Source organism: Micromonospora sp. NPDC051227, from assembly GCF_044455385.1.
Classification (GTDB): Bacteria; Actinomycetota; Actinomycetes; order Mycobacteriales; family Micromonosporaceae; genus Micromonospora.
The window spans coordinates 455,867-686,552 of sequence record NZ_JBITET010000001.1; the positions used below are offsets into that span (position 1 = coordinate 455,867).

195 protein-coding genes and 5 pseudogenes (2 of these 200 cut by a window edge) are annotated in these 230,686 nt (G+C 70.6%); 96 read left to right on the plus strand and 104 right to left on the minus strand.

From position 1 onward, the window contains the following. From ACIA47_RS02150 to ACIA47_RS02175, 6 genes are all read right to left on the minus strand, one after another. Positions 1-844, minus strand: the beginning of a protein-coding gene (locus tag ACIA47_RS02150; protein WP_396704725.1) for a beta-galactosidase. The gene continues 1,190 nt to the left of window position 1, outside the view; the window shows 844 of its 2,034 coding nt (coding positions 1-844); its start codon is at positions 842-844; its stop codon lies beyond the left edge, outside the window. Continuing rightward, positions 841-1,530, minus strand: a complete 690-nt coding sequence (locus ACIA47_RS02155) for a DUF624 domain-containing protein (protein WP_396704727.1) — start codon at positions 1,528-1,530, stop codon at positions 841-843. Before ACIA47_RS02155 ends, ACIA47_RS02150 begins: the two co-directional genes overlap by 4 nt. Before the next feature lie 88 nt (positions 1,531-1,618). Then, positions 1,619-3,256: an extracellular solute-binding protein gene (locus ACIA47_RS02160; RefSeq protein ID WP_396704729.1), complete on the minus strand. Its 1,638-nt coding sequence runs from the start codon at positions 3,254-3,256 to the stop codon at positions 1,619-1,621. A gap of 53 nt (positions 3,257-3,309) precedes the next feature. Beyond that, on the minus strand, positions 3,310-4,218 hold the full coding sequence (locus ACIA47_RS02165) for a carbohydrate ABC transporter permease (RefSeq protein WP_396704731.1): 909 nt from the start codon (positions 4,216-4,218) through the stop codon (positions 3,310-3,312). Further along, complete coding sequence (locus tag ACIA47_RS02170) at positions 4,215-5,204, minus strand: ABC transporter permease subunit (RefSeq protein WP_203121989.1); 990 nt, start codon at positions 5,202-5,204, stop codon at positions 4,215-4,217. Before ACIA47_RS02170 ends, ACIA47_RS02165 begins: the two co-directional genes overlap by 4 nt. Before the next feature lie 10 nt (positions 5,205-5,214). After that, positions 5,215-7,578 carry a glycoside hydrolase family 3 N-terminal domain-containing protein gene (locus tag ACIA47_RS02175; protein WP_396704733.1) on the minus strand — a complete coding sequence of 788 codons (2,364 nt, stop codon included), beginning with the start codon at positions 7,576-7,578 and terminating at the stop codon, positions 5,215-5,217. Positions 7,579-7,896: 318 nt separating this feature from the next. On the opposite strand from ACIA47_RS02175, the gene ACIA47_RS02180 reads away from it, so the two are divergent. The 4 genes from ACIA47_RS02180 (at position 7,897) to ACIA47_RS02195 (ending at position 12,506) form a co-directional block, all read left to right on the plus strand. Then, complete coding sequence (locus ACIA47_RS02180; protein ID WP_203121984.1) at positions 7,897-8,934, plus strand: substrate-binding domain-containing protein; 1,038 nt, start codon at positions 7,897-7,899, stop codon at positions 8,932-8,934. A gap of 21 nt (positions 8,935-8,955) precedes the next feature. Next, positions 8,956-9,954 (plus strand): acetylxylan esterase, encoded by a 999-nt coding sequence (locus ACIA47_RS02185; protein WP_203121982.1) that lies wholly within the window; start codon positions 8,956-8,958, stop codon positions 9,952-9,954. Between the two features lie 214 nt (positions 9,955-10,168). After that, positions 10,169-11,086 carry a zinc-binding dehydrogenase gene (locus ACIA47_RS02190; RefSeq protein WP_396704735.1) on the plus strand — a complete coding sequence of 306 codons (918 nt, stop codon included), beginning with the start codon at positions 10,169-10,171 and terminating at the stop codon, positions 11,084-11,086. Between the two features lie 394 nt (positions 11,087-11,480). After that, positions 11,481-12,506, plus strand: a complete 1,026-nt coding sequence (locus tag ACIA47_RS02195; protein ID WP_396705331.1) for a cellulose binding domain-containing protein — start codon at positions 11,481-11,483, stop codon at positions 12,504-12,506. A gap of 102 nt (positions 12,507-12,608) precedes the next feature. Here the strand turns inward: ACIA47_RS02195 and ACIA47_RS02200 are convergent, their stop codons facing one another. Continuing rightward, positions 12,609-16,421, minus strand: coding sequence for a hypothetical protein (locus tag ACIA47_RS02200; protein WP_396704737.1), 3,813 nt, complete (start codon positions 16,419-16,421; stop codon positions 12,609-12,611). Between the two features lie 245 nt (positions 16,422-16,666). On the opposite strand from ACIA47_RS02200, the gene ACIA47_RS02205 reads away from it, so the two are divergent. Beyond that, the gene (locus tag ACIA47_RS02205; protein WP_203121979.1) at positions 16,667-17,092 is read left to right on the plus strand and encodes a peptidase inhibitor family I36 protein; all 426 of its coding nucleotides are present in this window, start codon (positions 16,667-16,669) and stop codon (positions 17,090-17,092) included. A 141-nt stretch (positions 17,093-17,233) separates the two neighbouring features. On the opposite strand, the gene ACIA47_RS02210 is transcribed toward ACIA47_RS02205, so the two are convergent. From ACIA47_RS02210 to ACIA47_RS02260, 11 genes are all read right to left on the minus strand, one after another. After that, positions 17,234-17,698, minus strand: coding sequence for a MaoC family dehydratase (locus ACIA47_RS02210; RefSeq protein ID WP_203121978.1), 465 nt, complete (start codon positions 17,696-17,698; stop codon positions 17,234-17,236). Between the two features lie 20 nt (positions 17,699-17,718). Beyond that, positions 17,719-18,867 carry an acyl-CoA dehydrogenase family protein gene (locus ACIA47_RS02215; protein WP_203121999.1) on the minus strand — a complete coding sequence of 383 codons (1,149 nt, stop codon included), beginning with the start codon at positions 18,865-18,867 and terminating at the stop codon, positions 17,719-17,721. A gap of 46 nt (positions 18,868-18,913) precedes the next feature. Beyond that, a complete protein-coding gene (locus tag ACIA47_RS02220) occupies positions 18,914-21,739 on the minus strand; it encodes an AAA family ATPase (RefSeq protein ID WP_396704740.1) in 2,826 nt (941 codons plus the stop codon). A gap of 64 nt (positions 21,740-21,803) precedes the next feature. Then, on the minus strand, positions 21,804-22,415 hold the full coding sequence (locus ACIA47_RS02225; RefSeq protein ID WP_203120294.1) for a TetR/AcrR family transcriptional regulator: 612 nt from the start codon (positions 22,413-22,415) through the stop codon (positions 21,804-21,806). Between the two features lie 94 nt (positions 22,416-22,509). Beyond that, the gene (locus ACIA47_RS02230; RefSeq protein ID WP_203120293.1) at positions 22,510-23,277 is read right to left on the minus strand and encodes an SDR family oxidoreductase; all 768 of its coding nucleotides are present in this window, start codon (positions 23,275-23,277) and stop codon (positions 22,510-22,512) included. 145 nt (positions 23,278-23,422) lie between these two features. After that, complete coding sequence (locus ACIA47_RS02235; protein ID WP_203120292.1) at positions 23,423-24,709, minus strand: ABC transporter substrate-binding protein; 1,287 nt, start codon at positions 24,707-24,709, stop codon at positions 23,423-23,425. Between the two features lie 85 nt (positions 24,710-24,794). Beyond that, positions 24,795-25,907, minus strand: coding sequence for a branched-chain amino acid ABC transporter permease (locus ACIA47_RS02240; protein ID WP_396704743.1), 1,113 nt, complete (start codon positions 25,905-25,907; stop codon positions 24,795-24,797). Further along, on the minus strand, positions 25,904-26,782 hold the full coding sequence (locus tag ACIA47_RS02245; protein WP_203120290.1) for a branched-chain amino acid ABC transporter permease: 879 nt from the start codon (positions 26,780-26,782) through the stop codon (positions 25,904-25,906). Before ACIA47_RS02245 ends, ACIA47_RS02240 begins: the two co-directional genes overlap by 4 nt. Before the next feature lie 30 nt (positions 26,783-26,812). Next, positions 26,813-27,535 carry an ABC transporter ATP-binding protein gene (locus ACIA47_RS02250; RefSeq protein ID WP_030490741.1) on the minus strand — a complete coding sequence of 241 codons (723 nt, stop codon included), beginning with the start codon at positions 27,533-27,535 and terminating at the stop codon, positions 26,813-26,815. Then, complete coding sequence (locus ACIA47_RS02255; protein WP_396704746.1) at positions 27,532-28,317, minus strand: ABC transporter ATP-binding protein; 786 nt, start codon at positions 28,315-28,317, stop codon at positions 27,532-27,534. Before ACIA47_RS02255 ends, ACIA47_RS02250 begins: the two co-directional genes overlap by 4 nt. Before the next feature lie 137 nt (positions 28,318-28,454). Beyond that, on the minus strand, positions 28,455-29,348 hold the full coding sequence (locus tag ACIA47_RS02260; RefSeq protein ID WP_203120288.1) for an alpha/beta hydrolase: 894 nt from the start codon (positions 29,346-29,348) through the stop codon (positions 28,455-28,457). Positions 29,349-29,532: 184 nt separating this feature from the next. Here ACIA47_RS02260 and ACIA47_RS02265 point away from each other — a divergent pair, with 184 nt between their 5' ends. Further along, complete coding sequence (locus ACIA47_RS02265) at positions 29,533-31,794, plus strand: catalase (protein WP_396704748.1); 2,262 nt, start codon at positions 29,533-29,535, stop codon at positions 31,792-31,794. 195 nt (positions 31,795-31,989) lie between these two features. Continuing rightward, complete coding sequence (locus ACIA47_RS02270; protein ID WP_203120286.1) at positions 31,990-32,244, plus strand: hypothetical protein; 255 nt, start codon at positions 31,990-31,992, stop codon at positions 32,242-32,244. Positions 32,245-32,259: 15 nt separating this feature from the next. Here the strand turns inward: ACIA47_RS02270 and ACIA47_RS02275 are convergent, their stop codons facing one another. Beyond that, on the minus strand, positions 32,260-33,132 hold the full coding sequence (locus ACIA47_RS02275) for an LLM class F420-dependent oxidoreductase (protein WP_396704750.1): 873 nt from the start codon (positions 33,130-33,132) through the stop codon (positions 32,260-32,262). 149 nt (positions 33,133-33,281) lie between these two features. Between ACIA47_RS02275 and ACIA47_RS02280 the strand changes: the two genes are divergently transcribed. From ACIA47_RS02280 to ACIA47_RS02290, 3 genes are read left to right on the plus strand one after another with little or no spacing between them, the layout of a single operon-like run. Then, complete coding sequence (locus ACIA47_RS02280; RefSeq protein WP_396704752.1) at positions 33,282-34,445, plus strand: acyltransferase family protein; 1,164 nt, start codon at positions 33,282-33,284, stop codon at positions 34,443-34,445. Beyond that, positions 34,442-35,584, plus strand: coding sequence for an alanine racemase (alr, locus tag ACIA47_RS02285; RefSeq protein WP_396704754.1), 1,143 nt, complete (start codon positions 34,442-34,444; stop codon positions 35,582-35,584). Before ACIA47_RS02280 ends, alr begins: the two co-directional genes overlap by 4 nt. Continuing rightward, entirely contained in the window at positions 35,581-36,606 is a 1,026-nt protein-coding gene (locus ACIA47_RS02290) for a D-alanine--D-alanine ligase family protein (RefSeq protein WP_396704756.1), read from the plus strand. The genes alr and ACIA47_RS02290 overlap by 4 nt, the downstream gene beginning before the upstream one ends. A 19-nt stretch (positions 36,607-36,625) precedes the next feature. Here ACIA47_RS02290 and ACIA47_RS02295 read toward each other — a convergent pair whose 3' ends face one another. From ACIA47_RS02295 to ACIA47_RS02310, 4 genes are read right to left on the minus strand one after another with little or no spacing between them, the layout of a single operon-like run. Continuing rightward, a complete protein-coding gene (locus ACIA47_RS02295) occupies positions 36,626-37,129 on the minus strand; it encodes a hypothetical protein (RefSeq protein ID WP_203120281.1) in 504 nt (167 codons plus the stop codon). Further along, positions 37,126-38,586: an ATP-binding protein gene (locus ACIA47_RS02300; protein WP_396704758.1), complete on the minus strand. Its 1,461-nt coding sequence runs from the start codon at positions 38,584-38,586 to the stop codon at positions 37,126-37,128. The genes ACIA47_RS02295 and ACIA47_RS02300 overlap by 4 nt, the downstream gene beginning before the upstream one ends. After that, a complete protein-coding gene (locus tag ACIA47_RS02305) occupies positions 38,583-39,275 on the minus strand; it encodes a response regulator transcription factor (protein WP_091399198.1) in 693 nt (230 codons plus the stop codon). The genes ACIA47_RS02300 and ACIA47_RS02305 overlap by 4 nt, the downstream gene beginning before the upstream one ends. A 16-nt stretch (positions 39,276-39,291) precedes the next feature. Beyond that, complete coding sequence (locus ACIA47_RS02310; protein ID WP_396704761.1) at positions 39,292-40,269, minus strand: phosphatase PAP2 family protein; 978 nt, start codon at positions 40,267-40,269, stop codon at positions 39,292-39,294. 269 nt (positions 40,270-40,538) lie between these two features. Between ACIA47_RS02310 and ACIA47_RS02315 the strand changes: the two genes are divergently transcribed. After that, positions 40,539-41,045 carry a winged helix-turn-helix domain-containing protein gene (locus ACIA47_RS02315; protein WP_203120278.1) on the plus strand — a complete coding sequence of 169 codons (507 nt, stop codon included), beginning with the start codon at positions 40,539-40,541 and terminating at the stop codon, positions 41,043-41,045. 72 nt (positions 41,046-41,117) lie between these two features. Here ACIA47_RS02315 and ACIA47_RS02320 read toward each other — a convergent pair whose 3' ends face one another. Further along, positions 41,118-45,542: a S8 family serine peptidase gene (locus ACIA47_RS02320; protein WP_396704763.1), complete on the minus strand. Its 4,425-nt coding sequence runs from the start codon at positions 45,540-45,542 to the stop codon at positions 41,118-41,120. Between the two features lie 240 nt (positions 45,543-45,782). Here ACIA47_RS02320 and ACIA47_RS02325 point away from each other — a divergent pair, with 240 nt between their 5' ends. After that, positions 45,783-46,307 (plus strand): winged helix-turn-helix domain-containing protein, encoded by a 525-nt coding sequence (locus ACIA47_RS02325; RefSeq protein WP_396704765.1) that lies wholly within the window; start codon positions 45,783-45,785, stop codon positions 46,305-46,307. Between the two features lie 31 nt (positions 46,308-46,338). Here ACIA47_RS02325 and ACIA47_RS02330 read toward each other — a convergent pair whose 3' ends face one another. Continuing rightward, entirely contained in the window at positions 46,339-47,229 is an 891-nt protein-coding gene (locus tag ACIA47_RS02330) for a diiron oxygenase (RefSeq protein WP_396704767.1), read from the minus strand. 48 nt (positions 47,230-47,277) lie between these two features. Between ACIA47_RS02330 and ACIA47_RS02335 the strand changes: the two genes are divergently transcribed. From ACIA47_RS02335 to ACIA47_RS02370, 8 genes are all read left to right on the plus strand, one after another. Further along, the gene (locus ACIA47_RS02335; protein WP_396704769.1) at positions 47,278-48,006 is read left to right on the plus strand and encodes a TetR family transcriptional regulator; all 729 of its coding nucleotides are present in this window, start codon (positions 47,278-47,280) and stop codon (positions 48,004-48,006) included. Further along, positions 48,003-48,302, plus strand: coding sequence for a DUF4873 domain-containing protein (locus tag ACIA47_RS02340; protein ID WP_396704771.1), 300 nt, complete (start codon positions 48,003-48,005; stop codon positions 48,300-48,302). Before ACIA47_RS02335 ends, ACIA47_RS02340 begins: the two co-directional genes overlap by 4 nt. After that, a complete protein-coding gene (locus tag ACIA47_RS02345; RefSeq protein ID WP_396704773.1) occupies positions 48,303-49,796 on the plus strand; it encodes a flavin-containing monooxygenase in 1,494 nt (497 codons plus the stop codon). Continuing rightward, entirely contained in the window at positions 49,786-50,658 is an 873-nt protein-coding gene (locus ACIA47_RS02350) for an SDR family oxidoreductase (protein ID WP_203120273.1), read from the plus strand. The genes ACIA47_RS02345 and ACIA47_RS02350 overlap by 11 nt, the downstream gene beginning before the upstream one ends. Next, complete coding sequence (locus ACIA47_RS02355; protein ID WP_396704775.1) at positions 50,655-51,515, plus strand: alpha/beta fold hydrolase; 861 nt, start codon at positions 50,655-50,657, stop codon at positions 51,513-51,515. The genes ACIA47_RS02350 and ACIA47_RS02355 overlap by 4 nt, the downstream gene beginning before the upstream one ends. Before the next feature lie 41 nt (positions 51,516-51,556). Further along, positions 51,557-52,177, plus strand: a complete 621-nt coding sequence (locus tag ACIA47_RS02360; RefSeq protein ID WP_396704777.1) for a TetR family transcriptional regulator — start codon at positions 51,557-51,559, stop codon at positions 52,175-52,177. Positions 52,178-52,248: 71 nt separating this feature from the next. After that, the gene (locus ACIA47_RS02365; protein WP_091399235.1) at positions 52,249-53,829 is read left to right on the plus strand and encodes an MDR family MFS transporter; all 1,581 of its coding nucleotides are present in this window, start codon (positions 52,249-52,251) and stop codon (positions 53,827-53,829) included. 243 nt (positions 53,830-54,072) lie between these two features. After that, positions 54,073-55,632 (plus strand): OFA family MFS transporter, encoded by a 1,560-nt coding sequence (locus tag ACIA47_RS02370; protein ID WP_396705333.1) that lies wholly within the window; start codon positions 54,073-54,075, stop codon positions 55,630-55,632. An 86-nt stretch (positions 55,633-55,718) separates the two neighbouring features. On the opposite strand, the gene nrfD is transcribed toward ACIA47_RS02370, so the two are convergent. The 4 genes from nrfD to ACIA47_RS02390 form a co-directional block, all read right to left on the minus strand. Next, positions 55,719-56,711, minus strand: coding sequence for an NrfD/PsrC family molybdoenzyme membrane anchor subunit (nrfD, locus tag ACIA47_RS02375; protein ID WP_396704780.1), 993 nt, complete (start codon positions 56,709-56,711; stop codon positions 55,719-55,721). Then, positions 56,708-57,751, minus strand: a complete 1,044-nt coding sequence (locus tag ACIA47_RS02380) for a 4Fe-4S dicluster domain-containing protein (protein ID WP_396704783.1) — start codon at positions 57,749-57,751, stop codon at positions 56,708-56,710. Before ACIA47_RS02380 ends, nrfD begins: the two co-directional genes overlap by 4 nt. Before the next feature lie 2 nt (positions 57,752-57,753). After that, positions 57,754-61,029, minus strand: coding sequence for a formate dehydrogenase (gene fdh, locus ACIA47_RS02385; protein ID WP_396704785.1), 3,276 nt, complete (start codon positions 61,027-61,029; stop codon positions 57,754-57,756). Positions 61,030-61,174: 145 nt separating this feature from the next. Further along, positions 61,175-61,972, minus strand: coding sequence for a PrsW family intramembrane metalloprotease (locus ACIA47_RS02390; protein WP_396704787.1), 798 nt, complete (start codon positions 61,970-61,972; stop codon positions 61,175-61,177). 128 nt (positions 61,973-62,100) lie between these two features. Here ACIA47_RS02390 and ACIA47_RS02395 point away from each other — a divergent pair, with 128 nt between their 5' ends. Continuing rightward, positions 62,101-62,334 carry a GntR family transcriptional regulator gene (locus ACIA47_RS02395; RefSeq protein WP_091399254.1) on the plus strand — a complete coding sequence of 78 codons (234 nt, stop codon included), beginning with the start codon at positions 62,101-62,103 and terminating at the stop codon, positions 62,332-62,334. A 368-nt stretch (positions 62,335-62,702) separates the two neighbouring features. Here ACIA47_RS02395 and ACIA47_RS02400 read toward each other — a convergent pair whose 3' ends face one another. The 3 genes from ACIA47_RS02400 to ACIA47_RS02410 form a co-directional block, all read right to left on the minus strand. Further along, positions 62,703-64,628 (minus strand): hypothetical protein, encoded by a 1,926-nt coding sequence (locus tag ACIA47_RS02400; protein ID WP_396704790.1) that lies wholly within the window; start codon positions 64,626-64,628, stop codon positions 62,703-62,705. Beyond that, positions 64,625-65,389: an ABC transporter ATP-binding protein gene (locus ACIA47_RS02405; RefSeq protein WP_396704792.1), complete on the minus strand. Its 765-nt coding sequence runs from the start codon at positions 65,387-65,389 to the stop codon at positions 64,625-64,627. The genes ACIA47_RS02400 and ACIA47_RS02405 overlap by 4 nt, the downstream gene beginning before the upstream one ends. Before the next feature lie 69 nt (positions 65,390-65,458). Continuing rightward, a complete protein-coding gene (locus tag ACIA47_RS02410) occupies positions 65,459-65,878 on the minus strand; it encodes an ASCH domain-containing protein (RefSeq protein ID WP_396704794.1) in 420 nt (139 codons plus the stop codon). Positions 65,879-65,918: 40 nt separating this feature from the next. Between ACIA47_RS02410 and ACIA47_RS02415 the strand changes: the two are divergent. Beyond that, positions 65,919-66,080, plus strand: a pseudogene (locus ACIA47_RS02415) (NUDIX domain-containing protein); the annotation flags it as partial. A gap of 12 nt (positions 66,081-66,092) precedes the next feature. Here ACIA47_RS02415 and ACIA47_RS02420 read toward each other — a convergent pair. The 4 genes from ACIA47_RS02420 to map form a co-directional block, all read right to left on the minus strand. Continuing rightward, positions 66,093-66,893, minus strand: coding sequence for an FkbM family methyltransferase (locus ACIA47_RS02420; protein WP_396704796.1), 801 nt, complete (start codon positions 66,891-66,893; stop codon positions 66,093-66,095). A gap of 35 nt (positions 66,894-66,928) precedes the next feature. Continuing rightward, the gene (locus ACIA47_RS02425; protein WP_238410503.1) at positions 66,929-68,584 is read right to left on the minus strand and encodes a sulfatase-like hydrolase/transferase; all 1,656 of its coding nucleotides are present in this window, start codon (positions 68,582-68,584) and stop codon (positions 66,929-66,931) included. Positions 68,585-68,682: 98 nt separating this feature from the next. Then, positions 68,683-69,579 carry a CDP-alcohol phosphatidyltransferase family protein gene (locus ACIA47_RS02430; protein ID WP_203118819.1) on the minus strand — a complete coding sequence of 299 codons (897 nt, stop codon included), beginning with the start codon at positions 69,577-69,579 and terminating at the stop codon, positions 68,683-68,685. A 186-nt stretch (positions 69,580-69,765) separates the two neighbouring features. After that, positions 69,766-70,539 (minus strand): type I methionyl aminopeptidase, encoded by a 774-nt coding sequence (map, locus tag ACIA47_RS02435; RefSeq protein WP_203118817.1) that lies wholly within the window; start codon positions 70,537-70,539, stop codon positions 69,766-69,768. 65 nt (positions 70,540-70,604) lie between these two features. Here map and ACIA47_RS02440 point away from each other — a divergent pair, with 65 nt between their 5' ends. Beyond that, positions 70,605-70,907: a helix-turn-helix domain-containing protein gene (locus tag ACIA47_RS02440; RefSeq protein WP_396704799.1), complete on the plus strand. Its 303-nt coding sequence runs from the start codon at positions 70,605-70,607 to the stop codon at positions 70,905-70,907. Between the two features lie 97 nt (positions 70,908-71,004). On the opposite strand, the gene ACIA47_RS02445 is transcribed toward ACIA47_RS02440, so the two are convergent. Beyond that, on the minus strand, positions 71,005-72,177 hold the full coding sequence (locus ACIA47_RS02445; RefSeq protein ID WP_396704801.1) for a lactonase family protein: 1,173 nt from the start codon (positions 72,175-72,177) through the stop codon (positions 71,005-71,007). 346 nt (positions 72,178-72,523) lie between these two features. Then, positions 72,524-73,273 (minus strand): glyoxalase, encoded by a 750-nt coding sequence (locus tag ACIA47_RS02450; protein ID WP_396704803.1) that lies wholly within the window; start codon positions 73,271-73,273, stop codon positions 72,524-72,526. A gap of 166 nt (positions 73,274-73,439) precedes the next feature. Between ACIA47_RS02450 and ACIA47_RS02455 the strand changes: the two genes are divergently transcribed. The 4 genes from ACIA47_RS02455 to ACIA47_RS02470 are packed head-to-tail and all read left to right on the plus strand — an operon-like array spanning position 73,440 to position 76,694. Beyond that, positions 73,440-74,366 (plus strand): hypothetical protein, encoded by a 927-nt coding sequence (locus ACIA47_RS02455; RefSeq protein ID WP_203118808.1) that lies wholly within the window; start codon positions 73,440-73,442, stop codon positions 74,364-74,366. Then, positions 74,363-74,815 carry an ABA4-like family protein gene (locus tag ACIA47_RS02460; RefSeq protein WP_203118806.1) on the plus strand — a complete coding sequence of 151 codons (453 nt, stop codon included), beginning with the start codon at positions 74,363-74,365 and terminating at the stop codon, positions 74,813-74,815. Before ACIA47_RS02455 ends, ACIA47_RS02460 begins: the two co-directional genes overlap by 4 nt. Positions 74,816-74,820: 5 nt before the next feature. Next, the gene (locus ACIA47_RS02465) at positions 74,821-76,071 is read left to right on the plus strand and encodes a sensor histidine kinase (protein ID WP_396704806.1); all 1,251 of its coding nucleotides are present in this window, start codon (positions 74,821-74,823) and stop codon (positions 76,069-76,071) included. Continuing rightward, on the plus strand, positions 76,068-76,694 hold the full coding sequence (locus tag ACIA47_RS02470) for a response regulator transcription factor (protein WP_203118802.1): 627 nt from the start codon (positions 76,068-76,070) through the stop codon (positions 76,692-76,694). The genes ACIA47_RS02465 and ACIA47_RS02470 overlap by 4 nt, the downstream gene beginning before the upstream one ends. Positions 76,695-76,697: 3 nt before the next feature. Here the strand turns inward: ACIA47_RS02470 and ACIA47_RS02475 are convergent, their stop codons facing one another. After that, entirely contained in the window at positions 76,698-77,414 is a 717-nt protein-coding gene (locus ACIA47_RS02475) for a YoaK family protein (RefSeq protein ID WP_396704808.1), read from the minus strand. A 75-nt stretch (positions 77,415-77,489) separates the two neighbouring features. Here ACIA47_RS02475 and ACIA47_RS02480 point away from each other — a divergent pair, with 75 nt between their 5' ends. Continuing rightward, positions 77,490-78,170, plus strand: coding sequence for a GntR family transcriptional regulator (locus ACIA47_RS02480; protein ID WP_203118798.1), 681 nt, complete (start codon positions 77,490-77,492; stop codon positions 78,168-78,170). Between the two features lie 23 nt (positions 78,171-78,193). Here ACIA47_RS02480 and ACIA47_RS02485 read toward each other — a convergent pair whose 3' ends face one another. The 8 genes from ACIA47_RS02485 to ACIA47_RS02520 all read right to left on the minus strand — a co-directional run bounded on the left by ACIA47_RS02485 (position 78,194) and on the right by ACIA47_RS02520 (position 90,444). Further along, complete coding sequence (locus tag ACIA47_RS02485) at positions 78,194-79,984, minus strand: gamma-glutamyltransferase family protein (protein ID WP_396704811.1); 1,791 nt, start codon at positions 79,982-79,984, stop codon at positions 78,194-78,196. After that, on the minus strand, positions 79,981-80,982 hold the full coding sequence (locus ACIA47_RS02490) for an ABC transporter ATP-binding protein (RefSeq protein ID WP_396704813.1): 1,002 nt from the start codon (positions 80,980-80,982) through the stop codon (positions 79,981-79,983). Before ACIA47_RS02490 ends, ACIA47_RS02485 begins: the two co-directional genes overlap by 4 nt. After that, complete coding sequence (locus ACIA47_RS02495; RefSeq protein ID WP_203118784.1) at positions 80,979-81,995, minus strand: ABC transporter ATP-binding protein; 1,017 nt, start codon at positions 81,993-81,995, stop codon at positions 80,979-80,981. The genes ACIA47_RS02490 and ACIA47_RS02495 overlap by 4 nt, the downstream gene beginning before the upstream one ends. Then, positions 81,992-82,879, minus strand: a complete 888-nt coding sequence (locus ACIA47_RS02500; RefSeq protein WP_396704815.1) for an ABC transporter permease — start codon at positions 82,877-82,879, stop codon at positions 81,992-81,994. Before ACIA47_RS02500 ends, ACIA47_RS02495 begins: the two co-directional genes overlap by 4 nt. Then, complete coding sequence (locus tag ACIA47_RS02505; protein WP_203118782.1) at positions 82,876-83,832, minus strand: ABC transporter permease; 957 nt, start codon at positions 83,830-83,832, stop codon at positions 82,876-82,878. The genes ACIA47_RS02500 and ACIA47_RS02505 overlap by 4 nt, the downstream gene beginning before the upstream one ends. A gap of 6 nt (positions 83,833-83,838) precedes the next feature. Beyond that, entirely contained in the window at positions 83,839-85,515 is a 1,677-nt protein-coding gene (locus ACIA47_RS02510) for an ABC transporter substrate-binding protein (RefSeq protein ID WP_396704818.1), read from the minus strand. Between the two features lie 173 nt (positions 85,516-85,688). Beyond that, complete coding sequence (locus tag ACIA47_RS02515) at positions 85,689-89,717, minus strand: discoidin domain-containing protein (RefSeq protein WP_396704820.1); 4,029 nt, start codon at positions 89,715-89,717, stop codon at positions 85,689-85,691. A 160-nt stretch (positions 89,718-89,877) separates the two neighbouring features. Beyond that, on the minus strand, positions 89,878-90,444 hold the full coding sequence (locus tag ACIA47_RS02520) for a TetR/AcrR family transcriptional regulator (RefSeq protein WP_396704822.1): 567 nt from the start codon (positions 90,442-90,444) through the stop codon (positions 89,878-89,880). A 112-nt stretch (positions 90,445-90,556) separates the two neighbouring features. Here ACIA47_RS02520 and ACIA47_RS02525 point away from each other — a divergent pair, with 112 nt between their 5' ends. Beyond that, the gene (locus ACIA47_RS02525) at positions 90,557-91,957 is read left to right on the plus strand and encodes an MFS transporter (RefSeq protein ID WP_396704824.1); all 1,401 of its coding nucleotides are present in this window, start codon (positions 90,557-90,559) and stop codon (positions 91,955-91,957) included. 454 nt (positions 91,958-92,411) lie between these two features. On the opposite strand, the gene ACIA47_RS02530 is transcribed toward ACIA47_RS02525, so the two are convergent. From ACIA47_RS02530 to ACIA47_RS02545, 4 genes are read right to left on the minus strand one after another with little or no spacing between them, the layout of a single operon-like run. Further along, entirely contained in the window at positions 92,412-94,346 is a 1,935-nt protein-coding gene (locus ACIA47_RS02530; RefSeq protein WP_396704826.1) for a Na+/H+ antiporter NhaA, read from the minus strand. 43 nt (positions 94,347-94,389) lie between these two features. Further along, on the minus strand, positions 94,390-95,895 hold the full coding sequence (locus ACIA47_RS02535; protein WP_203118755.1) for a tripartite tricarboxylate transporter permease: 1,506 nt from the start codon (positions 95,893-95,895) through the stop codon (positions 94,390-94,392). A gap of 20 nt (positions 95,896-95,915) precedes the next feature. Next, entirely contained in the window at positions 95,916-96,377 is a 462-nt protein-coding gene (locus ACIA47_RS02540; RefSeq protein ID WP_396704828.1) for a tripartite tricarboxylate transporter TctB family protein, read from the minus strand. Position 96,378: 1 nt separating this feature from the next. After that, positions 96,379-97,401 (minus strand): tripartite tricarboxylate transporter substrate-binding protein, encoded by a 1,023-nt coding sequence (locus tag ACIA47_RS02545; RefSeq protein ID WP_203118751.1) that lies wholly within the window; start codon positions 97,399-97,401, stop codon positions 96,379-96,381. Between the two features lie 145 nt (positions 97,402-97,546). Here ACIA47_RS02545 and ACIA47_RS02550 point away from each other — a divergent pair, with 145 nt between their 5' ends. Both ACIA47_RS02550 and ACIA47_RS02555 read left to right on the plus strand, forming a co-directional pair. Next, on the plus strand, positions 97,547-98,230 hold the full coding sequence (locus ACIA47_RS02550; RefSeq protein WP_396704831.1) for a response regulator transcription factor: 684 nt from the start codon (positions 97,547-97,549) through the stop codon (positions 98,228-98,230). A gap of 4 nt (positions 98,231-98,234) precedes the next feature. Then, positions 98,235-99,656, plus strand: coding sequence for an ATP-binding protein (locus ACIA47_RS02555; RefSeq protein ID WP_396704833.1), 1,422 nt, complete (start codon positions 98,235-98,237; stop codon positions 99,654-99,656). Positions 99,657-99,673: 17 nt separating this feature from the next. Here the strand turns inward: ACIA47_RS02555 and ACIA47_RS02560 are convergent, their stop codons facing one another. Continuing rightward, positions 99,674-100,618, minus strand: a complete 945-nt coding sequence (locus ACIA47_RS02560) for a TAXI family TRAP transporter solute-binding subunit (RefSeq protein WP_396704835.1) — start codon at positions 100,616-100,618, stop codon at positions 99,674-99,676. 280 nt (positions 100,619-100,898) lie between these two features. Next, a complete protein-coding gene (locus tag ACIA47_RS02565; protein ID WP_396704837.1) occupies positions 100,899-101,822 on the minus strand; it encodes a hypothetical protein in 924 nt (307 codons plus the stop codon). Between the two features lie 218 nt (positions 101,823-102,040). On the opposite strand from ACIA47_RS02565, the gene ACIA47_RS02570 reads away from it, so the two are divergent. From ACIA47_RS02570 to ACIA47_RS02590, 5 genes are all read left to right on the plus strand, one after another. After that, the gene (locus ACIA47_RS02570) at positions 102,041-102,439 is read left to right on the plus strand and encodes a YbaB/EbfC family DNA-binding protein (protein WP_396704839.1); all 399 of its coding nucleotides are present in this window, start codon (positions 102,041-102,043) and stop codon (positions 102,437-102,439) included. Next, positions 102,426-102,746 carry a type VII secretion target gene (locus tag ACIA47_RS02575; RefSeq protein WP_396704841.1) on the plus strand — a complete coding sequence of 107 codons (321 nt, stop codon included), beginning with the start codon at positions 102,426-102,428 and terminating at the stop codon, positions 102,744-102,746. Before ACIA47_RS02570 ends, ACIA47_RS02575 begins: the two co-directional genes overlap by 14 nt. Continuing rightward, positions 102,743-104,056 carry a WXG100 family type VII secretion target gene (locus ACIA47_RS02580; protein ID WP_396704843.1) on the plus strand — a complete coding sequence of 438 codons (1,314 nt, stop codon included), beginning with the start codon at positions 102,743-102,745 and terminating at the stop codon, positions 104,054-104,056. Before ACIA47_RS02575 ends, ACIA47_RS02580 begins: the two co-directional genes overlap by 4 nt. A gap of 50 nt (positions 104,057-104,106) precedes the next feature. Beyond that, a complete protein-coding gene (locus ACIA47_RS02585; protein WP_396704845.1) occupies positions 104,107-104,445 on the plus strand; it encodes a hypothetical protein in 339 nt (112 codons plus the stop codon). Between the two features lie 242 nt (positions 104,446-104,687). Next, positions 104,688-104,891, plus strand: coding sequence for a DUF4926 domain-containing protein (locus ACIA47_RS02590; RefSeq protein WP_396704847.1), 204 nt, complete (start codon positions 104,688-104,690; stop codon positions 104,889-104,891). A gap of 427 nt (positions 104,892-105,318) precedes the next feature. On the opposite strand, the gene ACIA47_RS02595 is transcribed toward ACIA47_RS02590, so the two are convergent. Next, entirely contained in the window at positions 105,319-106,581 is a 1,263-nt protein-coding gene (locus tag ACIA47_RS02595) for an IS701 family transposase (protein ID WP_396704849.1), read from the minus strand. On the opposite strand from ACIA47_RS02595, the gene ACIA47_RS02600 reads away from it, so the two are divergent. Further along, positions 106,580-107,056, plus strand: a complete 477-nt coding sequence (locus ACIA47_RS02600; RefSeq protein ID WP_396704851.1) for a HEAT repeat domain-containing protein — start codon at positions 106,580-106,582, stop codon at positions 107,054-107,056. The two genes, ACIA47_RS02595 and ACIA47_RS02600, sit on opposite strands and share 2 nt — an antisense overlap. A gap of 54 nt (positions 107,057-107,110) precedes the next feature. On the opposite strand, the gene ACIA47_RS02605 is transcribed toward ACIA47_RS02600, so the two are convergent. Both ACIA47_RS02605 and ACIA47_RS02610 read right to left on the minus strand, forming a co-directional pair. Next, the gene (locus tag ACIA47_RS02605; RefSeq protein WP_396704853.1) at positions 107,111-107,362 is read right to left on the minus strand and encodes a hypothetical protein; all 252 of its coding nucleotides are present in this window, start codon (positions 107,360-107,362) and stop codon (positions 107,111-107,113) included. Next, a complete protein-coding gene (locus ACIA47_RS02610; RefSeq protein WP_396705335.1) occupies positions 107,359-107,589 on the minus strand; it encodes a DivIVA domain-containing protein in 231 nt (76 codons plus the stop codon). The genes ACIA47_RS02605 and ACIA47_RS02610 overlap by 4 nt, the downstream gene beginning before the upstream one ends. Positions 107,590-107,647: 58 nt before the next feature. On the opposite strand from ACIA47_RS02610, the pseudogene ACIA47_RS02615 reads away from it, so the two are divergent. The 7 genes and pseudogenes from ACIA47_RS02615 to ACIA47_RS02645 all read left to right on the plus strand — a co-directional run. Then, positions 107,648-108,283 (plus strand): annotated as a pseudogene (locus ACIA47_RS02615) (DUF5753 domain-containing protein); the annotation flags it as partial. After that, on the plus strand, positions 108,277-108,420 hold the full coding sequence (locus tag ACIA47_RS02620) for a DUF397 domain-containing protein (protein WP_396705337.1): 144 nt from the start codon (positions 108,277-108,279) through the stop codon (positions 108,418-108,420). The pseudogene ACIA47_RS02615 and the gene ACIA47_RS02620, both read left to right, overlap by 7 nt. Positions 108,421-108,797: 377 nt before the next feature. Next, complete coding sequence (locus ACIA47_RS02625) at positions 108,798-109,301, plus strand: hypothetical protein (protein ID WP_396704855.1); 504 nt, start codon at positions 108,798-108,800, stop codon at positions 109,299-109,301. Between the two features lie 374 nt (positions 109,302-109,675). Further along, on the plus strand, positions 109,676-110,011 hold the full coding sequence (locus tag ACIA47_RS02630; protein WP_203118730.1) for a nucleotide pyrophosphohydrolase: 336 nt from the start codon (positions 109,676-109,678) through the stop codon (positions 110,009-110,011). A 140-nt stretch (positions 110,012-110,151) separates the two neighbouring features. Beyond that, on the plus strand, positions 110,152-112,059 hold the full coding sequence (locus ACIA47_RS02635) for a DNA/RNA helicase domain-containing protein (protein WP_396704857.1): 1,908 nt from the start codon (positions 110,152-110,154) through the stop codon (positions 112,057-112,059). A gap of 73 nt (positions 112,060-112,132) precedes the next feature. Beyond that, on the plus strand, positions 112,133-112,969 hold the full coding sequence (locus ACIA47_RS02640; protein WP_203118725.1) for an aldo/keto reductase: 837 nt from the start codon (positions 112,133-112,135) through the stop codon (positions 112,967-112,969). A 49-nt stretch (positions 112,970-113,018) separates the two neighbouring features. Continuing rightward, the gene (locus ACIA47_RS02645; RefSeq protein WP_396704859.1) at positions 113,019-113,468 is read left to right on the plus strand and encodes a hypothetical protein; all 450 of its coding nucleotides are present in this window, start codon (positions 113,019-113,021) and stop codon (positions 113,466-113,468) included. Between the two features lie 151 nt (positions 113,469-113,619). Here ACIA47_RS02645 and ACIA47_RS02650 read toward each other — a convergent pair whose 3' ends face one another. The 3 genes and pseudogenes from ACIA47_RS02650 to ACIA47_RS02660 all read right to left on the minus strand — a co-directional run. Then, entirely contained in the window at positions 113,620-113,796 is a 177-nt protein-coding gene (locus ACIA47_RS02650; protein WP_396705339.1) for a phospholipase domain-containing protein, read from the minus strand. After that, a complete protein-coding gene (locus ACIA47_RS02655) occupies positions 113,724-114,023 on the minus strand; it encodes a phospholipase domain-containing protein (protein WP_396705341.1) in 300 nt (99 codons plus the stop codon). Before ACIA47_RS02655 ends, ACIA47_RS02650 begins: the two co-directional genes overlap by 73 nt. A gap of 49 nt (positions 114,024-114,072) precedes the next feature. Then, positions 114,073-114,321, minus strand: a pseudogene (locus ACIA47_RS02660) (alkaline phosphatase family protein); the annotation flags it as partial. 132 nt (positions 114,322-114,453) lie between these two features. Here ACIA47_RS02660 and ACIA47_RS02665 point away from each other — a divergent pair. The 4 genes from ACIA47_RS02665 (at position 114,454) to ACIA47_RS02680 (ending at position 117,117) form a co-directional block, all read left to right on the plus strand. Further along, entirely contained in the window at positions 114,454-115,026 is a 573-nt protein-coding gene (locus tag ACIA47_RS02665; RefSeq protein WP_396704861.1) for an SEC-C domain-containing protein, read from the plus strand. Positions 115,027-115,119: 93 nt separating this feature from the next. Further along, complete coding sequence (locus ACIA47_RS02670) at positions 115,120-115,866, plus strand: metallophosphoesterase (protein WP_396704863.1); 747 nt, start codon at positions 115,120-115,122, stop codon at positions 115,864-115,866. A 2-nt stretch (positions 115,867-115,868) separates the two neighbouring features. Next, positions 115,869-116,504 carry a LysE family translocator gene (locus tag ACIA47_RS02675; protein ID WP_396704865.1) on the plus strand — a complete coding sequence of 212 codons (636 nt, stop codon included), beginning with the start codon at positions 115,869-115,871 and terminating at the stop codon, positions 116,502-116,504. Between the two features lie 97 nt (positions 116,505-116,601). After that, entirely contained in the window at positions 116,602-117,117 is a 516-nt protein-coding gene (locus tag ACIA47_RS02680) for a DUF2231 domain-containing protein (protein ID WP_396704867.1), read from the plus strand. 62 nt (positions 117,118-117,179) lie between these two features. Here the strand turns inward: ACIA47_RS02680 and ACIA47_RS02685 are convergent, their stop codons facing one another. Next, positions 117,180-120,521 carry a S8 family peptidase gene (locus ACIA47_RS02685; protein ID WP_396704869.1) on the minus strand — a complete coding sequence of 1,114 codons (3,342 nt, stop codon included), beginning with the start codon at positions 120,519-120,521 and terminating at the stop codon, positions 117,180-117,182. Positions 120,522-120,848: 327 nt separating this feature from the next. On the opposite strand from ACIA47_RS02685, the gene ACIA47_RS02690 reads away from it, so the two are divergent. From ACIA47_RS02690 to ACIA47_RS02705, 4 genes are all read left to right on the plus strand, one after another. Continuing rightward, positions 120,849-122,732: a Xaa-Pro dipeptidyl-peptidase gene (locus ACIA47_RS02690; protein ID WP_396704871.1), complete on the plus strand. Its 1,884-nt coding sequence runs from the start codon at positions 120,849-120,851 to the stop codon at positions 122,730-122,732. Positions 122,733-123,345: 613 nt separating this feature from the next. Then, positions 123,346-124,005, plus strand: coding sequence for a C39 family peptidase (locus ACIA47_RS02695; protein WP_203118712.1), 660 nt, complete (start codon positions 123,346-123,348; stop codon positions 124,003-124,005). 235 nt (positions 124,006-124,240) lie between these two features. Beyond that, entirely contained in the window at positions 124,241-125,155 is a 915-nt protein-coding gene (locus tag ACIA47_RS02700; RefSeq protein WP_203118710.1) for a DUF1996 domain-containing protein, read from the plus strand. Positions 125,156-125,225: 70 nt separating this feature from the next. After that, positions 125,226-125,819: a DUF305 domain-containing protein gene (locus ACIA47_RS02705; RefSeq protein ID WP_396704874.1), complete on the plus strand. Its 594-nt coding sequence runs from the start codon at positions 125,226-125,228 to the stop codon at positions 125,817-125,819. Positions 125,820-125,841: 22 nt separating this feature from the next. Here ACIA47_RS02705 and ACIA47_RS02710 read toward each other — a convergent pair whose 3' ends face one another. Both ACIA47_RS02710 and ACIA47_RS02715 read right to left on the minus strand, forming a co-directional pair. Then, the gene (locus tag ACIA47_RS02710; RefSeq protein WP_396704876.1) at positions 125,842-127,479 is read right to left on the minus strand and encodes an ABC-F family ATP-binding cassette domain-containing protein; all 1,638 of its coding nucleotides are present in this window, start codon (positions 127,477-127,479) and stop codon (positions 125,842-125,844) included. A 213-nt stretch (positions 127,480-127,692) separates the two neighbouring features. Next, positions 127,693-128,304, minus strand: coding sequence for a TetR/AcrR family transcriptional regulator (locus tag ACIA47_RS02715; protein ID WP_203118707.1), 612 nt, complete (start codon positions 128,302-128,304; stop codon positions 127,693-127,695). A 133-nt stretch (positions 128,305-128,437) separates the two neighbouring features. Here ACIA47_RS02715 and ACIA47_RS02720 point away from each other — a divergent pair, with 133 nt between their 5' ends. After that, positions 128,438-129,526, plus strand: a complete 1,089-nt coding sequence (locus ACIA47_RS02720; RefSeq protein WP_396704878.1) for an aldo/keto reductase — start codon at positions 128,438-128,440, stop codon at positions 129,524-129,526. A 171-nt stretch (positions 129,527-129,697) separates the two neighbouring features. Here the strand turns inward: ACIA47_RS02720 and ACIA47_RS02725 are convergent, their stop codons facing one another. From ACIA47_RS02725 to ACIA47_RS02740, 4 genes are all read right to left on the minus strand, one after another. Next, the gene (locus ACIA47_RS02725) at positions 129,698-130,672 is read right to left on the minus strand and encodes an alpha/beta hydrolase (RefSeq protein ID WP_396704880.1); all 975 of its coding nucleotides are present in this window, start codon (positions 130,670-130,672) and stop codon (positions 129,698-129,700) included. A gap of 75 nt (positions 130,673-130,747) precedes the next feature. Then, complete coding sequence (locus ACIA47_RS02730) at positions 130,748-131,644, minus strand: acetyltransferase (protein WP_396704882.1); 897 nt, start codon at positions 131,642-131,644, stop codon at positions 130,748-130,750. A gap of 158 nt (positions 131,645-131,802) precedes the next feature. Further along, positions 131,803-133,002, minus strand: a complete 1,200-nt coding sequence (locus tag ACIA47_RS02735; RefSeq protein ID WP_203124379.1) for a low temperature requirement protein A — start codon at positions 133,000-133,002, stop codon at positions 131,803-131,805. 115 nt (positions 133,003-133,117) lie between these two features. Further along, entirely contained in the window at positions 133,118-134,659 is a 1,542-nt protein-coding gene (locus ACIA47_RS02740; RefSeq protein WP_396704884.1) for a flavin-containing monooxygenase, read from the minus strand. Between the two features lie 224 nt (positions 134,660-134,883). On the opposite strand from ACIA47_RS02740, the gene ACIA47_RS02745 reads away from it, so the two are divergent. Continuing rightward, the gene (locus ACIA47_RS02745; RefSeq protein WP_396704886.1) at positions 134,884-135,837 is read left to right on the plus strand and encodes an AraC family transcriptional regulator; all 954 of its coding nucleotides are present in this window, start codon (positions 134,884-134,886) and stop codon (positions 135,835-135,837) included. Positions 135,838-135,996: 159 nt separating this feature from the next. After that, a complete protein-coding gene (locus tag ACIA47_RS02750) occupies positions 135,997-137,100 on the plus strand; it encodes a glycosyl hydrolase (protein WP_396704888.1) in 1,104 nt (367 codons plus the stop codon). Position 137,101: 1 nt separating this feature from the next. Here ACIA47_RS02750 and ACIA47_RS02755 read toward each other — a convergent pair whose 3' ends face one another. After that, positions 137,102-137,995, minus strand: coding sequence for an NAD-dependent epimerase/dehydratase family protein (locus ACIA47_RS02755; protein ID WP_396704890.1), 894 nt, complete (start codon positions 137,993-137,995; stop codon positions 137,102-137,104). A gap of 69 nt (positions 137,996-138,064) precedes the next feature. Between ACIA47_RS02755 and ACIA47_RS02760 the strand changes: the two genes are divergently transcribed. From ACIA47_RS02760 to ACIA47_RS02770, 3 genes are all read left to right on the plus strand, one after another. Beyond that, positions 138,065-138,475 (plus strand): VOC family protein, encoded by a 411-nt coding sequence (locus tag ACIA47_RS02760; RefSeq protein WP_203124369.1) that lies wholly within the window; start codon positions 138,065-138,067, stop codon positions 138,473-138,475. Between the two features lie 97 nt (positions 138,476-138,572). Next, positions 138,573-139,199 carry a glyoxalase gene (locus tag ACIA47_RS02765; RefSeq protein WP_396704892.1) on the plus strand — a complete coding sequence of 209 codons (627 nt, stop codon included), beginning with the start codon at positions 138,573-138,575 and terminating at the stop codon, positions 139,197-139,199. 197 nt (positions 139,200-139,396) lie between these two features. Continuing rightward, on the plus strand, positions 139,397-139,816 hold the full coding sequence (locus ACIA47_RS02770; RefSeq protein ID WP_030337921.1) for a PPOX class F420-dependent oxidoreductase: 420 nt from the start codon (positions 139,397-139,399) through the stop codon (positions 139,814-139,816). 59 nt (positions 139,817-139,875) lie between these two features. Here ACIA47_RS02770 and ACIA47_RS02775 read toward each other — a convergent pair whose 3' ends face one another. Continuing rightward, complete coding sequence (locus tag ACIA47_RS02775) at positions 139,876-140,760, minus strand: bile acid:sodium symporter family protein (protein ID WP_396704895.1); 885 nt, start codon at positions 140,758-140,760, stop codon at positions 139,876-139,878. Between the two features lie 145 nt (positions 140,761-140,905). Here ACIA47_RS02775 and ACIA47_RS02780 point away from each other — a divergent pair, with 145 nt between their 5' ends. Then, positions 140,906-142,249 (plus strand): glycoside hydrolase family 18 protein, encoded by a 1,344-nt coding sequence (locus ACIA47_RS02780; RefSeq protein WP_396704897.1) that lies wholly within the window; start codon positions 140,906-140,908, stop codon positions 142,247-142,249. A gap of 63 nt (positions 142,250-142,312) precedes the next feature. On the opposite strand, the gene ACIA47_RS02785 is transcribed toward ACIA47_RS02780, so the two are convergent. Next, complete coding sequence (locus ACIA47_RS02785; RefSeq protein ID WP_396705343.1) at positions 142,313-142,663, minus strand: hypothetical protein; 351 nt, start codon at positions 142,661-142,663, stop codon at positions 142,313-142,315. Between the two features lie 175 nt (positions 142,664-142,838). Between ACIA47_RS02785 and ACIA47_RS02790 the strand changes: the two genes are divergently transcribed. Beyond that, on the plus strand, positions 142,839-145,640 hold the full coding sequence (locus tag ACIA47_RS02790) for a M14 family zinc carboxypeptidase (RefSeq protein ID WP_396704899.1): 2,802 nt from the start codon (positions 142,839-142,841) through the stop codon (positions 145,638-145,640). Positions 145,641-145,712: 72 nt separating this feature from the next. On the opposite strand, the gene ACIA47_RS02795 is transcribed toward ACIA47_RS02790, so the two are convergent. Further along, positions 145,713-145,907: a DUF397 domain-containing protein gene (locus ACIA47_RS02795; RefSeq protein WP_366342512.1), complete on the minus strand. Its 195-nt coding sequence runs from the start codon at positions 145,905-145,907 to the stop codon at positions 145,713-145,715. Then, positions 145,895-146,716 carry a helix-turn-helix transcriptional regulator gene (locus tag ACIA47_RS02800; protein WP_396704902.1) on the minus strand — a complete coding sequence of 274 codons (822 nt, stop codon included), beginning with the start codon at positions 146,714-146,716 and terminating at the stop codon, positions 145,895-145,897. Before ACIA47_RS02800 ends, ACIA47_RS02795 begins: the two co-directional genes overlap by 13 nt. A 215-nt stretch (positions 146,717-146,931) precedes the next feature. Between ACIA47_RS02800 and ACIA47_RS02805 the strand changes: the two genes are divergently transcribed. The 3 genes from ACIA47_RS02805 (at position 146,932) to ACIA47_RS02815 (ending at position 149,677) form a co-directional block, all read left to right on the plus strand. Then, positions 146,932-147,225 (plus strand): hypothetical protein, encoded by a 294-nt coding sequence (locus ACIA47_RS02805; RefSeq protein ID WP_366342514.1) that lies wholly within the window; start codon positions 146,932-146,934, stop codon positions 147,223-147,225. 443 nt (positions 147,226-147,668) lie between these two features. Continuing rightward, complete coding sequence (locus ACIA47_RS02810) at positions 147,669-148,997, plus strand: hypothetical protein (protein WP_396704904.1); 1,329 nt, start codon at positions 147,669-147,671, stop codon at positions 148,995-148,997. 101 nt (positions 148,998-149,098) lie between these two features. Further along, positions 149,099-149,677: a hypothetical protein gene (locus ACIA47_RS02815; protein ID WP_396704906.1), complete on the plus strand. Its 579-nt coding sequence runs from the start codon at positions 149,099-149,101 to the stop codon at positions 149,675-149,677. A gap of 22 nt (positions 149,678-149,699) precedes the next feature. Here the strand turns inward: ACIA47_RS02815 and ACIA47_RS02820 are convergent, their stop codons facing one another. Further along, the gene (locus ACIA47_RS02820) at positions 149,700-149,855 is read right to left on the minus strand and encodes a hypothetical protein (protein ID WP_396704908.1); all 156 of its coding nucleotides are present in this window, start codon (positions 149,853-149,855) and stop codon (positions 149,700-149,702) included. A 304-nt stretch (positions 149,856-150,159) separates the two neighbouring features. On the opposite strand from ACIA47_RS02820, the gene ACIA47_RS02825 reads away from it, so the two are divergent. After that, positions 150,160-150,762, plus strand: coding sequence for a hypothetical protein (locus tag ACIA47_RS02825; RefSeq protein ID WP_396704910.1), 603 nt, complete (start codon positions 150,160-150,162; stop codon positions 150,760-150,762). Continuing rightward, the gene (locus tag ACIA47_RS02830; protein WP_396704912.1) at positions 150,759-153,113 is read left to right on the plus strand and encodes a VWD domain-containing protein; all 2,355 of its coding nucleotides are present in this window, start codon (positions 150,759-150,761) and stop codon (positions 153,111-153,113) included. The genes ACIA47_RS02825 and ACIA47_RS02830 overlap by 4 nt, the downstream gene beginning before the upstream one ends. A 147-nt stretch (positions 153,114-153,260) precedes the next feature. Here ACIA47_RS02830 and ACIA47_RS02835 read toward each other — a convergent pair whose 3' ends face one another. Both ACIA47_RS02835 and ACIA47_RS02840 read right to left on the minus strand, forming a co-directional pair. Then, positions 153,261-155,321 (minus strand): cellulose binding domain-containing protein, encoded by a 2,061-nt coding sequence (locus tag ACIA47_RS02835; protein ID WP_396704914.1) that lies wholly within the window; start codon positions 155,319-155,321, stop codon positions 153,261-153,263. Positions 155,322-155,544: 223 nt separating this feature from the next. Further along, complete coding sequence (locus ACIA47_RS02840) at positions 155,545-155,700, minus strand: hypothetical protein (protein WP_396704916.1); 156 nt, start codon at positions 155,698-155,700, stop codon at positions 155,545-155,547. Positions 155,701-155,911: 211 nt separating this feature from the next. On the opposite strand from ACIA47_RS02840, the gene ACIA47_RS02845 reads away from it, so the two are divergent. Together ACIA47_RS02845 and ACIA47_RS02850 are read left to right on the plus strand one after the other, a co-directional pair. Next, a complete protein-coding gene (locus ACIA47_RS02845) occupies positions 155,912-157,246 on the plus strand; it encodes a PHB depolymerase family esterase (protein WP_203123725.1) in 1,335 nt (444 codons plus the stop codon). Between the two features lie 557 nt (positions 157,247-157,803). Continuing rightward, positions 157,804-158,509: pseudogene (locus ACIA47_RS02850) on the plus strand (vancomycin high temperature exclusion protein). 6 nt (positions 158,510-158,515) lie between these two features. Here the strand turns inward: ACIA47_RS02850 and ACIA47_RS02855 are convergent. From ACIA47_RS02855 to ACIA47_RS02870, 4 genes are all read right to left on the minus strand, one after another. Further along, positions 158,516-159,499 (minus strand): LacI family DNA-binding transcriptional regulator, encoded by a 984-nt coding sequence (locus ACIA47_RS02855; RefSeq protein ID WP_238411570.1) that lies wholly within the window; start codon positions 159,497-159,499, stop codon positions 158,516-158,518. Positions 159,500-159,588: 89 nt separating this feature from the next. Next, the gene (locus ACIA47_RS02860) at positions 159,589-160,428 is read right to left on the minus strand and encodes a carbohydrate ABC transporter permease (protein WP_396704917.1); all 840 of its coding nucleotides are present in this window, start codon (positions 160,426-160,428) and stop codon (positions 159,589-159,591) included. Next, the gene (locus ACIA47_RS02865; RefSeq protein WP_396704919.1) at positions 160,425-161,423 is read right to left on the minus strand and encodes a carbohydrate ABC transporter permease; all 999 of its coding nucleotides are present in this window, start codon (positions 161,421-161,423) and stop codon (positions 160,425-160,427) included. Before ACIA47_RS02865 ends, ACIA47_RS02860 begins: the two co-directional genes overlap by 4 nt. A 49-nt stretch (positions 161,424-161,472) precedes the next feature. Further along, on the minus strand, positions 161,473-162,765 hold the full coding sequence (locus ACIA47_RS02870; RefSeq protein WP_203123753.1) for an extracellular solute-binding protein: 1,293 nt from the start codon (positions 162,763-162,765) through the stop codon (positions 161,473-161,475). Between the two features lie 243 nt (positions 162,766-163,008). On the opposite strand from ACIA47_RS02870, the gene ACIA47_RS02875 reads away from it, so the two are divergent. After that, the gene (locus tag ACIA47_RS02875) at positions 163,009-164,634 is read left to right on the plus strand and encodes a glycoside hydrolase family 43 protein (RefSeq protein WP_396704922.1); all 1,626 of its coding nucleotides are present in this window, start codon (positions 163,009-163,011) and stop codon (positions 164,632-164,634) included. A gap of 46 nt (positions 164,635-164,680) precedes the next feature. On the opposite strand, the gene ACIA47_RS02880 is transcribed toward ACIA47_RS02875, so the two are convergent. Beyond that, entirely contained in the window at positions 164,681-165,181 is a 501-nt protein-coding gene (locus ACIA47_RS02880) for a hypothetical protein (RefSeq protein ID WP_396704924.1), read from the minus strand. Between the two features lie 171 nt (positions 165,182-165,352). Here ACIA47_RS02880 and ACIA47_RS02885 point away from each other — a divergent pair, with 171 nt between their 5' ends. The 5 genes from ACIA47_RS02885 (at position 165,353) to ACIA47_RS02905 (ending at position 171,283) form a co-directional block, all read left to right on the plus strand. After that, positions 165,353-166,564, plus strand: coding sequence for a chitosanase (locus ACIA47_RS02885; RefSeq protein ID WP_396704926.1), 1,212 nt, complete (start codon positions 165,353-165,355; stop codon positions 166,562-166,564). A gap of 130 nt (positions 166,565-166,694) precedes the next feature. Continuing rightward, positions 166,695-167,087: a MerR family transcriptional regulator gene (locus tag ACIA47_RS02890; protein ID WP_328653675.1), complete on the plus strand. Its 393-nt coding sequence runs from the start codon at positions 166,695-166,697 to the stop codon at positions 167,085-167,087. Beyond that, positions 167,057-167,404, plus strand: a complete 348-nt coding sequence (gene trxA / locus ACIA47_RS02895) for a thioredoxin (RefSeq protein WP_396704928.1) — start codon at positions 167,057-167,059, stop codon at positions 167,402-167,404. The genes ACIA47_RS02890 and trxA overlap by 31 nt, the downstream gene beginning before the upstream one ends. 301 nt (positions 167,405-167,705) lie before the next feature. Beyond that, positions 167,706-168,956: a DUF222 domain-containing protein gene (locus ACIA47_RS02900; RefSeq protein ID WP_396704930.1), complete on the plus strand. Its 1,251-nt coding sequence runs from the start codon at positions 167,706-167,708 to the stop codon at positions 168,954-168,956. Positions 168,957-169,390: 434 nt separating this feature from the next. Next, the gene (locus tag ACIA47_RS02905; protein ID WP_203122208.1) at positions 169,391-171,283 is read left to right on the plus strand and encodes an ABC transporter ATP-binding protein; all 1,893 of its coding nucleotides are present in this window, start codon (positions 169,391-169,393) and stop codon (positions 171,281-171,283) included. A gap of 103 nt (positions 171,284-171,386) precedes the next feature. Here ACIA47_RS02905 and ACIA47_RS02910 read toward each other — a convergent pair whose 3' ends face one another. The 4 genes from ACIA47_RS02910 to ACIA47_RS02925 all read right to left on the minus strand — a co-directional run bounded on the left by ACIA47_RS02910 (position 171,387) and on the right by ACIA47_RS02925 (position 174,588). Further along, on the minus strand, positions 171,387-171,920 hold the full coding sequence (locus ACIA47_RS02910) for a PepSY domain-containing protein (protein ID WP_396704933.1): 534 nt from the start codon (positions 171,918-171,920) through the stop codon (positions 171,387-171,389). Positions 171,921-172,026: 106 nt separating this feature from the next. Continuing rightward, the gene (locus ACIA47_RS02915) at positions 172,027-172,581 is read right to left on the minus strand and encodes a DUF5872 domain-containing protein (protein WP_210781415.1); all 555 of its coding nucleotides are present in this window, start codon (positions 172,579-172,581) and stop codon (positions 172,027-172,029) included. A gap of 28 nt (positions 172,582-172,609) precedes the next feature. Then, positions 172,610-173,896, minus strand: coding sequence for a HAMP domain-containing sensor histidine kinase (locus ACIA47_RS02920; RefSeq protein WP_203122203.1), 1,287 nt, complete (start codon positions 173,894-173,896; stop codon positions 172,610-172,612). Beyond that, entirely contained in the window at positions 173,893-174,588 is a 696-nt protein-coding gene (locus ACIA47_RS02925) for a response regulator transcription factor (protein ID WP_356974974.1), read from the minus strand. The genes ACIA47_RS02920 and ACIA47_RS02925 overlap by 4 nt, the downstream gene beginning before the upstream one ends. A gap of 102 nt (positions 174,589-174,690) precedes the next feature. Between ACIA47_RS02925 and ACIA47_RS02930 the strand changes: the two genes are divergently transcribed. Beyond that, positions 174,691-175,155 (plus strand): septum formation initiator, encoded by a 465-nt coding sequence (locus ACIA47_RS02930; protein WP_203122202.1) that lies wholly within the window; start codon positions 174,691-174,693, stop codon positions 175,153-175,155. 36 nt (positions 175,156-175,191) lie between these two features. Here the strand turns inward: ACIA47_RS02930 and ACIA47_RS02935 are convergent, their stop codons facing one another. Beyond that, complete coding sequence (locus tag ACIA47_RS02935) at positions 175,192-175,644, minus strand: MarR family winged helix-turn-helix transcriptional regulator (RefSeq protein ID WP_203122201.1); 453 nt, start codon at positions 175,642-175,644, stop codon at positions 175,192-175,194. A gap of 55 nt (positions 175,645-175,699) precedes the next feature. Here ACIA47_RS02935 and ACIA47_RS02940 point away from each other — a divergent pair, with 55 nt between their 5' ends. Then, the gene (locus ACIA47_RS02940; protein ID WP_396704936.1) at positions 175,700-176,056 is read left to right on the plus strand and encodes a hypothetical protein; all 357 of its coding nucleotides are present in this window, start codon (positions 175,700-175,702) and stop codon (positions 176,054-176,056) included. 13 nt (positions 176,057-176,069) lie between these two features. On the opposite strand, the gene ACIA47_RS02945 is transcribed toward ACIA47_RS02940, so the two are convergent. From ACIA47_RS02945 to ACIA47_RS02970, 6 genes are all read right to left on the minus strand, one after another. Next, positions 176,070-177,143, minus strand: a complete 1,074-nt coding sequence (locus ACIA47_RS02945) for a hypothetical protein (RefSeq protein ID WP_396704938.1) — start codon at positions 177,141-177,143, stop codon at positions 176,070-176,072. Beyond that, positions 177,140-177,487 (minus strand): PadR family transcriptional regulator, encoded by a 348-nt coding sequence (locus ACIA47_RS02950; RefSeq protein ID WP_396704940.1) that lies wholly within the window; start codon positions 177,485-177,487, stop codon positions 177,140-177,142. Before ACIA47_RS02950 ends, ACIA47_RS02945 begins: the two co-directional genes overlap by 4 nt. A 94-nt stretch (positions 177,488-177,581) precedes the next feature. Further along, entirely contained in the window at positions 177,582-181,517 is a 3,936-nt protein-coding gene (locus ACIA47_RS02955) for a ThuA domain-containing protein (protein WP_396704942.1), read from the minus strand. Positions 181,518-181,933: 416 nt separating this feature from the next. Further along, positions 181,934-183,394, minus strand: coding sequence for a GTPase (locus ACIA47_RS02960; protein ID WP_203122195.1), 1,461 nt, complete (start codon positions 183,392-183,394; stop codon positions 181,934-181,936). After that, on the minus strand, positions 183,391-185,247 hold the full coding sequence (locus ACIA47_RS02965) for a dynamin family protein (protein WP_396705345.1): 1,857 nt from the start codon (positions 185,245-185,247) through the stop codon (positions 183,391-183,393). The genes ACIA47_RS02960 and ACIA47_RS02965 overlap by 4 nt, the downstream gene beginning before the upstream one ends. 115 nt (positions 185,248-185,362) lie before the next feature. Then, on the minus strand, positions 185,363-186,244 hold the full coding sequence (locus ACIA47_RS02970; protein WP_145795845.1) for an IniB N-terminal domain-containing protein: 882 nt from the start codon (positions 186,242-186,244) through the stop codon (positions 185,363-185,365). Between the two features lie 300 nt (positions 186,245-186,544). Here ACIA47_RS02970 and ACIA47_RS02975 point away from each other — a divergent pair, with 300 nt between their 5' ends. After that, complete coding sequence (locus tag ACIA47_RS02975) at positions 186,545-187,804, plus strand: Hsp70 family protein (RefSeq protein WP_396704945.1); 1,260 nt, start codon at positions 186,545-186,547, stop codon at positions 187,802-187,804. 34 nt (positions 187,805-187,838) lie between these two features. Here the strand turns inward: ACIA47_RS02975 and ACIA47_RS02980 are convergent, their stop codons facing one another. Continuing rightward, positions 187,839-188,981 carry an RNA-guided endonuclease InsQ/TnpB family protein gene (locus ACIA47_RS02980; protein ID WP_396704947.1) on the minus strand — a complete coding sequence of 381 codons (1,143 nt, stop codon included), beginning with the start codon at positions 188,979-188,981 and terminating at the stop codon, positions 187,839-187,841. Here ACIA47_RS02980 and tnpA point away from each other — a divergent pair. The 7 genes from tnpA (at position 188,975) to ACIA47_RS03015 (ending at position 197,560) form a co-directional block, all read left to right on the plus strand. Beyond that, entirely contained in the window at positions 188,975-189,361 is a 387-nt protein-coding gene (tnpA, locus tag ACIA47_RS02985) for an IS200/IS605 family transposase (protein ID WP_396705347.1), read from the plus strand. The genes ACIA47_RS02980 and tnpA overlap by 7 nt on opposite strands. A gap of 63 nt (positions 189,362-189,424) precedes the next feature. Then, the gene (locus tag ACIA47_RS02990) at positions 189,425-191,986 is read left to right on the plus strand and encodes a LuxR C-terminal-related transcriptional regulator (protein ID WP_396704949.1); all 2,562 of its coding nucleotides are present in this window, start codon (positions 189,425-189,427) and stop codon (positions 191,984-191,986) included. Next, the gene (locus ACIA47_RS02995) at positions 191,983-193,935 is read left to right on the plus strand and encodes a nitrate- and nitrite sensing domain-containing protein (protein WP_396704951.1); all 1,953 of its coding nucleotides are present in this window, start codon (positions 191,983-191,985) and stop codon (positions 193,933-193,935) included. Before ACIA47_RS02990 ends, ACIA47_RS02995 begins: the two co-directional genes overlap by 4 nt. Then, positions 193,932-194,381: a roadblock/LC7 domain-containing protein gene (locus tag ACIA47_RS03000; RefSeq protein WP_203120533.1), complete on the plus strand. Its 450-nt coding sequence runs from the start codon at positions 193,932-193,934 to the stop codon at positions 194,379-194,381. Before ACIA47_RS02995 ends, ACIA47_RS03000 begins: the two co-directional genes overlap by 4 nt. Continuing rightward, positions 194,359-194,739: a DUF742 domain-containing protein gene (locus ACIA47_RS03005; RefSeq protein WP_091399588.1), complete on the plus strand. Its 381-nt coding sequence runs from the start codon at positions 194,359-194,361 to the stop codon at positions 194,737-194,739. Before ACIA47_RS03000 ends, ACIA47_RS03005 begins: the two co-directional genes overlap by 23 nt. A gap of 66 nt (positions 194,740-194,805) precedes the next feature. Beyond that, positions 194,806-195,543, plus strand: coding sequence for a cellulose binding domain-containing protein (locus ACIA47_RS03010; RefSeq protein ID WP_396704954.1), 738 nt, complete (start codon positions 194,806-194,808; stop codon positions 195,541-195,543). 100 nt (positions 195,544-195,643) lie between these two features. Further along, positions 195,644-197,560 (plus strand): glycerophosphodiester phosphodiesterase family protein, encoded by a 1,917-nt coding sequence (locus ACIA47_RS03015; RefSeq protein WP_396704956.1) that lies wholly within the window; start codon positions 195,644-195,646, stop codon positions 197,558-197,560. 46 nt (positions 197,561-197,606) lie between these two features. On the opposite strand, the gene ACIA47_RS03020 is transcribed toward ACIA47_RS03015, so the two are convergent. The 4 genes and pseudogenes from ACIA47_RS03020 to ACIA47_RS03035 form a co-directional block, all read right to left on the minus strand. Next, a complete protein-coding gene (locus ACIA47_RS03020) occupies positions 197,607-198,203 on the minus strand; it encodes a hypothetical protein (protein ID WP_396704958.1) in 597 nt (198 codons plus the stop codon). Positions 198,204-198,328: 125 nt separating this feature from the next. Beyond that, positions 198,329-198,877: an SLATT domain-containing protein gene (locus ACIA47_RS03025; protein WP_396704960.1), complete on the minus strand. Its 549-nt coding sequence runs from the start codon at positions 198,875-198,877 to the stop codon at positions 198,329-198,331. A 1-nt stretch (position 198,878) separates the two neighbouring features. Beyond that, a complete protein-coding gene (locus ACIA47_RS03030; RefSeq protein WP_170158773.1) occupies positions 198,879-199,646 on the minus strand; it encodes a glycerophosphodiester phosphodiesterase family protein in 768 nt (255 codons plus the stop codon). Between the two features lie 394 nt (positions 199,647-200,040). After that, positions 200,041-200,445, minus strand: a pseudogene (locus ACIA47_RS03035) (sensor histidine kinase); the annotation flags it as partial. A 90-nt stretch (positions 200,446-200,535) separates the two neighbouring features. Here ACIA47_RS03035 and ACIA47_RS03040 point away from each other — a divergent pair. The 6 genes from ACIA47_RS03040 (at position 200,536) to helR (ending at position 207,479) form a co-directional block, all read left to right on the plus strand. Further along, complete coding sequence (locus ACIA47_RS03040; RefSeq protein WP_203120539.1) at positions 200,536-200,865, plus strand: STAS domain-containing protein; 330 nt, start codon at positions 200,536-200,538, stop codon at positions 200,863-200,865. After that, entirely contained in the window at positions 200,862-201,335 is a 474-nt protein-coding gene (locus tag ACIA47_RS03045) for an STAS domain-containing protein (protein WP_396704963.1), read from the plus strand. Before ACIA47_RS03040 ends, ACIA47_RS03045 begins: the two co-directional genes overlap by 4 nt. A gap of 49 nt (positions 201,336-201,384) precedes the next feature. Continuing rightward, complete coding sequence (locus ACIA47_RS03050; RefSeq protein WP_396704965.1) at positions 201,385-201,765, plus strand: YccF domain-containing protein; 381 nt, start codon at positions 201,385-201,387, stop codon at positions 201,763-201,765. A 106-nt stretch (positions 201,766-201,871) separates the two neighbouring features. Beyond that, the gene (locus ACIA47_RS03055; protein WP_396704967.1) at positions 201,872-202,219 is read left to right on the plus strand and encodes a hypothetical protein; all 348 of its coding nucleotides are present in this window, start codon (positions 201,872-201,874) and stop codon (positions 202,217-202,219) included. Beyond that, on the plus strand, positions 202,216-205,107 hold the full coding sequence (locus ACIA47_RS03060) for a tetratricopeptide repeat protein (protein WP_396704969.1): 2,892 nt from the start codon (positions 202,216-202,218) through the stop codon (positions 205,105-205,107). The genes ACIA47_RS03055 and ACIA47_RS03060 overlap by 4 nt, the downstream gene beginning before the upstream one ends. A gap of 236 nt (positions 205,108-205,343) precedes the next feature. Then, entirely contained in the window at positions 205,344-207,479 is a 2,136-nt protein-coding gene (gene helR, locus ACIA47_RS03065) for an RNA polymerase recycling motor ATPase HelR (RefSeq protein ID WP_396704971.1), read from the plus strand. Between the two features lie 114 nt (positions 207,480-207,593). Here the strand turns inward: helR and ACIA47_RS03070 are convergent, their stop codons facing one another. Beyond that, positions 207,594-208,142: an RNA polymerase sigma factor gene (locus tag ACIA47_RS03070; protein ID WP_396704973.1), complete on the minus strand. Its 549-nt coding sequence runs from the start codon at positions 208,140-208,142 to the stop codon at positions 207,594-207,596. Between the two features lie 56 nt (positions 208,143-208,198). Between ACIA47_RS03070 and ACIA47_RS03075 the strand changes: the two genes are divergently transcribed. Beyond that, positions 208,199-209,563 carry a serine/threonine-protein kinase gene (locus tag ACIA47_RS03075; RefSeq protein ID WP_396704975.1) on the plus strand — a complete coding sequence of 455 codons (1,365 nt, stop codon included), beginning with the start codon at positions 208,199-208,201 and terminating at the stop codon, positions 209,561-209,563. On the opposite strand, the gene ACIA47_RS03080 is transcribed toward ACIA47_RS03075, so the two are convergent. Beyond that, complete coding sequence (locus ACIA47_RS03080; protein ID WP_396704977.1) at positions 209,560-210,273, minus strand: hypothetical protein; 714 nt, start codon at positions 210,271-210,273, stop codon at positions 209,560-209,562. The genes ACIA47_RS03075 and ACIA47_RS03080 overlap by 4 nt on opposite strands. Positions 210,274-210,591: 318 nt before the next feature. Here ACIA47_RS03080 and ACIA47_RS03085 point away from each other — a divergent pair, with 318 nt between their 5' ends. The 4 genes from ACIA47_RS03085 to ACIA47_RS03100 all read left to right on the plus strand — a co-directional run bounded on the left by ACIA47_RS03085 (position 210,592) and on the right by ACIA47_RS03100 (position 215,475). Next, on the plus strand, positions 210,592-212,559 hold the full coding sequence (locus tag ACIA47_RS03085; protein ID WP_396704979.1) for a serine hydrolase domain-containing protein: 1,968 nt from the start codon (positions 210,592-210,594) through the stop codon (positions 212,557-212,559). Positions 212,560-212,600: 41 nt separating this feature from the next. Continuing rightward, positions 212,601-213,896 (plus strand): sensor histidine kinase, encoded by a 1,296-nt coding sequence (locus tag ACIA47_RS03090; protein ID WP_396704981.1) that lies wholly within the window; start codon positions 212,601-212,603, stop codon positions 213,894-213,896. After that, on the plus strand, positions 213,893-214,549 hold the full coding sequence (locus ACIA47_RS03095; RefSeq protein ID WP_203120549.1) for a response regulator transcription factor: 657 nt from the start codon (positions 213,893-213,895) through the stop codon (positions 214,547-214,549). Before ACIA47_RS03090 ends, ACIA47_RS03095 begins: the two co-directional genes overlap by 4 nt. Before the next feature lie 128 nt (positions 214,550-214,677). Further along, a complete protein-coding gene (locus ACIA47_RS03100; RefSeq protein ID WP_396704984.1) occupies positions 214,678-215,475 on the plus strand; it encodes an SAM-dependent methyltransferase in 798 nt (265 codons plus the stop codon). Positions 215,476-215,530: 55 nt separating this feature from the next. On the opposite strand, the gene ACIA47_RS03105 is transcribed toward ACIA47_RS03100, so the two are convergent. Beyond that, a complete protein-coding gene (locus tag ACIA47_RS03105; protein WP_203120551.1) occupies positions 215,531-216,259 on the minus strand; it encodes a cellulose binding domain-containing protein in 729 nt (242 codons plus the stop codon). A gap of 316 nt (positions 216,260-216,575) precedes the next feature. Here ACIA47_RS03105 and ACIA47_RS03110 point away from each other — a divergent pair, with 316 nt between their 5' ends. Continuing rightward, a complete protein-coding gene (locus ACIA47_RS03110; protein WP_396704986.1) occupies positions 216,576-217,649 on the plus strand; it encodes a hypothetical protein in 1,074 nt (357 codons plus the stop codon). A gap of 36 nt (positions 217,650-217,685) precedes the next feature. Here the strand turns inward: ACIA47_RS03110 and ACIA47_RS03115 are convergent, their stop codons facing one another. Further along, positions 217,686-218,783, minus strand: coding sequence for a winged helix DNA-binding domain-containing protein (locus tag ACIA47_RS03115; RefSeq protein WP_396704988.1), 1,098 nt, complete (start codon positions 218,781-218,783; stop codon positions 217,686-217,688). 309 nt (positions 218,784-219,092) lie between these two features. Between ACIA47_RS03115 and ACIA47_RS03120 the strand changes: the two genes are divergently transcribed. After that, complete coding sequence (locus tag ACIA47_RS03120; protein WP_396704990.1) at positions 219,093-224,555, plus strand: carboxyl transferase domain-containing protein; 5,463 nt, start codon at positions 219,093-219,095, stop codon at positions 224,553-224,555. Positions 224,556-224,757: 202 nt separating this feature from the next. Here ACIA47_RS03120 and ACIA47_RS03125 read toward each other — a convergent pair whose 3' ends face one another. From ACIA47_RS03125 to manD, 5 genes are all read right to left on the minus strand, one after another. Further along, positions 224,758-225,336, minus strand: coding sequence for a sigma-70 family RNA polymerase sigma factor (locus ACIA47_RS03125; RefSeq protein ID WP_396704992.1), 579 nt, complete (start codon positions 225,334-225,336; stop codon positions 224,758-224,760). Between the two features lie 170 nt (positions 225,337-225,506). After that, positions 225,507-227,333, minus strand: coding sequence for an ABC transporter ATP-binding protein (locus tag ACIA47_RS03130; RefSeq protein ID WP_396704994.1), 1,827 nt, complete (start codon positions 227,331-227,333; stop codon positions 225,507-225,509). After that, positions 227,330-229,036, minus strand: coding sequence for an ABC transporter ATP-binding protein (locus ACIA47_RS03135; RefSeq protein WP_396704996.1), 1,707 nt, complete (start codon positions 229,034-229,036; stop codon positions 227,330-227,332). The genes ACIA47_RS03130 and ACIA47_RS03135 overlap by 4 nt, the downstream gene beginning before the upstream one ends. Before the next feature lie 56 nt (positions 229,037-229,092). Next, entirely contained in the window at positions 229,093-229,683 is a 591-nt protein-coding gene (locus ACIA47_RS03140; protein WP_396704998.1) for a gluconokinase, read from the minus strand. Beyond that, positions 229,673-230,686 carry the 3' portion of a D-mannonate dehydratase ManD gene (gene manD, locus ACIA47_RS03145; protein ID WP_396705000.1) on the minus strand. 216 nt of this gene lie beyond the right edge of the window, so the window shows 1,014 of its 1,230 coding nt (coding positions 217-1,230); the start codon falls outside the window, past its right edge — the gene reads right to left on this strand; its stop codon occupies positions 229,673-229,675. The genes ACIA47_RS03140 and manD overlap by 11 nt, the downstream gene beginning before the upstream one ends.

Below are 230,686 nucleotides of genomic sequence, written 5' to 3' on the forward strand. Positions count from 1 at the left end.
CGTCGGGCGGGTAGTTGTCCCAGGAGACGAAGTCCAGATGAGCGGCCCAACGGTGGTAGTCGATCGGCCGGTACATGCCCATGAAGTTCGTGGTCACCGGCAGCGTCGGGCTGGACTCCCGGATGGCCGCCTTCTCGTCGCGGAAGTTGGTCAGCATCGCGTCGGAGGTGAACCGCAGGTAGTCCACCGTGATGCCCGGGAACGCGGTGTGGTCCGGGCCGCGCCAGTGCTCGGTCAGCGCCGACGGCGGCTCGATCTCGTCCCAGTCGGTGAAGGTGTGCGACCAGAAGGTCGTGTACCAGGCCTCGTTCAGCTCGTCGAGGGTGCCGTAGCGGTGGCGCAGCCAGTTGCGGAAGCCGGTCGCGCACAGCGCGCAGTAGCAGGCACCGCCGTACTCGTTGCCGACGTGCCAGGCGAGCACCGCCGGGGTGTCGGCGTAGCGGCGGGCGACCCGGCGGGCCAGCTCCGTCGAGAGCCGGCGGAAGACCGGCGAGCTGGGGCAGGAGTTGTGTCGCTGACCGAAGCGGTGCTTGCGGCCCTCGAAGTCGGTCCGGGTCACCTCGGGGTACGCCTTCGCCAACCACGGTGGGTGGGCGCCGGTGCCGGTGGCCAGGCAGATCCCGCGTCCCTCGGCACTGGCCCGCTCGACGATCCTGTCCAGCAGCGTGAAGTCGTAGGTGTCCTCGGCGGGCTGGGTGAGGGCCCAGTCGAACACCCCGAGGGTGACCAGGTCGATCCGTGCGGTGTCGAAGAGACGGTAGTCCTGCTTCCACACGTCCTCGGGCCACTGTTCCGGGTTGTAGTCGCCCCCGAAGGGCACCTTGGCGCTGAGGGGCAGGCTCATGAGGTGAACTCCTTCCGGATCAGGTGGATCATCGGGTCGCTGATGCGCAGGTACGCCAGCACCGCGATCGACGCGAGCAGCATCAACACCGCTTCGGAGAAGACCGCGGTGATCCCGGCCGCCGCGGCCAGCAGCAGGGCGTTACCGACGGAGACACCGGGGGTACGCACGAGGAAGTGCACGGCCAGCCGGAGCACGTCCCGGGTGCGGAAGTCGAACAGCGAGGTGATCACCAGGGCGTTGGCCGCACAGAGCGTCACGCCCACTCCGATCAGCACCAGCGGCACCGCCCACCAGCCCGGAAGGCCGACCGCGCCCCGGTAGGCGAGGTTCACGGCGAGCACTGTCAGCCACAGCAGCGTCGGCACCCAGATGCGCAGCACGCCGAAGGCGTTCGCCCGGTAGCCACGCCAGAACAGGGCTGCCGGGTGCAGGTCGGTCAGGTCGGTCTGCTGGTGGCGCAGGGCGTACAGGGCGGCGGAGATGGCCGGGCCGACCGGTACCAGGAGGAGCGCGGCCAGCGGCAGGTTGCTGGGGTCGCGGCCCAGCACCAGCAGCGGGAGCAGGGCGGGCAGTGTGGTGAGCAGCAGGAGCAGCTCGACCACGAGCAGGATGTAGACGCGCGAGGTGATCCGCGACAGTGGTCCGTCGCCGAACTGTCGCCGGGTCTGAGTCGCGCCACTCACTGTCGCTCCCTCCGGTCGACTCAGCTGATCCGTGGTCGCCGGGGGTCCGGTCGGGCCGCGACAGGCGGCCCGACCGGACCCCCGCTGGTCAGCCGTTCTTCTTCTGGAACCGCTCGTACGCCTTGTTGACCAGGTCGATGTACTGGTCGGAGTTCTTGGCCTTCAGCTCGGCCACGTACGCGTCCCACTCACTGAGTGGACGCTGCCCCAGGGCGAACTTCAGCGTGTTCTGGGTGACGAAGTCCTTCAGCGGGGTCTCCCAGAGCGACACCTGCTCGCGTTCCTCATCGGTGAACGGGCGCGGCGGGGGAACCTCCCTCGGCTTGCGGGCGTCCATCACCTTCTGGAACTCCAGCTCCTCCGGGGAGAAGAACCCGCGGACCAGATCGGGGCTGCCGCCGTAGGCGAACACGCCGTTCTGGAAGCCGAAGTCCTTTTGCAGGTGCTTGGGCGCCTTCGGGTTGAGGCCGAGGAAGTCGACGCCGGGATTGAGCGAGCGCTTGCCGGACACGTCCTTGGTGAACGTGGTGCCCTCGACGCCCCAGCGGGCGAACTCCAGGCCGGCGTCGGAATACCAGAGCCAGTCGATGAACTGCATCATGGCGACGAAGTTCTTGCTCTCCCGGGCCTTCGTAGAGATCATGATGCCGTTCTCCAGGCGGGGGAACGGGTTGATCTCCCCGGCCGGGCCGATGGGCAGCGGGATCTTGGCCATCTTCGCGTTCGGCAGGGTCTTGGCCAGGTCGGGCCGGTGGTTGTTGACCAGGGTCTGCGCGTTGCCGGTGACCACGAAGGACTTGCCGTTGGCGAGCTTCTGGCGGGCCTGGTCGTCGGTCTGGGTGAAGCTCTCCGGGTCGAGCAGACCCTCGGCGACGAGCTTGTGCAGGTAGGTGACCATCTGCTTGTACTGCTCGGACGCGCCGGTGTAGGTGAACTTGTTCGCCGTCGGGTCCCAGGTGGCGTGCTGGTAGTCCCAGCCCGCGTAGGTGCCGTGGGACGAGCCGAGGAGGTTCAGCAGCGCGCCGGTCGGGTTGGGCTTGCTGAACAGGTCGGAGTACGGGTAGACGTTCGGGTACTTCGCCTTCATCGCCTTGAGCACCGTGTACAGCTCGTCCCAGGTCTTCGGGACGGCGAGCTTCAGCTCCTGCATGATGTCGGTGCGCACCAGCACCGTGTAGTCCTGCGTGGGCTTCTCGTGGACGCCGGGCAGCAGGTAGAACTTACCGTCGGCCTGCCGCAGGTTGTCGATCTCCGGCTGGAGGTTCCACTTGGAGATCTTGTCCTTGAGGTTGGGCATCAGATCCAGGTAGTCGCTCACCGGGAGGATCGCCCCGGAGGACACGAACGCGTCCTCCTGCGGGTGGTACGTCTTCGGGATGATCAGCGGGGCGTCGCCGGCGCCGATCAGCAGGCTGCGCTTCTGCTCGTAGTCGCTCAGCGGCACGGCCACCGGATCGATCTTGACATTGGTCCGTTTGGTGAGCTCCGACCAGAACAGCCAGTCTTCCTTGAGCGGATAGAACGTGTGGTTGTTGTAGAGGGTGGAGAAGGAGAGCGCCTCGGTGGCCTTGAACTGGTCACCGACGCCGTAGGTGGCCATCGCGCCGACCCGGTTCCCGGAGAGGTCAGTCGACTCGCCGGGGTCCTCGGAACAGGCGGTGGCAAGGGAGAGCGCAAGCAGACCCGCGGTGGCCAATGCCACGCGGCGCCACGTCTTGTGGAGCATGGCTCGTCCTTTCGGTGGTGGGGATTCGAGGGGAAGCGGTGCGGCGCCCGGCGTCATCCCTTGACCGCGCCGAGCATCACGCCGCGGACGAAGTACCGCTGGACGAAGGGGTAGATCGCCAGGATCGGCAGGGTGGTGAGCACGATCGTCACGGCCTGGAGGGTGGCCGCGGCCTGGACCTTGTCGGCGTCGGCCGCGGCCGACTCGGCGCTCGTGGCGCCCGCGATGAGATTGCGGAGGTACACGGTGACCGGCAGCAGATCCTGGCGGTCGATGTAGAGGAACGCGGTGAACCACGAGTTCCAGAAGGAGACCGCGTAGAAGAGCACCATCGTGGCGATGATCGCTTTCGACAGCGGCAGCACGATCCGCAGCAGGATGCCGTACGTGTTCAGCCCGTCGACCGCCGCGGCCTCCTCCAACTCGCTCGGCAGACTCTCGAAGAACGCCTTCATGACCAGCAGGTTGAACACGCTGATGGCATTGGGGATCACCACGGCCCAGATGGTGTTCTTCATGCCCAGGCTGGTGACCAGCACGTAGTTGGGAATCAGGCCACCGGAGAAGAACATGGTGAACAGCGCGACACCGATGAGAAAGGGGCGCCCCTTGAGCTGCGGCTTCGACAGCACGTACGCGTAACACGTGGTCAGCACGATCGAGATGAGCGTGGCGACCACCGTGTACACCACAGTGTTGCGGTAGTTCGTCCAGAACATCGCGTCCGACATCAGCAGCTTGTACGCGGTCAGGTCGAACCCACGCGGGACGATGGTCACCTTGCCGGCGATGATGTACGCCTCTTCGCTGAGCGAGCGGGCCACGATGTTGAGGAACGGGTACAGCGTCACGACCACGACGCCGAGCAGGACGATCGTGTTGACCACCCGGAAGATCCGGTAACCGCGGCTGTCCACCGGCCCGCGCGTCTTCGGGGCGTCGATCTTCGTACCGAGAGTCACCACAGGCTCGTCCCCACCGTGCGACGGGAGATCACGTTCGCCGACAGGACGAGGATCAGCCCGATCACCGCCTCGAAGAGGCCGATGGCGGCCGCGTAGCTGAAGTTGCTCGACTGGAAGCCCATCCGGAACAGATAGGTGGAGACCACGTCAGCTGTCGGATACGTCAACGGGTTGTAGAGCAGCAGGATCTTCTCGAACCCGACCGCCAGGAAGCTGCCGATGTTGAGGATCAGCAAGGTCACCATCGTCGGACGGATGCCGGGCAACGTGACGTGCCAGGTCTGCCGCAGCCGGCCGGCGCCGTCGATCCGGGCGGCCTCGTACAGGTCCTCGTCGATGGTGGTGAGGGCGGCGAGGTAGAGGATCGTGCCCCACCCGACGGTCTGCCAGACCTCGGACGAGACGTAGATGGTGCGGAACCACTCCGGTTTCTGCAGGAACGCCACCGGGTCGCCACCGAACAGGTTGACGATCTGGTTGGCGGTGCCCTCGATCGAGGTCAACTGCATGACCATCGCCGCCACGATCACGATCGACAGGAAGTGCGGCAGGTAGGACACGGACTGGACGAACCGCTTGAAGCGGCGGGCCCGGACCTCGTTGAGCAGCAGCGCCAGCACGATCGGCAGCGGGAAACAGAACAGCAGGGTCAACGTCCCGAGCACCAGGGTGTTGGTGAACACCTCCCAGAACGTCGGGTCGGTGAGGAACATCCGGAAGTAGCGCAGCCCGACCCAGTACTCACCGAAGATGCTGCCGCCCGGCTTGAACCGGCGGAACGCGATGATGTTGCCGATCATCGGCAGGTACCGGAAGACCAGGAAGAACAGCAGCGGCAGGATGGCGAGGGAGTAGAGCTGCCAGTCCCGGCGCAGTGCCTGCCGCCAACTGCGACGACGCCGTGGCGAGCGCGGGGCAGGGCTCTGCGCCTCCGGCGGAGAACTCGGCGGCGCCGGCGGCGGTGGCCGCAGGGTGGACGTCATCCGTGGCCTCCTATGCCGACTGTGGAACGGCAACGAGGCGCTCGACCCGCACCGAGGTGAGCAGTTCCCGCTCGTAACCGACCTGGCGCTCGGTGCCGACCAGTCGCAGCGGCAGGGCCGCCGCCACGTCGCCGCTCGACCGGCCGAAGCGCAGCTCGACGTCGCCGGGCTCGACGATCCGCCGGCCGGTCAGCCCGGTGAACGACGCCACGTCGGCGGGTACGCCGAACGTCACGTGCGCCACCTCGCCGGGCGCCAACGGCAGCCGGGTGTAGCCGATCAGCCGAACCACCGGACGGGTGGTCTGCGCGACCGGGTCGTGCAGGTAGAGCTGCACGACCTCGGTGCCGGCCCGCTCACCGGTGTTGGCGACGGTGATCCGCACCCGTACCTCGCCGTCGACCGGCCAGGCAGTCGGATCTTCGCGCGGTTCGACCACAGTCGCGTCGGACCACTCGAAGGTGGTGTAGCTCAGACCGTGGCCGAACGGGTACGTCGGGGTCGGATCGATTGAGGAGACCTTGTTGCGCCGGCCGAGCGGCGGCGCCAGGTAGGTGCTCGGCAGCCCGCCGGCGTCCCGGGGGACGCTGACCGGCAACCGCCCGGAGGGGTCGACCGCACCGGTGAGCACCTCGGCGAGCGCCTGCCCACCGAGCTGACCGAGGAAGAACGCCTGCACCACGGCCGCCGCGCCGTCGAACTCCGGACCGAGCGCGTAGGGGCGACCGGTCATCAACACCAGGACCACCGGGGTGCCGGTGGCGAGGACGGCGCGGACGAGGTCTGCCTGCACGCCGGGTAGTCGCAGGTCGACGGCGTCGCAGCCCTCACCGGAGGTGCCCCGGCCGAACATCCCCGCCCGGTCGCCGACGGCCAGCACACACACGTCGGCGGCGGCGGCCGCGGCGACAGCGGCCGGGATACCCGAGGTGTCCTCGCCGGTGATGGTGCACCCCGGCTCGTGGCTGAGTAGCGGGACGCGTCGGGCCAACTCGTCGCGCAGTGTGGGGATGTCCAGGCCGAGCCCGAATTCGCTGTGGTGGACGCCCACGTGGTTGGGGAACGAATAGCAGCCGAGCATGGCCATCGGGTCGTCGGCGGCCGGACCAACCAGGGCGACCCGGCTACCCATGGGCAACGGGAGGACGCCGGTGTTGCGCAGCAGGACGACTGACGCCCGGGCCAGGCGAAGGGCGATGTCCTGGCTGGCCTCGTCGTCGAAGCGCAGGGACGCCACGTCGTCGGGCAGCTCCTGCCAGCCCTCGTCGAGCAGACCGAGCTCGATCTTCTGGATCAGCACCCGACGCAGCGCGCAGTCGATCAGCGCCTCGTCGACCTCGCCGCGGCGAGCCGCCTCCACCAACGGTCCGCCGAAGGCGTCCACGGTGGGCAGCTCGACGTCGATCCCGGCCCGCAGGGCGAGCCGGGCCGCGTCGGCGGCATCCCCGGCGACTCCGTGCAGGGTCTGGAGGAACCGTACGGCGAAGTAGTCGGCCACCACGGTGCCGGTGAAGCCCCACTCGTCACGCAACAACCCGGTCAGCAGCCCACGGTCGGCCGCCACGGGCAGGCCGTCGATCTCGGCGTAGGAGTTCATCACCGAGCGGGCGCCGCCGAGACGCAGCGCCATCTCGAACGGCGGCAGGATGACGTCGGCCAGCTCGCGGCGACCCATCGGCACCGGCGCGAGGTTGCGTCCGCCTCGGGAGGCGGAGTAGCCGGCGAAGTGTTTCAGCGTGGCCACCACGCCGGCCCGCTCCAGGCCCCGCACGTAGGCGGCACCTGTCGTGCCGACCAGGTAGGGGTCCTCGCCGATCGTCTCCTCGGTACGGCCCCAGCGGTAGTCCCGGGTGACGTCCAGCACCGGTGCGAGGCCCTGGTGCACGCCGGCGGCGCGCATCGACCGCCCGATCCGGTCCGCCATCGCCTCGACCAGTTCGGGGTCGAAGGACGCGCCCCAGCTGAGCGGAGTCGGGTAGACGGTGGCCCGCCACGCCGCGAACCCGGTGAGGCACTCCTCGTGCACCTGCGCCGGAATGCCGAACCGACTGGCGGCGACGATCTGCGCCTGTGAGGCCGCCAGCGACCGGGCGCCGAACACCGGGTCGACCGGGGCGGTGCCGAACGGGCGGGTCAGCTGACCCAACCCGTACTGGATGACAGTGCTCCACGGCGGCAACTCGCTGATCATGTCCGACTGGTGCGGTGCGACGCCCTCGCCGCTGGCGTCGGCGCCGACCCAGATCCCGACGAGCTGGGCGATCTTCTCTTCGAGGGTCATCTTCGGCAGGAGCGCCTCGGCTCGCTCGGTGGGCGACAGCCGCTGATCACGCCACGGCGCGGTGCCGCCGTCCTCGAGCGACTGACTTCTCATGCCATGACCCCTTAGCTCCGGCCACATCCCCGTGCCCTCGTGAACCAGCTGCGTGGCGGACGTTTCTCACGATCCGAAACTTTCCGGAAACCTGCGTAACCTTTTCGGCAACCTAAGTGCCCCATCGATGACTGTCAAGAGTCTCAATCGGACTACCAGGGGGCGGTTCCTGCAGACGGTGACCCCACGATCGGCGCTCAGTCGCCGAGAAGACGCGCAATGTCCCGCGAATGCCCAAGCCGATTCCGGCACCCACTGGCGTGAATGTCTCATCGTGTTAAGGTCGCCCGAAACTTTCGGATGTTGTATGAGGCCGCGATGACAGAGCACCGCCCGCTCGACCCACCCGCCTCCACCACCATCGCGACCATCGCCAACGATGTCGGCGTATCGGTCGCGACCGTGTCCAAGGTCCTCAACGGACGCGGCGATGTCGCCCCCGGCACCAGAGCCCGGGTGGAGGCGAGCCTCGACCGCCACCAGTACCAGCGCCGGGCCCGGCGACACGCGACCAGCGGCGGCCGGGTGGACCTCGTGTTCCACGAGTTCGACACGGGTTGGGCGATGGAGATCCTGCGGGGCGTCGAGGCGGTGACCTCCGCCGCCGGCATCGGACTGTCGATCGCCCAGCTCGACGGCGCGCACCGCCCGCCGGCACGATGGCTGGAAGCGTTACTCGCCGACCGCCCCCTGGGCGTGGTGTTCGTCCTCTCCCACCTGGCCGAGGCCCAACAGCAGCACCTACGCCGGCAGGGCATTCCGTTCGTCGTCGTCGACACCGACAGTGCCACCTCGGCCTCCGTGCCGACCGTCGGGTCGAACAACTGGAACGGCGGCCTGCTCGCCGCCCGGCACCTGCTGGAGCTGGGGCACCGACGGATAGCCATCATCTCCGGGCCACCTGACGTGCTGTGCAGCAGAGCCCGGGCCGCCGGCTTCCAGTCGGCCCACGACGAAGCCGGGACAGTGGTCGACCGCGAGCTGATCCGCTACGGCAGTTTCTCCGCCGGAGCGGGGCACGCCCACGGGCTGCAACTGCTCCAGCGGCCGGACCGACCCACGGCGATCTTCGCCGGGTCGGACATCCAGGCCATGGGGGTGCTCCGGGCCGCCCGTCAGTGCGGCCTGCGAGTGCCCGAGGACCTCTCGGTGATCGGGTACGACAACCTGCCGGTCTCGGCCTGGACCGACCCGGCCCTCACCACGATCAACCAGCCGTTGCGCGACATGGCCGGCATCGCCACCCAGATGTTGCTCGACCTGACCAGGGGGAACGAGCCGGCGACCAGCCGGATCGACCTGGTGACCGAGCTGGTCGTCCGGGAGAGCACCGCGCCCCCCGCCCATCCGCACTGACCCCGGCCCCTGCGAGGACCCGTGCCCCACTCCACCTTCGACGACCTTCAGCGGTACGCACCCGACGTCGCCGAGCCCGACGACTTCGACGGGTTCTGGCGGGACACGCTCACCGAGGCGGCGGCCGTGCCGGTGCTCGTCGACGTCCGCCCCGAACCGACCGACCTGCGGCTGCTCGATTCCTGGGACGTCACGTTCGCCGGCTTCGGCGGTGACCCGGTCCGCGCCTGGTACACCCGCCCGGCCGGGGTTCGCGAGCCGCTGCCGGCCGTTGTCGAGTACGCCGGCTACGGTCGCGGGCGCGGCCTGCCCCACGAACGGCCGACCTGGGCGGTGGCCGGGTACGCGCACCTCCTGATGGACAACCGGGGCCAGGCGGGGCAGCACGGCGCCGGGGACACCCCCGACCCGCACGGCGCGCCCGGCGGGCCCTGGCCGGTCACCTGGGGGATCCTCGATCCGCGCGACTACCACTACCGCCGCCTGATCACCGACGCGGTGCGGGCGGTCGAGGCGGTCCGCGCGCTGCCGGGGGTCGAGGGTGACCGGGTCAGCGTGGTCGGCAACAGCCAGGGCGGCGGCATCGCCCTGGCTGTGGCGGGTCTCGTCGAGGATCTCAGCGCGGTGCTGACCACCGCCCCGTTCCTGTGCGACATGCGCCGGGCCGTCGCGCTCACCGACCTCGCGCCGTACGGCGAGATCGCCCGGTACCTGGCGGTGCGCCGGGAGGCCGAGGAGGCGGTGTGGCGCACGTTGTCCTATGTCGACGGCGTGAACTTCGCACGTCGGGCGACGGCGCCGGCACATTTCGGAGTCGGCCAACGCGACACCGTCTGCCCACCGCGAACCGCCTTCGCCGCCTACAACCACTACGGCGCCGCGAACGGGAGGCCGGTCCCGCCCGAGCGGGAGATGCACGTCTACCCGTTCAACGGCCATGAGGGCGGCGAGGCGGTCCACGTCCGGCGTCAGCTGCGCTGGCTGGGCTCGGTCCTGCACCCGGCCGTCGCGCCTCGTTGAGCAGTCACCAATCCAGACCGCTTCCGGACCGCTGACCCGGGTCAGGCCGGCTCTACGATGTTCACGTCCCTTGACTTCAACCAACATTGAAGTCGTAGCGTCGCCACGACAGTCGTCGAGGCCGGTCCGAACGCCGGGCCGTGGCCAGGTGGGGGGCAGCCGCGTGCGTGCCATACAGGTTTCCGAGTACGGCGGGCCTGAGGTCCTGGTTCCGGTGGAACTGCCGGATCCACAAGCCGGCGAGGGCGAGGTCGTGGTGCGGGCCGAGGCGGTCGACACCATCTATCTCGAGACCCAGATCCGGGGTGGCTGGGGCGCGAGGTTCGGCGTCATCCCGCCCTATGTGCCGGGGGGCGCAGCTGCGGGAACCGTGGTCTCCACCGGTCCGGGCGTCTCCCCGTCCTGGGTCGGCCGACGGGTCGTTGCCGGCGCCGGAACGCGCGGTTCCTACGCCGAGTTGGTCAGCGCTGCCGTCGACCGGCTGGTACCGGTCCCGAACGGGTTGGACCTGCGGGAGGCGGCGGCGCTCGCGCACGACGGGGTGACCGGCACCGGGATCATCGAGCGCGCCGGCATCAGTCCCGGCGACCGGGTGCTGATCCTGGGGGCGGCGGGCGGCATGGGAACCCTACTGGTCCAGCTCGCGCGTTCCCTGGGCGCACAGGTCGTGGGGGCCGCGCGGGGCGAGGACAAGCTCACGCTGGTACGGCAACTCGGCGCCGACGCCGCCGTCGACTACACCGAAAGCGGATGGACCGACTCGGTGGGCGACGCGTTCGGGGGTTTGCCCGTCGATGTGCTGCTGGACGGCGTCGGAGGCGACCTTGGCACCGAGGCGTTCCACCTGGTGGCGGACGGCGGACGCGTGTCGGCCCACGGGGCGGCCAGTGGCGACTTCGCCACGGTTGACGCACCGGACGCGAACGCCCGCGGCATCGTTGTGCGTGGTATCGCCGACGTGCAGTTCGAGGCGTCGGAGATGACGCGGCTCGCCGGAATTGCCCTGGCAGGGACTGCGGAAGGACTGATGCGCCCGGTGATCGCGCGTACGTATCCGCTGTCGTCGGCGGACGACGCTCACCGTGCGATGGAAGCCCGCGCGATTTCGGGCAAGGCGTTGCTCATTCCCTGACCCGGTTGTCGGCTCGCTCCGGGCACCGCAGGCAGGGCCCGGAGCTTGCGGCGGCTGTCGACAGCGATTGCCATCCGTCTATTGCTCGTGTTAGCGATAACACGCTATGGTGCGTCCGGCGAGGTGCAGGGCACGCGTCGCCCGGCTCAGCGATACGACGACCAGCGCGGACATCCGGGATCTGGTCGTTCCGCGCAGCAGCACTTTCCTGTGCCGCACGAATGGCGGCTCCCGTCTCGTCGGTGGCCGCTGTCGTCACGCACCCCACCACCAGAGGAATCCCATGAGCAGTCCAACGCTCGTCCAACCAGTCCCTTCCGCACCCGCCAGCGCAGCGACGTCGAGGCCCCGGCGGGCCCGCCGGTGGTGGACGGCCCTGGCCGCCGTCGCCACCATGGTCGCCGCCGTGCCAGTCGCGACGACTCCCGCCAGCGCGGAGTCCAACGGCGGCGTACGCGTGATGCCACTCGGCGACTCGATCACCGACGGATTCAACGTCCCCGGCGGCTACCGGGTCGAGTTGTGGCAGCGGTTCACGTCCGGTGGTTACCGGATCGACTTCGTCGGCTCCCAGTTCAACGGGCCAGCCAGCCTCGGCGACCACGACCACCAGGGCCACTCCGGCTGGACGATCGCCCAGATCGACGCCAACGTGGTGAACTGGCTGCGGGCCACGAACCCGCGGACTGTGCTGCTGCACATCGGCACCAACGACATGTACGGCGACACGTCCGGGGCGCCGTCGCGGCTGGCCACGCTCGTCGACCGGATCACCAACACCGCCCCGAACGCTGACGTGTTCGTCGCGACGATCATCCCGAAGTCCGGCGCTGACAACCAGGTCCGGGGCTACAACGCCGCGATCCCCGGGATCGTGCAGAGCCGGGCCGCCGCCGGCAAACACGTCCACCTGGTCGACATGTACCGCGCCCTGACGCTCAGCGACCTGGCCGACGGGGTGCACCCGAACGCCACGGGCTACCGCAAGATGGCCGCCGCCTGGTACGACGCTCTCCGTGCGGTGCCCGGCAGCATCGGGGGCGACACGCCTCCGACCACTCCCCCGCCCACCACGCCCCCGCCCACCACGCCCCCGCCGACCGGCGACTGCCGCGTGACGTACACGGTCAACGCCTGGAACAGCGGTCTCACCGCGTCGGTCTCGGTTACCAACACGAGCAGCACGCCGGTCAACGGTTGGAGCCTGGCGTTCACCCTGCCCGGTGGGCAGGCCATCACCAGCGGATGGAACGCCACCTACTCCCCGTCCAGCGGAGCGGTGACCGCCCGCAACGTCTCCTACAACGCGACGATCGCGCCCAACGCCTCGGTCGACATCGGCTTCCAGGCAACCCACACGGGTGGCACCGGCCGGCCGGCCGCGTTCACCCTCAACGGCACCGCCTGCGCGGTCGCCTGACACCAACCCTCGCGGTGCCGGGCCCCAGTGGCCCGGCACCGCCCCCGGCATCCACTGGTCGATGAGACCCCCGTCGCGCATCAACGCCGTGAACGGTAGCGGTCACGGCTCCAGCAGGTTCTGGACCGGAGCACACGCGCGGCAGGGCCAGACGCGTACGGTGCCGTCGTCATGCGTCGAGACGAGCCGCTCGCCGTCCGGGCTGAAGTCGACGGTCTCCACGGAGGCGCCGAATCCCCCGAAGGTCACGGACCGGGCGGCCTCCGAAGCGCGCCACAGCCGAGCGGTGCCGTCCTTTCCAGAACTGAGCACCCATTGCCCGTCCGGGCTGAACGACACGTGCCAGACGGGCCCCTCGTGGCCTCGCAACACCAGTGGGGCGATGCCGCTCGTGACGGAGTGGATCTGCACGGTGCCGTCGAAGCCGGCACTGGCGACTCGTTGTCCGTCCGGGCTGAAGGCCACGGCCCATACCAGTCCCTCGTGACCGGGAAGTAGTAGTGGTTCGGCGGTGCCGAGGGCGTCCCAGATTCGTAGGGTGCCCTCCGCGCCGGCTGTGGCGACCTTCCTGCCGTCCGGGCTGAAGGCGGCGTACCGGATCTCTTCGACGGCTCGATGGACTACCGGGGCACTCTGGCCGGTGAGGTCCCAGATTCGCAGGCTCCCGTCGTTGCTGACGCTGGCCAGGCGGCGGCCGTCAGGGCTGAAGTCGGCGATCCACGCCTGCTTCTCGTGCCCGCGAAGCACCACAGGATCGTGTCTGCCGGCGAGGTCCCAGACTCGCACGCTGCCGTCGCGGCCGCCGGTGGCCACACTCGCCCCGTCCGAACTCACAGTGAGACCGTAGACGTCGCCGTCGTGGCGGCCGAGCACCCGAGGCTCGGCCGGTGTGGCCAGGTTCCAGACCTGCACCGTGCCGTCCTCGCCGCCGCTGACCACCCGTTGCCCGTCCGGGGTGAACGCGGCGGACCAGGTGGCTTTCTTGTGGCCCCGCAGGATCAGACGATCGCTGCCCGGGTCCCAGATCCGTAGCGTGCCATCATCGGCCGCGCTCACCAGCCGGGATCCGTCCGGACTGAACGCCAACGCCCAGACCCGGTTGGTGTGGCCGCGCAGCACCAACGGGTCACCAGCGCCGTTGGCGTTCCAGATCCGTACGGTCAGATCGTCACTGGTGGTCGCGAGCCACTGCTCGTCCGGGCTCAGCGCCAGCCCTTCCACGGTGCCCTCATGCCCACGCAGCACCACCGGGGCCGCCGACCCGGCCAGCGACCAGACCCAGGCCGTACCGTCGGCGCTGGAGCAGGCCAGGCGGGTGCCGTCCTGACTGAACACCAACGTCCTGGTGGCTTCGCGTGGCCCGGTGAGGATCGTTCTGGTGGATCGCGCGGCCAGATCCCAGAGCCGTACCGTCGCGTCGTGGCCGCTGCTGGCCAACTGGCGCCCATCGGGGCTGAAGGCCACACCGACCGCGACCTTCGTGTGCCCACGCAGCACCACCGGTCGGCCGCCGCCGCGGGCATCCCAGACCCGAACGGTGGTGTCCTCCCCAGCACTGGCGACCAACCGTCCGTCGGGGCTGAAGGCCACTCCCCAGACCGGGCCCTCGTGCCCGCGTAGGACGATGGGCCCAGCGGTTCCATCGACCTGCCAGATCCGGACGGTGCCGTCCGAGCCGGCGGTGACCAGTCGTTTCCCGTCCGGGCTGAACATCGGGCTCCAGACCTGCCCCTCGGGTCCGCCGCTGAGAGCCAGGCCCGGTCCGGAGACGCCGTGCCCGGCCCAGGTCAACACCCGCACCTCGCCGTCCGTCCCGGTGGCCGCCACCCGCCTTCCGTCCGGACTGAACGCCACGCCCAAGGCCTTCTTGCTGCTCATCGGCACAATCGCCTGCAGCCGGTCATCGACGGCGGCCTGGCGGAGCACCATCTCCGCACCGACGGTCGGGCGTGTGGTCAGAGCGCGTCTGGCGAGGCGCTGCGCCTGCTGCGGATCGATCTGCAGTTGGATGTCGGCCTCGACCGTCAGCTGCCGGGAAACGGCGAGGTCTCGTTCGGCGGCCGCCCGGTTCGCCTGCACCAGTGCCACTGCCGCGAGGACGCTCACCACGACAACGGTTGCCGCGAGCCCGGTCAACGCCATGCTGGTCCGCCGCCGTCGGGCTGCCCGGCGCCGGCTCTCTCGTGCACGGCTGGTCTCCAGAAACTTCCGTTCCAGGTCACTGAGGTCCATCACCTGGCGCGTTCCCCAGAGCGCCAACTGGACCCCCCGATACAGGAATCCGTCCACGCGGTCGTGCCGATCCCACTCGGCGGCAGCCTCCGTCAGCCTGCGGTGGGAGCGCAGCAACTCCCGATCTTCGGTCAGCCAGCGGCGCAGCCGGGGCCACTCCTGGATCAGGGCCTCGTGGGCCACCATGACGCCCTTCTCGTCCGCCGTGACCAGCCGCGCGGCGGTCAACCTGGCCAGCACCTCAGCCGCGGCCAACGGGTCCACCCCGCCGACCAACTCAGCCAGGGGCGCCCGGCGTCGGGTGTCCTCGGTGCCGTCACCGAGGGCGGTCAGGCGCAGGAAGATGTCCCGTGCCAGCCCTCGCTGCCCCTCGTCGAACTGCGCGTACACCCCTTCAGCGGTACGGGTGATGGCGCCGTTAACGCCGCCTGACTCGCGGTAGTGGGCCAGCGTGATCCGCTTGCCCTGCCGCAGGCGCGCCGTCTCCAACAGTGCGTGGGACAGCAGCGGTAGCGCACTCGTCTGACCGCCAACGTCTGCCACGGCCATCTCCACCAACGCCGGATCCACCAGCAACCCGGCGCGCTCGGCGGGGCCGGTGATCGTCCGACGCAGATCCTCATCGTCCATCGGGCCGATCAACAGCTGGTGCTCGTGGAGAGCGGCCACCAGGGCGGGATAGGCGGCACACCGACCATAGAAGTCGGCCCGCACTCCCAGCACCACCCGCACCCTGGGGATCTCCGCTGCGGCGAGCAGCGCGGCGATGAACCCCGGTCGCTCCTCCTCGTCCCGGCAGAGCGTGAAGAGCTCCTCGAACTGGTCCACCACGATGAGCATGTTCGCGACAGATGGACGCGAATTGAGAATCTGCTCGATCGCTCCGCGAATGCTGGCCGGATCATCGGGCAGCTGGCGCTGAATCGTGTCACGAGCCAGGTCCTGCTCATTGACGAGCTGGAACGCGAGCTCTTCGATGGGATGTTCGCCGGGCGTCATCAACACCGTGGCCCAGGCGGGTCGACCCTTCGCGGGATTGTCGACCACAGCCGCTATCAGGCCCGCTCGTAGCAGGGACGACTTGCCCGCACCAGACGGGGCGAAAACCGCGACGAACCGGAGGCGGGTGAGCATTTCACAGAGCTGAGCCACCATGCGCTCGCGTCCGAAGAACCATTCCGAGTCTTCCGGCTGAAACGCTGCCATCCCCCAGTACGGCCCGCGGCTGACCCCCACCGTCTCGGCGGACGTCACGCTCGCGATCAGGCTGTGCCACCGTTCGGTCCATTCGGCCGGATCGCCGTCACAGGCGGCCACGTACGCCAGTGTCACCTGAAGGCTGGGAACGGTCTCGCCGCTGGCCGCCTTCGCCAGGGTGGTCACCGAGAAGTGCGCGCGCCGGGCCAGTTGACGGTACGTCGGCGAACCCGCCTTTGTCCGCAGCTGGCGTAGGTCGAGCGCGAACCGCTCCAGCTCGCCAGCCTCCGGGTCGAGCGGCCGCTCAGGTCTTCCCACGTTGTCCCCCGTCACGAAGTTGTTTGTCAGCCTGGCGACATGATTGGCAAACAATCCAAGGGCGACTATATCTAGTTCCGTGGACGCCGATTGACGAGTGTCGGATAGCGGCCACAGCGCGACTAGGCGCGGGGCCGCGTTCGATGACCCAAACGCGATCGACGACACGGAGGAGGACTGGAAGGGGGTGCGTGATGCACGCCAGAAACGGTGTCGGCGTTGTTATCCGCAGCGCTGACGTCCGTCATGGGTACGGGGGGTGTCACGCGATCCCGAATAGACGAGGAGGTATTCGATTACGAGTTCGCTATCGAGGCAACGTTCATCCCCGAAGCGCCAGTAGACCAGGAAAGGTAGACATGAATATCACCCCTAGTGCAGCTGAATACGCTTCGTCGCGACCCCGACTGTCGATGCGGCATCGATTCGCGGCCGTCGCGATCGCCGTCGGTCTGCTCGTGCCGCTGGTGGGCGCTCCGGCGTCCGCCGCATCCGCCGACGCCCGGCCGCAAACCGCGACGAGCAGCGGTCTGACCGAGGTCGGATTCGGAACCCAGGCCTGGAGTGACTGCCCAGCCGGCTACGCCTGCCTGTGGACCGGGCTCAACGCGACGGGAACGATGTACGTCCCGTCCTCCTGTGGGACCTTCCTGAATCTGCCGTCCGGCGTGAACAACAACATCGAGTCGGCGAAGAACCGGGGCGGCGGGACCGTCCGACTCTTCGACAACGGCAGCGGAACGGGAACGCCACTGCAATCGATCTGGAACAACAGCGCGAACGTCAATCTGGCGACCAGCGCACGGAACAAGGCCAGCTCGCTGCGCATCGACTGCTAGGACGACGTAGACGATGGGGCGGCGACGGAATCCGTCGCCGCCCCATCAGCGTGCGACGGTCCAGCTGCTCGCTTCGCTGACGGTCACCGTGACGCCGTTTCAGCGGGCCACCTGCGGTAGTTGTTACCGTACGGCGAGTCGTCACTGCTCCACGGCGCGGTAGAGCCGGCTGACGGTCTCGGCCACGCAGACCGGCTTGCCGCCGCTGTCGCTCTCCACGGTGACCGTCACGACCAGCTGCACACCGCCGCTCACCGGCGACACGTCGGCGATGGTGGCGGTGGCGCGTACGGCGGCGCCGACCCGCAGCGGCGCGGGGAAGCGCACCCGGTTCAGCCCGTAGTTGACGCCCATCGCCACCCCCTCGACCCGGTAGAGCCCGCTCGCCAACGTCGGCAACAGGGACAGGGTGAGGTACCCGTGGGCGATCGTCCCGCCGAACGGCCCCGCCGCGGCTCGGACCGGATCGAGATGAATCCACTGGTGGTCGTCGGTGGCGTCGGCGAAGAGGTCGACGCGGCTCTGCTCGATGCGCTGCCACGGACCGGGCCCGAGGCTCTCGCCGGTCGCGGCGGCCAACTCCTCGAAGGAGGTGAAGACTCTCATGCCGGATCTCCCTACAGCTACTAGAAGGCGTTGACGCCGGTGAGCGCGCGTCCGATGAGGAGTTGCTGAATCTGACTGGTGCCCTCGTAGAGCGTGGCCACCCGGGCATCGCGCAGATACTTGCCGACCGGATACTCGTCGATGTAGCCGTACCCGCCGAAGACCTGGACCGCGTTGTTGGCCGCGCGGACGGCGGCCTCACTGGCGAAGAGCTTGGCCATCGACGCCTCGGTGGCGAACGGCTGGTCGCGGTCGATCAGGTCGGCCACCTGCCACACCAGCAGCCGGGCGGCGGCGGTGTCCACAGCGATGGCGGCCAGCAGTTGTTGGACGAGCTGGTGCCCGGCGATCGGCTTGCCGAACTGGGTGCGCTGCCCGGCGTAACCGACCGCCGCGTCGAGGCAGCCCTGGGCGATGCCGACGCACCCGGCGGCCACCGACATCCGGCCCTTGGCGAGGGTGGCCAGGGCCAGCCGGAATCCGGCGCCCTCGGCGCCGAGACGGGCCGTGTCGGGCACGCGCACCTCGTCGAAGCCCAGTTCGCCGGTGGCCTGACCGCGCAGGCCGAGCTTGCCGTGGATCTCCCGCCGGGTCAGCCCCGGGCTGTCGGTGGGCACCAGGAACGCGGTGATTCCTCGGTGCCCGGGGCCGCCGGTGCGGGCGAAGACCAGCGCGACGTCGGCGGTGGTGCCGTTGGTGATGAACGTCTTCGTGCCGGTGAGCAGCCAGTCGGTGCCGTCGCGGACCGCACGGGTGCGCAGTGCGGCCGCGTCCGAGCCGCTGTCCGGCTCGGTCAGCGCGAAGCAGCCGAGTGCGCTGCCGGCGCAGAGCTTCGGTAGCCACTCGGCCCGCTGTTCCGCGCTCCCGTGCGCGGCGATCGACTTCGCCACCAGGCCGAGGGAGACCGAGACGATGCCGCGCACCGCCGAGTCGCCCCGGCCCAGCTCCTCCAGGACCAGGCAGTACGCGAGGTGGTCGCCGCCGGAACCGCCGTCGGTCTCGGCGATGGTCAGCCCCAGGAAGCCCAGGTCACCGAGCATGCCGACGATGGCGGGGTCGACCGATTCGCGGCGATCCCAGGCGGCCGCCTGCGGCAGCAGCTCGCGGTCGGCGAACTCGGCGGCCAGCTGGCGGACCGCCGCCTGCTCGGCGGAGAGGGTGAGGTCCATGACGCTCAAACTAGCGGTGATAGTTAAACGCGTCCAGACCGGACGTTCACCGGTCGGAGGCCAGACCGACGTGCCGCTCGGCGGTGAACGCGCGGGCCAGCTCGGTCCGCGAACGGATGCCCAGCCGGTGGAACACGTTGCGCAGGTGGTGGTCGACCGTACGGGTGGAGAGGAACATCCGGGCGGCGATCTCCCGGTTGGTGGCGCCCTCGGCGACCAGCTCGGCGATCCGCAGTTGCTGGCCGGTCAACAACCGCGCCGCGGGCAGGTCCGGCGGACCGATCGACTCCCCGGCCGCCCGCAGCTCCGTGGTGGCCTGCTCGGCCCAGCACTCCACTCCGAGCAGGCTGAACATCTCGCGGGCCTGGTGCAGGTGTGTGCGCGCGTCGCGAGGGCGTCGACTGCGGCGCAACTCCTGGCCGAAGAGCAGTTCGGTGCGGGCCCGCTCGAACGTGCCGGCCTCGGTCGGGTGCAGGCGAAGCGCCGCCTGGAAGTCCCGTTCCGCCTCGGTGCCGCCCCGAGGGGCGAGCAGTGCGTGGCACCGCGCGGACAGGGCCCGGCGCAACGGGCTCGCGGTGCTGCTGGCCCACCTGTCGAACGCGGCGAGCGCGGCCGTCGCCGCCGGCCGGTGCGCCAGGTGCGCCGCCGCCTCCACCAGGTACGGGGTGGCCATCACCTGCACGAGGATCTGACCTCGACGCGTGCCGAGTCGAGCCAGCGAGGCCAACCGCTCCGCGGCCTCGGCGTGGCGGCCGTCGACCAGGTCGAGCACCGCCAGGGCCCACGCGGCGAGCGCGTGCGGGCGGCTGCCCGGCGTCGGCGACTCGCCGATCTCGCGGATCCGCCGCAGGCTGGTCTCCCGATCGGCCCGGATCGCGGCGAGGACGGCGAGCATGCCCAGATGGACGTTGGCGCAGTTGACCTGCCCGGTTGCCCGGGCGACGCGCAGCCCGTCACGGGAGGTCTCCGCCGCCGCCTCGTGTCGACCCAGCCAGTACTCGGCGACCGCCCGTAGCTCCAACGCCCGCGACAGCATGGACAGCTCACCCCGTTCCCGGGCCAGCTCGACGGCGCGTTCGGCGAGCCGGTGGGCCGCGCCGTCCACGGCCACCAGCAGTCCGGCCGCCGCGGCGCAGCTGAGCGCGGTGGGGGTCAACGCCCAACCGGTCAGCCGGTCGCCCAGCACCACGGCGCGGCGCAGCGCGGGCCCGGCTCGCTCGTGGTCGCCCCGCAGGGTCGCGGCCACCCCGGCGATCAGACAGCCCATGACCTCCAGGGCCGGCGGGTCGTCTGGGCGCCGCAACGCCAGCGCCCGCCGGCCGACCTCGGCGTACCGGTACTGGTCGCCGGTGAAGCAGACCGCCTCGCCGGCCCGCACCAGCCCGGTCAACGCCAGGGCGCGGTCGGCGCCGTCCACCGTAGCGGCCGCGGCCAGCAGCGTGGCCGACGCACTCGACGCGGTGCCGCAGCGCAACTCCAGCTCACCGCGGAGCAGGTCAGCGCGGCCTCGAACGACCGGGTCGACGCAGACCGCGCGGAGGCGGTCGAGCAGCAGCCGGGCCTCGTCGGGTTGCCCCCCGGCCCAGGCGTAGCGGGCCGCGGTCAACAGACGGGTGGCGGTCAGCCTCGGATGGTCGCTCAGTTCGGCGGCCCACCGCAGGGCCACCGAGGCGGCGGCCCAGCCGTCGGATCCGCCGACCGCCGCCTGTTCCAGCTCGGCAGCGAGGGCCGGATCGGCACCCGCGGTCGCGGCGGCGAGGTGCATCGCCCGGCGCAGCCGCTGCCCGTCCGCGACCAGCACCTCGGCGAGCAGTCGGTGCGCCGCGCGGCGCTCCGCGAGCGGCGCGCTGGCCGCGATCATCGTGCGCACCAGCGGCTGCGGAAAGGTGACGCCGCGTTGCTCGACGCGGACCAGGCCGGCGACCTCCGCCGGGGCGAGCGCCTCGACCTCGGCGCCGGCGGCCGCCGCGGCCCGGATCAGGGTGCCCGGCTCGCCGTCCTCGTCGAGCGCGGCGAGCAACAGCACCCGTCGGGTCTCCGGGGGCAGCCGGTCCAGCCGGGCGCGGTACGCGCGACCCAGCGCTCCGTCCGCCGGTGGCGCGGCGGGCAACGACTCCTCGCCCCGCCACTGCCCTGCGGTGAGCACCTCGGCGAGGTCCACCAGGGCCTGCGGGTTGCCGCCGCCGATTGTGGCCAACGCGGTCAGGGCCGACGCGGCTGGCCGGTCGGGAAGCCGGTCGCCGCCCTCGCGCTCGGTCAGCCGATCGAGTCGATCGGTGAGGACGGCGCTGCTCTCGTGCTCGGTCAGCGCGCGCAGTCGGTGCTCCGGTATCCCGTCGAGGTTGGCGGTGACGTCCGCGGTGAGCAGGACGGCGAGCGGCAGGTGCCGCAGTCGGCGGGCCGCGAATGCCAGCACCTGCGCGGTCTGCGGATCACCTCGGTCGATGTCGTCCATGGTGGCGAGCAACGGCCGGTCCCGGGCGGCGGCCGCGAGCAGCCCGAGCACCGCCATCGACAGGGTCAGCTGCCGGTCGGCCGGGCAGCTCTCCCCGCCCAGTGCGCGCCGTAGCAGTTGGCGCTGCTCGCCGGGGAGCGCGGCGGCCCGGTCGAGCACCGGGTCGACCAGACGTTGCAGGCCGGCGTACGGCAGGGCTGCCTCCTCGGCGAGCCCGCTGCCGGCGAGCACTGTGCAGCCATTCTCGGCGTGCCGATGGGCGTAGCCGAGAAGCGCCGTCCGGCCCGATCCGGGCTCTCCGCGCAACAGCAGGGCACCGCCGGCGTTGGTCATGCCGTCGAGCAGGCTCCGGACAGCCCGGCACTCGTCGTCCCGGCCACGCAGCACGGTTAGTTGCACTCTTGATGCAGTAACCATGCCTGCCAGTGTTACCCATCGGAAACCGAATGGAAAGAGGGGGCGAAATCGGGCCGGGCCGGAATCAGTCGGGCGCGACCTCGGCCAGCAGGGCGCCCACGGTCCGGGCCATCACGGCGCGGGCCTGGTCCACGCCGAGACCGAGCCCGTAGCGCAGCATCGACCAGGCCTGCCAGGTGCTCGCCGCCACCAGGGCGTTGAGCAGCTGCTCCCGCCCCGGCCCGGCCTCGGCCAGCTCGACGGCGAAGAGCTCCTCGACCTCGTCGCGGACCCGTTCGATGTGCTTGAGACGGTTGCGGTGCAGCTGTTCGGAGACCGGCTCACGCATCTGGGCGGCCCGCGCCGACGGCGCGATGAGCTGGAGCAGTCGGGCCCGCTGCCGGCAGTACGCGTCGACCCGCTTCGGCAACGGCAGCCCGGTCGAGATCGGCCGGTGGGCGGCGTCCTGCTGGCGGAGCACCTCCGCGCCGCTGGCCTCGAAGAGCGTCTCCATGTCCTTGAAGTTGGTCCAGAGGGTGCGCAGCGAGATGCCGGCCCGCTCGGCGATGCGTTCCCCGGTCGGGCGGAGGTCGCCCTCGGAGATGAGCGCGAGGTGCGCCTCGACGATGGCCGCGCGGGTCCGCTCGGCGCGGGCGGTGCGCCCGTCGACCCGGCCCGCCACATCGACCCCGTCCATCCGCCCTCGCCCCCTCACCGCCACGGCGTCCCCCGACGCACCGCCGAGTCTAGACAGCCGTTGATCAGCGGCTCCGGACGCTCCGCCGACGCCGTCATCCGGCCCGGCCGGTCAGCGAGACGCCGCCGTCGCAGACGATGGTCTGCCCGGTGATCCAACTGGCGTCGTCGGAGGCCAGGAAGGCGACCGCTCCCGCCACGTCCGACGGCAGACCGAGGCGCCCGAGCGGGTACCGCGCGGCGACCTCGGCCTCCCGCCCGTCGTAGAGGGCGGCGGCGAAGCGGGTCTTCACCACGCCGGGGGCGACCGCGTTGACCCGGACCGTCGGCCCCAGCTCCACGGCGAGGCTGGCGGTGAGGTGGTTGAGCGCGGCCTTGCTGACCCCGTAGCAGGCGATGCCCGGTGACGGGCCGAGCCCAGCGATCGACGAGACGTTGACGACGCAGCCGCCGCGCTCGCTCATGCCGGCGGCGCAGACCTCCTGCACCCAGCCGAGCGCGGCGACCACGTTCACGTCGAGGATCTTGCGGGCCGCGGCCAGGTCCAGCTCGACCAGCGGGCCGTGCACCGGGTTGATGCCGGTGTTGTTGACCAGCAGGTCCACCGGCCCGAACGCCGCGCTGACCTGGCTCACCGCGACGGCCCGGTGCTCGGGATCGTCGGCCCGGCCCGGCACCGCGAGGGCGTGTGCCGGACCGCCCAGGGTGGCGACCGCCTCGGTCAGCCCCTCGGGGCGGCGGGCGGTCAGGCCCACCCGCGCGCCTTCGGCGACGAGGCGTTGGGCGATGGCCAGACCGATGCCGCGACTGGCGCCGGTGACGATGGCGACCCGGCCCGCGAGTCGGCCCGAATATGCATTCACGGTGCAGATAGTAGGAGCGTCGATCGGTATCGGTCAACGCCTCTGACGATCGGCCGGCAGGCCGCGCCGGCAGGCCGCGCGCAGCCGTCCGACCGGGCGTGGTCAGGCGCGACCACGTCCGGTCGGACGTCGGGGCTGCGGGGCCTCAGGAGACGGTCGGCACCCCGTTCGCCGGCGGCGCGGCCGGGGTGGCGGTGTACTCGTTGACCGCCCCGTCCGCCTCGTCCGTCTCGTACGCCGGACCGAAGTAGGTCTGCACTCCCCCGCTCACCCGGCTCAGGCGCTGGCCGCCGTACCCGGAGTGGTCAGTGGCGGAGAAGCGCAGCGGCACCAGCCCGGGGCCCTGGAAGCCGCCCTTCTGCACGGCCTCCAGCACCTTCTCCCGGGTCAGGTCCTTGCCGGCCGCGAGCACCGTCTGCACGAAGAGGTAGCCGACCGACATGCCGTAGACGGTGTTGCCGTCGAACGGCGCGTCCCCGTTGTGCTCCTTGTTGACCTTCATGAAGAGCTGGATCCACGGGTTCGCTGTGTCGTTCTGCATCGGCAGGTAGTTGGTGCCGACCATGCCCTCCAGCAGCGGCGCGGCGGCGCCGAGCTGCTTGGCCAGGGTCGGGTGGTCGGCGCCGACGTTGGAGACCAGCCACTGCGGCTTGAAGCCCAGCCGGGCCGCCGTGCCGACGGAGAGCGCGGTGAAGCCGGGCACGGTGGCCAGCACGACGACCTGGCAACCGGCCGCCTTGAACGCGCCGATCTGCGGCGCCACGTTGGTGTTGCTGGTGACGTACGTCTGCTTGACCGCCACGGCACCGGCGCCGAGCACCTTCTCCACGCCGGCCAGGCTGTCCCGGCCGAAGTCGTCGTCCTGACCGAGGAAGCAGACCTTCTGGCCGGCCAGGTTCGCCTTCGCGTAGTTGGCGAGGATCTTGCCCTCGACCGTGTAGTCCGGGTTGAACCCGAACGTGCCCGGATACTTGTCCGGCTGGTCCCAGCTGCGGCTGCCGGAGGCGACGAACAGATCGGGCACCCGGTTGCTCTTGAGGAAGTCGAGCACACCGGTGTGCGTCGGCGTACCCAGACCATTGAGGACGGCGAAGACCTTGTCCTGGAGGACGAGCTGACGGACCACCTGCTGGGTGTTCGCCGGGTTGTAGCCGTCGTCCATGATCTTGTAGGTGATCTTGCGGCCGTGCACTCCGCCGTTGGCGTTGACGTAGTCGAAGTACGCCTTCGTCGCCGGGGCGATCTTCGAGTAGCCGGCCGAGGCCGGACCGGTCAGCGGCATGTGGGTGCCGACGACGATCTCGGTGTCGGTGACGCCCGGCACCGACGCTCCGCCGGAGCCGGGGCCGTCGTCGCCGCTACAGCCGGCTGCGGTGATGAGCAGGGCAAGGGTGCTGGCGATCGCGAGGCCGCGATGCGCTTTACGGTGCATGGGAAACACCGACCTTTCTCGGTCCGGTTGTCTGTGGGAACGGTGTGGTGGTGGGGCGCCCGGCCGAGGCCGGACCGAGGACAGCTCAGGAACGCCGGGTCGGCCGCCTGGCCAGCAACGCCCGGCCGAGACGCGACAGCAGACCCTGCACACCGCCGGGGGCGGCGATCATGACGACGATCAGGGTGAGTCCGAAGATCGCCAGGGGGAGGTTGCCCTCCAGCCGCTGCGCCACAGCGGGCGAGAGCGTGAGCATCTCGGTCACCGAGTGGGTCAGATCGGGCAGGGCGACCAGCAGGACGGCCCCCCACAGCGCGCCGGTCAGTCGACCCAGGCCACCGATCACGACGGCCATCAGCAGGAACAGCGACAGGGTCAGCGAGAACGCCCCGGGTGAGACGCTCTGCGCGAGCACCGCCAGCAGCGCGCCGCCGAGCCCGGCGGTGGCAGCGCTGACCACGAACGCGAGAACCTGGGTGCGGGCCACGTGGATGCCGGCGAGGCGGGCCGCCACCTCGTCGTCGCGGACCGCCCGGAAGGTACGCCCGTACCGGCTGCGGATCAGGTTCGCCAACAGCAGCAACGCGAGCAGGGTGGCCGCGCCGGTGACCCAGAGCTGCCACCGCTCGTAGGGGAAGTACGGGCCGAGCGACAGCGGCGGCGGCTCCACCGGCACCGACAGCCCCTGCTCGCCGTTGAACACGCCGTCGAAGGTGACCGCCAGCGCCGGCACCACCACGGCCACCGCGAGGGTGACCCCGGCCAGATAGGGACCGCGCAGCCGGGCCGCGGCCACACCGACCACAGCGCCGACCGCGACAGTGCCGACGATCGCCGCACCCAACGACAGCGGCAACAGCCAGCCGCCGGTCATCCCCCGGTCGGCGAACGCGGTCTGGCACAGCGCCACGGTGTACGCCCCGGTGGCCATCAGCGCGCCGTGCCCGAGCGACAGTTGACCGTTGAGCCCGGTGAGGACGGTCAGCCCGGCGGTCGCGCAGAGGTAGGCGGCCACCGTGGCGAGCTGGAAGTTGCGGAACGGCTCGACGGAGTAGCTGACCGCCACCAGCAGCGACCCGGCGGCCAGCACCACCGCGAGGTGGCGCAGCAGGGTGGAGCCGCGTCGCCGGTCGACCGGTCGGCCGCCCGGGTCGTCGAGCTGCTCGCTCGGCGGCAGGGCCGCCCTCGTGGCGCTCACACCCGCCTCGCCGCGACCGGGGCGAACAGCCCACCGGGCCGGACCAGCAGCACCGCCAGCAGCAGGACCAGCACCGCGAGCGGGGTCAGGTCACTGCCGGCGTAGCCGCTCACGTAGGAGAGCAACAGCCCCACCACCAGACCACCGACCACCGCCCCCGGTGGACTGTCCAACCCGCCGACCACCGCCGCGGTGAACGCCGAGACGAACACCAGGTCCATCGCGTGCGGGTGCAGGCCCAGCTCGGTCGGCAGGACCAGCATGGCGGCCAGCGCGCCCACCCCGGAGGCGAGCGCCCAACCGAGGGTCAGCATCCCACCGACGTTGACCCCGAGAAGCCGGGAGACCTCCGGAGCGAAGGCCGCCGCGCGCATCCGCAACCCCACCGGGGTACGGGCGAACATCCAGGCCAGGCCACTGACCACCACGCCGATCGTGGCGAAGACGAACAGGTCGTACGGGGACAGCACGGCGACCCCGCCCACTGTGAGGGCGGAGCGGCTGAACGGGGCCTCGGCGGGGCGGAACTCGCTGCCGTACACCATGCCGAGCACGGCCTGGATGAGCAGCACCAGCCCGAGCGCGACGATCACCGGGTTGAGCGGTGAGGCGTGATCGACGTGCCGCATCACCACACGGTCCACCAGCGCACCGAGTAGGAGGCCGGCGACGATCGCGATGACGAAGCCCAGCCAGTAGGAACCGGTCGCGGTGCTGACTGTGTAGGCGACGTACGCGGCGGCGACGGCCATCGCTCCCTGGGCGAAGTTGACGACCCGCGCCGCCCGCCAGATGAGCACCAGGGCCAGTGCGAACGCGGCGTACACCGCGCCCCGGGACAGGCCGTCGACGGTGAGGAAGACGAAGCGGTCCAACAGTTCTCCCTCCGGGGGACGAGGTGGTGGTCAGAAACCGAGGTACGCGTGGCGCAGGTCGACGTCGTCGCGTAGCTGCACCGCCGGGGCGGCGATCACCACCCGACCGAGGGACATCACGACGCCCTGGTCGGCGACGGCGAGCGCGCTGCGCACGTTCTGCTCGACCAGCAGGACGGTCAGCCCGGTGCGGTCGCGCAGTTGGCGGAGCAGGGCCATGGTCCGGGCGACCACCCGTGGCGCCAGGCCGAGCGACGGCTCGTCCAGCAGCAGCAGACGGGGTCGGCCGACCAGGGCCCGACCGAGCGCGAGCATCTGCCGCTCGCCGCCGGAGAGTTGGTGACCGAGGTGCCGACGGCGTCGGGCCAGCGGCTCGAAGAGCTGGTAGACCTCGTCGAGGGCCCGCCCGGCGTCGGCCCGGTCGCGCCGCCACAGCCCGCCCAGCCGCAGGTTCTCGTCGACGGTCAGCTCGCTGATCACGCCCCGGCCCTCCGGGACGTGCGCCATGCCGCGTCGGACGAGTTGCTCCACCGGCGTACCGCGAAGGTCCTCCCCGGCCAGCAGGACCTGGCCGGCGGCCGGGCGGATCATGCCGGAGAGCGCGCGCAGGAGAGTGGTCTTGCCGGCGCCGTTGGCGCCGACGACAGCGGCGATGGTGCCGGCCGGGACGGTGAGGTCGATGGCCCGCAACACCGGCGCGGCACCGTAACCGGCGACCAGCCCCCGCACGACGAGCAGGTCGGTAGCGGTCATTGGGAGGCCTCCTCGACGGTGGCACCGAGGTAGGCGTCGGTGACCGCTGGGTCGTCGCGGATCTCGTCCGGGGTGCCGGCGGCGATGACCCGGCCGAAGTCGAGGACCACGAGCTCGTCGCAGACGGCCATCACCAGGTCCATGTGGTGCTCGACCAGGAGCACGGCACAGGGGTCGGTGTCCCGTCGGGGCAGTTGCCGGACCAGCTCCGCCAGCTCGGCGATGTCGTCCGCGCCGAGGCCACCGGCCGGCTCGTCGAGCAGGAGCAGCCGGGGCCGGGCGGCGAGCGCGCGGGCCAGGGCGACCCGTTGGCGTACGGCGAAGGGCAGTGTGGTTGGCGCGGCCTGGGCGTGCTCGGCGATGCCCAGCTCGTCGAGGATGGCCAGGGCGTCCCCGCGGAGCCGGCGCTCGTCGCGGTCGCTGGCCGGCAGCCCGAGCAGCGCCGGGACGAAGCCGGCGCGGGCGGTGTGCGAGGCGCCGGTCATCACGTTCTCCAGCACGCTCAGCCCGGCGAAGAGCCCGGTGCCCTGCAAGGTCCGGGCGATGCCGAGCCGGGTCAGCCGGTGCGGCCGTGGCCGCAGCGGCCGGCCGTCGAGGGTGAGTGAACCAGTCTCCGGTGCGACGAAGCCGCAGATCACGTTGAACAGCGTGGTCTTGCCGGCGCCGTTGGGCCCGATGACGCCCACCACCCGGTTGGGTGGCACCCGCAGGGACACGTCGTCGAGGGCGGTGAGGCCGCCGAAACGGACGCCGATGTGGTGCAGTTCGAGGCCGCGCTCCATCACCCATCCCTCTGTCGTGGCGGGTGTTTATTTACACTCGCAGTGTACGTTTCTCGGGTTTGGCGTCAAGACCTTCAATGCCCCCTTTACGCACGTGGACGGGGCGGCCGCCAGCGGCGACCGCCCCGTGACCGCCGTCAGGCGCTGGGACAGGTGTTGCGGTACTCCTCGATCTGCGAGCCGCTCGGGCCGGGGCAGAGGAACTGCTCGTAGCGGGTGTCGTCGTCGACGAACCGCTTCAACCAGGCCACCATCTGCCGCGCGGTCGGCGTGTTGGTGGTCTGCGGGAAGAAGTGGCTCGCCCCGTTCAGCTCCAGGTACGCCTTCTCGGCGGAGGCCGGGATGCTGTTGTAGAACGGCACCGAGTGCGACGAGACCGGCGCGACGCTGTCGCTCTCGCCACCGACGATCAGCGTGGGCACCCGCAGCTCGGACCAACTCTTGTCCGTGTTCCACGGTGCCAGCGGCACCGCGGCCTGCAAAGACGGCCGCGACGAGGCAGCCTCGAGGCTGCCCCCGCCACCCATGGAGTGACCGGCCACGGCGAGTCGACTGCTGTCGATCCGGGTGCGCACCGAGCTGCGCTGGGTGAGGTAGTCCAGCGCCGCGAGCAGTTGCCTACCGCGGCTGTCCGGCTGGTCAAACCGGCTGTTGGTCTCGATGCCGATCACCACGAAACCGTGCGAGGCGATGCGCGGTCCGAGCCAGCTGATGCTGGACCAGGCGGCGGTGTAACCGGGCGAGATGGCGATGGCACCGAAGGTGCCCTCGCTGGTGCTGGTCGGGTAGTAGATGACGCCGCCGCCGAAGCCGGTGACGCTCAGTGAGGACACGCTCTGCGAGGACGTCGCGAACGGGCCGCGGCTGGCCTCCAGGATCGCGGTGGTCGGGGCGGGGCCCCGCTCGTACGGGCCGGCAGCCTGGGCGGCGCCGGGCGATCCCGCCAGGACGCCGCCGGCGGCCAGCACGGCGGCCAGCACGATCCGGGTGGCACGGGCTGCGACGGGACGGGTGGTGGTTGGTGAGGACACGTCGGGCACTCCCTAAAGTCGAGGGATATCGACGTGTGTCAGTTTTGGCTGCTCCGCCGATCCCGGCATCGGCGAAATCACCAGTCCCGGCGCAGGATGCCGAGATCAGTCGTGTTTCGACCCTCTGACCTGGGGTAGCAGGGCAGGCGCCGGCCCGCACACGCGCCATGGAGAGGTTCATTCAGTGGATTCCAGCAAGCCCGCCGAGGCGGTCAAGAACGCAGTGAAGACCGCCTCAGGAAAGATCGCCGACGCCCTCACCCCGGATGTCCCCGGTGCGCCGGGGAGCGCGCCACCGCCGCTCGAGGAGCCGACGACGCCCCACGACCCGCTGCCGCCGAAGCCGGAACAGGGGGCACCGCAGACGCGCACGCCGACCGGCGCGGAGACCGGCGCGCCGACGATCGCGAACGGCCAGCAGGGGGCCTACCTCACCACCGCGAACGGGGCGCGGCTGCGCGACACCGACCACTCGCTCAAGGCCGGCCCGCGCGGCCCGGTGCTCCTCCAGGACCACCACCTACGCGAGAAGATCACGCACTTCGACCACGAACGCATTCCGGAGCGCGTGGTGCACGCCCGGGGCGCCGGTGCGCACGGTGTGTTCACCGCGTACGGCACCGCCGAGGCGGTCACCAGGGCCGGCTTCCTCAAGAAGGGGCGCGAGACCGACGTCTTCGTCCGGTTCTCCACAGTGCTCGGTTCGCGGGGTTCGGCCGACACGGTCCGCGACACCCGTGGCTTCGCCACGAAGTTCTACACCGACGAGGGCACCTTCGACCTGGTCGGCAACAACATCCCGGTCTTCTTCATCCAGGACGCGATCAAGTTCCCGGACATCATCCACGCCGGCAAGCCGCACCCCGACCGGGAGATCCCGCAGGCGCAGAGCGCCCACGACACCTTCTGGGACTTCGTGTCGCTGCACACCGAGGCGCAGCACCACACCATCTGGAACATGTCCGACCGGGGCATTCCGCGTTCGTACCGGACGATGGAGGGCTTCGGCGTGCACACCTTCCGCCTCGTCAACGAGGCCGGGGAGACGGCGCTGGCCAAGTTCCACTGGAAGCCGAAGCTGGGCGTGCACTCGCTGACCTGGGAGGAGGCCCAGCTGATCGGCGGCATCGACCCGGACTTCCACCGCCGCGACCTCTACGACGCCATCGAGGCCGGCGCGTACCCCGAGTGGGAGCTGGGCATCCAGGTCTTCCCGGACACTCCCGAGGAGACCTTCGCCGGCATCGACCTGCTGGACCCCACGAAGATCGTGCCGGAGGAGCTGGCCGAGGTGCAGCCCATCGGGCGGCTGGTGCTCAACCGGACGCCGACGAACTTCTTCGCCGAGACCGAACAGGTCGCCTTCCACCTCGGTCACCTGCCCCCGGGCATCGACGTCACCAACGACCCGCTGTTGCAGGGCCGGCTCTTCTCGTACGTCGACACGCAGCTCACCCGGCTGGGCGGGCCGAACTTCACGCAGATCCCGATCAACCGTCCGCACGCGGCCGTGAACGACATGCTGCGCGACGGCTTCCACCAGCACGCCGTGCACGCGGGCGTCGCGCCGTACCGGCCGAACTCGCTCGACGGCGGCAACCCGTTCCCCGCCGGGGACGCCGAGCACGCCTTCGTCGACGTGCCGGTCACTGTCGCGCAGGCACCGAAGGTTCGCGCGAACCCCGCCTCGTTCGATGACCACTACAGCCAGGTCCGCCTGTTCTGGCTGAGCATGTCGCCGGTCGAGAAGGAGCACATCATCAGGGCGTACACCTTCGAGCTGGGCAAGTGCTACCACCAGGCGATCAAGGAGCGTCAGCTGCAGAGCCTCGCCAACATCGACCCGGTGCTGTGCGAGCAGGTCGCCACCGGTCTGGGCCTGCCCGCGCCGCAGCCAACCGTGCCGCTGCCCGACGTCACGCCCAGCCCGGCGCTGTCGCAGGTCGGTCGGGAGTGGCCGAGCGACGGCCGCATGGTCGGGATCGTCGTCGACCCCGACGGCGACCTGGACGGCGTCGACGAGGTCCGCCGGGCCGTGTTCGGCGCCGGCATGGTGCCGCTGCTGATCGCCCCGCACGGCGGCATGGTGGGCGATCTTCCGGTGCAGCGCACCTTCGCCACCGGCCGGTCGGTCGAGTTCGACGCGGTCCTGCTGGCCGGAGCGCCGGCACCCGCACCGGATGCCCTGCCGGCCCGCGACGCCAAGGCCGGCAGGCCCGGCCCGGCAACCGTGGACCCCCGCGTGCTGCTGCTCGTCGAGGAGTGCTGGCGGCACGCCAAGGCGATCGGTGCCTGGGGCGCCGGCGTCACAGTGCTGGAGCAGGCCGGCGTCGCCGGCACCACGGGCGTCGTGGCGGCGGGCTCGGGCGCCGAGGCGCTGACCGCGGTGCAGCAGTTGATGGCCGCCCACCGGGTCTGGGAACGGTTCCCCGCCGCGGTCGGCTGACCCAGCTGATCATTGAGGGGCTGTCCTTCCCGCCATGGAGGACAGCCCCTCAATCAGTGGACGCAAGCTGCCTGAACGGTCCACGATGGTTGCACGTTACTGGCCCTCGCGGCTACGTCCATAGTCGCCGCGACCAATGCTCTCCTTGCCGCCAAACGCTGGCGGGACATCTACGGATCAGACCCCCCGCCTGGCATGTTCTACCTGCACTCGGACACTCTGCCAGTCACTCCCACGTTTCGTGATTTCGATGCGGCGTTCGCGGCGCAGACCGCATCCGGCGAACGAATCTCGGCCACCGTCAACCTGTGGGTTGTCCTGCAGACGCTCAACCACCGATATCGCTTCTTGCGCCGGGCAACCCGCCGACTGCAATACGGTTTCGCCATGCTGGCCTGCTCGATCGGAGCGGCGATCGTGCTCTCGATCATCGGCTTGTGGCATCGGTAGACGAATGTCCCAGGATCAGCCGATGTCGGCCAGCCGGGGCAGCACCTCGTCGCCGAGCCGCCGGGCGAACTCGACCGGGTCCCGATCCGGCGTCACCTGCACCTCGCTCACCCCGAGCGCTGCGTACTCGGACACCTCGGCGAGGAACGCGTCGGTGTCGTCCAGCGGTGCCTGGGAGGCGACCACCGTCTTCTCGATGGTGTCGTAGTCGCGGCCCTCGGCGGCGCAGTGCCCGCGCAGCACATCCAGCTTGCGCGCGATGTCGTCGATGCCGCCACGGCCGAACAGGTTGCAGGCGTCGGCGTACCGGGCCACCAGCAGCAGGGTCTTCTTCTCGCCGCCGCCACCGATCATGATGGGCGGGCGCGGGCGGCTCAACGGCTGCGGCGAGTTGATGGTCTCGGCGAGCTGGTAGTGCTGCCCGTTGAACGGGCCGTCGTCGGCACTCCACATCTGAAGGCAGATGCGCAGCGTCTCCTCCAACCGCTCGAACCGCTCGGCCACCGGGACGACCGGCACGCCCAGCCCGAGCTGCTCCCGCTCGTACCAGGAGGCGCCGATGCCGAGGCGGGCCCGGCCGCCGGAGAGCACGTCGAGGGTCGTCACGGTCTTGGCGAGCAACCCCGGGTAGCGGTACATCACGCCGGTGACCAGCACGCCCAGCGTCATCCGCTGAGTCTTCGCCGCGACGTAGCCCAGCGTGGTGTACGCCTCCAGCATCGGCTCCTCGGCCGCGAACACCGCGTCCATCTGGAAGAAGTGGTCCATCACCGTGAACGACGCAACGCCCGCCTGCTCGGCGATGGCCGCCGTCTGCGCCAGGGTCGGTGCGATCGCGGCGGGGTCGGCCGGGGTCGAGTAGTTCCAGTAGTGCAGCCCGAGCTTCATGTTCGGCACCTCCGCAACGAGCCTAGTGCCGCCCGGCGTCCGCCGGAGGCGGCTCGGAACCGCCTACGGATCGGGTCCGGCGGCGTCCATTACCGAATGATGACAATTCGTGGATCACATGCGGATATCCGGCTGGCAGCTTTCGGTGTGTGATCCAACAGCTCTCTCCCACCGAATCCCGGCCCGCCGAGCCGCAGCCCGACGCGCCGCGCGTCCGGTTCCGCCACCGCCAGCGGAGCGGACCCGCCCCTGCCTCCGCGCCCGCGCCCGCCGCCGGATCGCACCGGGCGCAGTGGGCGGATGCCGCGAAGGGGGTCTGCATCATCCTCGTCGTCCTGTGGCACGTCGTCGTGAAGGACTACCTCCAGATCGACTGGCACATCGGCGTACCGGTGCCGGGCTTCTGGGGAACGCTGGGTGAGCAGTTCCTTCCGCTGCGGATGCCGCTGTTCTTCACCATCTCGGGCGTCTTCGCGGCGAACGCCGCCCAGCGGCCGTGGAGGGTGGTCGCCCGCAGCCGGATCGCCGGGTTCCTCTACCTGTACGCCGTCTGGCTGCTGATCCACACGGTGGTCCTCGCCGCCGCGCCGGGACTGCCGACCGACCGGGCCACCTCGGCGCTCGGCCTGCTGGAGCAGCTCACCATCACGCCGTCCAACCTCTGGTACCTGTACGCCCTGGCGCTCTACTTCACGATCGCCAAGTTGACCCGCCGGGTGCCCCGGGCGCTGGTCCTGGTCCCCGCCGCCGCGCTGTCCGCCGTCGCCGCCGCCGGCCTGCTCGACACCCCGGGCAACCGCGCCGGCCTCTACCAGAACCTGGTCTTCTTTCTTCTCGGCCTGTACCTGCGGCCGCAGATCCAGCGGTGGGCCGCCACCGCCAGCCGCCGCCGGCTGTTGCTGACCTCGGGTGGCTACGTCCTGGCCCTCGCCGCGATGGCGGTGATCGGCGCCCAGCAGTGGTTCGGAGTGTGGCCGGCGGTTTCCTTGGTGGCAGTGATCTTCGGCATAACCGCCGCTGCCCGGCTGTCCCGGTGGTCGGTGCTCAGCAGACCACTGGCTAGGCTCGGCCGCATCACCCTGCCGATCTACGTCATTCACATGCCGGTCCTGGCCCTGCTGCACCGGCTGTTGCTGGTACCGGTTTCCGGGCTGGGTGGGTCCGCTCAGGGCCTGATCGTGCTCGGTTATCCGATTCTGCTGAGCGGGCTGGTGATCGGTCTGAGCCTGGCCGTTCATCGCGGGCTGCTGGCGGTTCGCGCGGGCTGGCTGTTCGCGCTGCCCGGCACGCGACGGGTGGAGGCGGCCGGATGAGCGCCCTCGCCGAAGCCCTGATCGACCTGGACGCGATCGCCAGCAACGTGCGGACGATCGCGTCGGTCACCGGCACTGGACTGATGGCCGTGGTGAAGGCCGACGGGTTCGGCCACGGCGCGGTCCAGGTGGCCCGGGCCGCGCTGCGCGCCGGCGCCTCCTGGCTGGGAGTGACCTCGACGGCCGAGGCGCTGACCCTGCGCGACGCGGGTGTGACCGCGCCCACGTTGAGCTGGCTGCACAGCCCGGATGACGACTTCGGTATGTTGATCAAGCGTGCCGTCGACGTCGGCGTGTCCACGACGACGCACCTGCACGCCGTCGCCGACGCGGCCCGTCTGCTCGGCGTACCGGCGATGGTGCAGCTCAAGGCGGACACCGGGTTGTCCCGCAACGGGGCCGCCGGGGACGACTGGCCCGAGTTGGTCGGTTGGGCCCACAAGTACGAACGAGAGGGCGGGATCCGGGTGCGCGGGGTGTGGTCCCATCTCGCCGACGCCGACCTGCCGGGCGCCCCCGCGCTCACCCGTCAGGTGGCGATCTTCGAGGAGTCGCTGCGGACCGCACGGTCGGCTGGCCTGGACCCCGATCTCGTCCACCTGGCCAACTCGGCGGCCGCGCTCTCCGCACCGCGGACCCGCTTCGATCTCTGCCGGATCGGGATCGCCCTCTACGGCGTGGATCCGTTCGGCGTGAGCGGTCCGGGCGAGTTCGGGCTGCACCCCGCGATGACAGTGCGGACGAGCGTGGTCAACGTCAAGCGGGTGCCGGCCGGCACGGGCGTCTCCTACGGGCCCGAGCACGTGACCGGCACACCGACCACGCTGGCGCTGCTGCCCCTCGGCTACGCCGACGGGCTGCCCCGGGCCGCGGGTGGCCGCGCCTCGGTGTGGCTCGCCGGCCGGCGGTGCCCGATCGTCGGGCGCATCGCCATGGACCAGTGCGTGGTCGACGCCGGGGATCTTCCCGTGACGGTCGGCGACCCGGTCGTGGTGTTCGGCCCGGCCGAGGGTGACCAGCGCCCTCCGACGGTCGTCGAGTGGGCCCGCTGGGCCGACACCAACCCACACGAGATCTTGACCGGCATCGGGGCCCGGGTGGCCCGCGAGCACCTCCACGGAAGGGCATCGAACTCATGACAACCCGACTGGCAGTGCTGTACGGCGGGCAGAGCGGCGAGCACGAGGTGTCCTGCCGCTCGGCGGCGAGCATCCTCGCCCACCTGGACCGTGAGCGGTACCAGGCCACCGAGGTGCTCATCGACCGCGACGGCCTGTGGCACGTCGGCGGCCGACCGACGCCCCTGCCTGCGGCGTTGCGCGTCCTGCGCGCCCAGGACGTGGTGTTCCCGGCCCTGCACGGCCCGTACGGCGAGGACGGCACCGTGTCGTCGCTGCTGGAGTGGCTCGGCGTGCCGTACGTCGGCAACGGCGTCTTCGCCAGCGCCGCCGGCATGGACAAGGGGGTCACCAAGCGGCTCCTCGCGGCGGAGGGCCTGCGGGTCAGCCCGGGGGTGACAGTGCGTCCCGGCGAGGCCCTGTCGCCCGAGGACCAGCGTCGGCTGGAGCTGCCGGTCTTTGTCAAGCCGGCCCGGGCCGGGTCGAGCCTGGGCGTCGTCAGGGTGGACGACTGGGCGGGAGTTCCCGCCGCGATGGAGCAGGCCCGCCAGGTCGACCCGAAGGTGCTCGTCGAGCAGGGAGCGCGGGGACGCGAGATCGACGTGGCCGTCCTCCAGTACCCGGACGGCCGGGTGCAGGCCGGCCCGCCGCTGGAGATCCGGGTGACCGGTGCCGGCTTCTTCGACTACGACGCGAAGTACGACGGCGGGGCGATCTTCCAGATTCCCGCCCCGCTCGACGCGGCGACCACCGAGGTGCTCCAGGACCGTGCGATTCGCGCCTTCCAGGCCCTCGACTGCCGTGGCCTGCTGCGGGTCGACTTCTTCCTGCCCACCGAGGGGTCGCCCGAGCCCATCGTGAACGAGGTCAACACGTTCCCCGGATTCACCGCCGCGTCCCAGTTCCCGCAGATCTGGCAGCAGGCCGGCATCGGGTTCGCCACCCTGATCGACATCCTGATCGACGGCGCGCTGGCCGATCAGGACCACGGCCACCACAGCGGACTGCCCCGGCCGGCCCGAGCGGTCGACCACCTGGTGTGAGTCGGCGGTGCGTGCCCGGTCACCTGATCGGGCACGCCCGAGGCCCTCGGGCGCCGTCGGACCCGACGATGGCGACGGTGGTGGCGGTGTTCGCCGCGCTGACCTGCGCCGCGGCGGCGACCGTCGTGCAGATGATCTGGTCGGCCGCGTGTGCTGACAACGCCTGCGCGGCGATGTTCGCCCGCACCGTGAGGTCACCGGACCGATCGGCTCCCGCCGTCACCGTGACCGGGTCGAGCCCGGCCGGTACGTCGCTGGTGAAACCCTGGGCGCGTTCGTTCTCCTGCGGACCGGCCGCGAGCAGCGAGAGCGCGGCGGCGGGCGACGGGTCCGTGTTGACCGGGCGGAGGACCAGCACCAGTTCGCCCTGCGCGAGAAGATAGATCCAGGTGCCCTGGGCGGGGCCGCTGATCGGCGGGCGACCGGTGATGACCGCGCTGGGTCGTACTCCACAGCCCGCTGCGAGCAGCGTCAGAAGCAGTCCGATGGCGAGCAGCGCGCGGCCCGTCCGTCGGCCGGTCACGGGGCACCTCCGGCGTCCGCCGTTTCGCGGGGCAGGCGGAGGGTGAACACCGCGCCGCCGTGGGTGCCGTTGGCCGCGACGAGACTCCCCCGTCGCGCGCCGTGGCGGTGCAGGCGCGCGTTCTCCCAGGAGATGGCGAGGCCGAGGCCGCTGCCCTCGGAGCGGGTCCGCGCGGTGTCGGCCTTGTAGAGGCGGTCGAAGACGTGCGGCAACACCTCCGGGTCCAGTCCGGGCCCCCGGTCGGCCACCTCGATGGTGACCCAGTCCGGGTCGGCGCTGAGTCGCACCGACACCGGCTCGGCACCGTGCCGGAAGGCGTTGCCGACCAGGTTCGCGACGATGACGTCCAGTCGGCGGGGGTCGAGTCGGGCCACGACACCGGGTGGCAACTCCGTTCGTACCCGGTCCAGCCAGCCGCGGATCCGCAGGGTCGCGGTCACCGCCGCGGCCACGTCCACGTCGTCGAGGGCAAGCCGCGCGGTGCCGGAGTCGAACCTGCTGATCTCGATGAGGTCGTTGACCAGCTGGGTGAGGTTCTGCGTCTCCTGGCTGACCAGCCGGGCGGCCCGGCCCGCGTCCCCGGGCAGGTGTTCCGCCTCCTCGTCGAGCACGTCGGTGACCGCCGTCATCGCGGCCAGCGGTGTCCGGAGTTCGTGCGAGACGTCGGCCACGAAGCGGCGGGCGTCGGATTCCAATCGCCGCAGCTCGCCGACCTGCCGCTCCAACGTGCCCGCGGTGTCGTTGAAGGTCCGTGCCACATCCGCCAGCTCGTCGGCACCGCGGACCGTCAACCGGGTGCTCAGGTCGCCCTCACCGAGGCGGCGCGCCGCCCGGCTGAGGTCGCGGACGGGTCGCAGGACTCCGCGGGCGGACAGCAGGGCCAGCAGGACGGCGAGGACCAGGGACAACCCGCCGGTCAGCCACGCCCTGGTGGCGAGCTGGTCGATGCTCTGCTGCTCGGGCACGAGATTGCGCACCGAGTAGACCTCCACCCCGGACGGGCGGGACGTGCCGTCCGGGCGGTCCAGCGCCAACTGGGTACCGATGAGCAGCGCGGGCTGTCCGGCGAGTGAGACCCGCTGCCAGGCGATGCGACCGTCACGGACCTTCTGCCGCAGCTCCGGGGTGAGCGGGTCGGTGATTTCGGAGCCGCCCTGTGCCCGCATGTCCCGGTAGACGACCACCGCGAAGCTCTCCCGGTCGCTGAGGCGCTGGGCCAGCAGTTCGAGGTCGTCCTGGGTCGGCGGAAGCTGGGCGATCGGGTAGACCTTGGTGAGCTGGTCGGTCAGTGACATCACCGCGGCGTCCTGCGCCTGCTGCAGGATGACGTTCCGAGCCTGGAAGTAGCTGCCACTGGCCACCGCCACCGTCGTGGTCACGCCCAGCAGCGCGAACGCCAGGACGAGCCGGACCCGTAGACCCGAGACCCACGCGCCGACCCGGCGCCACGGTGTCACAGCGGCCCGAACCGGTATCCGAAACCACGCACGGTCTGGATGTAGACCGGTGCCGACGAATCGGCCTCGATCTTGGCGCGTACCCGCTGGACGCACGCGTCCACGAGTCGCGAGTCGCCGAGATAGCCGTGCTCCCACACGGCCTCCAGCAGCTGCTGGCGGCTGAGCACCTGGCCCGGCGTGTGCGAGAGTTCGAGCAGCAGCCGCAGCTCCGTCGGGGCAAGGCTGACCGGCGTTCCGTCCTTGCTGACCACCAGCGCGGCCCGGTCGATGGTCAACGCGCCGTGCTGCTCCAGGCCGGCCCGGTCGCCGCCGCGCCGCGAGTCGCCACCGGTCCGGCGCAGCACCGCGCGGATGCGGGCCTCCAGCACCCGGGCCTGCACGGGCTTGACCACGTAGTCGTCGGCACCGGCCTCCAGGCCCGCGACCACGTCCATGTCGTCGTTGCGGGCGGTGAGCATGATGATCGGCAGGTCGCCGAGCTGCCGGATCCGGCGGCAGACCTCGAACCCGTCCATCCCGGGCAGCATGAGATCGAGGACCACGACATCGGACGGGGTCGTGCGCAGCCGCTCCAACCCCTGCTCACCAGTGCCCACGGCATGCACTGTGTGGCCCTGTCGGGTGAGCGCCAACTGCAGTCCGTCGCGCACCGTCTGGTGGTCCTCGATCAACAGCACCTGGGACATGTCGTCAAGTATCCCATCATGAGATCTTTCGGGTTTCGGTCGTCGGTAGTGGCTGCGCGGGGTTCCGCGGGGTGAGCGGCACCGCGAAATCCGTCGAACGCACCAGGAACACCACAGCGCCCACCAGGAACATCGTCGACGCGGCCGCGGCCACGATGGCGATCAACAAGCCGCGCTGCACCGACGCGGCCAGACCGGGCACGACCACCAGCAGCGCACAGACCAGCACCACCAGCCCGACCCCCGCCTCGGCCAGCCTGCGCCAGAGGCTGCCGCCGCCCGAACCGCCGGTCGGGTCGCGGTCGCCGGACCAGGCCGCCAACGCAGCTGCGGCCAGGCAGAACACTGTCACCCCCAGCAGTACGCCACCGAGCACGTCGCTGAACCGGTGCCAGCCCGCGATCATCGTGGCGGAGGCGATCACCGAGACACCCACCGCGCCCGGCGCCGCCAGCCAGCGCCGGGCCCACCCGGGCAGAACCAGCATGAACGCCAGTAGCAGGGCGGTCGCCGCCGCGACATGGCCGCTGGGGAAGCTGTTGTGGGTGGTGGAACTCAGGATCTGTAGATCCGGGCGGGGCAGCTCCGATTTCACCGCGCCGGCCAGCAGCACCGCGCAGACGACCATGCCCACACCGACGACCCCCGCCACCAGCCGCCGGCGGAGCACGCCCACCAGCAGCACCACACCGAGCAGGGCCGCGATGAGGCTCGGGTTACCGAAGGTGGCCAGCACGGTCTTGGCCGGGCCCACCAGCACGGTTTGCTGCTCGTACCCTCCGCCCCGCTCGGCGCGCGGCAGGAGCAGCCCGTCCAGCCACTGCCCGGGGTACGTCCAAACGAACACGGCGGCGGTGAGGGTCAGGGCGACCAGACCGGACAGCGCCGCCGCGAGCAGTCGGAGCCCCAGCGGCACCGCGGCGCGGGCGTGCGGCAGCGGTCGCGCCGGACCGGGCGTCGACCGCCCGACGGAGTACAACGATCCGATGGACATGGCGACCATGCTCGCCCCGGCAGGTCCGTACCCCGTCCTCGAATTGTCTTGGTTCTGTCACAACCACTCCCGCCGCTTCCGGAAAAGCGGATCGTCGGCGGTGGGCCGGGTGGACCTGGACGGCGGGGCGGAATTCACATGCTTACCTGCGACCAGGTTTTACCCAGCCGAGATCAGTCACCACTAGGGTCAGGACGCCGATCGATGTATCGGTCGGCGGTGCGAAAAATCCATCCGGAGTGAGTTGGGGAACCGGAAGGTGTTGGCAAATGCAGGGAATTCCAGTGGCCAGCCTGGTCATCGGCATCGCATCCTCGCCGGCCGAGCGGCGACATCTGGCCCGACTGCTCGGCGGCAGTGACGCCTTCCTGATCGTCTCGACCGTCGACCAGGCACGAGAGTTCCTCGGGGTGGTCGAGGCGCCCGCCGCCCCGGCTCCCCCGACCACTGTGGCGCTCGCCGAGGTGGCGCCGAGCCCACAGCCACCGCCACCGGATCTGGCCGTCGACTCCGACCGCCGGGTGCTGCGCTGGCGCGACCAGGAGATCGACCTGACCCGGCTGGAGCACGACGTGCTGCTCTGCCTGGTGCACGCGCCCGGGCAGGTCTGGACCTACGAGCGCCTGCACCTCGAGGTCTGGGGCAACCGGCACCTCGGCCGGGGCTCCGACATGCACTCGGTGATCCGCCGGGTGCGCGGCAAGCTCGCCAGTCTCAACGCCACGGCGACGATCCACTCGGTACGCGGCGTCGGCTTCCGGCTCGCTTCCGTCTGATCACCCCGGGCGCGGTCCGGCCCGCCTGGTCGGGACCAGGCGGGCCGGATTTCTTCGGCTAGTGCTCGGGCATCAGCACTTGATGGGTGCCAACCCGAAGTTCTCCACCGTCGGAGTGGCGGTGTCGATCCTGGTCTGACGGGTCTGCGGCTTCCAGCCGTCCTTGGCCACGATCATCGTGAGCGGGTTGTTGCGGCGGTCCACCCAGTAGGCGTACTTGCCCTCGGCGTCGGTGGCGAAGGTGTACGACGCCGCCCACGAGTCGACCTGCACGACCGCGCCGGTGAGCGGCGAGGTCGCACCCTGGCAGCTGGTGCCGGTGACCGTACCCATGAGCTTGCCCCAGGTCTTCGGGGGGTTCGCGGTCATGGTCACCGCGACCGGTGCCACCGAGTACGGGGTGTTCTCGGAGATCGCGACCGCGCCGGAGTAGGTGCCCGGCTGGTCCACGTTCGCCGTCAGACCGACGGTGACAGTGACCTTCGCACCCGGTGCGAGGGTGACCGCCGACTTGTCGATGGTCATCCAGCTGACGTCGGCCGCCGACTCGGAGCATCCCTCGAAGCCCGGGAGCACCTCGCTGTCCGGAGCCGCGTTGAAGCTGCCGGACGAGCCGCCGATCTTGTAGAAGCCGCACGCCGCGCCGCCGCGGTACCGCGCGGTGTTGGAGTTGGGCAGGTTGGACCACGAACCGGCGGCCGGGTCGAAGGCGAAGCCGGCGTTGCTGATGGCCCCACCCTGCGAACCACCGACGACGAGGAGCTTGCCGCTGGCCACGGCGTACGAGCTGGCCCAGTTGTCGGCCGGCGCGTCGGCGATGGCGGTCCAGGTGTTGGCCCCCGGGTCGAAGGCGTAGCTGGACTTCTGCGCGGCGGAACCGTCGTTGCCGCCGGTGCAGTAGAGAACGCCGTCGATCCCGCCGCAGGAGGCGAAGGCCACCGACTTCGGGTAGTTGGCCATCGTCTCCCACTTGTCACCAGTGGGGTCGTACCGGACGACGCTGTTCGACATCGGGAGGCAGGCCGCCGTCGTGCAGCCACCGACCGCGTACAGCTTGCCGTCGACGACGGCCTGACCGGCCGCGGCCCGCGGTGCCGGGTTGTCGGCCAGCTCGGTCCAGGTGTTGGCCCCCGGGTCGTACGACCAGGTGGCGGAGTCCGGGCCGGCGTCGGCCCAGCCGCCAGTGACAATGATCTTGCCGTTCACCACGCCCGCGGTCACTGCGTTGCGCGCGCCCGGAAGGTCGGCGATCGCCGTCCAGGTCTGCGCAGCCGGGTCGTAGGCGTAGTTCTTGGCGGTGGAGGCCTCACCGTCGCCGCCACCGAGCGAGTACACCTTGCCGTCCAGGTTCACCACCCGGTTGTCCATGATCGTGGACGGATAGTTGGCGATGTCGGTCCACGGCGCCGCCTGCGGGCCGGCCGCCGCGGCAGCGGCCTTGGCCTCCTTGCCGGACGCCCTGGCGGCGAACGACGTCGGTACGGTGAGCCGCTGCTCCGGCGCGCCGCTGGACCCGAGCACCTGCTGCCGGGTGACCTTGGAGCCGTCCGCCCGCAGGAGTTCGAACCCGTTGTCCCGCTCACCGAACTTGACCTCGACCGGCGCGCCGCCGGTGTTGGTCACCGTGAACGACTTGCTGGTCTTGCCGTTGGGCATCTGGAGCGTCGCGCTCAACTGCGTCGGCGTCACCGCCAGTCGGCCGGCCGCGAGCTGGAAGTTCGCGGTGGTCGCCCAGTCGGCCTCGACGTCGACCTGCTTGGTCTGGCTGACGTAGTTGCCGGCGGTCGCCGTGAACGGGTGCTCGCCGGTAAGCGACGAGTAGATCCAGTAGAAGCCGTCGGCCAGCCCCGGGTCGTCCGGGGTCGCCACAGTGACGGCCTTCTCGGCGGGCCGGTCCTTGCTGGTGACGGTCGCGCCGTTGACGTAGCTGTCGTCGTTCTTGTCGCGGACGTTGCCGACGACCAGACCGCCGTCGAGCGGCACGCAGGTGATCTGGCTGCCGATCAGGACGTTGTCGACCTCCCACCACCACTCGTACGAGGCGTCGTAGTAGTGGAACCGAACCTGCACCTGCGCCTTACCGGCCGCCTGCGGGATCGGAATCTCGGTCAGCTTCGGTCCCCGGACGTCGGTCTCCTGCCGGAGCACGTTGGTCCAGGTGGCACCGCCGTCGATGCTGAGGTCCACGTCGGCGGTGTCGTCGTTGAGCTGGTTGAAGTCCTGGTTGAACCGGATGACCGGGGCCGTGACGCTGGTCAGGTCGACCACCGGGCTGACCAGGGAGGTGTCCTGGCTGGTGCCGGCACCGTAGTTGTCGCTGTCGATCATCGCGAAGTTGCCGGTGCCGCCGGTGAGGTTGCCCCGGTCTCCGTCGTCGGTGAACTTCCAGACCTGACCGCTGCCCGCGTTGTCCACGACGGTCCAGCCGGCCGGCGTGGTCGTGGCGTCGAAGGTCTCGTACTCACCGTCGGAGCCGGTCGTGTATCCGGGCGCGGTGGTGCAGACGGTGCTGTCCACCGGCACGGCGACGTTTGCGGTGGCGTTGCCCGACCCGACCACGACCTCCTTGGTGACGGTCTGGTAGCCCGGGTACTGCGGCTCGTACTTCAGGGTGTACGTCTGCCCGGCCGGCAGCTTGATGCTGTAGCGGCCGTTCGACGGGGTGGTGTAGTCGTAGACGCCGGACACGCCCGTCACGGTCACCTTCGCGTACAACGGCCAGCCGTGGCCGGAGCCGTCGGTGACCGCTCCGGTGACGTTGACACTCGGCACCGCCGTGAGGGCGACGTCGAGCGTCGTGGTGGCGCCCTTGGTGACCGTTGCCGTCTTGCTGGTGCTGGCGTACCCGAACGCCGCGACGGCGACCTGGTAGTCGCCGGCGGGGAGTTGGGTGGAGAACGTGCCGTCGGCACCGGTGGTCAGCTCACGCTCGGACGCGCCGGTGAGCGTCACTGTCGCGCCGGCGATCGGGGCGCCGGAGGTGGCGTCGGTGACCGTGCCGGCCAGCGTGCCGATGTCGCCGGTCGGGGCGGCGTTGAGCAACGCGAGGGCGTCCAGTCGGCCTTCGCCGTAGACGTTGTTGTCGGCTGCGGTGCCGCCACACTGGTCATCGGCCTTGTCGATCGCCGCGCCGTTGAGCAGCGCGCGGGTCGCGTTGACGTCGCCGACCAGAGACGGTGCCGCCGAGTACAGCAGCGCGATCGCGCCCGCGAGGTGCGGTGCGGCCATCGAGGTGCCGCTGATGCTGCCGTAGGCGCTGCCCGGGATGCTCGATCGGACGTTCACGCCCGGCGCGGAGATGTTGGGCTTGATCTCGCCGTTCTGACCGGCGCCGCGGGAGGAGAAGCCGGCGACGTTGTTGTTGCTGTCGTACGCGCCGGTCGAGTAGTTGCTGACGAGGCTGCCCGGCGAGCCACTGGTCTGGCAGGCCGGCCCGCTGTTTCCGTTGGACCAGGTGCCGAAGATCCCGGACGCGGCCCAGGCGTTCGTCACGTCCTCCATGAACGGCTCGTTGGACGGATCCCGGGTGCCCCACGAGTTGTTGATGATGTTCGGGCGCTTGCTCGCGTCCGCGTTCTGACCGTTGAGGTCCAGCGGTTCGAGCATCCACTGACCGGATTCGACCAGAGCGGCGTCACTGGGGCAGCAACCGTTCGCCGCGATCCACTTGACCCCGGGGGCGACACCGATCTGGTTCGCGCCGTCGGAGCCGGCCATGGTGCCCATCGTGTGCGTGCCGTGGCCGTCGCCGTCGCAGGGGGCGGTGGCGCAGGCCCCGGTGGCGTTGGCGGCGTTGAACCAGTTGTAGTTGTGGTCGAACGTCCCGTCGCCGTTGTTGCCCCGGTAGGAGTTCACCAGCGCCGGGTGGTTGAACTGCACCCCGGTGTCGATGTTCGCGACGGTGATGCCCTCGCCCTTGACGCCGTACTGGGACCAGACGTCGTCGGCGTTGATGTTGGCGATGCCCCACTCCAGGGCGTTCACGGTCTTCTCGTCGGTGCCCTTGGTCGTCTCCGGCACCTTGTACGCGACCGGCGCGTAGAGGCCCTCGACCTCCGAGTGCCCGGCGAACTTCTGGGCCATCGCCAGCGAGCCGCTGTTCACCTTGATGGCGTTGGTGGCCCAGAAGGTCTGGTACCTGGTGCCCGAGCTGTCGAGGTCGGCCCGGATCTTGCCCTGGCTCGCGGCGGCGGTCTTGCGCAGCGCGTCCGCCACCGCCGTGCCACGCTTCGACCAGTCCTTGATGGCGCTGGCCTTGCTCAGGTCCGCCCGGTCCTTGAACCGGATCCAGAAGTCCCCTTCACTCTTGGCCTGGAGCTGCTTGGCGAGCTCCGGTCGGATCTTGTCCCCGGTCGGGGCGCCCGCCCCCATCGCACCGCCCGGCGCGGCCTGCGCGCCCGAGCTGATCGTGGCCAAGCATGTCGCGGCGAGGATCGTCGCCGCGCCGGCGCTCACCAGTGACCTGGCCGCGCGCCGCCATTGTGGACGTCTGAACATCGGTGCTGCCTCCCTCAGAACGACCCAGGGTGTAATGGGCCATGGTGGACCTCCCCCATGCACCGCGCGGGTCACGCCGGTTGCCCGAGTGGACACTATGATCGAGAAGAACGGACCATCAAGAACTTGCCGTGAGCAACTTGTCGCTAAGAGTTGCCCTGGCTGGCGGCACGCTTGCCAATCATTGTCAGGACCGTGACGAGAGTTGGGCAGGGATGCCCATCGATCCCGGGTGGTGCGGTGGCCGAGGACGAGGCAACGGTGAACAGGGGTGATCCGGCCGACGGGCCGTTCCCACTGCTGATCGCGGTGACCCCGTCGCCGGCCGAGCGCATCCGGCTCGCGGAGCTTCTCGACGGCATCGCGCCGCTGCTGCTGGTTTCCGACCTCGACGAGCTGCGCCGGCTGATCGCCGCCCCGCAGCAGGTGGCCGCCCCGTCCGAACCGGCACCGGTCGCCGCCCTGGTGATCGACTCGGCCCGCTCCAGCGCCCGCTGCGGAGAACGTGAGATCGACCTCACCCGCCTGGAACACGACCTGCTGACCTGCCTCATCACCGAGCCGGCCCGGGTCTGGAGCTACGCCGAGCTGCACCGGTCGGTCTGGGGTGACGAGGGGCGCGAACGCAAGGCGGATGTGCAGTCGCTGGTCAAGCGGCTGCGCCGCAAGCTGCACGACCTGGGCACCGGAGCCACCATCGATGTCGTCCGCGGTGTGGGGCTGCGGCTGACCGATCACCAGCAGGCGCGGGTCGAACGGGCCTGACAGCGACGTCGCGTGAACTGAGTGACAACGGTCAGATCAGCCCAGCGCGGGCCCACAGCAGGCGTCCCGGCCCAGCCACCAGGCCAACGTCCGCCAGGTTGGCCTGCACCCGCGCCGCGGACCAGCGGAGGGTGGCACGCCAGTGCGGGTTGGCGCGGGCAGCGGCCCGACCGACCGCCGGCGGAATGCCCACCGCCGCGTACACGTCGGGATGGACCAGGCGGTTGGCGATCGTGTAGGCGGCGCGACCGACCAACAGTCGGGCGTACGCGATGCCCACCGGGCCGGTGGCCGCGACCGCGGCGGCCAGTTCCTCGCGGGCGAACCGGACGTGTCGCGCCTCCTCCACCACGTGGATGCGGGAGACCATCCGGATGAGCGGCTGGAGCGACTCGTCCGCCATGATCTCGCGCTGGAACGCGTCGAGGATCTCCTCCGCGATGAGGATCGCGGCGTACATCCGGGGGCCGCTGGCGGTGGCCTTGAGGAAGCGCCCGAGGTGGTGGTCCACGGTGCTCGCGCGGTAGACCGGACAGCCCATCGCCTCGATCAGCCGGCCGAACATGATGGAGTGCCGGCACTCGTCGGCGACCTCGGTCAACGCGTACTGGGCCTGCCGGCTGGTCGGGTCGGCGCGGTAGTACTCCCGGATCAGCATCTGCATGAGGATCGTCTCGAACCACAGCCCGGCGCTGGCCGCGCTGGCCACCTCGTGCCTGGTCAGCTCGACGCGCTGCTCCTCGCTGAGCTGCTCCCACAGTGGCGTGCCGTAGAGGCTGCTGCGCCGCGGCGGGAGCCAGTAGGCGCCGGGGGTGTGCGGGGCGTCCCAGTCGATCTCCACGGTGGGGTCGTAGCTGGTCCGCAGTGAGGACGTGAGCAGTCGCTCGGCGACCGCCGCGCGCCCGGTTTCCGCCGCCTCCATGACTCCTCCATATTGACGTGACGACCAGTAACTGTTACGAGTAGTAGCATGCAATCGCCGCTCGCCGATGTCAATGCGCCCAACTCGTCGGCCACGCCCCCCGACGGCAGTCCGAAGGCGAAGGGCAACGGCCGCCGGGACCGTTGGGCAGACCATCGTGAGCAACGACGGCAGGAGTTGGTCGGTGCCGCCGTGCAGGCGCTGCTGCGGCACGGGCCGGAGGTCGACATGGAGCAGGTGGCCGCCGCAGCGGGCGTCAGCAAACCGGTCCTGTACCGCTACTTCGCCGACAAGTCGCAGCTCTGGGTGGCGGTCAGCGAGGTGGTGGCGGCCCGGATGGTCGACACCATCGCGCCCGCCGTCGAACAGGTCCGCGAGGAGCGTGGCCTGGTCGAAGCGACGATCGACGCCTACCTGGGCGTGATCGAGTCGGAGCCGAGGCTCTACCGGTTCCTGATGCACCAGTCCGGCGACCCCGGCATCCACCAGGTGATCGCCGGCACCAGTCGGCAGGTGGCCGCCGGGCTCGCCCGGGTGATCGGCGACCGGCTACGCACGCTGGGACTGGACGCCGGTCCCGCCGAGCCCTGGGCGTACGGCCTGGTGGGTTTCGTGCAGGCGGTCGGCGACTGGTGGACCACGCACGGTCAGCCGATCAGCCGGGCCGCCCTCACCGACTACCTGACCGCTCTGCTGTGGAGCGGCATCGAGGGAGTGCGAGCCAGCGCCGACCTGCCGCACGAGCTCACCCGCGCCCACGAGCGGATCGTGCCGTGAGCTACCACGGCCCGGCGGGTGTCGAGGGCACCTCGGTCCGGGTGCACCTCAGCGGGCGGTGGGAGCCGGTCGACGGCCGCTTCCACTGGGGCGGGCGGATCGAGCCCGAGCCACGGGTGGCCCACCTGCTGCGCTCCGGCCGGCGCGACGTCGAGTTGCGCATCGCCGACCGCGTCCGGGCGGCCCGACTGGCCGAGGTCGATCCGTGGGGCGGCGTACGAATCACCGGCGTTGGCGATCCGCCCTGGCCGCCCGTTGCCGACCCGACCAGCGCGCCCGAGCTCACGGAGGAGTGAATGGAGACAGACGTTGCCATCATCGGCGCCGGCTTCGGTGGCCTGGGCGCCGCCATCCGCCTGCAGCGGGCCGGCTTCACCGACTTTCTCGTCTTCGACCGGGGTGAGGAGGTCGGCGGCACCTGGCGGGACAACAGCTACCCGGGCTGCGCCTGCGATGTCCCGTCGCACCTCTACTCGTTCTCCTTCGCCCCCAACCCCGGCTGGTCGAACACGTTCTCCGGCCAGCCGGAGATCTGGGACTACCTGCGCGGCTGCGTCGACCGCTTCGGGATACGCCCGAGGTTGCGGTTGCGCCACGAGGTGCGGGAGGCGCTGTGGGACGAGCAGCGCCAACGCTGGCTGTTGCGCACCTCGGGCGGCGACCACAGCGCCCGGGTCCTGATCTGTGCCGCCGGCCCGCTGAGCGACCCGGCCATCCCCGACCTGCCCGGGATCGACGAGTTCGCCGGCACTGTGTTCCACTCCGCCCGTTGGCGGCACGACCACGACCTGACCGGCCGGCGCGTCGCGGTGATCGGCACCGGCGCCTCGGCCGTCCAGTTCGTGCCAGAGATCCAGCCGACGGTCGAGAAGCTGACGCTGTTCCAGCGCACTCCCGCCTGGATCATGCCGAGGTTGACGCGCCGGATCAGCGGGGTCGAGCAGGCCGCGTTCCGCACCGTGCCCGGCGCGCAGCGGGCCGCCCGGGCAGGGCTCTACCTGGTACGCGAGAGCATGGGCCTGGGCTTCCTGCACCCGGCGGTCAACCGCCTCGCCTCGCGGCTGTCCCTGCGTACGCTGCGGCGTCAGGTTCCCGACCCACACCTGCGAGACAAGCTCACCCCCCGGTACGCGATGGGTTGCAAGCGGGTGCTGATCTCCAACGACTACTGGCCGTCGCTCACCCGACCGAACGTCGACGTGGTCACCGAGGGCATCGATCGGATCGTGCCGGACGGTCTGGTCACCACCGACGGCGTCCACCACCCGGCGGACACCGTCATCTTCGGCACCGGCTTCCACGTCACCGACTCCCCCGTCGTCCGGCGCATCCACGGCCGTGACGGGCGCAGCCTGGGCGAGGCGTGGACGCCCAGCATGCACGCCTACCGGGGCACCACCATCGCCGGCTTCCCCAACCTGTTCTTCCTGCTCGGCCCGAACACCGGGCTCGGGCACACCTCCGTGGTGCTGATGATCGAAGCCCAGTTGCACCTGGTGCTCGCGGCTCTGCGGTACATGCGGGCCAGGGGCATTCAGGCCATCGAGCCCACCGCGCAGGCGCAACGACGCTGGACCGAGCGGATCGACCAGAAGATGACCGGCACGGTGTGGGAGACCGGCTGTTCGAGCTGGTACCTCGACGCCACCGGCCGCAACACCACCATCTGGCCGGGCTTCGCCACCAGCTTCCGGATGCGGCTGCGCCGGTTCCGCCCGGCCGACTATCGGATCGCCTCGACCGGCAGCACACCCAACGAACCGGAACGGGAGCACGCCGATGCGGTATGACCTGGCTGGCAAGATCGTTCTCATCACCGGCGCGGCGCGCGGCATCGGAGCGCAGCTGGCCCGCGAGGCCGTCGCCCGTGGGGCCCGGGTCGCCCTCGTCGGTCTGGAAGGTGAGCTGCTCGAACAGCTCAGCGCCGACCTCGACGCGCACTGGTACGAGTGTGACGTCACCGATCAGGCGGCGTTGGACGCCGCGGTTACCTCCACTGTGGACCGCTTCGGTGGCATCGACGTGGTCGTGGCCAACGCGGGCATCGCGAACCTCGGCACCGTCGCCGTGGGACCGGTCGACGCGCTGGTCCGTACCGTCGAAGTGAACCTCTGCGGCGCGATCCGCACGGTCAGCGCGGCGCTACCTCACGTCACCGCCGCCCGTGGCCACGTCCTGATCGTCTCGTCGGCTGCCGCCTTCACGGCGATGCCCGGCATGGCCGCCTACTGCGCGTCAAAGGCGGGTGTGGAGCAGTTCGCCAACGTGCTGCGCCTGGAGACCCGCCCACGCGGCGTCACCGTCGGCACGGCGCATCCCATCTGGATCGACACCGATCTGGTCCGCGACATCCGTGACGACCTGGCATCGTTCCGCACCGCGTTGCGCCGGTTGCCGTGGCCGCTGTCCACCGTCGTACCCGTCGAGCAGTGCGTCGAGGCCCTGCTCCACGGCATCGAGCGCCGCAAGCGCACTGTGTACGTGCCACGGTCGCTCGCCCTGGTGCAGGCGCTACGGCCGGTGGTGCTGAGCGGCCTCTCGGACGCGTTGATCACCCGGTTCGGCGGCCAGAGCATGGTCGGCCAGATGGAGGACGAGGTACGCCAGCTCGGGCGTTCCTTCGGCAGGACGTCGGTGGGAGAGCGGTCATGAGCATTCACTTCCGACGTGCGGGCAGCGGAGAGCCGCTCGTGCTCATCCACGGCATCGGTCACCGCCATCAGGCGTGGGAGCCGGTGTTCGACCGGCTGACCGCCCACCACGAGGTGATCGCGCTCGACCTGCCCGGCTTCGGGAACTCTCCGGTGCCCGGCACGGGCATGCCCACCGACATGGCCGCCACAGTGGCCGGGGTCCTGCCGGCGCTGACCGAGTGGGGGCTGGAGCGTCCGCACGTCGCCGGCTACAGCCTCGGTGGGGCGATCGCCCTGGAGCTTGCCGCCACCGGGGCTGTCGCCTCGGCCACCGCCTTCTCCCCCGCCGGCTTCTTCACCCCGGCGGAGCGCCGCCGGGCGCTGGCCATCCTCCGGATGCTGCGGGCCAACTCGTACCTGCCCACCACCATCATGCGGGTCGCGTTGCGGTCGGCGTACCTACGGGCGTTGTGCTTCGCGCCGCTGATGGCCCGCCCGACGCTGCTGGATGTCGAGCGCGCGCTGGGCGACGCGCTCGCGTTGCGACGCGGGGCCGGCTTCAACGCCGTGGCCCGAGCCGCCCGCGACTATCGCTTCGACTGCCTTCGGCTGTCCGACGCGACGGTGCCGGTGACCATCGGTTGGGGGGACTGCGACCGGATCTTCGGCGTCCACCAGGCCGACCGCGTCCGCGCGGGCCTGCCGGCGGCACGGGTGGTGACGCTGCCCCGTTGCGGGCACGTGCCGATGAGCGACGACCCGGACCTGGTCGCCGCGCTCATCCTGGGAACCACCGGCGCCGTGCCCCGCGCCGAACGACCGGATCCGTCGGTCTCCGCCCAGGCCACGAGTCAGGAAGATCACTTCACACTCTAAAAACTTGCAGACTGTGCAAGTTCGTTCCTAGTGTCGCCCGGGTGACCGACACCGACCACGCCGCGCCTGGGCGTCGCGACCGCAAGAAGGCGCAGACGCGGGCCGCGCTGACCGCCGCCGCGCTGCGGCTGGTCGCGGAACGCGGCTTGGAGCACGTCACGGTGGAGGAGATCAGCGAGGCCGCGGACGTGTCCTCCCGGACCTTCTTCAACTACTTCACCTGCAAGGACGAGGTCCTCACCGACGATCCGGCACTCGACGGCAACCCGGTCGTGGCGCGTCTGGCAGCCGCCCCCGCGCAGGTGTCGGCGTTGCAGGCCGTGCGGGTCGCCCTCGACGAGTCGGTCGACTCGATCCAGGCCGACCGGGAGTTGTGGCGGCTGCGACTGACGGTCATCACCCAGAACCCCGCGCTGCTGCCCCGGCTGGTGGCCGGCAACAGCGCGACCGAGCAGGCCATGATCGCGGTCGTCGCCACCCGCCTCGGCGTCGGCCTCGACCACGGCCATCCGCCGCTGGTCGTCGCTGTCGCCGGGGCCGCCTTCCGCACCGCGATGCTGCGCTGGGCCGCCGGTGACGACGACCGGCCCCTGCACGACTTCGTCGACGAGGCGTTCGCCGCGATCGCCGCCGGCCTGCCGGATCCGCCGACCATCTCCTGATCCGCCAGTCCCTGCCCCGCGCATCAGCTCCGGGGCCAGTCACTCCGCCACAAACCCGACAGGGAGCGTCAATGACCACCACCGTCCCGCCCGCCGACACCGCCGACGTCGGCACGCGCATGTCGCGTCGGGAGGTTCTGCAGGCCCTTTCCGGCCTGATGGTCGGCATGTTCGTGTCCATCCTCGCCTCCACTGTGGTGGCGAACGCGCTGCCGCGGATCATCGCGGATCTGAACGGCAGCCAGACCGTCTACACGTGGATCGTCACCAGCGAACTGCTCGCCATGACGGCGACGGTGCCGCTGTGGGGCAAGATGGCCGACCTGTACAGCAAGAAGCTGCTGATCCAGTTGTCGCTGGGACTGTTCGTGGTGGGTTCACTCATCGCGGGCTTCACGCCGAACGTCGAGGTTCTGCTGCTCAGCCGGGTCGTCCAGGGCATCGGCGCCGGCGGCATGACGGCGTTGGCCACGATCGTCATGGCGGCGATGATCCCGCCGCGTGAGCTGGGCCGCTACGCCGGCATCTTCGGCGCGGTCTTCGGTGTGGGCACCATCGCCGGTCCGCTGATCGGCGGCCTGCTCGTCGACACGTCGTGGCTGGGCTGGCGGTGGTGCTTCCTGATCGGCGTCCCGTTCAGCATCATCTCCATCGCCCTGCTCCAGCGCACCCTGCACCTGCCGGTCGTCCGCCGCAAGGCGAAGATCGACTGGTTGGGCGCCCTGCTCATCACCTCGGGCGTCTCCACGCTGCTGATCTGGTCGTCCCTGGCCGGCAACAAGTTCGACTGGGCCTCCGGCTGGACGGCCCTGATGGTCATCGGCGGGCTGGTCGTGCTGGCGCTGGCCGTGGTCGTCGAGTCGCGGGCGGCGGAGCCGATCGTCCCGCTGAGCATCTTCCGCAACCGCACGGTGTCCCTGGCCACCATCGCCAGCGTGCTGGTCGGTGTCGCGATGTTCGGCGGCACCGTCTTCCTGTCCCAGTACTTCCAGATCTCGCTGGGCAAGTCGCCCACCGTCGCGGGCCTGATGAGCCTTCCGATGATCTTCGGTCTGCTCGTCTCGTCGACGGTGGCCGGCCAGCTCATCACGAAGTACGGCCGGTGGAAGGCGTACCTGGTGGCCGGCGCCGCGGTGATGACCGTCGGGATGCTGCTGCTGGGCACCATCGACGCCAACACCAGCGTCCTCGTGCTGTCGATCTACATGGCCGTGCTGGGCGTCGGCGTCGGCATGCTCATGCAGAATCTCGTGCTCGCCGCGCAGAACGACGTACCGGCCCACGAGCTCGGCGCCACCACCTCCGTGCTGACGTTCTTCCGCAGCATGGGCGGCGCGATCGGAGTCAGCGCCCTCGGCGCGGTCCTGGCAAGTCGGGTGACCTCACTGACGACCGACCGGCTCGGCCCGGCGGCGACCGCCGGCGGTGGCTCCGCCGAGGTGCCCGACCTGTCCACCCTGCCCGAGCCGGTGCTGCGCATCGTCCAGGACGTGTACGGCATCGCCACCGCGGACCTCTTCCTGGTCGGCGCGCCGATCGCGCTGCTGGCGCTGATCGTCGTGCTGTTCATCAAGGAGAAGCCGCTGCACACCCTCAGCGGGGACGAACGACGCGCCCAGGAGGAGGCGGCCGCAAAGGTCGCGATCCACTGAGCTGTACGACAGCAGTCGGGGGGCGGGCCGGTTGGCCCGCCCCCGCTCCGCGCCCGGTTCCGCGTTTCTCGGTAACGACATGGTGTGAACCCGTTGCCACGTAACGTGAGATTGGGCCGGTCAACGGCTGACGCCAGACGTGCGCCGGGCCGCCACTGCGGCGGCGCCGCTCGGCCAACTGCCGGGTCGGACAGCTCGGCAACGTCGCGGCCTATTCAGCCGCAGGAGGTGTGGACGATGCCCATGCTGTCGGTCTTCGATCCTCGGCACACTGTCGCTCCCCCGGGATACAGCCGCTGGCTCATCCCGACCGCGGCACTGGCCGTGCACGTATGCATCGGCCAGGTCTACGCGACGAGTGTCTACAAGAACTCCCTCATCGCACACTTCGACGCCAGCCAGACGGCGATCGGGGCGATCTTCAGTATCGCCATCGTCATGCTGGGTTCGTCCGCAGCGGTGGGTGGCCGTTGGGTGGAGAAGAACGGACCGCGCCGGGCGATGTTCGTCTCGGCGTGCTTCTGGGCCGTCGGGTTCCTGGTCGGCGCGCTCGGCATCGCGACCCAACAGCTCTGGCTCCTCTACCTCGGTTACGGCGTCATCGGCGGCATCGGGCTCGGCATCGGCTACATCTCGCCCGTCTCGACCCTGATCAAGTGGTTCCCGGACCGCCCCGGCCTCGCCACCGGGCTGGCCATCATGGGGTTCGGCGGCGGCGCCCTGGTCGCCGGCCCGCTCGCGCGCCAACTGCTCTCCCTCTACGACTCCGGCTACAACCCCAACAACCCGGCCGCCGTGGCGTCGGGCAACGCCCTCGTGGCGCTCTTCGTCACGTTCGGCATCGGCTATTTCGTGATCATGATGTTCGGCCCGTTCAACGTCCGGGTTCCGGCGCCGGACTGGCGGCCCGCCGGGTTCGACCCCGCGAGCGTCGCCGCCAAACCTCTGGTGACAACGGCGAGCGTGTCCGCGTCGAACGCGGTGCGCACCCGGTCGTTCTGGTTGCTGTGGATCGTGCTGTTCTGCAACGTCACAGCGGGCATCGGCATCCTGGAGCAGGCCAGCCCGATGATCCAGGACTTCTTCCGGGACAACGGGACCGCCACCACGGTCTCGGTGACGGCGGCGGCCGGTTTCGTGGGAGTGCTGTCGCTGTTCAACATGGCTGGGCGGTTCGTCTGGTCGACGACGTCCGACCTCATCGGCCGCAAGCCCATCTACATGGTCTACCTCGGCGTCGGCATGGTGCTGTACCTGCTGCTCGCCGTGGCCGGCCACTCCGCGACCGCGGTCTTCGTGCTGATCGCCGCCGCGATCATCTCCTTCTACGGCGGTGGCTTCGCCACCATGCCCGCATACCTGCGTGACCTCTTCGGCACCTTCCAGGTCGGGGCCATCCACGGCCGGATCCTGACCGCCTGGTCGGCGGCGGGTGTCGCCGGCCCGCTGATCGTCAACGGGATCCTCGACACGCAGGGCAAGCCCGGCACCCTCACCGCGGCGGCGTACCGGCCCGCGCTGTTCACCATGGTCGGCATCCTCGCCATCGGGTTCATCGCGAACCTGCTGGTCCGTTCCGTGCCCGAGCGCTTCCACGAACCGAACCGAGGGCCGACCTCGCCCGTGGCGAAGGCAACCGTCACCGAGCCGGTCGCTCTCGGGCCGAAAAGCCAGCCGCCCGCGCCGCCGCGCGTCGGTAGTCAGACCGGGCGGCTCTGGCTGTCGTGGCTGCTGGTCGCGGTGCTACTCGGGTACGGCATCGTCCAGACCGCCATCACCGCCGCGAAGCTGTTCACCGGCTGACGCGCAGCGGCCCATCGCCGCCAGACCTCTTGCGTCGCAACGGAAGACGCCCCCTTGAGGGGGCGCCTTCCGTTTCTCCGATCCGCTCAGAGCCGGGTCGTCGACCTGTTCTCGTCGAGCCGCTCCCGTTGTGGCACGACCGTGTACTTCGGGTCGCGGGCCGACACCCGTCCCGCTTCGAAGACGCCGAACCGGGTGGCGACCGACGATGCCACCAGGGCGGCGCCGGAGATCGCCGACAGGACCCGGCTGCGTCGACTGAGCAGCGCGGTGGCGGCGCCCACGGCGAGCAGGGCGCGTCCCGCCCTGACCAGCCGGCCGCTGCGTCCGTGCGTGTAGGGCTCGCTGGTTAGGCCCTGCCGCTCCATCTGGTGCCCTCCGCCGAACTCGATGGCCGCGGCGGCCAGGGCGAGTCGTCGCAGTGGGGCGGTCTCCGCGGCCGGTGCCGCGATCAGGCCGACCCCGGACGCGGCGGCGAGCGCGCTGCCGGCGAAGACGAACGGCAGCGACGGGTAGGCGTCGTGCCAGGACGGCACGGCCGTGTCGGCGAGCAGCACCCCGGTGTACGTCGCCAGCGCCGGCGCGGTGGCGGCGGCGGCCAGGCCGGCGACGTTGCCGATGGGCGGTGCGATCCGACGGGCGAGGCCGAGCACACCGTGCTGCGGAAGCAGCGGCGCGAGCTCGGCGACCGCGGCCACGCCGGCCGCCGGCCCGAACGCGGCGAGGATCCAGGTGCCGACCGACATCGGCGAGGTCACCTTGACCACCCGGAGCATGTGATGGAAACGGGCCGGCCGGCCGAGGTCGTGGACCAGCAGGTACGTGCTGGCGGCGACGCCGCCGAGGGCCGTCCAACGGCCCACCTTGCGCAGCCCCGGTCGTCCGGTCAGTTGGGCGCCCGCCCCGATCAGCGCACTCCCGGCGGCGAGGCCGCCGGTGAACAGGTAGCCGGCGATGTCGTACTTCCACACCGGCGGCTTCAGAACCGGCCGGCCGTAGTAGGAGGCGAAGTCGGCCGGCGGCACCGTGAGCTGTTCACCGCCGTGGCCGCCTCGTCTGCGAGGCGTCTCGTCGGTCATGGCCGCCTGCCCAGGAACGCGACCGCCGTGGCGACCGCCATCGTCATCGCCGCCAGGCCGGCACGCTTCCACATGGCCGGCAGGTCGCGGGTGGTCACAATCGGGTCCGGTGGCAGCCCGTACACCTCCGGCTCGTCCAGCAGCAGGAAGAACGCTCCATCACCACCGACGCCGTCGTTCGGGTCGTGCCCGTACAACCGCGCCTCCGGCACGCCCCGCTCATGCAGCTTCGCCACCCGCGCGGCGGCCCGCTCCCGCAACTCGTCCAGTTCCCCGTACTGGATCGACTCCGTCGGGCACGCCTGCGCACACGCCGGCGTCATGCTGACCCCGAGCCGGTCGTAGCACAGCGTGCACTTCCACGCCCGACCATCATCCTTGCGTTGATCGATGACACCGTACGGGCAGGCGGAGATGCAGTAACCGCAGCCGTTGCAGATGTCCTCCTGCACCACCACGGTGCCGAACTCCGTCCGGAACAGGGAACCTGTCGGGCAGACATCCAGGCAGGCCGCGTGGGTGCAGTGCTTGCACACGTCTGACATCATCAACCAGCGAAAATCCGTCCGTCCCTCCGCGCCCGAGCCCCTCCCCGGCGGCTGCGCACCCGGCATCCCCAGAAACTCCGGCCCGCCCGACATGCGGGCCGCCGCGGCGGGCGATCCGGTGGGCAGGCCGGGGTCCGTTCCGGTGTCGGTGCTGGTACGCGCGCCGGCCGCAGCCGTCACCGGGCTGATCGCCGGCCCGTCCGGGTCCCCCTCGAACGCCGGGGTCGCCCAGCCGGCCGAGCGGGGCTGCTCCACGAACGCGACGTGCCGCCACGAGTTCGCGGTCAGCGCGCCCGTGTTGTCGTACGACATGCCCAGCAGATCGAGCCCACTCTCGGGGACGCCGTTCCACTCCTTGCAGGCCACCTCGCACGCTTTGCAGCCGATGCAGACGCTGGTGTCGGTGAAGAACCCCATCCGCGGCGGCGGGTTCTCGTAGCCGGCGTCCGGTGCGGGGTCCAGCGGCCCGTACAGGGCGTTGGCGTGGGGCATCGTCAGGCCTCCTGGTCGCTGCTGCTGTCGGCGACGTCGGTCGTGACCATCGGCGGGTAGCGGTGGACGAGGTTTCCCGACCGCCGCCGGTAGTCGACGACGAGGTCCAACAGGTCCTGTCCTCTGGGGCGCCGTCCGGGCCGGACGTCGCACGTGCCGACCTTGCTCTCCTGAATCAGGACGTTGGGGTCGAGGGTGATGCCGAACAGGTCGTTGGCCGAGTCGCCGGTCACCAGGCCCTCGTAGCCGAAGTGGTACGGCAGCCAGACCTGGTGGATGATCCGGCCATCCACTCGCAGCGGCGTCACGCGGTCGGTCACCAGCACCTTCGCCTCGACCGCCGCGCGGCTGGTGACCAGGTGGGCCCAACCCAGGTGGGTGAGACCGCGTTCGGCCGCCAACTCCGGCGACACCTCGACGAACATCTCGGGTTGCAGCTCGGCCAGCGGTGACACCGTCCGGCTCATCCCGCCGGCGGTGTGGTGCTCGGTGAGCCGGCTGACAGTGAACACGAACGGGAAGACCTCGCTGTGCTCCTGCGGCGGGCTCGGATTCAACGTGTTGATCGGGTGCGTGTACACCTTGCGGGTCGGGTTGGCCTGCTGCCGGTAGAGCGGGTTGCGCACCGGCGACTCGACCGGCTCGTAGTGGGTGGGCATCGGTCCGTCGAGCACGCCGGTGGGCGCGTACAGCCAGCCTTTGCCGTCGCCCTGGAGGATGAACGGATCGTCGCCGGCGATTCCCGCCACACCCGAGGCGTCGCGCTCCGGTCGGTAGGACGGCGGTTTGGTCTTCTCGAAGTCCGGCACGTCGTAGCCGGTCCACTCGCCCTTGTCCGCGTCCCACCACACGTAACGCTTGCGCTCACTCCACGGGTTGCCGTCCGGGTCGGCGGACGCGCGGTTGTAGAGGATGCGCCGGTTCGCCGGCCAGGCCCAGCCCCATTCGGGTGCCACCAAAGACTGCTCCGAGCCGGGTTTGCGGCGGGCCGCCTGGTTGACGCCGTCGGCGTACACCCCGGTGTAGATCCAGCAACCGCCGACGGTGGAGCCGTCGTCCTTCATCTCGGTGAACGACGCCAGCGGCCGGCCGGTGGCCACGTCGTACCCGTTGATCTCGCGCAGCACCGCTTCGGCGCTCGGCTCCGCGTTCGGGCCGTGCGTGGGGTAGTCCCAGGCGAGGTCGAGCAGCGCACGGTCGCGCGGCTTCGTCGACGTCGCCAGCCGTTCCCGGATGACGCGACCGAGGTGGTAGAAGAACCAGAGTTCGGAGCGGGCGTGGCCTGGCGGCTCGACGGCCTTCTCCCGCCACTGCAACAAGCGTTGGGTCTGGGTGAAGGTCCCTTCCTTCTCCACGTGGGAGGCGGCGGGCAGGAAGAACACCTCGGTACGGCACTCCTCGGGCACGATCTCCCCGGTCTCGATCTCCGGCGCGTTCTTCCAGAACGTGGCGCTCTCGATCTCGAACAGGTCCCGGACCACGAGCCAGTCGAGGTTGGCCATGCCGAGCCGCTGCGCGCGACCGTGCGCCGAGCCGACCGCCGGGTTCTGCCCGAGCAGGAAGTAGCCTTTGATCTTGCCGTCGATCATGTCGAGCACCTGCTGGTAGGTGCCGTGGTCACCGGTCATCCGCGGCATGTACCCGTAGCAGTAGTCGTTGTTGGCGGTGGCGGCGTCACCCCAGTACGCCTTGAGCAGGTTGACGCCGTAGGTGCGGGCGTTGCCCCAGAAGCCCTTCTGCCCGGGGTGCGCGATGCTGTCCACCCACTTGTCCAGGGTCGGGTGCTCGGCGTGGTGGGGCATCGGCAGGTAGCCCGGCAGCAGGTTGAACAGCGTCGGAATGTCGGTGGACCCCTGGATGCTGGCGTGCCCGCGCAGGGCCATCACCCCGCCACCCGGCCGGCCCACGTTGCCCAGCAGGAGCTGGATGATCGCGCCGGTGCGGATGTACTGCACGCCGACGCTGTGCTGCGTCCAGCCCACCGAGTAGACGAGCATGCCGGTCCGGTCCCGGCCGGAGTTTTCCGTCCACGCCCGGGCCAGTTCGAGGAACTTCTCCTGCGGGATGCCGCAGACCCGTTCCACCATTTCGGGGGTGTAGCGGGAGAAGTGCCGCTTGAGGATCTGGTAGACGCAGCGCGGGTGCTGCAACGTCTCGTCACGTTCGGTCTCGCCGCCGACAGGCGCGCCGTGCGACTCGTTCTCCAGCCCGGCCGCCGTCTCCCGCTGCGTCTCGCTGTCGCGGGTCGTCTGGTTCTGCGAGTGGCCCTCGTACCGCCAACTGGCCTGGTCGTAGGTGGCGTTGTCGTCGTTGAAGCCGGAGAAGAGGCCGTGCATGTCCTCGGTGTCGGCGTACTCCTCGGTCACGATGGTCGCGGCGTTGGTGTAGGCGACGACGTACTCCCGGAAGTCCAACTCGTTGTCGAGGATGTAGCGCACCACCCCGCCGAGCAGCGCGATGTCGGTGCCCGCCCGGATCGGCAGGTACGAGTCAGCCAGCGCGCTGGTACGGGTGAACCGCGGGTCGACGTGGAAGACCTTCGCCCCCCGACGCTTGGCCTCCATCACCCACTGGAAACCCACCGGGTGTGCCTCGGCCATGTTCGAACCCTGGATGACGATGACGTCGGAGTTCGACAGGTCCTGCTGGTACTGGGTGGCGCCGCCACGACCGAAGCTGGTCCCCAGACCGGGGACGGTGGAGGAGTGTCAAATACGGGCCTGGTTCTCGATCTGGAGCGCCCCCATCGCGGTGAACAACTTCTTGATGAGGTAGTTCTCCTCGTTGTCCAGCGTCGCCCCGCCCAGGCTGGAGATACCCAGCGTCCGGTTGAGCGGTCGACCCTCGGCGTCGACGTCCTCCCAGGTCTCGTCCCGGGCGGCAAGGACCCGGTCGGCGATCATGTTCAGCGCCGTGTCGAGGTCGAGGTCCTCCCACTCGGTGCCGTACGGCCGGCGGTAGCGGACAGTGGTCTGCCGCAACGGGCTGGTCACCAGGCTCTTGCTGGCCGCGCCCTTCGGGCAGAGCCGACCCCGCGAGATCGGGCTGTCCGGATCGCCCTCGATCTGAGTGACCTGCCCGTCCTTCACGAACACCCGCTGGCCGCAACCGACGGCGCAGTACGGGCAGACGGACCGGGCCATCGAATCGGCGGTATCGGTGCGGGCGGTGAGCGCGCGGGACCCGTCGGACTTCGCCGCGGCACCCCGGCCCAGCGGGTCGGTGCCGGTGAGCTGGCGGTAGACCGGCCAGCCCTCGAACCAGCTGCGCACCCCCATTGCCGCACCTTCCCGACCAACCACGCCAAATATGAACACTCTGACGTTAGATGAGGTGTCGGCCCGGTCGCAGCGGGATCACAAACAGTCATGCCTCCCCCAGCCCTTTGGTGCGGGCCGGGAGAGGCATGGAGTACGGCGGTGGTCAGTGCGGTTGGAGCTGACCGACAGGCTGCTCGCCGAAGGTCCGGTAGCGGCGAAGCTCCCAGAACAACCAGCCGATGCTGATGATCGCCAACACGACGAAGACCAGTGAGCCGGAGAACGTGTCCCAGAGGGTGTGCAGGACGACGACACCCAGGAACGTGCCGATGAACCCGAAGAGCCGAGCGACGCTCGGGCTGGCCAGCAACGCCCACAGGGCGCCGGCGGTGAGCCCGGTCCAGGCGGTGTGACCGGCGGGTGCCGTCAGACCCCGGATGAAGAGCGTCTGCTCCACCGCGCCGATGTTGCCCTGCGAACTCAGCAGCGCGCTGAAGGCGTAGCCCATCGTCTCCAGCGCGGCGAACCCCATGCCGGCGGCGATGCCGATGATCAGCCCGTCGGAGGGCACCCGACGCCGATGCTGGGCCACCACCGTGAACAGCAGGATCACCGGGACGATCAGCTTCGCCGACTCCTCGATCAACGCGACGAACAGCATCCGCAGGGTGCCGAGCCCGCGCAGGGTGTCGTACTCCAGGGTGCCGGCGACCACCGTGCCGATCACACCGCCGAAGAACGCCGACGTCACCAGCACCGACGCCGGCACCTGCCACCGCCCGGTCCGGGCCTGCGCGAACGTCAGGAACGTCAGCGGCACCAGCGTCGCCCCGAGCAGGATCAACGCCGGTACGAAGTTCGGATTCTTGGTGCTGACCAGGGTCCGCAGCACCGCCAGATAGAGGATCAGCCCGATGACGAGCACCCCGACCCACGCCCACCGGCGCCAACGATCACCCATGCCGCGCAGTCTGGCGGACCAAGGTTACGAAGACCAGCCCCGGCATCGGGAGCATGGAACTTGTTGGAATAGGTCTGATCGTGATCGAGTCGGGGTGCCGAAACGAGGGACCCAACGGAGATCGACTCATGCCGACCGAGAAAGTGGACTACCGACGCATCGCTACCGAGATCACCGAGAAGATCAAGTCTGGGGAACTCGCGCCGGGTGAGAAGCTACCGTCCACACGCGAGCTGGCCGAGCAGTACAGCGTGCACATTTCAACGATCAACCGGGTCATGACGATCCTCAAGGACCGCGAGCTGGTCGAGGGGCATCCGGGCAAGGGTGTCTATGTAGCTGAGCCTACGCAGTCGAATTAGAACGACTTCTCCAGTGCAGCCCGCCTCGGCTCCTCGCGGTGCGTAGGCTCTCGGCCGTGCGCCCATTGCGGATCGCCGAGACGGTGGTGACGCCGTCGAGCTGTGTCGACGACTACCGGATGTACGAGGCCGCGGCGGTCGTGTCCGACGACTGGGGTGATGGTCGGCGTAGCGACCGACGAGAGCGACGTCGAGCAGCATCTCCTGCTCTCCACCCGCACGCTGCGCCCGCAGACCGTGATGGATTACGGCATCGACATGCACTGCTGTAGGTGGTGCGGCTCCCTTGATCGTTGGCAGCTGAGCTGTTCGACACGCCGAGCGGTGCCCTGCTGAGCTGCCACGGATCGACGTGGTACCGGGAACGGTTATCCGGGAGGAGCAGGTTGAGGAGGACCGCCCGGCCGTGGTCGGCGATCCCACAGCACCAGGCCGGTGAGCAGCATCGCGACGCCCAGCCCGACCATGGCCAACCCCACCGCTGTGTGCGCGCTCCCGCTCAGGTGACCGGCCACGATCCACCCGCTGTCGATTCCGAACGCCAACGGCATCACCCCCTGGGGGATCACCGGGATCCACCCCACCGTCAGCAACCCCAGCGCCCACGCTGTCGACTTGTTCTCCCGATACCACTGCGCGTCCCAGGTCAGCGGAATCACCGTCTCCGGGGGCCGGCTGCGCCGGCCGGCCGCGGCGAGCACGTCGGTCCCGCGTCGGGTGAGACGTTCGTCGGCCAACCAGATGCCGCCCCGCCAGGCCGCGGCGCCGCTGAGCAGACCGACCAGTGGCAGCAGCGGCGCCACTCCCGACGGGCCCCAGATCACCAGGGCGAGCACCGGCGCGGCGGCCAGAAGCCCTGACCCGGTGGCGACCAGCATGCTGACGATGTCCGTGGGGTTGTCGGCCGAGGTGGGGTGCCGCGGGTCGGCCACCGGCCGCACCCGCAGCAGCGACACCCACACCGGCACCGACGCGCCCGCGCCGAGCAGAGCCGGCAGGGTGGAGAGCGCGGCCAGCGGGTCGACGTCCGGCGCGAGGAGGACACCGGCGACGGCGAGCAGCACCCCGATCGGGGTGACCAGCACCAGCCAGGCCAGGGCCCGTCCCCGGACCTCGGCCCGTTCCCCGCCCGGCGTGGTGAGCGGCAGCCACAAGGCGGTGCCGTCCAGTCCGACCAGCCCGGCCGACATCGCCGCCGCGCCGAGCACTGCGAGCGGCCCGGCCCACGGCAGCAGCAGGTGTACGTCGGACAGCAGCGGCAGCCCGGCGAGCAGCGCGCCGTAGACCACCGCGAACGCCAGATACTGCAGCCGCAGCGGATGCCGCATCCAGGACCGCAACTCACGGCCCGCGACCGCCCGCGTCGCGGCCGGCACCCACGCCAGCCAGCCGCGCTCGACGCGCCCATCTCCGGCCGGTGACGCCCCCGTGGTCCCGCGCCCCGCGGCCGGCTCGTCGCCGCGCCGCACGAGCGGGAGCACTGTGGTCCCGCGCGGCCGGAACGGCACGCCCGCCGTGATCATCCTTCGCACCAGCATGAGGTACGCGGCGGCGCAGAGCGCCACGATGCCGACCAGGGCCGCCATCAGGCGCACCCCCTGCCCGGTTGGCCCGGTCACGGCGGCGACCGGCCAACCGCTCGGCACGTACGCCATGGCCCGGACCACCTCCTCCGGCGCTGCGACGAGCAGGACCGACACCCACGGGAAGACCGCCCAGAGCGATCCGGCGACGCCCATTGCCGTACCGGTGAAGATGCCGGTGAGCAGCGCCCCGGCCGGCCCCCCGGCGTGGCCGACGACCTCCAGCGCGATGGCCGAGCCGACCAGCCCGAGCAGCCAGAGCAGCACCGCGCCGCCGGCGGTGACGAGGACCGCGACGGTGCCGTAGCGGGCGGCGTGCACCGGCAGCGCGGCGAGTGCCACCAGCGAGACGGCCGGGCCGATACCGATCGCCGACGCGGCCAGCAGACCGATCGCGGCCGGGACCCCGCCGATCGGCTCCAGCCGCAGGTGGACCGGGCGGACCCGGCCGTGCCCGCCGCCGAGCAGCAGCGGCAGGACGATCCAGCCGAGGACCCACGCCCCGGCGAGCAGGCCGAGAGTGTTGTGGTCGCCGCGGAGCGCGTACCGGATCAGCCAGGCGGCGGCGAGCAGACCGACCAGGGCCGCCACAGTGGGTCCGGGGTGCTCGCGCAGCGAGCGACGCAGCATCGTCGCGCGCATCCGGGCCGGCACCGTGATAGCGCCGAGGGTGCCGGCCAGCCGACCAGGGGTGGCGGGTTCGGCGCTCATCGTGCCCCGGTCAGCCAGTCCAGACCGGCGCTGCCGGAGGTTTCGGCGCCGACCAACTCGACGAACCGGTCCTCCAGGCTGCTGCCGGCGGCGACCTCGGTGACCGGCCCGGCGGCGACCACCCGGCCCTGGTGGATCACGGTGACCTCGTCGCACATCTGCTCGACGAGCAGCATCGAGTGGGTGGACAGCACGCAGGTGCCGCCGCCGGCCACGAATCGGCGCAGCACCCGGCGGATGGTGGCAGCGGAGACCGGGTCGACCGCCTCGAACGGTTCGTCGAGCACGAGCAGCCGGGGCGCGTGCAGCAGCGCCTGGGCGAGGCCGAGCTTCTTGCGGGTGCCGGTGGAGCAGTCGGCCAGTGGGGTGCCGGCGCCCTTGTCCAGGCCGAGCACGTCGATCAGTTCGGTGGCACGGTCGGTGGCCGCCGCCCGGGGCAGCCCGCGCAGGCCGGCGCTGTAGCGCAACAGTTCGGCGCCGGTGAGGCGTTCCGGGAAGTCAAGGCCGTCGGGCAGTACGCCGGTCACCGCGCGGATCAGGCCGCGGTCGCGCAGCGCGTCGTGGCCGAGGATCCGGATCTGCCCGGAGTCCGGGGTGACCAGGCCGACGGCCATCCCGATGGTGGTGGACTTACCGGCGCCGTTGGGCCCGACGATGCCGTGGAAGGTGCCGGGATGTACGGTCAGATCGATGCCGTCCACCGCGCGATGCGCTGCGAAGGTCTTGACCAGGCCACGGATCTCGAGTGCCGGGGGGATCACGCGCCGAGCATAGGTGACCTTGTACCGCGGCGTGGCCCGCTGCGTCACGGTCCACAGTGGCCGGGTCGCTCAGACGACGTGCACCAGCCGGAAGCTTTCGGTCACCACCAGGGTTTCGTCATCCACTGTGAAGTCGGGGTCGCCCAGCTCGGTCCGCACCTCGGCGCTGTGCCAGAACGTCTCGTGTCCCGCGCGCCACTGGGCCACCGACTCGTCGCCCTCCCCCTCGGCAAGGGCGTGTGGCAGGTCGACGTCGGCGAGCCGGATCACCCGTACGTCGGTCAGCTCGATGGCCGCGACCCGCCGGCCGGCGGAGTCCACCACGGCGGACAGTTGACCCACCTCGGGCAGCGGCTCGTCGGCGCGCTCGTACCCGATCAGCAGGCCGGTCGTCGAGGTCTTCGCCCCGGACAGGATCGCGCCCACGAGCTTGTCCCGCAGTGGCCCCGGAAACGCGAACTCGGCAAGCGGAAGATCGTCGAGGTCCATCCGCGGAGGGTACGCGATCCGGTGCGCGTGAGGGACCGTCGGCCATGTCGAGCCCGGCGAGTCACCGCAGGCGGCGGCCCGCCGCGAACTGCTGGACCCGCCCCAGGTCTGGGTGGTGATCTCGGCGATGATCGCAATCTGCGCCAACGCCAGCAGCCGGTCATCTGATTGTCGGGCCCGGCCCCGGTCACCGGGGCGGTGACCAGTGCTCCGGTCAGCCGCCGGTGGTGGCCGCCTGGATTCCCGACACGCAGTACACGTCGCCGGAGTTCGCGGAGTGCGGCAGGTCGCGCAGGTGTGTCGTCAGGTCGGTCGCGGGCATCCAACGGTGGAAGGTCATCGACTTGTCGTCGCCCAACGCGACGTCGAAGCCGTCGAAGCCGAGCACGGTCAGGCGATCGAGGCATCGGTAGGCAACCGGACGCGCGATGGTGGTGAACTCGAACGACAGCGCGGGCAGCGGACGGCTCAGGCCGGCCAGCACCTCGTCCTCGAAACCCTCAACGTCGATCTTGGCGAAGGCCGGCACGCCGTACGTCTCGATCAGCGCGTCGACGGTGACCACCGGGACCTCGATGTCGGCATCCCACACCTCGCCCTCCCACCCGCCCGCGCCCTTCGCCGCCCGCACGAAGTCGGGTGAGGCGGTCGACACGGTGGGGTTGGCGGAGTTGACGTGCAACCGGGTGCGCCCCGGCAGCGCGCCACACGCGGCGTCGACAACTGTCACCTGGTCGTCGTCGGCGTAGATCGCCCGCAGGGCGCGCAGACACAGCGGCTGCGGTTCCACGGCGACGACCCGGGCGCCGATGCGACGGAAGCTGCCGATGTGGTCGCCCACGTGGGAGCCGATGTCGAAGACGAGGTCCCCACTCCTGACGAAGCGGGAGTAGAAGGCGTCCATCCTCGCGTCCCGCTCGGGGTCGCCGTAGTAGACGTCCAGCGACCGGTGCAGCAGGGACAGTGCCGGGTCGGTCCGGAGCGCGGCGATCCTGGTGTTGGTGGTAGCCGTCATCTGTCTGGGTCCAGTCCGTGAGAGAGGTGGCCGGGTTACGGTCCGAAAGCGGTCAGGAACCGGTCCCGGAAGGCGTCCATCCGCCAGACCGGCGCCTGCGGCCCGGGCTTCAGCCCGTCCTGCCAGCCCCACCCGGAGATCCGGTCCAACACGGCCCGATCACGGGTGACGATCGAGATCGGCACGTCGTGGCTGGCGTTCTCGCCGGTGACGACAGCGGCGGGTTGGTGGTCACCGAGGAAGATGAACACGAGGTCGTCGTCTCCGTAGGTCCGCACGTAGGAGATGAGCGCCCCGAGGGTGTACTCGATGGACTTGCGATAGTCCGCCCGGATCTGGCCGGTGTTGCGGCGCTTCTCGTCCGACCTGTCCGCGCCGGCCCCACGGTAGACCGCGCCGTCGTCGACTTCGGCCCAGTCGAGCAGCGGCGGGACGGGCGTCCAGGGCGCGTGACTCGACACCAGCGCCAGCTCGGTCATCACGTTGCCGTCGCGCTTCGCCTGCTCCAGGCGCTGCCAGCTGGCCAGGGTGTACTGGTCGGGCGGGGTGCCGAAGCTGAACTTCGGGCCACGGTACGCGAGCGTCTTGGCGTCGTAGAACCGGTCGTAGCCGAAGAAGGAACCCTCCGGCCATGCCCTGGTGACGGCAGGCATCACGCCGACGGTCTGCCAGTTCGCCCGTCGGAAGGCGCCGTTGAGGGTCATCCGGTCGCTGGCCAGCAGGGTGCGGTGCCGCTGGTCGTTGTCGATCCAGAGGCCGGAGAGCAGCGTGTCGTGCGCGAGCCAACTGCCGCCACCGAAGGTCGGCGAGGTGAGGAAGCCGCTCTGCGCGGCGAAACCCGCCGCGCCCAGCTCGCTGGTGCCGCGGTCGAGGACCGCGCCGACCTGCGGCGCGAACTCCGGGTCCTCAACGGCGTCCCGGCCGTAGCTCTCCACGAAGGCGACGACCACGTTCTTGCCGCGCAGCGCGGTCAGTAGCTGGTCACCCGGGGTGTCGCCGAACCTGTCAGCCTCAATCAGCGCGCCGAACGTCTCGCGGTCGTCGAGGCGCAGGCGCACCTGGAAGCCGTGACCGTTGGCCAGGGTGGTCGCGGACGTGTCGGCGACCGGCACGCCCTCGACGACCCGCACGTTGAACGCGGCACAGGCCACCCAGACCACAACCAGCGCGGCCACGATCCGGGTGGTCCCGGTGCGGTGCCGGACCACCAGCCGCCGCAGTCGCCGCATCGACAGCGTGACCAGCGTGGGCAGGCCCACGAACACCAGCGCCAGGGTGATGGCGACGCCGATGGCGGCGGGTCGACCGTACGACTCGCTGAGGAAGGCGAACCCCTCGTCGAGGAGCGCCCAGTCGAGCACCGGGTCGAACGCCCGGCTCAGCGCGGCGGTGAACCCCAGGTCGAGCAGCTTCAACAGGCCGAGCAGGCCGAGGGCCACGCCGGCCAGCGTCGCGACCAGTCGGCTGCCACGAGACGGCAGGGCGAGCAGGAGGGCCACGACCAGTAGCGCCTCCAGAGGGATCCGCGCGAACGCCGCCGGGCTGAGCCGGCCGAAGTCGTACGGCACGGTGAGGACGAGCAGCACGAGCAGCGCGGCCAGTACTGTCGTCAGCCGGGCGGCGACGGAGCGTTTCGGCCGATCCTGCACGTCGGTGCCGCCGGCGGTGCCGTCCGAGACTTCGCCTCTCATCGGTCTCCGTCCCTGGCTCGGCAGCTGACGTACGCGCGTCAAGAGCGACAACCCGGGCATCCTTCCATGATCTTCGTGGGGGGCGGGATCCGGGCGGCTCAGACGCGGGCGATGCCACGCCGGGCCACGGCGACCGTGGGGCGGTCCGACCAGGGCAGCGCATCCGTCCGACCCGAGCCCAGCGCCGCCGCGGCGCTCGGGGCGCTGTGGCTCACCGGGCTGCTCGCGTGGACGACCGCGACCGGGGCGTCGTGGATGTCCGGGACGTGTCGGCTGTCCGGGGCGTCGTGGACGACGGTGTGACGGAGGCGACGGGTCGTCCAGCACCACGCGACGTCACGCCCGAACGACTCGACCAGAAGCGCCAGTGACGCCAGCAGCACGACGGTCGTCAGCGGCCCGGGCAGCGCGTCGCCCATCGCCACCGTCAGCACCACGCCCTGGATGGCGGCGACGACCTTGCGCCAGTAGCGCGGCGGCAGGGATCCGCGCATCCACCCCAGCACCCAGCTCGCGGCGACGAAGACGTACCGCATCGCGCCGATCACGAGCACCCAGCCACCCACCGCGGGGGCCACGTGCAGGCAGAGGACCAGGACCAGGAAGGAGTCGATCTCCATGTCGAAGCGCGCGCCGAGCTCGCTGGTGGTCCCGGTGCGGCGTGCCGTGTACCCGTCCACGGCGTCGAGGGCCAACGCCACGCTGGTGAGGACGACCATCAGGGTGATCGGCGCCGACCGGCCGAACGAGTCGGCGGCCAGGGCCGTCACGCCGCCGACGAGGATCGCCCGGCTCAGGGTCACCCGGTCGGCCGGGCTGAGCGCACCCGCGCCCGAGCGGGACATTCCCCGGCTGAGCAGGGCGCACAGGACCACCCCGTACGCCAGCCCCGCCACCCAGCCCGCCGTGCCCAGACCGACTGTCTCCGCCAGCACCGCCAGCAGGACGATCTGCACGAGCAGTCCGATGACCGGACCAGTTCGAACCGTTGACATCGTGCCTCCGTGACTCTGGTGGGTGACCCTGACCGTCATCACGGAAAATATGACCGATCGGTTCATTCTGAACGCGACCCGGCAGGGTGCCACGGAGGGACGTGCCCCTTCGGCGACCGGTTAATCGTCCATCGTGGGCGGCCCGTCGTCGGCTGACCGGTGAGGGTGTCGATCGTCCCGTACGGGTCAGGGCGTCGGCAGGGTGAGCACGTCCGCACCGTCGTCGGTGATGGCGATGGTGTGCTCGCTGTGCGCCGTCCGGCAGCCCGTCGCGCTGCGGAGGGTCCAGCCATCGGAATCGGTGACGAGCGTGGCGGTGTTCGCCATCACCCACGGCTCCAGCGCCAGCAGCAGCCCCGGGCGTAGCCGGTAGCCGCGACCGGGGCGCCCGGTGTTGGAGACGTGCGGGTCCTGGTGCATCGTCGATCCGACGCCGTGGCCGCCGAACTCCGTGTTGACCGAGTATCCCGCCGCCTTGAGGACCGAGCCGATCGCGTGGGAGATGTCACCGATGGGGACGCCGGGGCCGGCGGCGGCGATCCCCGCCTGCAAGGCGCGCTCGGTCGCCTCGATCAGCGCGACGCTCTCCGGGGGCCGCACGTCGCCCACGATGAAGCTGATGGCCGAGTCCGCGACGACTCCACCCTGGGAGACGGCGAGGTCGAGCGAGAGCAGATCGCCCTCGGCGAGCGGGTAGTCGTACGGCAACCCGTGCAGCACGGCGTCATTCACCGAGGTGCAGATGTAGTGCCCGAACGGCCCGCGCCCGAAGGACGGCTCATAGTCGACGTAGCAGGACTGCGCCCCGGCCTCGGTGATCATGGCCTGCGCCCACCGGTCGATGTCCAGGAGGTTGGTGCCGACCACGCAGCGGCTCTTCAGCGTCTGCAGGATGCCGGCAACCAGCGCGCCGGTGTCCTTCGCTCGCAGCACGTCGGTGGGGCTCAGGATCTCGATCATGCGGCGCCTTCCTCGGACCACCAATAAGTATCCCGGCCATATTATCCCGGTACTAGAATCGGAGCATGGTCAGGTTGCCGCTCACTCCCGCAGAGCTCGAACGCGGACAGCGTCTCGGCGCCCTCCTGCGTCGAGCCCGTGGAGAGCGTTCGATGCTCCTCACCGCGCTGGACGCGGGCGTCTCGCCGGAGACCCTTCGGAAGATCGAGTCCGGCCGGATAGCCACCCCCGCCTTTCCGACCATCGCGGCGATCGCCGACGTCCTCGGCCTCTCCCTCGACGCCGTCTGGTCAGAGATCAACACGTCGGACAGCGGGGTCGAACTTCCCCGACCAGCTCGCACCGCACGCGAGCGGTTGGCCTCCTAGTCTCGACCCCGCTGGCACAGCGCGACGCGTCGGCCGGTGACCGGTCAAAAAGGTGCTGGCCCCGGTCGATGAACGACCGGGGCCAGCGGGTGGTGCGTCAGGAGGCGGCGATGCCCTCCATGCCGATGCCGTCGGCGAACTTCGGCAGACCCTCCACTGTGGTGACGAGATTCAGGGACCCGTCCTCATGCACCTTGTAGCCCTGCACGTTGCCGGCGGTGGCGTTCTGCACGTACAGGAAGCCGTCACTGGTGGTCATGTCGATCGACCCGCCGCCGGTGTCGGCGGCGACGTTCTTGACGAGTTCGAGCTTGCCGTCGTCGTTGACCCGGTAGGAACTGATGGTGGAGCTGCCGGCGTTGGCGACGAAGAAGTAGTCGCCGACGCGCTGGATCCAGCACGGCGCCTGCTGGCCGTTGGGCACCGACGGGCCGACCTGGTCGAGCGCGCCGTCGTCCTCCAGTTCGAACCGGCTGACCGCGTTCGCACCCGACTCGGTAACCAGCAGCGAGTCCTCGCTGTCGAAGGTGAAGCCGAACGGGGTGTTCCCCGCGTCGCTGATCACCGGGTTGCGGGACAGTTTGCCGTTGCGACCGATCTCGTAGCTGAACATGACGTTGGCAGCCTTGGTCGACACCAGGACGAACTCGCTGTCCGGGTCGATCTTGACCTGGGCCGGGGCGGTCCCGAACGCCGGCGGGTTGCCGTTGTGCAGCCCGAGCGACCGGTTGGCGTCCTCGATCCGCGACAGGCGCCCCTTGTGCAGCTCGAAGCCCTGCACCGAGCCCTCGCCGCCGGCGTTGAGGACGTAGACGAGGTCGCCGCGGGCCGCGACGCTGACCGGCAACAGACCGCCGGACCAGATGACCTGGAGCTTGTGCAGCTTGGTGCCGTCGACGCGGAAGACCGTCACGGTGTTGCTGCCGGCGTTCACCGCGAACAACAGTCCCTTGTGGTAGATCAGGGAACCCTGCGAGGCCAGGGCGTCGAGCGGAGCGCCGATGGTGAAGCCGCCCAGCCCGCCGGTCTCGTACTCACCCGCCTTGGAGAGACGGCCGTCCTCGTCACGGTCGTACACCTTGATGGTGTTGCCCTCGGCCTTGTTGGTCTGGACGAAGACCGCTCCCTCGTCGCCGTGGTGGTGATCACCCCCCTTGCGGTCGTCGTGGTACCCGGGGCCACCACCATCGGCGGAGGCGGTCCCGGGGATCGATCCGATGCTGGTCAGACCTGCCAGGAGGGCTGCCGCGAACGCGACACTGCGCTTCATCACTGACTCCTTATGCACCCGAAGGGAGGAATACGAGTTTTCCTCTACTTCGAAAGCTATCGGAGCAGCTAGGCGCGTTCGACCCACTTACCCTAAAGCGGTAAATTCGTGCCGTTCCGTGGAATGCGCAGACGTATGGGTAGCGCTGGGATAGGGCGAAGCGGACCCTCGGCCCGTCAGGGCAGGAACTCGGCGGTCAGGCTGATCAGCGCGCGGGCGGCTGCCCCGACCGGGCGGTCCACCGGGGGTGGCGAGACGCCGTCCAGTTCAGTTCGACGCCGGCGACGCTCAGCAGGCGCACCCCGTGCTCGTCGGCGACGGCGAAGCGGCCCGTGGGGGCCCGGGGTCAGCGCGGGTCGGGCCACCACGGTTCGAGGAGGGTGGGGTCGGCGACGTACTGCGCCACCTGCGTCCGCTGTTCCGGGGTCAGCGGCAGCGCCTGGAGTCGGGCGCCCCACTCGGGCACCCGGTCGGCCTTGTCCAACGCGGTGGCCAGCTCGATCAGGCCGGCCAGCGCCATAGCCTGCTCGACCACCGGGGCGTCCTCGGCGCGGCGGCGCATCCCCGAGTCGAGCGCCCGGTAGGCCGCCCGGTCGTCCATCTTGAACTCGCGCAGGATCCGCGCGTTGTCGAGCACCCGGGCCAGCCCGTCAAGCTCCTTCGACCCGCCGTACTCCACGTCCTTCGGCTCGTCCCGCTGGATGAAGACGATGGTGTTGCCGGAGGGGTCGATGATGCTGAACCGCGACGCCCCGGCCCGGTAGCGGGTCATCCGGGGAAGGCCCTTGACCAGCACCTTGCCGTAGCTGCGGCGCATCGCCTCGGTGAACACCGCGTGGTACGACGCGACCGCGTCCACCATCACCAGGCAGCCGCCGGAATGCTCCTTCGCCGGGTCCAGGTCTTTGGGCGCGGGGCCGTAGTGCAGCTGGAACCCACTCCAGGTGAACGCCAGGTACACATATGGCCTGAGTTGCTCAAAAGCCACCTCGAACCCGAGGGCCCGCCAGAACGCCAGGGTCTCCTCCGGGGCCGCGCAGTGCAGCAGCGGCACTGTGGTCTCGTTCGGTTGGACACGGTCCTCGTTGATCGTCATGGTCACTCCCGGTCCGGTCGGCAGGCCGGCCATTGTGCCAGCACCACCGAGCGGCTCCGACGGGTTTCGTCTCCTACCCAGGGAGGAGGCGCGCTCCGACCACCGGCCGCAACCGGGGCTCGGGGTCGGACGCGATCGGCGGGCGCGGCCACGAACATCTACAGACATGACTACCGTTGTGCGCCGGGCGACGCGCTGGAACCGCCCACTGATGTTCCTGGTATCCGTGATGGCGGTGCTCGGCGTCGTCGCCGTCGTCGGCATCCTCGTCGACCCGCGCGTCCTCACCGGGGCGCCGATCTGGCTCAAGCCGTTCAAGTTCGCGGTGTCGTTCGTGCTGTACGGCGCGACGCTCGCCTGGATGCTCTCGCTGCTGCCGCGACGCAGCCGGGCCGTCGAGAGGGCGGTCGTCGTCATCGTCGCGGTGGCGGTCGTCGAGAACGCGTGGATCGTCGGTCAGGTGATACGCGGGCAGACCAGCCACTTCAACGACTCCACACCCCTGAACACCGCGCTGTTCGCGGCGATGGGCGCGGCGATCATGGTGCTGTTCTTCGCGCACCTCGTCATCGGGATCGTGGTCCTGATCCAGCGGATCCCCGATCGGGTCGCCGCGACCGCCGTCGGGTGGGGGCTCGGCCTGTCCCTTCTGGGCATGCTCGCGGCCGTGCCGATGGCGCTGCCGATGCAGGACCCGGGGATCGAGGGGATCGGTGGGGCGCACAGCGTCGGCGTGCCCGACGGTGGGCCGGGGTTGCCGGTGGTCGGCTGGAGCACCACGGGCGGTGACCTGCGGATCGGGCACTTCGTGGGGCTGCACGCCCTCCAGGCGTTGCCGATCCTGGCGATCCTGCTGAGCCGGTTCGCGACGCAATTGGTCGAGCGCACCCGCGCCCGCCTGCTGGTCGTCGCGGGCGTCGCGTACGGCGTACTCACCGTGCTGTTGACCTGGCAGGCCCTGCGCGAACAGCCGCTGCTGCGGCCGGACGGCGTCACGCTCGCCGCGGTCGCGGCCCTGGTGGTCGCGACGGCGACCGCGACCGGCCTGGTGCTGGCCCGCCGACGTCGCCCGGAACTGGCGCTGGCCGCGTGACCGGGACGCTGTTCTCCCTGACGTTCGCGGTGGCCGCGCCGTTCTGGGCGCTGATGATCTTGCTGCCGCGCTGGTCGTGGACCGCCCGGATCATCGCCTCGCCGCTGATCGTGCTGCCGGTCGTGGTGATCTACGCGCTGCTGGTGCTCCCGGCGTTCGGCGACGTGCTGCCGGCCGTGGCGTCGCCGACCCTGGCCGGGGTGCGCGACCTGCTCGGCACCTCCGACGGGGCCGCGGCGGGTTGGGCGCACATGATCGCGTTCGATCTGTTCGTCGGGCGGTGGGCGTGGTTGGACAGCCGCGATCGGGGGGTGCCGGCGCTGGTGATGGCTCCGGTGCTGCTGCTGACCATCCTGCTCGGGCCGCTCGGCCTGGCCGCGTACCTCGCGGTCCGGGCCCGGTGGCGGCGGCCGTCGGCCGCCGCCACCGGGCCGCAGCACCTAGGCTGACCACCGTGAGCTGGCCGGGGCGACTGTTCGACATGCGGGACACGCTCGTGCGGATGGCGCTGCTCGACCTCGCCGGGGTGTGCTATCTGCTCTTCGTCCCGCACTCCGCCAGCACGCCCACGGCGACACAGTGGATCCTCGCGGTGCTCGCGTTCACCGTGGGGCTGGCGGTGCACCGTTGGCCGGTGGTCAACCTGGTGACGCAGGCCGCCCTGCTGGCGGTCGCGATCCGTCTGGTCGACGACTTCACCATCAACCAGGTTGGCGCGAGTTGGGCTCTGCTCGAGATCACCATGCGGGCGCGCCGGCCCCGGACCATCTGGTTGGCCGCCGCGCTGCTGGTGGTGGTGGACCTGACCGACTCGGTCGGCGATCCGCTCGGCCAGGTCGCCTCGGGCGTCGTCGGCCTGGCCCTGGAGGTCGGCGTGCCGGTGCTGCTCGGCCTGGTCATCCGCACGAACCGGGAGCTGAGTCGGCAGGCCGTGGAGCGGGCTGTGGCCGAACAACGCCAGCACGCGTCGGAGAGTCGCGCGGCGCGCGCCGACGAACGCAGCGCCATCGCCCGCGAGCTGCACGACGTCGTCGCGCACCACGTCGCGTCGATGGTCCTGCGGGTAGGCGTGGCCCGGCACGTGCTCACCGACCTGGACCCCCGCGTGGGCGAGGTCTTCGACGACGTACACGGCACCGGCACCGCGGCCCTCGCGGAGCTGCGCCGGCTGGTCGCGGTGCTGCGCGACCCCGACGGGGTACGCGGCGACGCGGCGCTGACCGCGATCGAACCCGCCGCGCTGCCGGCGGCGATCGGCGCGTCCATCGACCGGGCCCGGCAGGCGGGTGTCACGGTGGAGGCCGATCTCGACCCGGCGATCGGTTCACTCGACGCGGTGCGCGGCATGGCGGTGCTGCGACTGACCCAGGAGGCGCTGACAAACGTGGCCAAACACGCGGGGACGTCCGCGCTCGCGCACGTCGTGGTCGCCGTCCGGGACGGCTCCGTGCACTGGGAGGTCACCGACAACGGGCACGGCAGGGTGCCGGCGGGCGTGCCGGCCGGTGGCGGGCACGGCATCACCGGGATGCGCGAGCGTGTCGAGGTCCTCGGCGGCCGGCTGGAGGCGGGCCCGACCGACGCCGGGTGGCGGGTGCGTACCGTCCTTCCGGCGGTCGCCTCCGCGTCCGCCGACGCCCCGGTCGGGTCCGTGCCCCGCGAGCGGGAGGCCCCGGCCGGGTCGCCCGCGCCGGAGCCGGCGTGATCCGGGTGCTGCTGGTCGACGACCAGCACCTCATCCGGGCCGGGCTGCGCATGCTCTGCGACGCCCAGCCCGACATCGAGGTCGTCGGGGAGGCCGACAACGGCCGTGAGGCGATCCCGCTGGCCGGGCGGCTCCTCCCCGACGTCATCGTCATGGACCTGCGGATGCCCGGTGTCGACGGGATCACCGCGACCAGCCGCATCCTCGCCGAACGCCCCGCCACCCGCGTCCTGGTGCTGACCACGTTCGGCGACGACGACCACCTCTACCCCGCGCTGACCGCCGGGGCGTGCGGGTTCCTGCTCAAGGACGCACCCCCGACCGAGCTGCTGGACGGCATCCGCCGGGCCGCCGTCGGTGACAGCCCGTTCAGCCCGGAGGTGCTCCGTCGCCTCGTGCAGCGCGCGGTGCACGCCCGTCCCGGGTCACCACCGGCCCTGCCGGGCCTGACCGCCCGGGAACGGGACGTGCTGAATTTGGTCGCCGAGGGCCTGTCCAACACCGAGATCGCCGAACAGCTCCACATCGGTGTCACCACGGTCAAGACCCACATCACCAGCCTGATGACCAAGACCGACAGCCCCAACCGGGTACGTCTGGCCCTGTTCGCTCGCGGTGTCTGACGCTCAGGCCCGCATCCGCGCGGACACGGCGATGACGAGCACCAGCGGCACGATCAGCAGGGCCGGGGCGACGACCGGCAGGTGCAGGGCGACCAGGGCGCCGACCGCCGCGCCGACCATGAGGGCCAGCAGCACCTGAGCCTTGGGACGCAGGCTGGCCCACGGGCTGCGCGCGGCGACCCCGGCGATCAGGCTGGTGAGGGTGCCGGTCAGGTACGTGGAGGACAGGCCGGACACGCCGAAGCGTTGGATCGCACTGCTCTGCACGCCCAGCGCGACCGCGGACAGCATCAGCAGCGCCAGGTGGACACCCGCGTCGGGGGTGTGCAGGGTGACCTCCCAGACGACGGCGAACACCACGAACACCGACAGTTCCAGGACCAGCGCCCACGTGACCCGCCGGGGCCAGACCGGATCGTCGGGCTGTGCCGAGCCGACGACGCGGGCGCCCGCGAGGACACCGACGATGAAGCTGACGATGGCGCAGCCCGACGTCAACGCCAGGTCGGCCTCGCCCCGGCCGGCCGAGAGCCCGAGCAGAACCATGTTGCCGGTCATCACGCTGGCGAAGGCGCCGCCGAGGGCGAGGAAACCGAGAGCGTCGGCGCTGCCGGTGAGGAAGGTGAGGACGACGACGAGCACCTGCCGTCGCCGCAGCAGGCGCTCGTCTCGTTGCGCGGCGACGCGGGGGCGGGTGACGCGGGGCGCTGTGCTCGACACTGTCGGCCACCTTCCAGTAATTGTTCTTCGTATACACTTTGTCCGGACACGTTCACGGAGAGGCGAGGCGACCAGGTGGCTGAAGACCTACGGGACAAGCTCGGCGCGCAACACCTGCCGCTCCGCGATCAGGTCCTCGCCGCGCTGCGGACCGCCATCATCGACGGCGACTACCTGCCCGGCGAACGGCTGACCGAGGACCGGCTCGCCGAGGACTTCGGCGTCTCCCGCAACCCCGTCCGGGAGGCACTGCGCGTCGCCGAGGCGGAGGGGTTCGTCGTGATCCTCCCCCGCCGGGGAGCGGTAGTCGCCTCACCGAGCAGCGGGACCATCACCGACATGTTCGCCGTGCGCGGGCGCCTGGAGACGCTGGCCGCCCGGCTGGCCGCCGAGCGGGCCACAGCGGCCGACGTGGCGTCCCTACGCGCCCTGCTCGACCAGGGCCGCGAGGCGACCCAGCGCCACGACCTGGCCCGGGTCGCCGAGCTGAACAGCACGCTGCACCTGCGCATCCTCCAGATCAGCGGAAACCCCTGGCTGTCGTCGATCGCCAAGTCGCTCTACCTCCATGTCCAGTGGGTCTTCCGGCTCGGTGCGGCCGAACGCGCGCCACACTCGTGGGCCGAGCACATCCAACTCGTCGACGCCATCGAGTCGGGCGACGGTGACCGCGCCGAGCGGGCCGCGCTCGACCATCTCGACGCGGCATCCGCCGCGGCGTACGAGAACGCCGAAGGTGGTTACGGCGCCCGCTGACGGGCACGCGGCTGCGGCATCGGCTACCGGCCGCACGCGTAGCCCTGCATCCCCCGGGGGTTCGCGCCGGCCGCCAGCACTCCCGTCGCCGGGTCACGGGTCACCGCGCAGAGCCGACCGAGGCTCCACCCGTCGGTGACCCGCACCTCGTGCCCGTACGTCCACAGGGCGGCCAGCACGTCGTCGTCGTACCGGTCCTCCACCACCAGGACACCGGGCTCCATGTCGCGGGGATAGAACGACCCCGGCAGGCTGACCGTGTGCCACGCCGGCGCGTCGATGGCCTCCTGAAGGCTCTGCCCACCGACGAGGTGCCGCAGCAGGAACGGCAACTGCCACTGGTCCTGCTGGTCCCCACCGGGGGTGCCGCAGGCCAGCACCGGCTCGCCGTCGCGGTGCACCATCGTCGGGCTCAACGTCGTACGCGGGCGGCGGCCCGGTGCCAGCGACGAGGCGAGCCCCTCCTCCAGCCAGAACATCTGCAACCTGCTGCCCAGCGGAAAGCCCAGCTCCGGAATCGTCGGGGAACTCTGCAACCAGCCGCCGCTGGGCGTAGCGGAGATCATGTTTCCCCAGCGGTCGACCACGTCCACGTGACAGGTGTCGCCCCGGGTCACCCCGTCCGCCTGCACGGTCGGCTCTCCCGTCGTCGGATCCGCCGGGTCGGCGCGACGCCCGACACCCGGTCGGACGTGAGCCGGCAGGCGGGGTTCCGCCCCGTCCGGACGCCCCGGCCGCAACTCCGCCGACGCTCGGTCGCCGATCAGGGCGGCCCGCTCCCGCGCGTACTGCGGCGAGAGCAACGCCTTGGCGGGCACGTCGGCCCCGTCGCCGTACCAGGCCTCCCGGTCGGCGAAGGCGAGCTTGAGCGCCTCGACCTGGGCGTGCACACCCGCCGCGGTCGCCGGGTCGTACGCGCCCGGGTCGTCGAGCGCGTCCAGTGTGGCCAGGGACTCCAGCAGCACCGGGCCCTGACCCCAGAAGCCGGTCTTGGCCACCGAGTAGCCGTGCCAGTCGAGGGTGGCGGGCGGCTCCCAGCTCGCCGAGTACGCGGCCAGGTCGTCGCCGGTGACCAGCCCGGCGTGCGGGCGGCCACTGGAGTCCTGGAACGGTCGCCGGCTGAACGCGTCGATCGCCTCGGCGACGAAACCCGTGCTCCAGGCCCGGCGCGCTGCCTCGATCTGGGCCTCCCGGTCGACGCCGGCCGCCCGTCCCGCCTCGACGAGTCGGCGCAGGGTGTCCGCGTACGCCGGGTTGGTGACCACTTCCCCCGCGGCCGGTGGCCGGCCGCCGCGCAGCCAGAGCGCGGCGGACGTGGGCCAATGGTCCTCGAACAGCGACCGGACGGCCGCCACTGTGTCACCGACCCGACCCACCAGCGGGTGCCCGGCGCCGGCGTAGCCGATCGCCGGCTCCAGCACCTCGGCGAGGGTGAGCGTGCCGTGCTCGCGCAGCAGCAGGAGCCAGGCGTCCACCGCGCCGGGTACGGCCGCCGCGAGCGGCCCGGCACCCGGGATGAGGTCCATCCCGAGGGACCGGAAGTGCGCGATGGTGGCGCCGGCCGGCGCCGGCCCCTGCCCGCACAGCACCTTCGTTCGAGGGTCCGTTGCGGTGGCCACGATGGCCGGCACCTCGCCGCCGGGCCCGTTCAGGTGCGGCTCGACGACGTGCAGGACGAACCCGGCGGTGACCGCGGCGTCGAAGGCGTTGCCCCCGCGTTCCAGGATGCCCATCGCCGACTGGCTGGCGAGCCAGTGGGTGGAGGACACCATGCCGAAGGTGCCCTGCAACGTGGGTCGGGTGGTGAACGTCATGACAACACCTCACTGGACTCTGCGGTACGAACGTCGGGACCGGTGCCGTCCGGCCGGACCAGGTGGCACGCGGCCATGCCGTCTCCGATGGCGGTCTGCGCCGGCACCTCCGTCGCGCACCTGTCGAAGGCGAGCGGGCACCGGGTCCGGAACCGGCAGCCGGACGGCGGGTCGAGCGCGGACGGCAGGTCGTCGCCGAGCAGCACCGGCTGGCGGTGGCGCTGACGCACCGGGTCGGCCACCGGCGCGGCGGAGAGCAGCGCCTGCGTGTACGGGTGTGCGGGCCGGGCGAAGATCCGCTCGCGGCTGCCGGTCTCGACGAGTTGACCCAGGTACATGACCGCGATGTCGTCGGCCAGGTACTCGACAGCGGACAGGTCGTGGGTGATGAAGAGGCAGGCGAACCCGATGTCGCGCTGCAGGTCGGCGAGGAGGTTGAGCACCGACGCCTGCACTGACACGTCCAGCGCGCTGGTGGGTTCGTCAGCGATGAGCAGCATGGGCTCGGAGATCAGGGCCCGCGCGATGCTGACCCGTTGACGTTGCCCGCCGGACAGCTCGTGGGGATAGCGACGGGCCACCTCTGCGCGCAGGCCGACCCGTTCGAGTTGGGGGGCGACACGGGCGTCCCGGTCGCGCCGGGAGATCCGCTTGCCGGCCAGCCGCAGCGGCTCGGCCACGATGTCGCCCACCAGCATGCGCGGGTCCAGTGACCCCGCCGGGTCCTGGAAGACGATCGAGACTGCGCCGCGATGGGGACGCAGCCGCCGCCGGGACAGGTGGGTGACATCAGTGCCCGCGATCCGGACCGTTCCCGCGGTCGGCTCGACGAGCCGCACCACGCATCGGCCGACTGTGGACTTCCCGGAACCGCTCTCCCCCACCAGGGCCGTGACCCGGCCGCGCGGGATGGTCACTGACACCCCGTCCACGGCACGCACCGGGCCGAAGTGCATCACCAGGTCCGCGATCTCCAGGGCGTTCGGCTGCGGCGTCATCGGTTCGCCTCCTGAGCTGCCGTCGGTGCCGTCGTGCAGGGGTGCCAACAGGCCGCGACGTGGTCGGTGTCACCGATGCTCTCCAGCGGCGGGGCGGCCGACCGGCACCGCTCATCGGCGGCCGGGCACCGATCCGCGAAGGTGCAGGCGTCGGGTTGGCTGGCCAGGACGGGCACCAGCCCGGGGATCTCGGTCAACCGGTCCGTGCCGGCGTGCCGTCCCGGCTGCGGTGACGCCGACAGGAGCCCGGCCGTGTACCGGTGCCGTGGGTGGGCGAACAGGTCGTCGACGGGCGCCCGTTCCACCACCCGGCCCGCGTACATGACGACGACGCGGTCCGCGATGTCGGCGATCACGCCGAGGTCGTGGGTGATGATGAGGACGCTCGTGCCGAGCCGGTCGCGCAGGTCCCGCAGCACCTGGAGGATGCCGGCCTGGACGGTGACGTCCAGCGCGGTGGTCGGCTCGTCGGCCACCAGCACCTTCGGGCCGCAGGCGACCGCCATCGCGATCATCACGCGCTGGCGCATGCCGCCGGAGAGTTGATGCGGATAGCTGTCTACCCGCTGGGCGGCGGACGGGATCCCGACGAGCGTCAACAGCTCGACGGCGCGCGCCCGCGCCGCCCGTCGGGACATCCGTTCGTGGACCTGGAGCACCTCCCCGATCTGCCGCCCGGCGGTGAGCACCGGGTTCAACGACGTCATCGGCTCCTGGAAGATGTAGGCGATCTCCCGACCCCGGACCCGACGCACTGCCGATTCACGGGCCCCGACCAGCTGGGTGCCGTCCAGGCGCACCGACCCGGTGACCCGGGCGCTGCCCGGGAGCAGCCCGGCGATGCTCATCGCGGTGACGCTCTTTCCGCACCCCGACTCGCCCACCATCCCGACGATCTCCCCGGCTGCGAGGTCCAGGCTGACCCCGTCGACCGCCGAGACGGTGCCGGTCTCGGTCGGGAACGACACCGACAGGTCGCGGATCTCCAGCACGGGCGCGGAGGCGGTGGTCATCGCCGGTCTCCCTTCGGGTCGAGGGCGTCGCGCAGGGCGTCACCGAAGACGTTGAACGCCAGCGCCAGACCCATGATCACCACTCCGGGGAGAACGGCGGCCCAGGGTGCGCGGGCGGCGAACTGCTGGGCGGTGGCCAGCATGGTGCCGAGACTGGGTGCCGGGGGCTGGATGCCGAGGCCGAGGAAGGACAGCACCGCCTCGCCGAGGATCGCGGCCGGGATGGCAACAGTGGCCTGCACCAGGATCACCGAGGTCGCGTTCGGCAGGATGTGCCGGGCCAGCACCCACAGGTCGCTCGCGCCGTCCACGACGGCCGCCGCGACGAAGTCCAGCGACTTGAGGCGCAGCGTGTCCGAGCGGACGACCCGGATCACGCCGGGGATCTGGGCGATGCCGATGGCCACCGCGGCGTTGCCGAGGCTGGCGCCCCGGATGGCCGCCAACCCCACCGCCATGATCAGAAACGGAAACGCCAGCAGCAGGTCGGTGAAGCGCGAGATCACCGCGTCCCAGGCCCGGAAGTAGCCGGCCGCGAGCCCGAGCGGCACCCCGATGACCAGGGACGTGGCCACCGCCAGGAGCCCCACCTGCAATGACGCCCGCGCACCGAGCATGATGCGGGAGAGGACGTCCCGACCGAGGTCGTCGGTGCCCAGCAGGTGCCCGGCGGTGCCGGGAGGTGCGAACGTACGGGCGAAGTCGGTCTGGTCGACCGAGTAGGGCGCGAGCCAGGGCGAGAGCAGCGCGATGACACCCGCCAGCGCGAGGACGACGAAGCTCACCACGGCGAGCGGGTTGCGCCGCAGTCGCCGCAGCACCCGGGTACGCCGGGTGATACTGGCGGTGCCGGTCTCCGCCATCGGTACGGTGAGGACGGTCATGCCGGATCTCCCGTCACCCGGATGCGTGGATCGATGACCGAGTAGAGCAGGTCCACGAAGAAGTTGATCACGATGTAGGCCGCCGCGGTGAGCAGGACGACGGCCTGGATCACCGGGTAGTCCCGTTGGAACACCGCGTCGATGGTCATCTTGCCGAAGCCCGGCAGCCCGAAGATCTGTTCGGTGACGACCGCGCCCGAGATCAGCCCACCGAGTTGGAGGCCCACGACGGTCACCACCACGATGAGGCTGTTCCGCAGGGCGTGCCGGGTGATGACGGCGCGCGGGCGCAGACCCTTCGCCTTCGCCGTGCGCACGTAGTCGGAGGAGAGCGAGTCCAACATCGCCGATCGGGTCTGCCGCATGATGATCGCGGCCAGGCCGGTGCCGAGGATCACGGCCGGCAGGACGATGTGGTGCAGGTTGTCCACGGGGTCCTCCAGGATCGGCACGAAGCCGGAGGCGGGGAACAGCCCGGTCGCCACGGACAGGTAGAGGATCGCCAGCAGCCCGAGCCAGAAGTGCGGCACCGACAGGCCGATCAGGGCCAGGCCGTTGGCGAGCCACTCCGCCGGACGTCCACGGCGGACCGCGGCGAGCACCCCGGCGCCGACCCCGAGCGCCGCCGCGATGAGGATCGCCAGGACGGACAGCTCGACGGTCACCGGCAGGGCGGTCGCGAGCATCGACGAGACCGGGGTGCCGGTGCGGATCGATACCCCGAAGTCGCCCTGCGCCATGCGCTCCACGTACTGGGCGAACTGCACCGGCAGCGGCTGGTCCAGCCCGTAGTGGCGACGGATGGCCTCCAGGGCCTCCGGCGACCGGTCCTCCCCGGCCAGGGCGAGGGCCGGGTCGCCGGGGAGCGCCCGTACGCCGACGAAAACCACGATCGTCGACAACAGCAGGGTCAGGGCCGACTGCCAGGCGCGGGTGAGCAGATATCGGGCCACGACGGCCTACTTGCCGAAGCCGGCGAAGGCCGCCCGGATCACGCCGTCCGGGTAGACCTGAAGGCCCTGGATCTGCTTGCTGACGGCGGTCAGGTTGCGCTGCCGGTAGAGGTAGATCAGGGCGTCGTCCTGCTGAAGCAGCGTGACCGCCTGCCCGTACAGCTTGCGGCGCTCCTCGACGTCGCCGGCCTGTCGGGCCTGGGTCAGCACTGTGTCGAGCTGCGGGTTGCTGTAGCCGGCGACGTTCTGGCTGGCGCCGGTGCCGACGAAGTTCGTGATGTTGGCGTCCGGGTCGATCCGTCCGCTCCACCCCAGTTGCAGCAGCTCGAAGTTGCCGCGGTCCTGCTCGTCGAGGAGCGACGAGTACTCCACCGGGTTGATTTTCAGGTCGAAGCCGCCGTCCTTGACCATGGACTGCAACGCCTGCGCGAGACGCAGCGTGTCGGGGGTGTTCGAGGCGAGCATCGTCACCGTGTACGGCGTCTGCACGCCGGTCTCGGCCAGCAACTGCTTGGCCTTGGCGGGGTCATGCGTCGGGCAGGTCTGCGCCTCGGGGGACGAGAACGTGCTCGCGGGCGAGATCGGGGAGCAGGCGGCGGCGTGCAACCCGTTGAAGACCGCGTCGACCAGGGCCTTGCGGTCGATGGCGTGCTCGAAGGCCTGCCGCACCTTGGCGTTCTGGGCGAGGGGGCGGTTGATGGGCTTGGGGGCGGTGCCGACGCCGTCGACGTTTCCGACGTTGATGGTCAGACCCTGGTAGCCGAGGGACTGCGACTGGAGGACGGAGACCGCCGCGTCCTGCCGGAGCGAGGCGACGTCCTGGGTGGAGACCGAGTCGGCGACCTGCGCGTCGCCGGAGCGCAGGTTGGCGGCGCGGATGCTGGCGTCGGTGAGGATCCGCCACGAGATGGTGTCCAGGTGCACCTTGCTCGCGTCGTAGTAGTTCGGGTCCCGCACCACCTCGATGGAGTTCTGCGGCACCCGCTTCGCGAACTTGAAGGGGCCGACGCAGACCGGCGCCGAGGCGAAGTCGTCACCCAGGGTCCGCAGCGCCTGGGCACTCATGATCATGCCGGCCCGGTCGGCGAGAGCCCCGAGCAACGGTGCGAACGGCTGCTTCAGCCGCAGGACGACGGTCTGCGCGTCCGGGGTGTCGACGCCGTCGATGGGACCCAGTTCGCTCTTGCGCGCCGACCGGGCGTTGGTGAGGTGGCGTTGCAGGGTGGCCTTCACCGCGGCCGAGTCGAATGCCGTGCCGTCCGCGAAGCGCACGCCGGGCCGCAGCGGAATGGTCACCGTCCGGCCGTCGCCGCTCGTGGTGGGCAGTGCCGTCGCGAGCTGCGGTACGACCTGCGCCTGCTCGTTGACGTCGTAGAGCTTCTGGCACATGGCCTGGAAGACGTAGCGGGAGTAGAGGCTTCTCGACAGCGTCGGGTCCAGCGCGTCGGGCTCGGCGGAGAGGGCGATCACCAGCTTGCCGCCCTGCTTCACTTTGGCGGGGTCGGCCGGCGTACCGAAGGAATCCTGGCCTGCCGACTGGTCGCCGCCGGACGGGTCGCCGCCTTCGCTGTTCGACACGGGTGAGCAGGCGACGACGGTGCAGACGACGGCAGCCGCGGCCACGGCGGCCCGGAGCACCCGGCGGCGGGGCAGGTTCGTGTCGCGGACGGAGAGGTTCGTCATGGAGAGCTCCTCAAGTGGGCGATTCGGGGAGCGTATGTTGTATACGATGACCGCCGCAAGACCTCCACGAATGGCTGACGGGACGCCCCCGGGAAGCGGAAGCGGCCGGAAACGACCGCAGCCCGGTCACGGTGGGAAGCGGCCCGCCCAGCGCCGCTTCCCACCGCGTCCTCCTAGGAGTTGTACGCCTGGGCGGTCACCGTGACCTGGCGGGCGAGGCCCGATCGGGCCGGCCAGGAGATCCGCACCTCGCGGCTCTCCCCCGGCAGGAGCCAGAAGTAGTTGTCGCCGTAGCGGGCCGGCAGGACCCGCTCACCGCGCTGGTCGCGCACTGCGAGCCGGACCAACGCGGCGACCGTACGACCCTGGTTGCGGACCGTCGTGGTGACGGTGTTGCGCCCGTCCACGACGCGTGCGGTGTTCGACGACGTGGACAGTCGGGTGCTCGGCACGTCGTTGAGCGCCCGCAACTGCTCGGCCTTGTCGTAGCGCCAGTAGGTGTTCTCCGCGAGCAGCCGGTCCCGGCTGTCCCGCAGTTCCAGCCGCACCAGGTGCAGCCCACCGCCGTCCGGCGCGGCGAGCGGGAAGACCGCCGTGGTGGCCGAGCGGGCCACGTCCACCCGCTGACGCTGGGCCGAACCCAGCGGCCGACCGCTCAGGTCGTAGCGCCGGGCGCTCACGCTGACTCCGCTCAGCGGCACGGCGGTGTGGTTGACCACCCGGACCTGCCAGGTGCCCGGGTCGGCCTGGACGTGCACCGGCTCGCACCCCTTGCGGGCGCCGTAGTAGGCGCCGTTCACGTCGAGGTCGTAGTCGTAGGTCTGCCAGACCGTGCTGTGCCACGCCGGGTGCGACATCCACAGCAGCAGACCGGTGGCGTCCTGCCACAGGTTGGCGTTCCACGCCTCGAACATGGCGCGGTGGCTCTCGTAGTTGACGAACTGCGCCCGGGTGGCGAACTCGTCGAGCGAGTCGGACTCACCGAGCCGCGCGTCGATCGCCGCCTGGTACGTGCCGACACGCTGGTTACCGATGGTCGACCAGTCGTGGTAGTTCCACACCTCACCGATCGGCCACTCCGGCGCGTCACCCACGAGGTTGCGCATGCTCTCGACCACCGACACCACCGGCATGCCGATCTCGGTGTGGAAACCGAACGCGCCAGTGTCGTAGGTGTTCCTGTTGTTGTACGTCGCCGGCTCCACCCAGTGGTACGGGCCGTGGCCGCTGACGATGCCACCGGCCGAGTTGGGGATGTAGAGGATTTCCGGGTGCTCGGCGGCCGCTGCCTGCTTGAGCCCGGCGTCCACGATCGGCGGCGGGTCACCCTCGTTCGCGCCACACCACACCACGATGCTCGGGTGGTGGCGGAACCGCCGGATCGTGTCGGCGGCGATGTCGACGTAGCCGGGCGGGTTGGGCAGGAACGCGCCCGCCTGCCAGAAGTCGTTCCACACCAGGATGCCCTGCTCGTCGCAGGCCTGGTACAGCTCCTCGCGGTTGCTGCTGCCGAGCCAGTTGCGGATCATCGTGAAGTTCATGTCGCGGTGCATCTCGACGGTGTCGGCCAGCCGGTCGGGCAGCACCCGACGCAGCAGCTCGTCCCAGCCCCAGTTGCCGCCCCGGGCGAACACCGGCACACCGTTCACGCTGATCTTGAGTTGGGTGACGGCGTTGCTGACCGACTTCACGTCGGTCCACCGCTGCCCGTCGTCCGAGACCTGGATGACGAAGTCGCGGGCGTACGCCTGCTCCCAGACGATGGTGATTTGATCGAAGCTGACCGGAGCGCCGAGGTCGACCTGGATCCACTGGTTGTCCTCGAACTTCGACGACCAGCGGGTGCGGGGGTTGCCGTCGACGGCCCGGTCCGGTCCGTTGGAGTCACTGTCGGACGACGACGCGGTGGCGGTCCGGCGCAGCGCCAGATCGACGTCCGGCTCGGCCTGCCGCTGCACCGAGAGCGCCCACATGGACACGCCCCACGAGGTCACCCGCGCGCCGGTCTGGATGCGCAGGTGCTGCGCGGTCTGGCTGGCGAACGTCTCGACCTGGGTGGCGCGGCTGCCCAGCGGGGTGTCGTTGCTGACCGACGTCACGTCCTTCCAGGCGTCCCCGTCGGCGGAGACCTGGACGCGGTAGTCCAGCGCGTACGCCTGCTCCCACACGATGGTGACCCGGTCGAAGTCGACAGCCGCGCCGAGGTCGACCTGGATCCACTGGTTGTCCTCGGCCTGGGAGGCCCAGCGGGTCGCCGTGTCGCCGTCGACGGCCTTGCCGGGACCGTTGCCGTCGTTCTCCGACGACGACGCGGTCGCGTCGCGGCGCAGGGCGAGATCCGGGCCGGTGCCGTCGGCCACCGACAGCGCGAACATCGAGATGCCCCAACCGGTGGCACGCTGGCCGGCCTGGATGCGCACGTGCCGGGCGTGCTGCCGGGCGAACGTGACCGTCTGGGTCGCCGCGCCGTCGACGAACTCCAGGGCGGGCTTGCCGGGTGGCGAGATGACGATCGGCTGGTGCCAGTCGTAGGCGAACTCGCGGACACCGAAGCGGAGCGCACGCCGGTCGCTGACCGAGCGCTTCACGGTGGCGGTGAGCGTGAGGTCGTACAGGTGGGGGTCGCCGTAGCCGTTGGGCCACCAGAGCCGGGGGTTGCGCAGCCGCAGCGCGCGGAATCGCTCCGGCGTGAAGGTGACGGTGCTGCTCCCGCCGGCGGGAACGGTCACTGTGGACTCGACGCGGACCTTGTCGAACTCGGCGCGGACGGTGACAGTGGTGGCGGTGGCCGCCGCGTTGCGCACCGGCACCCGGATGGTGACCTCGGCGGTGTCGGTGCCGGGCAGGTCGGGCAGCGTGGTCTGCACGTGCGGGTCGCCGATGACCACGGCGCCGGTGCTGCGCAGGCGGACGTGGTCCCAGAGGCCGGTGACCCGGTCACGGACGGCCGGCATCCAGTCCCACCCGGACACCGCCAGGTAGGTCGGCGCGTCAAGGTAGTGGTGGGCCGACTGGAGGAAGGTACGACCGTCGGGGCCCTTGTCGCCGGGCGTACCCGGGTGCGGCATCGGAGTGACCCGAACGGCGAGGACGTGCTCGCCACGGTGACCGGCCAACGCGTCGGTGATGTCGAAGGCAGCCCGCGCGAACGGGTGCTTGACGCTGCCGACCTGCACGCCGTTGACCCAGGCGGTCGCCTCGTGGTTGATCCCGTCGAACTCCAGCCAGATCCGTCGGCCGGCCGAGGTGTCCAGGTCGCGCGGCAGCCGCAGCGCGCGCCGGTACCACCAGGTGTGCCGGGACAGCGCCTCCGGGATGCGCATGTTGTTGAAGCCGGCCACGGGGTCGGGCAGGTGGCCCTGCTCGACCAGGGTGCCCAGCACTGTGCCGGGCACCGTCGCCGGCAGCCAGGACCGGACGTCGACGCCGGCACGGGAGAGCTCCGCGCCGTCGGCGGTGCCGGCGAAGTCGTCCATCGTCAACGACCAGCCCGACTCCAGCGGCACCGTGCCGTCGGCGGCGACCCTCAGCTCGGGGGCCGGGCCGGTGTTGCCGCCCTCCCAACTGGTCCAGCCCTCGGCCTTCGGCCGGCCGGCCAGCGGTACGCCGTAGACCTGGAAGCCGTTGAGGCCCACCGGGTTGCTGTTCGAGCGCTTCGTGGCGGTCATCCGGATCCACCGGGCGGTGACCGGCTCGGGCAGCTTGATGGTCTGCGCGCCGCCCTGGCCTTCGCTGGTCTCGTACACCGACCGCCAGGCACGGCCGTCGGTGGAGACCTCGATCCGGTACGCCGTCGCGGCGCTGGAGAGGATCTCGTCACCGTCGGTGTCGGTGTAGTTGCCGTCGAACGGCCCGTCGGTGAGCGTGGCCTCGAAGACCAGGCAGACGGCCTCGATCCGGCACAGCGCCTGGAGGTCCACCGAAATCCACTGTGGGTCGCCGTTGGCGGCGCGCCAGCCACTCCCCCGGACGCCGACCTGCGGCAGGCCGTCCACGGCGAAGGCGGCCGGCGTCGGCGCGTAGTCGGTCGAGGAGGCCGTCACCGGGCGGTACCGGGCCAGGTCGGTGGGGGTGGCGGTCGGCGCCGGCACTGCGGCGGACGCGAGGGCGTCCGGGAGGGCCGCGGTCACCCCGACCGACGCCAGCAGCGTCGCGCCGGCGGAGAGGAAGGTACGCCGGGAAATCGGCGATGGCTCGGACATCTTGCCTCCAGAGATGACAACGTTGTCAGATGGCGGGGGTCTGTGACAACGTTGTCAGATGGTGGCCCGATGTTTCCCGAGAGTCAAGGGTCCGAGTCCATCGTGATTCCCCGAACACGTTCCGCAGTTGTTCCACTTCGGACATCGACGCGCGAGGGCGTCACTCCGGCTGCGCACTCAGCCCGTCCAGGGCAACAGTGAGCACGTGATCGCGCTGGTCGGCGCGGGGGAAGTGCCCGGAGGCGATGGCACTGGTCAGGCGCATGACATCGTCGATCGTCACGTCGGCGCGCACCTCGCCCGCCCGCTGGGCCCGCTCCAGCAGCGGCCCACCGGCGGCGTAGAGCGCCCGCCGACACTCCAGGTAGGCGGTGGACTCCCGGTTCAGGCCGGCAGCCAGCGGCTGCTTCGCCCCGATGTACTCCACGAAGCGCCTCAGCCACAGGTACAGGCCGTCGCGGGGGTTGAGGCTCTCAGCCTCCCCGGCGGTCGCGCACACCGCCTCGACCTCGGTGACGTAGACGTTCTCGATCAGCACCTCCCGGGTCGGGAAGTTGCGGTAGAGCGTCGCAATGCCCACTCCGGCCCGGCGGGCGATCTCCTCCAGCGGAGCCTCCGCACCCTGCTCGGCGAAGGCGGCCCGGGCCGCCACCAGGATCGCGTCGTAGTTGCGGGCGGCGTCGGCCCGGTGCGGGCGGGCCACGCGCAGGTGGGTGAGGGCCGTCACGGTGCCGATGTCTCCCAGCGCTAGCAACCGGAGGCCAACTATCACTAGAGTGATAGTGCTCCTCCACTTATTCGGAGGTCTCCTATCAGTCTAGCCCGAAAGAAGGCGGACCATGTCTCCGACTCCCGCTTCCCGTCGCGGGATCGCCCTGGCGCTCATCCTCGGCTCGCAGCTGATGATGACGCTGGACACCTCGATCATCACGACCGCGTTGCCGCACGTGCAGAGGCAGTTCGGCTTCTCCCAGTCCGGGCTCTCCTGGGTGCAGAACGCCTACGTCCTGGCGTTCGGCGGCCTGCTCCTGCTCGGCGCACGAGCCGGTGACCTGCTTGGCCGCCGCCGCGTCTTCCTCGCCGGGATCACAGTGTTCACCGCGGCGTCCCTCGCCGCCGGCCTCGCCCCGAGCGGCAGCTGGCTGATCACCGCCCGCGTCGTGCAGGGTATCGCCGCCGCGCTCGCTGTGCCCTCCACACTCGCGCTGCTGGTCGCCGACCACCCCCAACCAGGGGCCCGAGCCCGGGTGATCGCCCTCTACAGCGCGGTCATCGGCGCCGGCGGCAGCGTCGGCATCGTCATCGGCGGCGTCTTCACCGACCTGCTCTCCTGGCGCTGGGGAATGCTCGTCAACGTTCCGATCGGCATCGCCATCGCGCTGCTCGCACCACGGTTCCTGGTCGAGACCGAACGCCGCGCCGGCACGTTCGACCTCGGCGGGGCGCTGACCTCCACCGGCGGCATGACCGCCCTGGTGTACGGGTTCATCCAGGCCGCCGCGGCCGGCTGGAGCGCACCGGGCACCGTTGTCTCGTTGGGCCTCGGCGCCGTCCTCCTGACCGCCTTCGTGCTGATCGAACACCGGGCACCGCAGCCCATCACCCCACTGCGGCTCTTCCGCAGCCTGGAGCGCTCCGGGGCGTACGCCGGGCGGATCCTCATCGTCGGCGCGACCTTCTCCACCTTCTACTTCCTCAGCCAGTACCTCCAGGAGGTGCTGCACCTCAGCGCCCTCCAGACGGGCTTCGCGTACGTGCCCATCACCGGCATGTTCTTCGCCATGGTGTACGCCATCCGGCCCCTGCAGAACCGGCTCGGCCGTCCCATCCTGCTGGTGGCGTCCCTCGTTATCGCGCTCGCCGGCATGGCGTGGCTGTCGCGCATCTCGACCGGCTCCAGCTACTTCCCGGACGTGCTGCTGCCCCTGCTGGTGATCGGAATCGGCCAGGGCATCGCCATCATCCTGATGACCCAGGGCGGCGTCGCCGGTGTCGAACCGCAGGACGCCGGTGCCGCGTCCGGCCTCGTCAACGTCGCCCACCAACTCGGTGGCTCACTCGGCATCGCGATCCTCACCATTGCGTACACCCGTGCCAGCTCCGCCACCGACCCGACGGCGGGCTTCCACGCGGCCTTCACCGGCGCGGACGTCTTCTTCCTGATCGCCCTGGCCCTCGCGGTCGCCGTGGCCGTCGCCGGCCGCCGCGCCACCCGGCTCGCCGCTCTCCCCGCCGCCTGAACGCCCCGCGCCGCCTGGGGCCGCAAGTGCTGCGGGGCTCCCGCCGGGCCGGGCCGGGGCCTGCGGGGCTGAAGCGTGCGGACCCCTAGGGCTGCGGGAGCGGGCTCCGGGGCCCTGGGCCGCGGGCGCGGACTCCGGAGCCCTGGGCTGCGGGGCTGTATGGGTTGGCGCGCTGCCTTTGGAGCTGATGCCGCAAACGATTCACACCCTTTGTGTGCCACGGTGATGTCGCAAACGATTCAGCTCCAAAGGCGCCGACCAACACCTCTCCACCCCGCGGCGCGGAGGCGGATCGGAGGTCACACCGCGGCAGACCCCGTTGACGCAGCGACTGCCGGAAGGTCAGGGAGGCGTCCACCCGTACCCGTGATCGTGGCGGCACCGCCGACGGCCGGGAAGTGACCGCAGCGCCGGTGAACCACCTGGCCTGGTGACGACCGCACGGACCGCGCGGTCAGCTCGCCGGCCCGGTCTCGGGGCGGCCGGGGTCCCGAGGGTGGTACTCGGGGCGGAGCTTCGCGCTCGCGAATGCCGACTTCACCGCCGCCGAGAGCGCGGCGATGTCGTACGCGCCGTGGTGCCGCCGGCCGTTGATGAAGAAGGTCGGGGTGCCGGTGACGCCGCTGAGGTCGGCCGAGTCGACGTCCTCGGCGATCCGGTCGACGCCCATCCGCTTCACCATGTGCTCCCGGAACCCGTCCAGGTCCAGGCCGAGCTGTTCGGCGTAACCGAGCACGTCAGTGGGGTTGAGAGCGTTCTGGTGGGCGAGCAGCAGGTCGTGCATTTCCCAGAACGCGCCCTGCTCCCCCGCCGCCTCGGCGGCCTCGGCGGCGAGTTGGGCATGGGGGTGGACGTCGGTGAGCGGCAGGTGCCGCCAGACGTACCGGATGTTGGCGAAGTCCGCCAGCAGCTCTCGGACCACCGGCTCGGCCTGCCCGCAGTAGGGGCACTCGAAGTCGCCGTACTCCACCACCGTCACCGGCGCCTCAAACGACCCGCGGATGTGGTCGCGATCCGCGTCGACCGGCAGCATCAGGTCGACGATCCCCTCGGCGACGCCCAGCAGCGCGCGGGTCCGCCGCGCCGGCGAGAGCCGTCTGACGGAGCGGAACACCAGCCAGGTGACGAGGGACGCGCCGAGCGTCGCCACGAGGATGCCGAACTTCGCCTCGTCAAGGGCCGGGCCGCTCAGGGCATGGGTGGCGATCAGAAGCGCGACGGTGAACCCGATGCCGGAGATCGTGCCGACCCCCGCGACGGCAACCCAGCCGACGGGCGGCCGGAACCGGTCGCCGCTGAGCCGGGTCACCAACCACGCGGTGGCCACGATCCCGGCCGGCTTGCCGACGACGTACGCGACCACGACCCCGAGCGTGACCGGAGAGGTCACGGCCCGGGCCAGCAGGTCGCCGTCGATCACGATGCCGACATTGGCCAGCGCGAAGAGTGGCACCACCACGTAGCTCGCCAACGGGTGGTAGAGCGTCTGCAGCCGCTCGTTCGGCGACAGCGCCGAGGTGAGCCCGGCCCGGGCCATCCGGGCGAGTTGCGGGGTGGGCTGTTCCCGGAAGAGGCGGAACTGGTCACTGGCCCGCTGCAGGTCGCCTCGGCCGGGAGCGTAGGCGTAGGTCAGTAACCCCATCACCAGGCCCACCGCGACCGGGTCGACACCGGACATCGAGACGGCGAGCCAGGCCGCCACCCCGAGCAGCGCGTAGACCGGGCCGAACCGCACCCCGCAGCCCCGGACGAGCAGTACGACGCCGAAGATCGCCGCCGCGACGATCAGCGCCGTCAGTGAGGGGTGGTGCGGGTACGCGATGGCCAGCACCGCGATCGCCACCACATCGTCGACGACGGCGACGGTCAGCAGGAAACCCCGCAGCCGTTCCGAGAAGCGCGGCCCGAAGACGGCCAGCGCGCCGAGCGCGAGCGCCGTGTCGGTGGCCATCACCGCGCCCCATCCCGCCGCGGTGGTCTGCCCGGCGTTGATGGCGAGGTAGATCGCGATCGGCACGAGCATGCCGCCGACCCCGGCCAGCATCGGCAACGCCAGGCGACGCCGCTCCCGCAACTCGCCGATGTCGAACTCGCGGCGCAACTCCAGCCCCGCGACCAGGAAGAAGAACGTCATCAGGCCGCTGTTGACCCAGAAACGCACGTCATGTGACACGCGCCAGGCGCCGAGCTGGATCGAGAAGGGGGTCTCCCAGACCGACTCGTACGACGACACGTGCAGGTTGGCCCAGACCAGGGCCACCACCGCGGCGATCAGCACCACCCGCGCGCCGCCGGTCTCGGTACGCAGGAACGAGCGCAGCGGGGCGTTGAACCGCCTGTCCCAGACGGTCCGGCTGGTCCAGCCCCGGTGCGTGTCGTCGCTCGTCACGGGGACAATCTTCGCCGAACGGACCGTCACGTGGTTCGGATTGCTACTCCTCCTCCGCGAAGACGACAGAGCGGCGCTGGCGGATCGCCGGCAGGACGGCGACGACGAGCGCGACGACGGCCAGGGCCAGCAGCGCCGCGGAGATCGGTCGGGTCAGGAAGACCGACGGGTCACCGCGGGAGATGATGAGCGCCCGGCGCAGGTTCTCCTCCAGCAGCGGGCCGAGGACGAAGCCGAGCAGCAGGGGCGCCGGCTCACACCCGCACTTGATCAGGACGTAGCCCAGGATCCCGAAGAACGCGATGGCGTAGACGTCGTACGCGTTGAAGTTCAGCGAGTAGGTGCCGATCGCGGCGAACAGAATGATCATCGGAAAGAGCACCTGGTACGGGATGCGCAGCATCCGCACCCAGAGGCCGATCAGCGGCAGGTTCAGCAGCAGCAGGAGCACGTTGCCGATCCACATCGACGCGATCAGGCCCCAGAACAGCGCCGGCTCGTCGTTGATGACGTTCGGGCCCGGGGTGATGCCGTGGACGATGAACGCGCCGATCATCAGCGCCATCACCGGGTGGGCGGGCAGGCCCAGGGTGAGCAGCGGAATGAACGACGTCTGCGCGGCGGCGTTGTTCGCCGACTCGGGGCCGGCGACACCCTCGATCGCGCCCCGCCCGAACTCCTGTGGCCGCTTCGAGATGCGCTTCTCGACCGCGTACGAAGTGAACGAGGCCAGCACGTGGCCGCCGCCGGGCAGCACACCGAGCGCGGCGCCGAGACCGGTGCCCCGCAGGATCGGGGCGACGATCCGACGCCGGTCCTCGCGGGTCGGCCAGAGGTTGGTCACCTTGCTGACGATCGCCGTACGGGTCTGCTCGTTCTCCAGGTTGCGCAGGATCTCGGCCACCCCGAACAGGCCCACGGCGACCGACACGAAGTCGATGCCGCCGTACAGCTCACGCTGCTCGAACACGAAGCGGGGCGTTCCGGTGTAGATGTCCTGGCCGACCGTGCCGAGCAGCACGCCGAGCGCGATCATCGCCAGTGCCTTGAGCGCCGTGCCCCGCGCCAGCGCGATCGACACGATCAGGCCGAACAGCACGAGTGAGAAGTAGTCGGCCGGGCCGAACTTCAACGCGACACTGGCCAGGGGCGGGGCCGCGGCGGCCAGCGCCACTGTGGCGACAGTACCCGCGACGAAGGACCCGATCGCCGCGGCCGCCAGGGCGGGGCCGGCCCGGCCCTGACGGGCCATCTCGTGCCCGTCCAGCGCGGTGACCGCCGCGGACGACTCACCGGGCAGGTTGATCAGGATGGCGGTCGTCGAGCCGCCGTACTGTGCCCCGTAGTAGATGCCGGCCAGCATGATCAGCGCGGTGACCGGCTCGAAGCTGAACGTGATGGGCAGCAGCATCGCCACAGTGGCCGTCGGCCCGATGCCGGGTAGCACGCCGACCGCGGTCCCGAGCAGCACTCCCACGAAGCAGTAGAGGACGTTCTGGACCAGCAGGGCCGTCGAGAAGCCCAGCGCGAGGTTGTCGAGGAGTTCCATGCCTCAATCCGGATGCCGCGTCAGAGGCCCAGCCAGGGACCCCACAGCGGGATCCGCAGCTGAAGTCCGACGACGAAGATGAGCGTGCTGGCCACGGTCAGCCCGGCGGCCACGGCCACCGCCGTGAGCAGCCGTACGCGGGTGCTGGCCAGTGTGGTGAGCAGTGCGGTCACCGCCGTCGTCGGTACGAACCCGAGTCGCCGGATGGTGAACCCGAAGAACAGGACCGCGAGCACTATGACGGCGACCGCCCGCCACGGGAGCGGCCCGAACGAGATCACCTCACCGGCGATGAGCCCCTTGCCGGCGATCGCCAGGCCCAGGGCGACCACTGCCGCGCCGACCAGCAGCGGGAAGGCGCCAGGGCCCATCCGTGTCGGGGTGCCCAGCTCGTAGCCGAGCGCCCCCACCACGAATGCGCCACCGATCAGGACGAAGATCCCCCCGGCGAGGACGTCGGGGAACGACCGACGGCGCTCCACCTCAGGAGACCTTGACCCCGGAGTCGGCAATGATCTTCGCCCAGGTGCCCAGTTGCTCGTCGAGCTTCGCCCGGTGCGCGTCCGGGGTCGCGTCCTGGGCCGGGACCGGCGCGGTGCCCAGCTTGGCCATCTGGTCGATGACCCCCTGGTCGGCCAGCGCCACCTTCAACGCCTCGGACAGCTTCTGGACGATCCCCGGCGGCGTGTCGGCCGGAACGTAGAGGCCGTGCCACACGCTGACCTTCAGCTGCGGCAGCCCGGCCTCGGTGGTGGTGGGCAGGTCGGGAAGGCTCTTCACCCGCTCGGGCGTGGTGACCGCGTACGCCTTCACCTTTCCCGCGGCGATCTGACCGCTGGTGTTTGTCGTCTGGTCGCACATGAAGTCGACCTGGCCGCCGACGAGGTCGGTCAGCGCGGGGCCGGTGCCCTGGTACGGCACCTCCTGGAGCTTCACACCGGTGGTGCTCTGGAACAGCAGGCCGCACAGGTGCGACGCGGCGCCGATGCCGGCGTTGGCCAGTGTGACCTTGTTGGCGTTCGCCTTCACGTGGGTCACCAGGTCCTGGAGTGTCGCGGGCGCGAAGTCCTTGCGGGCGACGATCGTCATCGGCACCTCGGTGACGAGCCCGACCGTCTCGAAGTCCTCCAGGGGCTTGTAACCCAGGCTCTTGTAGAGGGCGGGCGCCGTCGACATGCCGATGTGGTGCATGAGCACCGTGTAGCCGTCCGGCTTGGCCCGCGCGACGTCGCCGGCACCGACAGTGCCGCCGGCGCCCTCGACATTCTGGACGACGATCTTGCCACCGAGCTTCGCGGCCATCGGCTCGGCGATCATGCGGGTGACCGTGTCCGTCGGGCCGCCCGCGCTGAACGGCACGACGATCGTGATGTTGTCGTCCGGGTAACTCTCGGCGTCGCCGCCACCGGTGGCGCCTCCGTTGCCGGAACAGGCGGCGGCGAGCGATACGACACCGATCGCGGCGATCATCCGCGCGGTGGCCCGGTACCTGCTGGTCGTTCGCATACGGCGACCTCCTCATCAACGCATGGACATCCCTCGGCGCGTTAGTGGCCCCCAGTCTCGGCTGGTCGGGGCCCGGATGGTGTCAGAAAAATCCCAAGAAGCAGGGTCGGCGCGAGCGCCGGTCCGGGCCGTAGAATCCGCTGGTATGCGGATAACCGTCATCGAGGATGACGACCGCGTGGCGCGGGGTCTGGTGACCGTCCTGACCCAGGCGGGCTTCGAGGTCCACCGCGTCGCCACCGCCGCGGAAGCCGAGCGCGCCGCCCCGTCCGACGTGGTCCTCGTCGACCTGGGTCTCCCCGACGGCGACGGGCTCGACGTGATCCGCAAGCTACGTGACCACCCGCAGACCGCCGTCATCGCGGTGACCGCCCGATCCGAGGAGCACGAGCGGGTCCGTGGGCTGCGCGCCGGCGCCGACGACTACATCGTCAAACCGTTCGGCATCCCCGAGTTGCTCGCCCGGATCGACGCCGTCCTGCGGCGCACCCGGGCCGCTCGCGCCCTCGGCCAGACCGACGAGCCGCTCGTCCTCGGCCCGATGCGGATCGGCGTCGGCACCCGCGAGGTCACCGTCGACGGCACCCTCGTGCCGTTGACCCGCAAGGAGTTCGAACTGCTCCTGCTCCTGGCCCGGCGGGCGCCCAACGTGGTCAGCCGCGACGTCATCCTCGACCAGATCTGGGGCGCGACCTGGGAGTCGTCCAGCCGCACCCTGGACACCCACATCGCGGCGCTGCGGCACAAGCTGGGGCCCGACGTGGTCATCCGGACCATCCACGGCGTCGGCTATCGGCTGCTGGCCGACCAGCCGGAGCTGATCGGCTGAGCGCGTGCACCGCCGGCTGCTCGTCGTTCTGGTCCCCCTCGCGGTGCTGCTCGTCGCGGCGCTCGGGGTGCCGCTCAGCATCACAGTGGCCGAACGCGAGATGCAGGAGACGTACGTCAACCGGCTCAACGACGTCGGCCGGTTCGCCTCACTGGCCGAAACCGCGCTGTCGACCGGCCGCACCGAGGCGTTACAGCAGGAGCTGACGCGGTACCACGAGCTCTACGGCATCCCGGTCGCGCTGATCGACACGTCGGGCGCGGTGCTGCTCGGCCCCGCCGACGCGTACCAGAAGGCGGCCCGCGCCGAGGCGGCGTTGCCCCGGATCGTGACCGCAGCGCTTGCCGGCGCGCGCTCCGAACCGTCGTGGGAGTGGGCGCCGTGGGACGACTCCGCACTCGTCGTGGCGGAACCGGTCGGCCGGGACAGTGAGGTCGTCGGCGCCGTCGTGACCATCTCCGACCTGTCCCGGACGCGCGAACTCATCCTCGTACGCTGGGCCCGGCTGGCCGGGCTCGGGCTGCTGCCCCTGCTCGCGCTGACGGCCGTCGCCTGGCCGGTGTCGGCGTGGGTGCTGCGGCCGGTGCGGAAACTCGACGCGGCGACCTCGCGAATCTCCGAGGGCGACCTGACCATCCGCGCCGACGCCGAGGCCGGCCCGATCGAGCTTCGGCGGCTGGCGCTGTCGTTCAACACCATGATGGACGCCGTCGAGAACGCCGCCCAACGACAGCGCGCCTTCGTCTCCGACGCGTCACACCAGCTACGCAACCCGTTGACCAGCCTGAGGCTCGCGGTGGAGAGCCTCGCACCACACCTGCGGTCCGACGGCGACGGGCAGCAGGTGTACGACGTCGCCGTCGACGAGCTGAAGGCGATGCAGCGGATGTTGAACTCGCTCCAGGCCAGCGCGCGGATGGAGAGCCTGCGGACGGCGTCACCGGTGGACCTCGACGAGGTGCTGGCGACCCGGGTCGACCGGTGGCGGGCCCTGACGGCGACGGCCGGGCAGACGCTGACTGTCGACGTACCCCCAGGGTTGCGCTTGCAGGAGCCGCCGGGCGGCCTGGGCAGCATCCTGGACGAACTGATCAGCAATGCGCTGCGGCTGTCGGACGCGCAGGTCGTGGAGGTGACCGTGCGGGTCGTCTCCGCTGGTGCGGTGGTCGCTGTCGCCGTCCGCGACGACGGTCAGGGCATCGACGTGTCCGAGCGGGCCCAGGCGTTGCAACGGTTCTGGCGCTCACCTCGGCACCAGAACGTGCCCGGGACCGGCCTGGGGCTGGCGATCTGCGCCGACCTCATCGGGGCGGCCGGTGGTGAGCTGCGGCTGGAGCAGGGCCTGCCGCGTCCGGACGGGTCCGGGCACGGGCTCGCCGCGGTGGTGGTGTTGCCGGTCGCTCCCCCGGTGGCGTCGCCGGTGTGACGACTCCCGCCCCGGCGTCAGCGTTTACGGTCGCGGAACCAGGCCGCCGCGCCCGGATGGAGCGGGACCGACGCGGTGGAGATCCCGGTACGTACGTTGATCTGCCACGCCTCCGGAAGGGCCTCGGCACCGTCACGACCAGCGGAGGTGATCGCCCCGGTGTGCCGGAAGACCGTGTCGGTGATGGCGTAGACCAGGTCGTCAGGCAGGTCGTCGCGCGCCAGCAGCACGTTCGGTACGGCGACGGTGCGGGTGGCCGGGACACCGGCGTAGGCAGCCGCATGGATCATGGCCGGGGCGTAGGGACCCGGGTACGCCGTGAAGAGCCCGTCCGCCTGCGCGTCCAACGGAATCAACCGGATCGGGTGCCGCTGCGCCAACTCGGTGATCGCGGGCGTCGGAACACCGGTCAGCGAGAACATCGCGTCGATCGTGCCGGCGCGCAACGCCCCCGCCGACCCGGCCTGGCTGAGGTTCCAGGCATCGTGACGCACCGGACCGAGCCGCAGAACCCGCCGCGACGTGAACTCGGTGCCCGAGTCGTGCGCCCCGAGAGACACCCGCTTGCCCTCAAGATCCCGAAACTCGCCGATCGCCGAACCGGCCATGACCACGAGATGCAGATGACTGTCGTAGAGCCGGCAGATCGCCGAGAGCCCCCCGGGCGCGCTGCCGTCACTGGTGATCAACGCGTCCAGGCTGGTCAGCCCCAGATGCACCTCGCCCGCCCGCAGCATCCGGATGTTGTCGGTGGACGCGCCACTCGGCACGGTGGTCACCGTGGCACCCGGCACCTGCTCGGAGATGTGCTCGGCCAGCGCACCGCCGATCCGCCGGTAGACCGCCCCCGCCGGCCCGGTAGCCAGTCGCAGGTGGACCGGGTCCGCCTCAGGCCGCCGCGAACAGCCGACCAGCAGCCCGCTGCCAGCCAGCAACACCGCCCGCCGACTGAACCGCGTCATGCCGAAATGATACGGATGAATGCGCCCGGCGCCCCCACTGCGCCGAGCCGCGCGCCGCGGCGATCTTGCAGTTTCGGTCGTCGAAACGCGGGACTCTGCGCCATTTGTCGCGGCAGAAAGTGCAAGATCCCGGTCCGGGCCGGTCGATCATGGAGTTGTGGTGCCCGGTTTAGCAGCGTAACGAGCGCTTGTTGCCCACCACAGCTCCATGATCGGCGAGGCGGCGCGGGTTGGCGGACAGGGCTACGGTCCTGGCGTCCACCTCAGCGGATGACGAGGCTTATCCACCGGGTCCGCGCTGGCTCGTGATTGGAGAGGCAGTGAGAACCAGCGTGATGACGGCGATCAGGCAGCCGGCGACGGTCAGGCCGAGGAGCAGCCATGTCGGAGCGGCCGACCAGTAGGGGCCGGCCGTGAGGGCGCTGTGCACGGTGGCGACCGGGCCGCTGGTGTCGGCATGTGGGCGCAGCATGCGTGCGAGGTTGCCGTACAGGGCGATGGCAGGGGCCGCCAACACGAGCAGGGCGGTGGCAGTCAACGCGCTGACGGTGATGCGGTGCACAGGGTGCGTTGGGCGAACCCGGCGCACCGTCGTCGCGGCTAGCAGCCATCCGGTGATCAGCCCGAGGGCCGTGCCGGCGAGTGTCAGGGCGGGCATCGCCGGCGAACCGGCGGCCCAACCGGCCAGCCTCACGACGCCGTCGTCAGCGACGAAGCCGCCGCTGACGACGATAATCAACCCGTTCGACTCGGCGGTGAAGCGGGCGTATCGGTAGCTGATGGTCTTGTCACCGGGATACAGCACGCTCGTCTGGTCGTCGACGACCGTCAGCGGGGAAACTGACCAGCCGGCCGCAGCGTGGCGCTGCCGCGCCTGGGCGGGATCCCAACCAGTGTCCAGGCTGATGTCGGTAGCGAACCTCGCCGCCGTCCGAGGTGACGTTTCGCGCGAAACGATCGGCGCCGCGTCGACGCCGGTGGCACGCCGGGTGAGATCGGCCAGCGTTGCCTCGCTGGGCAGGTCGGCCAAGGCGTGGGCACTCACCCATGAGCCGGCTGCGGCGCCGAATGCCCCGAGCAGCACCGCGATGAGCACCACGGCAGCAACCATGACGGGCCGGCGGTCGGGAAGCCCCAGCCACCGACGCGCCCCCGAGACGATCAGGCGCACCTTGTGGCCGATGGTGGACCACGAGACGCTCATTCGCCTGTTCCGCCGGGCGCTGCGGTCTGCCGAGCGGTTTACTCAGCACCCGCCATACGGTACCGATGCCCTCACTGAGCGTCCACCGTCGAACCCGGGAGTTGATCACGGCCCTTGTCGACCACCTCAGCGGGCATGCACGCAGCGCCACCGGTTGGTAGCGTGCCGGTGATGTCGCGCCGGTTGCCGCCGGCAGTGGTCCCCTGGGGAGGGTCGACATGTGGGCGGACGACGCCGCGCTCGACGCGGCGGAGCGCGGGCTCGACGAGTGGGAATCGTCGCTCGCCGAGCGGGCGGCACGAGCCAAGACTCTGTCGGCGACGATGCGGGATCTGACCGGCACCGCCCGCAACGCCGACCGGACTGTCGACGTCACAGTCGACTCTGCGGGCCTGCTGATCGACCTACGGCTCGACGAGCGCATCCGGCAAGAACCCGCGGCGCACACCGCTCGGCAGATCCTGGAGACCACCACTGCCGCGCGCGCCGACCTGCTCCGACAGGTCAGCGACGCAGTCACGAAGTCATTGGGCGACGACCCGAGCGCCCAAACCATCGTCGACTCGTACCGCACGCGGCTGATCCGCGACCCGGGATCAGACGATGCCCGGCGGTGACGGCATCCAGGTCGACCCGGACGACCTGACCGCCCACGCCGCACGCCTCGATCGCTGCGCCAGCAGCCTCGACACCGCCCAGCAGGCAGGCCAGCACGTCCGATTGGGCGCCGACGCCTACGGGCAGCTCTGCGTGATGATGCCGGTGCTGCTCGACGGCCTGCAGCGAACCCTGGTCGACGGCATCGGCGCCGCCTCCGCATCGGTACGGGACACCGCCGGCAAGCTGCGGGTCGGCGCGGACCGCTACCGAAGCTCCGACGCCCGCGCCAAACAGCTACTCGACGGGGTGCGGCGGCACAGGTGACGTCGAACCCGCTCGTCGCCGCCGCTGCGGACACCGCGCCCAGCGCCTGGGCGGGCGTGTGGATCTGCGAGGACATCGAACTCATCGCCCAGGGCATCCGGACCGGCAGTTGGATCGACGGCAGCCTCGGCGTCGTGAGCGCCGGCCTGGACGCCCTCGCCCTCGTCTCCGACCCGGTCGGCGCCCTGCTCCAGTACGGAATCGCCTGGCTCATCGAACACGTCAAGCCGCTCAGTGAGGCGCTGGACTGGCTCGCCGGCGACCCGACGCAGATCACCGCACACGCCCAGACCTGGCGCAACGTCGCCGGGTCGCTCCGCGACGACGCCGCCGAGCTGACTCGCGCCGCCCGCACCGACGTCGCCGGCTGGGGCGGCAGTGCCGGCCCCGCCTACCGAGCCTGGGCCAACGAACAGCAACAGGCCATCACCGGCCTCGCCCAGGGCGCCGACACCATGGCCGCGATTACCGAGGGCGCCGCCGGCCTGGTGGCAGCCGTCCGGCTCCTGGTCCGCGACGCCGTCGCCACCTGCGTGTCCCGCATCATCGTGTACGCGGGCGAACTCCTCATCACCGGCGGACTGGCCGCGCCGCTGATCGTGGAGCAGGTGACGACGCTGGTTGCGTCGTGGGGTGCGCGGATCGCGCGGTTGCTGCGAGGGCTGCTGGGCAGCCTGCGGCGGTTGATTCCGGAGATGCGCAGGCTCGGCGATCTCATCGACAAGCTCAAGCAAGCCCTGGGCCGACTAACTCGGGTCGGGCCTGCCGACCGGATGGGACAGCGACGTGACTGGGCCGATCCGAGGGCGCAGCCGCTACCGCCCGAACGCACGCCCGATTCCTACCTCTCCGCTGGCGACCCGGTCTATTACTCGGCTCGCTCGACGGGCATCGGTTACGACGAATTGACGATGCGGAACTTTGACAAGGTGCGACCGCTGGATGGGCACCATGACGTCATCGTGCACGGCACCGACCAGGGATACTTTGTGCCCGGCAAGGTTTCAGCAGACGGAGCGCACATGGATGGAAATGCCACCAACGCGGCCCAGATTGCCGCCGCGGTTCGGGCGAACCCCGCCTATGACGGCGGCCCTCTCCGTTTGGTCTCCTGCTATGCCGGCACCGTCAAGCCCGACCTCGACGCGGTACCACTCGGTCAGCAGGTCGCCGACGAACTCGGGGTCAACGTGCTCGCCCCGACGGCTCGGGTGGGGACCCAGCGATGGACCGCAGAGCCCCAGCCTCCAGTCGTCGAGAGCGGCGGCTCCTGGGAGGTCTTCGTACCGCGAGCGAGGGGGCACCAATGAAGACTGTGGGGTTCTTTCGAGAACTAGGACCCAACCAAACCGAGGTGTACGTGGAGAGCATCCACTCGCACGTCGACGCGGAGCCGCTCCCCGACGCGCTTCGGGTCGAAGACTATCTACGCCATGGGCATGGCCTCATCGACGTCATGGGCGCGGAGATTGATGTCCTCGGGAGCGGCCGACACCTTGTTGGGGGCGCATCGGTGCTTACGGATGGCGATTGGTTGTGGCGCGACGATCTACGCTTCTACCTCGCCGAATACCAGGTGAGCCTGCCCGTGGAATTCCTGGAGACAGTGCGGGGCAATGATTACCGCGTACCCGATCTCCGGGAAGATCAACTTCGGCTGGTCGGCGAGGAAGCTATACGGATCCTCGGATACCACTGACGCCCGTCAAGCATCACCTGTACGTGCCGCAACAACTCCGCCACCTGCAGAAGCTGGTAGATGCAACCTATTCCGCACGGTTTCCCGAGACGCAAGACCCCAAGTAGCCAACGAGACCATACGGCCCTGCCGCCACCGCAGCCCGCGGAACGATCACCGTCCGCACAGCTTGGATACTGGTGAACGGCGAACTTGCACCTCGGATGGTGACCAATTGTTCCCGCGCGAGGAAGGATGACAGGTTGGAGCTGTACGACGTGGTTGAGCTCCGAGAAGCCATTCCGGGAGAAGACCTGCCGGCCGGGGCAGTGGGAGCTATCGTCGATGTCTTCGACGGCCCTCCGCCTATGTACGAAGTCGAGTTTGCCGACACCGATGGCCGCACCGTCGCCATGGTCACGCTCCGTGCCGACCAGGTAGTGCAGCACGATGGCCACCTTCGATGAGTGGCTGACGGCGTACGACGTCGTCTACCGCGCGCTGCCGGTGGCGTCAGATCTTGCCTGCCCGAACTGTGGGCACCGGACGCTAGGGATCGTCTTCACAGCACGGCCCGCAGCCAATGCCGGGTACGTCTCGTTCTGGTGCGACACCTGCATGGAAGGGGTCCACGTGTGTCGGGCACCTATTCCAGACGGAGTCACCGCCCGACCGATGGACAAGCCGACCGAGGAACGCAACCCTCGCGTTCCTGACTACCGCCTCGTGACGTGACGACGGATTGAGGGCAGGGCTTGCAGCGATTCCTCACTGCAACTGACTGAGGAAGGTGACCAGTACGTCACCCAGGCGACCATGTCGTTTGCCCAGGTCCTCTCAACAGCGGCCTGGACGAGCACGACCTCGGCTAGTACTCCAGTGGCACTTCGCGATCTAGATGGCTGGTAGTCGGAGTCGTCGCTGGTAGTGGGCTTGCCGGGCGCGGGCTTGGTGGGTGCGGCGCCATGCAGACCAGTGCAGGGCGTGCCCGACGTCGGGCGCTGCTGTGAAGGTCAGCGTGTTGAGCAGTCGGCGGATCTCGGGCAGGGTAAGCCGGATCGGTGCGCGTGATCGGGCTGGCCGGGTCGGGTCGGCGGGTTCGGCCGGTTGGGTAGTGGCGCAGACCGCGAGGATGGCGAGGGCGAGCATCGCCAGAGCGGTGAAGCGGTGCCAGCCGGTCCAGCCACGTACCTGGTAGTGGTCCAGGCCGGCCTCGTTCTTGGCGCTCTGGAAGCATTCCTCGACTGCCCACCGGCTGCCGGCAACCCGGACCAGCGTCGCGAGAGGCACCCTGCGCGGTGACCAGCACAGGTAGAACGCCAGTTCACCCGTTTCCGGGTGTCGGCGGATCAGGAGATACTCGTTGCCGCGGGTACCGATGACGACTTGTGCCCAGTCGTAGTCGCGGGGCCCTTTCGCGCCGATCCCGGCGGACATGCGCTGCCAGCAGCCGGCGGCGAGCCGGGCGGCCACCTCGTCGGCGCGGATCCGGGTGCGGCCGTCGTTGACAGTGACCCGCCGGTTGCAGCCGATCGCGAGGACATAACCCAGGCCGCGGGCGCGGATCCCGGCACGCAGGTCCGGGTCGGCGCCATAGACCTCGTCGCCGGCGACCCAGCCGGCCGGGACCCCAGCCCGGACCGCCGCGTCGATCATGTCCAGGGCGAGGCGGGGTTTGGTCACGAAGCCGACCTCGTCTGGCACGCCCGCGCTGATGCGCCGCGACGCGGCGGCGCACCACGCCTGTTCGGGCAGGTAGAGCCGCCGGTCGAGCAACGCCCGGCCGCCGGCACCGGTGTAGGCGAGGAACACAGCGACCTGGCTGTTCTCAATCCGCCCGGCGGTGCCGGTGTACTGCCGTTGCACACCCACCGACGTGGTGCCCTTCTTGACGAACCCGGTCTCGTCCGGGATCAGCACGCCCTGTGGATCTCCGAGCCGCTCCACCAGCAGGCCTTGCACGTCGGAGACGGCCTGCTCGGCGTCCCAGACCGCGGTGCGCAGCAACCGCTGCAATGGCGCCGGCTGCCGATAACCGGCCTGTTCGGCCAACTGCCAGCACGTCTTGCGCTCGGCCTGCGACAACAGACCAGTCACGATCGCCCGCGCGGCCAGCCGCGGTTCACGCCGGGTGAACCGGCCCGCGATCCGCTGCATGGCATCCTCGAACCACCTGCCACCCGGCAAGGTCTACGCTATGGCCTGCGGCCACTGCACGATCTTCGGTTGTCTTCACAAACCATCGAGGATCACGCAGTGGCTGCGCTCCACTTGCGGCGGCCCCACCGGAGACGACGTGGCGAATCAGTTCTCGCACGCCATGCGGTTGATGCGCAGCCGCGACCCGCAAAAGCAGGAAGACGGATTCCACCTGCTGCGACCCCACGCCGCGCAGCACCTCGAAGAGCTGATCACCGAGTTCAACCGCGAACCCAACCACGGCCTGCGCTGCTGGATGCTTGAACTCATCGGCGAAGCACGCTCAGCGGAAGCGCTGCCCGTGCTGGTTGCCCAACTCCACGGCGACGACGAGTCGCTACAGGACTGGGCCGTCAGAGGCCTCGAACAACTCGACACGAAACCAGCACGTCACCAGCTATACCAAGCACGATCGGCGGGTTTGATCCGCTGACTTCACCGGGCTAGATCGCGAAGTGTCACTGGAGTACTAGAGCGGTCCGACTGGTCAGCGACGCAAGCGGCGTGAGCAGGCGCCGTCGTGGCCGTCGCGGAGCAGGCAACGCCGGCCGCCTGGCATTCGCAGGTCACAGAAGACCCGGTGTCGAACGAGCTGATGGTCTTCTTCGGAGACGGTGGTCTCTCCCGGGTCGGTCATCGGAAGCACCAGCATCCAGCGGCCGATGACCCGGGCCAGGCGCTGCGCGGCGGGCAGGTCGGCGGCGACCACGGGTAGGTGTATGACGTACCGCTGGCTCATCGGTCCTGGCCCCGCTCGTTGCGGGCGCGGGCCTGATCGGTCTGCCAGCGACGCAGCCCGGCCTTGATCCGGGCCGTCTCGCGGCGACTCTCGGTGAGAGCGGCGTAGACGGCGGCCATGTCGGCGGCGACCCGGTCGAGGAAGGCGTACACGTCGTCGGGGTTCAAACCGCGACGTCCGAACCCGACTGGCGCGAACCGGTGCTCGCGGACCTGCCACGGCAGCAGACTTGTGTACGCGGCGGAGCGGTACGGCGATGCAGTGCCGAACTGGTTCGAGCTGTACGTGGGCCTGGAATCCGCTGCCGCCCACCTTCGCCGTTATGACGAGTCGCTCATCTCTGGGATCCTGCAGACCAAGGAGTACGCCCACGCGCTCTAACGCCTTGGCGGGATGCTGAGCGAGGAAGATCGCGACCGGCGGTCCAGGTCCGACTCCAACGGCAAGCGTTACTCTTCGGCGGTTGCCGACGGCTCCCAGGTTGGAGGCCGTGCTGTGTGAGGCGGTGCTCGCGGCGTCGGTGGCCCGGCGGTCATGACCACGCAGCTCCATCACCTAACCAAGCTGTCCGAACTGCCGAACGTCGGCGTCAGGGTGCTGCCACTGTCGGCCAACCCACAGCCCCGCGCGGTTGCGGGATCTTTCGTGATCCTCGACTTTCCGGCGACCAAGGGCGGTCGCGCCGCGCCGGAACCGTCGGTGGTGCACAGCGAGTCTTTGACCGGTGCCCTGTACCTCGACAAGCCCGACGAGTTGGCCGCCTACGACCGCGTCTGGCGAGGGCTGGATGCGCTGGCCCTCGGCGAGGCAGAATCGACTGACATGATCAAACAGATCGCTGGGAGATGCGGCATGACTGACCTGACCGGCGCCATCTGGCGCAAGAGCACCTGCAGCGGCGACAACGGCGGCGACTGCGTCGAGGTCGCCACCAACATCCCTGGCGTCGTCGCAGTACGCGACTCGACTCGAAGGATTCCACGGGACCGCTTCTCACCTTCACCGCCCAGGCATGGACCCACTTAATCGCGGCTGCCAGACGAGGGCGGGCTAGCTGAATCTGACTTCGCCGACGGCATGCAGGCAGGTCACGGTGCCGTCGTGACGCAAGGCATCCGCACGGACGTCCGGGGCGTTGAGCAGCGGCGGCAGCGATGAAGCTGCACGCGCTGCGACTTCGGCACGAGCACGGCGGCCCGAGCCACGCGGTCGGCGCGGCGCCAGTCCATATCGACCGGACGGTAATTGCACATCCGGGAGTTGCACGTCGATTACTGATGTCGACCAAGACCGACCTCTTCAACAGACGTCAACAATTGTCCGACCAACGACAGAGTCCATTTGAGCCGGATAGCTGACAGGACCGTTCTTCGACGACCGCGCTAATCTGCCTTCGGCGGTTCTAAAACACGCGGCTACCCCGAAGGAGAATGTCATGTTCATCGTGGCGACGCAGGATCCGAATACCCGAGGCCAATCTGCAGGGCCCGATTCGGGAGCGGCTGCCTGGGGTGCCCTCCTGCCCATCGACGCCGGCCTGACCCAGGCCGAGGCGGATCGGCAGTTGGCCACCTACCTGGCTGGGGTGCAGGCAGGCGAGCCGTTGTGCATCCGGGCGCACGGCAACGACGAGGAGATCGGTGACGCCGAAGCCGGCGCCAAGGACTGGGGCTGGACCTACAAGAAACTGGCCAGAATGCTGGCCACCCACCTGACCGCTACTCCGAGCATCGTCCTGATCCGGTCGTGCGCCGAAGAGGTGACCAACTTCCCTACGCAAATGGCGGTCCGCCTGGAGTCGAACTGGCCGGGCGCGAACCACCTCGACGGGGTCGTCATCTACGGCTACAACACGCCTGTCAACATCAGCACACCGATCCCCTCGCCGCAGCAGCTTACCAAGAACGTCCAGGTCCAGCCGGTCATCGTCTCGTTGTGACCCGCCGCTGGGCCTAGAAATTCATCCCGTACGCCGACTTCTCTCAGCATTTCGGGTTGTCCACGTGGGAAGCTGGCGCATTCGCACGACCTTGACACTCTGAGATGCTTCTATCACTCTGGGTGCTTTTCTCATGCGGTGCGTCAGCACCGGGGTGCGTCTGAACTTTCCCATCATTTCGGTCCGGTTGGCTTCGGACCTCGCTGAGCCGAAGCACGACATCCTCGGGCCGTACGCCATCGAGCTGTAGGGCATGAAAGTGATCCCCCCGGACTCGGGAACTGCTGGCCGATGATTTCGGCAGGCTTCATCCCGCAGCCGGCCGAGCCGCCGCCAGGGTCGAGTCGTCCAGGGCATCTGCGATGCTCCGCGCCATGGACGACCTGACGGGCCGCGTACGGGCATTCGCGGAGGAACGGGACTGGCAACAGTTCCACACACCGAAGAACCTGGCCATGGCGCTCGCTGGCGAAGTCGGTGAGCTGATCGCCGAGTTCCAGTGGCTCACGCCGGAGCAGTCTGCGGCGGTCATGTCCGACCCGGACGCCGGTGGTCGGGTCAGGGCCGAGATCGGCGACGTCATGATCTATCTGACTCGGCTCGCCGACGTACTCGGCATCGACCTGGTGGAGGCAGCCCTGACGAAGCTCGAGGATTCGGCTCGCCGCTACCCAATTGAGCAGGCTCGCGGCTCGGCGGCGAAGCGGTAGCTGCAGGCAGCGTCACCATGGCGCTCAGTTGATCTCTTCGCTACAGTCCATCACGTAGAAGCGCGTCACGACGGGCTTCCGGCGGTCGCCGGACATGCCCCCCATGCGCACGATCACTTCGTGCTGCCCGGGGGCAAGTGTTGTCAGCGTTCCGCACGTCCGCCGATGGTCTGCTGCGCCTGAGCGGCACCGGCATGCTCGCAGACCGGATCGTGGAGCAGATCGGTCGTAACGTGAGCCCGGCAGAACGTCGTTCCTGGTCGCACAGCCTGGCAGTGCTGGGGCAGGATCTCGCCGACGCGGGTCTGGGCCAGGTGGAGATGCTGGTCGAGTACCAGTTGCCGCTGACCAGCAAGCGGGTGGACGTGGTGCTTGCCGGTGTGGATCCCCAGACGTCCGACGATTCCTACATCGTCGTCGAGTTAAAGCAGTGGTCCTACGCCGAGTCCCATGAGGGTTCTGACACCCTCGTGGCGGTGGAGCACGCGCGCGGCCCACGGCTCCACCCTGGCGTTCAGGTTGAACTGTACTGCGAGTACCTGACGGATTTTCTCGGCATCCTCGCCGAGCAACCGAACCCGGTCCGTGGCGCGGCGTACCTGCACAACGCGACCGACGGCGACATCAGTAATCTGTTCGATCGCCGCGCGACCGAGCAAAGCCGGATCTTCACCAAGCAGCGGCGGGGCCAGTTTCTCGATTACCTACGTACCCACCTTGCCCCGGCCTCTGGCGCTGGCGCGGCTGATCGTTTCCTCACCAGCTCGGTTCGGCCCAGCCGGCACCTGCTGCGGTACGCCGCCCAGGAGCTGAAAGATCGGTCGCGCTTCACGTTGCTGGATGAGCAGCGTGTGGCGTACGAGTTGGTGTTGCACGCCGTAGAGAAGGCGCGGTCGGCGGACCGTAAGTCGGTCGTGGTCGTCTCGGGCGGACCAGGCAGCGGAAAGAGCGTGATCGCCCTGTCCGTGCTCGGCGAGTTGGCACGCCAGAACCGCTCCGTCATGCACGCCACGGGCTCGCGGTCGTTCACCCAGACCTTGCGGCGGTACGCCGGTAAAGGCTCGACCCGGTTGAAGAATCTGTTCGGCTACTTCAACAGCTTCATGTCCGCCGAACGCAACGGTCTGGACGTCCTGATCTGCGACGAGGCGCACCGCATCCGGGAAACCTCCGTCAACCGCTTCACGCCGAAAGCTCGGCGGGTGGAGGCTCGTTCGCAGATCGACGAACTCATCGCCGCGGCCCGGGTGCCCGTCTTCCTGCTCGACGAGCACCAGGTGGTGAAGCCGGGCGAGTTGGGCAACGTCGAGGTCATCTCGTCGTACGCGAAGCAACTCAAGCTTGACGTCGAGGTCGTGTCGTTGCACGGCCAGTTCCGCTGCGGCGGCAGCGAGACGTACGAGGGGTGGGTCGTTGACCTACTCGGTCTCGATGGCGGCGAGCCGTCGGTCTGGACCGGCGATGGCAAGGTCGACCTACGTCTCGCGGAGTCGCCAGAGGAGATGGAAGCCTTCCTCGCCAGCAAGCAGGCCCCCGGTGTGACCGCCAGGATGTCCGCCGGGTACTGCTGGCCGTGGAGCGATCCGCGTCCGGATGACAGTCTGGTGCCGGATGTGCAGGTTGACGGGTGGTCACGACCCTGGAACGTCAAGAGCGACCGCAGCGTCGGCGAGGCACCAGGCAGCGCGTTCTGGGCCACCGACCCGAACGGTTTCGGCCAGGTGGGCTGCGTCTACACGGCGCAGGGCTTCGAGTACGACTGGTCGGGTGTCGTCGTCGGGCCGGACCTGGTCGCCCGGGACGGCCGGCTGGTGACGCGGCGCGAGGAGTCGAAGGATCCAGCGTTCCGTAGCCGCAAGGCGGTCAGCGACACCGAAGCGGATCTACTGATCCGCAACACCTACAAGGTCCTGCTGACCCGCGGGTTGAAGGGCACGATCGTCTACTCCACCGATCCCGAGACGCGGGAGTACCTCGCCTCGATGGTCAAGGTGATCCGGCCGGTCGAGACGGTCTACGAGGCGGCAACGGAGGCCGACCTGAGCTGATCGACCGGTTGGTCTCGGCAGCCCAATCCGTGCGGGTAGGGTCCAGTCACGGTCGACGAAAGGCAGATCAACCATGACGATTCCCCATCTTGCGGCAGCCGACGGCACGACCCTGCCGGCGATCGGGCTCGGCACGTACCGGTTGAACGGCTCGGCGGGTGTCGACGCGATCGGTCAGGCGATCCGGGCGGGCTATCGGTTGATCGACTCGGCGGTGAACTACGAGAACGAGGGCGCGGTCGGTCGGGCCGCCCGTGCTGCCGGTGACGTGCGGGACGAGCTGGTCGTCACCTCAAAGCTGCCGGGGCGGCACCACCGCTACGACGAGGCGTTGACCACCATCGAGGAGAGTGTGTTCCGCACCGGCCTCGACCGCGTCGACCTGTACCTGATCCACTGGCCGAACCCGAAGGTCGACAGGTACGTGCAGGCCTGGCGGGCGCTGATCGAGGCGCGTGAGCGTGGGCTCGTGCGGCACATCGGGCTCTCCAACTTCCTGCCCGAGCACATCGAGCGGCTGGTGGCCGAGACCGGGGTCGCCCCGGTGGTCAACCAGATCGAGGTGCATCCATACTTTCCGCAGCAGGAGGCGATCGACTACCACCGGGAGAACGGCATCCTCGTGCAGGGTTGGAGCCCGCTCGGCCACGGCAACGACCTGCAGCAGCATCCCGTCGTCGTGGAAATCGCCACCGCGCTCGGCGTCAGCCCGGCGCAGGCGATCCTCGCCTGGCACGTGGCCCGTCAGGTGATCCCGCTGCCCAAGGCCGCCTCCCCGCAGCGGCAGGTCGAGAACCTGGACGTCTTCGGCATCAAGCTCACCGACGCGCAGGTCGAGGCCATCACCGCGCTCGGCCGCCCGGACGGGCGTCTCTCGGACCAGGACCCGGCGGTGTACGAGGAGTTCTGACGAACCCCACCCGTTGACTGTCGGTGGGGCGGGAGAGCATGCGGCGTGCTTGACGCGGCCACCCGGACCCGGCGGCGGTGAGCTGCTCGCCGCGAAGCCGCCACCGGGGACCGGCGCGGACGAGTCGGAGAAGGAGTACGTCGAGTACACGTACGTCGAGTCCCCGTCCGCGGCGGAGCAGGGTCGACTGTGGGCGTACGTCGAGTTGCCGGTCTACGAAGCGGTGCGCGCCGGGGTTTCGGTGTTTCGCCCCCGGCTGACGCACCCCGATCCGGGCGTGCGGACGGGTGCGGCGTACGCCCTCGCCTGGTTTCCGGAGGAGGCCGACGGCAGTGTGTCCTCGACGGTGATCGCGGCGGCTACGCGGGGCCTGGCCCTGCGGCAGCTCGGCCCGCGGCACGAGGACCGTGCCTTCGACGCGCTGCTCGACCGGCTGCCCACCGTCAGCGGCGAGCGCTCGTTGACCGCACTGGGGGTGGCGCTGCGCCTCGCGTTCTGACCGAGCCGACGTGCGAGCGCCGTGACGAGCGTGATGACTGTGCGGCATCAATATGCCTGTGAGTCATCACGCTCGTCCGCACATCCGCCGCCGATCGCGGCGCCGAGCCGCGTCACCCGGGCCGTCGGCGACCCGGGCGACGCGACGTCGCTTAGACGAGCCCGCCGAGGGCCGGGTCGCTGATGCTGTCCTTGCCGTTCTCGACATGACCCGCGCAGCGGTACGCGAAAGCGGCGTCACCCGCGACGGAAGCCGTCAGGTCGTACCAGCCGTGGGTTCGGGCGAGCGCCCACGTGGCGCGCTCGGTCTCGCCGGGGCGCAGCGACAGCGTGACCGTGAGGGCGAGCTTGTAGTCACGCTCGTCGTAGGTGGGGGTGACGTCGAGGTGTCGGTCAGCTGCTTGCCCGGCTCGACGGTGTAGCTGCGCGGGGCGTCCGCACTGCCCGCCTGGCGGACCTGGAAGACCGCGGCGACGCCGCCGGAGTTGCGGAAGTCGATCCGGAACGAGTCGTCGCCGTGGTGCCCGTCGGCGTGCAGGGTGTACGGGACCGGCACCTCGTCGGGGTGCCGGACCAACCCGTCGGGCTTGGCGCCCAAACCGCGCCTCCAGGAACTTGATCAGTGAGGTCTGGTCGAAGACCTGCGAGTTCACGTAGCCGCCGCGCGTCCACGGCGAGACGATGACCATCGGCACCCGGATGCCGAGGCCGTACGGCCCAGCCGGGTGGTCGGCGTCGCCGGGGAAAATCTCGTTGGTGGTCGGCACTGTCGACTGGCCGTGCGGACGGGCCACCTCGCCGAGCCGACCGACGGGGTACGCCGGGTTCTGGGCCGGGACCCGCTCCTTCGACACCTACGCCGCCCGGGCCGCGGCGGCGGGCGCGTGGTCGTAGTCCACCCGGCGGGCGGCATGAGACGCGGCGTGAGAGCGGCGTAACAGGTGATCTGCCCGCATACCGCGAGTACCCCGACGTACCGTGAGATCGTGCCGACGAGAGAGATACTCACCAAGGCGGACCTCGCCGAACTGCGCCGCTCGGCGCTCGGGACGGCCAATCCGCTCGGTGTCGCCGCCGACCTCGCGGAGGCCGCCGAGCAGGGCCGGCTGGAGGACCCGGACGACGCCGGGGACGCGCTGACGCTGGCCGCCGAGATCGCGGAGATCCGAGCGAGGCCCGAGGCCGCGCTGCGGTACGCGGAGCAGGCCCTGGCGGCGTACCCGTCCGATCGCCTGCTCGCCGAGCACCCTGCCCTCACGGATGTGTACGGGCCGGACTGGGACGCGCACCGGGGCCGACTGGAGACGGAGCTGGTTCGGCTGCGGGGTGCCGGTCAGGCCGGGTTGGGCGTGTTCGGTGCGACAGTGGCCGGGTTGACCGCCTTCGCCGCCCGACGGGGTGGCGATCCGGCCGACGCGGCGGTCCGGGCGGGCTACGCGGCCGAGGTGTCGGCGCGGCCCAGCGCGCGCATCGCCTGGCCGCCGGAGCGCAACGACGCGTGCTGGTGCGGTTCGGGCCTCAAATACAAGAAGGACTGCCTGCCGCGCTCGCGGACCTGACCACTGCGGCTACCGCGCTGCGGCGGCGGCCGACCTGGCCCGGAGTAGCGTCCCTGACGGCTTTGATGTCAACAGCCATTAGGAGAGGCCTCCGTGCTGGTCATCGCGCACCTCAGTGACACCCACCTCGACAGCCATCCCCGGTCGGCCGAGCGGACCGCCCGGGTCATGGACTACCTGCACGGCCTGCCACGACCTGTCGACGCGATCCTGATCACCGGGGACATCGCCGACCACGGCGAGGTGGCCGAGTACGAGACCGCCGCGAAGCTCTTCGATTCCCCGCTGCCGGTCATGGTCTGCCCCGGCAACCACGACGTGCGTGCCGCGTACCGCAAGGGTCTGCTCGGTGACGACGGCGGCGGCGCCGGCCCGATCAACGCCCGCCACGACGTGGCCGGGGCGGTCTTCCTCCTCGCCGACTCCTCCGTGCCCGGCGCGGACGACGGTCACCTGGACGAGGAGACGGTGGCCTGGCTCGCCGCCGAGCTGGGTTCGGTGCCGGCCGCGACGCCGACGTTCATCGCCCTGCATCACCCGCCGGTGGTGCTGCACCACCCGGTCATCGACCCGATGCGGCTGCTGCCGGCCGACCCCCTGGCCGAACTCGTCGCCGCCCACCCGCAGGTCGTCGCCGTGCTGACCGGGCATTTCCACACCGCCGCAGCGAGCACCTTCGCGGGCCGTCCACTGCGGATCGCCCCGGGTGTGATCTCCACACTGCGGATGCCCTGGGAGGGCGAGGGCCCGTTGACCACCCAGACCCAGCCACCCGGCGTCGCGTTCCACGTGTACGACGACACCGGGCTGCTCACCACCCACTACCGGGTGGTGGTCTGAGCATGCACGGCGTCGCGGTGCTCGGCTTCCTGCTCGCGGTGGCTCCGATCACCGCCACGCCGGGCGCGAGCCTGACCCTGGTCGTCTCGAGGGTCGCCACCGGCGGGCGGCGGCAGGGCTGGTGGGTGATCCTGGGTACGGTGACCGGGCTCTACGTGCACGCCACGCTGGCCGCTGTCGGCCTGGCCGCGCTGGTGCTCCGCTCGTCGCAGGCGTTCTGGGTGGTCAAGCTGGTCGGGGCCGGCTATCTGGTCGGGCTCGGGCTCTGGATGCTCTGGTCGGCGTCGCGCCGTCGCACGGAGGCGGGACGGCGACCGAGGGTTTCCGCCCGAAGGTTGCCCTGGCGCGTGGACCACCCGTACCCGCAGGGGTTGCTCGGCAACGTGCTGAACCCCAAGGCCGCCGCCATCTACCTCACGTTGGCACCGCAGTTCCTCCAACCGGGCCGACCGGTGCTGGTGCCGATGTTGCTGCTCGCCACGGCGCACGCCGCGCTGCACCTCTGTTGGCTCGCCGGCTGGACCGTCGTCTCCGGTGCCGCCGCCCGGTTGCTGCGCACCGCATCGGTGCGACGAATGCTCGATCGGCTGACCGGCGTGATCCTGGTCGGCCTCGGTGTCCGTGCGGCGGCGACCTGAGGCTGCGTTGCGCTGTAACAGGTGAGCGATCGGCGGGGATGACACGCCCGCGTGGTACCGATAGCGTCCCCCGTGTGGACGATCAACGTCCAGGCCGATGTCACCGGAGGAGACGCCGATGTTCGAGGAGTTCATGGGCATCCCGGCCCACCCTCTGCTGCTGCACGCCGCGGTCGCGTTCGTGCCGCTGCTGGCTCTCCTGACTGTCGGTTACGCGTTCGTCCCGCTGATCCGGCCGCACACCCGGTGGGTGCTGGGGCTGCTCGCCGTGGGTGCGCCCGTCGCGGCCCTGCTGACGAAGCTCTCCGGTGATGCCTTCCTCGAGCGGATGCGGGCGGCCAACCGGGTCACGCCCGAGTTCCTGCCGAAGCTGGAGGCGCACCAGGAGTTCGGCGACATCACGCTCTACGCCAGCATCGGGTTGGGGGTGGTGGCCCTGGCACTGGTCCGGCTCGTCCCGCCGAGGGCCGCCGACGCCGGCGCGGACGGACGGCCCGGTCGGCCGCTGACGCTGGCGTTGCAGGTGTTGTCGCTGGTGGCCGCGGCCGTCACCGTGTATTACGTGTTCCGCACCGGCGACTCCGGCGCGAAGGCGGTGTGGGAGGGCCAGTGACGGGCCCGGAAGAACTGTGGTGCGACCCGACCGGAGCCGGGCCGCACCACCTCTGTGGACGGTCAGCCGGCGTGGTACGCCCGGATGATCGTCTGGTCGATTCCGCTACCGCCGTGGGCGGCGGCCTTCACCCGCAACGACACGGACTGCCCGGCGACGGCCGTCGGCAGCGCGACCCGGTAGCTGTCGCCGCTGCCGGTGACCCGGGCCGACTGCCAGGTGGCCCCGTCGTCCGTCGAGGTCCAGACCTGGAACGACGTCACCTTCTGCGCCTTGATGCCGCGCATCTGCCGGACGGCCAGTTCCGCCGTTCCGCCGGTGGCGTGGTTGTTGGTGTCCATCGGCAGCGCGTAGTCCACAGCGAGCAGCGGCAGCGGCACGCTACCGGTGCCGTCCGGCCCGGCCGACCGGAACGTCCACGAGGTATTGACCTTGGTGGAGATCGGCAGGATCAGGCTCGTGTCGACGTCGAGGGTCAGCCGGTAGTCGGCCACCTGCTGCGGCACTGTGAAGTCGGCGAGCGGGCGGTCCCGCTCCTCGACCAGTTTCCCGTTGCGGTACAACGACAGCTTGCGGTTCACGCCGATCGCGGAGCCCTGGAGGCAGTCGGCCCGCTGGTGCTGGTCGGTCAGCGACACCAGGTCGATGTGCAGGTTGCCCCGGGTCCGTGACGGCGCGGTGGCACAGCTGTGGTCGACGCCGGCCGGGTCGTCGTACCAGCCGGAGTGCAGCGGCTGCCGCGCCCAGACCTTGGTCTGCCGACTGCCCGGCTGGTAGGTGCGGGGCGCCTCCTGAGCCGACAGACCACCGTAGACACCCTCGTCGGCCCAGCGGTAGCCGGCCGAGAGGTAGTCGGTGCGGTACGGCGGCAGGTTCCCCTCGTGGGTCTGCGTCACCGGCACTCCGTCCGGGGCGAAGCCGCTGCGGATCAGTTGGGTGACCATCCCCTCCGAGTCCACCTGGTGGAAGCGTTCCTCGATCCGGGCGAGCTTCGCCTGCTCGGCCTTGCTCACCCGGAAGGCGGGGTCGGCCGGTGCGCCGCCCGCGTACTCGTGCACCAGGTTGTAGCGGTACGGCTTGGCGGTGCCGGCGGGCGAGTCCAGGTTGACCGCCGCCCAGGTGCGCCGGGAGCCGACGGTGGGCTTGGGCAGCGCTGTGGTGCGGACCGTCGTCTTCGCCCCGTACCCGCTGATCTGGTGCCACCAGGACAGGCCGTTCGGTGCGGTCTGGACGTTGGTGAGGTCGGTCCGGGTGGGCACGGTGGGCACCCCGTCGACCGTCGCCGTCACCGGCTTGGCCCGCGCCGGGTCGAGCGTCACGCTTCGGGCGCCGCGCACGTCGAGGTCGACCTCGGCGGCGAGGGTCGTCTCCAGCACGTCACTGTCGACGTAGTAGGCGACGGAGGAGCCGAGGATCGCGTACCGGCCGGCCGGCACCCGCAGCGTGAAGGTGTCTCCGGGCGTGCCGCCCGCGCCGTCGTAGTAGATCACCGGGTCGGTGAGGTTGGTGACCATCAGGTTGATCCAGCTCTCCGCGCCGTCCTTCAGGCCCGGCAGCGGCTTCGTCTGGATCGTCAGGTCGTAGCTGGGCTGCTCGACGTAGAAGCTCACCGGGGTCGTCGCGACCAGCTTGCGGCCGGCACGGGCGGTGACGGTGGCCAGGTAGAAGCCCGGTCGGGTGGCCAGCGCCGCACGGTTGACCCGCAGGGTCGCCGCCGCTGTGGCGCCGTGCTTGAGCGTCAGCCGGCTCGTCGACAGCGACGCCGCGCCGCGCGGCACCGGCTGGCCGTCGTGGTTGACGATCGACACGTCGAGGTCGAGAACGGCCGTCGACTCACCGGTCCAGGTCAGCGTCGTCTCGCTGGTCCCGGACTGCGGGTAGGCGAAGGTGCCGAGGTTGACCACCGGCTGGTTGCTGGTCGGGCCGCCGAGGGCCCGGGCCGCGTTGAGCCGGCCGGCCCCCACGGCGTACGGGTCGATGCCGCTGAGGTGGTCGGCGGCACCCACGAGGGCGGCCTTGAGCCGCTCACCGGTCCAGTCCGGGTGGCGCTGGGCGAGCAGCGCGGCGGCGCCCGCCACGTGCGGGCTCGCCATCGAGGTGCCGCTGATCGCCTCGTAGTACCTGTCGATCGGGTCCTGGAGGTTGGTGCCGGCGGCCCGGGCGGCGACGATGTCGACACCGGGGGCGACCAGTTCCGGCTTGGCCACGTTGCTGGTGACCAGCGGCCCGCGGCTGGAGAAGTCGGCGAGCTTGTCGTTCCGGTCGACAGCGCCGACGGTCAGAGCGCTGGCTGCCGAGCCCGGCGAGGAGATGGCGGCGCCGCTGTTGCCGGCGGCGATGACGAAGAGCGCTCCGGTGGACCTGCTCAGCGCGTCGACGGCGAGCGACAGCGGGTCGCTGCCGTCGTCCGGGTCGCTGCCGCCGAGGCTCATGTTGATGACGTCGGCCCGGGTGGCGGCCCACTCCATGGCGGCGATGATGCCGGAGTCGTCGCCGTAGCCGTGGTCGTCGAGAACCTTGCCGATCACCAGCTTGGCGTCCGGCGCCACGCCGCGACGCTGACCGTGGGCGGCCGCGCCGGTGCCGGCGATGGTCGAGGCGACGTGCGTACCGTGGCCGTTGCGGTCGACGGCGTCACCGCCCTCGACGGTGAAGTCGGCCCGGTCGGCGACCCGGCCGACCAGGTCCGGGTGGGTGAAGTCCGCGCCGGTGTCGAGCACCGCCACCCGGACGCCCCTGCCGGTGTAGCCGGCCTTCCAGGCGTCCGGCGCGGCGATCTGGCCCAGGTTGCGGTCCAGGCCGGTGGGTCGCCCACCGCCGGTCAGGGCGGTGGCCCGGACCTTGCGGTCGAGCCAGACCTTCTTCGCGCCGGCGAGCAGCGAGTTGGTCGCGAGCTTCGCGGTGGCCGGGCTCTTCTTGGGTACGCGGCCGGCGACCGCACCGATGCTGGGCAGCGACAGCACGGAACCGAGCGCGGCCACCCGGGCGGACGCGGTGGCGGGCTGCACGATGAGTGGCAGCTCGGCGGAGTTGTCGTCGTCGTAGCCGTCGGCGATCAGCGTGGTGACGTCGAACAGGTCGGGGTCGAGCACCGAGCCGAGCTGGGACGCGACGCGGGCGGGGACGACGTGCAGGTGACCGTCGGGGCCGCAGCTCTGGTGGATCACCGCGTTCTCGTCCGCCGGCCGAATGGTGGCCTGTGGGCAGCCCGATCCGGTGTCCCGTACGGTCACCACGTCCCCGGTCAGCAGGGTGACGGTGTGCGTCTTCCCATCAGCTGTGGCTGCGGGTGCGCCGGTCTGACCGATGTCGCTGGGTCCGGCCGTGGCGGCGCCGCCCGGTAGGGCGGTCAGCGTCGTGGCCGTGACGGCGACGGCCAACAGCCATCGCGTTTTCCTGAGCATGTTGCTCCTCGTCTGATGTGGACTGAGCTGCCTCTTCGGGCGACTTCGGCAAGATCATATGCAGGGGAACGATCATCAGGGCACCCCTTGACGAGGGGGTTTTCCGGCCCTCGCGCTGAGGATTTCGCCGCTGTTTCACCGCCGGGCTCGGTTCGATGTCGTTTCGATTGCCACCCACTGGACCGGCAGCGACGGTGTGGACGACACATGCGTCCCTGGCCGAAGGGATCGACGGGACGCCGGCCCGGACCTAGCATGGCGACGAATGGATCTTCGAGATTGGCCCCTGCCGACCCCGGCAACCAGCCCAACCGAAGGGAGACGCGCATGCGTCGACCCCGTCATCTGGCACTCCTGAGCGTCGGCGTGTCCGGCGCCCTGGTCCTCGGCGCAGCCCCACCCGCGGCTGCCGCTCCGCCCACGCCCACCACGCCCACCGGCATTGTGGTCAGCGACGGCATGACCCAACCGGTGTTCTCGCTCGCCGACGCGATCGAGGAGCGGGTGTTCGTCCAGACCCCTGTGGACACCGACCACGACGGTCGGCCTGACCGGGTGGCGATCGACATCTCCCGACCCCGGGAGACCGCCACGCAGGGCTTCAAGGTGCCTGTCATCTTCGAGCACAGCCCGTACCGCAAGGGCACCTGGGGTGACGTGCCGTACCCGAGTGTGCTGGTCGACGACCTGCCGCAGAACGGCCTGACCGACCGCAACGGGCGCCGCGCACTCGACGCCGGCGCACAACGGGCCCAGGCGAAGGCCAACCTTCCCGGCTCGCTGGACGACTACTACGTGCCCCGCGGGTACGCGGTGGTGCTCGGCCAGAGCGTCGGGACCGGCGACTCCGACGGCTGCCCGACCAGCGGGGACCAGGCCGAGACGCTCGGCACCAAGGCGGTCATCGACTGGCTCAACGGCCGGGCGTTGGGGTACGACGCGAACGGCGCCCCGGTCACTGCCGGCTGGACCACCGGCGCGGTCGGCATGACCGGTGTCTCCTACAACGGGACGCTGCCCAACCAGGTGGCCACCACGGGCGTCAAGGGGCTCAAGACCATCGTGCCGGTCTCCGCGATCAGCAGTTGGTACGACTACTACCGGGCCAACGGTCTGGTGGTCGCGCCCGGGACGTTCCAGGGTGAGGACCTCGACATCCTGGCCCAGTACACCGCCGGGCAGGCCCGCGCCGAGGGGCCCTGCGCCGACGAGCTCGCGGAGATCACCGCGAAGCAGGACCGGGTCACCGGCGACTACTCGAAGTTCTGGCGCGACCGCGACTACCTCGACGCCCGCGACGTCAAGGCCAGCGTCTTCGTCGTGCACGGCCTCAACGACTGGAACGTGAAGACCGAGCACTTCGCCGGCTGGTGGGACCAGCTCGCCAAGCGCGACGTCCCCCGCAAGATCTGGCTGCACCAGGGCGGCCACGGTGGTCCCGGCAGCAGCGCGTCGGTGACCCTGCCCAGCGGGCAGACGTGGACCTACAAGCAGACCGAGAACCGCTGGTTCGACTTCTGGCTGTGGAACGTGCGCAACGGCATCATGGACGAGCCGACGGCGGTGCTCCAGCGCGAGGACCGGGCCTACACCACGTACGCCAACTGGCCCGACCCGGCCGCACGGGAGGTCGGCCTGCGCTTCGCGGCCACCGACGCCACCGCTCCGGGCACGCTCACCACGGGCAAGCCGCCGAGGGCGAAGCTCGAGCAGAGCTTCGTCGACGAGGGCCGCACCATCCACCCGGACACCCTGGTGTCCAACCCGGACATCACGAGCGCCAACCGACTCGCCTACCGCTCCCCCGAGCTGACGCAGAGCGTGCGCATCTCCGGGCGTCCGGAGATGCGACTGCGGATGGCTGTCGACAACAAGCCTGACGCGAACCTCACCGCGTACCTGGTCGACTACGGCCCGGCCGGGTCGACCGCCGCCCCGACAGTGGTGACGCGAGGGTGGATGGACCCGCAGAACCGCAAGAGCGCCGCGCGCACCGAGCCGGTCAAGCAGGGCAAGCTGTACGACTACCGGTGGACCATGGAGCCGAAGGACTACATCTTTTCGGCGGGACACCGGATCGGCGTGGTCGTCTTCTCCAGCGACCAGGAGTACACCCTGCTGCCGTTGGGCGGCACCGAACTGCGGGTCGCGCCGAACGACAGCGAACTGCGACTGCCGGTTGTCGGCGGGCGGAGCGTCCTCGGGTTCTGATTCCGTCAGTGCGCTCCCGGGTGGGGCAGTCCGACGCGTTCGGGCTGCCCCATCCGCACGTCGAGACCACTCCGCCGCCGTAGCACCGCGTGCTGCCGCGCAGATGCCGCCGGCTGCCACTCAGCCGCGTGATCCACTCGGCTTCCGTGAAGTCGGGGCATCCCCGCCACCCCGACACCGCGACTTTCAGGACCCCGAGTCGATCACGCCGCCTTGACACCGCGTCGCGGTCGCCCTGCCGACATGGTGGGCGCTTTGTCGGGTTTGGTGTCCGGTGTCGGGTGGTCGGGGCCACCCGGCGGCGGAATCGTGGGCCGGGCCGGGTCGTTATACCTGGCAGACCACCGCAACAGTCCCGGTCGCGGGCACAGCAGCCGCCGGGAACACCCGCCAGGCCGCCCCGGTTGCACCCCCCGCACGGCCGAGCACCACAACGGGCCGACCCCGCGGGTGGGCGGAATGATTTGCCACCGGCACCCGTTACACCCTGTCCCGACGCCGACCCCCTCGTTGCGGGTCGCCGGGCAGAACCCCTCGAACCTTCCCCGCACGGTCGCACTGACCCCCCGTTGAGTGCCGTGCGGGTACCCCCGATGCAGAGGAGCACGCCATCATGCGTACCGATCTGATCCGTAAGACCGCCCTGACCGCCGCCGGCCTCGCGTTCACCGGTGGGGCTATCGCCGGCCCGGTGACCGCCGCGTACGCCGCGTCGGATGCCAAGCCGGCCACCCAGACGCAGAGCGACCGCAAGCCCGCCGGTGAGCGTCAGCTCGGTGTGCGCTACGAGGCGCAGCCGAACTTCTACTACTGCGGCCCGGCCGCCACGCGTAACGCCCTGTCCGTGCAGGGCAAGGAGATCAGCGTGGACGCCATGGCCAAGGAGATGGGCACCACCGAGGCCGGCACCAACTCCATCAACGACATCACCCCCGTACTGAACAAGGAGACCGGTAAGAACGACGCCTACCACAGCGTGGAGATCTCCAACCCCAACGCTGACGGTAAGCAGACCGACCGACTGCGCGCCGACATCGTGCGCACCGTGGACGACGGCCGGGCCGTGGTCGCGAACATTGCCGGCACCAGCGTCGACACCGACGGCGGCGTGCACTCCTTCGAGGGCGGGCACTACATCAGCGTCGTGGGTTACCGCGACGGCGGGAACGTGGTGAAGATCGCCGACTCCGCCGATGCGAACACCGCCTCCTACGAGGTCACCGTCGAGCACCTCGCCGACTGGATCGCCACCCGCGGCTACGCCACCAGCTGACCGCACCACCTGACCGAAGGGCCGGACCCCACCACGGGGCCCGGCCCTTCGGCGTCTTTTCCACCAACTGCGGCACGTATTGACAATTGTCGACTTCAGCGTGAGGCTGGGGGCAGTGAGAGCGCTCTCTCACACCGGCCCAACCGGCCACCACCCAGTCTGGCCAGGCACAACTCCGATGCCTTCGGCGGCGGCGCCGGAGCTGTCCCTGACCCGTCCCCCGACAGGAGTCACGATGGACAGGGCCGCACCCCTCTCCGGCATCCCCCGCCGACTGCGCCTCGCCACGGCGATCGGCGCCCTGCTGGTGCTACTCGGCACGTACCTGGTGTCCACCACCAACCGGGCCGACGCCGCCCCCGGCCGAGCCGGCGCCGACTACGGCACCAACGCCATCCGGGTCGCCGAGTTCCCCGCCGACTGCACCTACAGCCACCGGCTGCCGGACGACCCGATCGTCTTCCCCGGGCTGCCCGGGGCGTCGCACATGCACAGCTTCTTCGGCAGCACTGTGACGAACGCCAAGACCACGCTCCCGGACCTGGTCAACTCGCCCACCACCTGCAACCCGCGGGTGGACGTCTCGTCGTACTGGGTGCCGACCCTGTACCGGGACAACGTCGCGGTGGAGCCGGCGATCGCCACGTTCTACTACCTGGGCGAGGGCGTACGCGCCGACGTCGTCGCGAACACCCAGCCGTTCCCGCAGGGGCTGCGGCTCGTCGCCGGCAACGCGAAAGCCACCGGGCCGAACGACAGCATCGCCCGCTGGTCCTGCCTGCACGCCGGGCACGTGCCGCCGTCGAAGGACTTCGTCAACTGCCCGTCGGGCACCATGCTGGAGTCGTACCTGGACTTCCCGCAGTGCTGGAACGGCCGTGACCTCGACTCGCCGGATCACAAGAGCCACCTGGCGTACCCGGTGAACCAGGCCTGCCCGAGCACCCACCCGGTGCACGTGCCGAAGTTGCGCCAGGTCCTGCGTTACCCGGTCACCGGCGACCCGTCGCGGTTCCGGCTGGCCTCCGGGCCGGGCTACACGATGCACGGCGACTTCTTCAACGCCTGGCCGGTAGCGGAGCTGGCCCGCCGGGTCCAGGACTGCATCCGTCCCGTCATCAAGTGCGGTCACGACGGCCGACCGATCTGAGCGACAGTTCCACACCACGGCGGCGGGTCCGGTCCCCCCGGGCCCGCCGCCCTGGGCGGAAGGAGGTCGGATGCGCCAGCCGACGGCGTCCACACTGCTCATCGCGGTGCTGCTCGTCGCCGGCTGCGGCGCCGGGCCACGGGACGCGGCCAGCACCGCCACACCACCCATGACCGCGCCATCGGCGACGGTCGCGCCGACACCCACGGGTACGGCGTTCAACCCCACCGACATCGCCTGGCTGCAACTGACGGTGGCGATGACCGAACGCCTGCTGCCCATACTCGATCTGGTGCCGGCGCGGACCACCGACCCGGCCTGGCGGCGGACAGTCACCCAGGTCGCTACCACCCGGCGCGCCGAACTGGACCGCGCCCGCCGGCTACTGGCCGACGCCGCCGCGCCGACGACGAACCCGCACGAGGGGCACGACATGCCGGGCATGGTCACCGCGCAGGAGATGACCGCGCTGCGGGCGGCCAGCGGGCAGCCGTTTCACCGCCTGCTCGCCGGGCACCTGCGGGCGCATCTCGCGCAGTCGGTCCGGATCGCCACCGCGGAGCAGCAGAGCGGAGTCCAGCCGGCGACCGTCGCGCTGGCCGCGGCTGTGGTCCGGTCCGGCACCGCCGACCTCGAACGACTCGATCACCTCGACCCCGGGTAGTCGCAGGGGGTGGACCGGGCGTTCAAGCCGTCTCCAACTTCCGTGCTCCGGGGAGCGCAAGCTCTCGACCTGGCCAGCGGGAGCGGAGTCTGCGGTCGTGGCTGGCCACGACGACGGCACCCGGGCCGGCGCCCAGGGCGTCCTCCAGCTCGTCGCAGAGCGTCGGCGAGAGGTGGTTGGTGGGCTCGTCGAGCAGGAGCAACTCCGGCGGGTCGGCGACGAGCGCCGCCAGGGCGAGCCGCCGGCGCTGTCCGACCGACAGGTCGGCCACTGCGCGGTCGAGGTCCACCGGGGCGAGCAGTCCGAGCGACGACAGCGGTACGACAGCGGCCCGCTCCATTCCGACGGCCGCGTCGTAGATCTGCCGGGCCGTGCGCCGTGCATCCGCGAAGACGCTGTCCTGGGCGAGCAGGCCGACCCGCAGACCCGGCCGTCGCCAGAGCGTTCCGGCACCGGTCAGGTGGCCGGCGAGCACGGCGAGCAGGGTCGACTTGCCCGCGCCGTTGGCGCCGGTCACCAGCAGCCGGTCGCGGCCCTTGATCTCCAGGTGCGCCACCCGCAGTCGGCCGGGAACCTCCAGCCGCTCCACCGTGACGACGACCTCGTCGCTGTCGCCGACGGCGAGCGCCGGCGCGTGGAAGCGCAGCGGCTCCGACGGCACCGGAACGGGGTCGCGCTCGATCGTCTCCAGTCGACGGGTGGCGTCGCGGACGCGACGGGAGACCTGGTTCTGGACGCGGCCGGCAGTGTGGCCGTACCCCATCTTCTCGCTGTCGCGCGGGCCCCGGCCGTGGGCGACCCGGTGCCCGGTCACGGCGGCGGTCTCGCGCACGTCGGCGAGGAGCGCCTGCTCGTCCTCGTAGCGCCGCCGCCACCGTTGCGCCGCGGCGCGCTTCGCCGTCAGGTACGCGGTGTAGCCGCCGCCGAAGCGGACCGGCCCGTCGACCGCCGGGTCCAGGTCGATGAGATCGGTGCAGACCGCGTCCAGGAAGGCGCGGTCGTGACTGGCCACCACGACCACCCCCGGCATGGTACGAAGCTGGTCCTCGCAGAACTCCGCCGCCACGTCGTCGAGGTGGTTGGTGGGCTCGTCGAGCAGCAGCGCGCTCGGCCGGCGGATCAGCATCGCCGCGAGGGCGAGCCGGCCACGTTGCCCGCCGGAGAGCGCGCCCACCATGCGGTCGTGGGGCAGCCCGCCGAGACCGAGGCCGTCGAGGACCGTCCGGGCACGCCGGTCGGCGTCCCAGGCGTCGCGGTCCTGCGCCCGCTCCAGCACCTCGCCGTACGCGGCCAGCAGCCGGTCGTGCCGCTCGGTGCCCTCCGGCGAGTCGGCGAGCGCGACGCCGATCCGGTCCAGTTCGGCGAGGTCGGCGCGGGCCTCGCGCAGTGCGTCGTCGAGGACCGTGGCGATGGTCGTGGATGGACCGAAGGGCAGCTCCTGGTGCAGGAAGCCGACGTCCGGCGGGCTGGTGACGGTGCCGGAGTCGGGTACGTCGACGCCGGCCAGGACCCGCAGCAGTGTCGTCTTGCCGGTGCCGTTCTCACCGATCAGGCCGATCCGGTGCCCGGGTGCGGCGGCCAGGGAGACGCCGTCGAGCACGCGGCGGCCGCCGCGGACCCGCACGAGGTTGTGGGCGATGAGAGCAGGTCGAACAGACATGGGGAACCTCGGAGAACGACGATCCGGGGCGCACACCGGCACCCCGGCGGGAGCAGGGCATGACGACGGAGGCCGCGACGACGGAGGCGCGATCACGCGCCCGTCGGCGGCCGGTCCGGGTGCTCACCCGGAGATGTCGTCGTCACCTGCCACGTCTGCTCCGATCTCCGGCAACTCGGGCGCAAGAATAACTCGACGATCGCTGGCCTCGGCTCAGCTCCCGCCCGTCCGGTCGCCTGCCCGCAGCGAGTCGATGGTGAGGTCGAGGACGGCTTCGAGGTGGTCGATCTTTCCGGTGGAGAGCAGCAGCAGCACCCCGCCCTGGATGCCGGCGAGCAGCGCCGCGGCGGCCCGGTCGGCGTCGAGGTCCGGGGCGATGTCGCCGGTCGACTGCATGTGCCGGATGCCCTCGGTGATCGCCTTCTGCCAGCGCCACATGAGCCCGGTCACGATCGCCTGCGCGCCGGGCGCCCGCCGGCCGGTCTGACCGAGCAGACCGTTGAGGGGGCACTTCACCCCCTGCGCGAGATACCGCTCGATCAGTCGATCGCGCCAGGCGAGCCAGGCCGGCCAGGACGTCAGGTTGCTCAACATCGGCTCCTGGTCGATGAGCACCTGGTCCGCCTCGTGCCGGGCCACCGCGAGCAGCAATCCCTCCTTCCCGTCCGGGAAGTAGTGAAAGAGCTGGCCCTTGCTGGTGCCGGTGTGGGCCATCACATCCTCGAGGCGTACCTCGTCGACGCCGCGCTCGCGGATCTCGGCGGCGGCGCCGGCGACGATCCGCGCCCGGGTCGCCTCGCCCTTGCGGGTCAACGCCCGTGTCATGAGACCTCCTGGTCTGGACCTGCGGGTCCAACCCTATCCCGGTTTTTGGACTTGCAGGTCCATTTTTGCCGAGCAAAGGTCTGGAACGCGCGGTCCGCAGCGGGCCGACACCACGATCGGGAGGGCACCCACGATGAACCACTACTACCTGCTCGGGCGGTCCGGTCTGCGGGTGAGCCGGCTGGCGCTGGGCACGATGAACTTTGGCGTCGACGGGTTCCACGCCGCGTACGGCAAGACCGAGGAGGAAGCCGAGCCGATCTTCCGGCAGTACCTGGAGTCGGGCGGGAATTTCATCGACACGGCGGACTTCTACACCGCCGGCGAGAGCGAGAAGATCCTCGGCCGTCTGATCGAACGGGCCGGAGTACGCGAGCGGCTCGTGCTCACCAGCAAGGCCACCAACACCGTCGACCCGTCCGACCCGAACGCCAGCGGCAACGGTCGCAAGCACATCATGCGGGCCGTGGAGGCGTCGCTGCGCCGGCTCGGCACCGACTACATCGACCTGTACCTGCTGCACACCTGGGACCGGATCACCCCGGTCGAGGAGGTCGTGCACACCTTCGACGACCTGGTGCGCTCCGGCAAGATCCGCTACGCCGGGCTCTCCGACGTACCGGCCTGGTACGCGGCTCGGGCGCAGAGCTACGCCGAGGCGCACGGGCTGGCCCCGATGATCAACGTGCAGCTGCCGTACTCCCTGGTCACGCGGGACATCGAGGCGGAGCACGTGACGATGGCCCAGACCCTGGGCATGGGGCTCACCGCGTGGAGCCCGATCGGCGGGGGTCTGCTCAGCGGCAAATACCGGCGTACCGGCGAGGGCATGAGCGGGACCGGCCGGTTGACGAACCCCGACGCCGCTGGTCGGGAGATCAGCCCCAGCGACTGGCAGGTGATCGAGGCGCTGGAGAGCGTGGCCGCCGAGTTGGGGCGCAGCATGGCGCAGGTGGCGATCAACTGGGTGGCCACCCAGCCCGCCGTCGGTTCGGTGGTGATCGGAGCGAGCAGCCCCGAACAGCTCGCCAGCAACTTCGGTGCGCTCGACTTCGAGATCCCGGCCGACGCCCGCCGCCGGCTCGACGAGGCGAGCGCCCCGAAGGTCCCGCTGCTCTACTCGATGTTCACCCCGCAGTACCAGTCCTGGGTGGTGAGCCCCGGCCTCGGCATCGGCGACAAGCCGGCCGGCTACGCCCCTCCGGTGTTCAACGGCAAGTAGAACCTCGCCAGGCAAGATCGCGCCCGTCCCGTTCCTGCCCCCGCGCCCCTGCCCCCTGCCCCGCGATCTTGCACTTGCTGTCCCAACATAAGGGGCATCCCACTCATGTCGACAACCAGAAGCGCAAGATCGGCGGGGCAGGGGTGGGTGGGGCGGGGCGGGGCGGCGGCGCTATTGATGGGTCGGCGCGTCGGTCGTCGGCGCCGGCTCACCCTCGTAGAGGGCGACGTACCGCCGGCGCCACTCGTCGCCGTCGGCGCCCAGGGCAGCGAGGTTGAGGGTGTTGTGTTCGACGCCCAACGTCTCCGGCAGGGTGCACACCCGCAGCGTTATCGCGTTCGCGTCGGCGATGCGGCGCGGCACGTCGACCGCTGCCCTGAGGTCCACCACGCCGTCGAGCGGGCTGATCGCGACCGCCGCGGTCCGCAGCCCGGTCCCCCGGGCCGGGTTCGGCAGCGTACGGGCGATCGTCAGGTACTGGGTGACGGCGGCGAGCGAATATCCGCGCGACGTGACGCGGTCGCGGAGAACGCGACGCCCGTAGAGCACGATGAGCGGCTTCACCGCGTAGGCCGGCGCCTGTCGTGGATTGGGACCGAAGAACGGCGACAGCAACAGCAGATGCCGTACGACGTTGCCCGGCACCTGGGCCAGCCAGGCGGCCAGCACGGCGCCACCGGAGATCCCCACGACGCCGACCTCGTCTCCCAGGGCCGACGCGACGGCCCACCCCCGCGCGGCGTACGTCGTCAGCTCACCGGCCTCGACCCGGTGGTGGGCCCGCCGGTCGACGGTCCCGTGTTGGGGCGCCCGGGGAAGCCAGACGTTGTACCCACTGTCGAAGAACTCCTCGGCCAGCCCTTCGTACTGCTCGGGCGCGAGGGTGTACCCGTGCAACAGCAGTACGGCCCGGCTGGTACGGGAACCGTGGCTCAGCAAGCGGCTGCGTGACTCCGGTCGGACCTCCGGATCGGCCGTCTCGGCTGCGATGACGGCCGCGGCGGCACGGGTGGCCGTGTCGAAGTCGAGCGGTCGGGCCGGCGCGACCCGTAGCCCGCGGCGGCCCAACGGCCAGAGATAGAGCCCGACGACCGCCGTCACGACGAGCGCCAACCCGCCGACGAGAAGCGCGATGATCTCCGGCATGGTCAGATGCTGACAGGGGGCGCGTTCAACACTGGCTGAGGGGGTGCGCCCGGGTGACCGGGCGCACCCGGTCAGCTATTCCTGGCTGTTCGGCGGCGCGAAGACGACCCGGGAGCGCAACTGCCGAAAGCCGGTCCGCTCCAACTCCGCCAGCACGGTCACCCGGTGCGATTCCACGTCGGCGATGACCTCGCGGGCACCGCCGGCGGCCAGCACCCGGACGGCCTCGGCCAACAGCTCGGGCCGGGCCTCCTCGTCGAGGAGGCCGAGATAGGCGAGCAGGGGGTAGCAGGCGTCTCCGGCCGTGCCGACCAGCCCGACCGGGTTACCGGCCGTCAGGGCGATGCGCCACTCCTCGGTGTTCTCGCCCAACCAGGCCAGCGGGTCGGTGGCGAGGTCGACGCCGCCGACCACCCGTGCGATCTCGACGCCGGTCAGCACGTCCGGCTCGGCGACCCTGGCGACCAGGGCCTTGATCTCCGCCACGTCGACGGGCGCGCGGAAGTCGTACCGCCCGGAGGACGCCGGCAGGGGGGTGCCCGTCCAGGAGCAGCGGAGCCGCTCCCCCCGCTCGACCAGCCCGGCGAGCCGGGCGGCCTCCATGGGTGCCCGCACCACGGCCAGCACCTCGGGCCGACGCCGCCAGTGCGCCGGCAGTGCGGCGTAGTACAGACCGGGACCGCCCAGCGCCTCGTGGGCGGCCCGCAACAACTCGGCGCCCACCTCCGGCTCGGCGTCCAGATCGAACCGGTCCAGCCACGGGGCACCGACGGCGCCCGGGGGCAGGAGCCAGGCGGCCCGGCCCACCAACCGGCCGGCGCGCAGCGCGACCCAGGTGTTCTCGGGACGGTAGCCGCCGCCGGCGACCCCGTCTGCGTACGCGACCTGACGCAGTTGGGGCAGCGGATCGGGCATGGAGTCGAACAGGTTTTCCTCGCCCGCGACGAGCGGACGGATGACCAGATCAGTCATGGGTTGGTCCTCCGGGAAGCGCGCGCCCCGGGTCAGATCCGCGCGGACGCCGGAGCGCGGAGGGGGCGCAGAACATCGGACATTGTTCTGACCTCCTTCCAGCTCGACGGCGTGCCCGACGACCATACGCCCAGGGGTCGCCGGACCGCAACGGATCGTCACAGCGTCGGGTTGGTCTCCGACCCACGCTTGTGGGCACGCTGGTCGAACACGGTGATGCCGGCCAGGATCACCGCCGCGACGGCCGCCACGGCGACCGGCGGGAGCAGCACCATCACCGGGGCCGCCACGACCAGCGCCACCACGCCGACGTCCAACACCCGACACCGCGGCGCGGAGGCGCTCGCCCGCTCCAGGGTGCTCCGCCCGATCAGGAACAGCACCGGGCCGCCGAAGATGATGGCCACCAGTGCCCAGTCGATCGGCGGGTGCGGATCCTCGATGACCTGCCCGAAGCCGACGGCCATGCAGATGATGCCACCGACGATCAACAGCAGGCTGTAGCTTGCCCACCGCGACAGCTGGACCCCCTCACCGCTCGGGGTCGAGGCATGGCCGGATCTGACGTGGTAGAAGTACATCCGCCAGAACGAGACGACCGCCACGAACGCGGCGACGAGGGTGATGGTTCCCCCGGTCGAGAAGCCCGGAAAGCTGACAGCGGCGCCGGCTTCGAGCACCACCTCGGCGAGAGCGATCATGAAGAACTGGTTGTACCGCTCAGCGAGATGCTCCTGCGAGACGCTGACCCCCGAGCTGGTGAGCTGTCTCCCGCCCATGCGGGGAAGGGGGTAGGTGCTGGCGGCGCCGATCAGCTCGATGGCGAGAGCGAGGGTCCAGAAGACGCCCCGCCCGAGACCACCACTGATGCCGCCGCCGATCCAGAGCACGCTGGACGCCAGGTGCCAGGTCAGCACCCGGAGCGCGAACGCCTGGCCCGCGTGACCCCGCAGGGCGAACGACAGGAAGAGCGGTCGGCCGACCTGGATGACGACGTAGGTGCAGGCGAATATCACGCCGCGTTGGCCGAATGCCTGCGGCAAGGTGACCGCCAGCACCAGCGTGCCGAACATCGTCGCCAGCAGAACGGCCTGCAGATCGGGGCGCCGGGGGTCGTAGGTGCTCGCCAGCAGGGCGTTGAGCGACCAGATCATCCACATCGCCGTGAAGAACAGGACGGTCTGGCCCGCCTCGGACAGCAGCGTGTGCCGGACGATGGTCAGGTCGTCCGCGACCCGCCCGGCGAGGCGGGCCAGCGCGAAGACGTAGACGATGTCGAAGAGCAGTTCCAGGACGGTCGCCGAGCGGGGGCTCCTGCTGTCCCCGAGCCCACGAAAGGTCTCGGTGCGCGTCAGCACGGACGGCGAGACAGCTCAGCCGGCCAGGGCCGCCGGCACGGGCACACCAATGTGGTGACCCTGTTCCGCTGCCATCGTCCCCGAGCCTCCCTCGCCGACCGGCCCTACCTGTTACCTATCTGCGTATTTTATCCATCTTCATCGGGTCTCCGTCGTTGATGGCGGATACCGGGTCGGCGGTACGCCTGATCATCTGTGCCGTCACAGTGCGGTACGAGCCCGGGTCGACGGGGAACAGCCACTGCCGGGCCCGGGTCAGCGGGCCGACGTTGAGCCCCAACTCGTCCAGCACCTCGTCGATGTTGTGCATCGAGAACGGGATGATGTTCGTGCCGCGGGCGTGCCGTCCGTTGGTGCGCTTCGCCATCCAGAACAGTCGGGCGCGCACCTCGTCGCGCATCCGGACCTCGGTCGGCACTGTGATCCCACCCCGCAGGTACGCGGCCGTCCAGACCGCTGCCATCTCCGCGCTGAGCGGGCTGAAGAACGACGAGTTGTAGCCGGCGAACGTCAGCCGCGGCACGCCGATCGGCAGGATCTGCCGGTAGAGCATGAAGTTGCCGGCGTCGTCCTGGAGTCGGGCGTGCAACGCGTCGTCGAAGAACGGCACGTGCTGACGGAAGCCGGTGCCACAGATCACCAGGTCGGCGGGGAGCACAGTGCCGTCGGCCAGGCGGGCGGCGGGCCGGCCACCCTCGACCAGCAACTCGGTGATCACCTGTTCCCGGTGCACGGCGATGCGACCGTCGGTGACCCGCTCGAAGAAACCCTCGGTGGCGAGGCTGACGGTGCTGCGGGCGATGTCCTCGAAGCTGCCCTTGGGCACGAGACCCAGCTCGCGCAGGTTGAGCTGCCGGGTGGCGACCGAGCCGACGCTGTCGACCATGCGTCGGCGCAGACCGTCCCCCGGGCCGTGCAGGAACCGCTCGAAGCCCCTCAGGTGCAGGTAGCGGAAGAGCGCCTCACCCATCCGGGTGAGCAGCAGGTACTTGTAGTTGAGCGCACCACCGAGCTTGCGGGGCATCTTCCAGAGCAGCTCGCGCGCCACCACGTGGGTCTGGGCGGCGACCTCGCTCACCGGGACCGCCACGTCGCAGGACGACTTGCCGTACCCGACCACGAGGACGTTCTTACCTCGGGCCGCCTCGATGTCGTGGAACTCCCCCGTCGCCAGTACGCGCCCTCCGGCGGCGGTGAAGTTCGCGTGCCCGTCGAAGGACGGGACGACCGGGTCGGAGAAGATGCCGTTGGCGACGATCAGGTGGTCGTACCGTTCCACAGTCAGCGGGTCCTGGGCACCCGCCGGCCGCGACGTGACCAGCCACCCGGTCTCGTCGTTGACGAGCTCGGCGGAGGTGACCTCCGTGGACAGGCGCAGCGCGCTGGCCAGCCCGAACTTCTCCACGTAGCTCTCCAGGTACCGCTGGACCTGCTCACCGGACGGCCACTGCGGGTAGTCGGCGGGCATCGGCAGGTCGGAGAGGTGGTAGGTGCCCTTGTCGTTCTGGGTGTGCAGGCCGGGGTAACGCCGGGTACGGCTCCACACCCCACCCACGTCGGGCGCCCGCTCGAACACTGTGGCGTCGAATCCGCTCTGTCGCAGCACCTTCGCTGCGCTCACCCCGGCGAATCCGGCACCGACGACGGCAATCCTCATGATCTCCTCCGAAGGACGTACGAACCGTGCCGGCGCTGACCGCCCGCGGTGGTCGCACGCTAGCGAGCAGACCGGGATTCTCGCTATCCGCGCGACGCGGGCGCTGTCCGCGGTACGCAGTCAGACCCTTTTCCTGTCGGGTCGACGGCTTTCCGGTCTGGTCCGGGCCGGTCACGCCTTACGGTCAGCGCGACGGGACGCCCGGGAGGTGTCGGATGGATGCGGTGACGGTCCGGACGGACGACGTCGACCAGGCTCGCGCCGAGGTGGGTCGGGTCTTCTGTCCACACCGGCTGACTCCCCAGCCGGGTGTGCACAGCGTGCGACTGCGGATGGCGGCTCGCCGGTCGGGCGGGGTGGGCGTCGTCGACCTCGACTACGGGCAGGCGGTCCGCATTCAACCGCCCGCGTTGGAGACCTTCTACCTCGTCCAGATCCCCAGTGCCGGCAGCACGACGGTCCGGCACGCCGGTCAGACAGTGACCTCTACCCCCGAAGTGGCCTCGGTCCTGTCCCCGTACGACTCCTCGGACATGCGATGGTCCGAGGGATCGCCCCACCGGATCTTCTACGCCGACCGGCGGGCCGTCGACCGGGAACTCGCCCGCCTGCTGGGCCACCCGGTGGACGACCCGGTCCGCCTCGACGTCGGCATGCTCATGACCACGCCGACCGCGCAGGCGTGGGCGCGCGGGGTGGCGTTCCTCGCCGACGAGCTGTCCCAGCCGGCGGACGCGTCCCTGTTCGACCACCCGCAGGTAGCCGCCCGTTTCGAACAGGGGCTCATCGGCAAGCTGTTGCTGGCCCATCGGCACAGCCACTCCCACCTGCTGGCCGAGCCGGGCCAGCACGCCCACCCCGGGCGTCTCGTCCGCCGGGCCTGCGCCCTGATCTCCGAACACCACGGGGAGGCACTGACCGTCGGTGAGGTCGCCGAGGCGCTACGGGTGAGCGTACGAACACTGCAGGACTGTTTCCGCCGTGAGTTGCAGACCACCCCGACCGCGTACCTGCGGGCCTGCCGGCTCGACGCGGCGCACCGCACGCTCCGCTCGGCCGCGCCGGGGGCGTCCGTGACGACTGTTGCCCTGCAACACGGCTTCGTGCACCTCGGTCGGTTCGCGACCGAGTACCGGAGCCGCTTCGGTGAGACGCCGTCCACCACCCTGCGTCGGTGACGAGCTTCCCGCTGGTGCCACGGCACGTCGGCGCGGTCCTACCGACGAAAGCGTCATCCCGGTGCCGCCGGCCAGTCTCCTGAGGGGAGGGGCTGATGGTGATCAACCGACACTCCTCCGCTGGGTAGTTTTGCGACCACACACGAGGGAGTCGAGACGATGCGCGCAACCGGCCAGGGTGAAGCGGACGCCGCGAGGGGAAACCGGGGCGTCCACGCAGAGCCCCGACGCGGGGTGCTCGGCCGCCTTCCGATCGGCGCGAGGCGGCTGCTGTGGCCGCTCCTGGTGGCCGCCGTGGTCGCCGTACCGGTGACCGGTGTGATCGTCGTGGTGCAGCCCACCGGGCCGACGCCCGCCCCGGCGGCGACACAGGCGCTCGAGGCGCCGTCGCCCACGAGCCCGCAGCCCGGCGCACCCAACGCGCCCACGCCCACCGCCACGCCGAGCCCGGCGGGGGCGGGGGCGACCCCGACCCCGACGGCGAAGCCGACAACGGGACGTCCGGTCGCCCCGGCGGCCCCGACGACGACCTCGAAGCGCAAGGGCGTCGGGGTGTGGACCTTCGACGGCGTCAGTCAGGCGCTGGCCAACTCCGGGGCGAGTTGGTACTACACCTGGGACGTGGCCCACTCGGGCGTCACCAGCCCGAAGGGGGCCGAGTTCGTCCCGATGATCTGGGGGGCGAAGAGCGTCACCGCCACCAACCTGCAACAGGCCAAAAAGAACGGCCGCTACCTGCTCGGGTTCAACGAGCCGGACCTGAAGGGTCAGGCGGGGATGACCGTCGAGCAGGCGTTGGAGCTGTGGCCGCAGTTGCAGGCCACCGGCCTTCCGCTGGGTAGCCCGGCGGTGGCCTGGGGCGGCGACCGGCCGGGCGAATGGCTCGACCGGTTCATGGCCGGGGCGAAGCAGCGCGGCTACCGCGTCGACTTCATCGCCCTGCACTGGTACGGCGGCGACTTCACCACCGCCAACGCGGTCAACCAGCTCAGGTCGTACCTGCAGGCCGTGCACGACCGGTACGAGCTGCCGATCTGGCTCACCGAGTTCGCCCTGATCGACTTCTCCAACGGCGTGCGCTTCCCCACCCAGGCACAGCAGGCCGCGTTCCTCACCGCGGCGACCCGGATGCTGGGTGGCCTGTCCTGGCTACAGCGGTACGCGTGGTTCGGCCTGCCCGCCACGGACAAGGACCAGACCGGCCTGTTCCGTACCGGCAGCACCGTGACCGCCGTCGGCCGCGCCTACCAGGCGGCGCGCTGACCTACAGCACGTCGACGTGGTCCCGCCAGGAGTGCTGGGGCTCGTACCCCAGCACCCGGCGGGCCTTGTCGATGCTGAGCAGCGTCTCGTGCTCACCCAACTCCTTACGGATCTCGACGCCCGGGTAGACCTCGGCCATCAGGCTGGCGCTGGACCTGCTCATGACGGTGTCGGCGTTGGCGATGACGAAGACGTCGGCACCGGGCTGGTCGTGCGCGAGGGCGCGCTCGACCGCCTGGGCCCCGTCGCGGGCGTCGATGTAGCCCCACAGGTTCCACCGGCGCAGCTGCGGGTCGGCGTCGAACGAGGGGAACGGCGCGTAGTCCTCGACGTCCATGACGTTGGAGAAGCGCAACCCCACCATGACCAGCTCCGGGTCCCACCGGCAGAAGTGCCGGGCCATCTCCTCCTCAAGGGCCTTGTTCAACGAGTACGTCGACTCGGGCCGTGGCGCGTACTCCTCGTCCACCGGCGCGTACGGCGGCGGGGTGTCGAAGGGCAGCCCGAGCACCGTCTCGCTCGACGCCCACACGACCCGCTTGATTCCGGCCGCCCGAGCCGCGGCGAACACGTTGTACGTGGCGGCGGAGTTGTTCGCGAAGGTGGCCGCGTTCGACATCAGCCCGGGGGCCGGAACCGCCGCGAGATGCACGACCGCGTCGACGCCACCCGCGTGCTCGTCGGCGCCCCCGGTGAACGCCTCCACCACCTGCCCGTAGTCGGTCAGGTCGACCAGCAGGAACTCGCCGTTCACGTCGCGTGGGTCGCGGCCACCGGCGCGGTCCACCGCCAGCACGTCGACGCCCACGGCGCGCAAGTGGGCGACCACGGCACGGCCGAGCTTGCCGGTGGCGCCGGTGACGACAACACGCCTGGGCAGTGCGGGATTGCTCATGACCACATCTTCGCCGGGGACGAACGGGGACCCACACGCGGGTACGGCGTTACCCCTAGCATGATCGACATGGACATCACGATTCACACGTGCTCCCTGCCGCACACCGACCCGGACGCCTCCCTGGCCTTCTACCGCGACGCCCTCGGCTTCGAGGTCCGTAGCGACGTCGGTCAGGGCACGATGCGTTGGATCACGGTCGGCCCCGCCGACCAGCCCGGCACGTCCATCCTCCTGGCGCCGCCGGCTGCGGACCCCGGGGCCACCGAGGACGAGCGCCGCACCATCACCGAGATGATGGCCAAGGGCACCTACGGCTGGATCCTGCTGGCCACGCGGGACCTCGACGCCACCTTTGAGAAGGTGCAGGCCGGCGACGCCGAGGTCGTCCAGGAGCCGACCGAGCAGCCGTACGGCATCCGCGACTGCGCCTTCCGCGATCCCGCCGGCAACCTGGTCCGCATCCAAGAGCTTCGCTGAACCGTCCGGTCCTCGATCTGCGCCGTTCGGGACAGCTGACGAGACCGGTCAGGATTCAAGAAGCGCCGGTCGCCCGGCCGCAAATAGCGTAATCGCCATGACATCCATCGCATCCGTCACCCTCGACGTGGCCGACCCCGCGGCCACCCAGCGCTTCTACACCGCCGCCTTCGGTCTGGACAAGCAGATTCGCCTGCGGGCCTCGGACGCACCGACAAGCGGCTTCCGTGGGTTCACGATGGCGCTCACGGTGTCCCAGCCGGCCACCGTCAACGGCCTCATCGGCACCGCCCTGGACGCCGGTGCGACGTCGCTGAAGCCTGCCGCGAAGTCGCTCTGGGGCTACGGCGGTGTCGTGCAGGCCCCGGACGGGACGATCTGGAAGATCGCGACCTCGGCGAAGAAGGACAGCGGCCCGGCTACCCGGCATATCGACGAGATCGTGCTCCTGCTCGGAGTCGCGGACGTGGCTGCGAGCAAGCGGTTCTACGTCGAGCGCGGCCTTGCCGTGGCGAAGAGCTTCGGCCGCATGTACGTCGAGTTCGTTGCTGGGTCCAGCCCCGTGAAGCTGGCGCTGTACCGACGTCGTGCCCTCGCCAAGGACGTCGGCGTCGCCCCCGCCGGCACCGGGTCGCATCGACTCACGATCGGCGGCGACGGCGGGCATTTCACCGACCCGGACGGGTTCGCCTGGGAAGCCTCATCGCTGGCGACCGCGGAGTGACTGGAGGAAGCATGACGGAAGTTCCGCCGCGTGGGCTCGAGCAGGGGCCTGGCGGGAGGCGAACGAGCTGAAGGGACGCGTCCTCATGCGTGACGGCCGCTGGCTCGGCTGACCGCGCGATGTACCTGTAGCACCATGATCGGGGCGGGCGGGTGCGTAACGTGCAGGGGTAAACGTTGTCGCGACGAGGAGACTTCATGTCCAAGCCACCGCTTCCCGAGGCCGCGGTCGCCATGCTCCAGAAGCCGAACCCCGCCGTCATGACCACCCTGCGCAACGGTGGCCAGCCGGTGTCCGCCGCCACCTGGTACCTGTGGGAGGACGGCCGGATCCTGGTGAACATGGACGAGAGCCGCCGCCGGCTGGAGCATGTCCGCAACGACCCCCGGGTGTCTCTCACCGTGCTCGACGAGGCCGGCTGGTACACCCACGTCAGCATCATCGGACACGTCACCGAGCTGCGCCCCGACGAGGGTCTGGCGGACATCGACCGGCTGTCGAAGCACTACACGGGCAACGCGTACCCACGCCGGGAACGTGCCCGGGTCAGTGCCCTGATCGAGATCGACCGCTGGCACGGTTGGGGCGCGCAGAAGGACAACAACCAGGTCGGCTGACAGTCACCGTCCGCCCTGTCGCCTCGACGGCTGCCCTCGGGGCGACGGGGCACCGGCCGTCAGGGCGTCAGGGCGGTGGCGGACCGGGCGCCGACACGGGTCACCAGGTAGCCGAAGGCCGCAGCGGTGAAGAACATGACGATGCCGTAGACGGCGCCCGGGATCGCCATCTGGGTGCTGTTGAGCAGCGCCGGACTGAGCGCGATAGTGATGGCCAGGGTGCTGTTGTGGATGCCGATCTCGAAACCGGCGGCCGTCGCGGCGCTCCGGTCGACACCGGCGAGGCGCGGCACCCCGTAGCCGATGGCGAGGCTGAGCAGGTTGAAGGCGAGCACGGCCAGGCCGACCGAGACGAAGTAGTCGGCGATGTTCTCCCGCTCGCCGAGCACCGCACCGGCGATCACCGCGACGAGGACGACGACGGAGAGGATCCGGACCGGGCGGTTCAGGCGCTCGGCCAGGTGCGGCATCCGCGCCCGGATGAGCATGCCGATCACGACCGGGACGAGCACGATGGCGAAGACCTGGAGCACCTTGTCGAACTGTAGGCCGATGCTCCTGCCGTCTGGCAGGAAGTACGCCGCCGACAGGTTGACCAGGATCGGCAGGGTGACCACGGCGAGCACCGAGTTGATGGCGGTCAGGGTGATGTTCAGGGCCACGTGCCCGCCGAACAGGTGGCTGTAGAGGTTGGCCGTGGTGCCGCCCGGGGACGCGGCCAGCAGCATCATGCCGACGGCCAGCTCGGGTGCCAGGTCGAACGCGAGGACGAGGCAGAAGCAGAGCGCCGGCAGCACCAGCACCTGGCACGCCAGGGCGATGACGGCGGCGCGTGGATGCTGGGCCACCCGGCGGAAGTCCGTCATGGTCAGTCCGAGACCCAGACCGAGCATGATGATGCCGAGGGCGATGGGCAGGCCGATCAGAGTCAGGGCGGAGTCCATGGCACAACATCGTTACCACCGGGTAACGCCGTAACAATCCCCCATGTGGCTGGACGCTCTTGACCCCGGACGGTGACCGGCTTAACTTCATCAATCAGATAAGTCTCTTTACTAATTCTGCTTGATGCCTCGTGGGAGTGTGCCGATGCGACCATTCCGCCACCGCCGTCTCGCCGCCGTGGTCACCCTGGCGGCCCTGCTGTTCACCGCCGCCCCGCCCAGCGCCGCCAGCGCGGGCGACAATCAGCAGCGCCGCACCGGTTACCACCGGGTCGGCTACTTCACCCAGTGGGGCATCTACGGCCGGGCCTTCCCGGTGAAGAAACTCGAAACCTCCGGGGCGGCGAGCCGCCTTACCCATCTCAACTACGCCTTCGGCAACGTCAGCGAGGACGGCCGCTGCTACGTGGACGGTGGGCCGGGCGAGGGCGACGCCTGGGCCGACTACCAGCGTCCCGTCCCGGCCGAGGAGAGCGTCGACGGCGTCGCGGACGCACCGGGCCAGGCGCTCAACGGCAACTTCGGCCAGCTCGCCAAGCTCAAGGCCAAGCACCCCAAACTGAAGGTGCTGATTTCGCTGGGCGGCTGGAGCTGGTCGACGTACTTCTCGAACGCGGCCCGCACCGACGCCTCCCGCAAGGCGTTCGTCACGTCCTGCATCGACCTCTACCTCAAGGGAAACCTGCCCGGCGGTGACGGCGCCGCCGGTGGCCCGGGCGCCGGGGCCGGCGTCTTCGACGGCATCGACCTCGACTGGGAGTGGCCCAACTGGGAGGGTGAGCCCGGCAACGTCATCCGCCCGGAGGACCGGGAGAACTTCACCAAACTGCTCGCCGAGTTCCGCGGGCAGCTCGACGCGTACGGGCGCACGACCCGCGCGCACCACCCGCTGACCGCGTTCCTGCCAGCCAGCCCGGCCACCATGGACGCCGGCTACGAGGGCCGCAAGATCTTCAAGTACCTGGACTTCGCCACCGTGCAGGGGTACGACTTCCACGGCGGCTGGGACGCGCGGGCCAACCAGCAGTCGGCGCTGCGCGTCCCGGCGGGCGCCCCGGACAACCCGGACTTCTCCGTCGAGGTGGCCATCGACGGGTGGATCGCCCGCGGCGCGCCGCGGGACAAGCTCGTGCTCGGCATCCCCTACTACGGTCGCGGCTGGACCGGCATCACCGGTGGTGGCAACGGCCTGTTCCAGCCGGCCACCGGGCCCGCGCCGGCCACCTTCGAGGCCGGGTACGAGGACTACAAGAAGCTGAAGACCCTGGCCGGTAACGGCTACACAGTGCACCGCGACCTGCGCGCCGGGCACGCCTGGTTGTTCGACGGTACGACGTTGTGGACGTATGACGATCCGGCGGTCGTGTTGCAGAAGACGCTCTACATCCGACGGGCCGGCCTGGCCGGCGCCATGATCTGGTCGCTCGACGGCGACGACGACAACGCCACGCTGACCAAGACGATCGGCCTCGGCCTGACCACCTGGTAGCCGTACCCGATCCACCCGGCCCGTCGCCGGCCGACTCCTCGGCTGGCGGCGGGCCGGCTACCGCTACGCGGGTGTCACCGCGCGCACCGCGGCCTCGATGAGCGCGGTCACCTGGTCCATGTCCCGAGCCCGGTGCACGTCCACCTCGGCCGACCATCCGTCGGGCCGGGTGAGCCTCACCGTCACATCGTCGCGGCGGTGGGTCAGCCAGCCGGCGATCGCCTGCACCAGCACCATGGCGGTGCCCGCGTCGCTGGCCGCCACCCGCAGGACGTCCGTGGTGTCCGCCGACATCCCGTCGGGGGACGTCGTGGTCACCCCCTCCCGCAGCCGATCCTCAGCGCGCAGCCAGGACGCCAGCGAACGCCGAGCATCGGCGGACGGAAGATCCGGATGGACCGAGAGCGTGATCATCTCCGGCACGGCTCCTCCTCCCAGACGACGACAAGCCCACACCACCATCCTGCCAGCCCGCGTCGGGACCGGCACGCCGAGTAGTCGGCAATATCGATCAACCCTTGACCGTCGTATCGGCGGTTCATAGGCTCCGGCCACTGCGAGGTTGTTCCCGAGAAGGGAAACACGACTCATGGCCCCATCGACACGTCCGTTCCGGATGGTCACCGCCAGGCGGCTGGCACGTGCCGCCACGATCGCCCTCCTGCTCGGCATGGTTCCCCTGCTCGGCGGCACATCGGCCGCGAGCGCCGCCCCGCCCTCCCGGTGCAGCGACGACCCGACCGCCAGGTTGGGCACGGTGCCCGCTCCGGAGAACGTGCTCGGCTTCCCGCTCGGCGCCGGGCAGGAGCGGGTCGTCACCAACGACGAGGTCCGGGCCTACCTCGGGGCCGTCGATCGCGCCTCCAACCGGGTCGTCACCGGCGTGATGACCACCAGCGTGCTCGGCCAGCCGTTGCCGTACGCGGTGGTGTCCAACGAGCGCCACGTGCGCCCCGCCGCGTTACGTGAGATCGCCGACGACGTCCGGGACCTGCGCGACCCGCGCCGGACCAGCGCGCGAACGGCCGCCCGGACGGCGAAGGACAGCCCGGCCATCGTCTGGGTCACCGCGAACGTGCACGGCGGCGAGAAGAGCGGCGCCGACGCGGCGCTCAAGACGCTGTACGAGTTGGCGGCGGGCCTGTCCTGCGCTGTCGCCCAGCGCAACGACAACCTGGTCACCATCATCGTCCCCACCCAGAACCCGGACGGCCGCGACGCGACCCGCCGGCAGAACGAGTTCGGCTTCGACCTGAACCGGGACTGGTTCGCGCGCACCCAGCAGGAGACCGACGGCAAGCTCGAACTGCTGCGCCGCTACCCGCCGCAGGTGTTCATCGACGCACACGAGATGGGCGGCCGGCAGTACTTCTTCCCGCCCAACGCCGACCCGATCCACCACGAGATCGCCGGTGAGGCGGTGGACTGGATCAACCGCATCGGCGAAGCCAACAAATCCGGCTTCGGCTTCAACGGGGCCTGCGACGAGACCGTCACCACCGAGTGCTACTTCAACTACGACACGTACGACATGTTCTTCATGGGCTACGGCGACACGGTGCCGACCACCGGCTTCGGCGCGGCCGGCATGACGTACGAGAAGGGCAGCGCGTCGGCCGTGGCCGACCGGGTCCAGCAGCAGTTCCACACCCAGTGGTCGACGCTCGGCTGGGCCGCCGCGAACAAGCGCGAGGTGCTGGACGGCTACTTCGACATCTGGACCGACGCGCTCGCCCAGGGCCGGGCGGGCACCCTCGAACCGAACGAGGTGGTGCAGCCCACCAACGAGGTCCAGTTCCCGGTGCCGGACCTCACCATCCGCTCGTACTTCCTGCTGCCCGACCGGCAGCTCGCCGACGTCCGCCAGCTCGTCGAGCGGCTGCGCCGGATGGACGTCGAGGTGTACGAGGTGCAGAAGGCAACCCGGGTGCCCACCGCACGGGTCTTCGGCGGGCGCAGCGCCACCAACGTGACAGTGCCCAAGGGCGCGTACTGGATCCCGATGGACCAGCCGCAGAAGCACTGGATCCAGGCCGTCATGGGCGAGGACCCGTACGTCCCGTTCCCGTACTTCTACGACGTGTCGTCCTGGAGCAACCCACTGCTGATGGGCATCAACACCATCTACACCGGAGACACCGTCCGGCCGAGGGCCGACCTGGTCCGCAAGGTCTCCGGCGGTCGCACCGGCGCGGCGTGGCCCTGGGGCTCGTACACGTACCCGCTCGACTCGGCCGCCGCCGCGGAGTTCACCTTCAACCTGCTCGGCCGCGGCGTCCCCCTGGTCCGTGACCTCACGACCAGCACTGTCGCCATCCCGGCCGCCAAGGTGAGCCGGGCCGTGGACGGGCTGGCCGAGTCCCTCGGAGTCAGCCTTACCCCGGGCGGTCGACCCTCCGGCACCCGCCTCGACCTGCCCGACGTGGGGCTGTTCCAGGGCACCGGCATCTCCACCACCTCCGGCTCACACGGCGAGGCCCGCTACGTGCTCGGCAAGCGGTGGGGGCTCGACCTCAAGCCGGTCACCACCGCCGACATCAACGACAACACCGAGGCGTTCACCGGGCGCACCGTGCTGCTGGTGCCGGACGGCAGCAGCGCCACCGGCGGCCTGACCGCCGCCGGGCAGGCCAACCTGCGCGACTGGATCGGCCAGGGCCACACCTACCTCGGTCTGCGCAACGAGGGCACCCGGGTGGCGCGGGCCGCCGGGCTGACCTCGACCACGGAGAAGACCAAGCCGGCTGACTACCTGGTGATCGGCTCGCACCTGCGCGTCGACGTCGACCAGGACAGCCCGGTGGCGCTGGGCCGCCCCGCGGAGGACTTCGAGTTCAACAACAGCGACCCGATCCTCACCCCGAGCACCACCGGGACGAACGTGCTCACCTACCCGACTGGTGACACCTTCTGGGCCAACGGTTTCACCGTCGGGGCGGAGACACTGAAGGGCACGGCGGCCGTCGTCGACGAGCCGACCGGCGCCGGTCGGGCGGTGCTGTTCGCGTTCAACCCGCTCTTCCGCGCGTACAACGAAAATGGTCTGCACCTGGTCGCCAACGCGCTGCTCTACCCCACGAACCCGCCGGGCGCCCGACGCACGCCGGGCACCGACCCGGCGCGCGCCAGCGCCGCCGCCTCGCCGGTGACCCTGGACCTGGGCGGCGGGTGGCGGCCAATCACCATCCAGGTGGCGGCCGGCGACCTACCCCGCACCCGGGCGATCGTCGAACGCTTCACCACCGACGCCCGGACGTCCGCGAAGAACGGTTCGGCGTACGTCGTGATCCCGAACCCACAGGGACTCCAGGCGGACGAACACCCATTCGCACGTGATCTGGTACGCGCGCTGCGCGAGGCGCGAGTGCCGCTCCAGTCGGTGGTGAGCTAACCGACTCCGGCACGGCGAAGCGCCCATCCCCTCGACTGGGGGCGGGCGCTTCGGCGCGTTCTGGGGGCGGAGTTACGACCGCTGGGCGAGCTCGGCGACGAATGCCTGCCACGACACCGGCCCGAAGACCAGGGCCGGCCCTTCGGGGTCCTTGGAGTCCCGCACACCGACGACGCCGGGCAGATTATCCGCAACCTCGACGCAGGCTCCGCCATTGGTGGATGAGCGGGAGGCTTTCCGCCACTGTGCGTCCGTCAAGATGTCCATGTCTTTGCTGCTTCCTTCAGTAAGTCGAGGGTTTGCCCGAGTGGGAGAGCCTCGCCTCGGACGGCGTCCCACGACAGTCCCAGGCTAGCAACACCCTCTGGCTGCTCTACGATCTGCGCCGAGAGCTGGTTGTCCACATAGCCAACACGTGACCCGTCGGGCATGTCGGCCAGAATGAATGCGCCCGCCAGCCCTGAGTACATGCCAGTAGACATCGGAACCAGGTGCAACTGAATATGCGGTTCCTCCGCACAGCTCATCAAATATTCCACCTGCTCGGCCATCACGTCCCGACCACCGCAGGCCCGTCGAACCGCCATCTCGTCGAGGACTACGAAGAGCTGCGGCGCCGGGGCGCGGGTGAGAACCGCTTGCCGCTCCAACCGCGCGGAAACGCGCTGATCTAGCTCGATCGCCGGCACCCGTGCGGCCCGGAAGGTTGCCCGTGCGTACGCCTCAGTCTGAAGGAGCCCCGGCACGAACGCGTGCTCGTACCAGCGCAGCGCAGTCGCCTCACGCTCAGTCTCGATCCACTCGCGCAGCCAGACCGGCGCAGCGTCTCCCTTCACCAGCTCATTCCAAAGCGTCGTGAAATATCCACCGGTGTCGAGTGTCTTATCCACGGCCGCCAGATAGGGCAGCGTGGGCTGCTTCGTTCCAGTCTCGATGGCACTCACCTGAGAATCTGAGCAAAACACCTGCTCTCCGAGCTGCGCCTGAGTCAATCCCGCCGCTGTCCGGCGTCTTTTCAGCTCGCGAAGTAGGTATTCAGAGGGTGAGATTCCCACGACTTCCACGCCCTTCCGCATGATTCCACGCCGTTCCCCACCGATCCCGATCTGATGGCGACGTTCCGTGATCGAGCGGTAACTGTTCCGATCCTAAGGGCCCAACATCCAGGGTGGAACCAGCGGCGCGGCCGGTGGAGGACCCGAGACCCGGCGGACGCGTTCGTAGCGGGGCCGCCCCCCTTGGGCGAGCACTCACGGGGCGGCCCCCTCCCAACGTCAGCCAGGAGAGCATCGTGAGCATCGACCAGCCACGGCAGGTGCAGTCCGGTGACCTGTTGCGCCTGACCCGCGCGGCGAGCCCGCAATTCGCTCGGCCTGTCACCGTCTCCGTGATCCGCGCCCTCACCGACCGGCACACGTACCACGGATGGTTGTGGATCGACGCCTACCAACTCGGTCCGAACGGCGACGCGATCGCGCGCCGCGAGCTGTACCTGATGCCCGCGGGCGCACAGTGGCTCACCTCCCCGCCGAGCCGGCCCACCGTCCGGCGTCCGGTCCGGCGAGGCCCGGTGCGGGTCGGCTGATGCCCCGCCGCGCATTCGAGCACCGGCCGCCCGCCCGACGTGGCGCTGCGGGACGTGCGGCATCGCCTGGCCCTGCTCAGCGGCGAAGCTTCGCCTCCTCGCCGAGTACCGGCTCGACCGTCCGGCCCTGCTCGTCCACCTGGCCATGCTCCAGGCCGAAGCCGCCGCCAACCTCGCCGCGCTGAACCCGGGCGCACCACCGGCCGACCTGACGGCACGCTTCACCGGCTGGGCGTCCGCGCGGTAGCCGCGATCTCGTCGATGCCAACCACTCGTTGGCGACTGGCTGCCGTGATGACCAACCACCTACCCCGAGGCAGATAGTGGAGGAGTTCGGAGTCTTTGGCGTTGATGTCATCGTTCGTCCTCGAGGGACAGTGCCCCAAGATCCATAGTGCTAGCTTGACGCGCCTACCTCACATGAGGACTTCCCTAGGAGTGCCATGAGCCTTGCCTTCTCACCCTTCACCCCCTCCCGTCGTCGCACCTCGATCGCCGTGGCGATGGCTTTTCTTCTCATCGTGCCGGCTGTCGCCACCTCCACCGCCACCGCGGCGGCCGCACCGTCCAGCCCTGTCGTGGCGTCCGATCCCCAGTCCACTGACAATTTGGACTCCGTACTGCTCGCGGAGATGCGTCGGCAGAATGAGTTGGAGCCTGCTCTCCGCGCGATCTGGGACGAGCAACTGAAGACACCTACCTCCGGTTTCGCGGGCGTTGCCTTCGAAGGTAAGGGCCTGTCGGTCTACTGGAAGGGTGGGCTGACTCCGGGAATGAGCAGCACCCTCGCCCGCGCCCGCAACTGGGGTCCTGTCGAGGTGAAGCAGGCCGCATACTCGGAGGCTGAGCTGCAAACTGCTGGCCAGAAGATCCACCAGGCCAGCAGGTCGCATCGAGGTAGCGAGATTCAGTCGGTCGGCTACAAGCCGGACGGCAGTGGGCTGGAGGTGACGCGCGGCCCCGCGATTGTGGATCCGGGCTCAGCGAAGGACAGCAGCTTCGCCCGGAGCGCGAAGGCACCGGTCGCCCAGGTCCTCCAGGAGGCGAAGGTGTCGGTGCCGGTAACGGTGATCGACGCCACGCAGCCATTGGATCTGATGGTCTCTCGCCTCGACGACTCTCCCCCATGGAACGGTGGTGGACGCTGGGAGGCGTGGCGAGGGCTCGACAAGCGCAACACCTGTACGACTGGCTTCGGGGTACACGCCAACGGTCGGAGCTACGTGCTGAGCGCTGGACACTGCGGGACTCCGCCGGACATCGCCTTCCAGGGCACGAACGGCAGCTCGGCGTTCGATGAGATGGGTCCGGTCTACGACGATGACTGGCGTTCCGACCTTCTGATGATCAACTCTCCGGGTTGGTACAAGATCTTCGACGGTACGTCGACCACCTCTACCACGAAGAATGTCACTGGCTATGGATACTGGGCGGCGAATCAACTCGTCTGCCAGTCGGGCCGGACGAGTGGAACGGTCTGCGGCCTCAAGCAGGTTCAGTCGCAGGGCCTCGAAGTAAGCTGCAATACCCCCGACTCCGACGGCGACTGCGGCTACGTCATCGAAGGTGTGATCAGGACTACGCAGGTCGACGGCGCTCCGGCTGCACGCGGTGGTGACAGTGGTGGTCCCGTGTTCACCCTTGACGGCTCCGGCGTCCGCGCGAAGGGCATCCTCGTCGGAGGCGGTGGCACCAGCATGTACTTCCAGGACTGGGCGGATGTGATCCGCGTCTACGGCGCGTACCCGAATACGAGTTCATCGACCTCCTGACGGAGAGCTTGGGGTGGGCGGCGCGCCGCCCACCCCATCCGCTTACCGAGACGCGGTACAGCGAGGACTAACATCCCCTCAGGCCAGCAGTAGGAGCGACAATGACCGATCAGAAGCCATCAAGCGTTACTTCCCGCAGCGGGTGGCGTCGGTATATCGGTCCCCTGATGGCCGCCTCGGTGGTCGTCGGTCTCGCGCTGACCGTCGGCACGTTGATGGCCGGCAGGGAGAAGGTGCCGGCGGAGGCCTCGTCGGCTCCCTCGGCCGCCTCGGACAGGAACACGGAGCCGGGTCCGGCCCGTTGCCCCGATACGTGGACCGACTCGGTGCCGGTGCAGCACGGCAAGGACGTCCTGGTCCCAGTCGGGGCGACGGAGGTGCTGTTGTGTAGCTACCGGCATGAGGCGACCCCGCCCCTGAGTCTTGGCGCCAGCCGACGCATCACCAGCAGGGTCGACGAGCTGACGGCCTATCTCAACGGGTTGCCGAGCTCGTCACCGGAGGACACGGTCTGTCTGCTCGGACAGACGACCGAGCACGCATTCGTGTTCGGCTACCCGGGGCAGCGCGCAGCGGTGATTCGGCTCAGCAACTGTGCCTGGCAGCGTGAGGGCGCAACCCGCTATGGCGGTGACATACGCGAGGTGACCGCGTATTGGGGTGTGCGCTGGAACCAGTAGGGTTCCATTTCTAGAGGCTGCACTACGGCTTGCGGGCGACGCCGCTGTAGCCGGTGCGGGCGACCTGCGGGTCCTCGGTGGCCGGCGGCTCGGCGTATGGCCACATGTCGACCAGCCCGGGCGGCTCCAGGACGAAGTCGCCGAAGAACCGGGAGATGTCGGCGTGGCCGCGCGGCACGAAGGGACACCGCTAGGGGGCTGCCGACGTCGATCGCGGCGCTAGTCTCCGGGTGGCCGAGCACCTGCTCGGGGTCGCGGCTTGTCCGGTTGCAGGGTGACCTCCGGCTGCGACTGGGTCATGATCGACCACCTCTCCCCCGTCCGTCCGGTCCCGCAGCATAACGTTCACGGTGATCGGCTACCGGCCCCTCGGGTCGGCTAGCGGACATCCACCGGGCCGGATCACGACAGCGCTCCCGGCACCCCGCGGCGCAGGCTGGCCGGGATCTGTGCCGACCGTCGGCACCCGGAGGAGGCTCGCTATGGGCGTACCGCGCGCAAAAACGGCGGCGCTCGCCTGCGGTCTCGCCCTACTGCTGATGGTCACCACGGTCGGGTGCAGACGGTCGCGTCCGTCATCGACCCCGACCAGCGGCACAGCGACGGTCGGCCTGACCGTCAGCGCCGGCCAACCGTCGTACCGGGTGGGTGAGCAGATCAGTCTGCGGCTGAAGCTGGTCAACAACCGCGACGCCGAGTGCCACCTCAGTCGGGTGTCGGACGGGGTGGTGACGGTCATGTCGTTGACCCGCGACGGCACGGCGGTGGCACCCGCAGTCGGCGGCGCCGCCTACTACCGGGACTTCACCGCGTACCTGATCGAGAACCTGGTGCGGGTGCCGCCGCGTGGGTCGGTGGAGCTGACGCTGGGCAGCGACCCGCAGAGCCCGGTCGGCGCGGCGCTGACCACCAGCGCGCCGGACGGGCGGGGCGGGGCCACCGTCACCTGGTGGCCGGTCGACCAACCGGGGGCGTACCGGCTGGTGCTGGGCTACCTGCGGGCGCCGCTGCGCGGTGTGCCGGCGGATGCCTGCGCCGCGACCGCCGAGCAGGGCACTGTCGCGTTCGAGGTGAGGGGCGGATGATCGCGATGCGACGCCGAGCGCGACTCGGTCTCGTGTTGGGGGGTGTGCTGGTGCTGCTCGCCCCGTCGGCGGCATCCGCCACGGTGAGCGTCAACAGCGACCTGCAAGCCGCATACGCGGGCTGCGTCGCGACGATCCGCAGCTCCGGCAACGGCGGCGTGCTCGACGCGCTGGAGCGCTCCGGCAAGCAGATCAAGGTTCGTAAACCCATCCTCGGTACGGAGAGCAGCACCACGACGTACGTCCCGGGCAGCGACGTGCAGATTAACTGGTGGCCGGACAACCACGGGCGGGCGCTGCCGGAGGAGGGTGCGGGCTTCACCGAGGACCGGTGCGCCACCCTCATCCATGAGATGAACCATGCCCTCGACTACGCGAACGACACCGACCGGGGGCAGTTCTGCACCCAGGGGGGCCAGTTCGCCAGCGGGGTGGACCCCGCCGAGGTACACGCGACGTTGGCGGAGAACGCGTATCGCAAGGCCGTGGGATTGCCGACGCGCACGACGTACAGCGGTCAGAAGCTGCCGTCGAACGGCAAGGACTGCGACAAGCCCAGGCCCCGACCACCCGGTGGTGGTGGTTGTTCGATCTCGGTGATCGGCAAGGGTTACCGGTGCGCGAACAGCAACGGCGACCCGCACCTGCTCACCTACGACGGTCTGCGGTACGACTTCCAGGCCGCCGGGGAGTTCGTGCTGACCCGCTCGACGACCGACGACTTCGAGGTCCAGGTACGACAGACGATGTTCCCGGCCAGCTCGGTGGTGGCCGTCAACTCGGCCGTCGCGGTTCAGGTGGCCGGTGACCGGGTCGGCGTGTACGTCACACCCGACGGCCCGGCGGTCCGCGTGAACGGTTCCGCCCCGGTGTCCGCGCCCGACGGGGTGAAGCTGCCGCGCGGTGGCACCGTCACCGGCTGGGGAGACGGCACGGTGACCGTCGAGTGGCCGGACGGCGCCCGGCTGACCGCACAGCCGATCGGGGTGTGGGGGCTGAGCGTGAGCGTCAGCGCGCCCACCGCCCGGGCCGGGACGTTGGAGGGCCTGCTCGGCGACCATGACGGTGACCCCGGCGACGACCTGACCGTGCGCAACGGGAAGCGGGTGACACAGCCGCCCACGTTCGAGGCGTTGTACCCCGGCTTCGCCGACAGTTGGCGCGTCGAGGCGGAACTGTCGCTGTTCGACTACGAGCCGGGGCAGAACACCGGCACGTTCACCGACCGGCGTTTCCCGGACCGACTGCTCACCGTCGGGGACCTGCCCGACCGGGCCACCGCCGAACTCGTCTGCCGGCGGGCCGGTGTCACCGATCCGCGGATCCTCGACGACTGTGTGCTCGACGTCGGCCTCACCGGGCAGGTGGCGTTCGCTGAGGACGCCGCCCGCGCCCAGCGCGACGCGCCCGCTGCCGGTGACGTCGACCTGGCGGTGACCCGCGCCGGCGTCACGGCCGCGATGAAGGTGCCGGGCCGGGCCGGTCAGAAGATCTTCGTGGAGGTGCCCGCCGCCACCGTGCCGGATCGCTGCGGGGTGTTGCTGCTGCTCGACCCGCAGGGCCGTCAGCTGGCGACCGGCTGCGTCATCTCCGGTGCCGGCTTCATCGACACGACCACGTTGACCGCCACCGGCGACCATCAGGTGGTGCTCGACCCGTGGGATGCCGACCTTGGTCGGGCGACGGTACGGGTCGTTGCGGTGACCGACGAGGAGAAGACGCTCACGCTGGACGGGCCCGCGGTCCGGGCGACGCTCGCCCAACCGGGCGCGGTCAGCCGCCTGTCCTTCGACGGCCGCGCCGGTCAGAAGGTCTTCCTCCAGGTCACCGACGCCACAGTGCCGGACCGGTGCAACCTGCTGCGCCTGCGCGACCCGGTCGGTGAACAGGTGGCCAGCGGCTGCGTGATCGGCGGCCAGGGGCATGTCGACGGGTTCGTCCTGCCGGCCACCGGCCGGTACGTGCTGGAGGTCGACGGGACCTCCACCGACACCGGCTCGGCGGAGGTGCGGCTACGCGACGCGCACGACGAGGAGGCCGACACCGTCGCGGACGGTCGGGCCGCCACCCTGACGGTCAGCCGACCGGGTGCGGTGAGCCGGCTGAGGTTTCCCGCCGACGCCGGTCGTCGCGTCACCGTCGAGGTGACCGCCGGGAGCCTGCCCGACCGGTGCGGCGTCCTGCTCCTGACCGGCCCGGACGGCGACACGATGGGCAGCGGCTGCGTCATCGGTGGGACCGGCCGGTTCGAGACGGGTCCGCTGCCGAAGGGCGGCACGTACACCCTCGTGCTGGACCCGTGGGCGGACGACACCGGCTCAGGCACTGTCATCATGCGTCAGGGTCGCTGACGGCGGCGGCTGTTGTGGGGCTGGCCCTTCCCGGACGAGCGTGATGCCTGTGAGTCATCTTGATGACTCACAGGCATCACACACTTCGGGGAGTGCGTCAGGGGCCAACCCGAGCCGCCCTGACCATCGACGCCCCTGGCCGATCGCTCAGCCGGTGGCGCAGACGGTCCCGTTGAGGGTGAACGCCGTGGGCAGCACGTTCGGTCCGCTGTACGCGCCGACGAAGCCGGCGCTAACGGTGCCGCCGGCGGCGATCTCCCGGTTGTCGGTGGTGGGCGTGACCCGCACCGCGGTGCCGACCTGCTCCCAGGTGGCGCTCCAACCACTGCTCACCTGCTGCCAACCGGTGGGCCAGGTCCAGGTGAGCGTCCAGCCGTTGATCGGGCTGGACCCGTTGTTGATGATCTCGACGCCGCCGATGTAACCGTTGCCCCAGTCGTTGTTGGCGCTGAAGCGGACGGTGCACGTACTTGCGGAGGGGCTGCCGGTGGCGAAGGTGAGCGGCGGTGAGGCCCAGGAGACCCGTCCGGCGGTGTCGCGGGCCAGCACGTTGATGGTGTACCTGCTGCCCGGCACCAGGTTGTCGACAGTGAACGAGGTGGACGCCGTCTCGCCGAGCTGCTCGCTGACCGCGCCGTGCTGCCGGTGCACCTCGTACTTGACGATCGGGCTGGCGCCCGGGGTTGCCGCCGGCCAGGTGATTGTCGCGGCGCGGTCGGTGACGCCGCTCGCGGTCGGCTGGCCCGGTGCCGCCGGCTGTCCGGCGGTCGCGCCGGCCGGGCGCAGCACGAGCGTGGTCAACGAGTACGCCGGCAGCGTCCGGCTGGTCGCCGAGCCGGACTGGCTGGTGACGATGCCGGTGGCGCCGTTGGTGAGGGTGGACACCGTCGGCGCGACGGTCGACGGGGTGAACCCGGCGTAGTCGATGGTGACCGGGTGGTCGTTGTCCGGGTCTTTGTTGACCAGCAGCACGGCGAGGTCGCCGTTGCTCCGGCGGACGGCGTGGGCGGTGACCAGGGGCTCGTCGGTGCCGGCGCGAACGAACTGGTCGCCGGTCTTCGCGAAGAGCTTCATCATGCTCAGCCCGTGGTACGGCGCGAACGGTGTGTTCAGCGGCGGTTGGCAGACCGAGCCGTCCTCGGTGCAGGCCCCGCTGGAAAGCATCCCGAAGTCGCCGTAGTCGGTCTGACCGGCTACCTGCGTCACGGTGCCCATGCCGTTGTGCACGTTCCACCAGTGGGCGGTGAAGACACCGTTCTCCAGCAGCCCGCTGTAGACGTCGGCAAGGAACAGCGCGGCCGGTTGGGTGTTGCGGCCGGCGTCGACGTTCAGCTCGGTGAAGCTGATGCCGATGCGGTCGGCGTTCGGGCCGGCGTACCGGGCGAGCTGCTGCCGCAGCAGGTAGGTGGCGTCGGGGAGGTGGTTGACGCGGGCCAGCGACTCGGCGGCGGTGCCGCCCGGGTACCAGTGCACGTCCACGAAGTCGATCTTCGGGCCGGCGATGGAGAGCACTGTCTGGTTCCACGGGCCCGGATCGCTGCCGGCGGTGATTCCGTCCGGCCAGTTGCCCGGCATGGTCAGCACCGCTCCGACCTTGATGCTCGGGTCGACAGCCTTCATCGCGTCGGCGTACTCGACGACCAGCCTCGCGTGCTGTGAAGCGCTCTTGTCCGGGTGGTCGTCGGCCTCCCACGCGGACCCGTAGTGGCCGTTGCCGTAGTTCTCGTTGCCGACGGTCCAGTAACGCGCGTCGTAGCCCTTGGTCACGTTGGCGTACCGCACCCAGTCGGCGGCCTCCGCGGGCGTACCGGTGCCGTAGTTCGCGATGATCATCGGCTGCGCGCCGACGCGCCGGACGGCCGCCATGAAGGTGTCGAAGTCGGTCCCCGGCGCGACGTAACCGCCGGGCGCGGTGTGGTCCTTCCAGTGGTAGATGTCGGCGTACGAGCCGCCGGGGTAGCGCATCATCTGCACGCCGGCATCTCTGAGCAGGTCCGAAGTCTCGGCGGTGCCGAGGTTCGTGTCCCAGATGGCGTGGTTGACGCCGAGAGCGGTGTCCGGCACGGTCGCCAGTCCCGCGCGGGTGTTGACGGTCACGGTGACCGGGTCGGCCGCCGCGCTGGCGGTCGGTGGGTTGACGCCCGCGAGCGCGCTCGCGGCGAGCAGCAGGCCCGCCAGGAGTGCTGCTCGGGTCTTCGGTTTACGCATGGGCGGGGTTCCTTCACGCAGATGAGGCGCCCGACCGGTCAGGGTGCGACGCGGGGAGGGCGACCTCATGGACGGCAGACTCTGGTTAATCCATCGCTTGTGTAACCGTCCCCCGGAGATCACATCTGGATCCCGGCTGCCCAGTGGACGGGCGTCAGCCCCGCGCGCGGCTCTTCATCGACGTACCACAATGGCATTGTCGGCTCGACAATCTCAAGGTGCGTCAGGCGTCGTCTTCGCCGCGCTCGCGGTGCCCCGAACGACGCCCACGGACACTGACGGCAGCCAGCAGGGTGACGACCGCGGCGGCCAGTTGCAGCACGCCGACGAGCAGATCGACCACGCCGGAGAGGGCGGTAGCGTCTGGCAGATGGGTCATGAGACGGCCTCCGGGTTCGTGCCCACCGTCCGCTTCCTGCGGAAGGCCCTCCCCCGGGCCCAGCGGTAACCGCTTGAGCGCCGCCCTCATTGTGGCACCCACTCCGGCGGACGTCGCGCGCCCCGGGACCGCCCGGGCGCTTCCGTCGACCGCCTCTGCCCGGCCGCCGTGCTGCCGCGGGGTCCCCGACTCACGACAAGAGGAACCGCCGATGAGATCAAGGATCGCACTGCTGGCCGCCGCGCTGGCGACGGCCCTGGCGACGGCGACGGCCGTGGTCACGGTCGCCACCCCGGCGTCGGCCGCGACGCTCACCCAGGTGACCAACTTCGGCACCAACCCGACGAACCTTCAGATGCACCTGTACGTGCCGGATCGGGTCGCGGCCCAGCCGGCCCTGCTCCTCGCCCTGCACTACTGCACCGGCAGCGGCCCGGCGGTGCACAGCGGCTTCGGCCTGAGCACGCTCGCCGACCGCTACGGCTTCATCGTGATCTACCCGTCGGTGACCCGGAGCAGCAAGTGTTGGGACGTCTCGTCACCGCAGGCCCTGCGGCGCGACGGTGGCAGCGACCCGGTGGGCCTCAAGTCCATGGTCGACCACGTCCGGAGCCGCTACCCGGTCGACGCCAACCGGATCGGTGTGGGTGGGTTCTCCTCCGGCGCCATGATGACCAACGTCATGGTCGGCCTCTACCCCGACCTGTTCCACGCCGGTTTCAGCTCCTCCGGCGTCCCGTTCGGGTGCTTCGCGACCACCAACGGCGCGGAGTGGAACAGCGAGTGCTCCGGCGGACGCATCGTCCGGACCGGCCAGCAGTGGGGTGACCTGGTCCGCAACGCCTACCCCGGCTACTCGGGCAAGCGTCCCCGCTTCCAGATCTGGCACGGCACCACTGACACCACGCTGAGCTACGTCAACTTCGGCGAGCAGATCAAGCAGTGGACGAACGTGCAGGGCGTGTCGCAGACACCTAGCTTCACCGACTCGCCGCAGACCAGCGCCACCCGTACCCGGTACGGGGGCACCGGGGGCACGGCGCCCGTCGAAGCGATCAGCTTCCAGGGGTACGGCCACTCCATCCCGTTCGACGCCGCGCAGGCCGTCCGGTTCCTCGGCCTCGACACCACGAGCCCGACCACCCCGCCGCCCGGCGGTACGGCGGCGCCGCTGCGCAACACCGGCGCCAACCGCTGCCTCGATGTTCCGTCGCGGTCGCAGACCAACGGCACCCAGCTGACGTTGTGGGACTGCAACGGCGGCACCAACCAGCAGTGGACGTCGACCGCCGCGAAACAACTCCAGGTGTACGGCACGAAGTGCCTGGACGCCGAGGGCGCCGGGACCTCGCCGGGCACCCGGGTGATCATCTGGGACTGCAACGGCGGCACCAACCAGCAGTGGAACGTCAACACCGATGGCACGGTCACCGGCGTGCAGTCCGGCCTGTGTCTGACGCCCAACGCCGCCGGAACCGCCAACGGCACCCCTGCGGTCCTGTCGAGCTGCAACGGCTCGAACAGCCAGCGGTGGACCCGAAGCTGACGCGGTGACCGACGCCGGCGTACCCCGCCGGTTGCTCGTGCGGCGGGCTGCGGTGACGTCGTCGCCGAGGATGACGGCGTCCTGGCCCGGGTCGGGTCGCGTCCCGCTGCTCGGGCCCGGACTCCGAACAGCGGGACGCGACCCGGCGGCCAGGGCCGGGACCGACGGTCGTCATCAGGGCGGCCCGGGTATGAGCCGCTGCTCAGCGGTGTGCGCCGGGCAGGTGAGCGGACCGGTTGTCGTCGCACGACTGTCCCGGCTGCTGCGGTGCCCTGGAATTCCGGTGGCCGTTGATGCCTCGGCCGCGTGGCGCGCGGATCGCCCGATGGTGGTCTCGGGCCGTCTCGCGCCGGCCACGTGCCACCCGCCCCACGCCACGATCGTCGTCCGTCACGCCTTGAGCCAATGGCGACAGCTCCGTCACGCGGCCCGAGGTCGTTCGAGTATCGACGACTGTCCGTCACGTTAGCGCTAACAGCGAGCGATTGTCCATAGACAATGCTCTCCGTTCGCTGCCGCCCGGTGGTTCGTGAGCGCGGGCGGAATAGCCTTGCGGAATGCGGGGACGATTCGGCGCGGCCAGACGGTGGTACGGGGAGCACCGGCGGTTGGTCCGCCGTACGGTCCTCGCGCTCGCGGTGGGGGCGGTGGTACTGACCGGTGGCACGGTGGCAAGCGTGACGTGGATCCGCGACACCGCGGAGGGCCACCTCTACGGCGAGGCCGAGGTGCCGGACGCGCCGGTCGCCCTGGTCCTGGGCACCAAGGTGGACGCCGACGGCACGCCCTCACCCGTCCTCACCGCCCGGTTGGAGATCGCACGGCGACTGTTCGACGCCGGCAAGGTGCGGGCGATCCTCGTGTCGGGCGACAACATGAACGCCGACTACAACGAGCCCGCCGCGATGCGGAACTGGCTGGTGCAGCGGGGTGTACCAGCGCACAGGGTGGTGCCGGACTACGCCGGCTTCGACACGTACGACTCGTGCGCGCGCTGAGCGGATCTTCGGAGTGCGGCGAGCCACGGTGGTGACCCAGACCTTCCACCTTCCGCGCGCCGTGGCGCTGTGCCGGCGCCTCGGCATCGACGCCAACGGCGTGGGCGACGACAGCGCGAAGCGGTACGCCCAGACGTGGTGGTTCAGTTCGTCCCGGGAGAACGGCGCCTGCCTGAAGGCCGCGCTGGATCTGCTCTCCGGTCGGGACCCGGCGCACCTCGGCCGCCGGGAGACGGGCGTCGACGACGCGTTGCGCGTCGGCTGAGGACGGTCACGAGCGTGGTGGTGCGGCGCTGTCGCGGACGATGAGTTCGGTGGCGAGTTCGACCCGGGGGCTCTCGGTCCTCTCGCCGCCGGCGAGGCGCAGCACGGTTCGCGCGGCCAGCATGCCCATCTCGGCCAGGGGTTGCCGGACGGTGGTCAGCGGTGGCGAGCACCAGCGCACCTCCGGCAGATCGTCGAAACCGACCACGCTGACGTCGTCGGGCACGCGCAGACCCCGTTTGCGGACCGCCTCGTACACGCCGAGTGCCATCTGGTCGCTGGAGGCGCAGATGGCGGTGGGCGGGTCGGGCAGGGCCAGCAGTTGCGTACCCGCTGTGAAGCCTGCCTCGTGGTAGAAGTTGCCGGGGCGGATCAGGGCGTCGTCGATGGGGATCCCGGCGGCGCCGAGGGCGGCCCGGTAGCCGTCCATCCGGGCCCGGCTGCACATCAGGTGCGGCGGGCCGGCGATGAAACCGATGCGGCGGTGGCCGAGGCTGATCAGGTACTGGTTGGCACTGAGGCTGCCCGCCCAGTTGGTGGCGCCGATGGTGGGCGACTCCTGCGGGTCGACCCCGGCCGGGTCGATGATGACGACCGGCAGGTGGAGCCGGCGCAGCTCGGCCTGCAACGGTGGGTTCACCATCGAGGTCACGAAGATGATTCCCTCTGTGGAGCGCGTACGCATGTTGTCGAGCCACTGCTTGGCCGAGGAGATGCGCCAGTGGATGGCCGACACGACGGTGCCGACGCCGCTGGTCTGGCCGACGTCCTCCACCCCACGGATGATCTCCACGGCCCACGGGCTGTCCAGATCGTTGAAGACCAGGTCGATGAGGGCGGCGTCGGTACGCCGGGCCGGTGACCGGCGGCGGTAGCCATGCCGGTTGAGTAGCGCCTCGACGCGTTCCCGGGTGTCGGGGGCGACGTCGGAACGGCCGTTGATGACCCGGGAGACGGTGGGCACGGAGACACCGGCCAACCGCGCGATCATGGCGATGGTGACGTTTCGGCCGTTCTCCGTGCCCACGGTCCCCCCTGCGTCCTGCTGGAAACTTCGGGTCTGCTAGCGGTGGTGCGGTGTCATCCCTTGACGCTGCCGGTCAGGCCGCCGATGAGTTGACGTTCGGCAACGGCGTAGAAGCCCAGGGCCGGCACCATGGACAGCACGACGTAGGCGAGCACCCGTGCGGTCTCGGCGGTGTACTGGCCCTGGAACGCCTGGACTCCGACGGGTAGCGTCCACCAGCTCTGGTCGGTGAAGACGACCAGCGGAAGCATGAAGTTGTTCCAACTGGTCACCGCGGCCAGCACCGACACGGTGGCCAGGGCGGGACGGGCCATCGGCAGCAGGACCCGCCAGAAGAACCCGAACGAGCCGCAGCCGTCGAGGACGGCGGCCTCCTCGACCTCGGCCGGGATGGTACGGAAGAACTGACGCAGGATGATGATGGTGATCGGCAGCCCGAAGGCGGCCTGGGGCAGGATGACGCCGAGCGGGTTGTCCAGCAGGCCCATGCCGCGCAGCAGGACGAACAGCGGCAGGATGGCCACCGCGAACGGGAACATCAGGCCGATCGCGAACAGGGTCACCAGGAACTCACGACCTCGGAAGGCGTACCGCGCGAAGACGAACGCGGCCATCGCCGCCGCGGCGACGACGATGAAGGTGCTGCTCACGGCGACGAGAAGGCTGTTGCCGAGCTGCCGCCAGAACACCTCGGACGCCAGGATGTCGGTGTAGTTCGACGGCACCCAGGGGTCGGGCCACCCCAGCGGGTTGGTGGAGAGCTGACCGTTGTCCTTGAAGCCGCCGAGCACACCGAACCAGACCGGTACGACGATGAGCGCTCCGACGACGACGCAGACGAGGTGCAGCACGAGGCTGCGGGTCCGCTGGGCGCGGTTCGCCGTGCCGATCATCGCTGGCCTCCCTGGTTGGTGATCGCTCCCGCGGTGTCGCGACGCAGGACGATGCGCTGGTAGAAGAGGGCGAAGACGAGGCTCAGCAGGAACATGACGATGCTGATGGCGCTGGCGTAGCCGACCTCGAAACGACGGAAGCCGTACTCGTACATCGTCACGGCCATGGTTTCCGACGAGTGGATCGGGCCGCCCCGGGTGAGCACCCAGACCATGTCGAACAGTTGGATGGTGCCGATGACCGACAGGAAGATGCTGATGCGGATCGTCGGCCCGAGCAGTGGCAGGGTGACGTGCCGGAACGCCTGCCAGGCGGTGGCGCCGTCGGTGACCGCGGCCTCGGACAACTCCTTGGGAATGCCCTGGCGCGCGGCCAGGAAGAGCATCATGTAGAGGCCGAAGTACTTCCAGGACACCACGAGGAAGACGGCGTACAGCACGGTGTCCGGGTCGGCGAAGACCGCGCCGGCGTCGGCGCTCAACCACGTCGCGATCGCGTCGCCCAGACCCCGGTTGGGTGAGAACACCAGATCGAACAGGACGGCCGTGGTGACCTCGGAGAGCACGTACGGTGCGAAGAAGATCAGCCGGTAGGCCGCACGACCCCGTAGTGGCTGATTGAGCAGCATGGCCAGGGCCAACGCCGCGGGCAGCTGGACGACCAGGGACAGCAGCACCAGCACGAAGCCGCGCCACAGGTCCCCGCGGAAGGTCGGGTCCTGGAAGGCGCGGGTGTAGTTGTCCAGCCCGATGAAGTTCTCCGGCAGCCCGAAGCCGTTCCACTTGTAGAGGCTGGCGTAGCTGGCCACCAGGATGGGGGCGACGACCAGCAGCAGGAACAGCACCAGGGCTGGTGTGAGGAAGATGGCGAGGACGCCGCCGCGGCCCGGCCGGGGCTGGCGGCCACGCTGTCGCGCGGTGCCCGGCCCCGGTGCCGGCGGGTCCGTCGCCGGGTCGCCGTGCCTGGTGTCCGACACGGTCGATGGGCTGGTCATGCCTACTCCACAGGGGGTTCGCCGGCTACGGATGGGTGGGTGGTCACGGTCAGACGGTCTTCGCCACCTGGGTGATGTCCTTGACGATCTGGGCGGGCGACTTGTTGCCGGCGACCAACTCGGCGACGCTGTCGTTGATCTGCGACCCGAGCGCCGGCGCGTACGCCTGGTCGAGGTAGAGCTGGAAGCCGGTGTAGCCGGCCAGCGTCTCCGCGACGAGCTTGCCGTTGGCGTCGGGGATGGCCGTCGCGGCCTCCTTCACCGTCGGTAGCACCGCGCCGGTCTGCGCGGACTTGCGCTGGTTGTCCGCGCTGAGCAGGAACTTCAGGAAGTCCACGGTGGCCGCGGGGGCGTCCTTGCCGATGGCGAAGCCGTTGCCGCCGCCGAACACCTCCGTCGTGGCGCCCTTGCCACCCTCGACGGTGGGGAAGGGGAAGAAGCCGAGCTTGTCGCCGAGGCCCTTCTTGCTGGTGGAGCTGGACGCCTGCACCGCCGGCGCCCACTGCCCCATCAGCTCCATGGCCGCCCCGCCGTTGCCCATGGTGGCGGCCTGCCCGTCGGGCGTGCCGTACGCCGCCCCCAGGAACCCCTTCTGGAACGGCTGCAGGTCGACGAGTTCCTTGAGCCGGTCGCCGGCGGCGACGAGGTCAGGGGTGTCGAAGTTCTTGTCGTCGACGGCCTTCTGCAACGCGCCCACCCCACCGATGCGCATCGCGAGGTAGGACCAGTAGAAGTGGGCCGGCCACTTGTCCTTGCCGGCCAGGGCGATCGGGGTGATGCCGGCGGTCTTGAGCTGGCGGACCGCGTCGAGCACGCCCGCCCAGGTGGTGGGCGCGGCGGTGATGCCGGCGCGGGCGAAGAGGTCCTTGTTGTACCAGAATCCGACCATGCCGATGTCGAACGGAACGCCGTAGATCTTGTCGTCGATCGTGTACGGCTCCATGGCGGCGGGCAGCAGGCCACCGATCCACGGCTTCACGTCGTCGGTGATGTCCTTGACCAGGCCCGCGTCCACCTGCTGCTTGAGCACGCCACCACCCCAGGACTGAAAGAGGTCGGGCGGGTCACCGGCCTGGGTGGCGGTGGTGAGCTTGGCCTTGAACGCCTCGTTCTCCAGGGGCTGGATGTCGAGGGTGACGTTCGAGTGCGCAGCCTTGTACTCGTTGGCCAGCGCCGCCCAGACCGGCAGCATCGGCTCGGTGTTCTGGATGTGCCACCAGTTGATGGTCTGCGGGGCGTTCGGGTCGCTGGACTCGTCGTCGCCGCAGGCGCTCAGCAGGAAGGCGCCGGCGCCGGCACCGGCGAGGCCGAGCAGCGTTCGGCGGGAGAGGTGCGTGGTCATGATCCATCCCTTCGGGGACTTCCGGGGTGCTCGGACGCCGGCTGAGCGGGCGGGGGCGGGGATCTACGGATCTCCGAAACTTTCAATGCTTCGCCGGTAATACCGATCGATGGCCGGCACGCTACGAGCTGTTGTCGCAACGGTCAAGACCTCTGTCCTATTGCGAAAAGACCGGCTAGCGTAGGCACAACCTTCAATGGCCGGGGACCGCGAGTTTCCGGAAGTTACCCCAGAGGAGCGCTCGTGTCGACCGACATCGCTACCGTGGCGACCGCTACCCGGTCGATCCGCAATCCCATCCTTGCCGGGTTCCACCCGGACCCGTCGATCCTGCGCGTCGGCGACGACTACTACCTGGCCACCTCGACCTTCGAGTGGTATCCAGGCGTGCTCGTGCACCACTCGCGCGATCTGGTGAACTGGCGCAGCCTCGGTGGGATCATCACCGACCGGCGCCTGCTCGATCTGCGCGGATGCGGCGACTCCAACGGGGTGTGGGCGCCCGACCTGACATACCACGACGGTCAGTTCCACCTCGTCTACAGCGACGTGGCCAGCTTCGCCAGCGGCTACTGGGATCCGCAGAACTTCGTGGTCACCGCAGAGGACATCACCGGCCCCTGGTCCGATCCGGTGAAACTGCACGGGCGCGGGTTCGACGCGTCGCTGTTCCACGACGACGACGGCACCACCTGGCTGCTGGGCATGAGCGCGGACTGGCGACCCGGCCGCGACCGCTTCGGCGGCATCGAAATCCAGCAGTACGACAGGGTCGCACGCCGCCTGGTCGGCAGCCCTCGCATCCTGTTCACCGGCTCACCGGTCGGGGTCACCGAGGGCCCGCACCTGTACCACCACGACGGCTGGTACTGGCTGATCACCGCCGAGGGCGGCACCAGCTGGGAGCACCAGGTCACCGTGGCGCGGTCGCGGGAGCTGTTCGGGCCGTACGAGGTGGCCCCGGACGGGCCGCTGCTCACCTCTTTCGGGCGACCCGACCTGCGGTTGCAGAAGGCGGGTCACGGCAGCCTGGTCCGCACGCAGAACGGCGAGTGGTACCTGGCCCACCTGGTTGGCCGCCCGTACTCCCCGCTGGGCAACTGCGTGCTGGGTCGGGAGACCGCGATCCAGCGGGTCGAGTGGCCGTCGGACGGCTGGCCGCGGATCGCCGGAGGGGTGCCCGCTGACGACGTCGTCGCACCCGACCTGCCCGCGCACCCCTGGCCGGCGGAGCCCGAGACGGACCACTTCGACGGCCCCGAGCTGGGCCGGTGCTGGTCGACGCTGCGTCGGCCGGCCACCCCGGACTGGGTCGACCTGCGAACCCGCCCGTCGTACCTGCGGGTCCACGGCGGGCAGTCGCCGGTCGGCCGTCAGGCACCCAGCCTGGTCGGGCGACGCGTCGGGGCACGGGAGTGCTCGCTGGAGACCGTGGTGGAGTTCGAACCGGCCGACCACCGTCAGCTCGCCGGGATCACCGCCTACTACAACACGCTCAACTGGCACCACCTCTACCTGACCCGGGCCGACGACGGCCGGACGGTGCTGGAGCTGCTCAGTTCCGACAACGGGCGGCGCACCGCGTACCCCGAGCTGACCGTCGATGCCGACGGCGTCACCCGGGTCGGCCTGCGGGCCGTCTTCGACGGGCCGGCGGTGCGCTTCGACTACGACATCGGCGCCGGTTGGCAGCGGCTGCCGGTCGAGCTGGACGCGACCATCCTGTCCGACGAGCACGCCGCGCTGATCATCGACGGTGAGCCGGCGGCGTGGGGCTTCACCGGGGCGTTTCTCGGCCTGTGGGTGCAGGACCTGGGCGGCGACGGTGTGCACGCCGACTTCGACCTGGCCACCTACCGGGAACAGTGACCACGCGGACGGCACTCGGCGGGTGCCGTCCGCGTGCCGACTCGTCCTACCTGGCCTGAGCGGCCACGGCCCGTAGCTGGCCGAGAGTGGTGCGGAAACCGTGGCCGGACACGGCCGGGTCCTCGGCGTTCAGGCCGCTGACGGCCACGGTCTGCGAGCGGGTCGTGGCGACCGCCTCCGCGCCGGACCCGGTCAGGTCGAACACGCCGAAGTCGCCGCTGAGCGTCCGGAACGTCGGGGCGGTCGGGTCCTGGGCGAGGTAGAGCACCACGACCTGACCGACCTCGAGCTTCGACATGTGCGCCATGTCCGGCACACCGGCGGGCAGCGGGATGAGCGTGATCCGCTCCCCCGGCCCGCACTGTCGATCCGGTCGTCGGCGCAGCACCTCGTCGACCCGGAACCCGGCCGCCTCGACCTCACCGCGTACCACCAGGTCCGCCGCTGAGCTGCCGCACGGCGGCGTACCACGCAGCTTGCCCTTGATCGGCGGGGGCGCGACGTCGGTCGGCGTGGCCGCGCCGCACCGGCAGGTACGTCCCGCCAACGACGGGATGAACAGGTGCCGTCACGCCTCGCGGTCGCCAATTGACGAGAAATCGACGTACTGGTATCTGTTAATACAGTTTCCTGATGCTCGCGGTGCCCGCCGGGGCCGAACCGCCGCGCCGGGCCACCGACCGGCCGGCGGCGCGCCGCCCCTTCCCCGAGGAACACCATGGTTCACAAAAGAACAGCCGCCTACGTCGTGGGCACCCTGCTGGTCGGCGTCGCCGCAGTCGGCTACGGCCTGCCGTCGGCGAGCGCCGCGACCGCCGGCCCGATCACCGGCCTCGGCGGTAAGTGCATCGACGTGGCCGGCGCCAGCTCGGCCAACGGCACGCCCGTCCAGCTCTACGACTGCAACGGCAGCGCGGCCCAGACGTGGACCGTCGGCAACACCGACACCTCGATCCGGGCACTCGGCAAGTGCCTCGACGTCACCGCCGCGTCGACCGCCGACGGCGCCAAGGTTCAGCTGTACGACTGCAACAACACCGGCGCGCAGAAGTGGACCGCCACCAACGGCGCGCTCGTCAACTCCGGCTCCGGCAAGTGCCTCGACGTCACCGACCGGAGCACCGCGAACGGCGCCCGGTTGCAGATCTGGACCTGCGGCGGCACCACGAACCAGCGGTGGACCCTGCCGGGCGGCGGCAGCACCCCCACGCCCACCCCCACCAACCCGAGCGGGACCAACCTCGACGACCCGGCGAAGAAGAACGTCGCCATGCAGCTCGTCTCGGCCGCGGAGAACTCCTCGCTCGACTGGCGCGCGCAGTTCTCCTACATCGAGGACATCGGCGATGGGCGCGGCTACACCGCCGGCATCATCGGCTTCTGCTCCGGCACCGGCGACATGCTCGAACTGGTCGAGGCGTACACCCGCACCAAGCCGGGCAACGTGCTCGCCGGCTACCTGCCGGCGCTGCGCAACGTCAACGGCACCCCTTCGCACGCCGGCCTCGACCCCAACTTCCCCCGCGACTGGCGGACCGCGGCCACCGACTCGGTGTTCCAGGCCGCCCAGGAGGCCGAACGCGACCGGGTCTACTTCAACCCATCCGTACGCGACGGCAAGAACGACCAGGTCCGGGCACTCGGCCAGTTCGCCTACTACGACGCGGCGGTCATGCACGGGTACGAGGGCATGCGCCAGATCCGCAACCGCGCCCTGAACCGGGCCAAGCCGCCAGCCCAGGGCGGTGACGAGCGGACCTGGCTCAACGCCTTCCTCGACGAGCGGGTGGCCGAGATGAAGAAGGAAGAGGCCCACTCGGACACCTCCCGCGTCGACACCGCCCAGCGGGTGTTCCTCAACAACGGCAACTTCAACCTGAACACGCCACTGGTGTTCGCCGTGTACGGCGACCAGTTCCGCATCGGCTAGTTCGGAACCCGCAGACGCTCAGGGCGCCGCCTCGCGGCGCCCTGAGCCGTGCTCGGGACCGGAGGCAGCCTTGCCTTGACGCTGACGACAAGGTTTAGCCTGGTCGCGACAGACTGGTCGAGGAGGTCTGATGCTGATCGGCGAGCTGGCGGAACGAGCCGGCACGAGCACCCGAACGCTGCGCTACTACGAGGCCCACGGGTTGGTACACCCGCAGCGTTCGGCGAACGGCTACCGCGTCTACGACGAGGCGGAGCTGCGGGTCGTCCGGGAGATCCGGGCGCTGCTCGACGTCGGCTTCGGCCTCGACGACGTCCGTCCGTTCGTCGCCTGTTTGCGAGCGGGCAACGCGTCCGGCGACGTCTGTCCGGATTCCGTGCTGGTGCTGCGACGCAAGCTCGCCGAGGTCGACGACTACCTCGATCGGCTCGGAGCGGTCCGTCAGCAGTTGCACACCCAGCTCACCCACGCAATCGCGCACCGGGAGGAAACATGCCCCAGGAGACGAGCGTCAGCCCCCTGATCACCGTCACCGACGACACGTTCGCCGAGCTGGTGCTGGCCAGCGACCGGCCCGTGGTCGTCGACTTCTGGGCGGAGTGGTGCCCGCCGTGCAAGATGATCGAGAAGAGCCTTGTCGAGCTGGCAGGGGAGTTCGGCGACCGGATGGCCATCGCCAAGCTCAACTCCGACGACAACCCGCAGGCCACGCGGCGCTACGCAGTCATGTCCCTGCCGACGCTGCTGGTGTTCCGTGGGGGCGAGGTCGTCGGCTCGATCGTCGGGTCCAGGCCGAAACTCCACCTGCGGCAGAGCCTGACCATGCACGCCGGCCTGTGACCGTCACCGCCGGTCGAGTGCCGCCTCCTGCTGTTGAGCGTGGCGACGGTGGTCCTCACGGTGGCGGCACGGGTCCTCGCCGGGCGGGTGGTGGAGACGATTGCCGATGGCGCCGACATCGGCGTCGTGATGTGCGGGTGAACTGACCCCTGCTGCTGCTCGACGTCGACGGTGTCCTCGGCCCTACGGCAGTCCCCAACCGCCGCCCGGGAGGAGTCCAGCACCGACGAGCCTCCGGTGACCAGCCGACACATCGATCATGGTGGCTGAAAGTGTCGTACACCTGTTCTAGCCTCGGGTCATGGTTGAGGAGTTGGCGCAGACAGACGATGCGATCGCTGCCTGCGTCGACGCCGCCGCCTGGGCCCTGCCGGAACATGAGCTGATCGCCGCACTCGATGCCGCGCACCGCCTTCAGCAACGCCTCGCCGCCGTCACCCTCACCCTGATCCGCGAGGTCGACGGCCGCGGCACAGCCCGCACGCAGGGCGCGTCCTGCACCTCGGTGTGGCTGCGCGAACGGCTGCGACTCACCGTCCCCGCGGCCCGCCGCCTCGTCGACCTTGCCACCGCTCTGGACACCGGCAATCCCGGGATACGACAAGCGCTAGCCGACGGGCACCTCAGCCTCGACCAGGCCCGGGTCATCTCCGACACCGCCGCCACCGTGCAGGCCACCGCTGGCCCCGAGGCCGCCGACAAGGCAGTCAGCCTGCTCGCCGACTGGGCCAACCAGTTCGACCCCACCTACCTGCGCAAACTCGGCACGCGCATCCTCGACCACGTCGCCCCCGACATCGCCGACGCCGCCGCCCGCACCGCCCTCGACGCCGAGGCACGCCGTGCCGCCCGCGACCGGCGCCTCACGTTGTCCGAGCAGACCGACGGCCGACTACGACTCACCGGCACCCTCGACACCGAAACCGCCGGCCTCCTGCGGGCCGCCATCGACCCACTGACCGCACCATCCGGACCAGACGACACCCGCTCCCCCGGTCAACGCCGCCACGACGCCCTCGCCGACATCTGCCGACTCACCCTGCGCGCCACCGAACTGCCCGAACACGGCGGCGACCCCGCCCAGATCGTCGTCACCACCAGCTACGACGAGCTGACCCGGCAGCTGAGCAGTGGCACCCTCGACACCGGCCTCAGCCTCACACCGGAGGCCGTGCGTCGGCTGGCCTGCGACGCGACCCTCCTGCCCGCCGTCCTCGGCGGCGCCGGCCAGGTCCTCGACGTCGGCCGACAACGCCGCCTCATCACCGGGCCGCTGCGCCGCACCCTCGTGCTCCGCGACTGCGGCTGCGCGTTCCCCGGCTGCGACCGCCCACCGCGCTGGTGCCACGCCCACCACATCCACCACTGGGCCGACGGGGGCGACACCAGCCTGGCCAACGCCGTCCTGCTCTGCGGCCACCACCACCGACACCTGCACCACAGCGACTGGACCGTCCCACTCGGCCGCGACGGCCACCCCGAATTCGTGCCACCCGCCTGGCTCGACCCCGAACAACTCCCCCGCCGCAACCACTACCACCGACGAACATAGGGGCAGGCAGCCGAGAACGATCACCCCTTGTCGGGTCGACACCGTCGCCCACAGCACACCACCTAAGGCATCCTAGGAGGCTGGTTGTCAGGTACGCGCCGCGAAGGCCGAAGCGCCGAGCGGCACGTCCCGGGCGCATGCCGGCCGAGTCGAGAAGAGAGCTGATCGCAGCGGCTCGCACTGACCCGCAGCAGCTCACGACGGCCTGCTCCGGGAGCGACCCGCAGCGACCCGCGACGGTTCGTGGGCCAACCGCCACCGGCAGTGCTTCACGGACGCGAGGTCGTCGTCGTTGAGCCCGGTACCGGATGTCGTCGACGGGACCGATGTGGTCCTGGCTACGAGCACCGTGAACAACCCGTAGCTACGGTTTCGCGTGGCGACTTGACCTCAAGCTCGGGTGAGGTCCTAGCCTCCGGTATCGGAGGTTACGCATGAGCATGGAAGTTACCGCGTGGATGTCCCTGCACCACGCGATGAACGCGCAGGATGAGCGGCCGCTGTCCCGCGCCACCTTGAAGCGGATCGCGCAGTTCGCGCGGCCACACCGCGCCTTGATCGTCAGGTTCCTGTTGTTGAGTGTGGTGACGGCGGTCCTCACGGTGGCGGCGCCCGTACTCGCCGGTCGGGTGGTCGACGCGATCGTCGACGGCGCCGACAGCGGCGTGGTGATCCGCCTGGCCGTACTGATCGCCGTGATCGCCCTCGCCGAGGCCGGGCTGGGTCTGGTGACGCGATTTCTCTCCGCCAGCATCGGTGAGGGGCTCATCGTCCAACTGCGGACGGCTGTCTTCGACCACGTTCAGCGCATGCCGGTGGCGTTCTTCACGCGAACCCGCACGGGTGCACTGGTCAGCCGCCTGAACAACGACGTGATCGGCGCACAGCGGGCGTTCAGCGACACCCTGTCGAGTGTGGTCGGCAACGCCGTCACGCTGATGCTGACGTTGGCCGTGATGCTCACCTTCTCCTGGCAGATCACACTGCTGGCGCTCGTCCTGCTGCCCATTTTCGTCCTCCCGGCTCGCCGGATGGGTTCGCGGCTCGCTCAGTTGCAGCGTGAAGCGGCCGAGCACAACGCGGCCATGAGCACCCGGATGACAGAACGTTTCTCCGCGCCCGGTGCCACGCTGGTCAAGCTGTACGGGCGGCCGGCCGAGGAGTCCGCCGAGTTCGCGGCGCGGGCACGTCGGGTCCGGGACATCGGCATCCGCGCCGCGATGCTCCAGTGGGTCTTCATCACCGCGCTCACCGTCGTCGGCTCGCTGGCACTGGCTCTGGTCTACGGGCTGGGTGGTCTCTACGCCCTCCGGGGCAGCCTCGACGCCGGGACGGTGGTCGCCCTCGCGCTGCTCCTGTCGCGGCTCTACGCACCGTTGACCTCGCTGGCCAGTGCTCGGGTCGAGGTGATGAGCGCGCTGGTGAGCTTCGAGCGGGTGTTCGAGGTCCTCGACCTCAAGCCGCTGATCCTCGACAGGTCCGACGCCCGGCCCCTTCCGGAAGGGCCGGTCGCTGTCGAGTTCGACGGGGTCCGGTTCGGTTACCCCTCGGCGGACAAGGTGTCGCTCGCGTCCCTGGAGGACGTGGCGAAGCTTGATACCCGCGGCGGTGAGGAGGTGCTGCACGGGGTGTCGTTCCGCGCCGAGGCGGGACAGATGGTGGCGCTCGTCGGCTCCTCCGGGGCGGGCAAGTCGACGATCGCGCAGCTCGTGCCTCGCCTGTACGACGTCGAGGACGGCGCGGTGAAGCTGGCCGACGTCGACGTACGTGAGCTGTCGGCCGAGTCGATCCGGACGGCGTTGGGCGTGGTGACCCAGGACGGGCACCTCTTCCACGAGAGCATCCGCGCAAACCTGGCATTCGCCCAGCCGGACGCGACCGAGGACGAGATGTGGGAGGTGCTCCGGCGGGCCCGACTCGACGACCTGATCCGCTCACTCCCCGATGGGCTGGACACCGTCGTCGGCGAGCGTGGATACCGCCTGTCCGGTGGGGAGCGGCAACGGCTCACCATCGCGCGACTGCTGCTGGCCCGTCCGCGCGTCGTCATCCTCGACGAAGCCACAGCGCATCTCGACTCCACCTCCGAGGCGGCGGTGCAGGACGCCCTCGCCGAGGCGCTGACCGGCCGGACGAGCGTGGTCATCGCGCACCGGCTCTCCACCATCCGGGCGGCCGACCAGATCCTCGTCGTGGAGGCGGGACGCATCGTCGAACGCGGGCGACACAGTGACCTGCTCGCGGCTGGCGGCCGCTACCACGAGTTGTACCGCACCCAGTTCGCCCAGGACCAGCCGACGGTCCAGGAGCAACGCGTCGCCATATGAGGCACGCGGTGGTCGGTCCGCCCACGAGGGACAGTCCGACCACCGCGTCACAGCGCGCCGCCGCTCACGCCATGGAAGCACCCGAGGTGAGCGACGACAGCGGTCAGTCGTCGTTGTCGTCGTTGTCGTCGTCCTTGTCGTCGGCGTCGTCGTCATCGTCCTTGTCGTCAGCGTCGTCGTCATCGTCGTCGACCGGCTCCTGCTCGGCCTTGACCACCGAGCCGTTGTCCCGGTCGACGTCCACCTCGTGCTCGGTGTCGCCGGCGACGATCTCGACGCTCCACACCGGTCGGCCGTTCTCCTGCTCGGCTTCGACCTCGACGATCTGACCGCCACCGGCCTTGGCGAGCGCGATCTCACCGGCGCGCTTCTCGTCGACCGCGCTACCCGCGGGCGCGCTGCCGGTCGACGGCACACCAGACGGCGTTCCGCTCGACGGCGTACCCGATGGGGTTCCGGCCGACGGCGAACCGGTGACTACCGGCGCGTCGGTGGCCGTCGGCGCGACGGTTGCCGCGGCGAGTGCCGTGCCGCCGGTCCGCGAGTCGTTCGCGGCGTTGACGCCGAGCGCGACCCCGGCCACCGCCAGCACCGCCGACCCGCCGACCGACGCCAGAAGCAGATTGGTGCGCTTCATCGTGGTGTCCACCTTTCCTCGGTTGTCGACTTCGAGGATCGGCCAGATGTGGATAGCACCGCGCTGTCCGGACGCTAAGGGCGGGTTAAGGCCGTCGAGGGGCGGGTCAGCCGCGTCGGTTGAGTTCCGCTTCCAGCCGCTGGACGAGAGTCTTGCGGTCCTTGCTGGCGCGCTCGTTACGCAGCGCGGTCTTGAGCTGTCGCGTGTCGAGGCCACGGACCAGCTTGGCCGCCTCCGCGACCGACATCTCCGTCATCCGTCCGGCCGTGGTGGCGTCCCGACGCGCCCGTTTGGCCGGCCCGGTGTTGGCAACGTACTGCTTGCCGGATCGGGACGCTTCGCGCTTTTTCGTATCGGTCGCGCGCTTCTGGTTCTCCGACATCTCCTCCCAGGCCTTCTTGGGCAGGTATCGACTCGTCGTGGCGCCCTTGCGCGCACGCGTGTCGCCCTCCTTCGTCTGCCATTTCTCGTTGCCCCAGCGCTGGAGAGACTTCTGCCGCTCGTCCTTTTCGCCCAGGAATCCGCCGCCGCGCTTCTTGTACTCCTGAGTGACCAGCTGCGACTTGCGCGCCGACCACTGCCCCGGCCGGCCGCCCTTGTCGGAAGCCTTGATCTCTTCCTTGATTTGCTCTCTGAGCTCGGGTTTCGTATACCGCGCCATGACTGGCAGCTACCCGGCACCGCAGCGGCTATGCGTCCCGCGGCGACGTCGGAGGCCCGAGCCGGAGCAGCACCTGCGCACCGCCGTGCGGGCCGGCCCGCAACTCCAGTCGACCGCCGGCGGCCTGCGCGGCGCGCCGGGCGATGTCCAGGCCGAGGCCGGTGGACCCGGCCGCGCTGGAGCCCCGCCGGATCGCCCCGGCGGGCATGCCCGGGCCCTCGTCGGCGACCGTGAGGACCACCTCGCCCGCCTCACGGGCGAGCCGGACGGCGAACGGCGTCCCGTCGGGGGTGTGCGCGAAGACGTTGCCGAGCAGGGCGTCCACGGCCGCCGTCAGGTTGTCGGCGGCCACACCGACGGGAAGGGGGCCGGGCGTCAGGTCGAGGGTGACGGCCCGGCCGGTGTCCTCGGCCAGCACCGACCAGAACGCGACCCGGTCGGCGACGATCGCCGCCGCGTCCGACGAGGCCGGTTGCGCTGGTGCGTGCCGCCACCGGGCCTGCCGGATCAGCCCGGTGACCGCGCGTTCGAGCCCGTCGGCGGCGGCGGTGATCCGGGCGGCGTCGTCCGGGTCCCGCAACGAATCGGCCTCCAGCCGCAACGCGGTCAGCGGAGTACGCAGCTGGTGGGACAGGTCGGCGACCTGTTCACGCTCCTGCACCAGGAGCACCTGGATCCGGGTGGCGAGATGGTTGAGCGCGCCGGCCACCTCGCGCAGCTCGGGCGGGCCGGCCGGCGTGACCCGGGCGTCCAGCTCGGCGTTGGCCAGCCGGTGTGAGACGGCCGAGAGGTCGCTGATCGGCCGGACCAGGGTGCGCGCCAGCCGGTCGGCGACCAGCAGCCCGATCAGCACGAGGATCACGCCGAGCAGGGCCAGCACCAGCCAGGCCCGGGTGACCCCGGCGGTCAGCTCGCGCTGCGGCACCGCGATCCGGATCACCCCGGTGCCGTCCGCCCGACCCTGTACGGCGATGACCACCTCCCGGCCGGCCGCCGACTCGCCGGTGAGGCTCTGTCCGCGCGCGGCGAGGGCCACCGCTGGCGTGCGAGGCGTCTGGGCGCCGAGCACCGTACCGTCGGGCAGGAAGACGCTCACCGGTCGGCCGGACTCCGCGGCGAGTTGCTCGACGGTGAGCCGGATGGTCGCCGCGTCGGCGGTGCCGACCACCGGCACGAGGCTCTGCGCGTCGGCGGTGGCCCGGACGGTGGCCCGGTCCTCGGCGACGGTGCGGACCAGCAGCGCCAACGGCACCAGGAACGCGATGAGGGTGAGGACGCTGACCGCGGCGACCAGCAGCGCGAGACGCGCCCTCACGGCTGCGCCGCCGGGGCTTCGAGACGCACCCCGACACCACGCACGGTGTGCAGGTAGCGGGGCTGTTGGGCGTTCTCCCCCAACTTGCGACGCAACCAGGACAGGTGCACGTCGACGGTCTTGTCGGCACCGCCGTACGGGATCTGCCACACCTCCGTGAGCAGCTCACGTTTGGTGACCACCTGGCCCGGACGGCCGGCGAGGTGGTGCAGCAGATCGAACTCACGGGGCGTCAGCTCGACCGCGACCCCGTCCAGGGTCACCTGCCGGGCCCGGGGGTCGACGCGGAGCCCGCCGACGACGAGCGCCGGGACCTGCCCGTCGGCACCGGAGGGGCCCCGCCGCAGCACCGCCCGGACGCGGGCGTCGAGCTGCGCCGCGGTGAACGGTTTGACCACGTAGTCGTCGGCGCCCGCGTCGAGCACCCGGACGATCTCGGTCTCGTCGTCACGCGCCGTGGCCACGATGACCGGCACCGCACTGACCGCGCGCAGCATCCGCAGCAGCTCGCGGCCGTCCAGGTCGGGCAGGCCCAGGTCGAGCACGACAAGGTCGGGTCGGTCCTCCAGCGCGTCGCGGAGCCCGGCCATCGCGGTCGAGGCCGCCGCCACCGCGTGGCCGCGTTCGCGCAGGGCTCGGATCAACGGGGTACGGATCGTCAGGTCGTCCTCGATGAGCAACAGGCGGGCCACAGCTGGCAGGCTAACCGCTGCGGCTGGCAGCGCGGCGCACGTTAACCACGCCTTAGCGTTCGGATGTGCCAACGACAAGGACGGATCGGGGATAGTCAGGAGATGGGCCGTCGTTCGATCCTCGTCGCCACCGGTTGGGTGGCCACCGCCGCCATCGCCACCCTGATCGGCTTGGGCGCGATCCGGTTGGTGGGCGAGAGCCTCACCGGCACGCCGGGTGGGGTGCGCAGCGAGGCCGAGATCGAACGGGCGCTCGCCGCACCGGAGCCGGTGACCACCGTCGCCACGGGAACCGCCTCGGCCGCGCCGGGCACGACGGGCCCCGCACCGAGCGCCAAGTCCGGGGCTCGCCGGGGGTTCGCCACGGACGGCGGCACGGCCGTCGCCGAGTGCGGCGTCGGCGGCGTACGCCTCGTCTCCTGGGCGCCCGCGCAGGGTTACCGGGTCCGCGACGTGGACCGGGGCCCGGACGACGACGTCGAGGTCACGTTCCAGGGGGCGACCCGGGAGTACGAGTTGAAGGTGCGCTGCATCGGCTCGGAGCCGGTGGCCGTCGCCGACGACTGACGTCCTCGGAGCAGGTGAGGTGAGAGTTGCGGCGGTTCACCGGCTCCGTAGGGCGTCCACCAACCTCCGGAGCGTCGCGCGCGCATTCTCGAGATCGCTGAGGCTGAGGCCCGCTCGCTCGACGGCGTCCCGGCGGTCGGCGTCCGAGCGTTCCAGGAGGCTGGTGAGCGTGGCCAGCCCTGCTGTCGTGAGTGTCACCAGTGGCGCGCGGCGGTGATCGGGGTTGTCGTGCAACTCCACCATTCCGGCACGGGCCAGGTCGTCGACCACTCGCTGCACGCTCTGTCGAGTCAGGCCAAGTCGGCGCGCCGCGCTCGCGACGGTGCGGGAGCCGTCGGAGAGCACGCTCATCACGTGCCATCGGGCGGCAGTTTGTCCAGCCTCTCGGGCCAGCTCCTCGCTTGAGCGCCGAGACTCGCCTGCCAGTTCGTACACGTCTGCCATCAGCAGCCGATACGCGTCGACCCGGTCCTGCTTCCGTTCGGTCATCTCCGGCATGCTAGCGCACATTGACAGCCTATTACTGGGATGACAGCATGCTGTCATGATTCTTCGACTGTGGAGCGGGTGGACCGAGCCCGCTCTCGCTGACGCCTATGACCGGCTGTTGACGCAGGACATCGCGCCCGCGATCCTCGCCCGGGGCGTGGCCGGGCTTCGGGAGCTTCGGGTTCTGCGTCGTTCCCCGCAGGAACTGGACCCCGCCGAGGGCGGCGAATTCCTGACCGCCATGACATTTACGGACTTCGCCGCGGTGTCGGCCTTCACCGGCGGCGATCCGTCAACCTCCGTCGTCCCGCCTGCCGCCCGTGACCTGCTCGGGCGCTTCGACCGGCGGTCCCGGCACTATCTCAGTCGTGCGGTGTTCCGCGACGGTGGCGGGAGAACCGCGGTCGGATGAGCGGCCCGCGGCCTCACTGACCCATCGGCTGCTCGCGGTCGGCGTCGCGGCCGAGGGCGACCATGCGCAGGGTCTCCTCCCGACGTCGCACGAGCAACGCCCCTGCCAGGAAGGTCACCGGCGCGACCAGCACCAGCATCGCCCACTGCGCCGGCACCAGGGGGACGACGTGTCCCATGTGCATGGTCGAGGTGACCCAACCGGCGAGGGCGCTGTCGATCACCAGGGCGAGGGCCGCCACGGGCAGGAGCATGACGACGATCCGACGGCGTACCCCCGGGGTGAGCGTGGCCACCGCGATCACCATGGCCAGCGCGGCGACCGCCAGGCCGGCGACGTAGAGCCAGAGGACCAGCTCACTGCTCGCCTCGAGGCCGTAGAAGAACTGGTAGGACACTCCGCCGCCGAAGTCGAAGGTGGGACTGGTCACCCGGTTCGTCACCAACAGCGCGACCATCGCAGCCGGCCCGAGCACCAGGGCCAGCAGTCGGCGTACGCCCAGCAGTGCGATCGCCCGGCGGCGCGGCGCCGGCACGGTGAGCGCGGCGGCAGCCACCACGGCGAGGGCGAACTGCGGCAGCGTGTCCACCACGTACGTCGGGTTGTCACCGGCCTGTGGGGCGACGAGCGCGCCCCAACCGAGCACGCCGGCCCAGGCCAGACCGGCGGCGGCCCAGCGCCACCCGACCAGTACCGCCGCGCAGACGCCCGCCCAGCCGGCGACGCGCAGCCAGTCGACGAGGTCCGGACCGCCCGGCTCGTACCCGGGCGGCAGGCTCGGGTGGATGACCTGGTCGAGCAGTGCCTTTCCGGCGAGGGCCAGCAGGACGACCCCGGCCAGCAGGCCGGTCACCGTCGCCGCGTCCGCCCAGCTCGGCTCGGTGAACCCCCGTGCGCCCACCCGCAGCCGCGCCCGCAACCCGGCGCCGACCAGGTTCCGCACGTCGGCGGCGGCGGGTCGCCGCTGGCCCGGCCGTGCGCCGGCGAGGAGGACGGCCAGCATCTCGTCCTCGTACACCCGCCGGTGTTCCCACGGATAGACGGCCAGCAGCCGGCGGTAGCGGCGCTCCAGATCGTCGCCGCTCACGCCGCACCTCCGTCGGTCAGCAGGCCGCCGCGGCGCAGCCGCACCCGAGCGGCGTCCGCGTTGTGTCGCAGGCGGGACGCCTCCTCGGTGAGCCGTCGCGCGCCCAGGGCGGTGAGGCGGTAGTAGCGGCGTAGTCGCGACTGCACCACCTCTTCGCGCTCGACCTCGATGAGACCGTCGGCGCGGAGCCGGTCGAGGACGGCGTAGAGGGTGCCGGCGCGCAGTCGCACCCGGCCGTCGGAGATGCGCAGCACGTCCTCGATGACGGCGTATCCATGCATGGGCGTCTCCGCCAGCGCCGTCAGCACCAGGAACGTCGGTTCCCGCAGTGGAGCCTCAGCCATGCCAGAGAGCATATACAGGTTGTCGGTATATACAAGAGGGGGAAAGCGCGTGGCCGGCACGGATCACCGTGCCGGCCACGTCGTCGGTGGTGGTTCAGCTGGTGTACGCCTCCACCTCCCAGAGCGAGTGGCCATATCCGGTGCCCCGGGCGGTGCCGTAGATCCGCAGGTAGCGGCCGTTGGCGCCGAGGGCGGAGTGCTCGTCCACGCCGCCGTCGGCCCCGGTCACCGTCTTCACCGTGGTCCAGGTGGTGCCGTCGTTCGAGGTCTGGATCTGGTACGCGCTGCTGTACGCCGCCTCCCAGCTCAGCTTGACCCGGCCGATCGCGGTGGCGCTGCCGAGGTCCACCCGAATCCACTGGGGATCGGAGAACGTACTCGACCAGCGGGTGGTGAGGCTGCCGTCGACGGCCCGGGCGCCGGACACGTCGGCTCCCTCGTTGCTGGACGTCGACGTGGGTTTGTTCAGCAGCAGGTTGCCGCCGGTCGGGCTACCGGTGCCGCCGTACACCTCGAACTCGAACAGCGAGTAGCCCCAGGCGGTCCCCCGGGCGGTGCCGAGCAGCCGGACGTACCGGCCGGACCCGTTGAGCCCGGTCAGGTCGTCCACCCCGCCGTCACCACCGGTCACCGTGCGGATCGTGGTGAAGTTGACACCGTCCGGCGAGGTCTGGATCTGGTAGCCGCTGCCGTACGCCGCCTCCCAGGTCAGCTTGACCCGGTTGATGGCGTACGTGGCGCCGAGGTCCACGTCGATCCACTGTGGGTCACCGAACGCGCTGCCCCACCGGGTGCCGGCCGCGCCGTCGAACGCGTTGCCCGCGACGAACGCGCCCTCGAAGCTGGACGCTCGCGCCGGCTTGCCCCGGGCCAGGTTGGCACCCGGCTCCGGATCCGGGTCCGGGTCCGGCCCTGGACCGCCGGGGCTGGTGGAGAGAGTGAACTCGTCGATGTCGAAGTACGGGCCGGTGCCCTTGAAGACCAGGAACAGCGTCCGGGTGCCGGTCGGCGCGGTGACCCCGCCGGTGACAGTTGCGAAGTTGGCGTACCCGCCGGTGGGCACGACGGTGGCCGAACCGACCAGCGGCCCGGTGGGCGAATCGACCCGCAACTCCAACGTGCCGCCACCGCCGGCCGGTGCGCCGACCCGGGCGCTGAACGACTGGACGCCGGTCAGGTTGTAGGGGCGGAACGAGATCCAGTCGTTGTTGTCGACGTAGCCGACCGCAGCGCCGCCGTGACCTGCCGCCCCGGAGACGATCTGGATGCCGGACGAGTCACCGAAGTGCTCGGCCTGGCGTACCCGAGGTTGCAGGACGGCCTGGGTGTGGGTGGTCAGCGCCGGCTGGCCGCCGCCGCCCAGGTCGGTGTACTCGGCGTCGATGATGCCGAAGATGTTCGCCGCCGTGTCGTGCTCGCCGTCCGCCGAGGTCTGGATGACCCCGGTGCAGCCCTGCACGCTGCCGAGCTGGTGGCCGTGCGAGTCGTGGCCGAGGACGTAGTTCACTTTGACCCGGGCGCAGTTGATCGCGCCGTCCTGGGCGTCGGTGACGGTGACGGAGAACGGCACCGCGTCCCCGAAATTGAAGGTCTGCCCGTTCAACGGGGTGTTGACGGTGACCACCGGGGCGCTGTTACCGACCGTGACGACCACGCTCGCGGTGGCCGTCTTGCCGGTGGTGTCCCGGACCGTCAGCGTCGGGCTGCGGGTCCCGTTGGTGGTGTACGTGAAGCTCGGGTTCGCCGCTGTCGAGTCGGTGGTGCCGTTGTTGTCGAAGTCCCAGGCGTAGGTGAACGGGTCGCCGTCCGGGTCCAGGGTGCCGGCCGAGGAGAAGGCCACTGTCAGCGGCGCGGTGCCACTGGTCGGGGTGGCGGACACCTTGGCGACGGGTGCCCTGCCCTCGCGGGCGTACTCGATGCGGTAGAGCGCCGAGTTGGCGTCGCCGTTGAACCAGCCGGTGCCGTAGTCGAGCACGTAGAGCGCGCCGTCCGGGCCGAACTCCATGTCCATGACCTGGGTGCCGGTCCACGGGAACGGGTTGATCTTCAGCGGTTGGCCGGACGCGTCGAGCTTGATGTTCTTGATCCAGCGGCGACCGAACTCACCGGCGAAGTAGGTCCCGTCGTAGTACTCGGGGAACGCCACGGGCGAGGTGTTGTTCGGGTCGTACCGGTAGACCGGTCCGCCCATGGGCGACAGGCCACCGCCGGTGAACTCCGGCGGCGAGCCGGAGCCGCCGTACGGCAACCAGGCCGGGACGGCCGGCGGCAGCTGGGTGATGCCTGTGTTGTTGGGCGAGTTGTTCACCGGCCCACCGGCGCAGTTGAACTTCGCCCCGGACGGCCCGGACGGGAAGGTGTAGTCGTTGTAGGCGTCGTTGCGGGCGGTGCAGTACGGCCAGCCATAGAAGCCGGGCCGGTCGATGCGGGCGAACTCGACGTTGCCCGCCGGCCCCCGGTTCGGGTCGGCGGTGCCCGCGTCGGGGCCGTAGTCACCGAGGTAGACGATGCCGGTGGCCTTGTCCACGCTCATCCGGAACGGGTTGCGGAAGCCCATCGCGTAGACCTCCGGGCGGGTCCGCGCGGTGGCCGGGGCGAACATGTTGCCGGCCGGGATGGTGTAGCCGCCGGCCGCGCTCGGCTTGATCCGGAGGACCTTGCCGCGCAGGTCGTTGCTGTTCGCAGAGGTGCGCTGCGCGTCGAAGGCCGGGTTACGCCCGGCCCGCTCGTCGATCGGGGTGAAGCCGGCCGAGTCGAACGGGTTGGTGTCGTCACCGGTGGACAGGTAGAGGTTGCCGGCCGCGTCGAAGTCCATGTCACCGCCGACGTGGCAGCACATGCCCCGGCTGGTCGGCACGTTCAGGATCAACGTCTCGCTGGCCAGGTTGATGGTGTTGTCCGCGTTGACGGTGAACCGGGCCAGCCGGTTGACGCCCTCCCAGACGGCGAAGTCGGCCGGGGTGCCGGTGGCCGGCGCACCGCCACCGGGGGTGCTCAGTGGTGGCGCGAAGTACGCGTAGACCCAGCGGTTGGTGGCGAAGTTCGGGTCGGCCTTGATGCCCTGCAAACCCTCCTCGTCGCCGGTGTAGACCGGCAGGGTTGCGGCGATCTTGGTGTTGCCGGCGGCGTCGGTGTGCCGGATCACGCCGTTGCGGGAGGTGTGCAGCACGCCCCGGTCCGGCAGGACGGTGAGGCTCATCGGCTCACCGGTCTCGGCCGCGCCCTTGGCCAGCTCCACCTGCTGGAAGCTGCTCGTGACGGTGGGGCCACAGTCGGCGTCGACCGCCCCGGCGGCCGTCCGGATGCCGCCCAGCAGGTGCTGACGGAAGTTGGCCTCGGTGTACGACGCGTCGGTGTGCCCCAGGCCCGTGTACCAGGCTCGGCCGCCGGAGTAGTTCTGGCACCAGGAGATCGGGTGGTCGGCGCCCATGCTTCCGCCGGTGTAGGTGCTCTCGTCCAGGGTGGCCAGCACGTGCGCGTTGCCGCGGGGGTTGGTTCGGTAGTTGTACAACTCGTCGAACCGGTTCCACCGCTGCGGCAGCATCGCGGTGGACGGGTGCACCTGGTCGGCGACCTTCACTGTGACGTTCTGCTCGGCCGGGTGCGAGGCGAAGTACGCCCCGACCAGTCCCCCGTACCACTGCCAGTCGTACTCGGTGTCGGAGGCGGAGTGCACACCCACGTACCCGCCGCCGCCGGTGATGTAGCGCTCGAACGCGGCCTGCTGGGCGGCGTTGAGCACGTCGCCGGTGGTGGAGAGCCAGATCACCGCGGCGAACCGGTCCAGGTTGGCGTCGGTGAACTGGGCGGCGTCCTCGGTGGCCTCGACGGTGAAGCCGTTGGCCGCACCGAGTTGCTGGATCGCGGCGATGCCGGGGGTGATGGATCCGTGCCGGAACCCGGCGGTCTTGCTGAAGATCAGCACGGTGAACGGCGCGGCGCTGGCAGTGGGTGGCGAGGCGACGATGCCGCCCGCCACGAGGATCGTGCTCAGCGCGAGGCCGAGCCACGATCTCAGGGATCTGCGCACAGTGGGGTCCTTTCGCGGTGCGAGGGACGGCGTGCGCCGATCACGCCTGGCGGTGGTGGGACGAGACATGTGAATGCATCGTTGCGTTCGGATAACGGGCGCGTCAAGCACTCTCCCACCATCCGTGAGAGCGTTATCTCCGCAGGTCAGCGGCGACCGTGTGAATCAAGATCGAATAACGGTTTTCGGGTCGCGATCCATCCGCGGAGAGCCTCGGTGCAGCCGACCGCGCCCGGGGCCCGTCCCGACCGTCGCCCTCGCCGGCGGTTGCCTGCAAGCGGGACGACTGCCCAGCACAATGCCGAGCTGGAGTGCCACGCGCCGTCCATCCGGTGGGCCCGGGTCAGGACATCGCGGACTGTCAGACGTACGAGCCACGCTGAGCCCGGCTCAGGCACACCGTCCCTCCCGGTGCCTCAGCGCCCGCCCGCGGCCAGCTCGGCGATCATCCCCTCGCAACTGCGGACCACGACCTGAGCGCCGCGCCGCTGCGCCAGCGGGAGCAGAGGATCCTCCGCCCGGTCCCGCCACCGCCACTGTGCCTCGGAGGCGACCTCCCAGAGCTGCCGCACGTCGGCCTCATGCTCGACACCGAGCCGGGCCGCGAGGCCCACCCCGTCGCCGCCGACCAGCCGCTGCGCCTCGGCGGCCAGTTCCGCGTCGAACCCCAGCCGGGTGTTCCGCAACGCCACCAGCAGGCGCAGCTCCCGGAACTCGTGCGCACCGGCGAGGATCTGCTCCACCGCGCCGACCAGCTCGGTGGACCCCCGGGTGGGTTGGGCCCGCAGCATCGCCTCCACGGCTGCCAGCGCGGACCGCGCCTTCAGGGCGTCGCGGCGATCGATGAAACAGCGTGTCACCGACTCGCGCAGCTCGGTGAGACCGCTCCGCCGAATCAACTCCGCGGAGAGCTTCACCCGGCTGTCGAACCCGCTGCGCACCAGCGTGGCCGCCAGCCGGACACCGAAGACCCCGAGCCGGCCCAGCAGCGCGGCGCGCACCTCGGTGTCCAGCCGTACCGGCAGCTCACCGCGGAGGAAGCGGTCAGCGGAGATGAGGTGCGCGTCCAGCTCGGCCCGGGGCACCTGGGCCACTGTCGCGAGCGCGGCGAAATCCGATTCACCGAGCATCCGGCCGGCCAGGCCAATCATCCCGCTGCACGCCACGACGTTGACGCTGAGCGCGTTCACCCTCGGGTCGCGGTAGTGCCGTCGAGCGAGCTGGCGTGCCGTGAGTAGACCGTCGATCCGGCCGCCGCCGGTCTCGTCGGCGCGGGACAGCACCATGATCACGTTGACCGGAGCGGACTGTCCGACAGCACTGTCCCGTGCGGACTCCAGCACACGCAGATCACTGTCACGACCGTCGCGGGTCAGGTACAACACCGCGTCCGAGTCGCGCAGCACCCGCTCCAACACCGGCGACCGGCCCTGCTCGGCGCCGCCGGTGACCGCCGGAGTGTCGATAAGCGTGATCTGCCGAAGCGCCCGCGTCGGCCACCGCACCACGATGTCCCGCACCTCCCCCGCACCCCAGCCCAGATCCACCCGCAGCCCGGTCGCCGACTTCACCACCGCCAACTCCTGCGGTGGCTGCCCGACCGGGTAGGCGGTGGCACGCGGCGCGGCCCCGTCCTCGTACCAGGTGAAGGCCCCGTCCGCCCGCTCGACCGGCGCGACCTCCTCGCCCATCAACGCGTTGAGCACCGTCGACTTACCCGATCGCCACGGGCCGACGATGGCGATCCGTAGCGGCTGTTCCAACCGGGCCACCTGTTGCCGAAGCTCAGCGACGGCCCGGGGATTGTCCTGGTAGAGCTCGATGGCCTGGTGCAGCAACCCCCACGCCGCCTCGTCCAGACGCACCCCCACCGTCATGCCTGCGGCTCCAGCAGCAACGGGGCGGAACGGGCACCGGTCAACTGCTGAGCCTGCTCGTACACCGCCGCCAACCGGGTCATCTTCAACCGGATCTCGCGCTGCCGCTGCTCGCGCAGGGAGGCGTCGGTGTCGGCCTCCTGCTTCGCGCTGCGGAACGACTGCACGATGGCCTCCTGGAGTTCCTCGGTCAGCCCCGTGAAGTGGTCCCGCAGCATCCGCTGCACCTGCCGGGCGGCGTCGCGACAGTCTCGGATGATCCGGACGAAGAAGTCGTCGACATGCCGCTGGATGGCCGTCTTGACCGTCGCCTGCCGACGACGGAGCAACTGCTTGCTCTCGTCACGGATGCTCTTGCCACCGAAGAGCGCCCCGATGCCGACCGAGACCGGATTGATCATCGGCATGCCGGCCAGGGTGGTCGCCAGACCGAACATCAGCATGCCGCCGTACGAGCCCTTCATGCCGGTGAACAGCTTCTGGCCGGTGGTGAACCGGTCAATCGTCGGCCGTTGCAGCTCGGGCAGCCGCTCGCCGATGTCGTCCGGCATCGTCATCGACCAGGGCGGCAGCACGTCGTAGCCGTACCGGTCGAAGTTGGCGGCCACGCGCCGGGCGATCCAGTCACAGCGTTGGATCAGCCACTCGTGGTTCGCCTCCGCCGCCTCCACCAGGCTCCGCTCCAGCCAGTCCTGAAAGGTGTCCCAGGCGACCAACGGGTCGGCGGTGTCGAACGCCTCGTCCACCGCGCGCAGGATCTGTCGGGTCCGGTCACGCAGGTCGTACTCAAGGTCGGCGAGCAGGTCGGTGATCTCGTCGGTCAACGTGTTCTGCCACCGGGTGGAGCACCGGCGCAGCTCGTCGACCTCGCGCTGCGCCGCGTGCAGCCGGGAGATCGGCCCGGACTGCTCCTCGGCCTCCTGGGTCGCCAACTCGGCGCGTAGCGGCGCGGCCAACTGCTCCACCACCGTCCGGGCCACCGTCTGCACCGCCGCCCGGGCCAGGTGGTCGGCCTTGCCGGCCAGGTCGCGTTGCAGGCGGGCGATCAGCGCGGGGAAACCCGACTCGGCGTTGAGCCCACGGTCGTCGGCTGCGGCGGCGCGCAGTCGCAGCGCCGCCGAGACCGGGATCAGCGTCGCCGGAACCCCCGCCTCGGCCAGGTGCTGCCGATTGCGCTCGGCGACCGTACGCCAGTCCGCCACCAGATCGGTCTTGCTCTGCACCACCACCACGTTCGGATGCGAACGCGTGATGTGCAGCAGCATGTTCAGTTCGGCGACCGACAACTCCCGAGTGGAGTCGGAGACCAGCAGCACGGTGTCCGCGCGGGCCGGCGCGGCGACCGAAGCGGCGGCGCCGATGCCGGTGACCTCGTCGGTGCCGGGAGTGTCCACCAGCACCAGCCCGGCACCGAGCAGGGCACGGGGCAGTCCGATCTCGACGTACGCCGGGCCGCCGCCCGGCCGACGTCCGACCAGGCCGGCCACGCCCGCCGCGACCTGGTTGAGCGCCACCGGGGTCCGCTCGACGGCCACCGCGTCGGCGGTGCCGGTGGGGTGTCCCGGCGCTGGTGGGGGCGCCTGCGCCACCGCCGCGGTGGGGGCCTCGGCGTGCCGCACCACGGTCGGCAGGACGGTCGTCCGGCCGTCGCCGACCGGGCAGGCCGGAGCGTTGATGATCGCGTTGATCAGCTGACTCTTGCCCTGGTTCGGCTCACCGATGATCAGGACACGCAGCGTCGGGTCCAGCAGTTGCGCGCGCTTCTGCCGCACCGTCTGAAGCAGGTCACCGCGACCGTGTGCAGTGCACGTGCGGGCAATCTCGTCCAGCACGTCCAACCAGATCCCGGCCATCACCGCACCAAGTGTGCGGATTTCGGCTTAATTATCAAGAGGGACCGGATGTGGAACCGGGAAGGGCCGGATCGCCCGAGGCGATCCGACCCTCCGCTCCGACCGGAGATCCGGGTCAGAGCAGACCGCCGGTGATACCCAGCAGCCCGTGATCGGACGAGGCGTGTGAGTCGCCGAGCACACCATCGGTGACCCCACCGGTCACGTCACCGACCGTGTCGGTGACACCGGGGAGGAGGCTGTCCACCTGGTGCGTCACGCCGCCCACCGTCGATGGCACGTCGAGCGGCGGGACCCCGCCGACGACACCGTCGCCGTGCCCGAGGCCCAGCCCGTTGAGGGTGTCATCGACACCCAGCGAGCTGACGACCCCGCCGAGCTGACCGTGGGTGCCGGAGAGGACACCACCGGTCAGGTCACCGCCGATCAGGTTCGAGTCGGTGACGCCGAGCAGACCGCTCGGGTCGCCGACGGTGCCGGTCACGTCACCGAGCACCGGGTCCGCGATCGCGTCCACCGGCTGCACCACGTCGGCGTCGAGGGTGTGCGCCACGTCGGAGACGCCGGCCAGGTCGGTGTCGAGGCCGGACGGGCCGACACCCAGACCGATGCCCGGCAGCACGGTGACTCCGGCGGCGGCGGTCGACGGGTCGACCGCGATGGCGCCGAGCACGCCGGCCTTGACGTCCACGCCACTGGGCGAGCTGGTGACGCTGATCTGCTGCGCCACGCTCTGCAACTGACCCACCACGTCGGTGGTGTCGGTGAGCAGCGGGTCCAGCCCGAGCTGCCCGACCGGCGAGGCCAACGGCGCGAGGCCCGCCCCCGGCGCGTAGTCGACGACCAGCGGCACGACGTCCTGCACGTCAGCGGCGGTGATGTCGGTGAGCCCAGCGCCCCGCAACGCGCCCTCGGGGTCGAGGTCGAAGGCCGACCGCGCGTCCGGGTTCGTCAGTAGGTCGAGCACGAAGTCGTGAAGCGTCTGCTGCGAGTCCATGTGCCGGTTCTCCTCGGATGTGGCATTGGCGGGTGTCGTACGTCGACAGTGACGACGCTATTGCCGGGGCCCGCCCCCGGGCATCGGGGTTGAGCCCGCATCCGGGCCGGTTGAACTAGGGGCTCCGCCACCTCGTACGTTAGGGGGACAGGGGGAAACCGTCCCGACGAGATTAGGGTCCCGACCAGGGACTGATCTCTGGTACGAACGTAGGAGCCCGCGGGGTTCGCCGGGGGTGCGTCGTCGGGCAGCCGACGCCATCGCCACCGACCGGCCGACTCACAGGGGGAGACAGAGACGATGCCGTACGTCCTGGGGATAGACATCGGAAGCAGCAACACGGCCGCCGCCGTCGCACGGCGACGCGGCGCGACCTGGACCCGTCCCGAGGCCGTCCCGCTGAGCGCCGGCTCACCTCTCATGCCGTCGGTGTTGTGCCTGGCCGAGGACGGTTCGCTGCGCGTCGGCGAGCCGGTGACCGACGACGGCAGCCGCACCACCCGGGACTTCGTCCACCGGATCGGCGACGACGTGCCGGTGCTGCTCGGCGGCGAGCCGTGCGCGCCGCAGACACTGACCGCCGAGCTGGCGGCGTGGGTGGTGGAGCGGGTCCACGCCCTGGAGGGTGGGCCGGCCGAGGCGATCGTGCTCAGCCACCCGGCCGGGTGGCGCCCCTACCGGCGGGAGGTGCTGCACCGGGCCCTGTCGGACCTCGGCCTACGACACGTGACGTTGCTGCCCCGCACGGTCACCGTCGCCGAGAGCCACGCCGCTCGCGGGTTCGCGGGCAGCACGGCCGTCGTCTACGCCCTGGGGGGCAACAGTTTCGAGGCGGCTCTTGTGCGCCGCACCCCGCGCGGTACGTACGAGACGTTCGGGACCCCGCAGGGTCTCGACTCGATCGGCGGCGCCGACTTCGACGAGGCGCTCGCCGAGCATGCTCGTACCGTGCTGGCCCGGGAGTTGGCCGCGACCGGACGTCGCGGGGCCCAGGCCGCGCTGCGCGGGCTGCGCGCGGAGTGTGACCGGGTCAAGCGGGTGCTGACCGTCGACCTCACGGCCGACGTGGTGCTGACCCTGCCGAGCGGCCCGGCGCGGGTGCCGGTGACCCGGGCACAGTTCGAGGCCATGATCCGGCCGACGGTGCAGGCCACCGTCGACCTCCTGCTCCGGGCCGTGCGCAGCGCCGACCTGACTCCGGCGCAGCTCGACGGCGTCCTGCTTGCCGGCGGCTCCACCCGGGTCCCGCTCGTGACCGAGCTGATCGGCGCGGCCCTCCCGGTGCCCGTCGAGGTGGAGCCGGACGCACAGTTGACCGCCGCCACCGGAGCGGCGATGGCCGCCTGTCAGGTGGTGTCACCACGCCCTCGCCAGCCGCCGCCGGCCCGTGTTCCGGCCCCGGTCAGCGGTGCCGGGCCGGGCACCCTCCCGGCGGCACGCCGAGCCCATCACACCGTTCCGGGCGAACCGCCACCGCGGCCCCCGGTCCGGGTTCTCCCACTGGAACTGCCGAAGCCGTCCCGCCTGGCGCTGGCCCGCGGTCGTGGACGCGAAGGTTAACGCTTCCCAATGGATGAATCCGGGGATTTCCGGCTCAGACCGCATTCGACCCCACTCCACGAAGGGAGGTGATCACATGTCTCACGTCGTCACCACCGACACGGTCGCGCTCTACCGTGGCGAGGACCGTCCTCGCGGCGTTGAGGTCGCGGCAGGCGGTGAACCCGCAAGCCGCACACTCGAAAACTCTGACGCTCAACCCGATGCGCTGCTTGGCTCTCACCGCGCACTCAGAGCACGTCATGGTCGTGTAGGCGGGCGGCACCAACACCACCCTCCGACCCGCCCGCATGCCACGTTCGATCAGCTCTCGCTTGGCTGCACCAATCGCCGCGTCGGCGATCTTGCGCGCCATCGTGGACTTGGCAAGGAACTTCGGCTTGAAGTCCTCTACGGCAATCACCTGGTGGTTGTCAACGATGGATTTCGCCCACTGGCGGGAATCGTGGCTGTTCTGCCGGGCGGCCTTCTTGTGCAACTTCGCCGCAGCATGCTTGGCTCTGTGGTAGCCGTTCGACTGCGCGTGACCCTTTGGGCGGCGCCGGCGGGCCATCTTCCGCTGCGCCCTGGCCAACTCGGCGGCGCACCGCTTGCGATGCCCGAGGTGCGGCAAATCGAATCGGGCATCGGCGGTGGTGGCGGTAGTCCTTACACCCCAGTCAACGCCGATCGCTCCGGACGCCTCGGGTGCGCCAAATGCCTCGCGGCGGACGACAAACGAGGCGTACCAGTGGCCGAGGCTGTCCTGGTAGACGCGCACGCTGGTCGGGTCGGACGGCAATTCGCGGGACCACACCACCGGGATCTCGATGCCATCTGCCAGCCGCAGGCGACGATCACGGATGGTGAATCCGCGCAGCGTGTATTCGAGGCTGGGCAGGGTCTTCTTGAGCTTCTTGATCGTTGGCCGACCTCGGCCCTTGATCTTGAACGAAGCCTGCAAGGCCGAAGCGTAGGTACGCAGCGTCTGCTGCTGGACGACCTGGGAGCCCTCGCGCAGCCAAGTGTTCCTGCTGCGCGCTTCGGTGAGCAGCTTCGACAGCTTGCAAAAGGTGGGCTTTGCGCCGATCTTCTGCTGATGCACGGCTTCGTTCCACAGCCACCGACAGCGACCCCATTCGGCAAGCAGTGCGGCCGCTGCGGTCACGCCGGGGCGCAGCCGGTAGGTGTATCGCACTGTCTCCACCACATCCACCACTATGCAACTACCACGTCGTGTGGTGCCACAAATACCGTAGGACCGTGCTCACCGGTTCAGTTGACCACCGGCTCGAGCACATCATTCGCGAGGCGTACGCCGGTCGAGATGCCCCCATCAAGGCAACCGAAACGATGCCCGACCACGTACAACTGCTGGTCGCCTGCGATCCGCAATGCGGCATCCAACGCCTCGTCAAGCGAATCAAGGGGCGGCCGTCGCGGCTGCTGTATGAAGAATTCCGCATCTCAAGCCCCCGGTTACCGAACCTGTGGACCAACGGATCCTTCGTCGCCACAATCGGCGGTGCAACATTGGAGGTCATCAAGCGCTATGTCGAGAACCAGCGCAACGCTTGACAGCATCCCTTACCTGCCCACGGCTAGCGCCGGGGGTTTCTCGGGACCGATTCGATGACCCCGATGATCATGAATGACCTCGCCGCACCAGGGTTGACCCTGGACAAGGGGTTGCAGGCGCTACTGGACACGGTCGCGCAGGACCCGACCGGCCCGCTCGCCGTCGGCGTCGCCGGCCCGGCCGGTCACGGAAAGACAGCGCTCCTCGCCGAGTTGGAGCGCATTCACCAGCGCGCCGGGATCGCCGTCCGCACGGCCGCCCCGGAGCCGGATGAGCCGGTCGACCCCGACACCGTGGTGCTGGTCGACGACGCGCACCTGCTCGACGACGCGCGGACCGAAGCGCTGCTGCGTCTGGTCACCGGCCGGCGACACCGGTTGGTGGTAGCCCACCGCCCGTGGCCCCGGTCAGCGGCGTTCAGTGAGCTGGTCGACGCCCTGCGACGCGACGGGCAGGCCGTGCAGCTCACGCCGTTCACCCGGGAGCAGACCGCCGCCCATCTCGCCACCACACCCGAGCTGGGCCGCCCCGCCGACCTGGTCGACTTCGTCCACACGCAGACCGCCGGCGTACCTCGGGACGTGGAACGGCTGGCGCGCGGCCTGGTCGGTGCGGAGACCCGGACCGGCACGGTGGACCCACCCCGTTCCGTCATCCTCGAATTCGGGCCGGACCTGGACGTCCAGCCCGCCGCGGTACGACGACTGCTGCTCGCTGTCGCGGCCGGCGGGGCGTTGCCGGTGAGCATGCTCGGCGCGCTGCTGGGCCGGGACCCGGCCGGAGTGGACGAACTGATCGCCACGACCAGGGCGGCCGGGCTGCTCGGCGCGGACGGCCGGCTCGCACCGATCGTTCGGCGGGCCGTCGCGACACTCAGCCCCACCACCGAGCGGACAGCGGTCTGGCGGCGGCTCACCGAGTTGCAGCTCGCTCGGGGTGGCGCCGTGCTGCCGCTGGTCCGCTCCCTGCTCTCGGTCGGCGCGCTCGGCGACTGCCCGGCCGCGACCCTGGCCGCCGCGGCGGACGAGGCTCTGACCGACGAGCCGGCGTTCGCCGCCGAGCTCTTCGCCGCGGCCACGGCGGCCGGGCGGCCACCCAACGCGCGGCAGGCGCTCGCCGCCGCGCTCGCCGGTGACCTCGACGACGCGCTTCGGCTGGCGGACCGGCTCCTGGCCACGGCCGCTCCCCCGGAGCGCTCCGAGGCGGCCGTGGTCGCCGCCACCGCCCTGGCCCACCGTGGTCACGTCGGTCGTAGCGTCGAGCTGTTCCGGTGGTCGGGCACTGCCTCGGCGGCGGCGTTCGCCATCGTCGGAGGGCTCGCCACCGGCGACCCGGCCGCCGCCACCGAGTCACCGGCCGGCGACCCGGCGGGCGAACCCCCGACCCTGCACGCGAGCGCCGCCCGACTGATGGCCAACGGTGCACGGGAGAGCGTGACCGGTCCGCCGACCGCCGCGCTCTCCGCGCTCGTGCAGGCCGCCGCGCTGCTGGAGCCGGACGGCCGGGCAGCGTTGCTGCCGGACAGCCCGGCGGCCCTCGCCGCGTTGACGGCGGTGCACTGCGGTGAGCTGGAGATCGCCGAGCGGGTGCTGTACCGCGCTCTGGCCGCCGGAGTCGGCGGCCCGCTGATGGCCCGCCGCCACCGGCTGTTGCAGGCCTGGATCCTGATGGTCCGTGGCGAGATCCACACCGCCGGCGAGCACCTCGCCACTGTGACGCTCGACGGACGGCCACTGGAGTCACGCGACCAGCTCTTCGCCGCCGCGATCCGGATGGGCATCGGCCGGCGCAACAGTGACCTCGGGGCGCTCAAGCGGGGTTGGGGGCAGGCGCTGGAGGCCGTGGTGCGGCACCCCGTCGACCTGTTCACCCTGCTGCCGTTGGGTGAGCTGGCCATCGCGGGCGCGCGGCTGGGTGACCTGGCCCGGCTGGAGCCGTACCTGCACCAGGGGCGTGCGCTGCTCGACCGCCTCGGCAACCCACCACTGTGGGGCGTGCCGCTGCACTGGAGCGGGCTGCACGCCGCCATCCTGACCGGCGAGCCGACGATCGCCGACGAACACGTCGCGGCGTTGCTCGCCGCCGCTGGCCACAGCCGCTACGCGGCAGTTGTCGCCGCCGCCGCCGAGAGCTGGGTGGACGTGCTCCGGGGGGTCGTCGACCCGACCCGGGTGGAGGCCGCCGCCCGAGGGCTGCACGACACCGGGTTGTGCTGGGACGGCGCCCGCCTCGCCGGGCAGGCCGCCATCCGCACCGCGGACCGACGGGCGATGACCGCCCTGCTGGAGTGCGCCCGAGCGTTGCAGGGGCGGTCCTCCGCTGGGCAGAGCGGCCAGACACCGACGACCGGTGCGAGCACGGCAGGTGTCGCGGGCCCCACCCAGCACGGTCTCAGCGACCGCGAGTACGAGGTCGCCGAGCTGGTCCTGGCCGGATTGACCTACCGGGAGATCGGCGATCGGCTCTTCATCTCGGCCAAGACCGTCGAACACCACGTGGCGCGGATGCGCAACCGGCTGAACTGCGCCAACCGCACCGAATTGCTGGCGCTGCTGCGCACCCTCGTCGCCGACCGGGCCAGCGACACGGCCGGGCAACCGTGGCCGCAGCGGGCGACCCGATGACCCGTAACGACGTTCGGCTGATCCGGACCAGGCTGGCCGTGCTGGCCGCCGTGCTGATCACGCTCTGGTCGTACGCGGCCTACGTGTCCAGCCAGGACGCCGTCGACCTGCTGCGCGTCCGGGCGCTGGCGGACACGCTGGGCCAGCCCATCGACCGCCTGATTCTGAGCCTGCAGACGGAACGCCGGATCACCGCCGAGACGATCGCCGGGGCGGGGCAGGCGACCCCCGCGCTGGTCGGGGCCCGCGAAGGCACCGACCGGGCAGCCGCCGAGATCCGCGAGTTCACCAAGGGCCGCGACCTCCGGTTACTCAGCGCTGGCAGCGTCCGTGACCGGGCCGGCGAACTGGTCCGACGGCTCGACGGCCTGGGCACGACACGATCCCAGGTGGACACCGGCCGGCTCGACCAGGGCGCGGCAGTCGACGGGTACGACGAGGTCATCGACGTCGCCTTCCGGGTGTACGGCCCGGAGTGGGGCGCGTACGAGAGCGGGTTGGCCGCCGACACCCGCGCGGTGATCGCGCTGGCCCGCGCCCGGGAGTTGCTCGCCCGGGAGGACACAGTGGTCAGCGCGGCCCTGGCCGGCGCACGGCTCGGCGCCGACGAGCGGCGCCGGCTGACCGCACTGGTCAGCATCCAGCGGTACGCGCGCACCGAGGCCGCGGCCGGGCTTTCGCCCGACGGCCAGGGCGAGCATCAGCGCCTCGCGGCCGGCCCCGAGTTCGCGGCTCTGCTCGCCCTGGAGGATCGGCTGCTGCTCCAGCCCGGCACCGCCAACGCCCTGGCCGGCCTCACCATCCAGGGCTGGCGAGCCGCGGCGGACGCCGCCCTCGGCGCGCTGCAGACACTGGTGACGACCACCGCCCGTAGCAGCGTCGAGCGGGCCACCCCCGGTGCCGCCGTGCTCATAGCGCGTACCGGGGCCGTCGTGGGGCTCGGCCTCATCGTCGTGCTAGTGCTCCTGCTGAGCTGGGCGGGCACCGTCCGACGCCTGACCGACGAGCTGACCACTGCCGACGCCGGCCTTCCGGCTCCGATGCCGGACACGCCGGCCCCAGCCCGGGAACCGGCGACGCCGGGGGGTGACGCCGAGCGGGAGCTGTTCCTGGGGCTGACCCGACGCAACCAGGTTCTGCTGCGCGACCAGCTCACCCTGCTGGACGGGATGCAACGTCGGGAACGGTCCACCGAGGAGACCGACGAGCTGTTCCAACTCGACCACCTCACCACCCGGGTCCGACGCAACGTGGAGAAACTGATCACCCTGGCCGGCGCGACACCCGCCCGCCGCTGGCGACGCCCGGTGCCACTGCTCGACGTGGCGCGCGGGGCGGTCGCCGAGGTGCCGGACTACCACCGGGTCCTGATCGCGCCGCACTGGCCGTGGTCGCTAGCGGGGCCGGCCGTCACGGACGTCATCCACCTGCTGGCGGAGCTGATCGAGAACGCCCTGGCCTGCTCCGGGGCGGAGACCACCGTCCGGGTCAGCGGCGAACAGCGACCGCAGGGGTGTGCCGTCCTCGTCGTCGACGACGGGCCCGGCCTGGACGCCGCCGCCCTGGCCGAGGCGAACCACCTGCTCGGCAATCCCCCACCGGACGGCCCGCCCACGGGCCTCGCCGGCTGGTACGCCGCCGCCGTACTGGCCGGCCGCTGCGGCGCCCACGTCTCGCTACGCCCCAGCCGGCGCGGCGGGACGGCCGCCGTCGTGCTCCTGCCCTCCCGGCTGATCACGGTCGCCGACACCGGGGGCGCACCGACAGACGCACCACCCGACAGCCCGTACCCACCGGCCCGCACCGGCGCCGACCTGACCGACCCCAACGGCAACGGCGCGCTGCCGACGCGGGTCCGCCACCCCGGGCCGACCGGCCCGGAACACGGCAGGACCAGCCTCGACACGGTTGAGTTGCCAGTCGCCAGAACAGCAAGGAGACAACAATGACGTCTGCAGTGGTCACCCAGGACGGCCTGACCGACGCCCTGAACGACCTGGTCGACCGGGTGCACGGTGCGGAGTTCGCCGTGGTGCTCTCACCGGACGGGCTGCCGCTCGGCGGCTCGCGGCGGGTGGGGGCGAAGCTGGCCGAGCAGATCTCCGGCGTGGTCGCCGGACTGATCGCGTTGGGGCTGGCAGCCACCCGGACCTGTGACGCGGGTCGGCTGCGCCAGGTCGTGGTGCAGATGTCGCGAGCGTTCCTGTTCATCGCCACCATCCCGAACGGGACCATCCTCACCGTGCGGATCGCCGGTGACGACGTCGAGGTCGGTGACATGGCGTACGAGGTGGCGCTCTTCGTGGGGCAGGCCGAGCAGCACCTGCCGATCACGCTGGGCCCGGCCTCCTCGGTGACGATCGGGGACACTGGTGCACACCAGCGGCACCACTGACGAGGCGTGGTACGACGACGACGCGGGCCCGGTCGCCCGGCCCTACACGATGACCGGCGGGCGCACCGCTCCCGCACGCGGCCAGTTCGACCTGATCTCGCTGGTCGTCGCCCGGAGGGGGGTCACGCCTCCCACACCGCTCTTCCCCGAACAGGCGCGGATCGTCGAGCTGTGTCACCATCCAGTGTCGGTGGCCGAGGTGGGTGCCGAGTTGGATCTTCCGCTGGGGACGGTCCGGGTGCTGCTCGGTGACCTGCTCGCGGCCGGGCTGATCGAGACGCACGAACCGCCGATGCTGTCGGAGCTGCCGACCGAGGATCTGCTCGAGGCGATACTCGTCGGGCTTCGCGGGCTGTGACCGGGCAGGTGCCACCCGCGACCACGTGGGCGCGCACCTGGCGACGAACTGAAGGAGAGACTGGCAGTGCCGGCAACACCACCCCAGCCACGCCGTACCGTGGCGATCATCCTGCTGGATCGGGTCGTGGCCATCGTCACGGCCGCACGGCGGGTGCTCACCGGTCGGGAGGACGTCTCGCGGGCCACCTGGGTGGCCGTCGTCGCGGCGCTCGGGGTGCTGATCGCGACGGCCGTGTCCGTCGTCGGGGTGCTGCGTACGCCGGAGAAGCTGACGCCGGTGACCCTCAATCCGCCGCCGTCGGTCGAGCAGGTGGGCGCGTCGCCGCCCGGTACCCCCCGCGCGCAGGCGCGACCGGCGGTCACCAGCCCCGCGGTGCCCGCTCCCCCGCCCGCCTCGGCCTCCTCGGCCCCACCGGTCGTCACGTCTTCGACCAGGCCCACGCCGACCGTCGCGACCACCGAACCCACCCCGCCGGCCCTGGGCGCGGACTTCGCCATCACGGACAACGCCCTGCTCAGCTACGGCGCGACCGTGACGATCAGTAATCCCGGCTCGGTCCCGGCCCCGGGGTGGACGCTGGTCGTCACCCTGCCCCGGGAGTCGCTGGGGATCAGCGGGGTCGAGGGGGCGCAGGCCAGCCGGGACGGTGCGGTGTGGACGTTCGTGCCGGACCCGAACACCGGTCAGGTGCCCGGCAGCGCCTCGATCCGGGTGACGTTCCGGGTCAACGGATCGTTGACCGGTTCCGCCCCCAAGGCGTGCACGATCGACGGGGTCGCCTGCTCCGGCCTGCCGAACTGACCAATCCGGACGCCCCGATCGAGCGCGGTACACCCGGCGTTCCGGCGGTAGCCATGCTTGATTGATCATCAGTTCGGGCGCGCTTCGTACCGTCGCGACCATGACTGTCCTACCCGCATCACCGCCGTCTCCCCGCGCCGGATCACGCCTCAGTGCCCTGGGCACCCGGGCCGCCGCTTCCGTCGCCGCTCTCGCCGTCACCAGCGCTGCCGTCGCGGTCGCCGTCGCGACCTCGTCACCCGCCACCGCCGAGCCGGGCAGCGTCGTCGTCTCGGAGAGCTTCTCGGCCGGGTCGCTGCCCGCCGGTTGGCACGCGGTCGACGGCACCTGGAAGGTCGAGAACGGCCGACTGTACGGAACCTCCGCCAGCGCCAGCGAGAACAACAAGATCACCTTCGGTCGGCACCTGAACGACTTCCGCCTCGAGGCGACCATGCGCTTCGAGGCGGTCTCGGCCGCCACCCGCTGGGCCTCGCTCGGTATCGACGTGCCCGCCAGTGGCGCGACCCCCTGGTGGATCGCCACCATGCGCAGCGGCACCACAGCCGCCAACGGGCTCGAATTCGCCCAGCGGACCACTGCCAACGCCTGGGTCGTGACGAACGCCGCCTCCGCCCCGTCCGCCGCCGGCACCGGCCGGGACGTGCGCGTCGCCGTCGAGGTGCACGGCAACCAGGCCCGCTGGATCTTCGACGGGCGGGAGGCGATGCGGACCAGCAGCCTCCAGCGTTCCGCCGACGGCGTCCAGGGGCTCTTCGTCAACGGCGCGACAGTGTCGTACGACGACGTCACCGTCACCGAGCTGGCCCCGAACGGCTACCTCCGCCCCGAGGGCAGCCCGTTCACAGTGATCGCCCACCGGGGCGCGTCCGCCGCCGCACCGGAGAACACCCTCGTCGCCCAGGAGATCGCCCGCAAGGGCGGCGCCGACTGGATCGAGAACGACGTCCAGCCGAGCAAGGACGGCATCCCGTTCATCCTGCACGACGGCACCGTCGACCGGACCACCGACGGCACCGGCGACATCCGGGACCTGACCGCCGCGCAGATCAAGGCGCTCGACGCCGGCTCCTGGTTCGGCCCGCAGTATGTCGGCGAGCGGGTGCCCACCCTCGCGGAGCAGCTCGCCGACCTGCGGACGCGGGGTGGCAACCTGCTCGTGGAGATCAAGGGCAGGCACACCCGCGACGAGGTCGCCACGATCATTCAGGTGATCCGGGACGAGCAGATGATGGGCCGGGTCTTCATCCAGAGTTTCGAGGTCGACGCCCTGAAGTACACCTACGAGATCGCCCCCGAGCTGCCGCTCGGCCTGCTCCGCAGCACCCTGGACGCCGACCCGGTTGCGATCGCGAAGGAGCTGCACCTGGCCGCGTACAACCCGAACGGTAACGCGCTGTTGGCCAAGCCGGAGGTCGTCGCCCCGCTGCACGCCGCCGGGGTCGCCGTGATGGCCTGGACGATGGACTCCGCCGCCCTGTGGCAGCGCCTGGAGCGGATCGGCACCGACGCGATCATCACCAACCGCGCGGCGGAGCTGGTCGGCTGGAACTCGGCGTTCGTCCAGCGGGCCTCCGCCGACCCGACCGTGCAGATCACCTCGCCGGCCAACGGGGCTCGGCTGGACCGGGCGCAGTCCCCGGTGATCGCGGTCGCCGCGACCAACGCGGACACCGTCACCGTGACGCTGGACGGTAAGAAGTCGGCCGCCGGGCGCAAGCTCGACCTGGCCAAGCTGACCGCCGGCCGGCACACCGTCACCACCGAGGCGACCGGGCCCGAGGGCACCGCCACCGCGACCAGCACCTTCACCGTGACGGTGAGCCAGGCCGGCCTCGGCTACCTGATCCTCACCTCGGGCGCGGACCCGGCCGCCGTTGCCGCGATGACCACCAAGCTGGCCCACGCCCAGTACGCCGAGCTGGCCACCTACGCCGACCGGCAGGCCGGCAAGCTGGTGCCGGCGGAGGTCGCCAGCGTCATCGCCGCCGACGCCCGCACCCTCGCCCTGAAGTAGCGGCTCTCCGGGTGGCGCGGCCGGTGGGCCGCGCCACCCGAAGTCCTCAGTGGAGGGAGACGGGCGATTCGGCCCGCTCGCCCCGCTGTCGCACCAGCGGTAGCGCCGGGGCCAACGCCAGCGCCATGCACAGGCCGCCGATGGGGAGCAGGTCGAGGGTGACCGCCGGCAGGACGATGCCGGCGAGGAGCAGTGGCACACTCCACCATGGCAGCCGCCGACGGGCGGCGAGCATGCCCGTGAGAACGAGCAGACCGACAAAGAAGAGCTGGGGTACGACGTCGTAGAAGGCCACCTCCACGCCGGGGATGTCCTTGAAGTCCGCGCTGAGCCTCGACATCTCCGCCCGGTCCTCGGCCAGCAGCCCCTCCACGATGTCCGCGCCGAACTGCACCATCGTCGCGGCGAGGCCGACAAACGTTGCGGCCACCACCCCGGTGCGCCACGGACTGCGGGGCAGCAGGCGGGACAGCGCGAGCACACCCGGGACGAAGCACACCATGCCGGCGAGAGCGACCAGGTGCGCGGCCTGCCAGTCGAGCCCGGGGCCGTACACCCCGTCGGATCTTGCCCACAGCCGGACCAGGCCGTAGGCCACGATGCCGACCGGTCCGGCGATCACGTAGAGCGCAGCGCGTTTCATGCCAGCCAGCATGTGGCCGCCGGCCCCGGCCGACCTCCGGGAGGTTCCCTCGGGTCGCCCTGGCTTTCGTCTCAGGTCTTCCACCGAGCAACCCCGAGACCCGCCCGACCGCCACGTGCCGGCGATCAGGGACGAAATGGCTTGCCGGTCAGCGCGGATTCCTCCGGAAACGCCAACGAGCTGAAGAACTTCTCCGTCTCGGCACTGCGGATGCCCTCGATCTTCGCCAGCAGCACCTCTGTCGCCGCGTACGCGCGCTGCTCCCGCTCGGCCGGATCAGCGGTCACCTCGGCGCGACCGAACGCGAGTCTCCACTGGTTGCTCGCCTCGATGAGGGCGAAATGGGTACGCCGCAGCAGTGCCCACATCTGATCCCACTGATAGAAGGTGCGTAGCGCGGTGGCCGTGGCGATGACCACGCCCGAGACCGCGATTACCAGGTTCTTACCCGGATAGCTGAAGCCGGCGAGCAGTGGCAGTGACGCACTGACGACGATGACCAGGATGCCGGTGAAACGAAACAGTCGTCGGTGCCATTTCGCCCGCCAGTCGTAATGGTCCCTGAGCTTGTTGATGCTCTCTTCGGCCAACGCGCGGTAGATCTGCAACGGATCACCGGGAGCGCCGTTCTGCGACTCGGCGAGCAACCCGCTCTGTCCTTGGTCAACAGACACGTCACGATGCTAGATGCTGGCCATGCGACGGTCTATAGCCCGAGAAAACGATGTTGTCGGAGTATTGACGGGCGAACATCTCACGCTCTGGTGAAGCGACTGGCCAGGAAATCACCGGAACACCGCGGCGACGCCACCACGCCGTCAGATTGGACGGAAATGCGTCCACCTCGTAGGCCAGAAAATCAGGCCGAGTGACCAGGTTGCTGACCATACTGCGACCCACCATCCGGGTTAGCGGCCCGGCGGTTCGCAGCAGGCCGCAGATGCGCCCCACCGGCACCCGGCGGTGCGGCGGCAGCTTTCGCACCGCGACCCGCAGCGCCGCCACGAGCAACGGGTCGAAGGATTCGACGGCGTACCGCCCCGGGTAGTCGGCGGTCTGTCGCAGCACCTCGTCGACGAGATCGAAGTTGAGGGCGAGCGTCGGCCGTTTCAGCTCGATCAGCAGGGGCACCCGGCCGGCGACCAGGTCCAGCACCTGCGACAGCGTGGGTACCCGCTGGTCGGTGCCCTGCAACCGGAGCCGCTGCCGATCGGCCGGGGTCAGCTCCGCGGTGGCGATCGCCGCACCGGTGAGCGCGGTCAGGTCGTAGTCGTGGACGACGACGAGCTCGCCCGAGCGGGTGAGCTGCACGTCCAGTTCGCAGGCGTAGCCAGCCTCAGCGGCCGCCTCGAACGCCGCCAGCGAGTTGGCGGGTCGATTGTCGCCGGTCAGCCCGCGGTGCGCGATCGGGATGTCGAGCAGCCAACGGTCGTCGGACGACACGCGATCCTCCTGAGCTTCCGGGACCGGGTTACCGCACTCCGGAGCACGTCGTGGAAGGGTTTTCGCGTACCTTACAGCGGCCGGTCCCGCGGCGGCGGTGGGCGGCGTCGTCGATATCGCGGTCCCTCGTGCTCCCGGTGGTACGCGCTCAGCGGTCGCTGATGAGGGGGCGTAGTCGCCGCGGGTGTGCGGCCTGCTGGACAGGGAGCCGTCGGCCCGGGGCACGCCGAGAGCGGGCTCGTCCACCGTGACGAGGGCCTGCGTCCCGGTCACTGTCGCGCGGGCGGCGTTGGCCGCCCCCGGCAACGCGCTGGTCAGATCGCTGCCCCGTTCGGCCCCGCTGGCCCCGGCGAGCAGGTGCCGCAACTGGTCCGCGATGGCGGGTGCAGGTGCCTCACGACAGGCTCCCCGGCAGGGTGACCCGGAAACAGGCGCCCCCGCCCGGACGGTCGGCGACCGTCACCTGCCCCGCGTGCGCGGCGGCGTGCTGGGCGACCAACGCCAGCCCCAGGCCGGTGCCGTCACCGGCGCCACGGGTGTGGGCTGCTCGCCCCCTGACGAACCGGTCGAAGATCGCCTCGCGGTCCTCGACGGGAACGCCCGGACCGTCATCGTCTACCTCGATGACGCCGCTGTCCCCGTCCCGGTCCAGGCGAACCGCGACCGGGCCACCGCCGTAGGTGACGGCGTTGTCGAGCAGGTTCGCCAGAACCTGGGCGATCCGCCGCCGTTCGACCTGCCACGTCGGGGGCACGTCCGGTGCCAGGCGGACGAGGGTGCCCGGCAGCCGGCGGTTTTGTCACACAACTGTCACAGAGCTTTGCAGTGACCGCCAACCCCGCCCAGCACGGTGGGGAGGGAGCAAGGGGCGACGAAGAGGGGTACGGCAATGGCGACGCCGGTGCTGCCCGCGAGGTACACGCTGCCGCTGGTCGAGGTTCGCGTCACCGAACTCGATCTGGCCTGTCTGCCGGAGGTCGGCGCGGTGTTCGACCGACTGCTGGCGCTGCGCCCCGCACAGGTCGTACTCGACCTGTCCGACTGCCAGCACCTCGACGCCGCCGCCATCGGCCTGCTGCTCGACGTGCACCGGCGGCTGACTCGCGCCGACGCGGCCCTCACCGTCCGCGATCCGAGCCGCCGGGTTCGGCGCATCCTGCACATCACCCGCCTGAATCAGGTGCTCCCGATCGTGAGCGAGGAAGGACCAGCAGCATGACCGCCGTCCCGGACGAGTATCTGATGACCCTGATCTGCGACACCTGCGGCGAGACCATCCGCGGCACCGCCTGCGTGCTCCCCGACGCCGAGGTCGTGTGGACGCTGGTGGCCGAGCACGCTTGGAGCGGTTCCCCCTTCGCCACCGGGCCGCACCGCTGCCCGCACTGCAGCCTCCTGCCCGCCTCGACCGGTGGCCACGCGTCGCGCGACGACCACGGCCCCGGCGGCATCCTCGGCACCGACCCGACCGGCCTCGGTCTGCTCGTCCGCGCCCACCCTGATGCCCGCGAACGCGGTGTCACGCTCTGCCTCGCCGCACCGTCGCGTTTCATCCGCACCGTCCTGCACACCATGCGTCTGGACGGCGCTTTCCCGATCTTCGACAGCCGCGACGACGCCCTCGCCGAGTTGTCCGTCGGTGGCGAGAGGACCCTCCCCGAGGGCCACGCGGTGGCCGTTCCCCGCTGAGGGAACGGGGCGAGCCGACCGGGTGGCGAGCATGTTTCATGCTGGAGTGGTGATTCGTTTCGTACTGAATGTGCTGTGGCTCGTCTTCGGCGGTGGCCTCGTGCTGGCGGTCGGCTACGGCATCGCCGCGCTGATCTGCTTCGTCCTGGTCATCACCATCCCGTTCGGCGTCGCGTCGCTACGCCTCGCGGTCTACTCGCTGTGGCCCTTCGGCCGCACCCTGGTGCCCAAGCCGGGCGCGGGCGTCGGCTCCGGCCTGGCGAACATCCTCTGGGTGGTGCTGGCCGGATGGTGGCTGGCGCTCTCCCACATCCTCGCGGGCATCGCCCTCTGCGTCACGATCATCGGGATCCCGTTCGGCATCGCCAACTTCAAGCTCGTTCCGGCCGCGTTCTGGCCCCTCGGCCGCGAGGTCCTCGACGCACCGTGACCCGGCATCACGTTATCCATTCACAGCGGGCGAGTCCCCGGGCTGACGACGATCCGTCGTTCAGACGGGGGAGGTCAGGTCGGCCGCGTCGGTACATCATGAAGCGATGACCATACGCGCGCGAACCGTGGGCTGGGTAGCAGCCGTCATCGGCGGGCTGGCACTGCTCGGGCTGGGTGCGCTCTTCGTGACCCTCGGCTTGGACCAGTCGGACAAGGTCGCCAGCGTGACTGGCGCGTTCTCCGCCCTGCTCGGTCTCCCACTCTCGGTGTACGGCATTGTGCTCGCCCGCCGAAACGTCAGTGGACAGCCAGCCGCGGAGGGTGCCCGGAAGGTGTCCGATCCTGCGAGTCCGGCCCTTGGCCTGCACCAGCAGATCCACGCCGGACGGGACGCCTACACAGCGGGCGGTGACCAGCATTTCGGGTCCGGTGGTCCCGGAGCGGGACGGTGAGACAGCCGACGCCAGCGAACGACGGGCTACACGCCGGACGGGACGCGTACGTCGCCGGGCGCGATCAGCACTTCTATGGCGTCGACGGTCCGCCATTCGCGGTCGAGCCCTATCGCCGTGCAAGCGCCCCTGAGTTGGCAGAGCTGATTGAGCTGCGGGCACAGCCAAGCAAGCTACTCAATGCCCGCCGGCAGGTAATTCCGTTCACCGGTCGGGTTCTGGAGCTCGACGAGATCCGGACTTGGCGCGACGGCCCTGCCCGGCATGGGGTGTGGCTGATCCACGCTGCGGGTGGGCAGGGCAAGACCCGGCTCGCCAACCAGGCTGCCGAGGAGGCAGCCGATGCGGGTTGGGCGGTGACGGTCGCGCGGCACCGTACCGAGAACCCTGGCTTCGGGCAGCCGATGGCGGTGGCCGATGAGCAGCCACTACTGATGGTGGTGGACTACGCCGAACGGTGGCCGCAGCACGACCTGCACACCTTGCTGCACCGCCACTCGGGCCGTGCCGGTCAGCTGAGGATGCTCTTGCTGTCCCGTTCGATCGACTGGTGGGCACCCTTCGACGCCGAATGCGACGACCTGGGCATCAGCGCGCGGAGCCCTCGGGAACTGCCCGCGCTCGCCGGGCCGGAGGCCGATCGCCGGGTGCTGTTCGACGCGGCCTGCCGGCGCTTCGCAGAGGTCTACCGGCTGACGGAGCGAAGGACTCTGGAGCCCGCCGGTCGGCTCACCGACCATCTTTACGGACTGACGTTGGGGCTGCACATGGCGGCTCTCGCTGCGGTCGACGCGCAGGCGAACAGTCAAGAACCGCCGCAGCGGTCGGCGGATCTCTCGCGATACCTGCTCGACCGCGAGCGACGGTATTGGAGTCGGCTGTACGGCGAGGACGCCACCACGACGACCGCACGTATCGTCTTCATCGCGGGGCTGTGTGGACCTCAGCGCCCGGCTGACGCGAGGGACATGCTGGTGCGGACCGGCCTGCCCGAGGCGGCGCAACTCAGCGCCCAGCGCCTGTTGGATCGTCACGCCCGCTGCTACCCGCCCGCGGATGCGGATTCCGCTCTGGAACCGTTGTACCCGGATCGGCTGACCGAGGACTTCATCGCACTGACCCTGACCGGTGGTGCGCTCGGCGGCCATACCGATCCCTGGTCCACCGAACTCATCACCACCACAACCGTCGACGAGCAACGGATCACCCGGCATCACCCTGGACCACTCTTCAAGCGCGACGGTGCGCATCGCCCGCCCAGACACGTTGGTCGGGCATTGACGTTCCTCGCGGCTGCCGCCACTCGCTGGGACCACGTGGCGGAGAGGCTACGAAACCTGCTCAACGCCGATCCCGCCCTGGCCGTTGATGCCGGAAGTACCGCACTTCTAGCGGTCACACCGCATCTCGAGGCAGACCTAGCGAGAGCGATCACCTTCCACTTGCCCGCGCGCAGCATCGACCTCGACCCTGCGTCGGCGGTTCTCACCGAACGTCTTGTCGCCCTGACCACGGCTGGTGCCGCAGCCAATGAGCAGGCCGAGCTCCACGTCATTCTCTCCTGCCGCCTGAGCAACGCTGGGCGCCACACGGAAGCTGTCGTCGCGGCACGGAAGGCGACGGATCTCTACCGGCGAATGGCAGAGTTACACCCCGATACCTACCTGCCGCACCTGGCCGGGTCGCTCAACAACCTCGGGGTTTTCGTATCGGATCTGGGCCGCTACGAGGAGGCCCTGGGCCTGACCCGAGAAGCAGCCACCATCTATGGACAGCTCACCGAGACAGACCCCGCCGCACATGCTCGGAATTTCGCCGCGTCCCTTAACAATCTTGGCACTCGCCTCGCGGATCTGGGACGGCGCGAGGAAGCGCTCACCCCCACCCAGCAGGCCGTGAACATCCAGCGATACCTTGCCAAGACCAATCCCACGATCCCTCAGCTGCCCGACCTGGCCGGGACACTGGACAACCTCGGCACCCGCCTGGCGGCATTGGGCCATCCGGAGGAAGCTCTCGCGGCGACGCAGGAGGCCGTCACGTACTTTCGCCAGCTGGTCGAAATTGATCCTCCCGCCCACCTACCAAGCCTCGCCTTGTCGCTGAGCAACCTTGGCAATCTTCTCGCCGCACTGGGACGACGTGAGGATGCGCTCAGCCACACTCAGGAGGCCGTGCACATCCGACGGCAGCTGGCCGAAACCAACCCCGCCGCCTACCTGCCGGACCTGGCCGGGTCGCTGACCAACCTCGGCATCCGCCTTTACGAGTTGAAACGGTGCGAGGAGGCGCTCACCCCCACCCAGGAGGCCATGCACATCCGACGGCAGCTCGCCGAAACCAACCCCGCCGCCCACCTGCCGGACCTGGCCAGGTCGCTGACCAACCTCGGGGTATTTCTTTGGCAGGTAGGACGCTACGAGGAAGCTCTCACCCCCATGAAGGAGGCCACCACCGCACTTCGACGGCTGGCCGAAACCAACCCTGCGGCCTACCTACCCGATCTTGCTATATCGCTGAGCAACCTCGGTCTGGGCCTCGCGCGTGGGGGCCCGCGGCAAAAAGCTGTGGTTGCGGCACAAGAAGCCCTGATGCTCAGCCAACAGCTGGCCCAGACCAACCAGGCCGCCCACCTGCCCGGCCTCGCTCAGACACTGTGGGCACATGCTCGGGTCTGCCTGATGACCAGCCAGAACCTGAGGACGGCGCTCACCCACATCGACGACGCAATCGGCATCTACCAACGCCTGGCGACGCGCTTGCCAGCATCGTTCGACCACTCGCTCTGGTCTGCCTGCCATACACGCGCGGATGTTCTTGATGCTCTGGGCCGCCACGACGAGGCGTCCGAGCTGCGCCGGAACCTAACCTCGTCCGGTGAAGTCTGACCCGACCACCGTCGACCGGCATCTGGTCGCAGAGCGTGCGTTGGCTGTTTGTTGTCCCGCAGCCGCGGGATCCGCGTCCGGAAATCAGCGGATGGGGGAACACCGCACCCCTTCCACTCCTAACATATAGCGCACTGGGGGGCTTGCGGCAAGACCCCGTTTATGACGCAGAATCGTCGGCCGAGGCCAAATTCTGCCGAAATGGAAGTCATGAATTGGATTCCTTGCCTACCTCCGTGTTCGAACTTCCCGATCACCTCGCTCCCAAGGCCGACCCGGCGCTCATCGCCCACGACGAGCGGCACTTCGCGGCCATGGCGCAGGGCCTCGCGCAGCTGAGCGCCGAGCTGTCCGACCGTCTGGACGCCGCGCGCCGGGCGCCCGGCGGCAAGGGCCGGCAGGCCGTCGACCGGGACGAGGAGGTCCGCCGGCTGACCGCCCGCCTGCGCTCGCTGAGCCGCTACGGGCTGGACCTGTGCCTCGGCCACGTGGTCGAGGCGGACAACCCCGAGCCGGTGTACGTCGGACGACGCGGTTTGACCGACAGCCTGGGCCGGCGGCTGCTGCTCGACTGGCGCTCACCCGCCGCCGAGCCGTTCTTCGGCGCGACTCACGCCAACCCGATGGGCCTGGCGAGCCGCCGCCGCTACCGTTGGACCCGCGGCCGGATCAGCGACTACTGGGACGAGGTGTTCACCCCGGACGGGTTCGTGGGGCACGCCGTCGCGCTCGACGACCAGTCCGCCTTCATCGCCAGTCTGGGCAGCGCCCGGTCGGCCCGGATGCGCGACGTGCTCAGCACGATCCAGGCGGACCAGGACGCCATCATCCGGGCGGGCTCGGCCGGCGCCCTCGTGGTCGACGGCGGTCCGGGCACCGGTAAGACCGTCGTCGCCCTGCACCGCACCGCGTACCTGCTCTACTCCGACCCGCGTCTCAATCAGCGCCGGGGTGGGGTGCTCTTCGTGGGGCCGCACCAGCCCTACCTGGCCTACGTCGCCGACGTCCTGCCCAGCCTCGGAGAGGAGGACGTGCAGACCTGCACCCTGCGCGACCTCGTCGCAGAGGGGGCCACCGCAGCCGTCGACACCGACCCGGAGGTCGCTCGGCTGAAGTCGTCGGCCGAGCTGGTCCGGGCGATCGACGCGGCCGTCCGGTTCTACGAGGACCCGCCGGTCGCCCCGATGACGGTCCCGGTGGGCGACTCCGACGTCCGCCTGAGCGCCGACGACTGGGCCGACGCGTTCCAGGCGCCGGGTCCGGGCACCCCGCACAACGAGGCGCGCGAGGAGATCTGGGAGGAGTTGCTGACCATCCTCATCGACCGGTACGACGGCGAGGAGCCGGACGACGTGCTGCGCGACTCGCTGCTGCGTAACCGGGAGCTGCGGGCGGCTGTCAACCGTGCCTGGCCGTTGCTCGACGCGGCCGATCTCGTGGGTGACCTGTGGTCGGTGCCCGCGTACCTGCGCAGGTGCGCGCCGTGGCTCAGCCCGGCGGAGGTGCGCAAGCTGCAACGCGACGAGCCCCGGGCCTGGACCGTGTCCGATCTGCCGCTGCTCGACGCGGCGCGGCAGCGGCTCGGCGACGCGGAGAGGGCGGGGCGCACCCGTCGGCGTGACCCGGCCGCCGCTGTCGAACGCGAGCACATGGCCCGGGTCGTCGACGAGCTGCTCGCGGCCGACACCTACGACGACGGCGAGGGCCTGTTGGCGATGCTGCGTCAACCCGACCTGCGCGACGTCCTGGTCGACGATTCCGCGCTGCCGGACGCCGACCCGGACCTGCTGGCCGGCCCGTTCGCGCACATCGTCGTCGACGAGGCGCAGGAGCTGACCGACGCCCAGTGGCAGATGCTGCTGGCGCGCTGCCCGTCGCGCAGCTTCACCATCGTGGGAGACCGTGCCCAGGCCCGGCACGGGTTCACCGAGTCGTGGCAGGAACGCCTCAAGCGGATCGGGCTCGACCGGGTCACCCTGGCTTCGTTGAGCATCAACTACCGGACGCCAGCGGAGGTCATGGTGGAGGCCGAACCGGTCATCCGGGCCGTGCTCCCCGACGCCAACGTGCCGACCTCCATCCGTGGCAACGGACTTCCCGTCGTTCACGGACCGGTCGCCGACCTGGGGTCGATCCTCGACACCTGGCTCGCCGCGCACGCCGACGGGATCGCCTGCGTCATCGGCGACCCGACGTTCCCGCCCACGGCCCGCGTCCGGTCACTGAGCCCGGAGCAGGCCAAGGGGCTGGAGTTCGACCTGGTCGTCCTCGTCGACCCGGAAACCTTCGGCACCGGCATCTCGGGGGCGGTCGACCGCTACGTCGCAATGACCCGAGCCACCCAGCAACTCGTGCTCCTAACCAGCGGTTGAGGTTCGGGGTGCTGTCCCGGAGCAGGACCCTTCGGCGGTCGGTAAGGTGCACGACGTACACGTCAAACGATGTCCCTCGATCGGGGCAAACCCACGGATCGACGTACGGATCGCTCAACTACCCCGCAACGTCTCCCGGAGGTACCGACGGCCGTGATGGATCCGGGACTTCAGCGTGCCGATCGGAATGCCCAGCTGCCCGGCGATCTCCTGATAGTCGAGCTGACACAGGTCGCGGAGCACGAGGGCCGTCGCCAGCTCCGGCCGGTGCGCCTCCAGCCGGTCCAGCGCGTCCAACAGGTCGAGGCGCGATCCCGCGATGACGCTCGTCGTGCGGGGGTCGGCCACCTCGACGGGCAGCAGCGCGCTGGGCCGCTCGGCCGCTCGTCGTCGCAGTGACCGGTAGGTCTGGCGGGCGCAGTTGGCGACCACGGTGTGCAACCAGGTGGAGAAGAGCGACCGCCCCTCGAACCGGTGGATGTGCCGGGCCACCTGTAACAACGCGTCCTGCGCCGCCTCTTCCGCGTCCTGCCGACAGGGCAGGAATCGCCCGCACTGCTCCAACACCCGTGGACCGATCGCGGCCAGCAGCGCGTTGAGTGCGGCGCTGTCGCCGGCCGCCGCCCGCCTCGCCAGCTCCTCGGTGTCAGATTCCTTCGCCACCCGCGCTCCCCCGCTCGTGGGCGTCACCGGAGTCCCGGTGGCCGGATAATACGATCGTGTCCATCCCGCCGCAGGTTGGTCGGTACCGCATCGCACGCCCCGTCGGCGCCGGTGCGTTCGCCACCGTGTGGCTGGCGTACGACGACGAGCTGCACTCGCCGGTGGCCGTGAAGGTGCTCGCCGACAACTGGTCGCAGCGGGCCGACATCCGGGGGCGCTTCCGCCAGGAGGCCCGGTTCATGCGGCAGGTCGACTCCGATCACCTGGTCCGGGTGTTGGACATCGGTGAGCTGCCCGACGGTCGGCCGTACCTGGTGATGACGTACGCCGCTGGCGGCACGCTGGCCGACCGGCTGAGCGGCGGGCCGATGCCGGTGCGCTCGGCGCTGCGGATCGCCGCCGACATCGCAAGGGCGGTGGCGGTCCTGCACGACAGCGGCGTGCTGCACCGCGACCTCAAACCCTCCAACGTGCTGTTCGACCCCACCCCGACCGGTGACCGGGTGTTGGTCGCCGACCTGGGGCTGGCCAAGACGCTCGCGCACGCGTCCGGCTTCACCGTGATCGCCGGCACGCCCGCCTACATGGCGCCCGAGCAGCTCGTCCCCGGCGGAGGGATCGACGTGCGCGCCGACGTGTACGCGATCGGCGCGCTGACGCACCACATGTTGACCGGCTCGCCGCCCGGGCAGCCGGTGGCGGCGGCACCCTGCGCACCCGCCGCCGTCGAGCGCGTCGTCCGCCGGGCGATGCATCGCGATCCGGAGCGCCGCTGGCCCACCTCGGCCGCGTACGCCGCCGCGGTGGAGGGTCTGCTCGCCAGCCGGCAGCTGGCGGCCCGCCCGCCGCCGCGGCGCATCCGCCGGTTCCTCGCCGCCGTCGGCACCGTGACCGCGACGCTGGTCATGGCCGGATCCGCCACCGCCGCCACAGCGCCGCACGGCTGGACCCGGGTGGGTGACACGACCGGCGCTGTCTCGGTGGCCGTTCCCGGCGGCTGGGCACGGCAACTGCGCGACGGCGGCTGGGACCCGACGGTGATCGGCCTCGCCGACGGGCGCGGCCCCGGCCTGCTCGTCGGAGCCGACCTCACCGAGTGGTCCGATGTCGACAGCGCGACACCGGGGGTCTTCGTGGGAGTGAGCCCCGGGCTGCGCGGTGCGGAGCAGCCGACGCTGCCCGATCACCGGGGGTGCACACCCGCCGCCGGCCGGGCGGTCACCGTCGCCGCGTTCAGTGGAACCGTCCGGCACTGGGCGCGATGCGGTGGCGCGCAGACGTCGTTCAGCGAGGTCACCCTGGTCGCGGCGGCCGGCACCTTCGGCGTGTACGTCCAGGTCAAGCAGACCGACGGCGTCGACCGCACCGACGAGATCCTCGGCACGCTGCGGGTGAACGGCTCGATGGTCGAACAACGCTAGTACCGTTCCCAGTTGCCGCTTCCGTCGGCCCTGCGCCACCGACGGATCTCGGTGCCGCCGTCCAGCTTGCGGACGGTGGCCTGCACGTTCTGCCCCACCACTCGGTACGAGACGAACGTCATGACCCGGTCGCCCGACGGGCTGGAATCGTCCCCCAGAATGACCGGCCACGCGTACCGCTCTCGGCCGTTGTACGAGAGCTGGACCGGCACGAGGGCCTGCCGCCGTGCCGCGTCGGGGTTGCCCAGTTCGACGAGGACGAGCGCGTCCTCGGTCGACGGCGCGTTTGCCGGCTCCTCGGTGACGAAATCGGCGTATACCGGCCGCGCGCCGTTCGGCAGGATCCGGCAGGGGATGTCGAGGCCGTTCGACCCGTTCCGGAACTTCACGGAGTCGTCGGACTCGCCGCAGAAGCCCAGGTGCTGGATCACCGCATTCGGCCAGTCGGTCCGCCTGATCTCGCTCACCGGAGCGGCCGGCCGGGAGGTGCGGGTGGTCGGGGCGCCCGGGGTGGCGCTGCGGGTGGCCGGAGCACTCGGGCCGGCGCTGCCGGTCGCCGGGGCGCTCGACGCCGACGGGCTGGGCGGGCTCGCGCTAACGGACGGAGAGCCGGCGGGCTGGGCATCGCCGCCGACCCGTTCCACCGGTGACGTGCAACTGGCGACGAACGTAAGGGTGAGCATCGCACCGACGAGCAGGTTGCCGCGCATGGGTGGTCCTTCCTCCGCGGGGTCTGTCACAGGGTTTGATGCACCGGTACGGGCATTGGTTCACGCGACCGGGGCGGCACCTCTGCCCACCATCGGTGCACCCGCCCTCCTCCTCAAGTCGTAAGCGCATTGCCGTCTCGCGCCAGATGGCTCGGGGCGATCACCCGAACAGGCTTGTCCCAAGGCATCGGGTGACGCCGTACGGACCTGCTCCGGACACCCGTTCGTCAGGAAAGGCACTGGCAGACGATGCGCTCTCTTCCGCTTCACGCACCCGGTTCACCCCGAACCGCCCGGCCTCTCGTCCGACTCGGCGCGGTGCTGGCGACCGCTGTCGTCATCGCCGTGGGCGCCGCCGCCTGCGCCGCGCCCCAGCACCACCCGGCACCGCACATCGAAGCTCCGGCGGCACCCGCCGCAGCGAGCGGGGCGGGTGCCGCCCTGACCGACACCGACGTCAACGCCTGGCTCGACGGCCTGCTGCCAGCCGCACTCGACCGTACCGGCATCGCGGGAGCCACTGTCGCCGTCGTGAACAACGGCAAGATCCTCACGACCCGGGGGTACGGGTACGCCGACACCGGCACCGGCGGGAACGCGGCCGTACCGGTCGACCCGGACCGGCATCTGTTCCGGATGGGATCGGTGTCGAAGCTCGTCACCGCCACCGCGGTGCTGCAACTCGTGCAGAGCGGGAAGCTCGACCTCGACACCGACGTCAAGACGTACCTCGACTTCGAACTGCCCCTCCGCTACGAGCGGGCCGTCACAGTGCGGCACCTGCTCACGCACACCGCCGGCTTCGAGGAGCGGATCGCCGGCCTCATCGGTACCGACGGCGGCGACCTCAATCTGCGCAAGGCCCTGATGACCGACCCACCGGAGCAGATCTACCAGCCCGGCACCGTCCCCGCGTACTCCAACTACAGCAACGCGCTCGCCGGCCACATCGTCGAACGCGTCAGCGGGACGCGCTTCGAGGAGTACGTCCAACGCAATATCCTGGACCGCGCGGGCATGCCGTCGTCGACCTTCGAGCAGCCCCTCCCGGCGGCGCTGCGCGACCGGATGTCCAACGGGTACGACACCTCCGCCGGGCCCGCCGCGCCGTTCGAGATCGTCGGCACGCCCCCGCCCGGTGCGCTGAGCGCCCCGGCGACGGACATGGCACGATTCATGCTCGCCCAGCTCGGCGAGCCGGTGGGCTTCGCGCCCCTGCTGGACCAACCGACCCGCGAGCTGATGCAGCGGCCGGCACTCGACGCGACGTCGCTGGGCACGCTGGCCGACGGGCCCCGGATGACCCTCGGCTTCTTCACCGAGGACCGCAACGGCCACCGGATCCTCGGCCACGGCGGCGACACCAAGTACTTCCACTCCCACCTGCAGATCTACCCCGACGACCGGGCCGGCATCTTCCTCTCCCTCAACAGCAACGGCTCCGGCGCCCTCGACAGCCACGAGCTTCGCGAGTCGATCGTGAACGGCTTCGCCGACCGCTACTTCCCCTCCGTCGACGACCAGCCGACCGTTGGTGTGGACCCGGCGACCACCGCGAAGCACGCCGCGCTGGCCGCCGGCACGTACGAGTCCTCGCGAGCGATTCAGAGCAACTTCCTGACGGCGATCGGTCTGGTCGGTCGGACCACTGTCAGCGTCGCCGACGGCGACCGGTTGCTGGTGGAGCCGGGCCCGCTGTCGGACTCCCCCGCCCGCTACGAGGAGGTGGCCCCCTGGGTCTGGCGCGAGGTCGGCGGGCAGCGCAGGATCGCCATGCGGGCGACCGACGACCGGGTCGAGGCGATCAGCTTCGACTCCGCGTTCGCGTTGCTGCCCGTCGAGCCGGCCCGCGCTTCCACTGTGGCCATCCCGGTGCTGGCCCTGTCCACAGTCGTGCTGCTGCTCACCGTCCTGTCCTGGCCGGTCGGCGCGATCGTCCGCCGTCGGCTCGGCCGCGCCCCCCGGGAGCGGGCGGGGCGTACCGCGCGGATCCTGAGCCGCCTCGCCGTCGCCGGCACGCTGCTCGCGTTCGTCGGTTGGGTGCTGAGCATCGGCAGCATCATGAGCCTCCAGGACGTTCCCGGGCCCGTCCTGCGCACCATTCAGGTGCTGCAACTGGTCGGTCTGCTCGGAGTGCTGCCCGCCGCGGTCCGGCTGATCGACGACGTGCGACGCCACCTCGGCTGGCGGCGGATCACCGCCAGCGGCCTGATCCTGTTCGCTCTCGCCGGCGCGGGCTGGTTCGCCGTGGAGTTCCGCCTGCTCGCGCCTAGCATCTCCTACTGACCCGCCGACCCGGGACGATCCGGAGCAAGGATGCGCACCCCATGAGGGACCACGCCGACACCGAACCCGGCACACCACGACTGACGAAGTGGCTCGACGGACGGCTCACCCGGATCGGGGTGACCGGAGTGTTCCTCCGGGACTGCCTGCTGGCCGCGGCGCTGACCGTCCTGACGTTCGTGCTGTTCACCGCGCTGTTCTGGTTCGTGGCACCGGAGGACGGGGTGTCGTTCGACCCGGCGCGGGCCTGGCTGCTCGTCGCCATCTGCTGCGCGCAGGCGATGCTGCTGTGCCTGCGTCGGGTCCGGCCGCTGCTCTGCCTCGCGCTCGTCGTCGGCTTCCAACTGCCCATCATCGGCTTCTCCCTGCCCGAGGTGACCATCCGGGGTCTCGCACCGTTCGTCGTGGCGTACACCGTCGGGTCGTTGCTGCCGGTCCGCCGTGCGCTGCTGGCCGTCGGCGCTGTCGTGCTGGTGGAGTCGATCGGGGCGGCCGTCGTGGTGACAGCGGATCTGCTGACTGCCGTCGCGTACGTCTCGGCGAGCGCCCTGACCTACGCCAGCGCGACGTTCGTCGGCGGCTATGTGGCCACCTACCGGCGCTACGTCGAGTTGGTCCGGGTGCGGGCGGACGAGGCGATCCGGGAGCAGCGCACGAAGGTCCAGGCGGCGATCGGCGCGGAGCGCTCCCGAATGGCCCGGGAGTTGCACGACGTGGCCGCGCACCACCTCTCCGGCATGGTCGTGCAGGCGGCGGCGGTCGAGCGGCTGATCGACCGGGACCCGGTGGCCGCGAAGGCCGGTGTGGCCTGGATCCGCAGCCAGGGCAAGGAGACCCTGGACAACCTGCGGCTGGTCGTCGGTGTGCTGCGCGGCAGGCCCGGGCACGAGGGCGGCGACGGCGCCGCCCCGGTGCCGGGGCTGGGCATGCTCGACGATCTCGTCCGCACCGCTGGCAACCTCGCCGGCCCGGTGGAGTTCGTCCGGGAGGGCGAGCAGCGCGAGGTGCCGCCGATCGCCGACGTCGCGCTCTACCGGATCGCGCAGGAGTCGCTCAGCAACGCCCGCCAGCACGCCCCGGGCGCTGCGGCGCGGGTGGTGCTCCGCTTCGAGCCCCGCTCGGTGTCGCTGGAGGTGGTGAACGAACCCGCCGCGCCGCGACGCGTACCGGCGGCACGGACCGGTGGCGTCGGCCTGGTGGGTATGCGGGAGCGCGCCCAGCTGATCGGGGCGACGTTCACCGCCGGCCCGACGGCGGCCGGTGGCTGGTCGGTCGCCGCGACCCTCCCGACGAACGGTCCCGCCGCATCCCGGCCGAAGGAAGAGGCACCAGCATGATCAGAGTGATGCTCGTCGACGACCAGGCCGTGGTCCGGGCCGGCTTCCGCGTCATCCTGGAGCAGGCCGGCGATTTCGAGGTCGTGGCGGAGGCGTCGAACGGGTCCGCCGCCGTCGAGCTGGCCCGCCGGCTGCAACCGGACGTCATCTGCATGGACGTTCGGATGCCACACGGCGACGGGCTCACCGCGACCCGGCAGATCGTCGCCGAGGCGACCGGGACGCCACCGGCGGTGCTGGTCGTGACGACCTTCGACCTCGATGAGTACGTCTTCGGCGCGTTGGAGTCCGGCGCCAGCGGGTTCATCCTCAAGGACTGTGAGCCCGAGGAGCTGATCGAAGCGATCCGCCGCCTCGCGAGCGGGTACGGGCTCGTCGACCAGGCCGTCACCCGTCGGGTGATCTCGGAGTTCGCCAGGCGTACGCCCGCTCCCCGCTCCGACGCGGCGGCAGCGCACCAGCTGACGGCGCGGGAGACCGAGATCGTGGAGTTGCTCGCGCAGGGCCTTTCGAACGTCGAGATCGCCGAGCAGCTCTTCATCGAGACCAGCACTGTCAAGTCGCACCTCGGACGCGCCATGGCGAAGATCGGCGCACGGGATCGGCTACAGACTGTCGTCTGGGCGTACCAGAACGGGGTGGTCCACCGGTGACAGCGACCTGATCCCCTGCCCGGCGGCGGTGGGTCCACCGCTGGTCGAGAGTGGACATTGTCGGAGTACCATCCCGCTCGTACCGCTGTGGTGACCTCCAGCTGACGACCCCTCGATAGGAGCCAGGCATGGCCGGCCCGGACCCCGAACTCGCCGCGAAGCTTCAGCCCGACGTGCCGCACGCGGCGCGGATCTGGAACTACTGGATGGGCGGCAAGGACAACTTCCAGTCCGACCGGGCGGCCGGCGACGCTGTCGCCGAGGTCTACCCGGAGATCGTCCTCATGGCGCAGCAGTCGCGCGTGTTCCTGGTGCGGGCCGTGCGTCACCTCGCGGCCGAGGCGGGCATCCGGCAGTTCCTGGACATCGGCACCGGCCTGCCCACCATGCAGAACACGCACGCGGTCGCCCAGGGTGTGGCGCCCGACTCGCGGATCGTCTACGTGGACAACGACCCGATGGTGCTGGTGCACGCGCGGGCACTGCTGGCCAGCACGACGTCGGAGGGTGTCACCACCTACGTCCCGGCCGATTACCACGACCCGGGGAAGATCCTCGCCGAGGCGGCGCAGACGCTCGACTTCGACCAACCCATCGCCGTGATGTACATGGGCGTGATGGGCTACGAGCCCGACCTGGACGTGGTGCGCTCGATCGTCGGGCGCACGATGGACGCGGTGCCGTCCGGCTCACACCTGGTGCTCTGGGACGGCACCAACACCAGCCCGGCGGTGGTCTCCGGTGCCGAGCGGCTGGCGCAGAGCGGCGGAGTTCCGTACATCCTGCGCAGCCCGGAGGACCTCGAGAGCTGCTTCGACGGGCTGACGATGGTGGAGCCGGGCCTGGTGCCGATTCCGCTGTGGCGACCGGAGGATCCCGACGCCGTCGGGATCGACGCCTACGGCGCGGTGGCCCGCAAGCCCTGACCGACACGACGTCCGCCCCGCTCCCGCTGTCGCCGCGGAGCGGGGCGGACGTCGTTCACCCCGCGCAGGTCAGGGTCAGAGCGTCGGGCACCGCGCTGGTCGACACGAGTAGACCGAACGTCGTCGCCCCGTCCAGCGCCAGCGTCCCGTTGTAGGAGGCGTTGCGAACGGTGACGTCGGAGCCGGCCGTCTCGGCCACCCCACCCCAGGCCGTGTGGACCTGCTCGTCACCGGACCATCGCCAGGAGACGCGCCACTGGTCCAGCGGAAGCGTCCCGGTGTTGCGGACCGTGACCGTCGCGACGAAGCCGCTGCCCCAGCTGGCGTCGATCGTGGCCGTCGCGCGGCACGAGGTCAGCGAGGCGGTCCGGGCTGACGCGATCACGTACGGGTCCCGTCTGCCGTCGGCGTCGGTGAACCGGTACCAGTACTCCGTGTCGGGAGTGAGCCGGTCAATGGTCACCGAGCCGTTGCGCTCCGGCCCGGAGACGCCCTCGGCGACCGCGGCCCGCCACTGTTGGGCGTCCTCGCGGCTGGTGAAGAGGCTGACGGTCATCGGCGGGTCGTAGCCGCAGGGTGGGCGGAAGAAGATGAAGTACGTGATGGTCAGGCTCGTGGTGGTGGCCCCGGTCACGCTGGCGCTGATCGGCAACGCCGGTGGGCAGGCCGGCGTCGGTGTCGCCGACGGCGTTGGCGTCGGCATGGCTGTCGCTTCGGCGGTGGTGGTCGTCCCGGTCCAGGTAGCCAGCGCCATGGTCGTGACAGCGAGGAACATGCGAAGCATCGGTACCTCCGTGATTGCCGGGCACCGATGACCGAGGTGGTAGCCAGTGCCGCGCTCGGGATCCGGTCGACGACGAGGGCTGCCCGGCACGGGTGACATGGTCACCACGTGCGCCCCGTGGACCGGAGGAGATCTGGTGCGCGCTGGCTCCCCGAGCACGACCGAACCACAGCATGGCAGGCAACGGACATCGGTACAACCTGATCCCGATCCCGTCGAACATCGTCCGCTTCCTCGTCGCCGCACTGACACTCGCTGGGCGCCCGAATCCCGAATGATCTATTGGTATCTATTCATTCGGACACGGGAGCACACCATGCTCGACGCAAGGAGCAGGACCCGGCGACCCCGGGGAGTGCGGGCGCTGATCGCGGCAGGCGCCGCAGCATTGCTGGCGGCCGCCGCGCTGGCCGCACCGACCCCCGCCGACGCCGCCGTCAGCCGGGCCGAGCTGGCCCTCCGCTGGGCGCCCATCCACTACCAGGACGTGGACGCCACCGGCAGCCACGCCCTGAGCGGCCAGTCGGACTACCTCACCAGTGTCGACTTCGACGGCGACCTGGACGGACGCGACAACTGGGACCGCGCCGGCCAGGCAGGTACCGCACTCGCCGCGCACGTGTACTACTCCGTCGTGGAGACGAGCACCCACTGGTACATCACGTACTTCTTCTTCCACCCGCGCGACTGGACCGACCACCCCTTCTTCGAGACCGAACACGAGAACGACGGTGAGGGCGCGCTGTTCGCGATCGAGCGGGACGGCTCCACGTACGGCGTTCTCCGCTCGGCCGTCACGGTCGCGCACAGTGACTTCTTCTCCTACACGCCGACCGGCAGCACCTGGACCAGCGGCGGGGAGAGCATCGACGGCACCCTGCGGTTCCAGGCGTCACCGCACGACACGTTCCAGCACCCGGTGACGGCGCAGGAGGCACAGGGCCACGGCCTCAAGGCACACCCGCAGTACGACATCAACGGCGACGGCCTGGTCTACTACCCGTCGACCGTCGCCGAGACGCCCAGCAGCAGCAACGACCGCGACGTGCGGTACCAGCTGATCGACATCTTCGCCGCCGGCGGCCTGTGGGCGCAGCGGTCCAACGGGAGCCTCTTCGCCAGCCTGGGCACGTTCGCCGGTGACACGTCCGGCGACTGCGGCGTCGGCACCTGGAGCTGTTCGACCAACTCGGCCAACGCGCCCTGGGGCTGGGACGACGGCAACGACGCCCCCGCGCGTGGCGAGATCGCCAGCGACCCGGCGAAACTGTCGGCCGCGTACTTCACAGTGCCGACCGGTCTGGCCCGCACCTACAGCTACAACCCGTACGCCGGCGCGGCGGCGGCGCTCGCCGAGGCGGCGAGGACGGCTCCACCGACCGTCGACTGATCTCTTCGTTCCCCGGGGTCGGACCGTGCTGGTCCGTCACCGGGGAGACGAATTCACCCGTACCCGGTCGCTCTCTTTGTCGGAGAGGAAGGACGCCAGCGCCTGCCCCTGCTCGCTGACGGCGGCCCGTTCCGCTCGGGCGAAGCCGCGTAGTGGGTTGACGGTCACCGTGCCCGACTCGACGCGCCAGGTCGCCGCGACCCGGCCGTCGACGAGCACCACGCGTTCGCCGGCCACCGAGAGGAGACGGTGGGCGTCGTCGATGATCCGGCTGCGGTCGTCGTAGCCGAGGATGGCGTTGTCGAACGCCGGCAGGAACCGCACCGGGGCGGGTGTGTCCGGGTCGGGGCGCGGCGCGTCGGGGAGGTCGATCAGCTTCCGGCCACGTTCGTCGCGGAAGGGCACCAACTCGTCCCGCATCGCGGTCACCGCGGCAGGCAGCCCGGCGAGGCCACACCAGGCGCGCAGGTCGGACGTGGTCGCCGGGCCGAACGCGGCCAGATAGCGGCGTACGAGCACCTGGCCGACCGGATCGACACCCCCCACGGTCGACGGGGGAATCTCCCGGCCCAGCCACGCGGAGAGCAGGACGTAACGCACGCCCCCCTTCGCCCGCCACACCCCGCGTGGCGGCAGCTGTGTCATCGGGAGCAGCGCGACCGCGATCTCGCCCAGCACCCGCGGCCCCGGCGTCGGCCAGCGCTCGCCGAGCGCCCGCCCGATCTCGGGCATCGAGCGCGGCTCACCGTCGGCCACCGCCGCCCGCGCGGCGGCAGCGAGATCGTCGAGGTCCACCCCGTCGAGCTCGCTGCGGTAGACCCCGAGCACGCGTTGGCGCAGCATGGCGTCGTGCCGCGGGCGCCAGGCCACGGCGTCGTCGGCGACGAGCAGGTGGACGGTGCGGCGCATGAGGTGGGTGCGCACCACGTGTCGCTCGGTCAGCAGGGTGGAGAGCACCGTCGGGTCGAACGCGCGTAGCCGCGACCACAGCCCGATGAAGGGTTCCTGCGGCTCCTGGGCCTGTAGGCCACCGAGGTGGGCGACGGCGTCGAGCGTCGGCAGGTCGGCGCGGTCGAGCAGCAGCTGTCGGGCGAGCGTCGCGCGGTTGAGCGCCCGGGTGTCGAGAACTGTCATCGGGTCCCTTCGGTCGACCTCATTGTCCGACCGGGGGCCGACAGTCTGGGTGCCCGGCGTCTCGGATACGCGAATGCGCCCCGTCCGGTGAACCGCCCGCACCGTCTTGATCAACTGCTGGAGCGGCCAGACCGAGTCGGCGCGTCCCCCGGTGGGTGCCAAAAAGTTTTGTGCACTTCCTACAACTGAGGGGCGGTGGGTTCGGTGGTTGCGCCATAGCGCTGGCCGCCGCCACGCGGAAAGGTGATCACTGCTGGGAGCCGTCGTCTCTCGGCACGCAGGTCGAGGTCTAGCTAAGGGGTTCTTCGGGTGTTCAACCGTGTCGCCATCGTCAACCGTGGTGAAGCCGCCATGCGGCTCATCCACGCGGTCCGCGAGCTGGCCGCGGAGACCGGCATCCAGCTCGAAACCGTGGCTCTCTACACCGATGTCGACCGCAATGCCACGTTCGTCCGCGAAGCGGACATCGCCTACGATCTCGGCCCGGCCTCCGCCCGCCCGTACCTCAACCTGGCGGTGCTGGAGCGCGCCCTGACCGAGACCGGGGCCGACGCCGCCTGGGTCGGCTGGGGCTTCGTCGCCGAGGATCCGGCGTTCGCCGAGCTGTGCGAGAAGATCGGCGTCACCTTCGTCGGGCCGAGCGCGGACGCCATGCGCCAACTCGGCGACAAGATCGGCTCGAAGCTGATCGCCGAGAAGGTCGGCGTGCCGGTCGCGCCGTGGAGCCGTGGTGCCGTCGAGACCCTGGACGCCGCACGTGCCTCGGCGGCCGAGGTCGGCTACCCACTGATGCTGAAGGCGACCGCCGGCGGCGGCGGCCGCGGCATCCGCGTGATCAGGAACGAGGCCGAGCTGGTCGACGCCTACGAGCGCACCAGCCAGGAGGCGGCACGGGCGTTCGGCAGCGGCATCGTGTTCCTGGAGCGCCTGGTCACCGGGGCTCGGCACGTCGAGGTCCAGGTGATCGCCGACGGGCAGGGCACCGCGTGGGCGCTCGGCGTCCGCGACTGCTCCGTGCAACGACGCAACCAGAAGGTCATCGAGGAGTCGGCGTCGCCGGTGCTCAACCCGGCGCAGGCCGCCGAGCTGAAGACCTCGGCCGAGCGGCTGGCCGTGGCTGTCGGTTACCGAGGTGCGGCGACAGTCGAGTTCCTCTACCACCCCGGTGACCGGTTGTTCGCGTTCCTCGAGGTCAACACCCGCCTCCAGGTCGAGCACCCGATCACCGAGCTGACCACCGGGTTCGACCTGGTCAAGGCGCAGCTGCACGTCGCCTCCGGCGGGCGACTCGAAGGTGCTCCGCCGGCCGAGCGCGGGCACGCCATCGAGGCGCGGCTCAACGCCGAGGACCCCGACCGCGACTTCGCCCCGTCCCCCGGCCGCATCGCTCGGTTGGACCTGCCCAGCGGCCCCGGCATCCGGGTGGACACCGGCGTCAGCGAGGGTGACACCATCCCGGCCGACTTCGACTCGATGATCGCGAAGATCATCGCCTACGGCCGTGACCGCGACGAGGCGCTCGGCAAGCTGCGCCGGGCGATGGCGAACACCACGGTGATCATCGAAGGTGGAGCGACGAACAAGAGCTTCGTGCTCGACCTGCTCGACCAGCCCGAGGTGATCGACGCCAGCGCGGACACCGGCTGGATCGACCGCGTCCGCGGCGAGGGCCGCCTCGTCACGCACCGCCACTCCGCTGTCGCCCTGGCCGCCGCCGCCATCGAGGCGTACGAGGAGGAGGAGCGCGTCGAGCGGCAGCGACTGCTGTCGACGGCGGCCGGCGGGCGCCCGCAGGTGCAGCACGCCAGCGGCCGGCCGTTGGACCTCAAGCTGCGTGGCGTCGGCTACCGCACCCGGGTGGCGCGGGTCGGCGCGCACCGGTTCCGGGTCGGCATCGAGACCGGCCCCGTCGTGCGCACCGCCGACGTCGAACTCGACCGCTTCGACCGGCACACCGGTCAGATCGTCGTCAACGGCATCCGCTACCGCCTGCTCACCGGCACGTACGGGCCGACCCACCTCGTCGAGGTGGACGGTGTGACGCACCGGGTCAGCCGGGACGAGGGCGGCGTCCTGCGCTCCCCGATGCCCGCGCTGGTCGTCGCCACGCCGCTGGAGGTCGGCGCGGAGGTCGAGGCGGGCGCACCGGTGCTGGTGCTGGAAGCGATGAAGATGGAGACAGTGCTGCGGGCGCCGTTCAAGGCGCGGCTCAAGGAGTGCGCCGTGTCGGTGGGCAGCCAGGTGGAGGCCGGTGCGCCGCTGCTGCGCCTGGAGCCGCTCGCGGACGACGCCGAGGAGACCGCGGACGACCCGAGCACCGAGACCGTCGAACTGGACCTGCCCACCGCCGCCGCGGACATCCCGGCGTACGAGCGCAGCAGGCGCGGCCAGGAGGACCTGCGGGGTCTGCTGCTCGGCTTCGACGTCGACCCGCACGACGACCGTCGGGTGCTCGACGATTACCTCACCGCGCGGCGGGCGGCCACCGAAGCCGGCCATAGGCCCCTGGCCGCCGAACTCGACCTCATCGAGGTGTTCGCCGATCTCGCCGAACTGAGCCGCAACCGGCCGACGGGCGAGGACGGCGGCGCCGCGCACGTGCACAGCGCCCGGGAGTACTTCCACACCTACCTGCAGAGCCTCGACGTCGAGCGGGCCGGGCTGCCGGACGCCTTCCAGACCAGGCTCGGCAAGGCACTCGGCCGGTACGGCGTCACCGACCTCGACCGCACCCCCGCCCTCGAAGCCGCCGTCTTCCGGATCTTCCTCGCCCAGCAGCGCGCCTCCGCGGACGCGCAGGTCATCGCGGCGCTGCTGCGCGCGTGGCTGCGGGAGACCCCGCCGGACGAGACGCTGCGCGAGCCGGCCGGCCTCGCGCTGGAGCGGCTGATCGCCGCGACGCAGGTCCGCTTCCCCGTGGTCGCGGACCTCGCCCGCGGCGTGGTGTTCGCCTGGTTCGCCCAGCCGCTGCTGCGCCGCAACCGCGCCCGCGTCTACGCCGAGGTCCGTGGGCACCTGCGGCACCTCGACGCGCACCCGGACGCACCGGACCGCGCCGAGCGCATCGCCGAGATGGTGCGCAGCACCGAGCCGCTGGTCCGGCTGCTCGGCCAGCGACTCGTCCGCGACCACCTCGACAACGCGGTCATGTTGGAGGTGCTGACCCGGCGGTACTACGGCAACCGGTCGCTCACCAGCGTGCTCACCCGCGAGGTCGCGGGTTGCACGTTCGTGGTCGCCGAGCGCACCGACTCGAGCGTGGTCTCCGCCGCGGTGAGCTTCGACGCGTTGGGCAGCGCCCTGCGCGGGCTGGCCGAGCTGGCCACCGGCGAGGACGCCGTGGACGCCGACATCTACCTCGGCTGGGAGAACCAGCCGGAGGACTTCGACGCGATGGCGGCCGCGCTGGCCGACGTCATCGCCGCGCACCCGCTGCCGCCCCAGGTCCGTCGCGTCACCACCACCGTCGCGGGCCGCGGCGGGGCGGTGATGCACCACCACTTCACCTTCCGCCCGTCCGGCGCCCAGTTGACCGAGGACCGGCTGATCCGCGGGCTGCACCCGTACATCGCGCAGCGGATGCAGCTGGAGCGGCTGCACAAGTTCGACCTGACCCGGCTGCCGTCGTCGGACGAGGAGGTCTACCTCTTCCAGTGCGTGGCCCGGGAGAACCGCGCCGACGAGCGCCTCGTCGCGTTCGCGCAGGTGCGTGACCTGACCGAGCTTCGCGAGCAGGACGGCCGCCTGGTCGCACTGCCCACGACCGAGGACGCCATCGCCGCCTGCCTCGACTCGATCCGCCGCGCCCAGTCGCGGCGGCCGTCGAAGACGCGCTTCAACACCAACCGCATCGTGGTCTACGTGTGGCCGCCGAGCGAGCTGACCCGCGAGGAGATGGAGATGATCGCCGGGCGGGTCCGCCCGACGACCGCGGGCGCCGGCCTGGAGGAGATCCTGTTCATCGCGCGCCAGCGCGACCGCCGGACCGGCGAGCTGACCAGGATCGCCGTACGGATCTCGTTCGACGCCGCGGGCGGCGCCGAACTGGCCGTCGGGGAGCCGCCGGTCGAGCCGATCGAGCCGCTCGACGAGTACCGGCTCAAGGTGCTGCGGGCCAGCAGCCGCAACACCGTGTACCCGTACGAGCTGACCGGCCGGCTCGGCGACTTCGTCGAGCACGACCTCGACGACGACCACGTGCTGGTGCCGGTGGACCGGCCGAAGGGGCGCAACAGCGCCGCCATCGTCGCCGGGGTGGTCACCACACCGACCGAACGCTACCCCCAGGGTGTCACCCGGGTGGTGCTGCTCGGCGACCCGACGAAGTCGCTGGGCGCCCTGTCCGAGCCGGAGTGCCGGCGCGTGATCGCCGCACTGGACCTGGCCGAGCGGATGCAGGTGCCGCTGGAGTGGTGGGCACTGTCCGCCGGGGCCCGGATCTCGATGACCTCCGGTACGGAGAACATGGACTGGGTGGCCGCCGCGCTCAAGCGGATCGTCGAGTTCACCCAGGCCGGTGGTGAGATCAACATCGTGGTCGCGGGCATCAACGTCGGCGCGCAGCCGTACTGGAACGCCGAGGCGACGATGCTCATGCACACCAAGGGCATCCTGGTGATGACGCCCGACTCGGCGATGGTGCTCACCGGCAAGCAGTCGCTCGACTTCTCCGGTGGTGTGTCGGCTGAGGACAACTTCGGCATCGGCGGCTACGACCGGGTGATGGGGCCGAACGGGCAGGCGCAGTACTGGGCGCCGAACCTGACGGCCGCACGGGACGTGGTGATGGCGCACTACGACCACACGTACGTCGCGCCCGGCGAGGACGCGCCCCGGCGGGCGGTCACCACCGACCCGGCCGACCGCGACATCTCCGACTTCCCGCACGACGTGGCGGGCAGCGCCTTCGCCACCGTCGGGGAAATCTTCTCCGTCGAGTCCAACCCGGACCGCAAGAAGCCGTTCGACATCCGTACGGTGATGCGGGCCCTCTCCGACCAGGACCACCCGGTGCTGGAGCGCTGGGCCGGCATGGCGGACGCGGACACCGCTGTCGTGCAGGACGTCCACCTCGGTGGCATCCCGGTCTGCCTGCTCGGCATCGAGTCCCGGTCGGTGCCCCGGCACGGCTTCCCGCCCACCGACGGTCCGGACACCTACACGGCGGGCACGTTGTTCCCCCGCTCGTCGAAGAAGGCCGCGCGGGCGATCAACGCGGCCAGCGGCAACCGGCCGCTCGTCGTGCTGGCGAACCTGTCCGGCTTCGACGGCTCACCGGAGTCGATGCGCAAGCTGCAACTGGAGTACGGCGCCGAGATCGGCCGGGCGATCGTGAACTTCCGGGGGCCCATCGTCTTCTGCGTGATCTCGCGCTACCACGGCGGTGCGTTCGTGGTGTTCTCGAAGGCGCTGAACCCGAACATGACGGTGCTGGCGCTGGAGGGCTCGTTCGCCTCGGTGCTCGGTGGCGCACCCGCCGCCGCTGTGGTGTTCTCCGCCGACGTCAACGCTCGTACGGCGGCCGACCCGCGGGTGCGGGACCTGGAGGCCCGCACCGCCGCCTCGGCCGGCACCGAACGCGCCGCGCTGACCGCGGAACTCGACGAGCTGCGCTCGTCGGTGCGCGCGGAGAAACTCAGCGAGGTGGCCGCGGAGTTCGACCGGGTGCACAACATCCACCGCGCCGTCGAGGTCGGCTCGGTGGACGCCGTCATCCGCGCCGCCGAGCTGCGTCCGCGCATCATCGAGACCATCGAGGCCCGCCTGGGGTAGAGCGGCCGGAACGCCCGCACCACGTCAGCACCACCGGTCGTCGACCGGTGGTGCTGACCGTACGGGGGGTGAGGCGCGTGGCGGTCTAGCTGAGCGCCGCGTTCAGCGCGACGGCGACGGCGAGCGTGATCTTAGGAAGCCCGGCACGCCCCGTCCATCCCGTTGACCGAGCGGGGGTTCCGCCCGCAGCCCTCGGGTCACCTCAGCCGGTTCGTCGCCCGTGGCTCGGGTCGGTGTCGGCCTGCCAGGCGGCGACGAGATCCTCGCGCGCCCGGGCGACCCGGGAACGGATCGTGCCGACGGGGCACTGGCAGACGTCCGCCGCTTCGGCGTAGGACAGGCCGAGTACCTGGGTGGCGACGAACGCCTCGCGGCGCTCCGGGGCCAGTCCGGCGATCAACTGGTGCAGGGTCACGCCCTCGTCGGCACCGGCGGTGATCGCACCGGCGGCCTCGGCCGCCGCCTGCCAGTCCGGCACCGACGCCGTCCTCGGCCGGGCCACCGCCGTCCGGACGTGATCCACGGCAACGCGCCGGGCGATGGTGAACACCCAGGTACGGGCCGACGAGCGGCCGGCGAAGCCGGGCAGGTTGCGAATTGCCCGTAGGAACGTCTCCTGGGTCAGGTCGTCGGCCTCTCCCGGCCCGGCCAGGTGCGACAGGAACCGCCAGACCTGGTCCTGTAGTGCCCTGATGAACGCCGTGGCGGCCTGCCGGTCACCCTGGCCCGCCTCCCGCGCCCACCGGGTCACCTGGTCGTCGTCAGCGACACCGTTCCGCACAGACCACCGTCCTGTGTGCCACGGGCGCTCCTTCATGCCGAGATGCCGTTGTCGGAACGCCGCCGGTCGGCCGCGCACTCTGGTGGTCGCCGGCCGGTCCGGAAAAGTTCCCGAGGTTCCCACGTTCGACTGATCTCGCGGATGTCCGAGGTGATCGGAACCGGGGCCGCTCAGCTCCAGACGGGCTGGTCGGCGCTCTCGCGTTCTCGCGGGACCACGGGGTCGGGCATGCTCCACGAGCGCCACAGCTGGCTGTACCCGCCCCCGGCCCTGAGCAGCTCGGCGTGCGTGCCGTGCTCGGCGACGCGTCCCTGGTCGAGGACGACGATGCGGTCCGCGGTGGCCGCCTGGCTGAGTCGGTGGGCGACGATCAGCGTGGTACGGCCCTCGGTGGCCGCCACGGCGGCGCGGTCGAGGTCGCGCGCGCCCGCGCTGCCCGCCTCGGCGGTGGCCTCGTCGAGGACCGCGACGGCCGGATCGGCGAGGATGAGGCGGGCCAGCGCGAGCTGTTGGGCCTGGGCCGAGGTGAGCTGCCGCCCACCCTCCCCCACCGCGGTGGCGAGGCCCTCCGGCAGGGTCCGCACCCAGTCGGTGGCGCCGACGAGGTCGAGGGCGGCGGCGATCTCGGCGTCGGTGGCGTCCGGGTCGGCGAGGCGCAGGTCGTCGGCGAGCGGCCCGGCGAAGACGTGCACCTCCTGGCTGACCAGGGCGATCTCGCGACGGAGGCGGTGCTCGTCGAGCTGTGTCAGCGGCACGCCGCGCAGGGTCACCGCGCCGTCGGTGGGCGCGATGATGCCGGCGATGATGCCGGCGAGGGTGCTCTTGCCCGCGCCGCTCGCGCCGACCAGGGCGACGCGCTCCCCGGGGGCGAGACGCAGGCCGATGTCCCGCAGCACCACCGGCCCGTCGTCGTAGCGGTGCTGCCCGACGGTCACCTCCAGTGCCGCCGGTTCACCCCGGTCGAGGCGGGTGGGCTCGGTGCCGGCGGCGGTCGCGGTGTCCGGCAGGGTGGTGACCCCGACGAGTCGGGCCAGGCTGGCCCCGGCCTGCAACACCGAGTCCGACTCGAACAGCAGCAGGCCGATGGGGTTGAAGAGGCGGTGGAAGTAGAGGGCGGCAGTGGTGGCGGCGCCGACGGTGGCCAGGTCACCGCGTACCAGCAGGAAGCCGGCGAGCAGCACGGCGGCGAGCCCCACGAACTCCGAGCGGTTGATGCGCAGGCCGAAGCGGGTGTAGAGACCGAAGATCTCCAGCGACAGGTCGCGGGCGACGCCGGAGCGCTCCGCGATCCGCGCGACGTGGGCGTCCTCCATCCGGTAGGCGCGCACGGTGGCCGCGCCCCGCAGCGCCTCGGCCGTCGCCTGCGCGCGCTCGCCCGTCGCCACCCGCTCGCGGGCGTAGTACGGCACCGACCGCTTGAGGTACCAGCGCAGCGCCACCGCGTACGCCGGGGCCGCGGCCAACCCGGCGATGCCGAGCCGCCAGTCGAGGGCGAAGAGCCCCGCCGCGGTCAGCACGACGGACAGCAGCGCGCCGAGGAAGGCGGGGCCGCTGGTGGCGATCACATTCGTCACCACTGCCACGTCGTCGCCGGCACGTGCCACCAGGTCCCCGGTCCCGGCTCGCTCCAGGGTGGCCGAGGGCAGGTGCAGGGCGCGGTCGAGGACCCGCTCCCGGAGTCGAGCCAGCACGGTCTCGCCGAGGCGCGCGGCGACCGCCGCTCCGGCCGCGGTGAGGAGTCCCGCGAGCACGGCGGCGCCAGCGATCACGCCGGCCCAGGCCACCACTCGAGGCGTGTCGGTTCCGGCGATGACGTCGTCGACGAGGCGACCGAGCACCCAGGGGGCGACCAGTCCGGTCGCGGCGGCGACGACCAGCAACGTGCCGGCGACGGCACTGAGCCCCGGCAGGAGGGCAAGCTCGGTACGGAGGGCGGTCCAGGTCTGGCGGCCGGTGGCCGTCGGCAGCAGGTGCCGGGTGATCGGCTCGGACGTCATCGCAGGGTTTCCTCCCGGTAGCGGGCGTCGCTGGCGAGCAACAGCTCGTGCGGACCCTCGGCGACGACCCGTCCCCGGTCGATCACCGCGACCCGGTCGGTGATCCGCAGCAGCGCCGGGCTGGTGGTGATCAGCACCGTGCCGCGGGTTCCCGCCCCGCGCGCCTCGGCCAGCCTGGTGGCGAGCAACCCCTCGGTCACCGCGTCGACCGCCGTGGTGGGGTTGTGCAGCACCAGCACCGGCGGGTCGGCGACGAGCGCCCTTGCCAGCCCGATCCGCTGCCGCTGCCCACCGGAGAGGTTCGCCCCGCGTTCGGTGAGCACGCGGTCGAATCCGTGCGGGTGGGCGGCGAGCACGTCCTCGGCTGCGGCAGCCCGCACGGCGGCGCGCAGCACCTCCTCGTCGACGGAGGCGCCGGCGCTGAGGTTGGCGCGCAGCGTCCCCTCGAACAGCGCCACGTCATGCTGCTCGACCAGGACCACGGCGCGCGCGGCGTCGATGTGCAGCTCCTCGGCGGGCACGCCGTCGACGCGGACCGTCCCCCGGTGGTCCGCGCGGGGCACCCGGCCGGCCAGCAGCGCGACCAGCGCCTCGGCCTCGCTCGGGCCGTAGGCGAGCACGCCCAGGATCTCACCGGCGCGGACGCGCAGGTTGACGTCGTCGAGGCCCGCGTACGAGACCCCGTCGAGGGCGAGCCGGGACGGGCTCGGGGCGGGCGGCTCGGCGTCGCCCGGCTGGACGACCGGCGCGGCGCCGAGAACCCGGGCGACCCGCCCCGCGGAGGCTCGGGCCATGGCGAACAACTGGACGCAGTACCCGAGCGTCTGCACCGGCTCGGCGATGAACTGGGCCAGCCCGACCACGGCGACGAGCTCGCCGATGGTGAGCCGGCCCTGTAGTGCGAGCCAACCGGCGACTCCGGCGACCGTCGCGAGGAAGAGGCCGTTGACAGTGGTGGTGAGCCCGAGGTGCAGACCCTTGGTGGTGGCGGCACGCAGGGTGATGTCGAGCGCGTGACGGCTGGCTCCCGCGTACCGGCGGGCGGCGTGGTCCTGTGCGCCGATGCCGCGCAGCACGCGCAGGCCGCTGACGAGGTCGACGGCGAGGGCGGTCGTGGCGGCGAGCGCCTCCTGCTGCGACGTGCTGCGCCGGGTGAGTAGCGGCGCCATCCGCTGGAGGGCGATGACCAGCAGGGGTACGCCGATGAGCACCCCGAGGCCGAGAGGAATGTCGACGACGAGCAGCGCGACGGCCGCGACCACGATGGCGGTGAGCGCCGCGGCGGTGAGTCCCGCGACCCGCACGACGAGCGCGGACAGCTCGGCGTCGGATGCCGTCACGGACAGCAGTTCGCCGTCGCGCATGCCTGACCGGCGTCCGCGCGGGTCGAGGGCGCTGCGGACGATCTCGACCCGGGTGGCGTGCGCCTCGTGTTCGACGGCGGCGAACGCCAGTCGTGCGCCGGCCCGGTAGGCGAAGGCGAGCACTGTGAACAGGGCGGCCAGGCCGGCCAGCGAGAGCAGCAGGGCACGGACGTCCCCGGTGGCCACCGCACGGTCGATGACCACGCCGATGGCCACCGGGACGAGGGCTTCGGTGGCCTGATGGGTGCAGAGCAGCGCGATGCCGGCGGCCACCCGGGCCCGCTGTCGACGCAGCGCGCGACGGAGCACCACGCCACCGGTGGTCTCGGCGGCTGTCATGCTCGGATCGATGAGGGCACGGCGACGGACTCCACTTATGATTAGGGCAGGCTAACCTAACATGCCCCCGAAGTGGGATTTGACGCACCGTCCCGGGGCTCACCCACCGGCACCGCACCGGGCAGACCGAGACCCTTGACGGCCGCCGCGACCAGGGCCTCCGGGGGCAGCGAGACATCGAGTACGAGCACCGACTCGTCCGGCTCGGCCGGTTCCAGCGTGGCGAGCTGCGACTCCAGCAGACTGGCCGGCATGTAGTGCCCCTCGCGCCGGGCCAGTCGGGCTCGGATGACCTCCACCGGCCCGTCCAGGTGCACGAAGTCCACCCGGAGCGGGCCTTGGCGGAGCACATCCCGGTACGACCGCTTCAACGCCGAGCAGGCCAGCACCGTCGAGCGGCCCTCCGCGCCGCGATCGGCGATCCACCCGGCGATGTCCCGTAGCCACGGCCACCGGGTGGTGTCGTCCAGCGGTACGCCCGAGCGCATCCGCGACACGTTCTGCGGGGAGTGGAACTCGTCCGCCTCGGCGAACATCAGCCCGGTCACCGCGCCGATCCCACGCGCCACAGTGGTCTTGCCGGCCCCGGAGACGCCCATCACCACGACATGCCGGGTGGGCCGGGCGCCGCGTCGCTCACCAGTCATGAACCGTGCCGTCCTTGAGCCGGTTGAACGGCAGGTACGCCGGCTCGTACGGGAACCGGGCCGCCGCCGCCTCGTCGAGCTCCACCCCGAGCCCCGGTTGGTCGCCCGGGTGCAGGTAGCCGTCAGTGAAGGTGAACGACTGCCGGAACACCTCGTTGGCCAGCGGGGTGTGCTTCATGTACTCCTGGATTCCGAAATTGTGGATGGCCAGGTCCAGGTGCAGGGCCGCGGCCATGCCCACCGGGGAGATGTCGGTGGGGCCGTGGATGCCGGACTTGATCTGGTACTGGGCGGCGAAGTCGAGCAGCTTGCGCATGGCGGTGATGCCGCCGGTGTGGGTGACCGCCGACCGGACGTAGTCGATCAACTGCTCCCGGATCAGGGTCTGGTAGTCCCAGACCGTGTTGAAGACCTCACCGATGGCCAGCGGGGTGGTGGTGTGCTGGCGGACCAGCCGCAGCGCCTCCTGGTTCTCGGCCGGGGTGCAGTCCTCCAGCCAGAACAGGTCGTACGGTTCGAGGGCCTTGCCGAGCTTGGCGGCCTGGATCGGGGTCATCCGGTGGTGACCGTCGTGCAGCAGCGGCAACTCCGGGCCGAACTCGCCGCGCACCGCCTCGAAGACCGACGGCAGGTGGCGCAGGTACGCGCGGGTGTCCCAGTCCTCCTCGGCGGGCAGCGGGGTGCGCTGGGCGGGCTCGTAGTCGTAGCGCTGGCCGGTGGAACTGGGTTGGGCGGCCACGCCGTAGACCGCGTTGATCCCCGGCACCGAGGTCTGCACCCGGATCGACCGGAAGCCCTCGTCGAGGTGGCGACGGATCGAGTCGAACAGCTCGGGGATGTCCCGCCCCGACGCGTGCCCGTACGCCATGATGCCGGTGCGCGACGCGCCGCCCAGCAGTTGGTACAGCGGCATGCCGGCGGCCTTGGCCAAGATGTCCCAGAGTGCGACATCCACCGCGGCGATGGCCGCCATGGTGACCGGGCCCCGCCGCCAGTACGCCGA

Coding starts and splice junctions, on each gene's coding strand:
- ACIA47_RS02935 (WP_203122201.1), bottom strand. CDS start 175,644: ATGACCGAACGGAAGCAGGACCGGGTCGACGCGTATCGGCTGCTGATG.
- ACIA47_RS02425 (WP_238410503.1), bottom strand. CDS start 68,584: ATGAGAGGCGAAGTCTCGGACGGCACCGCCGGCGGCACCGACGTGCAG.
- ACIA47_RS02770 (WP_030337921.1), top strand. CDS start 139,397: ATGTCCAAGCCACCGCTTCCCGAGGCCGCGGTCGCCATGCTCCAGAAG.
- ACIA47_RS02630 (WP_203118730.1), top strand. CDS start 109,676: ATGGACGACCTGACGGGCCGCGTACGGGCATTCGCGGAGGAACGGGAC.
- ACIA47_RS02675 (WP_396704865.1), top strand. CDS start 115,869: ATGCACGGCGTCGCGGTGCTCGGCTTCCTGCTCGCGGTGGCTCCGATC.
- ACIA47_RS02990 (WP_396704949.1), top strand. CDS start 189,425: ATGATCATGAATGACCTCGCCGCACCAGGGTTGACCCTGGACAAGGGG.
- ACIA47_RS02930 (WP_203122202.1), top strand. CDS start 174,691: ATGGGCCGTCGTTCGATCCTCGTCGCCACCGGTTGGGTGGCCACCGCC.
- ACIA47_RS02410 (WP_396704794.1), bottom strand. CDS start 65,878: ATGGACCTCGACGATCTTCCGCTTGCCGAGTTCGCGTTTCCGGGGCCA.
- ACIA47_RS03040 (WP_203120539.1), top strand. CDS start 200,536: ATGGCGACGCCGGTGCTGCCCGCGAGGTACACGCTGCCGCTGGTCGAG.
- ACIA47_RS03055 (WP_396704967.1), top strand. CDS start 201,872: ATGACCATACGCGCGCGAACCGTGGGCTGGGTAGCAGCCGTCATCGGC.
- ACIA47_RS02535 (WP_203118755.1), bottom strand. CDS start 95,895: ATGGAACTCCTCGACAACCTCGCGCTGGGCTTCTCGACGGCCCTGCTG.
- ACIA47_RS02965 (WP_396705345.1), bottom strand. CDS start 185,247: ATGGCCGGGATCTGGTTGGACGTGCTGGACGAGATTGCCCGCACGTGC.
- ACIA47_RS02335 (WP_396704769.1), top strand. CDS start 47,278: ATGCAATCGCCGCTCGCCGATGTCAATGCGCCCAACTCGTCGGCCACG.
- ACIA47_RS02400 (WP_396704790.1), bottom strand. CDS start 64,628: ATGAGCGCCGAACCCGCCACCCCTGGTCGGCTGGCCGGCACCCTCGGC.
- ACIA47_RS02550 (WP_396704831.1), top strand. CDS start 97,547: ATGCGGATAACCGTCATCGAGGATGACGACCGCGTGGCGCGGGGTCTG.
- ACIA47_RS03095 (WP_203120549.1), top strand. CDS start 213,893: ATGATCAGAGTGATGCTCGTCGACGACCAGGCCGTGGTCCGGGCCGGC.
- ACIA47_RS02810 (WP_396704904.1), top strand. CDS start 147,669: ATGAGCCTTGCCTTCTCACCCTTCACCCCCTCCCGTCGTCGCACCTCG.
- ACIA47_RS02225 (WP_203120294.1), bottom strand. CDS start 22,415: ATGGACGGGGTCGATGTGGCGGGCCGGGTCGACGGGCGCACCGCCCGC.
- ACIA47_RS02940 (WP_396704936.1), top strand. CDS start 175,700: ATGATTCTTCGACTGTGGAGCGGGTGGACCGAGCCCGCTCTCGCTGAC.
- ACIA47_RS02690 (WP_396704871.1), top strand. CDS start 120,849: ATGCGTCGACCCCGTCATCTGGCACTCCTGAGCGTCGGCGTGTCCGGC.
- ACIA47_RS03105 (WP_203120551.1), bottom strand. CDS start 216,259: ATGCTTCGCATGTTCCTCGCTGTCACGACCATGGCGCTGGCTACCTGG.
- ACIA47_RS02710 (WP_396704876.1), bottom strand. CDS start 127,479: ATGTCTGTTCGACCTGCTCTCATCGCCCACAACCTCGTGCGGGTCCGC.
- ACIA47_RS02160 (WP_396704729.1), bottom strand. CDS start 3,256: ATGCTCCACAAGACGTGGCGCCGCGTGGCATTGGCCACCGCGGGTCTG.
- ACIA47_RS02890 (WP_328653675.1), top strand. CDS start 166,695: ATGCTGATCGGCGAGCTGGCGGAACGAGCCGGCACGAGCACCCGAACG.
- ACIA47_RS02525 (WP_396704824.1), top strand. CDS start 90,557: ATGTCTCCGACTCCCGCTTCCCGTCGCGGGATCGCCCTGGCGCTCATC.
- ACIA47_RS02195 (WP_396705331.1), top strand. CDS start 11,481: ATGGTCGCCGCCGTGCCAGTCGCGACGACTCCCGCCAGCGCGGAGTCC.
- ACIA47_RS02485 (WP_396704811.1), bottom strand. CDS start 79,984: ATGACGTTCACCACCCGACCCACGTTGCAGGGCACCTTCGGCATGGTG.
- ACIA47_RS02445 (WP_396704801.1), bottom strand. CDS start 72,177: ATGAAGCGCAGTGTCGCGTTCGCGGCAGCCCTCCTGGCAGGTCTGACC.
- ACIA47_RS02510 (WP_396704818.1), bottom strand. CDS start 85,515: ATGACGAACCTCTCCGTCCGCGACACGAACCTGCCCCGCCGCCGGGTG.
- ACIA47_RS02640 (WP_203118725.1), top strand. CDS start 112,133: ATGACGATTCCCCATCTTGCGGCAGCCGACGGCACGACCCTGCCGGCG.
- ACIA47_RS03020 (WP_396704958.1), bottom strand. CDS start 198,203: ATGAAACGCGCTGCGCTCTACGTGATCGCCGGACCGGTCGGCATCGTG.
- ACIA47_RS02605 (WP_396704853.1), bottom strand. CDS start 107,362: ATGAGCCAGCGGTACGTCATACACCTACCCGTGGTCGCCGCCGACCTG.
- ACIA47_RS02575 (WP_396704841.1), top strand. CDS start 102,426: ATGCCCGGCGGTGACGGCATCCAGGTCGACCCGGACGACCTGACCGCC.
- ACIA47_RS02595 (WP_396704849.1), bottom strand. CDS start 106,581: ATGCAGCGGATCGCGGGCCGGTTCACCCGGCGTGAACCGCGGCTGGCC.
- ACIA47_RS03100 (WP_396704984.1), top strand. CDS start 214,678: ATGGCCGGCCCGGACCCCGAACTCGCCGCGAAGCTTCAGCCCGACGTG.
- ACIA47_RS02420 (WP_396704796.1), bottom strand. CDS start 66,893: ATGACGGCTACCACCAACACCAGGATCGCCGCGCTCCGGACCGACCCG.
- ACIA47_RS02780 (WP_396704897.1), top strand. CDS start 140,906: ATGCGACCATTCCGCCACCGCCGTCTCGCCGCCGTGGTCACCCTGGCG.
- ACIA47_RS02760 (WP_203124369.1), top strand. CDS start 138,065: ATGGACATCACGATTCACACGTGCTCCCTGCCGCACACCGACCCGGAC.
- ACIA47_RS03000 (WP_203120533.1), top strand. CDS start 193,932: ATGACGTCTGCAGTGGTCACCCAGGACGGCCTGACCGACGCCCTGAAC.
- ACIA47_RS02905 (WP_203122208.1), top strand. CDS start 169,391: ATGAGCATGGAAGTTACCGCGTGGATGTCCCTGCACCACGCGATGAAC.
- ACIA47_RS02705 (WP_396704874.1), top strand. CDS start 125,226: ATGCGCCAGCCGACGGCGTCCACACTGCTCATCGCGGTGCTGCTCGTC.
- ACIA47_RS03080 (WP_396704977.1), bottom strand. CDS start 210,273: ATGCGCGGCAACCTGCTCGTCGGTGCGATGCTCACCCTTACGTTCGTC.
- ACIA47_RS02835 (WP_396704914.1), bottom strand. CDS start 155,321: ATGCGTAAACCGAAGACCCGAGCAGCACTCCTGGCGGGCCTGCTGCTC.
- ACIA47_RS02430 (WP_203118819.1), bottom strand. CDS start 69,579: ATGTCAACGGTTCGAACTGGTCCGGTCATCGGACTGCTCGTGCAGATC.
- nrfD (WP_396704780.1), bottom strand. CDS start 56,711: ATGACCGACGAGACGCCTCGCAGACGAGGCGGCCACGGCGGTGAACAG.
- ACIA47_RS02725 (WP_396704880.1), bottom strand. CDS start 130,672: ATGCCGGAGATCATCGCGCTTCTCGTCGGCGGGTTGGCGCTCGTCGTG.
- ACIA47_RS02715 (WP_203118707.1), bottom strand. CDS start 128,304: ATGACACGGGCGTTGACCCGCAAGGGCGAGGCGACCCGGGCGCGGATC.
- ACIA47_RS02685 (WP_396704869.1), bottom strand. CDS start 120,521: ATGCTCAGGAAAACGCGATGGCTGTTGGCCGTCGCCGTCACGGCCACG.
- ACIA47_RS02495 (WP_203118784.1), bottom strand. CDS start 81,995: ATGACCACCGCCTCCGCGCCCGTGCTGGAGATCCGCGACCTGTCGGTG.
- ACIA47_RS02730 (WP_396704882.1), bottom strand. CDS start 131,644: ATGACTGATCTGGTCATCCGTCCGCTCGTCGCGGGCGAGGAAAACCTG.
- ACIA47_RS02395 (WP_091399254.1), top strand. CDS start 62,101: ATGCCGACCGAGAAAGTGGACTACCGACGCATCGCTACCGAGATCACC.
- ACIA47_RS02320 (WP_396704763.1), bottom strand. CDS start 45,542: ATGTTCAGACGTCCACAATGGCGGCGCGCGGCCAGGTCACTGGTGAGC.
- ACIA47_RS02840 (WP_396704916.1), bottom strand. CDS start 155,700: ATGACCCATCTGCCAGACGCTACCGCCCTCTCCGGCGTGGTCGATCTG.
- ACIA47_RS03130 (WP_396704994.1), bottom strand. CDS start 227,333: ATGACGTCCGAGCCGATCACCCGGCACCTGCTGCCGACGGCCACCGGC.
- ACIA47_RS02560 (WP_396704835.1), bottom strand. CDS start 100,618: ATGACGCGGTTCAGTCGGCGGGCGGTGTTGCTGGCTGGCAGCGGGCTG.
- ACIA47_RS02815 (WP_396704906.1), top strand. CDS start 149,099: ATGACCGATCAGAAGCCATCAAGCGTTACTTCCCGCAGCGGGTGGCGT.
- ACIA47_RS02315 (WP_203120278.1), top strand. CDS start 40,539: ATGCAGGGAATTCCAGTGGCCAGCCTGGTCATCGGCATCGCATCCTCG.
- ACIA47_RS02545 (WP_203118751.1), bottom strand. CDS start 97,401: ATGCGAACGACCAGCAGGTACCGGGCCACCGCGCGGATGATCGCCGCG.
- ACIA47_RS02700 (WP_203118710.1), top strand. CDS start 124,241: ATGGACAGGGCCGCACCCCTCTCCGGCATCCCCCGCCGACTGCGCCTC.
- ACIA47_RS02490 (WP_396704813.1), bottom strand. CDS start 80,982: ATGACGCCGCAGCCGAACGCCCTGGAGATCGCGGACCTGGTGATGCAC.
- ACIA47_RS02765 (WP_396704892.1), top strand. CDS start 138,573: ATGACATCCATCGCATCCGTCACCCTCGACGTGGCCGACCCCGCGGCC.
- ACIA47_RS02380 (WP_396704783.1), bottom strand. CDS start 57,751: ATGCCCCACGCCAACGCCCTGTACGGGCCGCTGGACCCCGCACCGGAC.
- ACIA47_RS02600 (WP_396704851.1), top strand. CDS start 106,580: ATGGCATCCTCGAACCACCTGCCACCCGGCAAGGTCTACGCTATGGCC.
- alr (WP_396704754.1), top strand. CDS start 34,442: ATGAGCGCCCTCGCCGAAGCCCTGATCGACCTGGACGCGATCGCCAGC.
- trxA (WP_396704928.1), top strand. CDS start 167,057: ATGCCCCAGGAGACGAGCGTCAGCCCCCTGATCACCGTCACCGACGAC.
- ACIA47_RS02755 (WP_396704890.1), bottom strand. CDS start 137,995: ATGAGCAATCCCGCACTGCCCAGGCGTGTTGTCGTCACCGGCGCCACC.
- ACIA47_RS02515 (WP_396704820.1), bottom strand. CDS start 89,717: ATGTCCGAGCCATCGCCGATTTCCCGGCGTACCTTCCTCTCCGCCGGC.
- ACIA47_RS02975 (WP_396704945.1), top strand. CDS start 186,545: ATGCCGTACGTCCTGGGGATAGACATCGGAAGCAGCAACACGGCCGCC.
- ACIA47_RS02330 (WP_396704767.1), bottom strand. CDS start 47,229: ATGGAGGCGGCGGAAACCGGGCGCGCGGCGGTCGCCGAGCGACTGCTC.
- ACIA47_RS02750 (WP_396704888.1), top strand. CDS start 135,997: ATGCGCGCAACCGGCCAGGGTGAAGCGGACGCCGCGAGGGGAAACCGG.
- ACIA47_RS02870 (WP_203123753.1), bottom strand. CDS start 162,765: ATGACCACGCACCTCTCCCGCCGAACGCTGCTCGGCCTCGCCGGTGCC.
- ACIA47_RS02170 (WP_203121989.1), bottom strand. CDS start 5,204: ATGACGTCCACCCTGCGGCCACCGCCGCCGGCGCCGCCGAGTTCTCCG.
- ACIA47_RS02695 (WP_203118712.1), top strand. CDS start 123,346: ATGCGTACCGATCTGATCCGTAAGACCGCCCTGACCGCCGCCGGCCTC.
- ACIA47_RS02960 (WP_203122195.1), bottom strand. CDS start 183,394: ATGACGGTGGGGGTGCGTCTGGACGAGGCGGCGTGGGGGTTGCTGCAC.
- ACIA47_RS02785 (WP_396705343.1), bottom strand. CDS start 142,663: ATGATCACGCTCTCGGTCCATCCGGATCTTCCGTCCGCCGATGCTCGG.
- ACIA47_RS02625 (WP_396704855.1), top strand. CDS start 108,798: ATGTTCATCGTGGCGACGCAGGATCCGAATACCCGAGGCCAATCTGCA.
- ACIA47_RS02720 (WP_396704878.1), top strand. CDS start 128,438: ATGAACCACTACTACCTGCTCGGGCGGTCCGGTCTGCGGGTGAGCCGG.
- ACIA47_RS02350 (WP_203120273.1), top strand. CDS start 49,786: ATGCGGTATGACCTGGCTGGCAAGATCGTTCTCATCACCGGCGCGGCG.
- ACIA47_RS02995 (WP_396704951.1), top strand. CDS start 191,983: ATGACCCGTAACGACGTTCGGCTGATCCGGACCAGGCTGGCCGTGCTG.
- map (WP_203118817.1), bottom strand. CDS start 70,539: ATGATCGAGATCCTGAGCCCCACCGACGTGCTGCGAGCGAAGGACACC.
- ACIA47_RS02845 (WP_203123725.1), top strand. CDS start 155,912: ATGAGATCAAGGATCGCACTGCTGGCCGCCGCGCTGGCGACGGCCCTG.
- ACIA47_RS02795 (WP_366342512.1), bottom strand. CDS start 145,907: ATGGACATCTTGACGGACGCACAGTGGCGGAAAGCCTCCCGCTCATCC.
- ACIA47_RS02855 (WP_238411570.1), bottom strand. CDS start 159,499: ATGATCGCGCGGTTGGCCGGTGTCTCCGTGCCCACCGTCTCCCGGGTC.
- ACIA47_RS02215 (WP_203121999.1), bottom strand. CDS start 18,867: ATGGACCTCACCCTCTCCGCCGAGCAGGCGGCGGTCCGCCAGCTGGCC.
- ACIA47_RS02915 (WP_210781415.1), bottom strand. CDS start 172,581: ATGGCGCGGTATACGAAACCCGAGCTCAGAGAGCAAATCAAGGAAGAG.
- ACIA47_RS02175 (WP_396704733.1), bottom strand. CDS start 7,578: ATGAGAAGTCAGTCGCTCGAGGACGGCGGCACCGCGCCGTGGCGTGAT.
- ACIA47_RS03140 (WP_396704998.1), bottom strand. CDS start 229,683: ATGACTGGTGAGCGACGCGGCGCCCGGCCCACCCGGCATGTCGTGGTG.
- ACIA47_RS02775 (WP_396704895.1), bottom strand. CDS start 140,760: ATGGACTCCGCCCTGACTCTGATCGGCCTGCCCATCGCCCTCGGCATC.
- ACIA47_RS02345 (WP_396704773.1), top strand. CDS start 48,303: ATGGAGACAGACGTTGCCATCATCGGCGCCGGCTTCGGTGGCCTGGGC.
- ACIA47_RS02235 (WP_203120292.1), bottom strand. CDS start 24,709: ATGCACCGTAAAGCGCATCGCGGCCTCGCGATCGCCAGCACCCTTGCC.
- ACIA47_RS03015 (WP_396704956.1), top strand. CDS start 195,644: ATGACTGTCCTACCCGCATCACCGCCGTCTCCCCGCGCCGGATCACGC.
- ACIA47_RS02860 (WP_396704917.1), bottom strand. CDS start 160,428: ATGATCGGCACGGCGAACCGCGCCCAGCGGACCCGCAGCCTCGTGCTG.
- ACIA47_RS02455 (WP_203118808.1), top strand. CDS start 73,440: ATGACTACCGTTGTGCGCCGGGCGACGCGCTGGAACCGCCCACTGATG.
- ACIA47_RS02270 (WP_203120286.1), top strand. CDS start 31,990: ATGTTCTACCTGCACTCGGACACTCTGCCAGTCACTCCCACGTTTCGT.
- ACIA47_RS02305 (WP_091399198.1), bottom strand. CDS start 39,275: ATGTCCCAGGTGCTGTTGATCGAGGACCACCAGACGGTGCGCGACGGA.
- ACIA47_RS02290 (WP_396704756.1), top strand. CDS start 35,581: ATGACAACCCGACTGGCAGTGCTGTACGGCGGGCAGAGCGGCGAGCAC.
- ACIA47_RS02910 (WP_396704933.1), bottom strand. CDS start 171,920: ATGAAGCGCACCAATCTGCTTCTGGCGTCGGTCGGCGGGTCGGCGGTG.
- ACIA47_RS02680 (WP_396704867.1), top strand. CDS start 116,602: ATGTCACCGGAGGAGACGCCGATGTTCGAGGAGTTCATGGGCATCCCG.
- ACIA47_RS02365 (WP_091399235.1), top strand. CDS start 52,249: ATGACCACCACCGTCCCGCCCGCCGACACCGCCGACGTCGGCACGCGC.
- ACIA47_RS02390 (WP_396704787.1), bottom strand. CDS start 61,972: ATGGGTGATCGTTGGCGCCGGTGGGCGTGGGTCGGGGTGCTCGTCATC.
- ACIA47_RS02830 (WP_396704912.1), top strand. CDS start 150,759: ATGATCGCGATGCGACGCCGAGCGCGACTCGGTCTCGTGTTGGGGGGT.
- ACIA47_RS02205 (WP_203121979.1), top strand. CDS start 16,667: ATGCGGCATCGATTCGCGGCCGTCGCGATCGCCGTCGGTCTGCTCGTG.
- ACIA47_RS02865 (WP_396704919.1), bottom strand. CDS start 161,423: ATGACCAGCCCATCGACCGTGTCGGACACCAGGCACGGCGACCCGGCG.
- ACIA47_RS03115 (WP_396704988.1), bottom strand. CDS start 218,783: ATGACAGTTCTCGACACCCGGGCGCTCAACCGCGCGACGCTCGCCCGA.
- ACIA47_RS02370 (WP_396705333.1), top strand. CDS start 54,073: ATGCTGTCGGTCTTCGATCCTCGGCACACTGTCGCTCCCCCGGGATAC.
- ACIA47_RS02900 (WP_396704930.1), top strand. CDS start 167,706: ATGGTTGAGGAGTTGGCGCAGACAGACGATGCGATCGCTGCCTGCGTC.
- ACIA47_RS02180 (WP_203121984.1), top strand. CDS start 7,897: ATGACAGAGCACCGCCCGCTCGACCCACCCGCCTCCACCACCATCGCG.
- ACIA47_RS02450 (WP_396704803.1), bottom strand. CDS start 73,273: ATGACGATCAACGAGGACCGTGTCCAACCGAACGAGACCACAGTGCCG.
- ACIA47_RS02565 (WP_396704837.1), bottom strand. CDS start 101,822: ATGAGCGTCTCGTGGTCCACCATCGGCCACAAGGTGCGCCTGATCGTC.
- ACIA47_RS03135 (WP_396704996.1), bottom strand. CDS start 229,036: ATGACAGCCGCCGAGACCACCGGTGGCGTGGTGCTCCGTCGCGCGCTG.
- ACIA47_RS02825 (WP_396704910.1), top strand. CDS start 150,160: ATGGGCGTACCGCGCGCAAAAACGGCGGCGCTCGCCTGCGGTCTCGCC.
- ACIA47_RS02210 (WP_203121978.1), bottom strand. CDS start 17,698: ATGAGAGTCTTCACCTCCTTCGAGGAGTTGGCCGCCGCGACCGGCGAG.
- ACIA47_RS02220 (WP_396704740.1), bottom strand. CDS start 21,739: ATGGTTACTGCATCAAGAGTGCAACTAACCGTGCTGCGTGGCCGGGAC.
- ACIA47_RS02255 (WP_396704746.1), bottom strand. CDS start 28,317: ATGGAGCGCGGCCTCGAACTGCACCACATCGGCGTCCGTTTCGGCGGC.
- ACIA47_RS02970 (WP_145795845.1), bottom strand. CDS start 186,244: ATGGACTCGCAGCAGACGCTTCACGACTTCGTGCTCGACCTACTGACG.
- ACIA47_RS02885 (WP_396704926.1), top strand. CDS start 165,353: ATGGTTCACAAAAGAACAGCCGCCTACGTCGTGGGCACCCTGCTGGTC.
- ACIA47_RS02440 (WP_396704799.1), top strand. CDS start 70,605: ATGGTCAGGTTGCCGCTCACTCCCGCAGAGCTCGAACGCGGACAGCGT.
- ACIA47_RS02250 (WP_030490741.1), bottom strand. CDS start 27,535: ATGACCGCTACCGACCTGCTCGTCGTGCGGGGGCTGGTCGCCGGTTAC.
- ACIA47_RS02310 (WP_396704761.1), bottom strand. CDS start 40,269: ATGTCCATCGGATCGTTGTACTCCGTCGGGCGGTCGACGCCCGGTCCG.
- ACIA47_RS02500 (WP_396704815.1), bottom strand. CDS start 82,879: ATGACCGTCCTCACCGTACCGATGGCGGAGACCGGCACCGCCAGTATC.
- ACIA47_RS02950 (WP_396704940.1), bottom strand. CDS start 177,487: ATGGCTGAGGCTCCACTGCGGGAACCGACGTTCCTGGTGCTGACGGCG.
- ACIA47_RS02800 (WP_396704902.1), bottom strand. CDS start 146,716: ATGCGGAAGGGCGTGGAAGTCGTGGGAATCTCACCCTCTGAATACCTA.
- ACIA47_RS02355 (WP_396704775.1), top strand. CDS start 50,655: ATGAGCATTCACTTCCGACGTGCGGGCAGCGGAGAGCCGCTCGTGCTC.
- ACIA47_RS02740 (WP_396704884.1), bottom strand. CDS start 134,659: ATGAGGATTGCCGTCGTCGGTGCCGGATTCGCCGGGGTGAGCGCAGCG.
- ACIA47_RS02570 (WP_396704839.1), top strand. CDS start 102,041: ATGTGGGCGGACGACGCCGCGCTCGACGCGGCGGAGCGCGGGCTCGAC.
- ACIA47_RS02275 (WP_396704750.1), bottom strand. CDS start 33,132: ATGAAGCTCGGGCTGCACTACTGGAACTACTCGACCCCGGCCGACCCC.
- ACIA47_RS03045 (WP_396704963.1), top strand. CDS start 200,862: ATGACCGCCGTCCCGGACGAGTATCTGATGACCCTGATCTGCGACACC.
- ACIA47_RS03110 (WP_396704986.1), top strand. CDS start 216,576: ATGCTCGACGCAAGGAGCAGGACCCGGCGACCCCGGGGAGTGCGGGCG.
- ACIA47_RS03090 (WP_396704981.1), top strand. CDS start 212,601: ATGAGGGACCACGCCGACACCGAACCCGGCACACCACGACTGACGAAG.
- ACIA47_RS02790 (WP_396704899.1), top strand. CDS start 142,839: ATGGCCCCATCGACACGTCCGTTCCGGATGGTCACCGCCAGGCGGCTG.